This is a genomic window from Microbulbifer sp. MLAF003, assembly GCF_030012965.1.
Classification (GTDB): domain Bacteria; phylum Pseudomonadota; class Gammaproteobacteria; order Pseudomonadales; family Cellvibrionaceae; genus Microbulbifer; species Microbulbifer variabilis.
Genome location: NZ_CP120232.1, coordinates 2,871,958 through 3,102,643, shown reverse-complemented (window position 1 = coordinate 3,102,643; position 230,686 = coordinate 2,871,958). Strand labels below are relative to the sequence as shown.

Below are 230,686 nucleotides of genomic sequence, written 5' to 3'. Positions count from 1 at the left end.
TTATCCTGACGCTCACGAATGCCATTCGTTACGGTACTTCAGGTGCGATAGGAGGCATTCTTGGAATCGCATTCGGTACCTTTATAGTTGCAGGCGTTTCGGCAACTAGCCTTGGTGTTATCCTAGCTACATCCGCAGTGGCCTTCAGTATTATGAAATATATTGGCGCTCGCCGACCAAACAAGTCGAAGCCAGCCTTGGAGGTACGAAAAACAGAAAGCTTCAGTTTGCTGAGGGCCTGACGCTACAGCTTACCAATCCAAAAGCTGTATTCTTTTTCATGTCGATATTCCCCCAGTTTGTTAATTACAATTCAAATTTTGTAGGTCAATTTTTCCTGCTAGTTGTCACCTATAGTGGCTTAGTTATTGTAATTCATGCCTTATACGCACACCTTGCTAAGTCGGCACGTGGTTGGCTTTCTTCTGAAAAAGGGGGGCGTATGGTTAATCGGGTAGGTGGGGGTACATTTATGTGTTTTGGTGTTGGTCTTGCGTCAGCTAGCAAGTAAAAGCACAGTAAGGCAATTATCGTGAGACATTCAGATAAATGTAAATGTCAAATAAACCCTAATAGGTTTAAAGCAGGAGTATAGTTTTCAATAAAACCATGGGTTGGTGTTTAATATGGCATGATACGGAATATTAATAAATAGTTAATCGAGACGTAATAAATAGTAAAAGTTTTATATGATCGCTATAGTAAAATTGGAAAATTTGCACCTGTCGATCCTTCTCTAAACAAAAAGTGTTGGAAGCCTGAGAGTAGAATGACCCCGGCAATTAATGCAGCTAAAAAAGCGAAAATTACCTTCAAAGTGTACGAATACACACATAACTCATCGAGTGAATCATACGGGTTAGAGGCTGCAGAAAAGCTGGGAGTGGCCGAAGCTAAGATTTTTAAAACACTAGTAGTTATTCTTGATAATAAAGAGCTAGCAGTAGGAATAGTACCTGTTTCATCAATGCTAAACATGAAACGTATAGCTAAAGCAGCTGGAGCAAAGAAAGCCACAATGGCTGCTAAATCTGATGTGGAGCGATCCACTGGCTATGTGCTAGGTGGCGTTAGCCCGCTAGGGCAAAAAAAGAGACTCAAAACTATTATTGACTCATCGGCTAAAAATTACGCGACGGTTTATGTTAGTGCTGGCCGCAGAGGGCTTGAAATTGAGCTGGCACCTAATGATCTAGCAAGTCTTGTCAACGGGGTCTTCTCTAAAATATGTCAATAGATCCATTTATGACAATTACAGAAATGGGGCACGAAAAGGCGTTGCATTCACACTGCAAGTATTATATGTCTTCATAGCGTTAAGAGCATACATGAAACGGACCATATAGCTTGTTCTTTTTTCCTGTTTTTTGGTGCTAGAGCAGAGTCTGAGTGGGAGCATGACAAAATAATTTATGAATTAAAGCAGGTGAATAAGCTGATTGATATTGGCCTGATGCGAGAAATCAGCCAGCGTCTAACTCCAGGTCATTTTGGATAGATTCAAACAAGAATTAATGTCCCTGAACACTGGAAAAACTCTGAGTTGGAGATGAAAGAAGGCACAATACAGTTTTCTGTTGGGAATAAGAGTTTCTATCCCGATGCTAGAAACGAAGGGCTTCTCAGTTTTGCCATTTGTTAAGGTGGTACAAAAACCGACCTTCACTACAGGGAATTTGGAACAAATATTCAATCGGCATATAACAAATGGTTAAATAGGAATATCTACTATATCATAAGTCGCTAAACCAAGTGTTATATGAACCAAAGGAAGTAACCATGAGCGTAAATATCAAGGAAGTTGATGGAGTAAAAATCCAACTTAAGCATAGAGCCTCATGTCATAGCGGTTCTGTAGAAATAGAGCTGTACTTACCGGAGGGACTTGTAGAGCTTCGCCGCTGTGATTGTTCTATGTGCCGTAGGAGAGGAGCGGTTGCTGCTTCCGTATCTTTAAATGGTATTAAAATCTTAAAAGGGGGAGCAGCATTTAAGACTTTATCAGTTTAATACAAGAATGGCGATGCATTACTTTTGTGAGAAATGTGGTATTTATACGCATCACCAGAGGCGTTCTAATCCGAGAGAGTTTGGATTCAACGTGGGGTGCTTGGAGGGTATAAATCCCTTAAAAGTAGAGGGTATTCCAACCTATGATGGTATCAATCACCCGGCGGATCTAGAGTAACCGATACAAAAAATACTGGTAATATATGGATTTAAAAAATTTTTTCTTTAGTCAAAATGAAGGTTGTTACTGAGGACTGAAAACTGAATTTATGTATCCAGGATCATAGTCGTTGAACAGATCATATTAAATAAGCCAATGATTTTCTCATGGAAGTCCTATATAGGGCTGCTTACTAATATTTGTTATAAATGTAATTGTATCGGTTGCTAGGTTATATTACCGGATTGCTCTTAAGGCGGTAGTTAGTCTGAACAGATAAGGATTATATATGGAAAAGCTGTCTCAAGAAGAGCTCAAGCAAATGTTTTGTCTTATCAGGCGATTTGCTAATACGGACTTAGATCAATTCGAACACTGGAAGTTTGATTCAGATAAGGGCAAAGTCTTCATTGAATTAGCTCTTGTCCCTAGAGGTTCAGAAGACGCCTATATAGAGGTAGACCATCTACTATGAAGCCCAATTGTGTTGGTGCTCTTAACAAGCTATTGAACAATGGCCTTTGGGTTAAATCAGGCTGTATTTAATGGATAATAAATATCAGTAGCGAATGTACCACCAATTCAGTTGAAAAAGTTAATGGCCCTATGATCAATGTCGAAGAGGTCATGCTAAGTTTACGTGTCAATTCCTTTTGGTATATACATGCTACTCGCTCCTCTACATCGGTAGTTTTGCTTCAATATGATCTCAAATAAGAGTTGAAGTATTTTTTATAAATAGGGTGACATGTGATTCTGATTAAGTATAAAGATGTTGTTTTCAGGGCAGTCAATACTGTTCAAATAAATTCTAAAATGCTGATATTGATCTTTGTGCAAGGACTAAAAAATATGGTGCAAAAAAATGGAACATGTGGTCGTATTTCTTGTCTAGAAGTGATCTATCTAATAGAGGGAGGAAAATGAAGTAACAATGATAGAAGCGCACGCTATCTGTACTGTTGTCTCAATTATATGGTATTTAGAATGGCTCCAGGATTGCCAATTGATAATAGCTGCTTAGGTATGGTAAAGGCTATTTAGATGGTTGAAAATCGGTTTGTATATAATAGCTGCGTCTCTGGATATTAGGCTACCAACTTTTTAATTTTTAGATATCTAGGTCACATCGATAAGGGTCAAAATGAAAAGAATAGTGTTGGTGTTTTTACTTTCTGTATGTGCAAATACATGTTTTTCTGATGAAGTACTAGAAATACCTGCAAATCCAGAAAAAGGTTTTAGGTATCCATATCTAATCAAAATACCTGAAACAGTTCCAGAGGATAAGAAGTTATACCTGATTGTTGAATCAAATAATACTGGAAAAGTTTCAGATGATTTCTCCATTCATTATGAGTCAGCAAAAAAGACAATTGTAGGTAATGCTGTTGGCCCCTGGCTTTCTAAAAAGTTATCCTATCCAATTTTGATGCCAGTTTTCCCTAGGCCCGAATCCCAATGGCAGGTTTATACCCATGCCCTTGATAGAGATTCTATGCAAGTAGAGTCACTGCCATATGAAAGATTGGATCTTCAACTTATAGCCATGATCGAAGATGCTAAGAGGGTCTTGGCAGAACGCTCTTTGGATCTTCAGCAGAAGATTATTCTAGCGGGGTTCTCTGCCTCCGGTACGTTTGCAAATCGGTTCTCGCTATTACATCCTGAAACTACTGAAATTGTTGTAGCAGGTGGTCTGAACGGCACATTAATGTTACCTATTGGATCTATGGGTGAGCACAACCTCAAATATCCATTGGGAATTAGCGATTTTAAGCAGGTAACAGGCAAAGAGTTTAATTTAAGTCAATGGCTTAAAATTAAGCAATTTTTGTTTATGGGTGAAAATGATACGAATGATGCCGTTGCATATGATGATGCATATTCAGAAGAAGAGAGAGTGATCATATACAAAACTACTGGAAAGGAAATCCAGCCCGAACGCTGGAATAATAGCCAGAGAATTTATTTAGAAAGTAAAGCTCGTGTAATCTTTCGCACCTTTGAAGGGGTGGGCCACGGTACTAATGGTGATGTGCATCGAGAGTTCCTGACTTTTGTGAAAAAGAATGCGCTACAAGCCTCTGGGCAGTAGTGCATGTTGGACTTATGACAATTTGGTAGCGCATAGATAAATTGTGTTGTAGTGCTTTTAATATAGTATTTAGTGCTATGTAAATAGGGCTTCATAATGCGGTTGTCGGCGCTATATAGTCTGTATTTCGATGGGGCTAAGTTGCTCTGAGAAGCCCCTAATCTAAACTGCTAAACTTAAAGCTACCCCCTGTATTTCGATTAGCTACTCCTTGCTTTTAAAAGCAATTATTCAATCCACACACGAGTATAAAGACGTTTTTGACCAGGTTTATCTGTAAATTCCTCTCTATCATGAAGAACTCTGGTATTGTCGAGAAACAACATATCTCCCGATTTCATAGAAAAACAAATACTATTCTTATTGCTATTTAACTCATTGTCTAATAAATCAAAGGCTAAAAGGTCATCTTCAGTTAGCAATCTCCCGACCTTCTCGTGCCCTCTTTCAATCCAGTAACGCATGTAGCGGATAGATAGCTTTTCTTCAATATAGCTAAAAATAGGGAATTTGTTGCTAAGTAAACTCTTGGTACTTCCATCACTGCCTGGAGTAACAAGGTCTCGAATGTAACTTTTATATAGGATTTTCAGTTTGTCTGGAGCTACTTTTCTTATGTTTTCATGTACCTTTGCAGCAGATACTATTTTCGTCCTACCTCCAAGAGCAGCTGGAGTAATACAGCAAAGTCCAATTATTCTTGGCTGAATCAATTTTTGCGAACTGTCTGTATGTGGGCCAGTAGCTGCTTTGGTTTGTGAAACTGGAATCGACTCATCCCTGTAACTCCTGCCAGTATTCTGAACTCTATAAAGCCTACCGTAGGTATTAATGGTGACACCTAGTGCTAAACTAAAATTTAGGAAAAGAAGATTAAGTGATTTATGATCAAGGCCGTTAATGCCTCTAATCCATGCTACTCCACTTCCTTGAAGAAGTTCTTGTTTAACATGATAGGAGAGCTTATCGAAACGTGGTGTCAGTACGGATTCGGCGCCTAGGTCTTCAATTGGATCTTTCCTTTTCGAAGCCCAATCAACCAGTGATCTGAACTCAGTGTTCCAGCCTTCTGGCCATGTGAATTTCCAGCCAGTTTTTCTTTCCAGATCTACAGCGCTCCAAGCTTGAGCGTCAGCCAGATCAGGGGGAGCTATCTCAGCCATTTGCTTGAACCTTAAATAAAAGATGTAGAGGATAGCCCTTTAGCGGACCAAAAAATTCCGGATCTAGAGTTAGATGCTCTTCAGTTACCGCCAGCTCCCTTATGGAAGGCATCTTTTTAAATCCAGCAGATTGAAGTGCTTCAAAATAATGGGTGAATGTCTTGTGCACACAGCGTACTGGTACAGTAATTCCATCTCTACGCCAAATTCTACCTTCAAAAGTAACATCTACGCCCTCAAAGTAATTTTTATCACCAAACTTGAAGTAAAATGGAGGTGATTGATTGCGCATAAAAGGTAAGCAAGGATGCGGCACTGTGAATATAAATATTCCATTAGGGCTAAGTAGTGACTTTACATTGGTCATCACCTGTGTCATTTCCTTAACTGTCAAATAGTTGAATAGAAAAATGGCAATTACTTGATCGAATTGAGTCCTGGGGTACCTATTAAAGGTAACAGCATCTGACACTTCGTAAATTGCTTTATGTAAACCAAGCTCAGCTGCAACAGATTTCGCTTGAGAAATCATTTCAGAAGAAGAGTCGACTCCAAATACCGAAGCTGCACCGGCGTCCAAAATTATTCTAGAAACATAGCCCTCGCCACATCCTACATCTAAAAGATGTTGGCCTGTAACACTACCCAATTCCTGTAGAACAATAGGTCTTGCTGTGTAGTCACTCAGTAATATTTTCTCAGACCGTAACCAGTTTTCTGCCTGATCATTGTAAATTGACTCAGTTGATATAATATGATTCATTGTTCATCCCTTTTTGTACATTGTCCATGGAAATATACTCAGAACTTTTCATGGCTCTATCTAGTAAGCCATCCCAAAACGCCGCTCTAAGATTTAGTGCTTTTATCGCCCCATGGCGAAGATGCCTTCGCCCCTCCTCTGTGTCAGCAAAATCCAAAGCAACTTGATTAAGATTCTCTGTATGGCTGTCATCAACAAGCGTGTGTACCGGGAAAAAGCAGTATTCTTCTAATTTTAAACTCTGCAAATTCTTCAACCCTTTCTCTATATATGGATAAATTGAACTAACAATATGCTCAGTTCCCATGCCTATAGCCCCAATCGCCTCTTCTGTGGAACCATGAAGCAGTACATCAGATAACATTTCATACCAAACTATGCCTTCCGACCGGCAGCTTTCTGGGATATCTTGTGTCACGTGCGACTTAAATCTTTCGAATAATTCCGTATGTGATATATTGTCCACCCAGTTTTTCTTAATTCCATATTGTTCCAGTTCTCTGAGTTCGGACTCCTCATAATGTCCAGATTCCTCTTTGAGGTTTTCGAGAAGGACACTCCGATGTCTTTTTAGCGTTAGGCGCGAAATTACAGCGGCCAACATATTGATGAATCGCGAGGAGTAAAATCCATACTGCTGAGCAAAATCCCCAACGGCGTGTTTAAAGTTTGGTAAGTCTCCATTGGCAAACCGTAAAAGATACGGATGGTGCACAGCCCTATGTGAAAGGGCCTCTTCGGAGAGTTGTTTTAACCAAGCTGTTTTTTGAAAGCTCATGTGAATTCCCTGATTAATTACTGATGCAGTGATTGATGTTTCTGTAAAAATAAAACATATAAATTTATAACTTAATAATGTTGTTGAGATAGGGCATCCCGTAATCCTCCTATTTTCTTTACAAGCTTAAATTACTATCTGTCACATTCATGCTGTCGCTAAAAGTTGGCTTGTGCATGCTATTCATCAGGGAAAATCAGTAACTTCGAACATAAGATGCCCCTCAATCTCAATAGGTGTCATTTAAAGATCAGTCGCAAATGCCCTAAAAAATATTACAGGGCACACTATAAAAATTTGCTATCAAAATAGCATTTAAATTACGAAATAAAATATGCTTATTGATTAATAGCTTGTAGTAAAATATGACGCTGCCGATCAGCCGCAATAGCCGTATTGTATGGGAGGAAAAGGCCGATAGGCGGAGTATTCATTCTGGCGCAGTTCTCTGTTTTGACTATGTGCATTTATTAGCAGTTCTTATATAAGGTGTTATCTGATTAGAAATTACCTGTCTCTTTAGTGTGATGATCTTGGTGCCACGACAAATTACTAATGAACTAATTTCTAACCTGTTCCGTTAATAATGGCGAAGACATTGCCTGTATTTTTTGAGAAAAACAGCCGGTTCAGGTACAACCAAACAGGTATGTCATTGTTGGAGAAATTATCGATAAATAGGTTAAGGGTGGTTTACCTAAGTTTATAATTGATAACCAATTGAAGGTTGTCGGGATGGAGTTAACCACTAATGCTGGCTTTGAAGATATGGTACGCCCAACAGCCAATCATGCCAGGCAGTATGCGAATGATTCCGGTAAGGGTGAGCACGTAAATTTTTATGGTGAATTTGCTTAGATCATGCGAGCTGTGGCGGGTATGAGTACAACTGCAACTGAGATGGCAAATTATCTTATCACTTTACAGTCGGGTAAGTTAGTTAAAGACCTCAATTTGCTATGGCACCAGTCATTCTTGAAGATGGGAAAACCAGAGGGTTTAACGATATCGAGAATAGGTATGCGATGGGGTGGTAAGTTATTGATAGAGGGCGACATAGGGCTCTTAGTGCAAGTGGTGCCAATGCGGGAACTGTGATTCACTACCCTGAGGACGAACTATCTATTGTCGTTCTCACAAACTTACTTGGAGGGCTACCTATTCAATTTGTAGACCGAATCGCCGCGAAATATGTACCTGGATTCCAGCTATAAATTCAGCAACCAACTCCTCCGTTATTTGATATCTTGACCTATGATCAAGCTAATTTACCTTTCTTTGAAGCGAAAGAATTAGGTGAGTAAGGAGTGATTTGTGACAACTTTTGTTTTGGTGCATGGAGCTTGGCAGGGAGGGTGGTGCTGGAAGCGGGTTTCAGCACTTCTGCGCAAGGCAGGTCATGACGTTTTTACACCCACCCTCACAGGGCTTGGGGAGCGCTCGCACCTCTTGAACGATAGGATTGACCTGGACACCCATATTCAGGATGTTTTGGGAGTTCTTCGGTGTGAGGAGTTGTCTGATATTGTTTTATGCGGGCATAGTTATGGGGGTATGGTTATAACAGGTGTTGCTGATAAAGTACCCCAAGCTATATCTTCCCTGGTTTATCTCGATGCTTTAGTGCCAGAAGATGGGCAGAGTGTCCTGGACCTCCTTCCCAGCGACGATGCCTCCAGTTTCAAGGAAAGCGCTAGAACTAAAGGCCAGGGTTTTCGAGTGGCACCTAGCCCAGCAGAAGTTTTTGGGGTTAATGCTGAAGATCAAGCCTGGGTAGATCGGCGTAATGTTGATCATCCATTAAAGACCTTTGAGCAACCTATACGCCTGGACGGCTTATGGAAACAAGTGCCTGGGTGCCTTTATATTTATGCTACAGGTTGGAGCCCAGGTATCGGCAAGCCTTTTTTCGACAGGGCTGAGCTGGACATTGATTGGCAGGCTATGACCCTTTCATGTGGTCATTATGTGATGATAGATACGCCCAAGGAGTTGACTCAGGTGTTGATTCGTTCGACTTGATTGTCGCTATCATATCGTGATAGAGGTATGGAAAAATCAAGCGATAATTAATTAAAAGTTCAGAATAAAATTAATTGCTGTTTATTGGTCTTTCTTCGGAGCATCCTTTGGTCTATTAACCTTTCTGTATGGCTGGGCTCTATTTGCACTCGGTAGGCGGTCAAACAAGACGCAAGTCTTTGATCTGTTCAGTAAGTCTTTCTATAAAGTATTCGGTTAGTGCGAGTTTGATCTATTGTTCTTATTACAAACTAAGTAATAGCTTTAGTTCATACTTTAGTTTCCCACGCGCCCCCCGCAGGGGAGGGGGCTGAACACTCCAGGCTAGACATCGACAAAGATTACTTCACCAGTTATAAATCCATCGACTGAACGTTCAAAAGCTTTTCCTACCTGGTGCCCCGGCACGGGCTCGAAACCAGGCATCATATCACCGTAGACATCCCAGGCTTCTTCCAATACCGTTGGATTAACCACATTGATTCGAATATCCCTGGGGAGTTCATAAGCAACACATTTGACAAAGGTATCAATTGCTCCACTGGTTGTTGCATCGGCAATTGCCATAGGGATCGGTTTGATATTTAGAATACCGGATATTAGCGTAAAGGATCCTTTATCGGCGATGTACTCTTGACCGATTCTTACAAGATTGATTTGTCCCATCATCTTGCTCATTACTGTTGTCATCCACTGTCGCTCAGTCATATCGACAAAGTTTGCGTATTCACAGAAACCAACGGTGTTTACGACAGCATCGAAGTCACCCACCGTCTTAAACAGTCGCCTGATAGAGTCTTCATCAGTAATATCAACCTGATGGTCACATCCCTTTCCCGAGCGACTCGCTGTGATAACCTTGTGGCTGCTTAACCCTGTTAAAGCGGCCTGTCCCATTTTACCTTGTGCGCCAATAAGGATAACGTTTTTCACTCTAAGTACCTGTTTTATATGAAGAATTTACTATTTGCCGCAATGCGATGCTGCTCAATTACTAGGAGAATGCTAGTTTTATTGTGATACAATGTTAAACAGTATTTATTTGTAAGAGATACAAGTGTGAACCAAATAAATCGATTGGAGGTCAAGCAGCTCCGAATATTCCAGGCATTAATATCTGAAAGAAGTGTATCTCGTGTCGCAAGTCAGGTCGGCCTTACTCAGCAAGCTGTTAGTGAACATTTAAAAAAGTTGAGAGATATTTTTAGTGATGAACTTTTTCTCCGGAAAAGCAATGGACTAATTCCAACGCCGACAGCAATAAACTTAGGGAAAAAGGTTGATACGATCCTCCAAGGGTTAGATAAATTGTTGGAGCCAGCAGTTTTTGAGCCATCTAAAATAGCACAAACCTATACCATCGCTGCGACAGATTACTCCCAACAAGTGGTGCTTCCCGGCTTATTGCCTAAACTCAGAGCGCTAGCTCCCAACTTGAAAGTGGTAATACGGGATATTGCTACAGACAGACTGGAAGAGTTAATGAGTGAAGCCAAGGTGGATTTAATAGTTGCAGATTCGGATATAAATTCTGACCTGTACTCTTCTATCACATTATTTACTGATTACTATGTCTGCGTTGCGGCAAAGAGTTCGCCTCTGGTAAAGAAGAAGCTGGGTTTGGAGGAAATAGCTTCTGAGCCGCATCTTATGGCATCTCCGCTTAAGTCTGGTGCGGCAGGAATTATTGATGGTTGGTTTGCAAGGCACCGTTTGCGTAGAAATGTTGTTATGTCTACGCCATGTTTTACCACGGTTCCACAATATCTCAAGAAAACAGATATGCTTGCTTTTTTACCTAACCGGGTAGCGAGTGATTCAAACCTTGCCATTCTTAATCTGAAAAACAAGCCGGTAGAGTTTGATGTTATAGCCGCATGGCACCCTCGTTCAGATCATGATGCTTTACATAATTGGGTTGTAAACTTGTTGAGAGAGTGTGTCTAGTATTCTTTAGTTGATATTAAAGTACATAAAGGTGCGAGAGTGGCATAGGGGATTCAGGAGTTACTGAGTAAATGAGATCTTTAGAAACGCAATTTTATCGGGAAAATAAATGATTCTTGATTTTCATTCGTGCAATAAAAAGTTGAACAGGAGAGGCGCGGCGGAGAGGGTGGCATAGAAATATATCAAGCCCTTAAATGCAGAGATTTTAATAGAGCATGAGATTTTGCTATTCCTGTTGTGATGCCACGGTTTAGCTCTGTGGGTGAGCTTGCCCATTGTGATATTGAGGAGATGTATATCATTTTAAAAGCTAAAGGCACTTTGACTATCGAGGACGAGAAGACACGAGCTTCCGCTGAAGGTATAATTTTAAATAAAATAGCTGGAACCCATGGATTAGTTAATGACTTATCGAAAGAGATGGAATTGTTAATTATTCAAGCCAGTTTGAAGTGGTACCAGCTTAATAAGTCAGTTAATTTGACGGTAGAAAGTTACCAGGCTTGAATGCCTTGATTTTCATTGGAGTGACGATTTAACAACATGATTGGGAGTGGGTAAGAGTTATGAAAATGCGAAACTTCTTAAGAATGGTAATTATCGGGATTGGTTTATCTGTGGTCAATGTAGCTGCAGAAGAAGTCGAAATAGATAAAGACCTCACTATTTATTATGAACAATCGGGGAGTGGTGATACTGCCATTATTTTTATTCCTGGCTGGATGATGTCGGCAGACGTTTTTGAGCATCAACTTGCCCACTTTAAAGATTCTAAAAAGTACCGCGCGCTGGCATATGATCCCCGTGGGCAGGGCAAATCATCAAAGCCCGTCGAAGGGCACACCTATCAACAACATGCTAGAGACCTGGCTAAGTTAATAGAGACATTGGATATAGACAAGGTGATCTTGGCAGGTTGGTCATATGGCGTAACGGAGCAATTGGCATATTTGAATCAGTTTGGTTCCGATAAACTGAAAGCGATGATCATGATTGATACTGGACCAGATATAGCGGGAGCAAGCCGTGATGAGTGGGTTTGGTATCTAAATGATGATTCGGACGGCTATTCACGCTCATTTACTGAGGGCATTATAGAGGATCGAGATAATGTAATTAGTGAATTTGTGAAATGGATGCTTGAAAACCCTTCAAAGGAAAATATTGCCTGGGTTACCCAAATTGCTAATCAGACCTCTAGTAGTGTCGCTTCAATTACCAACGCGACCGGATTTTACCTGGACTATAGTGATGATCTTGTAGCATTGGAAGGTAAATTGCCCCTACTGTATGTTGTTAGAGAGGAAGTTAAAAGTGTTGCGGATAAATGGATCAAGGCCAATACACCGTCTGCCACTGCTGTTTATATGGGAAAACACATGATGTTTTGGGAGAGACCCAGAGAGTTTAATCAGGTACTCGATCAGTTTCTTTCTGCCATGGAGAATGATAAATAATATATAAGCCCCTGCTTTACTTAACTTGTGTATAGAGTGGTTTCGTGGTGATAAACACAGAGGATCAAGAAAATCTGGTTCTCTGTAGTTTTGTTTTAAAAGTTAAAGTGCTCCCCAATGGGGAATGATTTGTAAAGCGCATATTATGTCTAGAAAAATATTATCCTTAAAGGTAAAAAGAAATACGGAGCCTAAGAAGGCTGATAAAAAGCAAGAGGATACTTCTGATCCAAAGAAGCGGTTCTTAAATGGCGTAGCTATTAATCCATCTGAGCCTATTCGCCTTGAGTCAGGTTCTCAGCAACTTACGGTACGGGCGATGGATTTGATTACGCCAATTGGCAAGGGGCAACGAGGCTTGATTGTGGCCCCTCCGGGCTGTGGCAAAACCACTATCCTCAAGCATATCTGCCAAGCAGTGGGGAAGGCTTACCCCGAAATAAAGCTGTACGCTTTGCTTATTGATGAAAGGCCAGAGGAGGTTACTGACTTTAAGCGAAGTGTACCGGCAGAAGTGTATGCTTCCTCCTCTGATCATAGCTATAAAGAGCATGTGCGGGTAGCTAAAGAACTCCTTGATAGGGCTTGTAAGGAAGCCGGTGAAGGCCAGGATGTAATGATCGTGGTTGACTCGTTGACAAGGCTATCACGGGTGCATAATGCGCAGCAGAGTGGTAGGGGGCGTACAATGTCAGGTGGGATAGATGCCAGGGCTATGGAGATACCCAGAAAGCTGTTTGGCGCTGCGAGAAAGATTGAAGGTGGTGGATCACTTACGATTCTGGCAACGATACTCGTGGATACCGGAAGCCGAATGGACCAGGTGATATTTGAGGAGTTTAAGGGTACGGGAAATATGGAGGTAGTATTGTCAAAGGAAGTTGCGAGACAGCGAATTTACCCTGCCTTGGATATTGCTAAAAGCAGTACTCGCCGTGAGGAAGTCCTGTTTAACTCGAAAGATATTGCAACGATAAGAGCTTTACGAAGAACGCTTGCCGGCCTTAAGCCTGTAGATGGCACTAAAAAACTTATTGAACTCCTTAAAAAGTACCCGACTAATGCGGAGTTACTTGACCATTAATTTTTAGTTAAGTTTAGGGGGAGTATTTAGCTGCTTAGCATTTTAGGAGTTAGTTACTGAACGCCCGAGACCTTATTATGACAACTGTTAGTCAGTCGGGAGCTTCACACGTCAATTCTATGGTGTGTTTTTGCAGGATACTCTTCAATGGCTTCCCCCTCTAGTATTTCACTACCAGTTTGGTAACGCATTGTCATCTGACCAGTTGCAAGCAGAGTTCCTACACTGTCATAAACTTCGGTATAGGAATAAAAGATTTTATGCCCCGAGCTGGTCAACTTACCTATGGCGGTTAACTGGTTGGTTTTGGCTCGACCGGTGAAATTGGTTGTTAATGATAGCGTGAGGGATTTACGTCGACGATTTGGGTACGGGCAGTAGAGACCACAGTAGGATCCGGCAATATCAATTAACGTTGTAATAAACCCCCCATGGGGTACTCCGTGGCTATTCAAATGCTCAGGGAGTACGGTTACGCTGATCACTACACGGCCTTCCTGCCACTCATCAATTTTCACACCCAAATGATCATTGAACGGTGGTTGTTTTTTATTTTGCCAGCTCATTTGGACTTACCTTTTGGGAAATTAGTTCAGAACAGGGTGCGTTCGGGCAGCGTGCAGGGTGGAGAAATACACTGTGAGCAGACCCGCTGTGACCACTATAAGAATTCCTATCAGCGCAATTGTGTTAGGCAGATGCTGCCATATCAGCCAGCCAAAAATGCCGGCAATAACTACTCCAAAATAACTGATTGGTGAAACTACACTGGGTTTTGCATAACTATAAGCTTTGGTATAGAGCCATATCGCTAATAAAACAGAAACCCCATTAAAAGCCAGGTAGGGAATAGTCCAGGTAGGTATTGACTGCCAGTAGTAGATACCCAGGGGCAGGCTACACATAAATGAGATAAGGACGTAGTAAAACAAAATAAGGCTCGACCTATCAGTACGAGACAGAATACGTGTGCCCACCATAGAGACAGCTAGAGTAATACCTGACAGTAAGCCGAAGGCGTGGCCACTGCTGATACCATGGATATCAGGTTGAAGAATCAGTGCGATACCAAGTAGTCCAAGCACAATGGGTAGCCAGCTTGTGGCGGGAATCTGTGCACGCGCCCAAAGCCAGGCTACAAGTGGAACAAAAATAGGGGCGGCATTGCGTAGTAAGCCTGCCTCCATCAATGAAATACGGCTGAGTGCATAAAAGTAGGAAAAGAAGCAGAGCCAGCCTGCAAAGCCTCGCAGTAAATGGGTTTTCCAGTGTTGTGTTATGAGCTGTTGGGGTGACTGGCGCACCAGCCAGGGAATAAGTAATAGTAAGCAGATGCTGTATTGGCTGAGAACTATTAAAGGTACTGGTACGGCGGGTGATATCCATTTACTGGCTGCGGCGGCTGTACTGGCAACCATGGCGGTGGCCAGTGCGTAACCTATGCCTTTCCAATTGTTTCTCTTAACCCTGGCTTGGATCGCTTTGTGGTGATCTAACGGTTCTGGTGACTGTTCGAGCTGCAACTCATTAAACCGCATCTGGCTCGGTCGTAGTTTCGATTCTATTAAGGTATCAGGCCTTGTCATTGTGTTGCCAATTAAAAATCTCTCAACTTTGGCAAAAAGGGTAACCGGTACTTTTACCGGTTACCCTTGAGAAGCGAATACTATCGCTGATCGTCTGCCCATTTCGCAAATGTTTTACCTTCTTTTACCAGTTGGACGAGCAATGGTGCGGGAGTCCAATTGGCTTCGCCATGTTGGTCACGGAATGTGCAAATAGTATCGTAGATCTTTTTCAGGCCGATGCTATCTGCGTAAAACATGGGGCCGCCGCGATGGGGAGGGAAACCATAGCCATAAACATACGCAACATCAATATCACTGGGGCGTTGGGCTATCCCTTCTTCCAGAATTCTGGCTCCCTCATTAATTAAGGCGAAAGTAAGGCGATTAAGAATTTCTTTATCGGAGATGTCTCGCCGCTCTATCCCATGAGCTTTGGCTTGAGCCTCTATGATTGCTTGGACTTCGGGGTCACTGGTACGAGCGCGAGTTTCTGGGTCATAGCGGTAATAACCGGCTCCACTCTTTTGGCCCAGGCGTCCCATCTCTACTAAAGCATCCGCAATGCAGTAGGTTTTGGGGTCGCCTTTTTCTGCTTCGCTCAGGCCCTCGCGGGCTTTGTGGCCAATATCGAGACCGGCCAAATCTCCAACCGCTATGGGCCCCATGGCCATGCCCCAGGATTGCATTACGGTATCTATTTGCTCCGCGGTGGCTCCTTCTATTAAACAGAGTTGCGCTTCACGGGCATAGGGCCGCAGCATCCGGTTGCCAATAAACCCATAACAGTTTCCGGCCAGCACGGGAACTTTTTTGATAGTTTTTGCCAACCGCATTGCGGTAGCGATAACATCGTCGGCGCTCTTTGAGCCACGAACGACTTCTAGAAGTTTCATAACATTGGCGGGGCTGAAAAAGTGTAACCCGATAACATTTTCTGGCCGATTGGTAGCAGCGGCGATCTGGTCGATATCCTGGTAGGAAGTGTTTGTTGCGAGAATGGTGCCGGGTTTACAGTATTGGTCCAGCTTGGAAAAAATTTCCTTTTTAAGCGTTACATTCTCAAACACAGCTTCGATAACGAGGTCTACCTCTACCAGGTCGGAATAGTCAGTGGTGCCCTGGATTAGTGAGAGGCAGTGTGTTTTTTGGGGCTCTGTAATCTTCCCCTTTTTCATACTGATACTGTAGTTCTTGTCGATTACTGCCAGACCACGCTCTACGGCAGCTTGATCGATATCCAGCAGCTTGACTGGGATACCGGCATTGGCAAAATTCATGGCGATACCTCCCCCCATAGTGCCGCCGCCAATAATGCCAATACTGTTTATTTCTCTGATAGGGGTATCTTTGGAGAGATTCTGAACTTTTGTCGCACGTCGCTCGGCAAAGAACATATGCCTCAGGGCGGCGGACTGACTTGAGAGCAGACATTCGATAAATAGATCCAGTTCTTTAGCTAGCCCTTTATCGAATGGCAGTTTAACTGCTGCCTCCACACAGGAGACAATGTTCTGTGGGGCCAGTTGACCAGGTGCTCTTTTTCCAGTCGCTGGCGGAAATCGTCGAATAGGCCCTCTGGAATACTGGCAGGATCTATTGTGATATCCCGGACTCTGCGTGGTGGGGCTTTCTGGTCAATTAGCTCACGAGCAAAGGCGAGGGCCCCTTCGAATAGATCATCATCAACCACGTGATCGATCAGCTTCATGCTTTTGGCCTTCGCAGCCGGGATTGGGGTACCTTTGGTGATCATTTCTAATGCAGTCGCAACGCCGGCCAGACGTGGCGTGCGCTGAGTACCACCGGCCCCAGGCAATAACCCCAATTTAACTTCAGGCAGGCCGACTTTGGCAGAAGCCTGGGCGCAACGATAGTGACAAGCCAGTGCCACCTCAAAGCCCCCGCCCAATGCGGTACCGTGAATAGCGGCAATCACCGGTTTACGAGAGTTTTCGATTTCTGTAATCACCTCAGATAAGGCAGGTGCCTGTGGAGGCTTACTAAATTCTGTGATGTCTGCACCAGCAATAAAAGTGCGGCCTTCACATATTAAAACCAGTGCCTGAGAGGCATCTTCCTGGGCACTCTTGATCGCTCCCCAAATGCCTTCGCGCAGCCCGTGGGAAAGCGCGTTGACAGGGGGTTGTTAAGTCGAATAACACCAATATCGCCAATAAGTTCATAATTTACGGTAGACATTGTTATCTCCAGATCTTAAATGACTATTAGATTGTTTCTCCTAGAGGGTCTCGCCGGTTTTTATATACGCTCTATAATCACTGCGATTCCCTGGCCAATACCAATACACATGGTGGCTAACCCGTAGCGCCCACCGCTACGCTCCAGCTGGCGTAGTGCTGTGAGTAGAATGCGGGCTCCGCTGGCGCCGAGCGGATGCCCAACTGCAATTGCACCACCATTGGGGTTTACCCTGGAGTCCTCGTAATCAATCTCGAGCATTTTCAGGCAGCCCATGGTCTGTACAGCAAAAGCCTCGTTAAACTCCATGACATCCATATCTGCCAGGCTCAAGCCTGCACGAGCCAATGCCTTACGGGTAGCCGGGACCGGGCCTAACCCCATTACTCTTGGCTCCACTCCCGCAATAGCACTGGCGAGAATACGTGCGCGGGGCTTGAGATCTACGGCCTGCCCAGCCTCCTGACTGCCAATAATGAGTGCTGCGGCACCATCGTTGATTCCAGAAGCATTTCCAGCAGTTACTACGCCGCCTTCAAATAGCGGGCGTAGCGTTTGCAGGCGCTCCAGGCTGGTATCGGGGCGGGGATGCTCATCAGTATCGACAAGGCGGGGTGGTTGCTTTCGGTCCTGTGGCACTTCAATAGGAATAATTTCATCGATAAAAAAGCCATCAAAACGCGCGCTTTCATATTTTGCTTGTGAAGCTAACGCAAAGATATCGCACTCTTCCCGCTGAATATTCAGGTCTGCGGCGATATTGTCTGCAGTTTGCGGCATGGTATGGCTGCCAAATTCTGCAACAATATCGGGATTGGTGAAGCGCGGACCCAAAGTGGTATCCGCCAGTTGCTGGGTGCGATCGAACGGGCTGCTTGCTTTGGAGAGGACCAAAGGGGCGCGGCTCATGGATTCAACACCACCGGCAATGAACAAATCACCTTCCGAGGCCCTGATGCAGCGGGCTGCATCGGCAACGGCAGATAAGCCTGAACCACATAAGCGGTTTACCGTAATACCACCGGTGGAGATCGGCAGTCCTGCAATTAGCCCGGCAAAGCGGGCGATATTACGACTGTCCTCACCGGCCTGATTGGTATTTCCGGCAATCACATCCTCAAATTGCTTGTGATCGAAATTATTACGTTCAACCAGGGTTTTAATGACATGCGCGAGCATATTGTCTGGCCTGATACTGGAAAGGCTACCTCCATGGCGACCAAAAGCACTTCGGCCGCCATCATAGATATAAGCTTGTGGCATTGTCAGTTTTCCCAATGACTGATTATTGTTTTGTGAGCAGTAGTAAATGTCCGGGCTTAATCAAACTCCAGTGCTACCGGAATATTTTCCAATGCCTCCTCTGCTACCGTTTTAGCCGAAGGTTTTTCCAGGCGAACTTTTGCAACCTGGCCCAGGGCACTATCAAAACGGGCAGAAAATTCTGCAGATATATTTTTTTCCTGAAGTGCCTGACCAATAACATATTCGGTAGCGCGATTACGCAAAGCGGGTTTGAATACCTTGGCTACTGCAGTTAGGGGGATTTCATCAATGATCTCTATCCGCTTGGGTATCGCTGCACGTTCAGAAATCTGGGTGCGGCAGTAGTCGATAAGCTGCGCTTCCGTGGGAGGATTTTCGGACGGATATAGAGTGACATAGGCCACCGGAACCTCACCGGCATAGGCATCGGGCTGTCCCACGGCAACGGCCATAGCCACGGCGGGGTGACGGCTTAGTGGCTCTTCAATCAAGGCCGGATCTATATTGTGGCCGCCACGAATGATTAAATCCTTGGCTCGCCCGGTCAGATAAAGATTGCCATCGCCATCGACATATCCCATATCGCCAGTATTAAACCAACTGTGGTCAACCCAAGCCTTGGCGTTATCCTCTTCGGAGAGATAGCCTGAAAAAATATGTGGCCCCCGTGCTAGCACAATACCTACTTCACCGGTGTTACAGGTTCTCACTAGCCGGTTTCCATCCACTTCGGCAATTTTCATTTCCATGTAGGGGAGGCGGCGGCCGACGCTGCCTTCGGGTGCTTGCATATCTGTTGGGGGGCGGGCCAGCAGGCAGCTGGACTCTGTCATGCCATAGCCGTTGCTTACCGTCACATTGAATTTTTCCTCAAACGCACTCTTAAGCGCTGCGGGTAAAGGCGAGGCCCCGCAGCCAACATCTGTCAGGCAGCTGATGTCATTGTCGCCCACAGGGATTTGCATCAAGATGCCGAGAATAGTGGGCACGGCACCAAAGCCCTGCACCCGGAAGCGGGCGACGTGATGCCACCAGTTGGGGAGCACATTGGGGGAGCGAAAACCTGATGGGGTCATTATAACAATCGTGCGGCCGGCGAGCAGAGTGCCAATGCCGGCGACCACAGTGCCGAAAATGTGAAACAGAGGAAGGCCACTGAGGGTAGCAAATCGCCCCTTACTGGATGTTGTGTCCACACTCAGTTGTGCGACAAACGCAATATTGCTGTGGGTCAGGCGTGCAATTTTAGGTCGCCCGGTTGTCCCTCCGGTGTGGAAGTAACTGGCAATTTCATCGCCTTGAATAGTTCGCCCACTAATTAAGTGGTCATTTGGCTGTTGGGCAATTGCCAATACAAAATTCTCTACCTTAATGCCGGAAGGCATGGATAGGGTACTAACCGGTTTTTTACTGATTAGTAGCAGTGCCTTCAAGGTTGGAACCTGCTCAATGACCTGCGCAACCTTTTCCCAAATCTCCTCACTGAGATCCTGCCCAAGGCTGACTAATACCTTGGCTTTGGTGGCATTCATGATCTCGGCGATATGCTCCGGTTCCAGCAATGGATTAATAGGACTGGCGATTCCTGCGGCTTGTCCTCCCCAGAGTGCGAAATGCGTTTCTGGAAGATTGGGTAATAGTAATGAAACCGTATCTGTCGAATTTATGCCGAGAGAATGGAGTAGATTGGCAGTTTGGTGAACTCTCTCGGATAGCTGTGAGTAGCTCACTGTCACACTTTCTTCATCTGGTACAGCGGTGGGAAGAAATTCGATGGCTGCATCTTGTTGGTAAAGACGGGCGGCCTGCCGAATTAAATCGTAGGTGTTTTCCCAGGGGTAACGTTGTAACAAAGGAACTTTTTCATATTCCTGGATTTCTGCAAGAGATTGCAGCATGGGACTGCCAGTGGAAGTGGACGTGATAGACATGGGGGCTTCTCTCACTATGGTTATTATGCTGATGACAATATCAAAAGTGAAATGAGCATTCCACTCTGCGGAATTCAATGGTAATGTTTTGTGCGTCGAGTGGTGATTTAAAAGCTAATTGATGGAAAATGGCGGGTAAATATATACACCTGCTATGTAAATACGCCATTAAGTAGAAAGTTGCGCCAATAGAGTTGGCTCGTTAACCGAGGACTTACTTCCGTGAGTCGGAAAAAGTCAGAATAGCGATGCTCAGATATCAATATCAGCCTGAAATTGTTTGTAGATAGGTTTACTTAAGACAAAGAGTAGGGCCCGCCGAGCCAGATCGAAAGTGAATTTATTCCGCTTGTATAAGGGAACTTCCGAATTTAGTACATGTTGATTGTGCAAGTTGGTGAAGGAAGTTAGTTGAAAAATCTCTGCCAATTGCACCCATAAAAACAGGAGCAAGCGAATGAATATAGATTTTTCCCCAGAAGAATTAGCTTTTCAGCAGGAAGTTAAGCAATTCCTGCAAGAGAAGCTTCCGGCGGATATCAGTGAGAGGACACTGGATGAAATTCCCCAGGGAAAAGAGGACTATGAACGCTGGCAAAAGATCCTGTACGAACAGGGTTGGGCTGCGACTAACTGGCCAGTTGAATATGGGGGTACCGGTTGGACGCCAACACAAAAATACATTTGGGCCAATGAGTGTGCCAACTTCGGCGCGCCAGATGTAATTCCTTTCGGTTTTAAAATGGTTGCACCAGTTATCTTCACTTATGGTAGTGAAGAGCAAAAGCAGCGGTTTTTGCCGGATATCTTGGCAAGTAATGTTTGGTGGTGCCAAGGATATTCGGAGCCAAATGCGGGCTCTGATTTGGCGTCGTTAAAAACCACAGCAGTGCGAGATGGCGATGAGTATATCGTTAATGGTACCAAAACCTGGACGACTCTGGGACACTGGGCCGATTGGATTTTCTGCCTGGTTCGTACCGGAGGCCCCGAAGTCAAAAACCAGGCCGCAATCACTTTCCTGTTAATTGAAATGAACCACCCGGGCATTACTGTATCGCCCATTATGACTTTGGGTGGCCATCATGAAGTGAATGAAGTGCATTTTGATAATGTACGGGTACCAGTGGCCAATCGTATAGGAGAGGAAGGTCACGGCTGGACCTATGCCAAGGTATTGTTGACCCATGAACGCACAGGCATTGCACGGGTTGCCACTTCCAAAAAACGTTTACAGACTTTAAAAAAGCTGGCAGGTGATACTTGTGATGGTGACACCAGCCTCCTGGAAAATCCAGCCTTTGCGCAAAAGCTGGCAGAGATTGAAATAGATCTTTTAGCTCTGGAGTTTACCGAGCTAAGAGCACTTGCGGCAGTGAGTACCGGTAATGCACCGGGGCCGGAATCCTCCATTTTGAAAATTAAAGGAACTGAAATCGCCCAGCTTATTGATGAACTTTACATGGAAACTGCGGGTTATTACGGAATGCCATTTGTCCGGGAGCAATTTAAAAGCGGATTTGATGGCGAGCACGTAGGCCCTGGAGTTATTACCAGCAGCGTGCCCCGTTACTTAAATAATCGTAAATCCTCGATTTATGGTGGCAGTAACGAAATTCAGAAAAATATTATCAGCAAGTGGGTACTTGGCCTGTAAACGCGACGTTTAATGAGGATTGGAACGATGGATTTTTCCTATAGCGAAGAGCAGCAGATGTTGCAAAGCAGTGTGTGCAAATTTATTCAACAGGATTATGACTTTGATCGTCGCAGTAAGTTAATAGACAGTGATACTGGGTTTAGTGAGGATAACTGGAAGTTATTTGCCGAGTTGGGCTGGCTAATGGTTCCATTTAGTGCAGAAGACGGTGGTCTGGGTGGTTCTGCTGTTGATTTGATAGTGGTGATGGAAGAGTTTGGTCGTGGTCTGGTGGTGGAACCCTTCCTGGCAAGTGCAGTTTTAAGTGGTGGGCTAATAGCAAACGGTGCCAACGAGGCGCAGAAGCGAGAGCTAATAAGCTTGTTGATGGAAGGCCAGTTGCAGCTGGCATTTGCATTTGCTGAGCCCCAGAGCCGTTTCAATCTTTCTGATATTACCACCAAAGCTGTAAGGAACGGAGACAGCTACGTAGTGAATGGCCACAAAGCCGTTGTTCTGAACGGTTCAGCCGCAGATAAACTATTGGTGGCAGTACGTACTAGCGGCGGCCAACATGATTGTGAAGGTATCACTTTATTATTGATAGATGCCAACACTGAGGGTGTTCACCGCCAGGGGTATGCCACTGTGGATGGGCACCGTGCGGCTGAGGTAAAGTTTAATAATGTCATGGTTCCTGTGGCAAACCGGGTCGGAGAGGAAGGAGCCGCTTTGCCAGTAATGGAACAGGCAATTGATCGGGCCACACTGGCGCTGTGTGCCGAGGCAGTAGGGGCCATGGAGAAAATATATAAAAAGACCGTGGAATACACAAAGACCCGAGAGCAGTTTGGCGTTGCCATTGGCAAGTTCCAGGCCTTGCAACACCGTATGGTGGATATGTTTACCGAATATGAGCAGGCCCGCTCTATTCTATTAATGGCAGCGTTACAGTTGGATGTGAATAATGGCGTTGCCCCTAAGGCAATTTCTGCAGCAAAAAGCCGCATTGGAAAAGCTGCCCGGTTAGTAGGCCAGGAAGCAATTCAGTTACATGGCGGTATAGGGGTTACAGAGGAGTTGGATGTAAGCCACTACTTTAAACGTTTAACCACAATCCAGTATTTGTTCGGTAGTACAGATTATCATACCCGCCGATTTGCCGGGCACTAGCGAGGCAGGCAGCTGTGAGGTGATGAGTTGTTCCCCAGGTTGGTTGCATTGCGCTACTAACCTGGGGTCAAGTTATCTAGTAGCGGATCAGCATGGCCTCTATATTACCGACCATATTCTTCAATAAGGGGGCGACTTCTTCTTTCAGGAATTCTGGACTCAGGCGGTAAGCAGGTCCGCCAGCGTTAAATGTATAAATGCGCCCCTGGCTTAATTGTAGGGGGACAGCAATACCATTAACATCGCGGTTCCAGTCGCCAAAGGAGCAACAAAAGCCGCGCTGCTTATAGCTTGCTACCGCTTCTTCAATTCCAACCTTGATTTTCGGCCAGCGCTCGCTATTCCTTTTCTCCAGGTGTCCATAAAAGTACTCGCGCTCCTCTTGTGGTAGTGCTGCCAGGAAAGCCCGTCCTGAACCACTAGTAGCTAGAGGTACACGGTTACCTATTTCGTAGCGAAAAGTCGTAACATTAGCAGCTGCACAAAACTCGACAAATATCATATCGAGTCGATCACGGTCAGACAGTCCTACCGCAGTTCCTGTGGAGTTTGCAAGGTCTTGCATAAGGGGCTTGGCAACCTGGCGAATAGCCAGATTAGAGACGAAAGAGTAACCAAGTGCTAGTACGCCGCTTCCTAATTGGTATTTTTCCAGTCGATCCGAGTAGGTCAAATAACCTAATTTTGTCAGAGTGTAGGTTAGCCGTGAAATACTGGAGCGAGGCAAGCCGGTGCGTTGGGCGATTTCAAGGTTACCCAGAAAGCCATCACCAGGTTGAAATGCCCGCAGTACATCCAGTCCTCGGGCGAGGGCTTCAATAAACTTGCGATCGGGTTCTGCGCTTTTCTTTCTTGGAAGATCACTCAACGGAGCCATGGTCTTAAATCCTGCTTCTATAGTAGCAAGTATACAAATTTTACTCCTGGATCTGAAGTTAGATACTTAGCCTCGAAGAGAAATTTAGGCCTGTGAAGGGTGTTTGGATAATAATGAGCGGTAACGAAAATTGTGGTTGTACTTGGGGGCCCAACAATGAGTCAAGATCAAGAGTATTCTGTAATACCGATATAGTTTAATTGTATTTTTTTTGCGGCATACCTATATATACATTCTATTTATCGTATTTTGCATAGTTGCTGCTTGTTTCAAAGATGAAATTAGTGTTTGAATTCGTTACCAGTTAACTTTTCCAATTTCGATCTCATTTAGAAAAAGAATTTTAGATATGATAATAAGGCTTCTTGTTGGTGTCGTAATGGCTTTGATTGCTGGCAATAACTGTTATGCCATAGATGATAGTATTGAAAAAGAAATAAAATCAGCTCTGGTGGAGCTGTCTAATAGTAACCGCTTAATTGGCTCACATTTTGTTGCAATAGTTGATAAGAACGGGCTTGATTTCTTTTATGCCTATTCTGAAGATGGCCCTAAAGTTACAGAGAGAACGCCTATCTTAATCGCAAGTCACACAAAGTCTTTTACCAGTACTTTGATGGCTATCCTGCATAGCTCGGGCAAGTTGGATTTAGATAAACCCATATCATCTTATAAGCTCCAGTTGGGGCTTGAGGGAAAATTTGATACTAATAAGATCAGTATTAGGGATTTACTGACCCATACGGCAGGATTTACAAGTATCCAACATACCTTTAAGTCAGCTTTTTTAGGTTATTCCGGTCCAGAGGAGCTAGTTCACTCATTAAGTGAGAATCTACTGATAGCGCCAGATTATAATTTTAGGTATTCAAATACGGGCCCGATAGTCGCTTCGATGATTGCAGAGAATGTCACTAGAAAAACTTGGGGAGAGCTAATAAAGGAGTATATTGCCGACCCGCTGGATATGAATGCGACAACGAACAACATATCCAAGGCGAGGGCAATTCTCCCATCTTTCATCACGTCTAGCGATGGCAATATCTTTAGCTCAGGGCATTTCAAGTCTGACCTTACGATGCATCCCTCAGGAGGGTTGGTTTCGACAGTAAATGATTTGGCGGTATGGCTTCAGGTAAACATAAACAAAGATAAGTTAAATTTATCTAAAAGTGATATCTTTGATGAACTTCATGAAAAGCAGGTAGGCCAATCTAAAACCTATTTCACCTATGAGCGATCTGGATACACTTTGGGGTGGGATTTGGCTGAGTATAATCAAGAGACGCTTTTGACGAGGTTTGGAAACTATGGTGGATATAGCATTCATGTATCATTTATGCCAGAAAGAGAGATTGGTGTAATTACATTCACTAATCAGGATGTGGCTTATATCTTACCCCATGTAATGGCAAACTATACTTATAACTCAATTTTAAATAAAAGAAATAGGAGTACATTATTTGAGCAAGAGATGAATCGACTGAAGAAGTCTGTTCGACGTGAGCTATTGGAAGCTCCAGATTCTGCCTTGATTGTCAGCTCCGATAATTTTCCAGATAACTTGCTTGGCACTTTTACCAATAGTAGCGGTTGGCCGGAGCAAAAACTCTATATTGACAATGGTAAAGTAATGGTAGATTGGGGGGTTCTTAACGGACCTTTATTGAAAGATGGTAAAAAGTATAGGGCACATTTAGGGGCTCTTCATAGAGGTATTTCTTTTTATATTCAGGATGGAGGCGCTGTCAATTCTCAGAATGGATCTATAGAATTTATTAAAAAATAGGCGAGGTTCACGAGAGAAATATTCTTTGATGTTGTTGAATATCCCTGTGTGGTATTTAGGGTTGCTAAAAGTGCAGACTGGGAAGAAGTTGAGAAAAGTTTTAATCTCTTAATAGTGGGTAAGTACATATTTTGATTGTGGAAGTCATTGATAAAACAAAATAGCTTATCGCCCAGCCAGATGAAAATCGTTCCAAGACTAGAAAATCTAATTGTTGACCTCTGCACCTTCAATCCACTTCGGCTTTCCTGGTGCAATAGGTGCGAAACGATATAATACCCAGCTATCCCTTGGATCCAAGTAAATGTCTTAGAGGAAAGAAAGTAACTGATTTTATCCTCTTGGCTAAGAGTAGGATGCTTCCTTGATCTGTTCAATCAAGGCACTTAAAATATGCATACTCTAATAGAGATTCGTGATCTACTAAAAATAACGCTCTATAGTGATTGGTAGTGATCTTTGAAGAGGTGGGGAATATAGCTCGATTGAATTAGTTCAGACCAGGCGCCTCTTTTATTTCAATACCAATGTGTTAAATTTAGTCTGAACTAATCCAAGAAGTAATATTTTTAGTCAGTTATCATCTCATTTCAAGCAAGTTGGATCAGCCGTTTCAAAGATATTATCCAGCCAAACATTACTGCCAGTGCAATCAGGGTCAAAGACATCCTTTAGATCAACTTCACTGTTGCCAAGTGATGTGTTACCGACAATTTCGTTGTTTTCATCAGATTCCAGCAGTATTACTATGCCTGCACTTCCAGGAATTACAAATCCATTTTTTGTCACTAAATTATTAGATACAAGGTTATTTGATGCCCCAAAGATTTCTATACCGTTGCGACCATTTTCTGTAACAGTATTGGAGTTAACCACAGCATTATCATCCTCGATACTAATACCCTCATCATTGCCTCTCACAAAATTTGCGGTAATTATCGCATTTAGTGCCTCTATATCAATGCCATCATCTCCATTTCCATCAACATAATTAAAGTTTACTGTTGCAAAATCGCCATCAATTTCAATTCCCTCATCCCCTACACCAATTACTCTATTTTCTGTGGCCGTATTGTTTTTTCCATCTAGAGAGATTCCCTCTCCTTGAGTAACCCCTAGCCCCAAGACTACTGATCTGGAAACAATGTTGTTGTTACTTTCCAAAGTAACACCTTCAAATAAAGCGGCATGAATTTCCGTCTCTATGATGGAGTGAGATCCTCTACCTCTCGCAATCACGCCGTTTGGGCAATCATTAATCTGCCCACCTACTAAACGTGCGGCAAAACCTTCAAGAGCGATTCCCACTTCCCCCTCACCGGCATTAAAGGAGCAGGTAAGTTGTTTGTTTCCCATTGTCAAGCTGCCTGAAGGCCCTTCAATAGTTAACGCTACTGGTTTTTCGGGTGATAAATGACAATTCAGGTCCTGCAGAAGAAATTTCGGTGTTGATATGATGTCGCCACATTCTACCGCTAAAGAATTAAAAGAAATAAATATACTAAAAATGAAAGCTACAAAAGTTAAAGTGCGCTTTAAGAGGGTCAATCTATTCATCATGGTGCCTTTAAAAATCTATTTAGTGTTAAATAAATAATGATATTTTCAGTTTTCGCTAAAAACTGCCTCATTTAAATCTGCCGTTTTGTGAAATGTTTAAAAATTTGGCGAAAAATCATTTTTGCAAGGTTTTTTTAGGAAAATGCCCACGTTATAGGTTGTGATCGGTGGTTGAGAAAATCTTGAAAAAAGATATTCCCCTTTGCACATTAATTTGTCATATTAACACTCAATTTTTTTACCGGGTTTAAGATGTTTATTTTTGCTTATGTTCTAATGTGGGCCTCCATTAAGATTCGTTATTGAATAATCAGATTCTAGACATCTTCTAAAGTCTCTTTGTTAGTCCAGTTGATAGTGCGCCCTGGAAATTTATACATTACACTTGGGGTAAGTGAAGTTTTCTTTCAGCGTTTAACTGTAGATCTTAAACTCTTTTGTATATTTTTCTTAATATAAAATTGAAGTAATTCGACTGTTTAATAGCGTGGCCTGCTCTGAATGGTTGAATTTGATGCTGGATTCGGTTGTGATGCTGTTGGTTCAAATTAAGTATCTATTTTTTGAGTGATTAATTTTTGTAGGCTTCTCGACGAAAGTTATCCTTTGAGGAGTGGTTATCAATTGATTGATGTATGGTCTATGTTGAAACTAACTCAATTATAATTTTGATTGGTTAGAATTAATGACAGGTAAAATTGATTGGATATATTTAGCTTTGTTATGAAGGTTTCAGTAATATTTCAGTACTAAATGCACTTCAGTTGGCCAATTTATTCATTGGTTTTAATGTAAATAAGTGCATGTGATTCTAGGTGGAGCTGATAAAAACTATCTTAAATAATTCATTAGCAGTAATATCTCATTACTGAAGGTATCCTAATAATGAAGCTACTTACCTGAATAGATAAGTAGCTTCCGAAAAGTGAATATCAGTAGACTAAGTTTTCTGACTTATTGCGCTGACTCAGAATCGTTCACCCACTTGGGTTTTCCGGGAGCTATAGGGGCAAATCTATATAACTCCCAGCCACCTCTTGGATCCAAATTAAATGGGTTTGCAGTGCCGAGCCACATAAACCTGGGGTGATTGATCATTGTGCGGAAACCAAAGTTCCCGGAATTGCCAACGCCATTAAAGGTGGCTGGAATAGCTCTACGATTTGGTGAAAAGAAGCGGTAGAGCTTGCCGCCAGAGGTCTTGGGATTTGATAGCGCATCTTCCAAGAACATGAGTAGCTCCGCGGGAAGCTCGTTGGCAGGATCGGTTCCACTTTCAATCAGGCCAGCAAACTGCCGACTCACATCCAGGGTTCCCAGATACATATCGCTGCCCGTTACCCCAAGGCGCCAAGTATAGACATTAAATGGCCACCCCAAGCCGGCTCTGCCTAATTGGGGGAGGCCTGCCAGAGTATTCTTGTCAACAAACATATTGCTGTCTGGATCCCAAACCTGAACATCCTTGTAGCCATAGAGCACTTCAATTTTTGGTTTCCGTTTCTTTTTACCAAATCGATCTCCGCGGAAAACCGTTGTTGCCCTATGGGTTGCGATGATGGTTTCCAGCTCTCCAATTGGATTATTCCAGGTTTCCCCGTAAGCGAGGACATGCGCCCTAAAGCCTCCCAGCGGGAAGTTAATCGTGCCCCAATAGAGCTTGCCGCGCCAGGAGGTAATATCACCGCCAGCATACGCACCTGCGGAAACAAGGTCTGGTTCGTACTCGGTAATGTTCCAGACTTCCTTCCACTCTTTGGCATTTTCCGGCAGGAATCCACCCTCCGGAATTTTGGGGCTCATTACAATGCCGGAGTAGGCACGGATTTGTCCCGTCTGAGCGTCGCCAGTTGGCCAGGTAGAGAAAAACAGGCGACCATCATGTACGGTGAAATTAGCCGGAGTACTCTGCATTGTACCCACGACCTCAAACCTGAATGGATGATGGATATTGCCCATCCAGCGTAAAACCTCCCCTGTGCCACCGAGAGATTCTTGCACAGCCACACCGGTATATAGAACGCCCTCATGGTTAAGGAACTTGCGGATATTGGAGTATTGGGGAAACCGCTTGGAGCCAAGGTAGCGACCCGTACTTGCCTGCCAGGCCATCATGATGATGCTGTTGCCGCCGCCTTCACCGGCGATTCCCTCCTGAACCCCACCGGGACCGGCGAGAAATACTACGTCATCGGCATAACCGCCGGAGCGGAAGCCCAGCGTATCTTGTAGCAGGGGATCGTAAGTAGGGGTTATTTCCGTTACCTCAAGCGTACAGGTATCCATGCGATAGGCCATTGGAGCACGCCAATCACCAAGATTTTTAAGATTTGGATTCTCTTGGGCGAGTATTCCCTCTGCAAACTCACAAACCCAGCCCTGGTTGGGAGCAAAGATAGGCGTCAATACGGCATTTGGAGAGGCCTGTGCAGTACAAGGGACATTTGCTCCTGTGCCCCAGTAGAGGAAACGGGGTGACTCAGCCATACCCCAGATCTGGGCGCCGTTGCGTTTTGGTTCACCCGCGGAGCAGACGCCATCAACCAGCTCGGGGTAGGGTTCACCAACGCCATTAAAGCACTCATCCACTGGGGCTTTGAACAGCTTATCGAACCGGGGTTTAACCCTTTTACAATGCTTGCCAGGGTGCCCCAAGGATTCTTCGCCGTTTCCGCTCCATTGTGCGTTGGCACCGGGTGCAACCAATGTCGCCAGAAATATTGAGAGAGCAAAACAAGATGTGACTTTCATAAGCATCCCTTCCTCTACTACAGACCGCTATGGCGGGTGATACTACGGGTCAAAAGGCAGGTTTGAGTAGAATATGCCAATCCACATGGGAGAGTAATATTCCCTAAAAAGTAGAGATTAGGATGTCACTAGAGGCAAGAATATTGGCTAGATTATTTCCTCCTCAATAGTACCAGTCAGATTGATATTTGAGATAGCAGGATACTATAGCGATGATGCGCTTGTTAAAATTTTGTTACTTAATGAGGTGGTCGCCAATTTTAGTGTGGGCTTGCCGATCTTTCTTAAGGCGGCTAGTACAACAGGCTGGTGAGTTATCAAATAGGGAAGGTTGTATTAGATGCTTTATAAATTTAATTTGGTGTAACGGGAAGAGTAAGGGGTATGGTATTGGCTGTCCCTAAAATTCTCAGTATATTTTTAATCCGTCTAAAAACTGGTTTTCACTAGATAAAATGAAAGAAGAAACTGGATTCTTTGTAGGCAAATCGCTGGCTTCTTGGGATGAGGCCGGCTCCATTCATTGGGAAGTCAATAAGCAGCTGCTCGAACAAGTCTCAGACTCTAAATTTAATGCTTTGGAGAAGGATTTCGATACATTAGTAAGTGGTTATGATATTTGCGGAAAATCAGTGGTACAAATTTGCTGCAACAATGCAAAAGATCTGATATCCATAAAAAAGAAAGGAGCTGGCCGCTGCGTCGGTATTGATGGATCTCAAGCCTTTGTCGATCAAGCCAAGCTTCTGGCAAAAGCCGCGGGATATCCAGGTATGGAGATTGTATGTTCTAACATCTACGAGTTACCAGAAAAGCATATTGGTCAATTTGACTTTGCAGTTATTACCATTGGCGTACTCAACTGGATGCCGGACCTAAAGCGATTTATGCGTGTTTGTGCTTCGCTGCTGAAGCCAGGCGGCTATCTTTTGATGGAGGAGATTCATCCTGTTTTGAATATGTATGAAGAAGGTAACCCTTCACAAATTGCGATGTCATATTTTAATCGAGAGCCACAGCGGGATGATCAAGGGTTGGATTATTTTAGTGGTAGGAAGTATCAGGCAAAAGAAAATTATAATTTTCACCATACATTGGCCGATGTGCTGATGGCAGCAATTGCTTGTAATCTATCATTGAAAAACTTTATAGAGTTGGGTAAGAATATTGGGAATTGGTGTGGAGATTTAGAGAAATCTGAGTTTGTGCCGCCTATGGCAATGCTGGCCAGCTGGCAGAAGCAATTCTAAATGACAAAACCGTGTCTATTGGAGCCTTACTGTTAATTACTAAGGAAAGCGAATGTATCAGTTGTTTATAGCAAATAAAAACTATTCATCATGGTCACTGCGGCCCTGGTTGTTAATGCACCACCTGGAAATTCCCTTTAATGAGCAGTTGGCGACTTTTGAAGAGGGGGAAGCTGGGAGAAATTCCATAGTTTTTCCCCTACTGGATTGGTGCCCTGTTTGATTGATGGCGATATTACCGTTTGGGATTCCTTTGCCATAGTGGAGTATGTTGCAGAAGATTTTCCGCAGGTTTGGCCCATCGATAGACTGGCAAGAAGCTGGGCACGGAGTGCTTGCGCTGAGATGCACTCTGGTTTTTCGGTTTTAAGGAACATCTGCGCTATGAATTGTGGTTTGATTGTGGAGCTGGTTGAGATTCCACCGCAACTACAAAAAGATATTAGTCGCATTGATGAGCTTTGGCAGGAGGGCTTGCAGCGATTTGGTGGGCCTTTCCTTACCGGGGGAGAATTTACAGCGGTGGACGCCTTCTTTGCGCCAGTTGCTATCCGCGCACAGAACTATGGGTTGCCATTTAGTAATGCAGCTAAACAGTATATTGATCAGTTGCTAAGTTTACCTTCTATGAAAAAATGGATCTCAGATGCGCTGCAGGAGCCCTGGAGAGAAATGCTGCATGAGGAAGAGGCTCGAAATATGGGTGTTGTGATTGAGGACTTGCGTAGCTAATAGTTATTTTTAATATTGATGTAGCATGTCACAAGCGTGATTACAGCTAAAGTCGCGTTTGTGACTGTTAAGGAAGTTTTTTTACTCAAATAGAAAGTCTTTTTCGTGGTTGTTTTACGCATTTGGGGTTTCGGGTGAGAAACACATTATTCGCCCAGTTGTTTGAAGAATCTCATACCTCTGATTCGAATGGGTCATAAAGATCAAAGATGGTATGAGCTAGCACTACATTTTTATTATCAGTGGCTCCTTATTCCGATGAAAAATTGTGGGATATTTAGTTTTTCTTTTTAGAGTTATTTAAATGTTGATTTGAGATTTAATGCTCGATTTTTAATTCATTCACTTATATCGATCATTGAATCTTTGAACTGGGATTGTTTTGCCTGGTAAGGCTTCTTCACTTTTAATAAATATTAAGACCCTGCACTTTAATGGCGGAAGTAACTTCTTTAACAGTGTGTTATGTACAGTGTGTATAAATCTTCTTGAATTAACCTCTCTAAGGCCCGGGGGTGCGATTCGCTGTGTAATCAGGAGATATCAGGCCTGCTTCTTCCTTCTTTGAGAGGGAGCTGAGGCTTTGTACTGACATTTGATGGGTACAAAGAAGGCCTGAGGCTTCTTTGGTAGATAACGGATCAGCTATCTGACCATAAAGTCATACTTTTGATGCATTATAAACTATTCACTTAAAAAGTCGTTATCAAGAAAGCAGACGGAGTACTTGCCTGGGCGGCGTTTCATAGGTTGATCAGGTGTTGGAGGTTGTCGTGGAAATCTCTCTGTTTACCGCAGCTTCAGGCATCTGAGGCGGTAAAGTTGGCCTGGGTGGGGCATCTGGGGTTAAACTCTCGACCTTAAAACTATTACAAAACTCTATCTTAGAGGAGATAGCAAATGCGTCAGACAATGATCGCACTAGCCGTAGCCGCATCCCTGGCGGTTGTGGGCGGTTGTGGTGAAAAGGCAAAGCAGGCTGAGGTAGCTAAAGACACTGTGAAAGCTGAAGAGTCCATGGCTGTAACTCCAGAGCACGCCAGTAACATGCTTCTTGCTGAGTGGACTGGTCCCTACGGTGGTGTACCTGCGTTTGACAAGATGAACCTGAAAGATCTCAAGCCCGCGATTGAGAAGGGCATTGAGATCAATTTGGCTGAACTTGAGGCCATTGCTGCCAACCCAGCCAAGCCCACCTTTGCCAATACTATCGTGCCGATGGAGCGCGGCGGCGCCGAATTGGGCCGTGCTACTGCTTACTACGGAATCTGGGCCGCTAATATGTCCTCTCCAGAGTTTCGTAAGGTCCAACAGGAGTTGGCACCTCTGTGGGCTGATTACGAGTCCAAAATTTACCAGAATGAAGCTCTGTTTAATCGTATCAAGGCCATCTACGACCAGCGTAACTCGATGGATCTGGATGCTGAACAAAAACGTGTTGTTGAGCTGATCTATACCCAGTTCTCTACTAACGGTGCCACGGTGCAAGGTGAAGCCAAGGAGCGCTATGCTGAGATCAATAAGCGCCTGGCCGAGCTTTACACCAAGTTTTCCAACAACGTGCTGGCGGATGAGGAAGGCTACGATATCTTCCTGACCAAAGATCAGTTGGCCGGCCTGCCGGAGTCCTTTGTTGCAGCTGCCGCAGCGCTGGCAGAAGAGAAAGGCGAGAAGGGTAAGTACGCTATTACCAATTCCCGCTCCTCTATGGACCCATTCCTGACTTACTCCGATGATCGCGAGCTGCGAAAGCAAGTATGGACCAACTACTACAGCCGTGGCGACAATGGCGATCAGCACGATAACAACGCCATCATCGCTGAAATCCTGAAGCTGCGTGATGAGCGAGTAGGCCTGCAGGGCTTCGATAACTACGCTCAATGGCGTCTGCAGGACCGTATGGCGAAGACTCCTGAGCGCGCTATGGAGCTGATGGAGGCAGTATGGCCAGCAGCAGTTGCCCGAGTGAAAGAAGAAGTGGCTGATATGCAGGCCGTAGCCGATGCCGAAAAAGCCAATATCACCATTGAGCCCTGGGACTACCGCTACTACGCGGAGAAGGTTCGTAAAGCCAAGTATGACCTGAACTCTGATGAAGTGAAGCAGTACCTGCAACTGGACAACTTGCGCGAAGCTATGTTCTACGTGGCTGGTGAGTTGTTTAACTTCAAATTCACCCCGGTAAAAGAAGGCTCAGTGCCGGTATTCCATGAAGACGTTAAAGTCTGGGAAGTGAACGATAAGACCAGTGGCGAGCATATCGGCCTCTGGTATCTGGACCCATTCGCTCGCGCAGGTAAGCGCTCCGGTGCCTGGGCTACTATGTATCGTGACCACTCCACCTTTGATGGCAAGAAGAATGTACTGTCGTCCAACAACTCCAACTTTATCAAAGGCGCACCCGGCGAGCCTGTACTGGTAAGTTGGGATGATGCAGAGACGTTCTTCCATGAGTTTGGCCACGCGCTGCACTTCCTCGCATCCAATGTGACCTACCCAACCTTGAACAGCGGTGTACGTGACTACACCGAGTTCCAGTCTCAGCTGTTGGAGCGCTGGCTGTCCACCGATGCGGTAATCGACAACTACCTGGTGCACTACAAAACTGGCGAGCCGATCCCTGCTGATCTGGTAGCCAAGATCAAGAAAGCAGCCAAATTCAACCAGGGCTTCGCCACTACTGAGTACCTGGCTTCTGCCTTGATTGATATGAAGTTCCACACCGCTAATCCTGAAGGTATCGACCCCGACAAGTTTGAGCGTGAAACACTGGACAAACTGGGTATGCCGAAGGAGCTGGTAATGCGCCACCGCACGCCGCACTTTGGTCATATCTTCTCTGGTGAGGGTTACTCCGCCGGTTACTATGGCTACATGTGGGCTGATGTACTGACCTCTGATGCGTCTGAGGCGTTTGCTGAATCTAAAGGTGGTTTTTACGACAAGGGCGTTGCTGCCAAGCTGGTTGAACACCTGTTTGCACCGCGTAACGCTGTGGACCCCGCAGATGCTTATCGCGCTTTCCGTGGCCGTGACGCCAATATCGAAGCGTTGATGCGTGATCGTGGTTTCCCGGTACCAAAGAAAAAGGAAGGCTGAGAACTTAGTTTCAATAGCTCGTTCACGAAAAAGCCGCATCTTTTGATGCGGCTTTTTTATATGTGGCATATGGAAATATTTGACTCGCAAATAAATAATTCGTAAGCCAATAAGGGGGGCGTGAGTTTATATGCAAGCCTGAACGGGATATTAAAATTCAGGAGTTAAGCAGCAGTTTTTTCGGGCCCTCCAGCAGGCTCTGTGAATCTAGCACTTGTGCTCCTATAGTAGTTGAGCCATGAGTTGAGCCATGGTGAAATAATTTTGTTTTAACAATATAAGTTGACCAAACGTATGGCCAGGGTATAACAAGTAGGTCGGCAATAATCCCGATTGTATTGGATCATATGCGTCCTGCTGCTACAGGGCCAATCTTTCCAGCTGACCAGAGTTTCAGGCCAGCTACCAGCATCCAGGTTGTTTTATAAGTTGATTATATAAATAGCAGGGGCGGTATTATATCTATTGTAATTTAGATACTTCTATTGTCATGAATTTAACTAATATTGTTGAAGCGAAAGCTAATGCTGCTGGAAATGGCAGATGAAAAATATGGCTAGGACAAAATATATCCGGCTTAGCTCGGAGTTTCCTTTGATCCCTTCTTTCGAGGTGCAAGTACAACCGGTGATATCAAGGCTGTAATAATAACAAAAATAAATAGATTGCCGCTCATAATATTGAAAACTTGATTGATTTCATCGATGGTCATGTTTTGTATGTAGTAACCAAAACCATACTCAAACAAAAATGTGAGAAAAGCCCAAAGTGAACCAAGTATCAAGCAGGTAATTATAGAGTCTAATTGGAAATATTTTACAGTCTTGTAGGCTATTGCAAATACAAGTGCTGATAGAGTCAATCCACTTATTGGTAAAGATAGTTTCTCTCCCAAATATGGATTTAAAATACTCTCCCTAAAGAATCCATTTGCAATTGCAGCCATAACCATGACAATCCAAGCAGTAGTGGCTTTAATGAGGAACATGGCTTGACGCATTGTGTGCTATTTTTATCACAGGATTCTTAAAGGGAAACTATAATGTTGAATGCTTGTTTGAGCAATAGTTTTATCTGGTTCAATTTGAAAAAATTTCTTCTGAAGTAAAATAGATAAACTATCCTTAATTCCACACTTTTTAGTAAAGATATATATTCTTGATGTCAACGATATTGGCTTGAGCTCTTCCAGTGAAAAAGACCTTGAATCTAAGGTTTTCTGATGGTATGGGTTCCAACTTAGCTGTTTAATTCTATATAGAGCCTAAGCATGTCCTTGTGCTGCAAGTCATTTTCAAAAATTGGCTGATCATAATTATTTAGGAAATAATCCCTGATGACAGCTTCCACTCTAAAGCCATGGCGCTGATAGAAAGTTAACTGATAGCCAAAAGTGCCTGTGCCGAGTTCAACTCTATGGATTCCTTTTGAGGTTAGTTCCAAAAGTGAGAATTCCAGGAGCTTAGTGCCAATTCCTTGTTTTTGTTTCTCTGGGGAAATAGAAATATTGAAAATCTCCGCAATGAATGTATCAACTCTATTTGCAACGCAAATGCCTTTAATATGGTTAGTGTCAATGGCTGCAAAGCACCAGGAACCTGGCAGATAGGAGCGTATATGTTTTTTGGATGGGTCGGCCTCAAGTAAAAGTGAGAGGGGGGCATCCTTTTCTGGTATTTGAGTATATTCAATCGTATTTTGATACTTCATATTGTCATATCGTGCGCTAGGGTATGTTATCGTTTTCAAGGGTTGAAGAGGCTCCCCTTTCCCAGTAATTTTTTTGCTGGATCTTTTATAGCGAAGTTACTTATCAAGTTCGACAACTTTTCCAGCATTAACGATTTCCTTATAAAAGGGGGTAGGGTTAGGCCAGTTTCTACAGCTTGCTGCAAAGCTGCTTCGTCATTTTTTACTTTTTGGAGTTTACTGCTTATGGCGTTCAATTGCTGTAAGGGTACGACAACAACTCCAGCTCGGTCTGCAATAATAATGTCACCTGAGCAGATATGGGTTGAATCAAGGTTTACAGGGAGGCCAGCTGATGCCGGGCCGTTTCTAGCTGGTGAATTCGGTGTAACCCCTTTGCAAAACACAGGAAGTGAAAGACGTTCTATTCCTTCTAAATCTCGAACCAACCCATCTGTGACAAATCCTATCACCCCTTTGTTTTTCATCATGCCCAGTACTAAATCGCCGATTACCGCTGTTTGAGTAAATGAATCTGTTGAGGCAACCACTATGTCACCAGGTTGCGCTACGTCGAGCGCTCCCAGAACACCAAGATTGTCCGCAGGGCCACATTCGCAGGTGACCGCTATACCGACTATTGAGGAGTCCATTGGTAATATCGGTTTAATAGCATGGTGTAGAGATCCGCGACCATCCATACAGTCGACAATAAATTCTGTTGGCGTATTGCGTAACACATTTATGTCGGCCTGAGATGGGCGGGTAAAGTTACGGTGTAGCTTGAGGGTTGGGCTGTCTTCTATCATGGAAAACGCAGCTATTTAGGATTGATAAGCAAAGATATAAGTACATCAATACCAAAGTGTCAAATTACTTAATTTGTTCCTGCCACCCCTGGGAAAGCTAGTAGTAGCATCGTAAAGGGCTGGCAGTGTGAAGCATTGGATCTGTGATTAATAATTGGGAGTAAAGCTAATATGCTTATCAAGTACTTAGCTCTTCTGGATGCACTCTTCGAGAAACTCTGGATTCGATCATCTTATTATTTCCGGCTTCAGTCAAAAGCCAGTTTCCATCTCTATCAATAGATATAAAGCTTAACGCTATAAATTGAACTCGTATAGAGAATAATACTTGTTGATCTACTTTGAAATCTGAGGCATTCAGTTTACTTGATGTGGATCTATTAAATTCAGTTGCAATGAAATTGCTTACTAAATTTTCATGTGGTGAGCGCGTCAAGTATGGTGAGATGATTGAGAATAATTTACTCCATGTAGTCTCTGTTTTCCAGGTTTTATCAAGTATTTCATAATTGATACTACTTGCGTTAACAGAGTAAGTTCCTGTTATATTAATAGAGTCATGCCAATCTGCTAAGTCGGATAATGGAATAATAAACGAACTTCTATTTAGGTTTTCGAGTTGCAATTTGAGTGAATCATTTAGCTTTCTTAAATTGTTGAGTTCTATAAGTAAATCTGGTGAGGCTGTTAAATTAGCTCTAACCCATCCTGTAGAGGGGAATATTTTTATTGTTTTATTTAAGCTAAGGGCGACTTCGCCTGGTAACTGCCTTGGGTCTGACCAAAATCGAACCAGTCTCCCACTACTAACTTTTTCTCTAAATTTATTTAGTTTTCTCTCAAGCTCTTCACTTTTTTCAGTCTTTGCTCTGGGTAGTAATTCAGGGGAGTCATGTAATAGAGCAATAACTTTGATTCCTTTGCTAACAGCATAGTCAAATTCTTTCTCAGTATAGCTAAGACCGTTATCGGCTATTGATCCATAGCGACCACCAATTATAAGCAGGTAATAGTCACAATCATCAATAACTCTCTGAATGAACTCCCATTGCTCTTCGTCTGCTGCAGGGAATAGCTCCATTCCAGCAGGAATACAATCCATTTCCATCAGGGTCTGAAGAACTTTCTGTCTCTCTTCTTTTAAATCAACATAGGTTGAGCTGACAAAAACTTGATATCTTTTATCCATACTTTAGTGTACTCAGGCTTTTGAAAGATGTTTAAATAGATTTCTGATTAACGACTGTAAAAAAGGATGTAAACATTTTGCAAATGTATGAATATTTTATAAGAACGAAATTTGTTGCTTAGAATTGCACTGTTTTTAGAGTGTAGGATCGGTTGGTGGTTGTAAAGATATTTAATAACGTGGCTGATCACTGGCTTTATGTTCAAAGAACACGCTGCAGTTTTATTGCAATTCTTGAGGGAGTAAAAAGCAGTTGTGACATCTAGCACGATTTTTTCTTCCTTGTGCACTTACATTGAACATATTAAGGGGTTCAATGTATCCCCCAGATTTTATCATCAAATGGAAATCATTTGGAGACCAGCAAACTCTATCACTGTCAGCCACTTGTTAAAAGGTCCCATCTGAATATCCTGTAATCTGGTAGGCTATTTTCATCTGTTGATAATCTTTTGAAGGTGGTAAGTCAGCTTTTTCTTACAGGCAAACTGTTATTGAGTTTTTTGGTGTATGGCAAGATGGTTGCTATCTGCAATATGTCCAAAGTAATATCTAGATATGATTTTTGATAAAGTTAGTTGTTGGTCACTTACCTTTAAATTCTATTTTTAATAATTAGATTTATTTTTTGGAGGATTATAGAGGATTTTGATACTTTTGGTTTTATACAATCCAGGCAGGCTTTTATGAGATGGTCTGGCCGCTGAGTCAAAGTCTAGGTAAGTCTGGAATCTGGAACCTGAAGTAGAAATGACCTGGGTATTCGAATTTAGAGCACCTAAGATTATACATGAAAACAAGTTTGCTCATTACGCTATAGCATTTGGCTTTTTTAGGTCGTTTGCGGGCTCTTCCTAAAATTCTTGAGTGCTTACTGTAACTTATTGCAAAGGTAGTTCTTCAAAAAAGTACTTTAAGCCACTGCTGTTAAGAAAAGCCCATTATTCTTATCAGAAAGTGGTTTTATAAACCCTTTCCCCTCAACCCAGGTTTCCATTACTTTTGCTTTCCAGATTTCTTGAGGGTCTATCTCAAAGATATTCTTGTCCAGTAAAATAAAGTCTGCGAATTTTCCGGCTTCAAGGCTGCCAATCATTTTCTCCTGGTGGCTGGCATAGGCTGCGTGAAGGGTAAATGCACGTAGCGCCTGCTCCAAGGTCATTGCTTCCTCGGTGCGCCAACCATCAGTGGGATTTCCCTGGCGGTCACGGCGGGTTACTGCTGCATGGAGTCCGAAAAGGGGATTGGCGGGCTCTACAGGGAAATCGGAGCCGGCAGCGATTGGTGTACCTTGATCTAATAGGGTTTGCCAGGCGTAAGCACCGATCAGGCGTTTCTCTCCCAAACGGTCACCAGCCATGTTTTTATCACTGGTGGCATGGGTGGGCTGCATAGAGGCAATCAGATTAAGCTGGGTAAAGCGAGGAATATCCTTCACTTCTATGACCTGTGCGTGCTCCACACGGTGGCGAAGCTGCTTCTGGCTTTCAGCCTTATCCAGTGTCTCCAGGTGATTGAGTACGATATGGTTGGCTCTATCGCCGATGGCATGGACATTCACTTGAAAATCGTTATCGGTAGCTAATTTAAGCAGAGAGAGCATTTTGGTTTCTGGGTAGAGTAGAAGCCCTTTTTCCGATGGACGATCGTGATAGGGTTCCAGTAGCGCTGCACCACGACTGCCCAAGGCACCATCGGCCGATAACTTAATGCTGCGCATATACAGTCGATCTTCGGGACCGCCGATATGGCCGGCTTTTAGCAATTTGGCATAGTTGTGGCTGTCTACTGACAACATAGGGTACATCCGCATGGGGATAGCACCTTCTTTAGATAGTTCTCTATAGGCGTTAAGAGTTTTCTCGTTAATACCTGCATCATGCACGCTGGTAAGGCCCAGAGAGAGCGCCTTGGCGAAGGCATTCTGTAGGGATTTCTTTTCTTGGGTGAGAGTGGGGGCTGGAATGGCCTTTTGTAAAAGACCCATTGCATTATCAATCAAGATGCCTGAAGGTTCGCCTTTGCTATTCCGCAGAATCTCACCGCCTTCCGGCGATTGGGTATTTTTATCTACGCCGGCGAGACGCAGCGCTTTGGCGTTGGCCCAACCGGCATGGCCATCTACCCGCCGTAGCCAGATCGGATGATCAATTTCCAGGGCATCCAATTGGTCGCTCGTGGGAAATTGTTTGCCTGGCCAGGTGACCTGATTCCAGCCTCTTCCTAGGAGCCACTCATTGGGCGCCAAGTGTTCGGCGTGGCGCTTGATGGACTTCAGGGCTTCCTCCAGTGATTGGTCGCGCAGGTCCAGCATAGTATTGAGCTGGCCCAGGCCCAACATATGGCCGTGGGCATCAATTAAACCGGGTAGTAGAGTTTTGCCATTGGCATCAATCTTGTCTGCATCAGGATACTTCTTATTCAGCTCGGTAATGCTGCCAGTTTCCAATACCTTCCCTTGATCGAAGGCCATGGCGCTGAACTGGATCAGGGCTTTATCGGTGGTTTGATAGCCTGAAAAATTGTGTATCACTGTTACAGCTTGGGCGCTGACAGACGAAGCGGCGAGGAGTGCTACAGCCAGAACGCGGGAAAGTCGCATAGTTGATAGCCTTTTTGTTTTAATTGTCAGCTATTCTATGGCGGCTTTAGCTCTTATGGAAAGGCAAACACGGGAAGCGGAATTTACTTCCCGTTGGTGATTGCCAGCTCTCTTATTGATCGGGGTCGATACGCAGTAACCTGCCTTGAGGGCCATCGGTGATCACATAGAGGGTACCATCTGCCCCGATTTCAGAGTCGCGGACTCTCTCGCCAATAACGATGCGTTGTTCACCGGTAAGCGCATCGCCCTCGGGGTCAATGACTCTTAAGTCTTGAGTGACTAATCCTGCTGAAAGCAGGTGTCCACGCCATTGAGGGAAGGCTTTGCCTGTATATACGGTGAGGCCGCCAGGGGCATGGGTATCTATCCAGGCAAGAATAGGGGATACAAATTCCGGATCGGCAATTTTGAAGGAGATATTTGAGCCATCGCGGTAGTCCCTGCCAAAAGTGACCCGTGGCCAGCCGAAGTTGGCTCCTTTTTCAAGTCGATTCAGTTCATCGCCCGCGGCGGGGCCATGTTCATTCGACCATACCACTTTAGTCTCTGGATCAATGGCGAGCCCTTGGGGGTTACGATGGCCAAAGCTCCAGATTTCCGGTTGGGCGCCTTTCATATCAATAAAGGGGTTGTCGTCAGGTACTGAGCCGTCAGGCTTGATACGAATTACAGAGCCAAAATGCGTATGTAGGTTTTGCCCCTGTTCGCGTGCAAATATATCCAGGTATGCCTGCGGGGATTTCCTCCATCGCCGATGGTCGCCAACAGAGTACCATCGGGTAGGAATGCAAATCGTGAACCGAAATGCCGGTCATTTGTTTTCCCCTGGGCGGCTTTAAATATTTCCTCAAAGTCTTGTAGAGTGTCGTTCTGCCACTTGCCTCGGCCGATGGCAAGACGGTTGTCTTGCGTATTGCCGATTGAGTAACTGAAAAAGAGCAAATTATCCTTTGCAAAGTTGGGACTGGCTGCCACATCCAGGAGGCCGCCTTGGCCCTCAAAGTAAACCTGAACGGGAAAGTCTACGGGATCTGAGAGGTTGCCATCTTTTATGGTGCGTATTTTTCCATTACGCTGAGTGATCAATAAAGCGCCATCCGGCAGCAGTGCAATACCCCAGGGATATTCGATAGGGCCAGCTACCTGGCTCAGCTTTACATTATCAATGACAGGAATCGCACCGCGGGATATGCGTGTATCAGCAAAACAGTTACTTGCGATAATTGCGTAAATAAGTACAACTGTTGTCGCGATTGAGATCCTTCTCACTTTGCCTCCTGAAAAATGTTTCTGGAAGTGGGGTAGTCGTTGGGCGGAAACTCTTGAAGTATATCAGCGGTGAGGCTTCCAATAGATGCGGCAGGGTTGTATGAGTAGCGCCCTCAGTATTACGCTTAAATGTATATACGTCGGTTTAGACTTCCACTGATTGAAATAGCTTGAGGAGGCGGGATAAATGGCCCGCTGGATGATTGTTGCAGGGTTTATCTTGGTGGTCCTTGGTGTGCTGTTGCATTTTGCGCCCGGGCTGTTTAACTGGTTTGGGCGTCTGCCAGGAGATATCCGCGTTGAGTCCGGACGTACACGATTTTACTTTCCCATCGTGTCCATGATTATTATCAGTTTGGTGTTAAGTTTGCTGGTGAATCTCTTTAGACGTTAGTTTTTAAATTTAGCTTGGTAATTGATAAGACAGAACGTAGATAGTGAAATGTAAGAGGAAAGTCCCCACCAAATGAGTAATTGGTGGGGAGGGTGGCTTTAGTGCATATAGCGGAAGCGCATCAGCTTGTAGGGCGGTTTTGCGTTACCAAGACCTGAACTGAAGGCCGGGTGCTGGTGCAGTTGATCCTGAGTGATATAAATCCAGCCGTTGCTTACTGCCAAGCTGTCGGGCCATGAAAGCTGCTTGTCTTGCACCAGAATTTTATAATCGCCTTTTGTGGTTAAACCTATCGCATTATTTTGCAGGTCAGTAACGAGAATCCCATTCCCCGGTGCCATCACAATGCCATCGCTTGGATTCTTTGGTCCAAATTCTTCAATGTTAGAGGCAAGCTTCTTATTGGAAATTCTATGGTCAGCCAGTAGTGCTGCAGGTAAGCGGTATAGGGTATTACCACTTAAGGTGCCGAAATATAACCACTCACCCTGATCATCCAATGCTATGGGGTTCAGGCCAAAGCGTAAGCTTTTACTGGAATTTTCTTTGGTTTTTGCTGATAACAGTAGGCCATCAATCACGACATCCTGGTTGGGGGGCATAAAAGCATCGGCGCTCTCCAGTACCCGTCGTGACTGCCCTGTCTTAAGGTCAACTACAATGATCGCCGGTTTAGTAGCGCCGTTGAAGTTACCAAAAGACATATCAGCGATATAAATTTTCTGACGCTTCTCATCCAGGGCAAAATCTTGTGGGAAAGAGTTGGTGAGTAGTGAAGATCTAGAAATTTCCAGTTGCCTGTGCAATTTATTATTTACGCTATCCCAGGCAACTAATTGAGTGGGGGAATTCTCACTACCCATATCCAAAATCCAGACAATCCCTTTACTGTCGGAGTGTATGCCAATAACTGAAGTAAAACCGACCTTACCGGTTTCTGGCCCATCGGCCCAATCGCGGTTGGGGAATGGCTGTTTGGTTCCGTTGGCCATTACTTCCATCACTTTCAATTTTGGTGCATCCAAAGGGTGCATGCTTACCAGAATTCGACCACTGGGAGTGACTGTAACGCCCGCCGCACGGGAGTCCGTAAACTCTGTAACCGTCTGCAGGGCCCCTGACTCAACTGCATAGCTCGAGTAGGATGCAACGCTGCCAATTCCGAGTAGGGCAAATGCAGCAATTAAACTGTTCAGAGATTTCATATTTAACTTTCCAAGTTTGAATTTCGAGAGGTTTTATTGGGTTTTTGATCGTGTGCGGAGCTCGTCCTCTAAAGCGCTCAATTTGCTATTGCCAATGTAAAGCTGTGAGAGGTCTGCCATGGCAGCATCACCAATTCTCTGTTTGGCATCTTTGCGGACGATAAGGGTCGCTTCATCTTGAGTGCCCAATAGCCCTTTGGGTTCTTTGAGGGCACGGATGGTGTAGCGGTTATGTAGAAACTGTGGATGCCATAGAGGAATGACAGTCCACCGGTTCTCTGCAACTGCCTGCTCAAACCGGTCGAAGCAGTCTTCCTCAGATCCAGGGCGAAATTCGTAACCGGCTTTGTCGAGCCCATATGCCTGGATCATCTTTGCGGAAAAACGGCTGATGCCGGCTCCAGGGTTGATACCTTGTATCAATCGCTCCATACGGCTCAGTGCCGGTTCATGCAAAAGATCTTCGATAGTGGAAACCGCTTCTTCAGGCACATACTCAGGAACTCCCCAAATACAGTAGGGCTCATAAAGCACAGACACTTTTTCTACCTGATCAAGGAAGGGGTTTAAGTAGATTTCGTGGCTGGACGGCAGCCATGCCGAAGCCAGTAGATCGACTTCCCCTTTTTTAACATGTCGAAAGCGGCCTCGTGAGAGGCAGACTTAAAGCTCACCTCGTGGCCATAAGATTGAAGAATTTTGGCGACTTCCAGAGCGCTGGCCTCATGGAATGACAATGCAATGTGACCAATACGAATGCTTTTATCCATATCTCATCTCCCTGCAATATGCGTTGCTGACCGGATAGTAGTAACTGCTGATAGGAGTATTGTGGTCTCCTACATTTGCCGGATAAACTGTCATTTATCGAAATGGATATCCGGTTTAGCCGTACAATGCTTCTTAATAACCTTTCGCTGTTTCTTCAGATTGTCGAGAAAGGCAGTCTTGTATCCGCTGCGCGTGACTCAGGCCTCTCCTCCAGTACAGTATCTGAGCGTCTTGCGGCCCTAGAAGCTCATTTTGGTGTCGTCTTGTTAAACCGAACCACGCGGGCGATCAGTCTCACCGACGAGGGGCGAACTCTGGTTGAGGGAGCCAAGTTGGTTCTTGGCGAAGTTGAGGACCTGGAGTCCCGTATCCGCTTGGGGGCGCAAACCCTTTCGGGAACGATACGGATTAGCGCACCCTGTGACCTTGGGAGGGCAATTGTAGCGCCCGAAATAGACCGTTTCTTACAAGACCATCCGGCGGTTTCGATAGAATTGCTGCTGTCCGACGGCTATGTAGATACCGTTGGCCAGGGTATAGATGTCGCGCTGAGGTTTGGATCCATCACTGACAGTTCACTGCGGGTCAGAACCTTAGGCAGTAAGCAGCGTATTGTTTGTGCCTCTCCGGCCTACCTGGAAAAGTATGGCTCTCCGAAAAAGCCTGAAGATTTAACAAGCCATAACTGCTTAGTAATGCGCTTTGGGGAGAATCTGGACAATAGCTGGCGCTTCAGAGAAGAGGTTAAAGGACAGAAAAGTGAAGTTTCAAGAGCGGTCACGGTGCGGGGAGACCGGATTACCAATGACGGTGAGCTAGCTCGACAGTGGTGCTTGAATGGACTTGGTATCATTTTGAAATCTGAGCTGGATGTCGGCTCGGATATCCGAGCTGGGAGGTTGGTTAGGTTGTTAAGCGAGTACACACCCTCCGCAATACCGCTGCAAATGCTCTTTCCACCGAGTCGCGCTCAGCCCAGACGTGTGGGTGAATTTGCAGATAGGTTGGCGCAGCGCTTTAAATCAATAGAAGTAGCTAATACTTAGTTCCTGAACGGATCTTATGGGAGTGCCGGAGTATTGAATATTTAGAAAATTTCAAAAACTTATATTTTTAGAAAACAGTTAACAGCTAAAAATATTTTTTTAATCTAAATTAAAAAAGGCCGCATGGGGGCGGCCGCAAGGGACTTATAGGAGAGTAGGAGAAAGACTTCTCCAGTAATCAAAAAAAGGTCATCCGTGACCCAGTTGATTACAGCCCCCGAAATTGCGCAAAGCGCAGAGTGACTTGTATTTCAGGGGCTTTGCTGGCCGTGACCAGCGACGGCGCTTCCTTGCGCCGCATTAATCCGGCTATCCACTAATTAGCCGGATTAATAACTTAGAAATCGTACTTAACGGATGCAGAAAAAGTGCGGCCCGGAGCAGAGTTTACGTAGATATCACTGCCTTCCTCCCAGCCAGCTACATTCAGGTAGGGCACATACTCTTTGTCGAGTAGATTGTTGACGGCCAGGTTGAGAGACATCTGCTCCATCAACTGATAACCCAGCGTCCAGTCTACAGAGCCATAGCCTGGAGCTTCTGTTTCTCCTTCATTCACCCGATCCATACGGTCCGCCCAGCGTACCAGTACCTGGCTGGAAAGTTGTGCGCCTGTGTAGCTGGCACCAATGACACCGGAAAGCGGGCTGATACTGGTGAGGTATTCGCCGGTAGTGTCGTTTTCACCGCGTTGATAGCTGGCATTTGCAAATAGCTCGAACGCTGGAGAAAGGTACCAATTCGCACTTAACTCAACCCCTTTAATCGTCACTGAGTCGATGTTTTGGTATTGGTATTGCTCAAATACGTGAGAGAAGCTGCCATCATCGTTGAAGAAAGTTTCGCTGTTTATAAGTGCAGTTTCGAGGAAGTCATCGTACTCGGTGTAGAAAGCGGCAGTGCTAAAGGCAATCGGGCCCAGGTGTCCACGCAGACCAAGCTCGAAAGAGTCGCTGGTTTCTGGAGACAGGTCGTCAGCTGGCAGCACCTCGTAAGCATAGGTAGAGGTTGGTTGCAGGTAGTGCTCGATATAGGCCAAATCGTAGGCCGGCACTTTGAAACCCTGGCCGTACTGGGCGAAGACAGACAAGCGAGCGTTGAGTTTGTACAGGGCTCCCAGGTTGAAGGAGGTATTGCTTTCTTCAATTGTGGCAAAAGGAGTCCCGTCAGTTTTCTCAGCGCCGTTGGGGTCCATCTCGTACCAGTCGTAGCGTATCCCGGGGGTTACAACCAGCTGGCCATTGGCAAAAGTCATTTCGTCGTTCAGGAATAAGCCCGCGCGGGAAACTTCGTTTTCCGGGAATTTGTCAGTAGTCACGTCCATGGTGGAGCTGTCTTCCACTTCGCGGTACTGGTGTACGGTACGGCGGCTTTCGGTTTTTTCCAGGTCGAGGCCATATCCCAGGGTGTGAGTTTCGCTCAGGGTCTTGCTGGCATTGGAAAGGAAGCCAATGGTGTCTTGACGGTAAAGGCTGGTCTCCCACATATCACGGATTTCGAAAACACCGAACATAGGAGCATTGATGTCCAGCTGACCATATTGTTCGTCTTCCTGTTCGGATTTGTTTTGGTACAGGCTGATATTCAGTTGGTCATAGACTGCGCTTGGGGTTTCGCTGTGGTAACGCAGTTGGTAAGCGCGGACCTTTTTATCAGAAACCGATTCTTCCTTGACGATGTTATAGCCGTAATCAGCTAGTCCGCGGAAATAGTGGAGCAGGCCATCGGCGCTGTCGCCGGTACTTTCCTGGTTCCAGTGATCGATGCTGAAGCTGATAAAGTCCTCACCACCAAGGCTGTACTTGGCCTTGTATAGCAAGCTCTTCGACTCAATTTCGAAGGGGTCCTGGCTCTCATTGAAATTTTGCTGCTCTTCTCCTTCGCGGAAGGTGGTATGCAGCAGTTGCTCAAAATTGCCGGTGCGCAAGGCAAGAACAGGTGATATGTGTGATTGATTGGTAATACCTGTGTACCCGGTTTTGATCGCACCGCCGAATTGCTCACCATCCTCCAGATAGTCGCTGGCATCTTTGGTAGTGAAGACGACGATGCCGGCGAGCGCATCAGAGCCATACAGGGAAGAGGCAGCACCCTTGGCGACTTCTACCTGCTTGAGGGTATCTATTTCGATAAAGCCGCGGCCGATGATGTCATTCTGGCCATCGGCCCCATAGCCTTCGTTAACCCGCATACCGTCTTTGATAATCAGTACCCGGTCGCCACCCATGCCGCGTACCAGAATGTTTTGTGCACTGCCAGCAGCGCCGGTTACTTCAACTCCGGGCTCGTATTGGAACAGCTGATTCATATCGTTCAACTGAAGCTGTTCAATTTCATCGGTAGTGACAACAGAAACACTTCCTGCGACATCTTTTAGCGGCTTTTCCGCGCGGCCGCTGACCACGATCAGCTCCAGTTCGCTGCTGGCTGCCGAACCTGAAGTTTCGGCATGCAGGTTAGCGGCGGATGCCAGGCCAAGTAGGGCCGCTGCAATTGGGCGAAGTTTCATGGTGTTGTCCTTGAGGTAATTTCTGTACTTCTGCTCTGGTTGGTCGGCTGTGAAGGTGTGGGTACTCACCAATGGAGCCAATTGGGGGAGGATTATAGGGATGATTTTTATAATGTAAAGCCAAATGCGAATCACTATCAATTAGATTAGATTTGACGTTGAAAGGTAGTTCCGCTAGTTTCCGCGGCCATTGATACAGAGCGAAAGTGCTGGGCTGAGGAGGCTTGCAATGAATATTTCGATAATTGAGAACCTGATGGCCGATGTGGCTGATTTATTTATGGCCCCGGTATTGCTGGCGATTCTGGTCCTTTTTATCTACTCGCTTTACGCAACGGGACGCTTCATCTCTCTATGGATGCTGCGCCGGCGCAATGCTGTCGCTTACAGTTTGGCTCTGAAGCAAGGTCGGAAAGAGGGCCTTCCAGGCTACCAGGTGCACAATTATTACGTGCGACATCCTTTGGCATGTGATGACGAGCTGGAAGTTTTTGCACTTAAAAAATTGGAAATGCTACGCATGGTCACTCGTATCGCGCCCATGCTGGGCTTGATTGCCACCATGATCCCTATGGGGCCGGCGCTGCGTGCCTTGGCCGATGGCAATATCCAGGGTATCAGTGAAAACCTGATTATCGCTTTTGCTGCTGTGATCTGGGGTCTCGCGATTTCCACTCTGACCTTCTGGCCGGCCTCGGTAAAGAAGCGTTGGTTTGCCGCTGAGCTGATTAACATTCGCAAATTGAAGGAGGCCGCCTGATGCGCTTCCTGGATGAAGATGAAGAACTTAACCCGATTCTGAGTGCGGTTAACTTGATTGATGTCTTTCTGGTGATTATTGCCGCACTGCTCATCGCTATTGCACAAAACCCGTTAAACGTTTTTTCCAACGAAAAGGTCACGGTGATCAAGAATGCCGGTGAGCCCAATATGGAAGTCATCGTAAAAGATGGGGAAGAAATCAAGCAGTACAAGTCCACCGGTGAAATTGGCTCCGGAGAGGGCACTCGCGCGGGTGTTGCTTACCAGATGGCAGACGGCAGCCTGGTTTATGTGCCGGAAGGAAAAGAAGAGTCCGCAAAAGACAAGGCTGTAGGGGGTAAATAGTCATGTTGAAGAAGGTGTGCATGCAATTGGTATGCTTCATCGTAATAGCCTTCACTGCGATGATGGTGCAGGCCAGCGATAAGCCCAAAGTTTTGTTGATGATGTCCAGTCATACAGCGAAAGCCAAAGGGGAGCTGTTATCTGATTTGGCTGCAGATCAGCCGTTTACCCTGGAGATTTTTAATAGCAAAGGTAAGAGTGAAGAGCAAATAGCGCAGGCTTGGGGTTCCTCCAATTTGGTGATGCTGGATGGTATCAATCCGGCACTCTCCCAATTTATGTTTGGAAAATACCAACCTCTGCTAACCCAGTACCCCAAAGTGCCAGTGGTTTCCCTGGGGGATGCCGATAACGCCTCCATGAACCAGGGGCTGACCTCTGAACAGCACCAATCCATCGCTGCGTATTTCAATAATGCTGGGCGTCAGAACTACCGGCATTTGATGCAGTTCCTCTCCGCGGGAGTCTTTGGCCTTACCGAGCTGCCTGTAGCCGATCCTATTATTGTGCCCAAGGTGGGTTTTTATCATCCGCGCCTGCCAAACCTGGTGACTGACAGCGAAGGGGATTTCTTTAAGTGGCTGCAGGTATCAGGAGAGCAGCCGGTTATAGGTCTGGCTATCCATCGCTCAGTAGTGGATTACGAGCAGCAGCAGGTTGTAGATGCAATTTTGGCTGGTCTGGAAGAAAAAGGTGCTAAGGCTTTTGCCTTTTTCTTTGAAGGTGAGGACCTGCCGCTTTCCTACCCTGATTTATTACAGGACGAAGCAGGGCAAACACGTATTGATCTGATGATCAATTACCGCTCTCTCCATTATGTGAGTAAACGTCGCGCAGAGTTCGAAAAGCTGGGCGTTCCAGTTATTCACGCTCTGAACTATACCGAGGGTAGTGAAACGGATTACCTTGCTGATAATAGTGGGGTTTCTCCTTCATTAACCCCATTCTTCCTGGTAATGCCTGAAGATACCGGCAGTATCGACCCGGTAATTGTTGCGGCAAGCGAAGATGGCAATAAGGTTGTGATGGCAGATCAGCTCAATGCGCTGGTGGAACGCGCGTGGAGCCATGCTTCTCTTGGCTATAAAAAATAGCCAGAAAAAGGTGGCTACCTTTATCTGGAACTACCCTCCCGGTGAGAAGAATATTGGCGCGGCCTTCCTCGATGTACCTTCCTCCATCGAGTCTATCGCCAAATCTATGGCGGAGCGTGGCTATCAAATAGAACAGCAGGACTCCAAGATCCTGATCGACTGGGCCGGCCAATTGCTACGCCCCTATTATCGTCGTGAAGACAGCACTGCGCTGATTGATAAAGGTTTGGCTGACTGGATGCCACTTTCCACCTACGTCGATTGGTTTGATAGCTTGCCGGTCTCTGTGCGTGACCCCATTGTGGAGCGATGGGGTAAGCCGGAAGATAATGCCATGTTGGCAGACCATAATGGTGAGCGGGCGTTTGTGATCCCACGTATGACATTGGGTAACCTGATTGTCCTGCCGCAGGGGGTGCGCGCGGATAATGCAAAAGACCATGCATCCCTGTATCACGATATGAAAACCCCGGTAAACCATGCCTACCTGGCGGTTTATCTCTACGCGCGTAAAACTTTCGGGGCCGATGCCTATATTCACTTGGGGACACATGGTTCCCAGGAATGGTTAACCGGTAAGGAGCGCGGGCTCTCTGTGTTCGACGCCCCAAATTTGGCTCTGGGAAATATCCCGGTATTTTATCCCTACATTATTGATAATGTAGGCGAGGCTATGCAGGCCAAGCGTCGCGGACGTGCGACTATGATCAGCCACCTGACACCGGGCTTCGCTAAAGCGGGTCTTTATGCCGAAGTGGCCGAACTCTCTGAGTTGATTGGTAATTACCTGATTCTGGAAGAAGGGCAAACCCGGCTGAATACCCAGGAGCGCATTATCGCCCTGGCGGACAAGCTGAATATGCTCAAGGATCTGGAAATCAGCGCTGAAACCCTGCAGGCTGATTTCGATGGCCAGCTCAGTCGTCTTCAGGACCACTTGGCCCAACTGGCTGAAATGAGCCAGCCACTGGGTATCCATCGTTTTGGTCAGCTGCCCAAGTCAGAGCATCTCACCAGCACCATGCTGCAAATGCTGGGTGAAAACTTTATCTCCGCCGCCGGCCAATATGAGAGTGACCAGGGTCTGAGTTTGCCGCAGGATCAGGTGCTGGATGAACGCAATGTAGTCGCCTTGGAAGCACAGCCGGGTTATCAGCTGTTAAATGCCTACCTGGCTGGCCGCAAGTTGCCAGAACTTTCTGAAGAACTGCAAAATTACCTGCAGCAGGGCCGGGAGTATGCCGATAACTTTGCCGGTATCGCTGAGCTACAAAACCTGATGCTGGCGCTCGACGGTGAGTACATTCCGGTGAGCCATGGGGGTGACCCTATTCGCAACCCGCAGGCAGTGCCTACCGGTCGCAACCTGATTGGATTCAACCCTGCCAAAGTGCCGTCCAAGGAGGCTTATGAGGCCGGCGTTCAACTGATGGAACAAACCATTGCCGACTATCGGGAAAAACACGGCCGTTTCCCGGATAAGCTGGCATTCTCCCTTTGGTCCCTGGAGACGATGCGCCACCAAGGTGCGTTGGAAGCGCAAATACTGCATGCGCTGGGTCTCAAGCCCAAATGGAATCAGCAGGGCAATGTTACTGGAACTGAGGTGATTCCCTATTCAGAGTTAAAGCGCCCTCGTATCGATGTGGTGATCTCTGCTACGGGCCTTTACCGCGATGCTTTCCCTAATGTGATGCTGTGGCTGGCGGAAGCCATCGATAAAGTGGCGCAGATGAAGGAGGAGAACAACTTTGTTTATCGCCACAGTCAGGCCTTACTGCAACAGCTAAAGGAAGAGGGCAGCTCCGAGGAGGATGCCCGCTATCTTTCCTCCGTGCGTATTTTCTCCAATGAAAGTGGCAATTACGGTACCGGCCTGAATGGTGCCAGCCTGGCTTCCGACAGCTGGGAGACAGACGACAAGCTGGCCGATCTGTATATGCGCCGCATGGGGTTTGCCTATGGCAAGGATGAGTCCCGTTGGAGCGAGGACCAGCGTAATGTTGCACTTTATGGCAAGGTGCTTTCCGGTACTGATGGGGTCATTTTCTCACGTTCCACCAACCTCTACGCGATGATGACCAATGACGATCCTTTCCAGTACTTTGGTGGTATGGGGCTAGCGGTGCGCAATCTCGACGGTAAGACGCCAGAGATGTACGTATCCAATCTGCGCCGTAAGGACAACATTAAAACCCAGACCCTGGGAGAGTTTGTCAATCAGGAAATGCGTAGCCGTTACTTCCATCCCCGCTGGATTGAGGCTATGCAGGAATCCGGCTATGCCGGCGCAACGGCAATTCTGGATCGCGTGAACAACATGTGGGGTTGGGAGGTGATGACCCCGGAAACCATTCGCGACGACCAATGGCAGGAGATGTTTGAAGTCTACGTGGATGATAAATACCAAATGGATATGCGTGAGTTCTTTGAGGAGCACAATGCGGAAGCCTTGGCGCAAATGCTGGAGCGCATGTTGGAAGCCGTGCGAAAGGGTTACTGGCCTGCCGATGCAGAAACGCTAAGGAAAATGGTCGAGACTTACACCGAACTTGCCAACCAGCACGACGTAGCAACAGACAATGAAAAATTTACTGATTTTGTGAATCAGCAGGCCCTTGGGTTTGGTCTTGCCCCGCTTGTAAGTGGCCAGACGGTAGATAATGTCGCTAACAGCGCTCCAGCGTCTCAGCAAGTTAGTGGACAGAAACTAGAACAAGTAAAAGAGCCCGCAGCTCAGGACAAGCCCCAGGATTTCTTGTGGTTATTACTGTTGGCAGTTGTTATCACCGGATTTATTAGCGTATTTTTTGAGCGCTTTTTTGAGGTTGGAGGGCAGCGAGTGACCCATGCCTAGGTATTGGGCATTACCCTTGGCAATAAAAGCCAATCCTAAAGTCACTTTTTGATCAGTTAAGGCCAGCAATTCTTACCAGCGTTGCTGGCTTTTTACTTTTTCGGTAAAAAAATTTTTGAGCCAATGTTGTTGTCATTTTTCAGGAACCTGTCGATATTTTTTCCTATCCAGCAGGTAAAGTCAGAGAACGCTCACAGGCTACCCATACGGGGATGACATTTTTGTGAAATATTTCTGAAAAATTAATTGCGTGGAAATTAGCATTAAGCGTCTCAGCATAGTGGTCCATGTTAAGAAAGGTTAAGTCTCGATTTTGGTGTAGCTCATTAAGTAATCAGCACTATTGGGATTTTCTCTGAACTAACATAAATATTTTGCAGTGAGAAGCTAATGAGAAAAATAATTCCACTGATTGCTCTCCTTTGTGCGGGAGGGTATTTCTTCTGGGCAAAGAGTCAAACAGATAGCCCACAACCAATTACTGAAAAACCAGTCTCACCTCCCTCCAAGAAAATTGTTCCAGCTGAAACTAAATCTACTGAAGAAGTGGTAGAAATGCCTTCCGCCAATGAGCAAGAGGTGAACTCTGATAGTGCCTTGATGTGGGCAGAATCGGATGTCGCAAGGCAGGTTTTACATGAATCAGGACGCTTGCCGGTCGATTTAAATGGAGAGACATATCTTGAGATCGATGTAGAAGCTCTAAAGAATTTATCTATTGGAGACTATGTCGATATAGAAATGCCTGGAGTGGAGGGAAGCTACGATGCCCAGGTGGATAAAGTCCAGGAGCATGCCAGTGGTAATAAAAGTGTGCAAATGAACTTGCCCGGTTATGGCAGCGTGTATTTTGTAAATTTCACAATTGGCAAAAACTCGGTATATGGCAATTTAACATTGCCTTCAGGCTCATACTCCCTAGAGGCGCAGGGAAATTATGCCTGGGTGGCTTCGAAAAAAGATTTAACCAGGAGTCACTTGGAGGAAGAGGTAAAATTAAAGTAAGAATTTATCTAATGTTGGGGCAGGAGTTTTCTGACCTGGCTAGCAGCAAAGGGAGTGCTGCTTGAGGTACCTGTTACTGCCAGAAGCGATTGCTTTTACAGGTGGAGAAGAGAGCAGGAAGTAATCTGTTTTCCAGTTAGGGCAAGTAAATTTTGTGATTTGGTCAGTGCGGCTAAAAATGTAACCGGTTTCATTGGTCGGATTGCAAAGATTGGGGTAAATAATTTAATAATAAAAGGAACTGCTATGAAGCTAAGAAATAGTTTGGCTGCCGCAATAACGGCTCTCACCATCTCTGGGGCGGCAAGTGCGGAGACGATAAAAATTGCGGTTTGGTATACCGATCCTGCGGCTCAGTATACCGGGGATATTTCCGTAATGGTCGATAATCTGATCAGTACCTCTAACCGTATCTACGAAAATAATGGTCTGGATATTCAGCTGGAATTGGTAGACTCTAGAGAGTACTCGAAGGACGATCTCCTCATTAATGGGGACAACCTCAATGAATTTTCTGGCTTAGCTGAGTACTTTGCCCAGGATAGTACGCCGACCTACGATGAAATTGCGCAAGTTGCTCCCGGCCCAGTTGGGGTGCAGCGTCAACTTTTTGAGGCCGATATGGTTGCTCTGTTAGGCAAGGGAGAACCAGTTTGGGAAGATGGGAATTTTCTTGGTACTCGTTGTGGGGTAGCCTGGGGCGGAATAGGTAGTCGCGGTGTTATGGACCCTAGTGCCAAGCGCTTGGCCTATAGTTTGACCGCAGTTGATTGTGGGGGTACTGACCTTACATTTATTCATGAGTTGGGCCACAACATGGGACTGACTCATTCTCGCCAACAGGGTGATACCAGTGGTTATGTTTACCGCTGGGGGCTTGGCTACGGTGTAAATAACAGCTTCTCCACTATTATGGCGTATCCGTCAGCATTTGGAAGCGCTGAAAGACTGGATACATTTTCTGATCCAGACAAACTCTGCAACGGGTTACCGTGTGGCGAGAGAAATCGAGCTGATGCTCACAGAGCATTGGAGCCGATTATTGATGATGTAGCTGGCTATTATTAATCTACTTTTACTTTCTTGATCTGTTAAGAAGTTATTGACCGTTAACTCCATTGTTTTGGGGAGGGCTTTGCCCTCCCTTTTTTGTTCCCTTGCTTTTTGGCTGGCTTGTTTGATAAGTGTCTTTTTATCTTTTGGTGCAACCAATCTATTTTTTGGTTATAGATTTATAACCATTTAACGTTGTTAAGTGGGTGAACTTCTCAATTTTTTTAAGGACCGATATTTGTTGGTTGCGATGAGGCTTGCAGTTTCTTAAGATTTTGTTGATGGCTTCAATTTTGGTTATTTTTTATTTTTCTTATCTGTGAAGTGTTTTCAAAAAAATATCTTGAGGTCTTGATACCATTCTTCGTCTGAAGCTGGTCGGGTGCGTTGAACGTGGGTGGTGAATTACCTGGGGCGGAATGAGTGGTCGCGGTGTTGCGGATCCAGCGCTAAGTGCCTGGTCTATAGTTTGACCTGAATTGATTGTGGGGCTACCTAACTTACGTTTATTTATGAGTTGGGCTACAACATGGGGCTGATTTATTCTTGTTATCCAAGTGATGCCATTGGTTATGTTTACAGCTGGAGGCTAAGCTGCAGTGTAAATAACAGCTTCTCCACCATTATGGTGTATCCACAATATACGGAGGCGCTGAACAACTGGATGCATTTTTAAATCCAGATAAAATCTTCAAAGGGTTGCCGTGTAGCGAAAAAATCGAACTGACTCTTACAGAACATTGAAGTCAATTATTGATGATGTAGGCGGCTGTTGTTGATCTAATTTTACTTTCTTGATTTGTTAAGAAAGTACTGACTGTTAATTCTATTATTCCAAGGAGGGCTTTGCCCTCCTTTTTTTGTTCTATTTTTCCGCCTGGTTTATTTTGCAAGTACCTTTTCTATCTTTTGATGTAATTAATTCGCTCTTTTTTTGGTTATAAATATATAACCATTTAAGGTTGTTGAGTGGATGAACTTCTCATTATTTTTATGAGCCCATGTTTGCTGGTTGCGATGCGGTTTGCAGTTTTTTAAGCTTGGTTTTTATGATTTTACTTTGATCATTTTTATTTTTTTCTTATCTGTGAATTATTTTCAAAAAAAATTTTGAGGTCTTGATACCATTCGTCGTCTGAATCTGGTCGGGTGCGTTGGATGTTGGGTAGTGAAATTTCCTGGCTGAAAATTACGGGAATTTATTACTTCTGGAAGATGGGGTTTCAGAAGTTTTATTTTAATAAGTGAATTTTGGGGTGTGAGCCGTGAAAAAGTTGTTATTTCCTATTTTGGTGGTCTTGCTGGGAGCTGGATATTATTTTTGGCCTAAAGGGCAGTCTAATACTGAAAGACAGGTCGCAAAAGTTTCAGAGCCTAAGGTATCTATTGATAGAGTTCCTGTAGAGGACTCCTTAGATGAAGTTGTTGAAGGTGAAGCGCCTGCAAAGGATGAGCCTCTAGAAGAAGTTGAAAGTATTCTTTGGGAGGAGTCAGAATTGGCCAAGCAGGTTCTTCATGAGAATGGTCGCCTGCCAAAAGATCTTAAGGGTGAAACCTATCTTGAGCTTAACGTGGATATGTTGAGGAGTTTAGAGATAGGTGAGTATGTCGATATGGATCTTCCCGGTGTGGAGGGTGACTACGATGCACAGGTGGGCAATATCCAACAGCACGCAAGCGGAAACAAAAGTTTGGAATTAAACTTTCCGGGGCATGCAGGTCTGTTTGGGGCCACAATAACGCTAGGAAAGGATGTGGTTTATGCTCAGCTGAACCTGCCGTCGGGCTCTTACACTATGGAGGCGCAAGATGGTTTTGCATGGATTGCGCCTAATGGTGCGTTAATACAAGGTCATGTAGAAAAAGGTGACCTACGTAGAAAGCCATCCTCTCGAGGAAAAAAGTTGGAAGGCGGAGATCTTTTAGTAGAGGATGAGCTGTAAAGAATCTAAAGGTGAGGGCCATATAGTTTCGAATCTTTAGGTCGACAAGGGATATGTCTAGATGTAGCCCATAATTACCAAGAGTTTATTTTCTCGGTAGGTTAGGAAAAAAAGGATAATTTCTTTTTGGGTTAGGGTGCAAAAGCACGTTTTTTGGGCTGTTAATATATTTCTCTAACTGCCAAAAAAAGCACGTGCATTAATAATATAAAAAGGAAGACTATAATGAGTCTCAAAAAAGTTTAGCTGCTGCTGTTGCAGTTGCTTCAGTTTCCGCCTATGTGAATGCTGAAACTGTAGATGTTGGTATCGTATATACAGATCAAGCGGCAGCTTATACTGGCGATATTTCTGCAAAAATTGATCAGTATATTGCTTATGCCAATAACTCTTTTAAAAATAACCTTGTTGATATCCAGTTAAACTTGGTAGGCACAGCGAGAACTTCTACAGATCGACGCCCTACAGAAAGTGACATTGATACTATCACCGCGAGTAGCAGCTACCAGAACTGGCGTGCCTCAAAAAATGCGGATATGATAATTTTGCTGGGTATGGCCGAAACTGATGGTCGTTATACCACTTGTGGTATCGCCTGGGTTGGTCAAGGTAGCAATGGCACAATGTATGCTTCTACCCGTGATGAAGCTTATAGCATTACTGCCGTAGACTGTGGCTACAATACTTTTGTCCATGAGCTTGGTCACAATATGGGCTTGAGTCACTCTACTGCTCAGCAAGGTACTCCTGGTGTGTACTCCTATGGCTATGGCCACGGTGTACAAAATAGGTTTACTACGATTATGGCTTATCCGCATGTATTCGGTACTACAACCCAGTTTGATATTTTCTCAGATCCGGATTGGGTAGCCTGTGATGGTTTACCTTGTGGTGAAAGAAGAAATGGTGTTGATATCTCAAACGCATACCGTGCAATTGGCCCGATCGTAGACGATATTGCTGGTTATTACTAATCGGTTAATTTATCTCGCTGGATCATTTCATGTAAGCGCCTGTTAACACTCAGGTGTCTATATGCATTTAGTCTCACAGGCTAAAAGAAAACCAGGAGATCTTCTCCTGGTTTTCTGCTGTAAAAAAGTTATTTAAAAATGAAATACTGATTGGGTAGCACGATACTATTTCTTTATTGGCTCCAATAAAAATAATATTAATTAACGCAAATACAAACAGTACTAAAAATCCTATCCCAACAGAAATCAAGATGGTACAAACAATAAAAATCCCCTGACTTATTTGTCGTGTACAACATCTACTGGCCCGTGATCATCGCAGTGATCCCCGTGGACATGGTGTAATCGCCCTTCCACGAGGTAATCAAAGTGGTCGCCATGGGGGATACGTTCGTGCCCACAGTCCTCCCCATGCACGTGGGTTGCGTGAGTGGCGGTCTTAACTGGATTGCAGGCATCTGGGTTTCTCTTGCTTATTTCCAGTACATGTTCATCGTAGTGACCCTGATGAGGGTGATGCAGATGCCCGTCATGTACATAACATACGTGGTCGCCGTGCTGGATGGCGGCATGGCCGCAGTGGGGGCCGTGTTTGTGGGAGTGGTTGTGTGCCTGCTGGCAGTGGTTGTTGGCCATAACAGATCCTCGTATGAGATGGTGCTCAGGGCTCTTAGCATCTACTCACTAAATAGACAGCCGGATACCACCGGGTCACGTCCATTCATTAGGTGCTTAATAAGAACTGTAGGAATGCCGGTGATCTCTTTCAAAGGGATAGTTGCTGATTTACTTTTCTAAGCTCGGCGCTGCCTGGGCATTCTGGCCAAATACGTGAGCCCTCTAGTAAGCGGTGTGACTATCGTTATAGATTTGACCTCAAATGCAGCTTGCAATCGATTGCATTGGCGGATTATAGTCATTATCGCGGTGTCGTCTCACAGGACAGGTTTGGCTGGGTTTTGCAATCGATTGCATTGTTGTGCCGGCCACCAACACCAATAAATCAGATAAGAATGACGATGAGAGGGAAGTGTTGATGAATAAGAAACCTCTGGCGCGAGCAGTCTCCCTGGCGGCAGTATCACTTGGCTTCTGTAGTATCGCGATCGCCCAAGAAGCTGTTTCTCCAAGCAGTGATGAAAATCTAGTGATGGAAGAGGTGATTACTACGGGTACCCCAGGTGGTTCCGGTATGCGCAAGCTGGATGCCAGCTTCTCAATCACCACTCTGAGTGACGATGAAATAGGTAAAGCCTCCCCATCAAGTACTGCGGATTTGTTGAAGTCCATCCCAGGCCTTTGGGTTGAAAGTTCTGGTGGTGTGTCTGGTGCGAACATTGATGTTCGAGGCTTTCCTGGTGGCAGCGATGCACCGTTTGTTACGGTTTCTATGAATGGTTTGCCGTTATATCCGGCTCCGACACTCTCTTTCATGGAAAATTCCTCCTTGTTCCGTGTGGATGAGACCATCCAGCGTGTAGAAGGCCTGCGCGGTGGACCCAATCCGGTATATTCCAATGGCCAGCCTGGTCTTACTACCAACTTTATTCTGAAAGAGGGTACTGAAGAGACCGAGGGCCGCTTTAAGTACACCACCTCTGATTATGATCTTCAGAGGGCGGATGCCCTCCTGACGGGGAAGCTCAGCGAAGATGTGTACTTCATGATGGGCGGCTATGTGAGCTCTTCTCCCGGCATTCGCGATGCTGGCTTTGATGCCGAGGAAGGCCACCAGTTTACCTTGCACCTCACCAAGGAAATGGATAATGGCAAAGCCGGTTTCTATATACGCGATACCAAAGATACCGGCACCTGGTACCTGCCAAATGCCTCTTTTTTGGCAACTGATTACACTCAAGTTGGCCCCAGCAACCGCAAGGTTTCAGTACCTGTTTCCCAGGCCGACGGGAATGGTGGCTCAGAAACAAGCTGGGAAACCTTCGATATGGGTGAAGGGCGTGGCTGGGATGGCAGCGTAGCCGGTGCCTACCTTGAGCTGGACCTGGGTAATGGATGGAGTCTTACTGAAAGATTTGGACTTACCAGTGGCAATGCCGACACCCTGGGCTTTGTGCCCAATGGAGGTCCGGTCTCAATCGGTGATCTGCGATACACCGATGGTACAGCTGTAACTTCAGCTACTACAGTGTCTGGGGCAGAAGTCAGCGACGATACCCTGTTACAACAGTTTGGCGCCTGGGTAGTGCGGAAGGATATCGAGGCAACTACCAACGATATCAGCCTGTCCAAAGAATGGGACAGCTTCAAGGTTACAGCGGGCTATTACACCTCTAGCTGGGAAGTAGACGAGTGGTGGTCCCTTGGAAATCAGGATTACTATGTACTTGGTCACGATGGCGAGCAAATTGCGGAAGATATCTCCTGTGATGATGAGGAGCTGGATCCCATCCTCTGCTGGAGCTACGACCTTGAAGCTGTGGGTGATGCCCGCGAAAACGCCTTTTATCTCGCCAGTGAATTCTACCTGGGTGATTTTACTTTCGACTTAGGGGTTCGTTCCGCCAACCGTGAGACCAATTACTCCGTTGACGATGGCGAGCGCAATGGGGTCTTTACCACTTACAAGGCGGATGAAGATGGATTCGCCTACACCGCTGCAGTGGATTGGGCCTTTGCGGAAAATATGGGAACTTTCTTCCGAATTAATTCCGGCTTTAAATTCGCGGACTTTGATAACTATCGCGAGTTTGGTGGGAGCTTCCTTGCCGGTTCCGATCTAATCATCGACATCGACCAATACGAGCTGGGCTACAAATTGCAGGACCAAGACTACTCGCTGTTTGCCACGCTCTTCTACAATGAAACCCAGGGTATGCCAGACTGCATTATTGGTAGTACCACTTGTACCCGCCTGGAAACAGAAGCCCTAGGCCTTGAGTTGGATGGTAAAGCCCATTGGGGTGATTTTACATTAGGCCTGAATGCAACCCTGCAAAAGCCGGAGATCACCAGTGGGGACTTTAAAGGTAATCAGGTGATGCGCCAGCCCGAATACCAGGTTCGCCTGAGCCAGAACTATGATTTTACCATTAACAACATTGATATGGCTGTTTTTGGAGGAATCAGTCGGGTAGGTGACCGCTTCAACGATAGCGAAAACTCAGTAACTCTACCCGGTTATACGAAAGTAGACTTGGGGGCCGTAGCCTATCTCAATGATATTACCGTACAACTGGCGGTGGATAATTTGACTGATGAGGATGGCATTACTGAAGGTGATCCCCGTGATCCCCTTGCTTCCAATGTTCGCTATATTTTGCCGCGTAATATCAAGCTAAGCGTGGCCTACGATTTTTAATCCCATACCTCTCCCAAAGGTATTTTAAGCTTTGCCGCACGAACTCCAGCGTGCGGCTTTTTTGTATCTCCCCATCGGGCACCCTTTCGACTTACCTTCCTGATAAGTAACAACTAGTGCCATCGCGCTCTTTTTTGGATGCCTTTGCCTAAATTGGTTTCCCGCCTGTATAAAAGTAATATAAGTTTCACGCCCTTTTGGGATATGAAATAGATAGACAAGAAGCTTATACTATCTGTGTTTGTTATTTACTGTAATTGAATCATCAAAAATAGAGTCCATTTTTGTGATGAAATATGAGGTTTCTCTGGGGTGAAAAGCTTGAATTGTGCCTCTTAGAGGGGTTCTTCTTAAATGCACAAGTCAGATCAATTAGCAGAACCCTCACTAGGTTGTTGTTATGCTGGTTGCTATCCTTCAGATAGCTATTTAAATGTTATTCACCCATGGTGCTAAAACAATAAAAATAAAATTGTACGTTCCCACCGAGAATGGGAGTTATATTTATGAGCACGATGGTATCAATGCGCCTGCAATTCATAGTGCGGTGAGAATCAACCCTGATAATGGAGAGATATTCATAGTACTTAGTAGTGGTGACGTTAACCTGGCATCGAAGCTAGGATATCACTGGACCCTCTGGCAAACAGGCTGCCCGGATTTTTCTCTGTCGAAAGAGCCCTTCATATTTCTTTGGGTCTATTCTCTATTGGATTACTATTAATTGTAATGTTTTTTCTTTTAAAGAATTTTATAGCTGCTAGGAGAAATAAAGGGTCTGAAGCTGCGTATAAAATTAATGGCGAAGCGCTGAAGTTAGTGTTCAAATTTTACGCCTTGCAGGGGATATTTTGCGTAGGTTTTTAATTGGTATAAGCACTTTCAAAGATTGCCTTCAAGACTTGAAATAGAAATATATTTTGTTGGAATTTTATTTTAAAATGCTGATACTGTTTTTAGTAGTGAAACAATGAATTTAAAGATTGGTGGATTTTCTATATGGGATAATTATAATTTATACTGTGGTAAGGCTTATATTTGATAAGCTAATAATTTATATAAAATTAAAGGTGGTTTTGAATATATGGGAGCGTGGATTAGCTTGTTCGTAGCGGGGCTCTTTGAGATTGTGTGGGCTGTGAGTATGAAATATTCGGAAGGTTTTACCAAGTTGTGGCCATCCGTAATTACTGTCATGGCTATGTGGATTAGTTTTGCCTTTCTGTCATATTCGCTTAAATATATACCAATAGGCACATCTTATGCTATATGGGTTGGTATAGGAGCAGTAGGTGTCGCAGTACTTGGTGTTGTATGGTTCAATGAGCCAATAACGCTTGCGCGTATTGCTTGTATATCTCTTATAGTGCTAGGTGTGGTAGGCCTCAAGTTGGTTGCATCTTCGGATGTGTCTGCTTAGGTCATTATCCACTAATGAGCAATTTGGGTATCGCTACGTTGCCCGAAACTTCCCAGGCTTAAAATTACCTGGCAGTAAGCTCAGGCCTTTTAGATGGCAAACTACTGATAAAACAACAGATGCAGGATGGAATTAATGTTACCTAATAAAATCTATCTAATAGATAGGTCAAAAGACCTGGTGGAAGCCTGGCGTCAGGTTTTTGAAGGAATTGATATTTTTGAAGTTGTAGAGGGAGATTATTTTTCGATATCCGCCGATGCCATGGTGAGTCCGGCCAATAGCTTTGGAATTATGGATGGAGGTTTGGATCTTCCAATCCGGAATACATTGGGTTTTGAAGTTGAGGAGAGGTTACAGGAAAGAATCAAGTCTGATTTCCATGGTGAGCTACCTGTAGGGGCGGCAATAATAGTTCCAACATCTAATGACAGTTGGCCGTACCTTATAGCTGCTCCAACAATGCGCGTGCCAGAAGATATATCCACTACGTTAAATGCTTATCATGCTTTCAGGGCTATTCTAAATTCCGTTCAGATGTTCAATCAGTCACCTAATGGCTGTCAGATAAATTCAATTGTATGTTCAGGATTGGGTACGGGAATAGGCAACTTATCAGTTAGGCGCTGTGCGGGACATATGAGGGCGGCCTATAGTTATCTGTCCAAGCCTTCCAGGATTCCAAGTTATAATGAGATTCATGAGTCCCATAAAAAGTTACAATTAACATACTAAGATTTTTTGATAAATTTTATTGAATTGATACTGGATTTTTGTAGTTCAATATTAATGGTCAGTATTTCCGGAGCAGCTAGTTATGAATACAGTCGAATTCAGGAGGCTCAACGCTATAAACCAGAAGGAATTATTAGCTGTTCTTAATGAAGATAAACTCAGAATGCATCTGATTGATCACGCATACTTTGATGACAATTCTCTGAAACACTGGGTCGAGGCCAAACTTATAGTTGACTCTCTTCCAGGTTGTCGAGTTAGAGCTGTCTGCATAGACGGTAAAATTGCCGGGTGGTGTGGGATCCAGCCAGATGATCATGGTTATGAGCTGGCAATTGTCTTATCCCAGAAATTTTGGGGGCTAGGGATAAGTTTGTTCAAGGTTTTGATGCGTTGGGCAAATGAACTCAAACATAAAGAAGTGCTATTTCATTTGTTGGATACCAGGCCAGATTATAAAGTATTGAGTAAAATTGCGAGTCGAGTGATTAAGACATATCAACTGGGGCGCAGCTTTAACACCTATTTTATTGATGTAAGGCGTAGCCTTATGGATAGTATTTAATAATCTGAGTGGTATCCCCTAGAAAGCCCGATTATAAGGACAGTTATAAATTGGGGGGGATGGAACTAGATGGCCAATACTAGCAGTGGTGTCACTCAACGCCGAAGATAGATACTCATTATCTTCAAAGAATTAGACCGATCCAATGTACTCACCACGTGCTGGATAATCGTTTTCTTGGACAAATTCGAGTGCTCCGATCATTTCTTTGAAATGTGGACGCACGAAAGGCATGGTTTGCACTATGGCAAAATAGAGCGTGCTATCATTCCGAACCAGAAACACACCTGGTTCAGAGAAAAGGATAGGCTTTTCGATACCTACAGAAGTGGCTCCATGACCTGATGAAAGGTAAAGGCCCCACTCTTTTGCGACTTGCAGGGGCAAATTATAGCCAATACGTAAATCAGGGTAAGCAACCTTTTCAGCCATCTTTATGGCATTATTTTTGTCGTCTGAGGATACTGCTATTGTTTTAACTCCTTTCGCAAGGAATTCAGGCGTCAAACGGCCAAGTTCCTTCAAGTAAGAAACGCAGATAGGGCAGTGAAAGCCACGATAGAACACAACCAGAGTTGCGTAACCGGGGGCGTCTTTAGATAAGTCAAATGTACCGGATGATAAGGTTTCCACGACCAGATTAGGTACAGGATGTTGGGGGGATTCGCATTGTTTTCTTCTCATTATCATTCTGTAGAATGTGTTGCAGCTGTTTGAACAAGTAGATTTTAAACTGTAAAAGTTTGGTTTAGAATCTAGACAGGCACTGTGATTTCATTGATTGTGAAGTTTTGTATAACCATAAATACATCAAGTTACCTATTTTCTGGTGAAGCGCAATTAATACTGTCGACATAGCTGTCAATATAGCTGAAATTCGGTCAGCCAGAGTAAGTGTATTTGGTTTGGTAGAAAGAAAATTGGCGCTTTTTTGGATGTTTTTTTTAATCAGTAACGCGAGATAGTATTAATATCCGTTATCGATTTTGAATTAAGGGTAAGCAGAAGTCATCATAAAATGAAGAAAGTAGCGATATTTGGAAAGCCTGGGGGAGGAAAGTCTACTCTTGCCATGAATCTGGCTGCTGTTACGGGTCTTAAATATTTCCCACTGGATACGGTAGAGTATAATAAAAATGGTGAGCGTATTTCTCCTGAAGATTTTTTGGGCGAACACTCTGAACTAATTGAATCTGATAACTGGATAATTGATGGCTTGGGTACGATGGAGTCGTTTTGGGCACGTATTGATGCAGCCGATACGCTCATTATTGTTGACTTGCCATATTATATTCATTACTGGTGGATTACTAAAAGGTTGTTAAAAAGTTGTTTTGTGAGGCCCGTAGGTTGGCCTGAGGGCAGTTCCGTTCTAAAAGGTACATTCGCAAGCTGGCAATACTTGCGATTATCACCCAGATTCTGGAGTGATGAATTATTTGATAAAATACAATCTCTAGGCGAAAACAAAAAGATATACAGGATTGAGAAGGTAGATGAGATTAATAGTTTTGCGCATCGATTTTCGAGAACTGATACTAATATTTAGCCGGTAAACTTATCAAATAAATAGGTGTATTTATGTCTAAAATACATGGTTTTGCCCATATTCAATTTTGTTTCGATTGCTTGATTGTAAAATTTTATAAGTTGTCATTCTTTGCTGCATACAAATTGATATCCCGGGTATAGGGCAATGTCTAAGTGTTTGAGCCGGTGTTGTTTTATAACTGCAGGCCTTTCTTAGGCATTAAACTCTTCCTTTGTCTATCTCAATCAATTTCTCTTAACGGTGCTATGCTTAGTGTTTTTATTATCGGAGCATTGCCAGGTGACTCGAGACATCTTTCTAAAAGTTGGGCTTATTGTGGTACTTGCCCTAAATACTACGGCTCAATCAATTGCTTTTACGACTAAGGAAGATCGGCATAAAGCGGAGAGTTTGATCCAACAGCTTGAAAAAAATACCTTAGTAATGAGGTGCCCATTATTATTAAAAAACTTGAGGACAATGTATTGCCAGATTCAGTATTGCAAGCATTTGCGTTGGAACAGCATTTGATCATTCAGTCAGATCTTCGTAGCAATGCATTATCTTTACATCGATTTGGAGGTTCCTCAAGTCAAATAGTTCGACAGTTCTTTACTCGGCTGGTCACCGGTGAGGTTATGGCCAGTGAGCAGTTGCCAGCTCTTATCAAGGCCCTAGAGATCTCTGATAAACAAATTAACGAGTACCAACCATTAGCCGGAGCACAAGCATACCCAGCTTATACTACGTGGTTGGCAAATTATGCTATGCCTGCGGAAATTGCTGCTGCATTGTTGATCAATTTTCAGAGTTTTGGTAAAAATGTTGGACGCATGGCTAAGGCGCTTAAACAGAATAAGAAAATGTCAGACAGCCAGCTCGCATTCTTAATCAGTTTTAGAGAATTGCCCCCTGGATTTCGAGAGCAAGTAATAGATATAGTTGCCAAGGGTTTGGCTTCAGGAATAAGTGAGTTAAATATCGAAACACGTGTTAGGCTTATTCAGTCCTATGAAAAGGAATTCTGGCGAGCACTGGAAAATTCTGGTGATACCAAACGGAATTCCAATTAACCAGTTTATTGGTTCTTTATGGTAGAGAGTATCGGGAATAGATGAATTGACTAATATAATAAACTTGATATAAACAATATATTGGCTTATGAAAGACATAAAGTATTTCAATGATATGTGTGCTGGGAGGTTGCCTGAACTACTTGGTATAAAAATTATTAATTTGGATGAGTTAAAAATATGCGCAGAAATGGATATTACAGCGTCGCATTTAGCTCCAAATGGATACCTGCATGCCGGTAGTGTTGTTTCATTGGCAGATACTGCTTGTGGTATTGGCTGTATTGCAAATTTACCAAAGACTGCAACGGGTTTTACTACTATAGAACTGAAATCGAATCACTTAAGTACTGTACGGGAGGGAAGAGTAGAGTGCATCGCGAGCCCTATACATAAAGGGCGCACTACTCAGGTTTGGGATGCTGTAGTGCTTTGCCTAAAAACTGGTAAAAAAATTTCTCTCTTTCGCTGTACGCAAATGCTGTTGTACCCATAGTCCCATCTGTAGGATATTGTAGAGAAGCACCTTAATGGAGAAGTATTGATTATGTCATGGGCATATTGAGAAAAAATACTTTTTTAAAATCCCATGGCTATTAGCCGGCTTAACTGTGGCTCATAGGTAGCTTTATTCTATGTACCAATATGATTCTGGTGTGAGATTTGGTACCGCTGTGAATTTTTCTAATATAGTCATATTTTATAAAACTTTGTATGGGTTCCCAAGTCATACCACCAGTGAAGTTAATATCAAGTATATAGCCCTGGCGTTCTTTCATGATTAAAATTCTATTGTTGGTACTCACTCTCTTATTGATTTCTTTATCAACTGTTGCTGACGACCCGAAGCGAAATCAAATTGGTAGCTGGGGAGGTGTCATATTCAAAAGTGATCCTTTATTGAATTTACATCTTTTCCTGTATGAGTTGGCAAGAGATAGGGATGCTCTGGAGGAGTTCAAGAGTAATGGTGCCATCACTTCTAGTAAGATTTCCATCTTTGAGAAGGCGATTAAAGATTATCGTAAACTTGGGGCGGAAAATAATATTCATATTGTTAGGTCTGAATCTGAAATAGCAAATTTAACTGAAGCTCTGATGACCGGTAAGGGTATTGACAATAGTGAGGCAGAGAATACGTTGGGTCACCATATAAATGAGATTGCTCCATTATATAATGCAACCCTGTGGGGGAAGCACTTAGAGAAGAATCTGGAGTGGCATCAGGAGTTGCAATTTAAGCTAAAGAGGTATGGCAATAAAATATCTGCAGATCTTGAGAGATTGTTTGCTGAAGATTTAATAGTTAATACTCATACGATCAATATTACTTACAAGCCGGGCTTGCGCCAGGGGGCGACAACTTCTGCAAGAAGCCACCAAACTATCATCAATAGCACCTATCCAGATTATAGTGGCTGGTTGGCTTTGGAAATGTTCTTTCATGAACTGTCTCACGTTAGTAGTGTTGGAAGAAAAAGTACACTCCGAAGACTGATTGATAAAGAATTTGACAAGTTTGGTGTGGCTGACAAAAAGGGGATATGGCATCCGATTCAGTTTTATACAGTTGGCGAGACTGTGAGAAGGGCTGTTTCAAGGGTTGAGCCTAATTATACGGCCTATGCGAAAGCAAATGGGTTATATAGAGGACACTGGGACTATAAGGTACTTCTTGATAAATATTGGATGCCGTATCTTGATGGCTTGGTCTCCATGGATGAAGCTATAACCAATATTGCTAAAGCCCTTTCAAAAGAGAAGAGTAAAGAATTGACTAAATTTAAAATGTGGGGAAATAAAAGTGCAACCTAAAAACCTGTCTGAACATCCTGAGGGTGGAAGATATCTTGAGGTATTCAGGTCTAATACTGTAGTTACCAATCAAGATGGGCAGAAAAGGTCTGCCCTTACACATATTTATTTTTCATTGAATAATGGGGAGGTTAGTCGTTTTCATAGGGTGCAATCAGATGAAGTATGGAACCTGTATCAAGGCGCTGGATTGTATCTCTATACCTGGGATGGGTTAGGTAAGGAAGTTAAGCGAACTGAGCTTTCTACACAATGTAATACTTTCTGTGATGTTATTCCTGCTGGGGTCTGGCAGGCAGCTGAACCTATCGGAGAATCGGTTCTGGTGGGTTGTTCTGTCGGCCCCGGCTTTGATTTCTCTGATTTTGAGATAATTGATCCACGGTCAGGTACGGCCAATAAGCTACGAAGTATAGACTCCGGTTTTCAAAAGTTTATAGAGCCATAGCAATACATATGAACTGACTGGATGTAGAGGGAGTGGATAGATATGTTTGAGCTGGGAGTAAATATTTCCTTAACTTTACTTTTTGGCTGGTCTTTAGTTTGGGTTTTCCTTGCCTGGGGATTGGGAGTTGCCAACTTTGCGCAGGCACATGACAAGTTTGTAAGCTGGTTGGGCTATTGTGTTTGGGGCTTGTTAATTTTGCTGCATTTTTATGCAATATATGCTTTGTGGATGAATCTATTCCCGGCCTATTGGATGGTTATTATTCTGTTCATATCACATTTGCTCTTTGGATTTGTTTTTGGTCGAAACCTCAGTGCTCGTTAAGAGCTCAAGTGAGATTTACCGAAGTGTACTTGCCCCTAACATGGATCTTTTCCCTCTCCACACAGAAGTGACTACCAAATATGACTATGCTCCGGTAAAGCTGAGTAGCCAGTTTCCAAACCTGCTACTCAGCTTGTATAGCGATATCTAGGGACCTTGATTAACTAACAGCAGCTGCTCTAATTGCCGAGAGAAAGAAGTCTTTTGGATCGAACATCTCTAGGCTGCCGACAATATAGTCGGCACTTCCAAGCGTACTCTCACTTCCTACACCGACAGCAGTCATTCCCTGTGCGGCCTTGATAGCGGTAACACCGGCTGCGGCATCTTCAAAGGCAATGCAGAATTCAGCTTCAACCTGCAGGCCTTGTGCGGCTGCGAGAAAAATTTCCGGAGACGGTTTGGGGGCTGATTGCTCCGGGTCTGCAATGTATGAGAAGAAATCTGATATCCCCAAAGCTTGCAAAACGGCCGGAGCATTTTTACTTGCGGAGGCCAGAGCGATGGGAATTTTTCTCTCGTATAGCCAAGCCAGGAGTTTACCTGCCCCTGGCAGAAGATCTTCTGGCGAGAGGCTGCGAATCAATTCCTGATAGCGACTATTTTTACGGGAGGCCAGGGCGAGCTTTGCTTCCTCACTGAAATTACCGCTCTCCCTCCCGAGAATGACTTCCAGAGAGGCCATTCTTTCAAGTCCCTTTAGTTTTTCCTCTGTGTCGTCAGCCCAGGGGCGTTGCAGGGCCTCAGCGAGTTGACGCCAGGCTTGCAAATGTAATCGGGCTGTATCTGCTATTACGCCATCCAGGTCAAAAATTGCCGCACGATAGATCATCAAGATACTTCCTCCATCGCTGCCATTTGGAAAGTTTGCTTTTGTCCGGCTGTGCTCAGCATTACTACCTCTTCGCCGTGATACAGGGTGATTGCCTCTCCGCTTACCAGGGTATAGCTGGCTTGAAGGCGATCGATTTCCAGGGCAAGCGTGCGACCGCAGAATTGAAGGCGGAAACGATAGCCGTCCATCCCGTCGGGCACGTAGGGATTAAAGTTCAGTTCGTTGCCGTGCAGGCGCATTCCAGCAAAACCTTGCACCATGCACATCCAGGTACCGCCCATGCATGCAGTATGAATACCATGCTGGGTATTATTGTGATGGTTATCCAGGTCCATACGCGCTACCTGCTGAAAATAGCTGAGAGCTTTTTCCGGATAACCGACTTCGCTGGCAATAATGCTGTGTATACATGCAGACAAGGTGGAGTCGTGGGTGGTGAGAGGCTCGTAAAAATCGAAATCGCGGCGCTTTTGCTCTACTGAAAATTCGGAACTTTGTAATAAAAGCCCAAGCACAACATCCGCCTGCTTACAAACTTGATGCCGATAGATAACCAGCGGGTGATAGTTCAGTAATAAGGGGTACTTTTCTTCAGGTGTCTCGGCAAAATTCCATACCGGCTTGTTCAGGAAGCCATCGTCCTGGGGATGGATACCTTCAGATTTGTCATAGGGAAGGTACATGGCCTCGGCTGCGCGGGCCCAGTTTGCAGGTTCTTCCGACTCCAGCTGGATTTTTTTAACCAAAGTTTGGCAGGCTTCCGGGTCGAAAGATTGTAGCCATTGGAAGACCTCTTCCGCATATTCCAGATGCGCACGAGCCATCAGGTTGGTGTAGAAATTGTTATCTACTAACGCGGTGTATTCGTCTGGTCCGGTGACTTCATTGATGCAGAATTGGTTGTTACGACGCGGATTGAAGTGGCCGATCTCCATCCACATCCGCGCGCCTTCAATGACTACTTCCGCACCTTTATCTCGTAGGAAATCAGTATCGCCAGTTACCCGGCAGTAGTTACGTACCGCATAGGCGATATCTGCATTGATATGGTATTGGGCGGTACCGGCGGGATAGTAGGCTGAACACTCTTCGCCACCAATTGTTCGCCATGGGAAGAGGGCACCTTTTTGAATGGCCATCTGCCGCGCGCGGGAACGTGCAGACTCCAGAATTGAGTGCCGGTATTCCAAAAGTCCTTTTGCCAATTGTGGCTGGGTATAAAGGAAAAATGGCAACACATAGATTTCTGTATCCCAGAAATAGTGGCCGTCGTAGCCGTCACCGGATAGGCCTTTCGCAGCAATATTAGTGCGCCCATCCCTACCCAGTGATTGGAATAAGTGAAACAGGTTAAAGCGAATCCCCTGTTGCAAGGCATCGTTGCCGCTGACCTGGATATCCGATTCCCGCCAAAAATTCTTCATTTCCAAGTGTTGAGCTTGAGCATGTTCTGTAAAACTATTACTCGCACAACGTTGAAGGTAGTTTTGTACCTGTGAGGCGGTTAAAGGTGCTTTGTTCTGCTCGGCAAAGTAGGCAACATATTTTGTGAGGCGAATTGGGGTATTCCGGTGCGCGCTAAAGCGGTAATCCACCGAGACGCAATCTTCACTGCGGAGATTGCTGGAGGTGAAATCATTATTACTTTCACAGTGGTGTAGTGCCCCACTACAGATAGAGAAGCCGCTGCTTTTAACGAATAATGGCAAAGCGAGATAGTCGCCATCGGCAGTACTTTCAAGCCACTCAATATCTCCACTATCTATAGGTGAGGCTATGCGGGGATCATCACTGCGATCCGCCTGGGCCAAGTCTCCGTCCAAGCGAGATTGCAAGCGTATTTCGCCATCAAAATCGAGGGGAGTTATTTCCAGGCTGACGATAAGCAGGTGTTTTTCACTCAGGGAGACCAGCCGCTGGGCGGTAAGCTCAATGGTCTTGCCGTGAGGTGAACGCCAGGTCAGCGTTCGTTTGGATATGGCGGTGGAGATATCCAGGTGGCGCTCATAATTGATCAGCTCGCCTTCTGCCAAGCTGAAGCGCTCACCGTCAATCCAAATGTGAATCGATTTGCCATCCGGAACTGTCAGCATGCGCTGGTTGTTGCGAGCATAGCCGTAAGCGGATTCGCCGTAGCTGATCGGTTCACTGGCATAGACACCGTTGAGGTAGCAACCATCGGTGAATGGTTCCGGTTCATAGCCCTCTTCAAATGCGCCACGCAGACCGATATAGCCGTTACCGAGAGAGAAGAGGGTGGCGTTGAGGCAATAATCCTCGGGTTGGAAGCTATTTTCTACCAGGCTCCAGGGATGAATCTCGTGTTTGACTTGTTGTTCTTGCTTCATACCACATCACAGAATCAGTTATTTAGGTTCCCCCCAAGCGGTTGCTTTTCTTGGGCAGGCAGGTTTCAGTCTATCTCCAATTGATATTGTTTTGCAATCGATTGCAATTGTGAGCATGTAAAGGTTATAACCATGAATATCGACTGGATCTCATAAACAGATATATCCATAAGTGATTGATATTTATAAATAAAATAGTTTATTAGAGTGATGATCTGATTGGTTTTGTGACTGGATTGGAAGAAAGGTATCCACTTAATATTTCACATTAAATGCAATCGTTTGCATTAAGTGAGTACTTTAAGCAATACTGAGGCCTCAGGCGATGATCACACAGGTTTCATTAGCCTCACAAAATTAGATCAAAAAATGTACAATAACAGGCTGGTACGGCTTAGCGCCTGAGCCATAGACCGATGAAGAATTTGTTATGAATAATCAGCGCATACTGCTTTCCCTATTCGCCATTTATTTTGTGTTTGCCATTCTGCTAAACAGCGTGGGCACAGTAATCATGCAGGTAATCAATACTTATGGTGTGAGTAAATCTGCCGCCAGTGTATTGGAGGGTTTTAAGGATATCCCTATCGGTGTGGTTTCATTCCTGGTGGCTTCACAGTTGCCACGCTTGGGATTCAAGAAAGCGATGTTGATAGGTCTGGCGATTGTTGCTGTGGCTTGTACCTCTATGCCGATACTGCCGGGGTTCTGGACAGCCAAACTGCTGTTTCTGTCTGTTGGTGTCGCCTTCGCTTTGGTCAAAGTCGCTGTTTATTCAACCGTTGGTTTGCTTGCGAGAGATCGCAAAGAACATGCGAGCCTGCTAAATACCCTCGAGGGGGTTTTTATGGTGGGTGTGTTGGGGGGCTATTGGCTTTTTAGTGCGTTCATTGATTCCGCCAACCCTGGCTCAACTACCTGGTTAAGCGTCTACTGGGTATTGGCAGCTATTTGTGCTATCGCCTTCGTCCTGCTGTGGACTACTGAAATGAATGAATCGGGGACTCGTATTGAGGGGGCCAGCCCTCGTCAGGAGTTCCTGGCAATGATCAAGCTAATGGCCAAACCGCTGGTATATATCTATGTGATTTCTGTGTTTATCTATGTGCTGATTGAGCAGGGAATCGGCAGTTGGCTGCCTACATTTAACAATGAGATTCTTAAGCTGCCGGCTGCTATGAGTGTCCAGGCGGCCAGTATTTTCGCAGCAGGCTTGGCGATAGGGCGGCTCGGTGCGGGGGCTATCATGCGGCGTCTGCACTGGTACCCGGTTCTCAATGTCTGCCTGTTGGCAATGGCGCTGTTGGTAGTATTAACCTTGCCATTGTCGAGTAATGTCCAGCCAGATCCAGATATCAGCTGGCTCAATGCGCCGATAGCCGCATTTGTCCTCCCATTGATAGGCCTGTTTATGGCCCCCGTATATCCGGCGATCAACTCAGTGATGCTGAGCTCACTGCCTACACACCAACACTCCGCAATGACCGGGTTACTGGTGATTTTCTCTGCATTGGGGGGGACAACGGGCTCACTAATAACAGGAACCGTTTTTGAGGTATTCGATGGCCAGGTGGCTTTCTATCTGTCGCTGGTTCCTATTTCAGTGATTCTTATTAGCTTATTCTTCTTCCGTCGTGCAGTGGAGCGGCAGGTACCTGGTGAGCAGGCGCTACCGGCCAGCCCGGTGACCTGATCGAAATTTGTCCCTGTTTTACAAATATTTACCACACCCCTAAGATGGCGTATTTCCCGTGAACAAGGTGAAGTACGTCATGCCGAAGGATTCCTCCTCTCCCGTATCCATGTCAGATATTGCACGGTTGGCGGGAGTCTCAGAATCCACGGTTTCCCGCGCTCTGAACAATAATCCGCTGATCAACGAAAAGACCCGTGAGCGTATTCAGCAGATTGCGCGGAGCATGAATTACAAGATTAATGAGAGCGCGCGCAACCTGCGTTTGAAGCGTAGCCATACCATTTCAGTGGTGATCAATACCGGTTGCGCGGGTGGCCAGACGTTTTCCGATCCCTTTATGCTGGACATGATTGGTGCCATTGCCGATAAATTGGCACAGTACAAGTACGATTTGCTGTTCTCTAATAGTATTGCCAGCAATGACGATTGGCACTCCTACCTGATGGGTTCTCGTCGTGCCGATGGGGTCATAGTGATTGGCCAGGGCGTGGATGACAACCCGCTGCGGGAGTTACAGAAACTGGGAGATCCTCTAGTGGTTTGGGGGGCACCACCAAGCCGGGCTCGGAATACTGCATTGTAAGCAGTGACAACCAGATGGGGGGCACCAGGCAACTAAGCACCTGCTTAGCCTGGGGCGCAGAAAAGTTATCTTCTTGGGCGACACCGCTCACCCGGAAATCAATGGTCGCTACGAGGGGTACCGCACGGCACTGACTGATACTGGGCTGGGTAAAACTGAACGACAGATTCCGGTGTCTTTCTCTAGTGAGAGTGGTTACCAGACAATTATCGATTTGATTGGTCGGGAGGGGCTGACTTTCGATGGGGTATTCGCAGCCAGTGACAGCATCGCCATGGGTGCAATCAAGGGCTTGCAGGCATTGGGCCATAGGGTGCCAGAAGATGTAGCGGTGGTGGGCTTTGATGATATTCCCATCGCGCCTTTCTATACCCCACCTCTCACTACTGTGCGCCAGAATATTCACCGCGCTGGCGAGTTGATGGTTGAGAAGGTTATGCGGCTTGTAGGGGGGCAAAGTGCTGAGCCAGAAGTTTTGCCCACTGAGCTGGTGGTGCGGGCTTCCTGTGGTGCAAACCCCGAATACCAGCCGGTTCAGGAGTTCTTCCAAGAGGGGCATGGTTAAAGTAACCTCTATTCCCTTATCTTTGCCAGTTATTACCCTCTCCTCAGAGGCTTCTCTACTTGGTCCCGCAATTGAGGCTCCGCAGAAACGGTGGAGTCCATTTATCACCTCTTAGGTGGATTCCTATCGTATTTTGGTGCCGTTGGTGTCCGATGCCTACAAGCTGGGCGTGATTACCAGCATCGCTGCTATGGCAGACATTGTACCCTCATAAATATGTTGGGTACTTAACAGCATTCGTTATATTTTCGGCTTATCTATACAAATTGCGGTTGATAAAAACACCTTATAAAAATCCTCAGCAGCATGTAACTCAATGTTTCAATTTCTAGGAAGGACATAGATTCAATTGCAACCAGGATTAGATAAGTAATATGAATGCGGGAATCATCTCCTTGAGCCACACTTTCGAGATAACTTTCCTATCAAGTTGATACTTTGGTAATTAATATGGCGGAAGAAAGAACGCCTCTCACAAAGACCCAATTCTTGGGCCTGACAGCGTTAAGCCTGGCTGTATTTCTCATTGCGAATGATTTCACTGCGTTCTCTGTGGCAATACCCGCCATGGAAAAAGAGTTTAATTCTGATATCACTACGGTCCAGTGGGTAATCAATGGTTATACCCTGGTTTTTGGTGTTCTAATTATTTCCGGTGGTCGTTTGGCAGACATGTTTGGGCGCCGACGAATATTCTTTATAGGTACCGCTATTTTTGTATTTTTCTCCCTTCTGGGCGGACTGGCTGTAGATGTTTGGATGCTATTGATTTCGCGAGCATTAATGGGTATCGGCGGAGCAATGATGTGGCCGGCGATACTGGGAATGATTTATGGTTTGATGCCCGAGGATCGCTCGGGTCTTGCTGGTGGCTTGATCATGGCGGTGTGCGGAGCATCAAATGCGATTGGCCCCATGCTGGGGGGGACACTGACAGATTTACTGAGTTGGCGTTGGATCTTCTTTATTAATGTACCTATAGCAATCTTGGCGTGCTTTGTCTGTTGGCGGGTTGTAGCTGATGACAGTCCTGAAGAGGTGCGTGAGCGTATAGATTATGCCGGAGTAACTGCTCTTACAGTTTCCTTATTTGGACTGCTGGTTGCCCTGGATCTCGCTGTGGATTTTGGTTTTAAGAGTCCGTTAATAGTAGCGCTGTTTTCGATATTTTTATTGTTTATAGGCTTATTTGTGATCATTGAGCGCAACGCTGGTAAGGATGCACTGATTCCTCAGGATGTAGCGAGTAACAGCAAATTCTTTGCTGCCGGTATTGCTACTCTACTACTTTCAGTGGTTTTCTTTGCCGCACTTTTGTATGTACCGCAATTTCTAACCAAGGTTCGCGGCTACTCGGCAATGGCGTCAGGTATGGGCTTATTGCCGATGATGATCGTATTTGGCTTGGTATCTTACGTTTCAGGAAGTTTGTATGAACGGTTAGGGGCCAAGGTAATCGTTTCTGCCGGAACGGTGTGTATGTGTGCCGGAATGTTTATGTTGTCACACCTACATGAAGACACCCAATATTCCAGTATGATTCCCGGACTAATGATACTGGGAACCGGTATAGGGCTCTTTTATTCAACCATTACCACAGCTGCAATTACTGTTGTTGATCCATCCAGGTCAAGCCTGGCCGGGGCGATTCTCTATATGTTCCAAATTGCTGGTGGTGCTCTCGGATTGGGAATGAATACCACTATTGTAGTTATGGCACCGGATTTACCAACAGGTATAGACCGTGCATTTACAGTCAATGCTTACTTGGCTCTGGCGGGATTGATAGTTTGTATTCTGTTTGTGAGTGGTAAAACTATAGAAGTGGAGATAGAGGAGGAAGGCATCCTTTAGCAATAGTAGAACTCCTTCCAAAGCCAACTATTAATTTACTTTTCTTTCGGCGGTGTCTAATTGAAAGTCGCTAATAATCGACGTGTATTAAAGTAAAATAACGTGATAGTTTGAATCCTGCCAAAACTATTAATTACCCCTTTGTGAGTGGCATGCGGCCACCCGCTGTAAGGGTGGCCTTCACGATGATTTATTGTTAGTAAAATCTAGTCACTATTGAGATATGTGTAAAGCAGATAATCATGGTACTCCTCATCTGATAATTCGGCATCTTCCTTCAGCTTCTTAATCAGTGCAATTTGTGCTGGATTATCAAAAGTTAAAGGTGCTTTTTTCAAACTTTTGGGTCTTGGCTTGATTCTTCCATCGGACCCCGAAAAATAGTACCAATCATGGGGGATTGCCACTTTTCGGTTATCATTCCCTTCGACTACTCTGGATGTTAAACCTTCGTGGTAGGTAATCATTCTCCCATCCCTCCCCCAGGTGGTCTTCCATGGTGAGAGAGATGGAATGGCTATCAGCCTTTCATCAAAACCGGAGTCTGTTAGCCAGCCTGCGGGATAAGCTATCAATCTTGAATCGCGTCCTTGATCGGATTCCCAGCCGGGGGTACTACAACCTTGCGGTAATCACTGCCTGCTTTGACATTTTTTCCCCACAGTCTGTTACCGTGTTCATCTACATCCCAATCCTTTGGAATTGCCACGCCGCGACCATCTCTTCCTTCAAAATACCCCCATTCACTATAGGGGTAGGAAATTATCCTTCCATCATCTCCTTCTTGTGTGTAAAAACCGCGGGGATAGGCAACAATTCGGCCATCCGAACCCTCGCGGTGATTCCACTCATGGGGAAAAGTGATCCAACGACCATCGCTGCCTTTCGCAATTCGCCAATCGGCAGGGTAATGGAGTACACGTCCATCCCAGTCATCTTGATGGTCATAATTCAATGTTTTCCAAAACGGAACATCTTCAGTATTGACATTTACACCAAGATGAACCGGCCCTGGCACTACAGCCTCAAAACCAAACTGAGCATTAACTGTGGAGGTAAAACAAAGGGAAATAAGTATGAGTAAAAGAGCTTTTCCATGCGGGGCTTTAATTTTCATAAAATTGCATTTCTAATCGTAAATTTTTTATTTATTCTTAATAGTGTGAAAATTTAGTCGATAGATAGGGTAGAGAAAGATCACATAAACCTATCATGTGGCTTTTTGGATAAAAATTCTCCTTGCTAGAGTTCATAAGGTAAAAAATCCACCCTAATATTGCATGCATAAATGCAGCAGGCAATAAGGAGTCGAACAATCGTACTTGATTTGTGGATAGGAATAGAAGAAACACGCTCAAGAATTAATATTCATAATTTTGTCTTTTGTCACGAAAGCCACATTTGTTCTTCTTTGGCAATTTCCCTCTCTAATGTCTCAACATCTTGATATTTAGGTGTGGGAAGGAGGGTAAATATTTAGGGGGTAAACTTTGCTTTGTATTTTTTAGAATGTTAGGGTTTAGAGATTTTTTGAAGGTCTTTCTGATAAATGATTTTTAGAAATTTCTGTTGTTGGTCTTTTGGATGCTGCAACTAGGGAAAATTTCTATTTGCCGTTTAATTTTTCCTTGGATGAGGGAGTAAGGTATGGTCGTTACGGATTGAAGAAAGGTTGCAGTACACAACGTCGCATAGTTTTAAATTATTGGGTGGGCAAAACTAATACTTACTGGGCTTTACTTAGCTACTCTTGCCCCAGATAGAATGCTTTGGCATTCTTCCAAAGTACTTTGCTGGATGCAGCTTCTCCCAATGTATCCTGAATTAATGTAATGTCTCCATACTTGAAGGGTCTTGGAGCTCTGGTGGAGGGGAGGTCAGATCCGAACATCAGGCATTCTGGGTTTGCTTTATATAAATCAGCAATAGCCGAGGCCGGTTGAAAATCTAGGCGTCCAAACCCTGTCGCTTTTACTCTTGCTCCTTGCTCAGCAAGCTGTAATACTGATTTGAAACCTGCTTTTCGTAGCCCTAGATGATCGATTGAAACCTTGGGCAGGGCCAGCAAGGTTTGAATGAGTGCATCTAATTGCTGTGAATCTATATATAGCTCGACATGCCATCCAGCAACCTCATAAATTCTTTGGGCAAAGGGTGTAATTTTGGAAATATCCTCTGAACCTCCACGCCTTAGGTTAAAGCGTACCGCACGAATACCGGCCTTATTTAAGCGAAGAATAGTATTATTGTCTGTACTTGATAATAATTGAGTTACTCCAACGTAGTTTTTTCCCAATCGTGCCAGGGCATCCAAAAGGTAGGTTTGATCCTGTTTTTGGAATGATCCAGAAACAACTGCACCACCAGCCAGTTCATAATTATCGAGCTTGCTTAGGTAATCAGCAGTAGTGAATGGCTCAGGGGTGAATCCCTGGTTTGAATAAAGAGGGAATCCTGGTGCGATAATATGTAGATGACTATCGAAAATTGTAATTCTACCTTGCTTCATGTTCCCATCTAATATCTTAGTATTTAGGTGATTTTTATAAGTTTAGTCTGCCTACATTTGTAGGTCTTGTCTATATGTAAGTTTGGCCCTCATTTAAAACTCTGAGGGCGCAAGACTAAACACTTCAATAGCTTTGATATTGCTTAGCATTGTTAATCTAGGCAATCTGGATTTGATGTTTTAAAAATATTGCCTGTCCATAGATTAATGCCTGTACAGTTTGTGTCGGAAAGATCCTGTAAATCAAAGGCATTATTATCTAGTGAGGTGTTTCCAGATATTTGATTGTTGGTGCTATTGAATCCAGATATATTTATTCCAGCACGATCTGAGAAACCGCTGGTTCCATTCTTGGTGACGAAATTTTGACTAACAATATTGTTTGATGCACCATCGGTTATTTCAATTCCATTGCTGTAGTTGTTGGTAACAAAATTTTGAGATACTGTTGTATGGTCTGCATTGACTTGGATTCCACTGGCACCATCAATGGCTCCTACAATGTGGTTGAGATTGACTAGGGTGAATTCTCCATTAATCGTTATTCCCTGATCACCAGCTGACTCTATATAATTTTGCAGTATTTTGTTTTTGTCGCCTCTTATATCAATTCCGTCGTCATTGCCAGTATCAATAATATGATTTCTTACAATGGTATTGCTGTCGCTATCAATAACGATGCCTTCCCTAGGGGAGCTTAATATTTTGATACCTTCTATTATGTGAAATCCATCACCCTCCAGATTTAAGCCGTCAGGGCAGTTAGTAATTGTCCCCCCGGAGACAAGCCCCGAAAATCCATTAACCAGAATGCCTGCAATACCATGCTGGCTGGCTGTGTCACATATAATTTCTCCATCTCCAACCATTTGTAAGTTTCCATTTGGGCCAAAAACAGTTAGTGCGTAGGGCGAATCTTGTGTCAATTCACAAGTAAGCGGCTCAGATAGCACAGTAGTGGAATTTATAACGTCGCCACATTCCACAGCAAAGACAAATGGCGATATGGCAAATACAGCAGCTAAAATAGATGATGTCTTACAAGTATCGATTAATGTTGAATGTTTGAATTTCACCTTGATGTCCCTCTCAGAGATGTAAATGGAAAGAAGTACTTGAGTGTCAATTTTGTCTTACATCATAGTTGAGCTGCTATTTTTCTTTAAATATCTATTCGATATAGTTTGAGTTTTATATATTCCCATACAGTTATCGTCTAAATATTTTTTCTGGGGGAGTGGTCGTTTGGCACTGTAAATTGGATCTATGATTGAGATGGTTGCGGTAGAGTCATATTTGCAAGTGAGCCCTTATGTATCGCTGTCGGGAAATACCTTTATAGTGAAATTCTTTATGAAAATTATTTTTTAAGATAATGATGAAATTGTGGTGTTTGAACGACTGATACTAATTTTTATTAAAAGCACATATTGAATTTAAGGGACCATTGCTTTGCCTCCGCAGTTTCTATAGATGATTCTTAAGTTGGCCAAAAAAACTGGTACTTTAGGGTGTCATGTTGTTCGGTCTAGGCCACTTGAGATGGTATTTATTTATGTTGTTGGTCCGAATGGATAAACAATTATTGTTTTAGGTTTCAACTAAGAATTACCCTGGTCCAAAGGCTATTTTGATCGCGTGGGTATCTTTTATCTGGTTAGCTCTCCGTTTTATCCTATAAATATAATTTTGAGTCCTCGTGGTTATACTGTTGTTTTTAGTCAGGTTGTATTGTTTCGATTCTCAAAAATGTAAAAATTGAAAGGCTGGATTTTTACCTAGTCTGAATCAAGTTAAGAGCGCAAAGGAAGTAATATGGGCTTGCTTAAAATTATACTGCCGCTTACAGCTACATTCTGGGTGGCGTGAATTGTGATCGCTTTACCTGCGATAGATGTAGATAGTTGGTAGGAAATGGATGTACTCGTTGAGCAAAATGCTAATTGCCCCCCCTGATCGGAAGGTCCAGCCAATCAGGGGATATGGCTAGTCTTTATATCGATTGAATCGCTCGTATTCGGTCTTTGTGAGCGCGTATTGATACAGAGATTTCAGGGGCAAAAATTTCCCATGAATGAATTACACCAGGGTGAACATGTAATTCTGTGCTGACCCCTGCATTACCTAGAAGTCCAGCATACTGAATATCTTCATCTCGAAAAATATCCAGCTCTCCAACATCGATATAGGCTGGCGGTAAGTTGGTGGCATCCTTTAAGCGTGCAGCTGCAGCATAAGGACTCACTTTGTTGGAACCAATGTCTTTGCCAAGGTAGGCTTGCCAGGCAGTAAGGTTGTCGTCAAAGGTCCAAAGCACAAAGGGAGCCAGACTGGGGTTGGATGTTGTGGTTCGATCATCTAGCATGGGGTAGATAAGGATTTGTTTCGAGATGGCAGGTCCACCGCGATCTCTACTCATAATGGCTAGTGCTGCTGCCAACCCACCACCCGCACTATCTCCCATCACCGCGATTCTAGTGGAATCGACCCCCATTGATTCAGCGTGCTTAACCAACCAGCTGAGTGCGGTGTAACAGTCTTCAATAGGTGTGGGGTAGGGGTGCTCGGGTGCTTTGCGGTAGTCGACGGAGAGGAATGGCACTCCACTATCAGAAACATACTTGGCAACGGCTTTATCGTATATTTCCACATCATTGTAAATTAAGCCGCCCCCATGGATATAGAGGATTGCAGGGCCTGGAGTGGAATCTCTTTTGTGATACCAGCGTAGCAGGAGGCTTGATTCATTTGAGGCCTTGACTAGAAAATCATCTTTTAACACGTCATTGGGCATTGGATAGGTATTAAATACCATTCTTAAAACCCCTTCACCGATTTCCCGCCTTGTAATGACATCTCCTGGAGGAATCGGCTCAATTGAGTCTATCAGATCTTGGTATTTTGCAGTCGCCTGAACGAATTCCGGATCAAATGTAAAAGCCATGATCGTTATCCTTATATTTAATCTGATGAAGTATAGATAACTCTAAGCAATTGATGAGCTTTAAGCCGAGCTTGGTATGCAAGTGGTAACCACATAAGATTGACTTGATTACGATCAAGGATTTAGCGGGTTTTGGATTGCCGATCGGGATAAGTATTTCGGCTTTGTTTATATAGAGAAAGAGATCGCGCAGGCACTTAGGTGTTCGGGTTCATTGGCTTATTGAGGTGTAAGAGATTGAGAGTTGCTTCAAGAATCTGGAAAGTATTATAGCCATAGCTGGAAGGTGGTGATGCTGTTGCTTATTCGACTGTGAATATCAACATTATTGGAGTGGAAGATCTTTTGCCCGGAATAATACTTGCTTACTGTAAGCAATCGCCACTGTCATCACATTACAAAAATGTTTCATTTGCGTATGTCTCTTTGCTAGAATCCGCGCCGACTTAAGATACAGCGATTTCATGGAGGATTTTGAATGAAAACCGTCGCTACATTTTGTGCAGCAATTCTGGCTGTTGCTACCGTAATTCCTACCCAGGCAAGTGCCACCTTTGAGCTTCCAAATTTTAGCCAATGCGCAAAGGTTGCAACTCAAAGTAATACTAACGATCGTGAGGTATACCGGTTTTTTTCTGATTTCTATTATGAAATAGAAGATAAAAGAGAGTATGCGATTACTGCCGTGAGGGAGTGGGCTGAGACTTATGCTCCTGGCTGCCTGGGATCAACTACTCCGGTTGCCCTTGAGGAAATCCAGTGTGACAACTTTGTTGGCGGCGCACCGGTGTGTCGTATAGAGAGTGACACAGGAGACTATGTGATATCGAAAGATTATGTAGACTCCACTAATGTAGTGCTCTCCAAACATGACGAGCAAAATTGGCCGCAAATCTATGCTTCCAAGGATATGGATATGCTATGGATAGCAAAGCCAGAGCTGTGTTATTCAGAGCTTTTAGAATCTGGAGGTGATTCACAAGCCTATTATCTGGATGCATATAATTACCGTTACTTTGGTGATTACCGCTATGTCTTAGCCCGAACAACTCGCGATTTGGTTCAAAACATAGCAGCTCAGCCTGGCCAGTGTATGTACGACACTGTGGGTGTTGAAGCCTATAAGATGGAGTGTTCAGAGACTTCCAAAGGCACCAAAGTGTGTGCTTCAAGGCATACCAACGGCGGTTTCTTTGTCTTTGTAAGTGATGACAACCATGGAATGCATGTTATTTTCAATCGCTGGGACTAGCATCAGGCTATGACTTTAAAAGGCTTCCCTTGCCAGGGGAGCCTTAATTTTATATCTGCCAACCTCTTTTCTTATCTCCTGTTTACCGCGCGCTTCATATCCCTTAGGTAACTAGAATGGTGTTAGTCCCGCCTTGATTGCGTTATGCGAAGGGACTTGCTTCTTTTCCAATCTGCTGATAATTTAAAAATGTGATCACATTTTTAATACACCCAAAAAATGTGACTAGAGTCATGTTTATGGGGAGGAATAGTAAGAAGGCAAAGGAATACGACTGATGCTCGATGGGATTATAAAAGCCTCTGCGGAACATAGTGTTAAGGTTGCCAGCTTGGTGGCTAAGCTGTTGCAGGCTCTTGTAGGTCATAAGCGGGAGATTGACTTAGAGCAGTTAACGGCTGTTTCCAAGAGCCTCCTGTCTGAAGGTAGTGGCTTCCATGTTTTCCTATATCTGGTTGAAGGTATTGAGGTTGGGGTAATTACTGTGTCACAGTCTGCAGCTATTTATGCTGGTGGGCACTATGGTGTGATTGAAGAGCTTTATGTTGAACCTGAATACCGCTCTAGATTGATCGGCAAGGCTTTGCTCAACAGGGTTGTGAGCTTTGCCAGGGAGCAGGAGTGGCCGCGACTGGAGGTAAGTACACCAGAGAAAGAGCACTGGCAGAGGACGATAGATTTTTACCGAAGAGAAGGGTTTGTCGATAATTCCATCGGGGAAAGACTGAAACTAAATTTGTGAAGTAAGAAAAACTCAGGGCCTGTGCTGGATAATCATCTGTTTATCTTCTTTCTGTTTATTGCTATTAAGTGTTGGCCTACAAAGTGAGGTCCTCTATTGCTATATTGAAGATCTTGCCGTTGTAATTTGACTTTTTGACGTAGAGGTTCGCATTGGTAGTTTTCTTTGGGGGAGCCTGAAATATGGTTTTGGAGCTATAGTATTCAAAAAAGAAGAGGTCAATAGAGTAAAATTTCAGGCTATAGCTAGAGTCAGGCTTTCTACTTGATTCATGCTGCCTTGCCCAATCAACTGAAAATGAATTTCTATCTGTTGTCAGCTTTGCGATCCGTGGAATAGTTACCGCAAAATTTATATATAACTACCTGTAAATTGTAAGTGGTATAAAGGAAGGAAACTGCCAGCATAACTTTTAGACGGCGAGTCGTTTTTGTTGTCGTTCTAAAATATATTTTTTCTGGATGAATGGCTAAGTGAAGCTGAATAGTGCAGATGGAGCTAATGTCTATGATAGAGGTATAGCGGGCCGTTGAGCTTTCGAGTTAGCAATAAGCTAATCGGCAAATAGGGTATCAGGTACATTGCCTGAAATTTCTGTCAATAAAAATTAACACATAAATTTCCACTTTTTCCAAGCCTCTTTTTAGATTCTCGGCACATCTATTACTCACAAAGTTTGTGGTGAATAAAATTTCTCTTGATGGTTGTATCTTTGTTTGAGGTTGCTTTGTAGAAATGAAGGCTTGATAAGGTTTTAAAATCGTCAGGGGCTCTATTCAAGGATCATGCTATTTTTGTAATGACACAGAAATCAACGTCGAGATTCCTGTTTGAGCTTCCTGGTGCTTCAAATTTATTTCTTTTTGGGTGGCGGATAATTCCTTTAATAGCTTGTTTGTGTAAGTCTTGCGGGTGAGTTGCTTTTCTTCAAAATTACGAAAGTTATGATGTTATAAACAATGGTTGCTCTTTAAAATCTTTAGATAAATGGTATTTTATTGGATATCTATTGAGGACCGATCTCTTTAATGGAGTTGTTTTCAATATTCATTTGCATGACTGTATAGTTCATTTTTAATTAATTTTTAACTTTCTCTTTTGGTGGTTTCTGTCACAGTTCCAGTCTTGATTTTTCCAGTTTAATATATTTAACTGCTTCGCTATTGTGTTTGGCAGAATAATATTTTTGTAAATATTTCTTGATTGAGTAATAAGAAATATAAAATTATCTCTCGCTGTCTGAGATCTAATTTTTTCGTTAACTGGTTCAAATAGTCCATTAAACATTGGGTCAGAAAGGCAGTCGGCCGTTTATTCAGGGAAAGTAATGAAACGTCGCGATCTTTTGAAAGCTGCAGGGGCTATCTCTGCATTACCACTTGCTGGTATGTCCTCAATGACAGCTCAGGCACGTAGCAAGATAACTGATACCGATTTTCCAGAATCCATTATGTATGGCAGCCTGGAGGATTCATCTGGACATTTATCGGTAATCCAGGGGAATTTGCCAGATGATGTTACGGGTCATTTATTGATGGCTGAGGGAATCCCCATCGCTCCTAATCACCTGACACCAAACGGAAAAGGAGCGCTTACACGACTGGATTTTAGCGGCCGAAGTAACAACTCCAATGTTGCTTATACCCGGAAAATGATTCGAACTGCTTCTGCCATTATGCAAGAGCAGGATCTTAGTGGCTTTGACAAATTTAACCTCTTGGGTGGAACTATTTATTCCAGTCCAAATCTGGGCTTCATGAATTATTGCAATACGGCTCCCAATTATATGGGGGATAATCGCTTTGCGATGAGTTATGAGGGCGGTATGCCGTACGAGTTTGACGCAACCACTCTGGAGATGATCACGCCTATTGGTGAAGTGGATGAGTGGGAATCCAGCCTGCCTCCACTACTTGAGAATCTCACACCTAAAAAGTGGCTGTTTCCCCAGATTCGTACGACAGGGCACCCTTTCTTCGACTTGGAAACCGGAGAGTGCATCACTATTAATTATGGTGGCAATATGGGTGACTCAGGTCGCTCTGGGTTTATCCGGCTGATTTCCTGGGATCAGCAGGGAGCTTTCAAAAGCTGGAATATTCGTGATCGCCAAGGGAATAGTGCTTATATTGCTGCCAGCTCACACTCCCTGGGGGTAACACGCAATCACGTCGTGATTTTTGAGACAGCCGCAAGGGTTGAGTCCACACGAATACTTGGCACACGAATTGTACTGCCGCAAGAGCATCGCACGCGCTGCTGGGTGTTGCGCAAAGCGGATATGATAGCTGGCCGTGAGGATATAGTTGCCGACTACTTGGAATTGGGTTTCGATACTTCCGATATTGTTTGTAACTACGATGATAGCGCTGGTGAAATTACCCTCTATGGCCAGTACATGGGGGCTATGGATAAGTCTGAGCAACTGTTCCGCTACGAGATTTTGCAGGAGGGTGGTTTGGTACCCTCTTGGCTATCTGGTTATCCTGCCGCACCGGTAGATGTTGGTGGGCTTGTCCGTGCTCGTATTCAGGTGACTTCCGGTTCTGCGAGGGAGATTAAAGAAGACTATCAGGTTATACGTGATGAGCGTCTTCTGTGGGATATGAATGACCCTGCTTACAGAGGCCACTTCCAGTTCCCCGAGACTTTTGAACACCTGTATTGGGCGGCAGTTGGCTATCGTCCCAATCTGGTTTCTATGCGTGTGTCCTGGGCCTACCGGAACTATCCAGAGCGCCACTTTGGTTACTGGGATATGCCAGAGGAAAGTCGGCCTTCAGCACTGGTTCATATGGACTGTAAGCAAATGCGTATTGCTGATGCATATCAGTTCCCGGATGACTGTGTGATGCGCACGCCTCAATTTATGGCCAGACCCGGCTCCACGGCACAGAATGACGGTTACCTGATTGCTGCTGTGGTTAGGAAAAATCCCACCACCTCAGCTTCCAATGGCAAGGAATTCTGGATTTTTGATGCGGCTGCTTTAAGCCGTGGGCCACTTTGTATTCTTGCCAGTACTTCACTGGAGTTTGCCACCACCAACCATGCCCTGTGGGTACCCTCAATAGGGAGACGTCCCATTGCAGCTTACCGCTCAGGTTATGGAGACTTCCTTCGCGGTAAAGCTCCAGATCATAGCGGTAATGTACAAGACATTATTAACCGGGAGCTGCTGCCCCGATTCGGTTAATTCACTCATCCAATTGAAATGCAATCACAAGGAAACAAAGGCATGTACCATTTACTTTCTTCCGGGCGATGTCGTTTGTTGCGCGGGGCCACCAACTTACTTTGTGCGGCAGGTCTGTTTATTGCTGCAGGGGCTTCAGCAGCACAATTGCCACCACCCATTGAGGTTCCTGAGGTAATTAAGAATTACCAGGGTACCCAGGACTGTTTTCCAGGCGTTATCTATGATCCCTCATCGGTAGCAGAGGTTCAGGATATTGTACGCAATGCCGCTGCGCAGGGGCGTAAGGTAATGGCGGGCACTCGCCGATTTAACAGCCAGATTGATGCTGCCTGTGCAGGAAATGGTGAAGTTCAGGTCACCTTAAAAAATATGGATCAGGTGATTAGCCTGGATAAGGAAAACCGCCTGGTGACCGTTCAGGCAGGAATGCGCTTTAACGACCTGACGGCCTACCTGCGAGAGCATGAGCTTAGCGTTCCTATGGTGACAGAACTAGCCATATTTACAATTGGCGGCATGCTCGGTAGCGGCACTCACGGTTCAACTTTTACACAAAAAAGCAACATGATCTCAGACTATGTCACTGAGCTAAAAATTGTCGATGGCAAGGGAGATCTGCGTGTATTGAGTGGGGAGATGCTCAACGCCGCCCGAGTAAACCTCGGAGTCCTCGGCATAGTGGTGGAAGTCACTATTGAGGCTGAACCCGGTTATAAAGTTCAGGCCAAGGTGAAAGGGCACCGGGATGATGAAGACCTTGAGAGTGTAATACTGGATCTGGCCCGGGATAATCACTCAGCCAATGTTGCCTGGTTCCCCGGACTCGGTCGTTATACGGTAACCACCTATAATAAAGTTCCCCTGGATACCAAAGGAAATGCCTATAATGCCCAGGCGGATGTCTCTGATTTCTCTGAATACCTTTTCGGTCTTATTTTTGACAGCTTACATGAAGCTGACAGCTCTGCCTTGCAGTGCTTTGCAGCGTCCTTGCGTTATACCGCACGTTCCAGTTCTTATTTCAGGGATGTAGATAGCGGCTTTAAGAAGTTTATTAAGCCGACTGGTCATGCGGATCTGATGCAGCACTTTGTTTGTAAGGAGCCTAACAACTGCGTATGGGATAAGCTACCGATTGCCCTGCAGGAAGTTGCCATTCCCTTTGAGGAGCTGCCTAACTGGATTGCGGATGTACGTCAGATTATCGCACACAGTGAGCGAACCTGCTTCCCGTTGAATGGTATCTATTTCCGTTTTGGCAAGGCTTCTGATAGCTACCTGGGCATGAGCGCCGGCCGCGATACTGCGTTTGTGGGTATTGAATATACCTTGCGCCAGCGTGGCGAAGCAGTGCCCAAGAACTACTTCGTAAACCTGGAAATTGAGCAGATGTCTCTGCGCAAGTATGGAGCCAGACCCCATTGGGGTAAGAACTCGGTGGCGATCTTCGAAAATATGCCGTCGCGTTTCCCCAAGTGGTCTCAGTTCCTGGATGCCAAGGCTGAACTGGATCCAAACAACGTATTTACTAATCCCTTCTGGGAGAGGGTGAGTGGGCAAGATCCTTTGGAAAATTACCTGACCCCGGAATGTAATGCGGAAGGCCAATGTTATTGCACGAATGACTCTCATTGTGAGTCAGGCGCAACCTGCCAGGCGGGCAACTGGTATTCTGATGCCCGTATCTGTAAGGCCGAGTAGCCGCTGATACTAAGGCTGTATTAATTGCTAAGGGGGAGCATTTAATGCTCCCCCTTTCTTTAATCATCCAAATCGACTAACGATTATTCTTCCCTGGCTATATGTTCTTTTATGAGCTGGCTAAATTGCTCCGGATTTTCCAGCGGTAGCATATGATTTTCTGAAAGAACTTCAATTAGCTTGGCGCTGGAGATGTGGATGGCTGCAGATTTAGATACTATTCGAAAAAGAGATCTGGTATCGCTGCCAAAGGCAATAGTGGTTGGAATCTGGATTCTCGAAAGGTGGGTTTTATCCAGAGAGGGCTGTTCAGATTGATTCAATTGTAGGGGTAGGGTATGGGTATTTTCCAGTTGTTGGCTGCGGTGATTTTGCGACTGGGAAGAGAAATACCCGACCTTATTACCGGACCCGTCAATTAGGGACTCTACTGCCACTTCGAGATTCCCATCAGAAACGGCCTGGAACACCTTGCCAAACATGGCCTCGGCATCCTGCATATACTTAGCCATCTCTTCATTATCCAGGTGTCCCGGATATCCTGGTTCATAGAGAAATAGGCTTTTAAACAGGGTAGGAGACTTAATTGCAGCATTCAAGGCCACATCGGCTCCATAAGACCAGGCTGCAAGATGCACGGGCTTACTGGTCTTCTCCTTAATAAATGAATTAAGATCCTCGGCATGGGTATCAATTCCAAAGTTGCCATTTGAATCTTGTCCATTTATACCAAAATGTCTCTGGGTAAAATTAACCACAGTGAATTCTTTGGATAGGAGCTGGATGTGCGGTTCCCACATCCTCTCATCTGCAAGGGCGCCATGAAGGAGTATCAAGGTGTCTTTAGGTTTTTTCTGGGATTGATCCATTTTTTGAGTATTGTTATTGGTTTCTGAATTGTTTGTCATGACATTTAGGGCATCGATAGACCTTGGGGCTTCTTATATTTCGAGGCAACTTATTTTTTGTAAAGCTTGATTAGCATTAGGAACCCGATAGCTGCTAAGTTTACCCCAATACCCCAAGGCCTATCACTGAAAATAGCCATGGAATAATTGGCTCCCAGGCTGAAAAAGTAATTACCTCCGTGTGAGGAGTACATGAAAGCAAGGGATATTCCTGTTCCAATTTTATACATCAAGATTGGTGAGGAAAGCCATGGAACCTGGAGGAGAAAAGCGCGTGAAAGCTGTTTGGTATTTGAAGCGGATTTAGAAAATTGCAGTCCGGCATAGAGTGTATATATAAAGACAGTAAGGGCCAGGCCATTCACAATAGCCCCACCTATAGTCCAGCTACTGAAAGCAAAGAAATAATTCAGGGCTGAGACACAGCCCATAAAACCACCTCCGATAGAGGCAATGAGTAACGTCGATCTAATAAAAGTTTGCACTTGTCTTATCCTGCGGGTTTTATAAAAGGTGTAGTTTTCTAGTCGTAGGTATTTTTGCTATTTAAATTTTCACATGTTTATATCCCGCTGGGTTTGGGCAGTAAGTGAATGAGCGGATTTTTACGTCGCTACAAATGGTGGGTGCCGGGGTATGATTCGACTTAGGTGTTTACTTGAGGGGAGCGCCTGGTTATTCCTCAGGCGCTTAAAGCGAAGTAAGATATGAACTTGCCAGCTTCGCAGGAGAGCAATTCTCTCTTACTGTCCCTTCTTTTCCAGTAACTGATCCAATGGTAGTTCTGTTCGGTAGCGTACCTGTTTGAGGGAGAAGCTACTCTTAATATGATCAATGCCCGGTAGCTCGGTGAGCTTCTTGTCCAAGAACTCCTGGTAGGCCTGTAGATTGGGGACCACGACTCGGAGCAAGTAGTCGAAGTCTCCCGTCATTAAGTAGCATTCCATCACTTCCGGCCATTGGCCTATTACGGATTCAAAATCCTGTAATTCTTTTTTGACCTGGTGGTTGAGGGTAACCTGGATAAAGACGCTCACCGGCAGTCCTACTTTTTCCGGCTCCAGTAAGGTCACGGCACGCTTGATAAAGCCTTGTTCATTCAGGTTCTTGACTCGGCGCGAGCATGGGGAAGGGGAGAGGCAGACTTTTTCTGCCAGTTCAATATTGGGAATAGTGGCGTCCTGTTGAAGAATTTCCAGGATCTTTTTATCGATGGCATCCAGTAAATAGGCCATGGTTTTTTCCGTATCTCATCTTTCTGAACGTATACCGGGTTTCCGGCAGTCTCACTTTCAACCTGGCAAACCGGGTAACCTTCCCGTCTATTCATGTCTCCAGTAAACGGTTGGTTTTTATGAACCGATAATGTGAATTACCTGCTAGCTTCAGTCTTCGAGCTAAGCGTGGTAAAGCCTTTGCCGTAGCGTTGCTGTGAAACGGTTTTGTCTTTGTTATAAATACTCACTCTTACCTACATCCCATGTAGCGACCAACTTAGCTACTTTCGTCACACACCCGGTTGCTGTAGCTCTCGGGAGGTATCGGTGGACAGTAGCCCGGGTATTCAGCGCTCAAATGTGGTGGCACATCTGGGCCCTCCCTCTTCGATAGATCCTCCAAAATGTGGCATTTTGAGTGATTTGTTGCCATCAGTTGGCGATCTTTAGCGAGTTGTGTCCGTATTATGCCCTAGTCAGGCCTATTTTGGTATGACCTGCCCAGGCGGCCGATGTTAATTTTAGCGGCTAATCAAAAGCTCTGGTTTGCCTTCAAACTGCTTTACGTCCGCTGAGTTGAAAAAAGTGGCCTGCAGATCCTAAGCACCCAGTAGCGAGAAAAGCAATAAAGAATACACAGGTGGTACCCATGGCAATGGTCGAAGGCGATCAGGAGCTTGGCTTTGATACGGAGTATTCCCTTAAAGCCGCATTTACTCGTGAATCTGGCCGGGTCTTTCTGACTGGTATTGACGCACTGGTGCGCCTGCCCTTGATGCAGAAGCGCATGGATGAATTGGCCGGCCTCAATACCGCTGGCTTTATCTCCGGCTATCGCGGTTCTCCCCTCGGCGGCTACGATCAGGCCCTGTGGCGCCACAAGAAGCTGCTGGCAGGGCACGATATCCATTTTGAGCCTGGTATCAATGAAGATCTGGGGGCTACTAATATCTGGGGCACCCAGCTGGTCGATCATTACCGCAAACAGGCAACACGCGATGGGGTCTTTTCGATCTGGTATGGCAAGGGCCACGGCGTAGATCGCACTGCAGACGTATTCCGTCAGGCAAATATTCAGGGTACGGCCAAACTCGGTGGTGTATTGGCCCTGTGTGGCGATGATCACACGGCTGAATCTTCCATGTTCTCTCACAATACCGACCAGATTTTTGAATCGGTGATGATGCCGCTAATCTTTCCGGCCTCAATCGATGAATATTTGACACTCGGGCTTGCCGGTATCGCCTTATCCCGCTTTTCCGGTTTGTGGGTGGGCTTCAAGACAATTACTGAAACCGTAGAAGCTGGGGCCTCCCTGGTTGTGCCCGGTTTGCCTCAGTTTGTAACTCCCGCAGACTTTCCTGTTCCAGCGCATGGCCTGAATTATGACCCGCACCTCAACTGGCCGGCGGAGCGCTTGGAGTATGAACGTCGTATGTTGCAGGAGCGTCTGCCGGCGGCCCAGGCCTTTGCCTATGCAAATCGCCTGGACAAAACCACCCATAAAGCTGAACACAAACGCTTCGGAATTGTCACTGTCGGTAAGGCCCACGGTGATTTGCTGGAAGCTCTGCAACTGCTCAATTTGAGCGAAGAAGATTTGAACAGAGCGGGCATTTCCATCTTTAAGGTCGCAATGTCCTGGCCTTTGGAGCCCAAGGGCATTGGTGAGTTTGCCGATGGCATGGAGCGCCTTTTGGTCGTCGAAGAAAAGCGTCCATTGGTGGAAGACCAGCTTAAAAACCTGCTTTACGGCTGGGAGGATGGACGCCGGCCGAAAGTGATCGGTAAGAAAGACCTGAATGGCGATGATCTGCTGCCCGCTATTTGGGGATTTGGGCCAGATCAGGTAGCCAAGGCGATTGCCCGTTGGCTGTCAGATACTGATCTGGCAGAGACACTGATTCCTCTGGCTGAGAAGCTGGGTGGGAATGTACCAACTAAAGCCTGCGGTTTGCTTGCGCGGGAACCGATATTTTGTGCTGGCTGCCCGCATAATACTTCCACTAAGTTGCCAGAGGGCAGCCTGGGTAGTGCCGGTATCGGATGTCACATTATGGCGTTGGGTAAAGGCCTGCGCACCGATACTTATTCCCATATGGGGGGTGAGGGTGCCCATTGGGTGGGCCTGCACCGTTTCTCCAGTGCCGAGCATATTTTCCAGAATATGGGTGATGGCACCTACAATCACTCCGGCTTGCTTGCTATTCGTCAAGCTGTGGCCAGCAAAGTCAATATTACCTACAAAATCCTGCTCAACGATGCGGTAGCCATGACCGGCGGCCAGCCCGCTGATGGTGAGGTGAACGCGCCAAGCCTGGCTGCCCAGCTGTTGGCAGAGGGCGTCGGGGAAGTGGTTTTATTGAGCGAAAACCCGGACCACTGGCACGAGCATCGCAACTTGTTACCGGCCCGGATAGAAGTACTGGATCGCTCAGAGCTGGATGCAGTTCAACGTCGCCTTCGTGAGACTCCCGGTGTCACTGCGATTATTTATGAGCAGGTGTGTGCAGCGGAAAAACGCCGTCGCCGCAAGAAAAAGCAGATGGTTGATCCTGCCCAAAGGCTGCTGATTAACCAGCGGGTGTGTGAGGGCTGTGGGGATTGCAGTGTGCAATCCAGCTGTATTGCAGTGGAGCCACTGGAGACACCTTTTGGGCGCAAGCGCCAGATTAACCAGTCCAGCTGTAACAAGGATATGCGCTGTGCCGATGGTTTCTGTCCGAGCTTTGTGACTGTAGAGGGCGGTGAATTGAAAAAGCCACCGGTACAGTCGCTGGCCGAATCCCTGGATTCTGCCATCGCCGAATTACCGGCGGCCCCAGCTGCAGATTTACAGCAGCCACTTAGTATTCTGGTTGCAGGAATTGGTGGCAGTGGTGTACTCACCGTGGCGGCCTTACTGGGAATGGCAGCGCACCTTGAAGATAAAGGCAGCACCACCCTGTATTTCACTGGGTTGTCACAGAAAAACGGTGCGGTGGTAGCCCATGTAAAAGTGGGCGCTCGCCCTGAGTCAATTACCACTGCACGAATTCGCGATGGCGCAGCTGAATTATTACTCGGCTGCGATATGGTGACGGCCGCAGGCCAGCGCCCGAAATTTGCCACCGGAAAGATACGAGCGCTAGTTAATACTGCAGAAGTGCCGGTAGCAGCTTTCGTCCGCAATAATGCGCTGGCATTTCCAGCGGATGCGACCCAAGAGAGTATTGAGTCCCTGTGCGCTGAGTATTTTGCCTTCGATGCAAATAAATACGCTCAGGCCCTTTTTGGGGATACTGTTGCCAGTAATCTAATGATTATGGGGTTTGCCTGCCAGAAGGGCCTGCTGCCTATCGGTGAAGCAGCTTTGGAGCGGGCCATCCAGTTAAACGGCGTCGCGGTGGAAAATAACCTGCGGGCGTTCCGTGCAGGGCGCCTGCTGGCGACTGACCCAAGGGCAATTGAAAAACTGGCGGTTCCAGCGCAGCCAGTAAAAATGATTGAGCCCCAAGAGAGTGTTCAGCAGCTGATCGCCCGTTTGGCAGGTGAATTGAGTGAGTACCAAAATGCAGCTTATGCCCATCAATTCACCCGCCGTATTAAGCAGTTACATCAGGCGGAGCTGTCTCTGCAGGGCACATCCGGAGAGTTGACCCGGGCTGCGGCTAATAGTCTTTACAAGGCCATGGCCTATAAAGATGAATACGAGGTGGCGCGCCTCTACAGTGGCGACGATTTCCAGCGGCAGCTGCGCGAGACTTTCACCGGTGATTACACCCTGAAGTTCCATATGGCGCCGCCATTACTGGCCAGGCCGGATGCCAGTGGCACAGTGCGAAAAATGCAGTTTGGTCCCTGGATGGGTAAGTTGATGCCATTATTGGCACGGGGCAAGGTACTGCGCGGTACCTTTATGGATATATTTGGCTACTCTGGGGAACGTCGCGCAGAGCGCGACTGGGCACACCAGGTGGCCCTGGCCGTAGAGGGAGTAGCAGCTCAACTCAGAGCAGACAATATTGCCACTGCGCAGGAGCTGCTGGAGATCCCGCTCAAGGTGCGTGGTTATGGCCATGTGCGTGAGCAGAAGTTTGCCTTGGTAAAAGAGCGTTGGCAGGAGCTGTTTGGGCTGTTTGTGGATGGAGATCAGGTTTCGATGGTGGCATCCTGATAGCCCGGATCTTTCTCTGGCTATATTAACCTGGGCGGAAGGGGATCAATCGGTTGAGTAATAAACCGCTGATCCCCGTGATGGCTACCGGGGCAGCCACTGCAGAAAAGCACAGGCAGTCCTGGTCCTGGGTGGCAATTGGGCGGTGTATCTGGCCAGGTTCGCGATATACAAAATCTCCCGGCCCATAAATCCCATTGTGGTCAGAGAAGCTGCCGTTTAGAACCACTGCAAACTCTGGCCCCCTGTGGTCGTGTTCTGGCAGCTTGGCTCCCCTGCGTAGACGGTGAAAGGCGACTTCATACTCTCTTTGCCCGGTCCTCACCCGACACACTTCTAAATTGCGAGAAGCTTTTCTCCACTTGCTGCTGGGGTTTTTTTCCAGCAACTTGTTCAATACTTTTGGTAAATGTTCCATTGCCGGGACCTGCTTGATTGATAAGTCCGGTTGTCTAGCAGGTTTTTCCAGATCGGTAATCTTTTCCTGGGTCTGGTCGATACGTGCAATTAAGTATTCGAAAGCCTTGGACTTCAGGGGTTGAGCGGGGCTTTGGTTTAGCAGGGAGCCACCCAGGCAATTGAGGCTGTGGTAGTGTGAGCGACAGTCCGCGCACATCTGGATGTGCGCGGCGACTACCAGGCTAGGTCCGCGTGCCAGGCTGCCGGCGGCGTATTCCAACAGTAAGTTATTATCGGGGTGGTGGCGAATCATACGGCGATCACCTGACAAATCGAGCTTGTAATTTCTTCATTGCCAGGCGCACGCGGGATTTCACCGTGCCCAGCGGTAGGCGCAGCTCTTGTGATATTTCACTGTGGGATTTTCCCTCCATGTAGGCCTTTTCCAGGATATGGCTTTGTTCTGCCGGCAGTGCACTTAAACCGTCGGCAATATCCCGCTCATTGCGTTTATGTTGCAAGAAAAGCAGGGGCTGATTTTCCAGAGCCTCATCCCAGATGTCAGCGACATCTATATCGCCTTCCCGGTGCCGATGGCGCTGGTTGCGGCGCAGCATATCGATACGGCAATTGCGCATAATCGTATAGATCCAGGTGCTGGCAGAGGCCTTACTCTGGTCAAAGCTGGGTGCCTTGTGCCATACCTTGAGCATTACCTCTTGCACCAATTCATCAGCTGCTTCGGTATTGAGTGCCTGGGTGCTACGGCTGTGGTGGAAGCCCTTAATCAGTGGAGCGAAGTGCCGAAAAACACGTTCAAATGCCTGCCTGTCACGCTGGGTACCGACCCGCGTGAGTAATGTACTCCAGTCATCTGCACAGTCCTGGGTGGCTCTCACTGCAATTCCATTGCTATTGAGTTTTTGTATCTGCGCCATCTTAGCGCTCTTTGCTGTATTGTCGATACTTACTACGCTCACTGGAAAGGTATGGATGTGGTTTTTTGAAATTTATTTTGTATCTTGCTTGTGATCCATCCTCAGTGGTTGGGCGTAGATTTAAGGGACAGAAGTGCGGGATATTGTGGAAGAGGCTATGAGCAGTCAAACGCTGGTAAAAGAACTTCAGACTTACTACCAAGATTTTTTGATGCGAGATCCAGCGGATTTATCTGCGATATATAGCGATGACGTTGTTTTTCGCGACCCACTATACCGAATTGAGGGGCTATCAGCGTTAAAAGCGCACTTTGGTGAAATGAGCCGGGGACTTACCCAGTGTCGCTTCCGCTTTGAAGAGGCATCCATTACCCATGAAAGTGCCTGCTTACCCTGGTATATGAACTACTCCCACCAATCCTTGAAAGGGGGCGGCCGTTGCGATTGCGGGGCTGCAGCTTGGTGCGATTTTCGGATAAGGTATTTTATCACGAGGATTTTTACGACATGGGTGCAATGGTCTATGAGCAGGTGCCTCTGCTGGGTTCCCTGATTCGAAAAATCAAGTCGCGGCTGGGCCAGGGCTGACTGGTGGGTGAAATTCGTGATAAGACTGTATGGGTAACCGGCGCCAGCTCTGGTATTGGCCGTGCGCTGGCCCTGCGCCTTGCTCGGCACAATAACTTTGTAATTGCCTCCGCTCGCCGGCGTGAGACATTGGTAGAGCTGCAAAAATGCGCGCCCAGCCGCATCCAGATACTCGACTGTGATGTTGCTGATGATAATGCCATGGCGGCAGTTCCCGCCCGCCTTAATGAGTTTATTGACCACTTGGATATGGTGATTGCCTGTGCGGGTACCTGCGAATATGACAATGATTTACAGCTTGAAAGTGCTATGTATCGACGGGTGTTTGATGCCAATTTCTTCGGTGTCATAAATACCTTGCGCATCGCTCTGCCACTGCTGAGTGTAAGCCCTGCCCCGATATTTGCCGCCCTCGGCAGTCTTTCATCGGTTGTCCCTTTTCCGCGTGCGGAGGCCTATGGTAGTTCAAAGGCTGCGCTCGATTATTTTCTGGCATCGGTGCGTGCCGATTCCTGCCATACAAACCTCAAAGTTGTATGTATTCGTCCTGGGTTTGTAGACACTCCACTGACGGCGCGTAACGATTTCGATATGCCTTTTCTAATCAGCCCGGAGCGGGCTGCAATATATATAGAGAGCGGCCTTTCAAAAGGAAAATCAGTAATCGATTTCCCCCGACGTTTGAGTTGGCCTTTACGATTTTTTGGCTTTTTTCGTTTTATTTGGTTTCGTTTTTGCACACCCAGGATAAGTAGGATTCGCACTTTAAGGAAGAATTGATGCGTATTGCCATTATTGGCAGCGGTATCGCCGGACTCACATCAGCTTACTTACTAAGCCGCAGATATGACATAACCCTCTTTGAGGAACAGGAACGCCTGGGCGGGCATACCGCTACTATCGACATACAGGAGGGTGAGCGCCAACTGGCAATTGATACAGGCTTTATTGTATTCAATGACTGGACTTACCCGAACTTTATTCGCTTGTTGGATGAACTCGGAGTTGAATCCCAACCAACTTCAATGGGATTCAGTGTGCGCTGTGATCGGGAGGGCTTTGAGTACGCTGGTAATAACCTGAATACGCTGTTTTCCCAGCGCTCCAACATACTCAGTGCCGGCCACTGGCGAATGCTTTGGGATATTGTGCGATTTAACCGCGGCGCGTTACGTGATTGGCGAGAAGGGCGCTTGCACGATGGCCTGACCCTGGGCGAATACCTTCCTGCAAATGGTTATTCATCAGAGTTTGCCAATCGTTACCTGGTTCCTATGGGCTCTGCAATCTGGTCGGCTAGCGTGTCGCAGATGCTGGAATTTTCAGTCAGCTTTTTTGTACGCTTCTTTTTTAACCATGGCTTGCTCAATATAGTGCGCAGGCCTCAATGGCGGGTGATCAAGGGTGGGTCACGCTCCTATATAGATCCCCTGGCAGCACCTTATATCGACAGAATACGGCTCTCCACTAAGGTTTGTTCTGTGCGGCGTACAGAGCAAGGTGTGAAGTTATTAACTTCTGCCGGTGAACAACATTCTTTTGATGGGGTGATATTTGCCTGTCATTCTGACCAGGCTTTGCGATGCCTGGATGATGCTTCGGTTCGTGAGCAACAAGTCCTCTCAGCAATTCCCTATGCCTGTAACAAGGTAGTTTTGCATACAGATACCGCTCTGCTGCCGAAGCACAAGCTCAGCTGGTCTAGCTGGAATTACCGCTTACGCGCGGAGCAGGATCAGCTGCCAGTTCTCACCTACAACATGAATATCCTGCAAGGACTACAAACAGAAAAAACCTACTGCGTTACGCTGAATGCGGAAGAGCGAATTCAACAGGAGAAAATCCTGGCACTCTTCGAGTATGCCCATCCGCAATTCTCTGTTGCTGGCTCGCGGGCACAGCAGCAGTGGGCCAGTATCAATGGCGTAAACCGTACTTGGTTTTGCGGCGCCTATTGGGCCAATGGTTTTCATGAAGATGGTGTAAATAGTGCTTTGCGAGTGGCCGAAAGCCTGGGGGTTTGCTGGTGAAGGGGAAATTGTAGTGGAGAGTGCCATCTATACGGGCTGGGTACAGCATCGCCGTTTTTCACCTAGGCAGAATCAGTTTCGTTATAAAGTGTTTATGGTGTATCTGGACCTGGCGGAATTGGATAGCTTTTGTTCTCTTTCGCGGTGGTGGTCAACGCGGGGTTGGGCACCGGCGCGTTTTTGCAGGAAGGACTTCTTTGGTGATCCGGTTTTAAGTCTGGATGAGGCCGTGCGTCGTAGAGTGGAAGATGTTTGTGGAGAGCGTCCGCAGGGCCCTGTGCGTGTATTGGCTAATTGGCGTTATTTTGGCTACAACATGAATCCAATCACCATCTATTACTGTTTTGACGGAGAGGGCAATAAGGTACGCTGGCTTTTACTGGATGTGCACAATACGCCCTGGAATGAACGCCATAGTTATGTGTTGGATTGCCGCTCTGGTGCCCGGGTACAGAAAGTGGCATTTGCCAAAGCTTTCCACGTTTCCCCTTTTATGCCGATTACCCAGGGATACCGGTGGCGCAGTATCACTCCAGGAGATCGACTGACGGCTTATCTGCAGAATTTTGACACGAGTACCGGGGGAGAGAGTGAGCGCCCTCTATTTGATGCTGTACTGAGCTTGCGTCGCCGTGAAGTGAGTAGCGCGGTGCTCAATAGTATCCTGATCCAGTACCCATTCATGACCGCAAAGGTAATAGCCACAATTTATTGGCAGGCGCTGAAATTATGGATTAAGCGCACCCCCGTTTTTTCCCATCCGGGTAGTAAGCGTGGGACTCAGGGAGGAGAAGAGCAACTATGAAAGTCATACAACAGGACCAAAGGGAAGAGAGTACTTCTTTAGCGGGGCTATCAGAGTCATGGATGGTTCGCCTGGCCCGCAGGCTAGTGTTGAGTAAGATGCGGGTAATTGATAGGGGGCATTTGCTTATCGAGGAGGGAGTTAATAAATATCGATTTGGCCAACCTATAGATCAAGCCTGTGTTCGTGCACATATAAAGGTACTGGATGGCAGTGCATACGTACAGGTGTTACTCAATGGCACTATTGGTTCTGGTGAAGCCTACATGCAAGGGGACTGGACTTCACCGTGTCTTCTGAGTGTAATTCGTTTGATGGTCGATAACATGGATCTGATTGAGGATATGGACGGGCGTTGGAGTCAGTTACCACGAATGTTCCTGCGAGGTCTGCATCGATTAAACTCGAATAATCCTAACGGTTCGCGTAGGAATATTGCTGCACACTATGATCTGGGTAACGAATTTTTTCAGCTTTTCCTCGATAAGACCATGCTCTATTCATCGGCAATATTCCCCTCAGAGAAAACGCCGCTATTTGATGCCTCAGTACACAAAATGGGGCATATTTGCCAAAAATTACAGCTAGAGGCCAATGACCATCTACTTGAGATAGGAACCGGCTGGGGCGCAATGGCCATCTTTGCCGCAAAACACTATGGGTGCCGGGTAACTACTGCCACTATTTCTGAAGAGCAGTATGACTATGCCCGAAAGTGGGTACAAAAAGAGGGGCTGCAAGATAAAGTTTCTGTGCTCTTACAAGACTACCGTGATTTGCAGGGAAGTTTCGATAAATTGGTTTCTATTGAAATGGTGGAAGCGGTAGGGCATGAATACCATCGTAAGTTTTTTTCTACTTGCAGCCATTTGCTTAAAGATAATGGTTTGATGGTGATGCAGGCCATTACCATTCAGGATCAACGTTATCAGCAATATCGTAAAGAAGTGGATTTTATCCAGCGCTATATCTTCCCTGGTGGCTGCTTGCCATCAAACCAGGTGGTTGCTCACCATGTGGCGACAGCCACGGATATGCAGATGGTCGATCTGGAAGATATTACCATACACTATGCACATACTATTCGCCACTGGCGCGAGGCTTTTTTGAAGCAGGTGGATGCAATGCAAGCCCTTGGTTTTGATGAACGCTTTATTCGTATGTGGGAATTTTACCTGTGCTATTGCGAGGGTGGATTTATGCAGAGAGTGATCAGTGCCGCACAGTTTATTTTTGCCAAGCCGCGGTTTCTCGGTAGCTTTTGAAATGTGGCGATTTTTCGCCAATGCCATACTGTTTGATATAGCATTGCCCCGCCCCTGGATTGTAGTGCCTTTTACTCTGGTTAATTTGAGTATTCACCTGCTTTTCATAGCAAATCTGCGCAGGGAGCCCCTTTGGTTAGCGGGCATCTTTCTTTTCGGTGTGGGGGTGGACTCTGTGCTTTTCCATATTGGTGTGTTGCGCAATCTCAGTGGTAGCTCCTGGCCGCCGGTCTGGCTGATTTGTCTATGGTTGAACTTTGCTATGACACTGCGTTATAGCCTGGCAGTGCTGCAGCGTAATTTATGGCTGCCTGTCTTACTAGGTGGGATTTTTGGACCTTTCAGTTATTATACCGGCGCTTTACTAAACGGTACCGTGGAACTACACCGGCCCTTATGGCAGTCAGTTATGGTGCTGTCAGTACTATGGGCTGTGATGTTGCCGGTTTTTGTTCGGTTGGCACGTGCTCTGAATACGGCATCCAAATAGTTACTCTGTTGCCTCACTGATGGCCGGGCTAATCAAATATTTCTATGGGGTGAACTATGTTAGAGCTGCTGGCTGCCCTGGCGATATCAATGGCAGGCTGTGGCTATCAAGGCCAGACCTCTGCAACGGGCCTGGCATTCGATCCAGAAAGCCACAGCCTTGAATACTGTGAATATTATCTACCCGCTGAAAATGGCCAGGTACAGGTGCTGTATTTTTCAGCTCAAGGGCAATTGTTTGCTAAAAAGACATTACTGGATCATACCGGTAACCCTCATGGTGGCACGACTATGCCGGAAGTTATACAAACCGACCTTCGCCACGGGGAAGTACGTGAAGTGCGAAGGGAGCAGGGGCAATGGTTGATGCGCTACCGTAAGTCCGGCCAGACAGGTTGGAAGAGTGTAATGCGAGAGCGGGAAAGTATCGATGTGGTAGATGCTGGCTTTGATGTATATGTGCGTGAACACTGGCAGGCATTAGTGCGTGGTGACGTCCTCAAATTCAATTTTGCCTCTCCAATGCATGGGCGGGCAATCAAGCTGAGGGCGCGCAAAGTAGCCTGTAATCAAAACCAGCTGGAGAATACCTGTATCCGTGTGGACGTAGCCCAGCCATTGTTGCGACTGTTTGCCGGCGATCTCGACTTAGTTTATGACAAAGTCAGTCGTAAATTGCTTAGGTTTGAGGGGGTAGTTAATATTCTCGATTCAAGGGCACAGAGCCAACGCTTGAAAATCTTTTACCAGTACCAATCATTAGGCGGATCATTCTAAGTAAAAAGCAGCCGGGTTAATCATCTGTAATGATATATATAACTTAATCCTTGGAGTAGACCCTGCTCTAAGGTGTCACTATTTATTGGTTTAAGGGAGTGTGGCTAGAGAATGGATTTCAAGCAGGTTAGCTATTTTCTTGCGCTGGCAGATACGCTGAACTTTACTCGTGCCGCTGAGCAGTGCCATGTGTCGCAGCCAGCTTTAACCCAAGGTATTAAAAAGTTAGAAGAGGAACTCGGTGGGAATTTAGTACACCGTGAAGGCCGATATATTGAGTTGACAGAGCTAGGCCGTAGTTTACGGAGCAATTTTGAACAAATTGATCATACTCGGCAATTGGTCAACTTAACAGCCCGCGCAATTACAGCTGGGGAATCTGGTGAGCTAAATATTGGGATCATGTGTACCATTGGGCCGCAAGCTCTGGTGGGGATGTTGGGTCAATTTCGATTAAATAATCCTCAGATATCCGTGGTGATTCATGATGTCGCACCACCAGCTCTGGGAGAGCTATTGTTGACAGGTAATCTTGATGCAGTGTTTTGTCTGCCGCAAAGTGTGGCGCATTCACGAATACGCTTCCTGAAATTATTTCAGGAACCGCTGGTTTTGGCTTGTCCTCCAAACCATAATTTTTTAAGCCGAAAGTCTATCTCTATTTCTGATCTTGCCAATCAACCCTATGTTGAGCGTTTACATTGTGAATTCCGTCAGAAAGGCCAAGTGTTCAATAGAGAGCAGGATCTGGAGTTGGATATTGTATTTCGTAGCGAGCGAGAGGACTGGATTCAATGCTTGATTAGAGAGGGAGCAGGAGTCAGTGTGATTCCTCTTTACTCATTAATTAAGCCGGAGCTTGACTACCTCCCAATGACAGACCCACCATTATCTAGAACAGTAGGTCTTGCTACTACCAATAATTCTGTTTTGTCCCCAGCTCTTGAAAAATTTATTGCTGCTACATCTGGGTATGATTGGAGCTCTTTGGAAGCTAAGTGGTCAGATGATATTGTGAAGCTTTCTGCTGAGACTACTTAGCTTCTGGCAGCTTGAGTGGGGAAATCAGTGGCCGATAGAGATCCATAAAGACCATATCTTCTGTGGCATTGGCCATATGGCAGCCTGCGCAGGAAGAGATATCCATTGCTTCTGTACTGGCAGCATATGGGGGAGCATGGTGACCAAAGTTAAAATATCCCCATCCCCTGGACTCTGGAAATCTTGTTGAATCTTTTACAGACACGTCCATGCCGTTAACTTTTCCGGGAAAATAACCGCGACCGGAGGATTCGTAACGCGAACCATCGGCTTCTGTTGCTTTTCCTCCGGTAAGTTGCAGCTCTTTTAACATGATCGTTCCTTCGGGCCATTTACCATGATCCCGATAGTATTGAAAGGCTTCTGGTTGGACATAAACATTATGGTATTCTGGAAAGCTGGCATTGCCCCCGTTTAGTCCATTTGGGGTTATTGGCGAACCAATAAATACCCAGCGGCGAAACTCTTTTGGTTGAATTAACTCCAGTTTATTATCATCTGCCCACTCTGGTTCAATAATAATGTGCTCATAACTATTGGCAAATATTGCAGGGGAGTTTTTATAGTCCTCGCTTGCCGAAGTTATTGAAGAGTAAATAATCGCAGCCACAAAGACTACCTTTTTCAATATGCCGTATTCCATTCTTAGTATCCTTCAACCATTTTCAGGTGTATCACCAATGGATTTTGTGAATCCATCAATTAACTGTGAATATATGGGAGAGTTTAAAAAATGCCCAATAAGCATATGAAAAGTATTAATAAGTGATGCTTATAGTTTGAGAGACTTTTCCTGAGTGTATTTTCTTATGTAGCCAATACGAAAGTGGACGGTCTACCGCGTATGATAAGTTCTACCCTCCGAATGCTTGCTCCTGGAATTAAGGTGAGGTCCGGGTTTTCCTGTCTGCAGGGTCACACTTTTCTCCTCTTTTAGTGCTTCCTCGCTGGCGCCAACTTCAACTGAGAGCTAAACCTAAAGTAGAAATACGTGACAGCACCTCTGTCTCTAAGCACTAGCTGGAAGGGGTATCCGATGAATACTGGTATTACCGCCACTGCTGGACTCTGTATAACACTTCTTATTGGCTGTGCCGCCCAGCCGGAGCAGGTGCCTGGTGCTGGAGGAATTGTGATCGACACCTGGGGTGTCAACATGAATCAATACCAAATGGATCTTTCCGAGTGTAAGGGGATTGCCTACTCCACCTATAGCGATCAGGGCCGACGAGGCTTGGCCGGAGCCGCTGGAGGCGCAGTAGTAGGTGGGGCGCTTGGAGCTATTGTGGGTGATAGTAGCCGAGCCGCAGCAGCAGGAGCTGGTGCCGGAGCACTGGTTGGCGGTCTCTCCGGTGCGGGGAGTGCTGGGGCTGAGGCTGACCAGATCATCAAGAATTGTCTGCGCGGCCGAGGTTACCGCGTACTGAACTAAGTTCTATCACAGGAATTAGCCAGGTTTTCTCGTAGGTCCTCTGAAATTCAGCAACCTCACAGGACTTGGCTTGGGCCGGGAATATCCCGGCTCTTTTTTGTTTGGATGAGCACTGGTTTTCTGTGGTGGGAACCTGAATCAGGTTAACAGTAACGGGAGTACCTTATGCCAGAGAACAGTACCATCAATGCTTATGCAGTAATGGAAGCCGGCGGTCCCTTTCAGCCCTATCAGATAGAGTTGGGTGAGTTGGGCGCGACGGAAGTTGAGCTGGACGTACTCTATTGTGGCGTTTGCCACAGTGACCTCAGTATGATTGATGATGAATGGGGAGTATCCAAATACCCTATGGTTGCGGGCCATGAAGTCATTGGTCGAGTCGTAGCGGCGGGGAGGCAAGCTAGCCATTTTAAGCCTGGCATGGTAGTGGGATTGGGTTGGAATTCTGGTTATTGTGAGACCTGCCACTCATGCCGTTTGGGTAACCACAACCTTTGTGCTGAAGCGCGCTTTACCATTCTGACTAATGGCGGCTTTGCAGATAAGGTCAGGGCTGACATGTGCAGTCTTGTGATTATTCCTGAGGACATCGACTATGTCTCTGCGGGCCCTTTATTGTGTGGTGGAATTACAGTATTCAACCCATTAGTGCAGTTCAACATCAAGCCTACTGATAAAGTTGCAGTAATTGGCATTGGTGGACTAGGGCATTTGGCGCTCATGTTCCTTAATGCCTGGGGTTGTGAAGTAACCGCTTTTACCTCCAGTGAGCATAAAAGAAAAGAAGCACTATCATTGGGGGCCCATAAAACCCTCAACTCCCGTGATCCTGATGAGATCAAGTCTGCTTCAATGAGCTTTGACTTCATTATCTCTACGGTAAATGTCAATCTGGAGTGGGATCTTTATTTGCAAGCGCTAAAGCCTAAGGGGCGTTTACACTTTGTCGGTGCCATTGTAAATCCAATACAGTTTACACTCTTCCCAATGATATTTGGCCAGCGCTCCATCTCCGCATCTCCGGTAGGTAGCCCAGCTACCATGGAAACCATGCTCGACTTTGTCGCTCATCATCAAATCAGGCCCCAGGTGGAAATATTTCCCATGAGCCAGATTGAAGAAGCGTTCAAGCACCTGAAATCTGGCAAGTCTAAGTATCGGATTGTGTTGTCTGGAGAAGGATAGAGTACAGCTGGATAGCTGTAATCAAGTGACTTTCGCTGTGTGGGTCGATATATTGACCATTAAATATGGGGTTTTTTACTGATGCTTTTCATCGATGGAGGTGTGCAGCCCCTAGTAAACTAGTTTCTGTTTAAACCGCGTGTCCAAATTAAGAATTAACGCAACTAAATTAGCTGCTGCTGGTTTTTGCGCGGGTAAAGAAAACGGTGGGATTAGGGCAGGCTCATTTTATATTTTTATTCTCTGCATAAATAGCTTTTTTGCCTTGATAAGTTTTGTAAAATCTCAGGTGAGCTTCATAAGAAAAGGTGTCTGATCTTGCTTTATAATCCTTGATCCAGCGTGTCAGCATATCAAGATTTGAATCCTGTGCCTCTTTGGATTCGTACTTATGTGGCTCCCAGGGTCTATTCCTGGCATTTTCTATACACTGTTCTATGCTGAGATCCATAAATATTATTTCTGTGGATTCTTCTACTAGAAGTTCAAGTAAATCGGTGTAGCATCCTTCTACCACCCAGTTTTCATTTTCCCTTAGAAAAACCTCTATCTTAACTCGGGATTCTTCTAAAGGCATTCTCTGGGGAGGGGAGGTGGGTAGCCATGCCAAAACATCCAAATCCAAATGAGCTAATCCTTTGTTATTTGAAAGATGCTTAGCTAAGGTCGATTTGCCGGAACCAGAGTTTCCAAAAATTAATATTTTGCTCAATTGAAAATTCTATCTCTGTGATGAATAGGGTATTAAAAGGTAGGATCTTTAATGTATATGCTATCAGTAAGTATTGATTAAGGCCACCAGTAGTTGCTCTTTCAAGTGCGCAGATAGTAACAATAAAGCACTGGCCGATCTATACATCGGCCAGTGCTAATATTTAAGTATTGTCTTTCCTGTGCCAGAATTAATCAGCTTTATGGTTGTACAACTGTTGCTATAGGGTATTTCTAGCCAGAACTCCCTTGGTCATAGCTAAATGCTCATGCTGAAGATTATAGTTGATTCCGTTGTTTGGTGAGAAGCCATAATGCTCTGCAAGTGCTGTCACTAGTACGTAGGTATAGAAGTCGCAAATTGATGTGTCGCCACTAAACTTATCTGCTGCTTTTAATAGATCTTGTTTGTTTTCAGTCAGTTGCTGACCAGTTTTTTGAAACTTCATATAATCACGTGTATCACTATACATCCAGGCAATAATAATCGTGTTTCCCACGGCTGTTGGTGCAAAAAGACCCACCACGTTAGAGGCGATCGCCAAAAAATCTCGCCGGATCATTTTATAGTATTCCCTCCAGGATGTGTTCTGTGAGGCCAGGTTAATTCTCAAGCCTTTAAGTGCGATAATTGTTGCCACAACTCCATTGATCTTTGATGAAATATCATTGACGGATGACGCTAACGAAGAGGCTGAAATTGCAAAATTAATACGCCTATCTTTTTTAAGAGCATTGTTTTTATCGATTTCTTTATCTATTTCTTTCGTGAGGAACGCCGTAGAACATAACCGCTGATAATCCACTGCAGCGATCCTAAAGCGGTCTCGTAAGTTATCAAGTTGTGCAATTTGGCTGGCAGGTACTCTCGAAGTCAGGTATTCCCTGAGAAAGGAGTGGATGGCCAGGATGCAGCTCGCTTCACTGTTAAGGTCGTTCCAATAAACTTGTCCATCCGCAGATCGCTCTCGACCAGATTTATAGTTATTGGCGACATCCTTATTAATAATTTTGGTCCAGGCGTCATAGCCTTTGGAGCAAAATTCAATCATCTCTTCTATTTTGGTATTAGTGAAAACGTCTGCACCCATGATTAGTCCCTTTGTCAGGTGGAGAATTTAAAGTGGAAGTCGGCACTCAGTTATATATGATGTTCTGGAAGGCCAGTTATGATGAGCAGCATAGGAGTAGTACCATAATTTGACTCCTATATGTCTTAGCCTTAAGACGGTTTAAAGGCTAACGTGGTTTCTCATGGGAATAGCCAAGGCCCGATAATCAGCTTCTACATTACCATACTTCCCTGATAAACCTATTACTCGCAGGCACATCCCAATGGTACAGCTGATTTTCTATATTTCTTTGCCTTAGATAAATTGGTTTACATAAACTAACCTTCATTGAGCATGGCGTAAGTTGGTACTTGAATACAAAAATCGATTGGCAGATTTTTTGTACGATCGTACGGAATGTGTCTGCTACTCTATTCATTAAGCCAGAAGGCCAGTAGTCTTTTCTAATGGATCTTTTACTGGTAGTTGGGTTTAGTGAGCTTTGTGTTTTTGTCCAGGACTTATGAAGAGTGAAAAAAGATATCTGATTTTCTGAATCAATTTTTTAACGATGCAGCCCGATTAAAAAATTAAAAATTAAGAAATTTTGTTATTTTTAATGTTGAAAAATACAGTATTGGTTTCATGGGTGGGACTCTAAATATCTTATTGTATCCTGCCTGTGAACTTATTAGTGGTGTATTGATGGTCAATTAGAAGTCGATTATTTCAGTGGAAATATGGCATTGCTGAAAGTCTTTATTATATTAAGCAGGGGTGCAGAAACCTAAACGTTTTTAACTGCTAAGATTAAAAAATTAAATTTTACTGGTTTGGCGGAATAGGGTGAGACAGCCGGGAGCAAAAAAGATTTAAAAGTAATTACTTATATGGTGTAGAAAAAGCGGGCTAAGCCCGCTCTCTCATTTTTGAAGATTACTGTCCCAAAGTAAACAGCTGTGTATTGCCACCAGTGGCAACGGTATTGATGGTTTTGGTTTTCTCGGTAGCAAAACGGAATAAATAGTGGGGGCCGCCGGCTTTGAAACCGGTGCCGGAGAGGCCTTGGCCGCCGAATGGGTTCACGCCGACTACTGCACCGACCATATCCCGGTTTACGTAGCAATTCCCTACATTAACCCGTTTGAATACCGCGTCTGCTCGGCCCTCGATGCGGGAGTGCAGGCCGAAGGTAAGGCCGTAGCCGGTGGCGTTAATGCGGCGGATCATGTCTTCAAGTTCTTCCGCTTTAAAGCGTACCACGTGCAGGAAGGGGCCGAAGACTTCGCGCTTTAGTACAGAGAAGTCTTCAATTTCTACAACTTGAGGGCCGAAGAAAGTGCCTGTACCGGGCTTTTTATCTTCATCGAAGGCAAACAGTGTTTTGGACTCTGTGCTCATACGCTCCCGATGGGCTTCCAACATGCCCAGTGCTTTGTCGTCGATTACTGGGCCGATGTCGGTATCCAGCTTGCCGGGATCGCCAAGGGAGAGTTCTTCACAGGCGCCTTTGAGCATATTGAGCAAGTTATCGGCGATTACGTCCTGTACACACAGAATGCGCAGGGCGGAGCAGCGCTGGCCGGCACTTAGGAAGGCGGATTGAATTACGTCATCTACTACCTGCTCGGGCAGGGCAGTGGAATCCACAATCATTACATTCTGCCCACCAGTTTCGGCAATCAATGGAACGATCGGGCCCTCTTTCGCTGCCAGTTGTTGGTTGATCAGGCGAGCGGTCTCGGTGGAACCGGTAAAGGCTACGCCGCCCAAGCGGGGGTCTTCGATCAATAACTTACCTACGGCTGCACCGGTGCCGGTAATCAGGTGTAGTACTTTTGCTGGTACGCCAGCATCGAGCATCAGGCGAACGGCGTGGGCGGCGATTATTGGCGTCTGTTCAGCGGGCTTGGCCAGTACTGCATTGCCAGCCGCCAGTGCGGCAACCACTTGGCCGGTAAAAATAGCCAAGGGGAAATTCCAGGGGCTGATAGCGACGAATACGCCACGGCCGCCTAGGTATAGTTGGTTTTTTTCACCAGTGGGGCCGGGCAGCTCCGTTGGTTCACTGAAATGCTGGCGCGCTGCATTGGCATAGTAGCGGCAGAAATCGACTGCTTCACGTACTTCGCTGATACCATCATTGAGAGTGCGGCCTGCTTCCAGGCAAATAATTGCGGCAAGTTCATTCGTCTTTTTCTCATAGAAATCGGCGATGCGATCGAGAATCGCGGCGCGCTCATTGCCGCCCATACGATCCCAGCCGATCTGTGCTTCAGTCGCAGAGGCGTAGGCTTGCTCAATCAGGTGCTTGTCGGTATTAGCGGTGTGGCCAATGACCTCGCCGGAAGCCGGATTGTAAACTGGCTCTTCGGCTTTACCCATAACACCGTTGATGATTGGGCCCCCGAGGAAATGCTTGCCGCGCTGTTTGTCCAACTCTTCCAACAGCGGCTCTACAGAATTGGGATCGGTCAGCTCGATGCCGTGTGAATTTTTTCGTGGCAGGGCTTCTGCGCCCATATAAATATTCTCCGGAACAGGAATTTGTGGGTGGCGGTATGGGTTACAGGCCTCACTGAGGTCGAGAGTGTCCTGTACCAATGCCTCAATTGGGGTCTCCTCATCCATAAAGCGGTTTACAAATGAGCTGTTTGCGCCGTTCTCGAGGAGTCGGCGAACCAGGTAGGGAAGCAAGTCGCGGTGGGCGCCTACCGGAGCATAAACTCTCACTGGTACGCGTTTGCCGTGTACAGCTTCAATTTGCGCGTAGAGCAGGTGGCCCATGCCATGCAGGCGCTGGAATTCATAGTCAGTGCGTTCACCAGCCATCTCCAGGATCAGGCCTACGGTGTAAGCGTTGTGAGTAGCAAACTGGGGATAGATAGCATCACCGGCATCCAGCAGCCTCTTGGCACACACTTGGTAAGAAAGGTCAGTGTGACACTTGCGGGTATATACCGGGTAATCGGTCAGGCCCATCTGCTGGGCGTGCTTGATTTCGCTATCCCAGTAAGCGCCTTTCACCAAGCGAACCATTAATTTGCGGCCGGTGTCTCGACCAAGGGCGATCAGCCAGTCTGCAACATGGGGAGCCCGTTTTTGGTAAGCCTGCAAAACAAAGCCGAGGCCCTGCCAGTCCTTCAGTTCAGGGTCGCGGGCAAGTGCGTCGAAAATATCCAGGGAGATATCCAGGCGTTCCGCTTCCTCGGCGTCGATATTTAAACCCATATCATATTTGGCGGCAGCAACGCACAGGCACTTTACCTGGGGCAGCAGTTCATCCATGACACGATCGCGTTGCAGTACGCTATAGCGAGGATGAAGGGCAGACAGTTTGATAGAGATCCCGTTAGCTTCGACAACGTCACGTTTGGTGTTGTCGTTACCGATGGCTTCGATAGCCATCATGTATGCATCGTAATAGCGCTGGGCATCGGCCATGGTGCGCGCACCCTCTCCGAGCATATCGAAGGAAAAGCGGGTGCCGGGCAGGTTTTCCTTGGGGCCGCGCTTAAGTGCCTCGTCGATAGTACGACCAAGTACGTACTGTCCCCCCATGATCTTCATGGCCTGCATCATGGAGGTGCGCACCATGGGTTCGCCGATACGGCTGATCAGGCGTTTCATCCAATGGGAAGGGCGCTCGGTGATATCGGGGTCCAGCTCAACCACGCTGCCGGTAAGCATTAGCCCCCAGGTAGAGGCATTCACAAATAGTGAATCTGACTGGCCACGATGGCTGGACCAGTTGCCGGAATGCACTTTCTCAGCGATCAGTTTATCGGCAGTATCAGCATCGGGAACCCGAAGTAGAGACTCCGCCAGGCACATGAGGGCCACCCCTTCTTTGTTCGACAAGCCGAACTGCTGCAGGAAGGCGTCCAGGGTGCCACGCTTACTGCGCTGCTGGCGTGAGTGCCGTACCAGCTCGCGCGAGGTATTCAGAATTTTCTTGCGCAGGGCTTCACTGGGACGCGGTGCGGCCAGGAGCTCACTTACACATTGGTTTTCGTCGGCATGCAAATACTCGCGTGCCTGTTCTCGGGCACTGTGTAGGTCTCCGGCGAAGTTTGTCGACATATCGTCTCCCAAGCTCTATATCTAGGGTCAGAATAAAAAACCGGATTATGTGCGAAAGTGCTTAGAATTAATCGCCATTTTGGCGCCAGTTGTGGTTAAATATCACGCCTAATTGCGTGATTGCCAGTAGGGTATTTTGTAATGTCTCGACAGTTGGAAGATCTTGATCGTATCGATCGCCAAATACTGCGTATCCTGCAACGCCATGGACGACTGCCAAACGTAGAGTTGGCACGCCGGGTTAATCTCAGTCCCACTCCCTGCCTGGAGAGGGTCAAGCGCCTCGAGCGAGAGGGATTTATCCGCGACTATGTAGCGTTGCTGGACCCGCTCAAGGTTCATGCCGGCCTGGTTGTTTACATCCAGGTGACTCTGGCTAATACAGCCACTGAGGCACTGGAAGCCTTTAACCAGCATGTGGCTGGCTTGGAGGAAGTGCAGGAGTGCCATATGGTGGCCGGTGGTTTTGATTACCTCGTAAAGATTCGCATTAAGGATATGCTTGGATACCGCCGTTTTCTCGGAGAGAAGCTGGCTTCAGTGCCGGGAGTACGCGAAACCCATACCTATGTGGTGATGGAGGAGGTGAAAACCGATACTGCCGTAGCGGTGCCGGACCCTGAGCCCAAGACCAAATCAGCCCGGCGCTGAGCCGGAAGCGCGCTTTAGGCGCGTGGTGGTCTGGAACCTATCTGGAACCTATGGGGAGTCGGCCATCGGGCAGATAATCATCAGGTAAGGTTGCCAGAGCTCGGGAAAATGACTCGCCAAAAAACTCCGTACCCGGCATGTGCTCCGTGTTGAGGTAAAACCCAATTGCTTTTCCCCACCGCTACCTTTGCTATTGATTGCGGAATTCATGGTGGAATAGGGCGAATTGGCAACCATTGTCGGTCGGTATTTTATTATCCTCGACATAACTTGTGAGCGGTGTCCCCGCCGCCGAATCAGAATGCGATAACGATAAAGTAGGTAATGTATGGATTTCTCACTGAGCGAAGAGCAGCAGATGATCCAGGACGCAGCACGTCAGTTTGCCGAGAGCGAATTGAAGCCTATAGCTGCGGAACTCGACAATACAGGTAACCGCCCTCTGATACTGGAGAAGCTCAAGGAATTGGCCGAACTGGGTTTTATGGGTATCAATATCGATCCCAATTACGGTGGTACAGGTGCAGGCACGGTGGCTTTTAGTTTGGCGATTACCGAACTGGCACGAGGCTGTGCATCCACTGCAACTACCACCTCGGTTACCAATATGGTGGCTGAAGTTATCCAGGCTGTAGGCAATGAGGACCAGCGCCAGAAGTACCTGCCAAAAATCTGTAGCGGGGAATACGCTGCGGGTTCTTTCTGCCTGACTGAGCCCGGCTCAGGTTCTGATGCTGCAGCTATGCGTACCCGTGCAGTAAAAGACGGCGATGAGTATGTGCTGAATGGCAGCAAATTATTTATCAGTAGTGCTGAATTTGCTGGCATTTTTGTTGTGTGGGCGGTTACCGACCCTGATGCCGCGAAAGGTAAAGGGATTTCCTGCTTCCTGGTTGAAGCGGGCACACCGGGGCTGATTATCGGCAAGGCTGAAGAGAAGATGGGGCAGAAAGCTTCTGTCACCAATGAAGTTTCCTTTGATAATTGCCGCATTCCCGCAAGTAATATGCTGGGTGAGGAAAACCGCGGCTTCCGAATCGCCGCGGGTGAACTTGCTGGTGGTCGTATTGGTATCGGTTCCCTGGCACTGGGAATTGGGTTGGAGGCGATGGATTGCGCCCGCGCTTATATGCACGAGCGCGAGCAGTTTGGTAAAAAACTGGCGCAGTTCCAGGGATTACAGTGGCAGCTGGCAGATAAGTACACTGAGCTCGAAGGTGCGCGCCTGTTGCTGTTACAGGCAGCTTGGCAGAAAGATGCGGGCATGGCTTTTGGCCCCGCGGCGTCCATGGGCAAACTGTTTGCCAGTGAAAAAGCCAATGAAGCTTGTTACTTAGCCCTGCAGATCCATGGTGGGGTCGGATATACCCGCGAGTACCCATTGGAGCGCATGAGCCGCGATGTGCGTATCACCACCATTTATGAGGGCACCAGTGAGATCCAGCGCCTGATCATTGCGCGTCACCTGCTTGATGTGCGTTGATTTAGTGATATAAGACCCAGAGGCTGGCTCTACCCAAATGGAGGAGTCGGCCAGTGGGCTCCATGCTTAAAATTGTCAGCAATCTTCCCTTCGTTACCGAATATCCCATCCTTACTGACAGATCCTACCTATTCTCTACTGGGAAATTCTTTTCCTGTTTTCCGGGAAAATATTTTTCAGAGCTTGTCCGCTAAACAGTACTTGCGGCCATTAAGAGTATCCGATAGCGGGTGAGAATGATGCTTGCTGACCAGGGAATCTCCGCGACTTTTTTAGCTCGCCTGGCATTTATTATATCTCTTCAGTTTTCTGTTTTCACTTATGCCGATCCACCTAATCCGGCGAGTGCTGTCACCCAAAAGGCCAATCAGACAGTTTTAAAAGAGTTACCATTTGATAATCGGCAGGATTTTGAAAATGTAAAACGCGGTTTTATCGCGCCATTACCTGATAATGGCGTAATTAAGACCGAAAAAGGACAGCCTGTCTGGAATCTTGAAGCCTTTCAATTTGCACGGGATAAATCTGCACCAGACAGTGCCAACCCAAGTTTATGGCGACAATTACAGTTGATCTCCGAGGGTGGGCTTTATGAGGTAACTCCGCGAATCTACCAGGTGCGTAGCGCCGATCTCTCAAATATTACGTTTATTGAGGGAGAGACTGGGGTGATCGTAATGGATCCCCTGATCTCGGAAGAAACTGCGAAAGCAGCCTTGAAATTGTACCGGCAGCATCGAGGTAACAAGCCAGTGGTCGCGGTGATTTATACCCACAGTCATGTGGATCATTACGGTGGCGTACGTGGGGTGGTAAATGAGGAAGAGGTAAAGTCTGGAAAAGTTAAAATCTTTGCTCCAAAAGACTTCCTAATTGAAGCGGTCAGTGAAAATGTCTTTGCCGGTAACCATATGGCGCGCCGAGCCAGTTTTATGTACGGTAATTTGATCCCAAAAGACCCTAAAGGTACGTTGGGGGCTGGATTAGGTCTGGAAACCTCTACGGGTACTGTCACTTTAATTGAACCCACCGACACTATTACAAAAACAGGAGAGACTCGAACCATTGATGGTCTGACTTTTGAATTTTTGATGGCACCGGGTTCTGAAGCACCGGCTGAAATGCATTTCTATATTCCCGAGCTAAAGGCAGTAACCGCTGCCGAAAATGCTACCCATACCTTGCATAATCTTTACACGCTTCGCGGGGCCAAGGTGCGCAATGCAAGGGATTGGTCGCGTTATTTAAATGAGACCATTCAGCGCTGGGGAGACAAGGCAGAAGTATTGTTTGCACCGCATCACTGGCCGACCTGGGGGCAGGAAAATGTTGTTAATCACCTAAAGAAACAGCGAGATCTTTATAAATACCTGAATGACCAGACCCTACGCTTGGCCAACCATGGCTATAACATGGTGCAGACTGCTGAGATGATGGAGCTTCCCCCAGAGTTGTCTCAGTATTGGGCCAACCGAGGTTACTACGGTAGCGTTAATCACGATACTCGCGCAGTGTGGAATTATTACCTCGGTTTTTTTGACGGCAACCCCGCGCGTCTTTATCCAATGCCGCCCACTGCTGCCGGCAAGAAGTATGTGCAATATATGGGAGGGGCGGCCAATATCATCAAGCAAGCCAAGAGAGATTATGATGCTGGCGAGTACCGCTGGGTGGCGGAAGTGCTGGATAGACTGGTCTCAGCCGAGCCGAACAACCGTGCTGCAAGAGATTTACTGGCCGATGCCCTGGAGCAAATGGGTTACCAACAGGAAAACGGAACCTGGAGAAACTTCTTCCTCAGCGGCGCTAAAGAGCTGCGGGATGGCATCGAGCGCCTACCGGTGCCGCTAACTGCCAGCGCAGATACTATTCGTAGTATGCCCACCGAGCTGATTTTTGATTATCTGGGGATTCGCTTGAATGGGCCAAGAGCGACAGGCAAAAAAATATCGATCAATATTAATCTTCCAGATATAAAAGAACGCTACTCACTGGTGCTGGAAAATGCAGTGTTGAACTATGGCCCTCCAGTTAATGACCCTCATTCCAGTGTCACAATAAAGCGTGAAGACTTGAATGATATTATCCTTGGTACCGCCACAATTCAGGAGAAGATGGAGGATGGTTCGATAAAAATAGTTGGGGATGTTGGCCAGTTGAAAACTCTTCTCTCCCTTATGGATCGATTTGACTTCTGGTGGAACCTGGTAACCCCAGAGCCTATGGAAAAAATGTCTTCAGGAGACTTCTGATGAGTGGTCCATTGCCAACTGTTGTTACCGTAGAAGAGGCTGGTGCGGATAAATATACGCAGATACTGCACTCGGGTCCCCATCGGTTAATTGCTGATGAGCCGGAGGATTTTGGCGGGCAAAATCGTGGACCAGGCCCTTACGAATATTTACTCATGGGGCTAGGAGCATGTACCAATATCACCGTGCGTATGTATGCAAATATGAAAAATATTCCGTTGGAGCGAATACAGGTCATCCTCTCCCATCGTAAGGTCCACCTAGAGGACGGGAAGGACTGTGAAAAAAGTTCGAAAAAAATTGATGAAATTGTGCGGGATATTACCCTGGAGGGGGAACTGACCGGTGAACAGAGGCAGCGCCTGCTGAAGATTGCTAATCGCTGCCCGGTACATCGGACTTTGACATCATCTATCACAATTCACACCCGGATTAGTTCATAAAGATCTGAAGATGAAGTTGGGAGATGCAATGCATTGAGGAGGTAATGTGAGTAAAAGCACTTTATCAGAAATGCTAAAAGGTTTTGGAAGTTTGGATGATATTGCTGCATCCTACTCGATTGGTTGGAGGCAATCTATTTATGTGTGGTTGGCAGTGATGGTTGTGGTGATTTATAAGATATTTGTGATGCCCTGGAGAAGAAAAAGAAGAATGACTTGTTTGTAGATTTGGATAATTTGAAGAACTTAAAATTGAATATTTCCAGAGATAATATCTCGAATAAGTCTAATGAGAAAGGTCCAGGCGAGTACTTTCTAAATGAGAGTGATCTGAGTTTCTTTGAGAAAAATGGATACCTCCCACCTTTTCGTGTGATTTCTTCAGATGAGGCTGAAGAACTTAAGGGGGAGGCGATGTCCAGTTTTAAAAATGATTTTGACGGGTTCAGCTTTCTTGGAAAGCTAATCCCGGAAATTGAGAAAAAACAAGGTCAGTGGAGTATTGAAAGTGCTGGGTTGTATCAGGCACTTCGAATGAAGTCATTTCGCAATTTGATGCGAAAGCCTCAGATTTCTCAACGTATGGCTAGCTTATTAGGTAAGGAGGTTATCTGCTGGCGCTCACAATTTTTTGATAAGTTGAGAGGTGGGCGGGGTACTATTTGGCATCAAAATGCTACATTCAGGGAGACTGGAAAATATGCTAAGTTGCAGCCCACTAAAGAGACAGATCCTGCAATTATACAATTAAACGCCTGGGTTGCACTCACTGATACTAATCAGGAGAATGGCTGCTTGAGGCTGTTGCCGGGATCTTTTGTCGATGCAAGAATGGATTACTTATATAGTTATGTGTTGGATAATAAGCTTTTTTACATGGCTCTGATTCCACATGCTTTTTCACATTTTTATGTCCTTTTAAAAATAGTACTTTATGGGCAGGTTTTTGATAAAGGAATGTTTGTTTTTTTGACTGCGGTTGAATTACTTGGTGAGGATTACTTTGATCGATTTGATGTGGTAGATATGGAAATGAAGGCAGGGGAGTGTTTGATTTTTTCTTCTTTAAATATGCACGCCTCTTATCCTAATATGAGCAGTAAAGAGGATCGATTTTCCTTCGTTGGGCGATGTACTGCTAATCATGTAAGGGTTGCTCCTTCCGGAAAGGACTTCTATTCAACCGCAGAGGGGTTGATAGAGTACGACTTGCCGGAAGTTTCTAATTTTCAAGTTTATGGGAGGGATAGTTATGGCTATAACAAGATTATGAAAGATTAAATTATGATTTTTAGGCTAGGGCACTAGTGTTTAAATGGGAGAGTTTTTAGGAGTTTAAATTTTACTGTATTGTGGGGAGTTGAAATCCGGTATGGTCTCATCACAGGGTTTTACTTGGTGCGCAGATGAATCTACTTTCCCGGCTAATCTCTTTCTAATTTGTTGTACTTTTTATCTGAGTGAAGACTGATAGAGGTTGGTGTTGAAAGGTCTAGAATGTACTATTTTCTAGATTTTTTTTGTTGAGTGTAGGTCCTCTGGAGGTCTATTTTTATTTGGTTTTTGGGTCTTCTTGGCTAAAAATCGTAGAATGCCATCTTCAATCGGGTTATTCAGTAAAATCTTTATATCTTCTTCATAGTTATTCAATAGGCGCCAAGGATATTTTTTACCTTGACGAGGAAGGGCGCTGTTTCCTCTTTTAACATAGCCGGAATCCAGCTCACTCATTACCGAAACATCCTCAGCGCAGCTCTCCATGTCGGTTGCGCAACAAAAATCATATTCATGTTTATCCATGTAGGCTAGGAGTCGGCAAATATAGCGAGCGGCAATATCTGCTTTTAAAGTCCAGGGTGCGTTAGTATAGCCGAAGATCCAGGACATATTGGGTACACCCTCCATCAGAACCGCTTTATAAGTTAATTTTTTTCTGGCCTCTACAAGATCACCATCCAGGTATAATTCCACTCCACCTAATACTTGTAGGTTTAAGCCGGTAGCAGTGACAATGATATCAGCGTTGAGGTGACGGCCTGATTTAAGCTGTATGCCATTTTCGGTGAGCATTTCGATTTCCTCTGTTTCCATGGAAACCTTGCCGGATTTAATTACCTTAAACAAGTCATCATTTGGTACCGCACAGAGCCTCTGATCCCAGGGATTGTAGCTTGGAGTGAAATGGCGCATATCATAGCCAGTTGGTAATCTCTTGCGAATACCACGCAAGAGCAATTTATGCACAAATTTTGGCCAGCGTTTTGAAGCCTTAAATAGCCAGCGTTGCACTCTGATATTCCGCCAGCGAGCCATTCTAAACACCCAGGCCTTTGGTAGGAATTTCAGTAGTAGGGATGATACTTTGTCAAAGGCTGGTACGGATAATATGTAGCTGGGAGAGCGCTGCAGCATGGTTACATGCTTGGCTTTTTCCGCAAGTGCGGGAACTAGAGTAACCGCTGTTGCTCCACTGCCGATGACAATGATCGTTTTATTACAGTAGTCCAGTTTTTCCGGCCAATGTTGCGGATGGATATAGTCACCCTGAAAATGTTCTGCTCCAGGAAGCTCAGGCAGGTATCCCTGATGATGATCATAGTACCCTGTACAGGAAATCAGGAAACGACAGCTATAGCTGCACCGTTCACCGGTTTTTAAGTTAATTCCGTCGATAACCCAGATTTTTTTCGCTATCCCAATTGGCTTTGGAAAGTTCAATGCCGAAATGAATATGCTCCTTAATGGAATATTTTTCGGCAGTATCGCTGATGTATTGTTGGATAGAGGGGCCATCGGCCAGCACTTTGAGGCCAGGCCAGGGGTGAAAGTCAAAACCAAAACTGAACATATCTGAATCGGAGCGAATTCCTGGATAGCGAAATAAATCCCAGGTTCCACCGACTTGTTCGCGGCGGTCCAGAATGGCAAAACGTTTTGTAGGGCACTCGCGACTGAGGTGGCAGGCTGCGCCAATACCGGAGAGGCCAGCACCGATAATTAGTACGTCAAAATGAAGCGGCTCCAAAATCAATTACCTGGCTGATTGGTAGGTGTTTATAGACTGCGTAGAACCAATGCTGATTTATTGCTACATTGCGACAAAAAATTATCTTGAGGCGCCAGAGGCGTTTTGGAGGGGCAGTGGGAAGCGTAATACGAGCCAGTGTGCTCACGGGATATGGCGAATTAGTGGAGGCTTTGGGTGGTAATACCGCTAGCTATCTCACTGAATTCAATATACCGCAGGATATTGTGGTGTCCGACACTCGTCTCTTGTCCCATGCCGATGTTGCGAGTTTGTTGGAAGTCTCCGCACAGCGATTACAGTGTGAGGACTTTGCGCTGCGCCTTGCCTTTCATCAGGGAGTAGACAGGCTGGGGGGAATCGCTGTGATTGCCTGCAACTCTACAACGCCAAGGGAGGCGGTGGAGGCGGTAGGTAGATTTATGCCTCTGCATAGCCCGGCAACCCAATTGCGTCTGGAGCCTGTAGGCGACGGGCATTGTGAGCGCTTGGTATTTAACTTACTTGACCCAGCTTTGTCACGATTTACCCAAATCCATGAGCAGACATTGGGTAATGCATTGGCAATGTTACGTATGCTGATGGGGGCGGATGCTGCACCACAACGGGTTTTGTTGCCGCACAGTCCGATCTCCAGCAGGCAACGTTATCACGAGTACTTTTCCTGTCTAGTGGAATTCCAGTCGGGCTACTGTGCTATGGAGTTTCCCTCTGACCAGTTGGATAGTCAATTGCCCTCTGCCGATCCCGTGACCAAGCGTTTGGCTACCTGCTATCTGGAGCAGCAATTTTCCTCATCAGCAGCGTCTCTGGGTACCAGAGTGCGGGAACTATTACGGCAGTTGTTGCCAACGGGAAAATATCAGGTGGCGGTGGTTGCTGATCACCTGAGCTTGCACCCCCGCACTCTACAAAGGCGCTTGGCAGATGAAAGTCTGCGTTTTGATAGCTTACTGGATCTGGTGCGTAGGGAGCTGGCGGCAGAGTATCTCTCAGATGCCAGTCTTGCATTGGGGCAGATAACGGGTTTATTAGGATATGCCGAGCAGAGTACTTTCCAGCGCTCCTGTAGGCGTTGGTTTTCCGATACGCCACGCAACCATCGGCGTCGCCTTACTCGTGCGCAAGCTTTAGAGCGTAAAGGTTTGGCTGCTGCAGATCAGTAGTCTGTTAGCTCAACCTCTCCGGGGCGCCAAGTCTTTTCCAGCCAGGGGCCTAATGGGCCATATAGGCGCAAAATAACAAAGAAGCCTTTACCCGGCACTGTCTCCAGCCAGTTGTTTTCAAATCCTTTCGGCGCTACGGGACCGAAAAAAATATCGTAAGAACCATCAGTGTTTTTCTTGATACCTTTGCTCTGGCTGCTTACCGAGGGAAACTCCTGGCTTGTCTTTAGCTGGGAGCGGGTTTGGCTGTCATAAATGTTAACCGCCCAAAATGCATTGACAGGTACATCGGGTGGCAGGTGCAGTTTGTATTTCCTGGCGCCATCAAAGGGCTCTTTGTTTTCGTCGACAAAGGCAATGGCATAGTCAGAACCTTTACCTGGCTCGATGGCTGTCATCGCTGGGCTGACACCGGTGTAAGGGTAGAAGTAGCTAACACGGGCATCACTGTTAATCGTTTTACCATCGGGCCCATTGAAGAAAATATTTTTACCCGGGAAGGCCATCACCCAGGCGCTGTCGGTGCCCGGATAGATTTTGACATCGGATAATGATTTGTCTGTGCGTGGGTACCAGACAATAGATCGGGCGATGCCATTACCGATGCCAACTGCATCGGTCAGTATCTTGATCATGCGTTCATCAGGGCTAAAAGCCTTACCTTTCTCAATGCCGATAGAGGCAAACAAGCCGCGAGTTTCCGGATTTAGCATTCCTATCCATTCGTATTGGATGATCTCATTTAAGTGCTTGTAGAACTTGTAGTTGTTGGGGTGGATGGTGTTGAAGGCCTTGCCAGAGGCGCTAATAAACACCATGCGCGGAGGGTGATTCTTCTTGGAGAGGGGGTAGATCCTCAGTTTGTCTTTAACGCTCTGTACAGCTTCATCCAAGTCCTGGTTGCTGGGAGAGCGCATAAAGACCCATACCCGGTAAGAGCGAGGATATACAGGGAAGTAACCGAAGGGAAGGTTGCCTTTATAGTCGGGTGGCAGGACTAGATATTTTCCTCCCCGACCCTTATCGGGGCCGGAGTTACCTATGTCTTCCGCATAGCGAAACCAGGCATCATTGAATGCGCCCATCACATTCGGTGGTGCGTGTAGAACTGTAGGGCCATCTCTCTTCAGGTCCAGGAAGGCCAGGGTGTAGATGGTGGATGTATTGCCGGTAAGGAACAGGGATTCGGAATTCATTAGTCGATCAAAGATCAGCACTTCATGGGCCGACTTGGCGCCGAGTTCATACCCACCTTTCATGAGTGCATGTACTGATGCTCCCTGAATACCTTTCAGGAAGCTATCTACCGCGCGCATATGGTCCAGATAGTCATATAGCTTTTCAGCTGTCTCAGGGTAAGGTGCGCCGTCGCGAAACTTTAATAAACCGATACTACTCTCGACTTTATCCGGGGTGCTGATGGACTCTATGGTTTCCGGGCCGACGTCTGTGCTAGCAAAAGTAGCGGGTAAGTAAAAGGTAAATAAAAAGAGGGCCATCAAAAACCCACCGTGGATGCAAGGACGTACTTGCTGGAGAGGCAGCCATGACCGGTGGTTCAAATTCTGTTCCTCCATTGGTGAGGTTGCCTTTGAGTAGATTAATGACAGGAAAGGCAATAGCTTCCAATGCTTCATCTGTAAGTTATTTTCCGCGCAGGGAAGCCTTTAGAAGTAAAAAGGTGTCATTTACTGGCGCGTATAAAAGAGAATTTGGCAACTACATATTAGTCGCTTCTACTGATGGACTCTTTGTCAGTTTCAGAAGTGGCGCAAATTTATAACATGTTTTGACAGATGGCGTATTACGTAGAAATTCATGCAGGGACAAGTTGTAAAAACCTGGGAATAACACTCTCATAATATTAATTTCATCAAGAGCTTTGAGCGAATATGTTAAGTGGTCTTTATAATGGTTGATCACTTCCTGATTAAAAATGAATTAAAGGTTGTTCAGGAAAGAAAAATTTTTTGAATGAAAATGTCATTAGTATATGTTTTTTTTGTCAATCGCGGGCAGTTAATCGGCTTGCTAAAGGTAGAGTGGGCAGCCATTTTTTAATTGAAATAATTGCATGAATATTCGGATTTTTTTCTTACTGGAAGATTTGTTGTCATTTTTTGTGGACGAAAAAGATTTAATTTCAGCTCATGTTAATGGTTGGGAACTTTATTCTTGGAGTTCGTTTTGTCTGTTTGTCGCGGATAGACAAAACAAAAAATGTCTAACAATTTTTGACTTTTCTTAATTTCAAGTAGCTGAATAAAAACTTCATCACAGGATTTCAAGATAGTACTTGTCATTATGGAGAGCTAACTTTATAAAATGATCGTCCCATGTAGGTGACCCCGAAAGTTTTTGAAGAGCAACTGGGGAAACCGTAGTTAAAAAATTTAGAATAATTAATTGGACTAAGAATGTTCTCGCTTGCCGACCTGTTCGATAAGGTTGTCGCTAACTCTTGGCATGGAAGCTTGGAAAGCCTGACCGGCGAAAAATTGACCCTCTCACATTGTGAGGAGGCCCTGGCCCTGTTGAAACAGGAGAGTCTAGGTCTCATCAACGGGGATAGGATTGTTGTCAGGGCACACAGCGATATTTTTACTGTAGCCGTTATGCTGGCCGCTTGGCGACTTGGACTGGCCGTAGTGCCAGTTAAAGGTGATGCGAGCGAAGCTGCGGTGCAATCTGTAGCTTCAGACTGTAATGCGAAGGTAATTTTCAAAGATGGTGATGTTGTTTCCCTAGAGACTTATCGCTCAGAGCAGAGACGTTTCGAGTTTTGTGCGCCCCCAGAGGTAACCGGGGTTGATTTGGCACTGATTATTTATACATCTGGTAGCACGGGCAGGCCCAAAGGAATAATGCTCACCCACCAGAATGTGCTGACCTCACTGGAGTCAATCACAGAGTACCTGCGCTTAACTGAGCAGGACAGGATTCTCTGTCTCTCACCTCTATCTTTTGACTACGGTCTATACCAGGTGCTATTTGCCCTCTACAAAGAGTGCACGACGGTCCTCTATGATAAGCCCTTTAATCCAGTTCATGCGTTAAAGGCACTTTCTGAGAATAAAATCACGATATTACCGATCGTTCCTGCCATGGGGGCAGCATTAGTAAAGCTGGTTTCTCTGGTGAAGCCGGATCTTTCACTGCTGAAAAGTATCACCAATACCGGCGGTCACTTATCTGAATATGTGATTCGGGCCTGGAAAGAGTACTGCCCGCAACTCAACGTTTTTTCAATGTATGGACTTACTGAGTGTAAAAGGGCCATGTACCTGGAGCCTGAGCTTTGGGAGGAGAAAATGGGGTCGGTTGGGAAACCGGTTCCCGGTCTGGATGCGCGAATTTTTCAATATGACAGTGACGCAGATAGCTATCGCGAAGTAGCAGAAAACGAAGTCGGTGAGTTGTATGTACGTGGCTCAGCGGTAATGCAGGCTTATTACGATCCGAATGCCCAGGGCGGTGCGACAATTGTGCATGGCCTGTATCGAGATGATAACTGGCTTGCGACAGGCGATTTGTTCAGCAGGGATAATGAAGGGTTTTATTATTTCAAGGGACGTTCCAAAGACCTGATCAAGCAGGCAGGATTCTGCCTTTTCCCTAAAGACCTGGAAAACCTTATTGATGCTTGCCCGCAGGTACACCTCAATGTGGTGATGGGTTCAAAAGATAAATTTCAAAGTGAAATTGCCGTTTGTGTTGTTGAACTGCATGAAAATACGCCGGAAAATCAGCAGCAGTTTAAAGTGTGGTTAAAAGAAAATCTGGATGTTGATTACACACCTCGGGAAATAAAATTTGCTGAGAGCATTCAGTTGACGGCCAATAGTAAAGTGGATAGAAAATTACTGCAGCAAGAGTTTCAGGCCTGAGTTAGAGTTTCTAATTCTGGCTATTTGCAATGATACAAAAATAAAAAGCGCTGAGACTTATTAGTCATCAATACGATTGAAACATAAGCGCATTATAAGAATGACATTGAATTTCTTTAGGGGATACCATGAACGCTTCCTTGGAAAAGCTTGTTGCCCAGCTTGACCAAAATAGACAACAATTTTCAACGCCTTGTTACGTATACTCGATTGAAGATGTTGCTAATAATTATCGCAAGCTAAAGGAACAATTGGGTACATCCCTGATTTACTCGTTGAAGGCAAACAGTTGCCTCGATCTCATTGTACGCTGTGGGCATATTTTTGAGGACGGTATCGAGATCGCCTCTGTGGGGGAATTGAATCTTCTACCGAGAGGTGAGAGTCCCCGTTACATCAATAACCCTTCAGCGGACAAAAGCTTTATTCGGGCCGCCATAGCCAGTAAGTGTACTCTGGTAGTAGATAACCTTTTCCAGTTGGAAATTATCAGAGAGTTTCAGGGCAAGAGGCCGATCAAACCCCTGATATTGCGCCTGAATCCAAGCACACTCGATCAGTTTGTAGAGCCTCCAGTTGGAATCCGGAAAGATCATTTTGGTTTGAGTTGGGAAGATGCAATTCGAGCCCTTGAAATCTGTAAGGAGTATGGCCTGGACGTTGCTGGCTTCCATGTTTTCCGCGGATCATATAGTTTTGCCAAGCTTGCTAACTCTACTGCGCAAGCTGCACTAAAAATTGTAGAGACATTTGAGGATTCTCTAGGCTACCCGCTCTCGCTTGTGAACCTTGGAGGTGGCTTCAATTCGAACTGGGAGGATGAGAATTTTGATTTTAACCAATATCGAAGTCTTCTTTCAGAATTTCCTTCCCATATCAGTATTATCCATGAAAGCGGGCGGGCCATTATGGAGTCTGCTGGCTACTTTGTTACTGAAGTGCGCTATGTGAAGTCGATAGAAGGGCGCCGTTACGGTGTTTGTAACGGGGGATGGCCCAGAATTTTCTATTGGCCAAAACGGAAAGTGCTTTCAAGCGATTCTCGCAACCCCTGGTCTTACGCGAAGGCACTGTAGTTAAACCTGAGGAAGAGGCCGGTAGCTGCTTTTTGGTCGGCACATCCTGTAACAAAGAGGATGTGATCGGTGAGGTTAAAGAGCTTGAGGTAAAGCCTGGAGACCTGGCTATTTTTAGTCATTGTGGTGCTTATAACGCGAGCTATACCGTCGCTCCTTTCCTAAGCCTGCCGTCCGCAAAATCCTACCTGATGGAGTAGTTCATGGAATTGCAATCCATTGCTGGCGGCTTTGTCGCTGACCAGCTCGCATCGATTTCGCCTGTTCCTGCGACCTTTCAGAGCCTGCTGGAGCGGGCCTGCATTCGCTTATTTGATGCCTCGATGATTATTGAAGACCCGCTGACTGACTTGGCTCCGCTTAGGGAGCCCTCAGTAAAGCAGCCTTTAGAGCAGTTTGAGCAGACCTACGTAATCGATCAGATTATTGATAGGGTGCGGGATGAAGGGCTTTCGGGGCATTTCCATGAAATGATCGGGCTTTTTGGCTCCATTATGATGAGCCTGACTGCCACAGATGAGCAATTAGCGCAGGTGAACCATTGGGTAGAGGAGGGGATTTTTGGCCACTTCTTAATGACGGATCCCGGCGGGCCCAGCCTGCAAAGTTGGAAGACTGAGCTTAAGGATAGTGACGAGGGCTTGGTACTCAATGTTAATAAGATGCATGGTATTGAAGCCCAGAAACTTGGGTTTGCCATGGTTGTAGCGAAACAGGCTGCGCGTCCATTTCCAATCACGGTGATGTTGCCCCCTGATCTTTGTGCTGAATTAAAACAGCTACCTGTTGGAAAGCCTTTCCTGGATGGCAGGCTGCAGCTTGGTAATTGTCAAGGCAGTGTGCAAGTCTCTAAAGATATGTTACTCAGTAAGGGGGTTGGGTAGTGTTAACCGTTTCCTTACTTTGGTTCGTCCCCGTTTTGTAAAGTCCTTGATGCACTTTGTGCTGTGGTTAAAAGATCAGGGAGAGGTAGAGCTCTCAGTTACAGATCAGGGACATATTGAATACCTCATTTACCTGTGCAACGAGCAGACTTCGGCAACGATCTTTTCAATGCACAGTGTAAACAGGGTATTAGCGACAAAGTTTGCCAGTAATGAACTGCTTCTCGATATAGTGGCTTCTGGCAAGGTAAAAAATAAGGCTCGCCAGCGTGACTTGTTGGCATTTACCAAAATGGAAGGAAGCTCCTACCGCTGCTTTTTCGAGATCTATAGCAAGGCGAAAGGGCACCGGGTATGAGTTTGTATTTGAAGTCTGCCGCTTTCACTCCTATCGAAAGTATTACTTTTTCATCGAGCGGAAGTCTCCGTAGTGCTTTTGCTCACGTCAGTGAAATTCTCTTTGAGCAGAGTACTCGTGTACTTGAAGCAATTTCCCCGGTTATAAGGAAAGAGATCGGCCGCCACTTTCTTTGCTCAACAATGATCGAATTGCCCTTTACAACAGGCGCTATTGCGGAGAGTGATTTGAATGTTGTGGGAAAAGAGCAGCACGTCCCTGTGACCAGCTTTGTGAATACTTATGAATGCGCCTCGTGGGGCTATAGCCTTCGTTATTATTTAAAACAGAACCCTGATGCCCGTTATGTCATGGTCAGTATTCTGGATGCCAATGTACTGGACTTAAGTTTTTGGCAGAGTAATGAAAACTGGGGAAATAGCGGATTTGGTCTTTGTACTTTGCTGTTGGAAGTGGAATCATTTGAAAAACATGATATCACTGCAAGCTGTGCTGTTACCTATAATACAACCCCCGAGTTTGCAACGATTATCCGAAAAATGGCAGCTGGTAGGGACGACCTCACATTATCATTGCCATTCTTCCCAGAAAATATTCGTCAAATTTTTACCAAATTGCTCAATGGTTTCAAGCAACTGCCCGATTTACATGACAGGTGGGGTCACTGTTTTGGTAGTGATCCCTGGTTGAATATTATCTGTCACGGTGTCAATGGTGATTTTCATCAGCCAAAAAAAATACTGGCCTGTTCTATTGCATTAAATGGCTACTACTGTACGGCAGAGGTGTGTGTTGACCAGCAGAGCACCTTTTATCTGTCGGAGGCAGTATGAGTAAATTGATAGAAATTACTGCTACGCTGGTTCGTAATCCATACCCAGATCTACCTAAGCTCTGTGCAGCCAGGACTTTGCCTTTACATAGGGAAGAGGATTTTGAAGCGATATCTATTCTTCCGGTGAATAGTAACCCGATGATGCTGAACTTTGCCGAGCACTATCGTTTGATCGTCGAGTTGCTCGGTTGTATTAAGAGTTTTGAAGCCAGGATTGATACGTACCTGCTTAGGATACAAATGCCTGCAGGTGGGCGTATGCCTAAAGAGTTTCTCGATGAGAAGGTCTTGATGTTACAGGATGTACGCGCTGAAGAGGCATTCCTTCAACGTGAAGGAAAACCATATATTGCTATTGAAGACACACTCCCTCGGCATCCATTAGAGGCGGGGAATAATAAAATCCAAATTCGAATTGCCTGCGAGCAGGACCCTTCCGATTTACATTGGAATTTAGTGGAAGGTATTTCAACCAAATTAAAAGCCGTTGGATTTGATGCTGTAGAAATGACAGTCAAGGACAGGACCGCGTAGACATGTATATCAAAAGCCTGTGGTTGGACAATAAAGGGGAGACGGAGCAGCTAGTACAATCGCTGAATCAGTATCTGGATGGTTTTGCTGAACTTCCTGAGCTTATCTATATCGTATCTGCCGGGGAGGCGAATGTGCTGCTCGAGCAGCGCGTAATGCAGTTTATTACGGAGCTGGAAGAGTCCGCCCACAATATTCTTTTCGTAGGTAGTGCTTGTACCAGCTTTCATGCTGCGATCCTTAGTTATTCACGGCGAGCTGAAGCAGATGCGTTGATTATCAACCTGGAGGTGGGTAAGGAACGTCAGCAGGAATGCCTGGACTCCCTGGGCATAGGCGTGAAAGCAGGACAAGATGGCCTCAGTGTAATTACCGGTGTAGCAGTCACCTGGATTACCAGAAAATATCACGAGCAGAGCATCTGTCAGATTTCAAGTTGTGACATTTTATCGCAGTCCCCGTCATTGACTGGCGCACACGAGCTGGTAAAGAGTCTAAAGCGAATCATGTCCGTCAATTTCGATGATGCGAGTCAGGTAGTTTCCTTTGATATTGAATCCAAGTGGGCCAAAGGATTATTGAAAGGATTCTCTGGCGCAGAAAGGTCAACCTGGCTGCCAAGTATTGAAAAGGATGGCCTGCATTATTTGAGTATCAAACCGCTAGCTGAGATTAGAAAGTACTTTCTTGAGAAAAAACTTGAGAATCTTTGGCTGATAACACTCGGTGGTGGTGGTAGAGCAGGGTGTATAAAGGTAGTGAGTCCCGCAATCGACCGAGCTAGATTGCTTTCCAGATTGGTCCATACCGAGACGCTGTCTTTGGAGGATGCCTTTTCCGATTTTAGTACGGCGCAGCATATCGGAGACACGTTAGGGCAGGACTACCTTCCACATGTACGTGAAGCCTTGAGTTACCCCAAAAGAAAGTATCGGGGAAGGCACAATCAAATATTTCACTGGGTGCTAAATTCTGGCAGCTGGCGATCCCTTTTAGAGAATCAAGGAGCCAAACATGGGTAGAAATATCTACAAGGCTGATTTAAGGGAATTCAAATTCCTGATTGAAGACCAGTTTCACCAAGCCCGAACCCTGTTTGAGCACCCGCTATATAAAAATTGTACGCCAGAAATATTGGATGATATTTTGTTGCGTGGAAAGCAGTTTTCCTATCAAGTCTTAGGGCCAGGTTACCAGGAAGCTGATGAACAAAGTTGCCACCTTGTAGATGGCAAGGTTCAACTCCCCAGTGCCTTTCCTGAAATGTGGAAACGTTTCAAGGAGGAGTGGGGGAATATGGCTGCTGTGGATGGGGCACAGGATACCGGTCTGCCGCCTTTCGTTATGCAGATGCTCCTGGAAATGTTTATGGGCGCCAACCCCAGTTTTATGACATATGGAGGTTTCTGCCTGCCATCCGCCACTTTGGTAGAAAAGTACGGCAGTGATATCCAAAAGGCGCTCTTCAAGGACAAGCTGGCAACCTCCGAGTGGACTTCCTGTCTTTGCTTGACTGAACCTCAGGCTGGCAGTGACGTTTCCCTGGTGGAAACCAAAGCTACTCGCCAGGAAGATGGCACTTACTTACTAAGTGGTGAAAAATATCTGATCAGCGCCGGTATGCATGACCTGACAGGTAATACCATTTATTTTGTAATGGGCAGAGGAGAGAAAAGCGGATCAGGTACCTATGGGTTATCTTGCTTTATAGTGCCCAAATATTGGGTAGAAGAGGATGGCAGCCTGGGAGCTTTCAATCACGTGGAGTGTATATCCCTGGCTGATAAAATGGGTTTTAAAGGCTGCGCCAATACCCATCTGACTTTTGGCAAAAAAGGCCAATGTCGGGCTTATTTGTTGGGCGACAGAGAGAATGTCGGCCTACTACAGTTTCTCACCCTGATGAACCAGGCCAGGATAAGTACCGGTGTTTATGCACTGGGGATGGCTTCCTCTGCTTATTACAATGCGCTGGCCTATGCCAGTAAGCGTCTTCAAGGCAAGCGGTTCCATGAGAGTTTCAGCTCAACAGCCAGCCGTGTAAATATTGTTGAGCATGTGGATGTTCAGCGTATGTTGCTGGAGATGAAATCCAAGGTGGAAGGCTGTCGTGCGCTGATTGCCAAGTTGACCCTTTCGGAAAGTCTCCTGAAAACTTTTGCCGGTGATGCCGACAAAAAAGCGGAGATAGCCCACCATCAGGGTCTGGTAAATCTACTTACTCCAGTTGTTAAGGCCTATATCAGTGATCAGGCCTGGAGAATCTGCGAGCTGGCGATTCAAACCTGTGGTGGTCAGGGTTACTTGAAAAGTTTGGGTATTGAGCAGTATGCCCGAGATATCAAAGTGCTGGCCATCTGGGAGGGCACCAACTATATCCAGAGCCAGGACCTTATTCGAGACAAGCTCGGCCTGGGCAATTCCAGCAAGCTCTTTCAGGTATATAAGACTGAAATCGACGCATTTATTGGCAGGGCGGCAGACTTCCCACAATTCAAGGGGGAGTTTGATCATCTGAAGCAGTCCTTTGAACACTTGGAGGCAGCCCTGAAGGCTGTTCATGTCTGGGTCCGGACCAAAGAGATGTTTAAAATCCCAGCGTACAGTACACGTATCCTGCACATGATGGGGGATATTACCCTGTCCTGGTTATTACTCGAAGCCGCCTGTGCAGCCTCCAGCAAATTGAGTAAAGAAGATTCAGATAAAGCTTTTTACGAGTCAAAGATACTTAGTGCCAAGTTCTTTATTCGCAATGAGTTGCCCAGAAGCAGGTTTACGCTGGAGGTAATTCAAGACCCTGACTCTTTCTGTGGGGTCGACTCGCCGGTTTGGGCCTCACTGCTCAGTGATGTGGAGTAACTGTAATGAAAGCAGTCGAACAATTAGAAAAAGAATACGACGTTGTCATTATTGGTGGCGGTTGGGCCGGCTTGACCCTTGCGCGCCAGATAAGGCGAGGCAGTAAGGAAATCTCAATCCTTGTTGTAGAGGCCAGCGAGGAGTTTCGGGGGAAAGTTGGTGAAGCCACTGTCGAAATGACAGGCCACTATTTTATGAAGCAACTGGGGTTGGTGAACTACCTATACCGTAATCACTTACCTAAAAATGGTCTGCGTTTCTTTTATGACAAGCCTGATCACAGCTTGTCGCTCACAGAAATGAGTGAGCATGGGACTACCAGCATTCCACCGCATCCGGCCTTCCAACTGGATCGGGCCCGCTTGGAAGAAGATCTGGTGGAGATGAATCGCGCAGACGGTATTGAAGTTGTCATGGGGGTGAAGGCCAAGGCACTCAATATAGAACCAGCAGATAAACGACACTCTGTGCTGGTGTCTGCCGGGGATTACAGTTCGGAGATTTCTACACATTGGTTAGTGGACTGTAGTGGTCGAAACCGATTCACCAAAAAGCATAAAAAACTAACCCGGCAGAAAAATGTGCCTGAACACTTCTCTGCTTGGGGGCGTTTCAAGAATATCCAGGATATAGATTCCATGGGTGATGAGGCTTGGAGAAAACGGGCGTTTGGCCGTTTCCTCTCTACCAATCACTTTGCAGGGGATGGCTATTGGGTATGGTTTATCCCTTTGAGTGGTGGCTACACCAGTGTTGGTATCGTTGGAGAAAAGGCTAAATTTGAGAAACCACCTACTAAGCGCGATAGCTTCCTGAATTTCCTGGCGGAATATCGTGCGATTGCGGAGTTGTTGGAGGGTGCGGAGCTTGTGGATTTTGAGGCCTGGGGCCAGCTAGCTTATCGTGCGGACGAATTTATTTTTCCAGATCGTTGGGCAACTTCCGGCTTTGCTTCTATGTTCCTGGACCCGCTATTTAGTGGGGGCGATATGATCGCCCTGTTCAATGATCATATTTCCAAATACATTCTTATGGATCTTTGTGAATCTGACAGAGATAAAGCTCAGGAAGTACTGGATCATCAGTTACCGGTTGCCAACCAAACAGTAAAAGAGTTTTACCAGGGACTTTATGCACATGTGGCTAATGTGTATCCGGTCATTGACTCCGCCGAACTGTGCTCGCCGCTACTGGCTTACAATACTGCGGCCTATTTCTTGGAAATAGCCTGGGATTATATGTCTGGAAATTACCTTGACCAGGAATACTGGCAACGCAAGAGCTACCTGCGTCGCGGCTATATGGCTCTTGAATTAATACTGCAAAAGCAGCTGATAGATACCGCTGAAGTACTCAAGTCCGAGGGGCGCTACTACCGCCGAAATGATGAGGGCTTTTTCGAATCTGGAGCCGATCATTATAAGTATTTTGTTTACTTGATGGGTACCAGTGGCAAAGATGGGTGGCGTATTGATTTAAGGGTCAAGCTCTGGGTGGAGATGTTCCTTAAAGTAATCGAAGCTAAATTGGATCTACCGATGCTTGCCAGTAGGATGGTTGTGCAGCAAAGTATTTTATTGCCGGACCTTTTGGAGAGGCCCAACCTGAATGTTGGGGACAAAGATTGGCTCCTGAATAAAATCTCAGACAAATTATCCGAAACGCTCTCCGAAGAAACCGAGTTCCCGGTTCAGGCTAAGATTAATGAAGATACCTTTCACACTGATATGGTGAACGTTGTGGACCCCTCAGGTGATCTCACTGAAGTTGAGCTTGAAAAGCTTTCTAAGAAAGCCAAGGCACTCTGGGGGCAAACTCAGGAATATATAGCCATGCCGGGTATGGTGCCTGTATTTCTGGCATTTGCTCGTAGCCAGCCTGATAGCATTATGGATTCAGTAATAGACCAGAGGAAAATGCAGGGTATGAATCGAGAAGTCTCTGAAATTAATGTTGTGGAGGCGGTGTGATTCAGGAGTTTTTTAAGGCCAGGGATGGTAAGAGCCTGGCATTTCGCTGGTTACCAGCGGATGATACTGAGACTGCACTAATTTGTATGCACGGTAGTACTTTTAGTAGCCAGTGGTATCTGATGTTTGGACGTATGTTGCACAGGCAGGGGATGACCATTTGTCTACCCGACTGGCGTGGCCATGGCAAAAGTGAAGGCCGTCCAGGTGACCTGGACTATCCAGATCAATTACAAGACGATCTGCATGATTTAATTAATCACCTGAAACAGCGCGGAGTACGTCGTATTATTTTGGGGGGCACAGTGCAGGTTCTCTTGCGTGCTTAAGATACCTTGGGATATATGGTACCCAGGACATAGTGGGTTTCTTCGCTATTGCTCCGCCATTAACCCAGGCAGAGGAAACCAGGAAGTACGATATTGCTACCTCAGGCCTTGAGTACTTTATCCGTTACTTCCGCAAGAGAAGACATGCACGGCCGATGGCGGGTCCTGAGCAACAAAATTTGCCTAAAATAAATCTGTGGAAGTATTGGCTGGCAATGCTCTTTCCTGTTTTCAGGCGGATGGCTGTGCTGAGCTTTCCTCCAGTGGGGTCGGATGCCGGTAACCAGGGTAGAGTTCTTGATTGTAGCTTTAATCTCCTGAGCGCTTATACAATCAAAAGATATACGGATCTGTTTGCCAGTCTGGATATTCCGTGCCACATCACAGTCGGTGAGCATGATGAGGTGGTCGACGCTCATATTCTGTATACAGTGATGAACTGGTATATATCTCCCCAGGTTGAGTCTTGTCTGACCGAGATTCCAAAAGCCACGCATATGTCAGCTATTTCGGCATCGGCCAAACCACTTTCCAGCTGGTTGGATAAGGTAGTTGAGCGTCAGCTGGAGGCAAGCCTGTGAAGCAAATGGTTTACGATGTTCCGGGTGTGGAATCCGTAACTCTGGCAGTTGGAGCAGAGCTTTCCCTACTTAATTTATATCCTGCCAAATACAAAAAGTCAGAAGCTATTCCACTTGTAGATCATGACTCTGTGATTCAGCGAAGTGATCGCAATAGCTTTCATATTAAGCTTGGCAAATCATTCAGTTTGCCCCTTTATCACTTCCTCTTTAATGAACAGTTATATATAGGAAGATGTCTATCTTCTTTTATAGCGGTGGGTGCCGATAAAGTTGATCCTCATTATTTAATCGAACTGGAATACTTTGGTTTTCCGACAGAGCGAAAAAGCCTGCTGAAAAATGTCCATATGCTTTTTCCTGGCGATGAAGTGATGATTAATGCAGAAGAGCTTATTTGGCTGGATGAAACCTTGCCGGAGCAACCGGGTTTACATGCGACTTTGGTGAAACCTCAAGCAAAAGGGGATGTAGTTTACAACCTTCTGCCCAAAGTGGCTACGGACCTGTTTTCTCCTTTCGATCATGTATTTTTTGCCGAAATTTCACAGCAACTACAAGACAATGAAGATTCGGTTCTTGAAATATCCAAAGATAGTCTGCCGAAAAATTTTGGGCTTAATAAAGAAAGGGCTGATGTCTTTAATGGAGCCCACAAGTCCAACGTAGTTGAGGGGGTTGATCTACAAGAATACACCGATCAGATCAATGGCTTAATCAAGTCAAGCTGGGAGGCTTCGGGAAGTAAAGAGTCCCTAGGTTGCTATCTGGCAGAGCAGTTTTACTATCCATTTATTCTGTTCCAGCTCAATACATTAGCTGCTGGAGCTGGTAAGGAAATCAGGGTTGTTGAATCAGCAAATCAGGAAAACAGTGTAGCGCCGGTATTTTCTTTGGACGATGCCCCAATAGTAAATGTCTATGAATCATTTCAAAGGGTATTCTTTTACGGTAACCAGTGGCTTTCTCGCGTATGGTTTTTTATTCCACCCATGATTAGTGCCAAGATTATTAAACGGCAACAGAAATATTCCGGCGGTGAACAGCATATATGTATATATGCCCTTACTCTGGATTATTTGTTGCGATTCTATCCCTTAAAAGTTGGTAATGTTATTGGAGATTAGGTATGTCTACAGCAGTCGTAGAGAGCAAAGTACAGGAACTCTGTGAGCAGATAGCTCTTATGCTGAATGTTGATTCCGTCGATGCGGATACTCCCATCGCTGAGCTTGGTGTTGATTCACTCAATATTGTTGAAGTGATACTAATTTGTGAACAGCTTTATCCTGGAGTTATGAGTCCTGAAAATCTGGTGTTTGATGAACACACCACTCTTAAAGAAATGGATAACCAATTACTTGAGAATTCTGTCGAGATGTAAATCTCTTATAGGGGGTAGCCCATGTTAAAGAAAGTGCTAACAATTCTAATAAGCAGCCTTTTTATCGGAAATATTGTTGCCTGGTTTTCAGGGGCAGCTCCCATAGATTTTAAAAAGGTCGCTTATAGTAAATCAGAAACAGAGCAGTTGCAGTTCCTTAAGGCGGAGCTTGAACAGGATCAATCTGACACAGAGTTGATGCTGCAGCTTGGTCAACTGTACAGCTATCACAATGAAATAGATCGAGCAGATGAGTTATTGAGCCTTGCTTACCAGAAAGATCCTGACAATATGCTGGTTAAGGCTGCCTACTTCTCTAATGACGGGAAGCTGGCCGGGGCTATGTTTGATCCCGTTATGGGGATCTACAAGCTCTATCGGCTGCGTAATGCGATGAGCCAAGTGGATGCGGCCGCAGTACAGGCGAACTCTGATTTTAATGTACGCTTGGTTCGTTTACTGACTTTCTCTTTTGTTGGTGAGATCAGCGGTCACTTTGATCGGGTCTTTGAAGATGAAGACTGGTTTAATGCGGTAATTGATGAAGACCCTGCGGCTTTACCTGCTGAGGTCAGGCAGCTGGTATATCTCGCTCTTGCCAATGCCTATTGGGTTAAGGGGCAGGAAGATAGTTCCGAGTTTAGTATAGCCTCTGACTATTTTCAGAAGGCAGAAAGTCTGGCTGACTGTCCCTCGACAATGCAGGATGCTTGCAAGCAATTAAGTCAAATGGTTGTAACCCTGGGCAAAGCCTAATGCTGGTTGAACTTAATAATGTATCTAAACGCTATGCGATGGGTGATGTTTGGGTGGATGCGCTCAAAGAAATCACTCTTTCCCTGGATAAAGGCGAATTTTTAGCTGTTAAAGGCCCGAGTGGCAGCGGAAAGAGCACCTTGCTGAATATTTTGTCTGCACTTGATCAGTGCGATTCCGGCACCGTTCAGGTAGGGGTTAATGTCGGGGCGTTGGGCGAGCACAAGCGCTCGAGGTTCCGCAACCGGCATATTGGCATCGTGTTTCAGTCCTTTAACCTGATACCGGTACTGACCGCTTTGGAAAATGTGATGTATCCACTGACTCTCAGGGGGTGAAAGATGCAAAGCCGCGGGCTTTACAGGCACTGAAAGATGTCGGTCTAGAAAAGCAGGTTAATCAGAGGCCTACACAACTGTCTGGTGGGCAGATGCAACGGGTAGCCATAGCCCGGGCGATTGTTACACGGCCCGATATTGTGCTGGCTGACGAGCCTACTGCAAATCTGGACTCAAAAACCTCTGAAAATATTATGGCGTTGATACAGAAACTGAATAAGGAGCAGGGGGTCACCTTCGTTATATCCACACACGATAATTATGTGACCAGCCTGGCTTCCAGAGTTATTACTATTCTGGATGGAAAATTAGTGGGAGATAGTCTTGCTGAAAATAGGCAGGCCAATAAATATTCAGAAACTGTTCTTGATGAGTCGGGGGTAGAGGTATGAAGTTATTTGCTCAGCAATATGCTCTGAGATTTTTTGTTATCTTTTTTATTTTAGCCAGCCATCTATCAAAAGTATGGGCTGAAGAATATATACCACCCACTGAGATTCCCCCTGAGAATAGTGAGCGGGCTTTACTGATAGCTGGATTAAATGAAAATTCCACCCCGGAACAAAAAAAGTTGCCTACTTAGCCGAGCTGGCATTGCTCACTTCCTCGGCCGATACACAAGTGGCACAAGTGGAATTGCTGGAAGAGAAGATCACTCAATTACTGAAGTCACAGGATAATGATTCAGAACTAAGTGCCGCCCTGGGTTCAGCGATCTCGTTTCGATCCAGTTTTTATACAGACCAGCTGGCAAAGCTTTCCTTATTCTCAAGAAGGGGAAATCGCATTATGGATAGAGCTGTTAAACAAGCCCCCTTTGACTTGGGTGCCCGGTTACAGCGCGGCATCAGCTGTGCAAATATGCCGGCGTTCCTTCGTCGAGCCCGCTATGCGGTTGAAGATCTAGAACTGGTTCAGCAACAAATAGGTGGGAAATATGGCGAAGAGTTCCAGGCATTTGTCGAGTTCTACCTGGCGCAGGCCTATAGTCGTAATAAGCAGGCAGAGAAGGCCCGAAGCCTTTGGGCAAAGCTGGCGGGCTCTGAAACCAATTGGGCGCAAAAGTCTCGCCAGGCGCTGGAGAAGTTGTAACCATGACTCTGGGTTGGAAAGTAGCACTGTTAAATATCCTGAGAAATGGACGGCGTAGTCTGATTACTCTGGCAGCAGTTGTATTTGGTTGCACGAGCCTGATTATATTTGGTGGCTTTGTGCAGTCTATGTACGATGGTATGCGTGAGAGTATGATTCGTTCGCAGTTAGGTCATATCCAGGTTTACGCAGAGGGGTTCGATCAGTATGGTAAGGCTGAACCAGAGAAATACCTTATCTCCTCTGCTGACTTAGTAGAGATTAGCGATGTAATTGAAGAGCAAATCCAGGCTTTGGTGGTGGCTCCACGACTAAATTTTAATGGGCTTCTCAGTGATGGAAAACAGTCTATAGCCATAACGGGGGTTGGTATCGATGCGGAGAAAGAAGTTCTCCTTTCCTCCGCTATTCATATTGTTGCAGGAGAGGACCTGTTTCCTGAAGATGCGGCTGCTGCGCACCTTGGAGAGGGGCTGTTTAATTCACTGGATGCTGAAATAGGGGACTATTTGACCTTGTTGGCTAGCACCCAGGATGGGGCGATCAATGCGGTGGATATCCAAATTGCTGGAGTGATTAGCACTGGTGTAAAAGAGCTGGATGATCGTCTACTTCGCGTCAATTTACCTCTTGCCCAGGAGTTGCTTTATACCTCAGATGTAACCAGGCTGGTTGTCCTTTTGGACGATACCAAAATGACCGACAAAGTCGTTGGTGATTTGCAAAGGATATTTCAACAGCAGGGTCTAAAACTGGAAATAAAGAGTTGGTGGGATCTGGCTGGTTATTATCACCAGGTCGTCGGGCTATTCAATGGTGTCTTTGGTTTTATTACAGTTATTGTATTGGTAATTGTGGCTTTAAGTATCTCCAACACCATGCTGATGGCAGTGATGGAGCGCACTCGCGAGATTGGTACTATTCGAGCCATGGGGGGAACCCCCACCCAGGTGGTCGGGTTAATTCTTCTGGAATCCGTATTCCTGGGTATTATCGGTAGTCTTTTAGGTCTACTTGTAGGCGTTCTGGCTGCTAAAGGTATCACCTATGCGGAGTGGATGATGCCGCGCCCACCGGGTAGTACCCAAGATTACCCTATACGGGTATTTGTAGTTTCTGAAATTTTAATCAAAACCTTTGTCTTGGGATTTTTCATCTCTTTGGTTTCCAGTATTTATCCTGCCGTGAAAGCATCCAGAATACCCGTAGTGAATGCTCTGAGGTTTACCTGATGTTAATGCGAGCTATCCAGTGACGTGAGGCTTAGAAAGAGTATTGTGATGGAAAAATATCGCTTTGGTTTTTGGATTGTGTTTTTGCTTGCTTTCAGTCTATCGTCAAAAGCTGAAGTGACAGCGGAATACCTGGTAAATCGACTGGATGAGGTCAGGGGCTATAGGGATCAAGGATTTGTATTCGATATCACTAATATCAGCTACAAAAAAGATAAAGAGCCCCGAACAAATACGCTCAGTGTTAAAGTCTTCAATGACAAATCCCTGATTCGTTTCGAGTCACCCGCCCGAGAACGGGGCCGGGCAATGTTGAAAGAAGACTCCAATATGTGGCTCTATATTCCGGGGACTCGCCGTATTATCCGAATAGCGCCATCGCAGCGTTTAATTGGGGAGACCAGTAATGGAGATGTAGTGGGCACTAACTTCTCCAGGGACTACAGTGCAAAAATTGTTGGTGAGGAATCAGTCGAAGCGCAGGAGTATTGGTTGTTGGAGTTAACTTCGATTGCTTCCGGCGTAGCATATACCAAAGTAAAGGTATGGATGGCAAAAGCCGACGGCCATCAACCGTTAAAAAGTGAGTTTTATTCCCGCTCCGACCGCCTCTTGAAAACAGCATTTTACAAAGAGTATAAAAAGTACTCTGGCGAATTGAAAGTACACAAGATTTTGTTAGTTGATGCACTGATGCAGGATAACTATACCTGGATGAAGTTTGATAATTACCAGCTTGAAGCGCTAGATCCGGCTATTTTTCAAAAGGCTTCTCTGGGTAGGCTGAATTAAAAGAAGTAAAGATCATGGCAAATCCTAGCTTGGTCCGGCAAAAGCTGGCTATTTTTTTGTGTATTGCTTCACTACCTCCCTTAGTCATTGCACAGGAGTATGAAGATCCGTTTTCAACCGAATCTTCCGAAGCCAATCTGGCGGGTGAGCTCGGTAGTGATATGTTGGAAAATTCTGCTTCATGGAACTTTGATGTCTCTGCTATTGCCTACCACCAGCAAAATAGCGTTAGGGACAATCAATACTTTAATCCTGGAGGGTTGGTTTTTCGTGAAAGGGAGTCTCAACTGGCATTGGATTTAAGTGGCCAGTTTTCTACCGGTTCTTATTTTTCCGCTTATACACGTTTAGCTCTCGTAGGGGACTATCGAGTAGATGAATCAGGAGGTGCTTCTGATGAGTTCAGCCACTACTTATTAGAAGGCTATTTATCCTCCTATTCCTCTAGTCGACGATTTGGAGTGAATGTTGGGCGCATGAAGCCACAGTGGAGCAATGGCTATAACTGGTCACCCGCAAATTTACTCAAGCCCGTTTATGATCGCCCAAACCTGGATACCGATGACCTGACCCAACAACAAGGGTGGGATATGGTTCATCTGGATTTTCGCTACGGGGATTGGAATACGGGTTTCTACTTTGCTGAAGTGGAAGATACCTTGGACCGAAATCTGGACCTTCCATTTGGCGATAGTGATTATCAGTATGCGTTGGTTTTCAACCGTGAGGGGGACCTGGATACTCGTCTGGTATTACACCAGCTAGAAGGTGGGGATATTAATGTTGCCCTTGGTTTAAGTGCACTAGCTGACGATAATATCACTCTAAGGTTTGAGGGCGCCTGGGAGCACCAGCGGGAGCTAGCACTGGCAGGTGATATGCAATACGCCGACCTGCAGGATCGCGGTTACTTGAAAGCAGTTCTCGGCACCCAAGTAAGTTTAAATGATGGTTGGGATATTACGGCAGAATATCTGTATAACGAACATGGTTATACAGCGGAAGATTGGGATCAGGTAATTGAGCAAATAGATGTAGCTAAGCTGAATCTCACTCAGCCAGGCTTTTCCCTGACAAGCCTACAAACAACAGAGGCGCACACAGCTTTTAATTTCCTGATTGATAGCTTCGGCTTGTTATCTGTGGGGCAGCTACGACGGGAATATCTGTTTTTTATGTGGGGCAATACGCGTGTAGAGCGTAAATTCCAATATCGTCAAAGTATCCAATACAATATTGACGATCAGAGTCAATACCACAATCTGGAATTTATCCAGAATTGGACAGAACATTTCAGTACAAGGCTTCAGGCTCAAGTATTTTCCGGCTGTGATAACTGTGAATTTGGCCTGATTCCCAGTGAGCATCTACTGCGATTGAGTTTCTATTACGATTTCTAGTTTTTTTATACTAGAGGATGTATAACTGGAATAGCAAAGTGTTCTCTGATACTTATATAGAATTAACAGGTCTATTTAGCCCAAAGTATTTAATAGTTTCCAGTAAGTAGTACTTCATATTTTTTTGCTTTTTCGAGATTGCCAGATTCACGATGAATAGAGATTATTGCCTGCAATATATCTGGTGAGGATGGGAACTGATCCAATCCTTTTTCAAGTACTGAAAGTGCCTGCAATGGTTCTTTGGCCGAGTGTAAGGCAATAGCATATACGTAGATATAGCGACTATTGGTTTCCTGGGCTTCTGCAGCTTGTTGCAAAAAGTAAATTGCCTCTGAGTGGCGGCTCTGCCGTATCAAAGATAGCCCCAAGGAGTGCTGAACTGCCGCTTTGCTTTCGGCTCGATTCAGGCCTTGCCGCAGTAGTTTTTCAGCCTCCTCCTCACGCTCCTCAACTCGATACAGGTCCGCCAGATTCACGTAGGCAGGGACATAACAGGGGGCACTCTTAATTGCTCGCCGAAAAAAACTTCTGCCTGGCTGGAATTACCTCTCTGTCTGTGTAGTTCGCCCAGATTGACCAGGGATTCCGGGCGATCACTATTAAATAACTCTGAGGCGGTGTACTCCTTAAGTGCTGTGTAAAACTGCTTCTGAACGGGGCCTGGGTAATTATTTAGGGGCAATGATCCCAGTGCATTGGCGGCTAGCGAGCGTGTTATGCGTTCACGCTCAAAGAGAAGGGGAATGCCCAGTGCCGGGCGAAATTGTGCTGGTACTCTATCCAGTGATTGGGCTAGAGCCAAACTGAGAAGCGGTTCGTTACCTTGCGCTATTGCCTGTAATAGCTGGGCGGAATGACGTGTGAAATACTGGGGGAGTAGGGTTACTGCGGTCGCCCTCGCAATTGCTGGCTGTGTGGAATCTGTAATTAGCTGGCTTAGTTTTTTCTCTCCATCGATTGCTTGGAAAAATCCTGCGTGAAGCGCTTCGCCGTAATGAGACTTGTCGGGGGCGCCGAACTTTCTGCGCAGTACATCAGTTGCCCATTGGTTGGTTTGTTCCTGGTGGCAGCTGAGGCAGGCATTGGGTGTGTTTAACTTATCAGAAAGGTCTGGCCTTGGGATTCGAAAACTATGATCCCGACGGCTATCTACCTGCATATAGTTTTTTGATGGCATATGACAATTGACGCATCTTGCACCGGAGCTATTAACAGGGTGAAGGTGGTGATCGACTTGCGCAAATTTTTCCGGGAGGTGGCACTGGGAACAGACACCATCGCTATTACTGCGCAGCTGTAAGCTATGTGGTTCATGGCAATTGCTACAGGTAACTCCTGCTGCATACATTTTACTCTGCAGGAATGAACCGTAAACATAGACTTCCTCGTTAATTTGACCATCTATATGATAGAGCGGCGGTAGCAGCAGGGCGGGATTATAGTGATCCAGAAATTGGCTGCCAGCTTTTGCGCCGGGAAAGAAAGTAGTGCGCCTGGAGTGACACTGGGCACAGGTTTGTAGCTCTTGATTTTTTTGGATACCTTATTTTTGGCAATGCCACTTTCATGGTCCATTTCCCAATTGGTCGCCCTGACCGAATGCAGTTCAACAGGAAATCCAAAATTTTTGATCTTTAACTGCTTGTTCTCAGCCCACTCTAGATGTTTGGATGCTGACCCGTGGCAGGACTCACAAGCAACATTGATTTCGGACCAGCTGGTTTTAAAGCTATCGGTATTTAGGTCGTAATTTTTTTGTAGTTTTGTGGAGTGGCAGTCCGCACACATAAAATTCCAATTTTGATTGATGCCGCTCCAGTGTAGGGAGTGCTTATGTGAGATCTTCTCATCTGGATATAGGTGGAACCATCGCTGCCCCCCTCTGCCTTGGACCGACTATCCCAGGCGATACTGAGTGCCTGAAGGCGTCCGCCGGGAGACTGAATCAAGTATTGTTGCAGTGGTACTGCGCCAAATGTATAGGCAATAGGAAAATCTTTTAGCTCGCCGTTGGCCCCATCAGTATTGACGTAATAGTCCCCTTTCTTTTTATAGAAGGTGGAAGTAATACCCTCATAGGTAAAAGTTGACTGATTAAAATCGCCGAGGATACTCCCTTCATTCGCTTCCTGCATTGCAAAAGCATGGTGGGAACTTTGCCAGGCGCTGGTCTCTTCCTTATGGCAGTGAGCGCAAAATTTAGACCCTACATAAGTCGTTTCTTTATGCGCAGCTTGATCTATCTGCTGATTATGAGTTGTGGAGGTATCGAGGTTTTTAACCTTATCTACTTTGGACATACTGCGATCATTCGGCCCACAAGCAATCAGAGCTTGAAGACTCAAGAGCACGACAAGTCGGGAAATACCGCTGACTATATTTATCATAATTCTTGCGTAGTCCTGAATAACCCAGTTCGGCTCTGGGATTGCTAAAGCAAGATTAGTTCATTCGCCGCCAAAGAGTAACGTTTAACCATTAGGGTGGTTTGTGGGTATGGTCAGGATTCAAGCGTATCTGTTTGCATATGGCTTACTCGTGTCAGCATATGCCTGCTTTGCTAACGAACGTGGTAGTGCGCCACTTCCTTCATGGAATAGTACTACTGCAAAGTCCGCTATCGTAACATTCATCGATAAGGTCACTCAGGAAGGTAGCGCAGATTTCATCCCTCCTGAACAACGTATAGCCGTATTTGATAACGATGGAACCTTATGGGCAGAAAAGCCAGCCTACTTTCAGCTGCTCTTTGCTATGGATGAAGTAAAGCGGTTGGCACCGGAACACCCTGAATGGAAGTCGGAGCAGCCTTTTGCGGCGATTCTCAACGATGACATGATCACCTTGTTGGCACAGGGAAGAACCGGTTTGGAGAAAATGATCGGTGCGACTCATGCCGATATGACCAGAGAAGAATTTAATAAAGTTGTTGCTTCCTGGCTTAATACAGCCAGAAATCCGCTCACAGGAAAGCACTACATTGCTATGTACTACCAGCCAATGCGAGAGCTATTAAATTTCCTGCGCTCGAAAGGATTTAAAATTTATATAGTTTCTGGAGGTGGCGCAGATTTTATCCGTGTGTTTTCTGAACAGCTATACGGTATTCCTCCAGAGCAGGTTGTTGGTAGCCGACTGAAAGCCCGCTATGAGGATGGTGATGGCAAGCCGCGTGTTATCACTACTGATGATGTCGAATTTGTGAATGATAAAGAAGGCAAACCTATCGGTATTAGCCAGATGATTGGCCGCCGTCCGATTTTTGCCGCTGGAAACTCCGATGGGGACCTGCAGATGTTGGAGTGGGTAACATCAGGCCCTGGGCCGCGTTTTGGGATGTTGATTCATCATACCGATGCAAAAAGGGAGTGGGCTTATGATCGCAATTCCAGGGTGGGACGCTTGGATAAAGCGCTAAAAGCTGCGAAACCCAATGGCTGGACGGTTGTAGATATGGCCAAGGACTGGAAGGTGATATTTCCCGTCGTACAAACCGCCGAAAAAGAGGACAGAAATGGTGAAAAAGTACATGCGCCAAATTAATCAAATCTTTCGCCAGGGAAGCATATCGAGCAGTGTTGGTATAGCAGGCACCAATGGGTAAAGACTTGTCTAATCTTGCTGTATTACCCCTCAAAGAAAGTGCAAGATTTGAACTCTGGCACCAATAACAGGGGTCATATTCTGGATATCAGGCAAGGTGCTTTTGTTTTGATATGAGCCCGCAAAGCGAGTGATGAGGTCCGTCATGTATTCACTTTTCCTGCTGTCGCGACGAGTAGCAGTGGCTATTGGTTTACTTTGCTGTCTTCAGTGGCAAGTTAATGCTCAGCCTCAGCCTCAGCCTCAGCCCCAACTCGGAGAACAAGAGCAACTTGAAAAACAACCGGAGAGCCCTGCTCAAGCTCAGTCCCAGCAAGGTAAACCCCAACCTCAAATGCCAGAAAAACCAAATATCCTGGTGATCTGGGGAGATGATATCGGTATCTGGAATATCAGCTTTAACAGTCGCGGCATGATGGGATACGCGACCCCAAATATCGATCGGTTGGCAGTTGAAGGGTTGTCATTTACCGATTACTACGGCCAGCAATCTTGTACTGCTGGGCGTGCAGCTTTCCTGGCAGGCAACGTTCCGGTGCGAACTGGAATGACCAAAGTAGGACTCCCGGGAGCCAAAGAGGGATGGCAAAAGAGTGATGCGACAATCGCTACGGTGATGAAAAGCCTTGGATATGTTACAGGGCAGTTTGGCAAGAATCACCAAGGTGACCTGGATGAGCACCTGCCGACTAATCACGGCTTTGACGAATTTTTTGGAAATCTCTATCACCTCAATGCGGAGGAAGAGCCGGAAAATCGTGACTATCCCAAAGATCCAGAGTTCCGCAAAAAGTTTGGTCCTCGTGGAGTCATAAAGTCCTTCGCTGGGGGCACTATTGAAGATACCGGCCCACTGACCAAGAAACGGATGGAAACCATTGATGATGAGACTCTTGCTGCGGCCATAGACTTTATCGAGCGTGCTCACCAGGACGGAAAGCCATTCTTTGTGTGGTGGAATGCCACCCGAATGCACTTTCGCACTCATGTACGGGAGGAGCATACAAATCTGGCGGGCCCGAACAGTAATGAATATATGGACGGTATGGTGGAGCACGATATCCTGGTAGGGAAGTTACTCAGCCTGCTGGATCGCCTGCAAATTGCCGATAATACCATCGTGTTCTATTCAACCGATAACGGTCCTCATTTCAATACATGGCCTGATGCAGCGACTACCCCCTTCCGCAGTGAAAAGAACTCAAACTGGGAGGGGGCCTATCGGGTCCCTGCCTTTGTACGCTGGCCGGGTAAATTCCCGGCAGGAACCACATTAACCGGTATTGTTTCACATGAAGACTGGTTGCCTACTCTGGCTGCTGCAGGTGGAAATCCCAATATTAAAGAGCAATTAAAGTCAGGGGTGGAGCTGGAAGGTCGGCAATATCGAAACTATGTCGATGGTTACAATATGATGGATTACTTCACCGGCAAGGCAAAGCTATCACCTCGCAAGGAATTTATCTATGTGAACGACGATGGACAGATAGTAGCTATGCGTTATGAACCCTGGAAGGCCATTTTCCTGGAAAACCGCGGAAAGGGTTTTGAAGTCTGGCGTGAACCTTTTACGGAATTGCGGGTTCCTCTTCTATTTAACCTGCGTCAGGACCCTTTCGAAAAAGCGCAGCATAACTCCAATACCTATAACGATTGGTTTATTGACAGAGCTTTTGTGCTGGTGCCGATGCAGCAGCTCGCTGCCAAATTCTTACAAACGATGAAGGAGTACCCTCCCAGTCAAGTACCGGGGTCTTTTAACCTGGATAAAGTACAAAAGCAACTCGAAGCAGGTGCTGCAGGAAGTAACTGACTTTTCTGAAAACACTCTGGCTAAAGAGCAAAGTATGAAAAAACTACATATAGCACTGTCCACTGATAGAATTGAGGAAACAGTACAAGATTATAGTACTCGCCTAAACTGCGCCCCGTGCTCTTATGTTGCCGGTGAATATGCTTTATGGCGCACCGACTCACTGAACCTATCTGTCCGCAAAGACCCAAAGTGCAGATCTGGGACTCTTAGGCACTTGGGATGGGAAGATCCGGCTGCAACCGCTTTTACCCAAGAAAAGGATGTTAATGGTATCACTTGGGAGCACTTTAATGCTCAACAGCAGGCGGATGAAATTAATAATGCCTGGAGTAGTGCTAATTATCATCCAAACAAGTAATTAATTCACGAATTTGATTAGTATTTAAATTATATTAAGAATGTTGAAAATTTAAACCAAATTATTGCTGAATGTCTAATTAAACAGACCTACCCTATAAGTCTGTGTAAAATTTGTTCGCCTTATAAATTTTGTAGGCAATGGATAAAGGATGAACAGTTAATCTTTAACTATATATAAGATCCTAAGCTTGATACAATCCTTCTTTTATCATTAAGAAGTATATCGGATGTTTGCTAGAAAAAAGGGGATAGGGGGGCAGTTTGCCTGCCTTCTTTTGGGGTTGTTGGCAACTAATCAGAGCTGGGCTTTTAAGTTAAAGAGTCATGTATTTGTTGGTCAACAAGTAATCAATGATCTTGCTGATGATGGCAAGCTGACTTTTGAAATCAATAATAATTACTATGATATCGATGTTCCAGATGATGTTTCTTCAGCGATTCTTAAGAATCAGTCCGCTTATCTGCTTGGCAATATTGGGCCCGATGCTTCTCCCGATTTTGTAGTTGGGCAGACCAGCGTTCACCCTGGAGCACTGGATAAAAATGAGGCTGGTGATGCGATAGTTCAAGAGGATAGCACGCGTTATAACACAGACGATTGGCTAAAGTACTTGCTGACCCAGAAGGACACCTCTAATATAGGAAAAGCTTATATCTATGGATACCTCGGGCATGCCTCAGCGGATGTATTCGCTCACACCTATGTAAACCAGTACTCGGGTGATATTTTTGCTATTTTTGATGGTGAAAGTTTAAATGAAAAGCGCCATATAGCTCTTGAATCTTATATTGATTCCAGGGTACCTATTCTGCGTGATCACCTCGGAAAGATCCTCGGTGAGCCTCACCAAAGAATTGATCTCAATGATGATGAGCTGTTTGAGTTTCTTCGAGACAAGCTTATTTATGCTGATATTCCAACAGAACAGTATGGAAAAAACCCCTGGCATCTCACTTGGCTTCAATTTCAAAGTTCAGGGAACAGCTATATAACCAGGCAATTGATGCAAATGGCTATTGGCACACCATTGATGTATGGGTAACCCAATACCTTATTAAGGATTGGACTGGTTATGAGATGCCAGAGTCAATGGCTAGTGATTTGAATAACATTGCCAATGATTTTATTGATGAAGTCAATATAGGTATCGATAAAGCTCAATCAATAAGTAATAACTTACTAAAGTACAGGCTTGATTTTGAGGGGCGTGGCTTTGATGGGGTAGCAGATGCCTTAGATAAGGTGCAAAGCTCACATACCAAGCTAGTCAACAAAAAGCATGAGTTAGAGAAGGCCCAGCTGGACTGGCGCACAGAAGTAACGGCAAAAGGTTGTGAGTTTGCCCTTAAAACAATTGACCCCGCTGGTCTGATTGACAAGTCAATTGACCTTGATCCTATTGCTAACATGTTGGGTGTTGATGGTGTAGAGGACCTGGTAAAGTTAGCTTTGAACCCGGGGAGTCTATTTGATGGTGATGGTGATGAGCACTGGTATGCGAGAGATTTTGATATTTCAGCACATCAACTTTTCTCAGACCAATACCTCTATGAGCAGCATAGAAAAATAGAGAGCGAAGTCCCCTTTAATAGTAGATACCCTAGACATCTAACATATATGATTGATGGTGTTACAGATGTTTTGAATTTAGCACGAGAAAACACTCAGGCACCATTTATTCCTATTGCATCAAGTAATATTTTTATTCCTCTTATTAATGACAAAAAATATGATTGGAAGATGCGTGTATCTTTAGATCACAATGTTGTAGATCATTTTTGGGTTCGTGAGGCGGAATCAGAAAAAATGATAATCAGTATGCAGGCTGATAAGCTCATCTCAGATGATGTAGATGTATGCGAGAGCCTTGCAAAGACTGTTCACGCCAGCGAATATGCAGCGCTTAAAGTTATTCATGATCTAGAAGAAGAAGCCAATGATTTGGCTAAACAAAATATTGAGGATGCTAGAGAAGCTCATGCGGAAATGCAAAAAGCACAGAAAAATCTGCATGCCATTGCAGATGCCGCCATCGATCTTTTGCAGCTTCTGAATAGTAATGTTAGTCCGATCCAGTCCAAATTTGAGATGTGGAAATCAGGGGTTGATGTTGCAATGTTGGAATATACACGCACTACCGCTACCATGATGGTAAATACCATGGATAAGAATGCTAGTAGTGTAGATCCTTTAACTGATTGGGTATATTGTTATGGCCCAACTTTTATTGGGGTACCATCGCAAGTTTGTGATATTTGGCAAAATGTCGATAGTATGATCGATTCCCTGTCTGATGTTTTGACGGTTCTTGATAATGCGCCAATTCCTCTTACGGTACGCAATGCCAGAGAAGAGCTCCGAAAGGCAATTGATGGGTTAAAAGGGGAGGTAAAGGAGTATGCGATTGAAGAGGTGGAAGATGTGCTGCCCACCGAATTCAAGGAGTTACTCGACCTGCTTGATGCACCCATGACCGATACTGCGCTGAATACCTGGTATTCGAAAAATGAATCCAATACTCAGCATTTGGTTAAAATCCCAGATATGGCTTATCGAGTCACAGCAGAGATGCGCCTGGATGGTAATGGCGACTACAGTGTGAGTGAGTATCCAGTAGTAGCAAATGCCATTACTTTGGCGAAACTAGCCTTGCTGGATACGGAGGGGCTGAAAGCATTAGCCAGGACTCAAGGTTTGAGCGAGTCTATTTTTAATGGATTAAGCGCTGATAATCTTGTTGCTGGTGCCTTCAAAAGCATCGACGGTAATCATCAATGGATGTTGTGTGCACCACCGTTACCAAGATCTATTGGGAGTGAGGACAAATACCGTTTCTTTGATAACTTCTCTACATCATCAGGTTTTGTGCTATGGAAAGACTGGCGTGCAAAAAATGATTTGTTTGATGGTTTGTTTAAGGGACCGTTAACCGCTGGAGTAACCAATCCTACTGTGATAGGTTTTGATTGGATTCTTGATGCAGGCTCTTCTTACAGAACACTGAATGAGAGCTTCCCATATCCAGATCGTCAATGCGCCATGCCCTAATAAGGTTGACCTCTTTTGTATCACCTTATTGGTGAGTTGAGGAGTGTCGGATAGAAAGGCCCCTAAGAGCATTTTTCTAATGGGGCCTTTCTATTAAATCTTATCTACTTTATTTAGGCAGGAATTGCCTGCCTAAATACCTGTAAAATTTTTTTCAAAAAGTACATATATTTTCTTGTTGGCTCTAAGTGTATTGGTAATCAGATCGATACAATTGCTTTGGCGCTAATTGCTAATAAAATTTAGGAGCACTCTCATGTGAGTAATAGATGGGCGAAATTAGTAGTTTTTGAAGCCGTGCCAATTATCACCCTGACAAGGAGTGATTGTTGGTATTGAGTGCTAAATAAGCAGTAAGTTCTATAATCCCTGCGCATTCAACTGACTTAGACTGCGAGATAAAATGTCTGCCTGGCAAGCTAATAACCTCCAGGGACTCTAATAGAAAGCTCAAAGTTTTAATTAGTCTCTTTGACTACTAAATAGTCATTCACAGGGCGGATATAAACCGAAGCTATGCTGAATTTTCGAATTGGTGTGTCTATTTTTGTAATATTTATAAATCGTTGTTTTAGTATATCTGTATTCGTTTGCTTCAATGACTGAAAAAGCTGCTGAGATTTTTCGTCTGTGTCATAATCATTGAAGCCTGAGAAGTTGACTATCAATCGGCCTACAAAGTTGGGTTTCATAATTCAAACTGACAGCCATTTAGAAAATCTGGATATGGCTGATGGTGGTGAGACAAAGCTGACAATAAAGACAATCTCTTTTACTCTATTCTCTGTTAATTTTCATAGCTCATAGGCTAACCTGCCGGAATAGAACTCCACAACCAGAAAAAGGATTTCTTCCTTTGTCAATTTTTCTAGTGATACTGCTTGTTCTGAGCAGTCTTGTCCTTCTAATTCTGGGAGGTAAATTGCCTCGTAATTTAGTGTCTTGGGAAGTGCTTTTATCAGGTCGTTAAATAAGATGTCAGTGCCATCCAGGCCGGGTAGAAATACAAGTTTCAAAGTCATCACCTCAGAATGCTGAACTGTTTTTACCGATAGAAATATGTCTGGGCATTTCAGTTTAGGGTTGCTACTTATTAATAGAGATGCTTGTGTGCATATATAATCTGGATATATTCAATTTTTGAATAATTATTACAGTTGTGGATGGTTTCGAGAAGTTAAAAAGTATATTTTTTAATTTAGAGATGATAAATTACGTGGTATTTGTTTTATTGCAAACATAAGAGGTCGACCATGTTGTTTAAGGTTTTTTCCGTATTCGATTGGAAATCGATAATACTTTAATCGAAGATGTCAACTTAAGTGGGTGGTAGTTGGTATTTTAGTTCCAGGTGAGGCGGTATTTCAGGCTGCTTTTGAGTGGTAGTGAGAACAATAACTTTGAGTTGGTAGTAGATTTGTTGTCGTTTTTGTTGGTGAGTATTTTTACACTTTAAAAAGAAAGATGAATATTAGAATTGTTTCGTTAGTAAAAGTGGTTTTAATTGGTTGTTTGTTGAGTGGGGCTGGAAAAATTTGGGCTGAGGAGGAAGTTGCAACCTCACCTGTACCAGGATGGGTAACAAATGTAGTTATTCCTGAAGTAAGTAAGACTCCAAATGACAAAAATCAGAATGGAGTTCATTACTTGCTGTTAGATACACAAGTTAAGGTGGGTGAGGAGAAGGCGCCAGATTATTTCTTCCGGATGGCTGAAAACATTATTAATCAAGAGGGAGTAGATGAGAGTTCGCAGATTAGCATTAACTATGATCCTGTCTATCAAAAAGTAGTTCTGCACTCTATTAATGTTATACGAAATGGAGAAGTGTTAAATAAAATCAATACAGCGCGTATGGATTACATACAGCGTGAAGAAGAAATGAGTGAATTGATTTATAGTGGCCAAATAACATTAAATATTCTTCTGGATGACATTAGGGTAGGGGATGTTGTAGAGTATAGCTATACTCGCTCGGGAATGAACCCTGTCTATCAAGGGCTATTTGCTTATAGTTTCAATCTTAACTGGTCTGTTCCATTAGAAAGTCATTTTCTTCGCATACTTTGGGAAAAGCCAAATCCTCTCCAGTACTCGATCGTAAATAGTGATTTAGAATTAAAACGACGGAATCTAGGTGATGCCAATGAGTTTATTTTACAGGATAGTAAAATTGACCCTTTGAAGTCTGATGATGATACTCCCTCCTGGTTTAGTCCATGGGGGGCTGTTTACTTTAGTGAGTCTGAGACATGGGAAGATGTTGGTATTTGGGGGAGAGGGTTGTATGAGGATGTATATCATATTAATGAAGATATCTCGAAGCTAGCAGATAATATAAAATCAAACTCATCAGATAAGGGTTCCCAGATATCGGCTGCACTAAAGTTTGTTCAGGATGAGGTGCGTTATTTAGGAATAGAGTTGGGGGAAAATTCGCATAAGCCCAGATTGGCGAGTGAGACATTAAGAAACCGCTATGGTGACTGTAAAGATAAAACCGTACTATTTCTTACTCTACTAAAAGAGTTAGGAGTTATAGGTTATCCTGCGTTAGTTAATACGGAGTCAAAGTTAAAGAATAAAATCCCTAGTGTCAGATCCTTTGATCATGTCATTACCTATTTTGAGTTTGAGGGTAAAGAGTACTGGGTAGACCCGACTAGAAGCTATCAGCATGGTGCTTTAGATACAATCCACCAACCAGACTATGGAAAAGCACTCGTACTAAGACCTGGCGTCGATAACTTAACAGAAATGCACCCGACTTTTGCAAAATTTGGTGTGTTTGTAAAGGATGAGTTCAATGTTCCTACTGAAGGCTCTGTAGCATTTAAGTCAAAGACTGTTAATTATGGATGGAATGCTGAAAGACAAAGGCGAGGCTTGGCGAGTAATGGGCGAGACTCAATTCAGAATGGATATCTGGAATTTTTTGAAGGCTATTATCCTGGTATTGAAGTTGAAACTATAGTTGAATTTGAAGATGATCTTGAGAGGAATATTTTTTCTTATACCGAGCAATATAGGATTGAAGAGTTCTGGGAGAATAAGCCTGAAAGAGAGCGGTATGAAGTTGATTTTTATGCAAATATTGTCAGTTCGGCGATTTCAAAATATGATGATAGGAATAGGCGGCACCCTCTAGAATTATTGTATCCGGAGCTAATCGAGCAGATCATCGAAGTCAACTTTGAAGGGGATGATTGGTCCTTTGATAATGAGTTTTTTGAGGAAGATAACAAATTTTTCCACTTCAAGAATACCGTTGATTATCAGGAAGCCACTAAAAAACTGAGGTTAGAGTATTCATACCAAAGCAAGATTGATCATGTTAAGGCTGAAGATTACAAGTCTTACATTGAGGCAATTGAAAGGGTAGAAAATCACTTGAGCTATGGTGTCTACAAACGGTATACAAATTCTTCTATAGTAAATGAGGGCGAAGGGGGTTGGTGTCTCAGTTGTCTGTCGCCACATTTATTTATATATATGCATCTTTCTATGTGCTGCTTATTTTTATGTGGCGTTATGAAAGGTGGAAATATCCAGTTAAACAAGACGCGATTTATTACCCAGTTTCTCTAGGTAAGTTGATAGCGATGTGGATTTTTACTTTTGGATTATTTGGTGTCTATTGGTTCTATAGGAATTTTAAGTATATTCGGGTACAGGAGAACAGCGCAATCATGCCGGTTGCCAGAGGGATATTTAACGAATTTTGGTATTTCCCCTTTGGAACAATCTAAAAGAGGATAGCGTAGACCGTTTTGGTGTTTCTCACTTGCCTGGTAAAAAATTGGCAATCCTATTGGCTATAATCTTTCTAGTCTCGTCGATTTTAGGACATATTACAGATTACGTCTTGCTATCCTTGCTGATAAGTGCATTAGCTATATTGCCTCTAGCAAATTATATGATTTTTGTTAATGGTGCCAAATCATCTGCAGAGATAAATAATTCCCGTTGGGGTATTAGGCATGTTCTATTGATTTTACTTGGCTTGCCTCTATATGTGATTCAAATAGGAGGCGAAGTTGGGTTGACTCCGAGCGAAGCGGTAATAGATGGCAGCGAAATTTCGGCTGATAACATTAAGTTTATGCAAAGACAGGGGATAATAAAACCAAAAGATGAAGTTGAATATTTTTATAGTGATGCCCTTTTATTTGTGAGAGATGATGGGAACGGCTTCACTCAACGTCATGTATTTTCTTATTGGAAAGAGGAAGGGGTATTACAGAAAGAAGTGGCGACTTATGACAAAGTAGAAGATATCCAGGTTGAATGGGGGGCTTGGAGGATAATACTACGGTCACCATTCTTAGGAAGGATGGTAGTGACTTCATCCTCTATGTTTCTGGCGTAGATGGCAGGGATAAACTATTTGTCAATGCCCTGAAAGCACAATGGCAGTCTATTCAGTAATTTTTTTTAACGAAAAGGTGGTAGATAGCTTTAAGTTTAAGAGGCTGGCCGCTATCTATCACGGTTTAAGGGTTCGGACATTGCTGACCTCAAATTAGGAATAAACAAATGATTACAACCATTGATATCGGTATACCTAATGCCCTTGCATTCAAAATATCTGGAGATATTACTGAAAGTGATATTTCTGAGGCATTTGACCAGATGAAAGCCCTTGGGGAGAAATATGAAAAGATCACAATTTACGAAGAAATAGAGTCATTCGATGGCCTGGAGTTTTCGGCAGTTGTAGAGAAGTTCAAGTACCTATTTGAGGTTGGCATCTCAAATATATGTGCCGTGGCGATTTTGACTGATAAAGAGTGGCTTAAGAAAGTTGTAGGTGTTGAGGATAAGCTGTTTCGAGGTATTGATATGAAGTGCTTTTCTCCAAACCAGCACACAGATGCGGTACATTTTTTAATGCAGTATGCACCTACTGATGATTAATTTATAGCTTAGTTTTCATTCTTGTAAGACGGTGAGTTTATGTCAGAGGCATTAGAATTGGCAAAACATTACTTTGACCTTTCAAATCAGAGTAATTTTGTCGAGATAGAAAATCTATTTGATCAGTCTTCCACATTCTGTGCGCGAGATGGCGCACTCTATCTGGGTGTGAAAGATATTATGGTGATGCAAAGGGTCCATCATGGCTCTTATAGCAAGTTAGAATGGATTGTAAATATAGTGGAGGAGGTTAAACCCGGCATTATTCGTTTTGATTTTGACTTTGAGGGCACTACTCAAGAGGGTGAAACTGTCAAAATGTCTGGCGTAGAGTTTGTAATTGTCGATAGGGGAATCATTCGACATATAGATGTTCGAAGCCAGTAAGATTGCGATCTACTGAGGTTCACGGTAGGTTGTTATGCTAACGATATTAATAATGAGGATAATCCGGAATGGCTATGGTTGTTGAGCAGATTGAAGGTTTTGATCTTGTGGGGCTTAGTACAAGAACCAAGAATGCCAATGAGGCAGATCCGGGCACTGCAAAGATTACCCCCTTTGGGATAAGTTTGGCGCAGAAGCCGCACCAAAATTGCGTGGCACTCCCAAGGTGTATGGTGTGTATACCAACTATGAGTCAGACCACACGGGCTTGTTTGATGTCTTTGCCTGCTCCGACATGCTTTCTACGGAGATGTCAGAAGACTTTAAAACAGTTCATATAGAGCCAGGCAAGTACCTTGTATTTGGCGCACAGGGTGAGATGCCCCAGGCAGTTATCGATCTCTGGGGGGAAGTGTGGGGTCATTTCTCAGCACCGGACTGCCCTCATGAGCGAGCTTACACTACTGATTTTGAGCACTATGCAAGCCCTAACGAAGTTAAGATTGCTATTTCTATCAAATAGTAATGCAATCTTTTCGATGCTTACTGCGGCGAGTACCAGATTGGTGAGCTGAAGGCGCGCCCTTGCTGAATGAGGGGCACCTTCTCGTCCATATCAATGCCAAAACGCACCTTATCGTAGAGCGTCCAGCGAGGTGTCGGTATTTCAAGGGCGCGCAAATAGTAGACAGCGCTTTGCTTGGGGTTAAACTCCGGGTCTTTGAATAGCCCAATCAGCTGGGGTTCGCCAATAGTGTTCGAGTATTTGGCTGTGTCCAGATCAACGGTGTTACCTACAGGTGGAATCTTACCGGCACTGTCTATTTTGCGCCCACCGGACCACTTTACATTAAAGATCTTTTCCCTTGTGAGCCCGTTGTCATCCAACCAACCTTTAATGATTTGCACTCGGTCTAAGTTAGCTCCTTGAGGGTCTTTCAATACAGCTACAAGAAAGGTCGCTTTTTGCTCCTCGGTGGCGGGAGGCAGCTTTTGCCCCATCGGTACCCCTTTTTTATAGCCATTCGCCACTATGTCTCCTTTGATATCTGCATCCGTATAGTCATAACCGCCAAAGAAGCGCACGGAAATCCGGGGACCTGTGGTGGCGAAGGTCTCCTTGCGGTTCATTGCATCCCAGATGGCTTCGCGGGTATTCTCTCTAGCCCATACACCAGTGATGCCCGAAGCGGCTTGCTCCCATCCAAAGTACTCGCCACCAACCCCTTTCAACAAGGGAAAGGCCCAGCGTTGTTTATTGCTGGGTTCCAGGGTTTTGAACTTACCGTAGAAATTATCCTGATCAGGAGTGGAGAGGCCTGTGTGAGTGTCTGTACCTGCATTGGCACCGTATTGAAAAGGGTTGGTGCCCAGGGCTTTCTCCAAGCGCAGTCCGGATTTGAGAGCCTCGCGCCAATACTCGTACTGTAAGGCACCGGGAGGTTTGGGTTTCAGGATTAGGTTACCGCGGTCCCAAAGGTCCCAATTAGCGAATTCATCCTCGGGAGAAAGGGCAGGGTGAGACTCACTCTGCCCTTTTACCTGAACAAGTTCATAGAGTGGCTCATAGCGCGCACGAAGCCGAGCCCACTCTGGAGTTAGGGGAGAGCCGTCAAACTGCTTCTCGATAAACATGCGCCCATTGGACATATTGCCGTTGTGTGGAATCGCTAATACTCGCCCACCAGTTTTATCCTCATAAGCCTTCATCCATTCCCAGAGTTTTACTGGGTTCTGGGTGTCGAAAGTAGTCAATGGCATCAGTGATTTGGTGCGATCGGCTCCATCGCGAAATATGACGTTGCGATGCAGGTTATCACCGCCATCGGCATTGACCGTCCACTCGAAAGCAATAAAAGTAGTGAACTCACCGGGTTTGTAATAGCGCTCTGCGGCGTCAACGGTTCTCTCCCAAGCGGTACGCATCCACTTGGGGTCCATTACCTGTTTGGGGAGTTTGCCTTGGGACTGGAGAACAATGACCTCGCTCTTGGCATCATTGGTGGCTTCCTCGCTGCCGGAGGCGAGAGCATCGTGCCAGCGTTTAAGGGTGGGGTCGGACATCATCTCCGGGTTGCCAGCGACTATCTCACTAATAACGCCCATGCCGTCGGAGTGATCGGTGATCATAAACCAATCATAAGGTCGGTCTAATTTTGCTTTGAGTCCGCTGTTGGAAGTAACTTCCTTTCCCAGCGCAAACTGATAAGCATCGTCCGGGGTGAGTATTGCGCCGTCCAACCCCGCGTCGACAGACCAGCCAGTATGGACATGTGTATCGCCAAAATAGACATTGCGTGCGATACGTTTGTCAGAACTTTCCTGGGCCTCTATCTCTGCTTTGATCTCCGGTGCCATGGCGGTAAGTACCTCACGCTGATTTTTTTCTTGTGAGGCTTGTTCGTTCTTTTTATTAGGTTGCTCCTCAACCTCACCATTATTTTTTCCGCAGCTATATAGGCCTGACGCGACTGACAGGGCGATCAGAATACTTTGCAGTTTTTTTATTTGCATGCCGGGCGCTCCATTGCCTGGGCAGAAAATGAGTGGCGCCGATATTGATTTCGGTACCGCCTCCTTAGGTGAAAATACAGCTAGCATAGTTGAGCGGCGTTTTTTTAGGGGCGGGTAGGCCGAAGGGTGGGTCTTGTTATATCGCGGAACAATGGATAGTCTTCCATGCCCCACTGGATTGGCAGGTTTGCGCACAATCCTGACCCGCATTAGTTAATTTAGTCAGATTGCAAAAGCTGAGCGCAATTTACTCCATCTGCCGTATCAGACTTAAAGCAGGTTTATGAGCAACAACGAAAAGCGTCCACTCTATATCCCCCACGCCGGTCCCTCCCTGTTGGAGATGCCACTGTTGAATAAAGGTAGTGCCTTCACTTTAGAGGAGAGACTTGAATTCAACCTGGCCGGGCTTCTGCCAAATAATGTCGAAACGATTGAGGAGCAGGCTCGGCGCGCTTATCTACAGTACCAGCAATGTAAGACGGGGCTGGACAAGCACATATATCTGCGAGGGATTCAGGACGATAATGAAACCCTGTTCTTTTACCTGATTGAGCATCATATTGATGAGATGCTGCCGATCATCTATACGCCCACCGTAGGGGCAGCCTGTGAGGAATTTTCTAACATTTACCGCAATCATCGCGGTCTGTTTGTCTCTTACCCAGACCGTGAATATATTGATGATATTTTGCGAAGCGCTACCAAGGAAAACGTCAAGGTTATCGTAGTGACCGATGGTGAGCGTATCCTCGGTCTTGGCGATCAGGGTATTGGTGGAATGGGTATTCCTATCGGAAAACTATCCCTGTACACCGCCTGTGGTGGTATCAGCCCGGCTTATACACTTCCCGTCACCCTGGATGTTGGCACCAATAATCGCACCCTCCTCGGCGACCCCATGTATATGGGCTGGCGTCATGAGCGCATTTCCCAAGAGGAATATGATGAGTTCTTAGAGCAGTTTATTGAGGCGGTAAAGCGTCGCTGGCCCAAGGTGTTGGTACAGTTTGAGGATTTTGCCCAGACCAATGCCATGCCACTGTTGCAACGCTACAGGGATCAAATCTGCTGTTTCAATGATGATATCCAAGGCACCGCCGCTGTCACTCTGGGGACCATTCTGGCCGCCTGCAAAACCTGGCAGGAGCCATTAACGGCCCAGCGGGTTCTGATTGTGGGTGCCGGTTCCGCCGGTTGTGGAATTGCCGAGCAGGTAGTGTCCGCTATGGTGCAGGCTGGCCTTGGCGATGCAGATGCGCGCTCGCGCATTTTTATGTTCGATCGCTATGGGTTGGTAACCTCTGATATGAAGGGGTTACACGATTTCCAGGCTGCACTGGCCCAGTCTCCGGATATCTTGGATGGGGCAGCCGAATCAGACCTGCAAAGCCTGATTAGCAAGGTAAAGCCGAGTATTCTTATTGGCGTATCCGGACAGGGTGGTTTATTTAACCAGCAGGTGATTGAGGCATTACAGAAGGGCCATGAGCGCCCGCTGGTGATGCCGCTGTCAAACCCCACCTCCCGCGCTGAAGCGACCCCTACAGAAATATATACCTGGACCAAGGGGGAGGCGCTGGTGGCTACCGGCAGCCCATTTGCCGCAGTGGAAATTGATGGACATCACCACCCGGTGGCCCAATGCAATAATGTGTATATTTTCCCGGGTATTGGCCTTGGGGTGATTGCCGCGAATGCCACGCGGGTTACCGACGGCATGTTGATGGCAGCCTCCAACGCTCTGGCAGAGCAGGCGCCAGTGGTGAAGCAGGGGGAGGGCGCGTTATTGCCACAATTGGATGATATTCGAGAGGTGAGCATTGATATCGCCAGGGCTGTGGCTGCCCAGGCACAGCTCGATGGAGTTGCGCCCAAAGTGAGCCATGAGCATCTGGAGAAATCTCTCAAGCGTAACTTTTGGCAGGCCGACTATCGCAGTTACCGCCGTCGTTCTTTCTGACCACTTAATAACAGCCCTGGCCGGGTAGTTCTACCCGGCTTTCTTCTTTTAAGCCAGTTGCTCCCCTGAGAAGAAGACTTCCGGTTGGCGCAGAACCAGATAATCCTCCCATTGGAAACCGCTGCTTAAGAACTCAATCGCAGCTCTAACGCCCGATAAGAACAAGTGCTCACAGTGTTTTCCTGGCATTGCGAAGTCCAGCCAGTGGGGGTGCTCACCGCTGGTCATCGGTTCTATAGCGATCTCTTTTACCAGTGTGTGGTACTCCGCATTCAGGCTTGCCCGCACATGGTTGTCGAGCATATTACGGCAGGTATTGATTAGCCCCATGGCAAAGCGCCCCACCTTGCCAGACTTGGGCTGGTAGTGGTCCACCTCCAGCTTGATACCAAAAGTGGGTAGCTTGGGAGTACCGACTGGCTTGTGGAAGATATCAAAGGGGAAGTTGGATACCAGGCCGCCATCAACAAACTGAATCTCTTTAGGGAAACCATTTTTAAAGAACAGCCGGGGATCGCCAATCCCTTTTATACTACGCCAGTTCTCGGCCACTGAACTGCATTCATCCAGCTGGGGAATATCCTTCACAGTGTAAGGTTTGAAAAAGCCCGGCACAGACATGGAAGCCCGGACGAACTCGGCGGGATTCACCGCATCCGGGTTACTGAAATAGAGCGGTGCCTTGGCTGGGAATACGGCTCGTGTTTCAGTGGTAATATCCGCCGCAACCAAAGCCACCTCTGCATTGCCTACTATGGGATCGGGCTCCCCCGGTAGTGAAGGGTGGGAAACTGATTGATACGCTGGTTGAGTTGTGCCGTATTGGTAATGCCCAGCTGGCGCAGTTCCTCTTGTAGCCATTGGGTAAAAGCATCGCCAGGATTGAGGCCTTTTTCTTTCAGCAGCTGCTTGCAGGTACGCAGGGAGTCGAATGGATGTAGTGCCAGGCTACTAAAAAGCCCTTTGCCTTTGAGCAGGCGCTGAACTGTTTTGCGTGCAAAGCGTTCACCATCCTCAAAACTGGCAAAGTCTGCCTTGGCCATAATATCCAGTAACTTTTCGCTCTTACGTGAGCCCGGCGTACCGGCAGCGGCCAAAAACAGTGCATTGATGGCGCCTGCAGAGGTACCTGCAACTTTGCGAAAGCGAATGCCAGCCCTCTCAAGGATATAGGTGTAGCCCACCAGGGCAATGCCAAGCATGCCACCGCCTTCCATTACCAGATCCACATACTGGAGCCCATCCGCATCCTGTACATCGCTAAAGGGTTTACCTTCGATTGATTTACGCGAATTTTGCCAAAGGGTATCCGCTTGGGAGATGGCACTGGTCACCCACGCTGTTTTACTCATCTGATCTTTCCCTGAAGTGGCGGTCGATTCCATACGAAAGTTAAAAATATTATCGGTTAAAAGAGTGGGGCAGGGTATCACCTAGAATCAAATTCGCCATAGCATCCAGCTTGTTTTTCGTGCCTTCCCACTTGGGCATCACTTGATTCATTAAACGGTAAAATCGCTCGCCGTGGTTGTGTTCGGCGATATGGCAGAGCTCGTGCAAAATGACATAGTCGATGCACTGGCGTGGTGCTTTTACCAGGTGGGGATTGAGGGTAATACGCCCTTGCGGTGAGCAGCTGCCCCACTGGGTTTTCATGCTGAGGATACGCAGTGGTGGGCGCCCGGAAACCCACAGGGTCTGCTCAAGCAGAGTATCCAGGCGGCGGTGAAAAATTTCTTTGGCGCGCGCCTTATACCACTCCGTCAAAAGCAGGCGCACTCTTTCGGGATCTTTTTTACGCACGGATACTTCCAGCTTGCCGCGCAGTAATTTCACCTGTTGTTGGGTGTCTTCAGGTTCAATCACTTTCAGCAGATATTGCTTGCCCAGATAGTAGTGGCTCTCGCCGCTGATATATTGCCGTGGCGTTATATATTCCAGCGCTTTGCGGAAATCTCGTAGCTGCTGGTAAATCCAGCGCCCGCGTTTTTTTACCGCTTTTAATACCGCATCGTTATCGATAGGTTCCGGTGCGCTGACCACCACACGGCAGTCTGGGTGTACTTTGATCAGCACTCGCCCGTTGGCCTGGGAGCGGGGTAGGCATTCAAAAGTGATGCGCTCATCCCCATAGGCAAAGCTCAGTTGCCGAGAGTTGGGGTTAGTTGGGGGGAAGTAATGGGCACATTCATGCCGAGGTTAGTCTCCGCTTAAACCAACGCGGGTGATCTGTAGGATCATCTCCACCATTTTCTTGGCCTGCACCATACCACTGCCGATGGATTTGCACTCCATAAATAATTTGGGCATCAGCTTTTTATGGATATCCTTCTCAATATTTTGCGGGCTGATGGAGTGCTCCATTACGGACTGGGCAACCATTGTATCGATCTCGAAGGCCAGCTTGATCCACTTATCCTGTACCTGGCTATCACCAACCGCAAAAACTTCCGGCAGGTTTTTCTTGAATACACCAAAATAGGCCTGGGCGTGGCGGTTATCGGCAAAGACGTTGGGGATTTCATCCAGGTTGCGGGCTTTTACCTGGGATTCCAGCGCTTCGAACAGTAAGTACTGCTTGTGTGGGTGATCGAACAGTTTTTCCGCCTCCTCAATGGCTTGCAGCAGTAACTTGGAAAAGGCTTCCTGGGCATAGGGATCGTCGCGCAACTCCTGTTCGATCATGCGGGTTACGCGGGTTTTAATAATATCGGTTTCGTTGCGGGTTTTGTCCTCCTCCCAATCTTCAGGCCGCTCCGCTTTGCCCATTTTATTGACTTCGTATTTACCCTCGGGCTCTAAGATTTCCACCCCCACCACATGCTTATCCAACAGGTTTTTTACCTGGGCCGCGTATTGGTCATAGTCCACAGAGATTCCGGTTTGCTGCAGCGCCCATTGGCGCAAACTGGCAAATTGTTTAACCGTCTGTTTGTAGTGCTGGCGATCACTATCGCTAAAGCTTTTGTCTTCGAAGAAGGTGGCCGATTGCAGGGCTACTTTCAGGCAGGTGGTGAAGTGGGTGAGTGCTTCGTAGAAGTCCTCGCGCACTTTTAGGTTTATATCGACCAATTCACCATTGCGCTGTTCAATTTTGGGCACTATCACCTGACGCAGTTGCTCGGTGTCCTGCTTATTTTTCACACCGGCGAAAATGCCCCAAAGGTTTTTATACAGCAGGGGCAGGCGCTTGTACTCGCTGCTCATGGGGCTATAGAGCCCGGCGATATCGTCGATATCGTAACCGCCCTGGGTGCGCGCGGCCAGATCCTGGTATTTCTGCATGGTGGTATCCAGCTCTGCCAGGATGCCCCGGTAATCGATTAGCAGGCCAAATTTTTTATCCGGGTGCAGGCGGTTGACCCGCGCGATCGCCTGGATCAGGTTGTGTTCCTTGAGCGGCTTATCGATATACAGCACCGTATTTTTGGGCTCATCGAATCCTGTCAGTAGTTTGTCCACCACAATCAGCAATTTCAGGGAGTCGTCTTTATCGAAGCGCTCAATCACTCCCTGGGTGTAGCGCTGTTCATTTTGCGAGCCCACATTGTCTTTCCACCACTTCACCACCTCCGGCATCGAGGATTCATCTACCGCCTCGTTGCCCTCGCGGGTATCTGGTGCACTGATCACCACGGCTGATTCAAATTTCTGCGCTTCTGGCCAGTGTTGCTGGGCCTCATCCAGGTACTTTTTATATTGGATGGCAGTGGCCTTGCTATCGCAGGCCAGCTGGCCTTTTAAGCCCGCATCGATGTTTTTAACAAAATGGGTGGCGATATCGGTAGCAATCAGTCGAATGCGATCGTCTGCCGTGTAAATCTCTCCCTTGCGGGCAAACTTGCGCTTTAAATCTGCCTGCTGCTCCTCGCTCAAGCCCACCGTAATGCGCTCAAACCAGCGGTCAATTGCGCGCTCATTAACATTCAAGTCCGGGATACGCTCTTCGTACAGCAGTGGGGTTACGGTGCGATCCTCCACCGCCCGCTGCATGGTATAGGCATGGACTATGGGGCCGAATTTATTGGTGGTTTTGTCGTCTTTCAGCAGGGGTGTGCCGGTAAAGGCCACAAAGGCGGCATTGGGTAGGGCCTGGCGCATACGGATATGGTTTTCGCCGCCCTGACTGCGGTGGCCCTCGTCGATCAGCACAATCAAGTCGGCACTGTCGTTGCGACACTCCGGCAGGGCAGTGGCGCCAGTAAATTTTTGCACCAGCGAGAAGATAATGCGCTCATTGCCGCTGCCAATCTGCTGGGCCAAACGCTTGCCGGAAGTAGCCATCGCCGCTTCCTTATCTTTCTTGCCCGCCAGTTCGCCGCCGCTGGCAAAGGTATTGCTGAGCTGGCGCTCCAGATCCACCCGGTCGGTGACAATAACCAGGCGGCTCTGTTTAAGGCTCGGCTGGAAGATCAGCGCTTTGCTTAAAAACACCATGGTGAAGGATTTGCCGGAGCCAGTGGTATGCCAGATTACGCCGCCCTCTCGCGCACCATCATTGCCGCGTTGGGCAATGCGTTCTAAGAGCCGTTTAATGCCGAACACCTGCTGATACCGGGCGACGATTTTGCCGGCCTTTTTATCGAACAGGGTGAAGTAACGGACCATCTCCAGCAGTCGCTGGGGTGATAGCAAGCTGATTAGCAACCGATCCTGGCCGCCCAGGGCCAGCTCGCCGCCGGCGATCAGAGTCTGGTACCAGTCCAGATCTGATGGGGAGCGCTGTTTAAACAGAGTTTGGATTTGTTCGCTGGAAAGGGGGCGGTTTTTGATCGCCAGCATTTCCTCATCGGCGATATCCTCTTCGCGCCAGGCCGCCCAGAATTTTGCCGGGGTATTACAGGTGCCGTAGCGGCCCTCGTCGCCATTCACCGACAACAACAACTGGCTGTAGGCGAACAGTTGCGGGATTTCATCGTGGCGCTGGTTGCGCAGACTCTGGGAGATACCCTCGTCGATAGAGGGGCCCTTCTTGCCATCCGGGCGTTTGGCCTCGATCACTACCAGGGGGATACCGTTGACGAAACACACCATATCCGGGCGGCGGGTCTCTACGCCGCTGGCACGGGTTACGCTGAATTCCTCGGTAAAGGCAAAGTGATTGTTTTCGATGGTGTGCCAGTCGATCAGGGCTATCGTGGGGGTGGCTTTTTTGCCATCGACAAATTCGGTCACCGAAATGCCGTAGAGCAGGTGGTTGTACAACTCTTCATTGGCCGCCAGCGGGCCTTTGTTCAGCGCTGGGCTGCACACTATGCCAATCAGGTGGTCGATGGATTTTTGCGAGAGCGGCTGCTCTTTACCGGCGAAATGGAAGGTCCGTTTGCCCAGCTCCCGGCGCAGTATCTCCGTGAGCACCACTTGGTCCTGGCGCCCACTACGGGCTTGCTTGGCCTCGGCGGGAGGTAAAAACGACCAGCCCAGATTGCACAACAGGGCCAGGGCGGGGATCTTTGCGGCGTATTCTTCTTGGAATTTCGGTACTGCTGTGTAATCCATTTCCACGGTAATACATGTCTCCAAAGGGAAATCCGTTTTTATTGGGATAAAAGTGTCTCTGTTTCCGGGCTGTGGAGCAAGCTGGGAAAATACGCTTGCCAGTCTCCGGCCACCAATTGTTGGCTATGCAGATTAAAAGGCAGCGCCCAAAGATGTAGGTTGTCGGAAAAACTAAAGCGCGGCAGGGGTTGGCAAAAATCCCCGTGGGCGGGAAAGATCAGCGCCATATGGCCCCGGCCATCCATGTAATAGTTGCCGTAGGCAAAGAGCTGGTAGAGATCAGCTTGGCTCAGTTTGTATTTCTCGTTGCTGCTGGCGCAGCTATTTAATAATTTCCACTTGGTATCCATCACGGCTACTTGTGGTCGACCTTTTTCCATGGTGTCACTTTCCAGCAACAAATCCGGACGAAGTTGAAACCAGCGGTTATCGGTTTCTGTGCCCTCGGGCCTGTGCTTTAACAGGTATTGGCTGCTTGCCTGGGTGTGCAGGCGAGTGCCGGGTGGCAATGTCTGTTGCAGGCTGTGCGCCACATAATTCTCAAATAACCGCTCCATGGGGAAGAGCAGGGCGATACCGCGATGCTCGCCTTGGGTAAAACTGGCGTTGAGGTTTTGTAAAATTAAACGGCACCAGGGTTTGACTGCCTCATAGCTTTGCATCAACCGGTCCGAGCGCCATTTTGGCAGTTCGGCTAGTGGCGCCGGGCTTGCCGGCACCGCCGCCATCTGGTGATTAAAGCTATTGGCCAAGCGCCAGTTATCGGCAGTGGCGCAGAGCTTCAGGGTAATTTCCAGGGCGCTTTTGAGCAGACGGTTTTCACGGATTTGAGGGCTGAAAATATCGTGCTCAATATGGAACCAGGTGGCCCTGTCCGGCGTTTGTTGTGCCTGCCGGGCCATGTTTAGGCGGCCACGAATAAATCGGCTCTCCTCCGCCCGGCGCTGGTAGTCACTGCGCAGCCCGCGTTTTAACAGTCGGCTCAGGGCTTGCAAGAACTGTGAAAAAATCCACTCGTGCAGGGGCAGCGGTTGCTGCTGCAAATCAGCCGGGCCGGCATTGCGGGGGGTAATACCCAGGCTGATAGCGAGCATTTTCTGCAACAGTTGCCGGCTCCGCTGCGCTTCGCTGGCTGAGGGTGGTTGCCAGTGGGTTTTCGGCAGAATTTCGATAGCTTCCCCAGTGGGGCTTTGCAGAAATCCCACATAGCTGCCCAGTTGGATACTGTGGGCGCCGCTATCCCGAATAAAACGACTGCCTTGGCTCTGCCCCAGTTCTCGCAGCCACGCCAGGGTTTGTGCCGAAACCCGCGCACTATCCAGGCTGGCGAAGCTGGTTTGATCGCTGTGCAGAGTGGCGTACTCGCGAACCTGGATCATACCGCTACTTCGCTTTCGGCTTCTTCCAATGCTGGCGACTTCGGTGATGCAGTGGCGGTAGTTGGGGGCAGTATGCCGCGATAGGCATCGGCTTGGATAAAGGCCTCTGTATTGAGGGAAAAACGCCGCTCATTGATTTGGCTGGCGATATCCGCAGGGAATAATTCGTTTAAAGGTTGTTGGCCACCCTCAATAATAAAGCGGTGGTGCGGATGTTTCGCCGGGTCGTTCAGTACCCAGCCGATACGCTGCCAGTCATCGAAAAAGTACTCCTGTAATAGCGGCAGTATCTGCTGCTGGAAAATAGAGGCCAGCTTGCTCTCACGCTCTTCTAAAGGGAGGCCGCACAGGGGTAAAAAGTAGCTGTGGCCGATCAGGTGATCTCGATCCAATAGTGCCTCAATACGCTGGTTTAGGGTTGTGAGCAGCTCACCGATATCAATACCGTAAACCTGGGTGCCCGCCAATAACTCGGGATTGGGTGGCATTTCTACAAAGCTAAAGCGGCGGCGCAGGGCCAGGTCCAGTTGAGCTAGGGATTTATCGGCGGTGTTCATGGTGCCGATTACGTACACATTGGGCGGCACAGCGAAGGTTTTTTTGGAGTAGGGCAGTATCACTTCGCGGGCATCTTCAGCGCCCTTGCGCTTGGCGGGCTCCAGCAGGGTGATCAGTTCACCAAAAATCCGCGAAATATTGCCGCGATTGATTTCGTCGATAATCAAAACCAATGGCTTTTGCTGTGGCTCGCTAATATCCTGCGGTGCCAATAGCTCTGCAAGTTTGTCTATATCAATCGTCGATGGGTGCAGTTCGTAGAGCGTCTTTTGTGAGAGTGCTTTTTTAAACAGTTGCTCACGGGGCAGGCTGGGTTCGTACTGCCGGTGCCATTTTACCGGGCGCGCCTGCTGGTATCCGGTACGCTCATCGGTTTCCAGTCGTTGGTAGTCGCCGGTGATTTCCGCAATTGCGCGAAACTTGCGGTTGCCATCGGAAATAACCACCAAATCCCCAACTCGAAGAGTATTGCGGAAGTTATGCACCGCAGTGATGGGGTAGTCAGATTGCTGAATTTCTAGGCTATTGGCCGTCTCAAACTGTTTGCGCACGGAATCGCGGCTAGTACAGCGAGAAAAATCGATACTCTCGCCATAGCCCAACAAGACATAATTATTCTCCAGGCACTCCTGATAAATATCGTCGTTGTCCTCCAGGGTATTGCCCAGGGACATTTTCCAAAAACGGCGGCCATTAAGGTCAATCTGCTCGCCGCTCTGGCGGGTAACTTTGGCATCGGCGGACTCGCATAACTCCTTAAATACACCGTCGTGAACGGAATAATTTAGTTGCCCGTTGTCACTACTCTCCGCGCGGATACCTTCAATAAAATCTTCGTAGGCAAAGCTCTGGTGAAAGGTGGTAAAAACTATGCGCTTTTCTGTAACCAGTTTATCGTATTTTTGCTTCAGAGAGTCATAAGATGGGGAGCCATCTTGCTCGTCAGACTGTGTTTGGTACCACTCCGGCTCAGTAATTTTTACAGCCAAATCGATAGTATTAAAGGTCTTGCCAGTGCCGGGAGGGCCATAAAGGATTTGATTCAAGGGGATGTGTCTGACTGACTCTACTACCTCTTCAGTATGCGCATTATCTTTAGTCGATGATACTTTTTCTTTACTGGGTTTGATCCCTAACCTGTCATCAAATAACGCTTTCATAAACCCGAATGGAGTGAGGTCCGGATTTAAATTTTCTTTAGCCAGCTGATAGTATTGGATAAGCTGGCGCATACGCGCAAAAGGCTGGTTTTCTGCTGGAATATCCTTTTTAGGATGGCCCAGAGCCTCTAAAAAATGACCCAAGTGTTTGCTAGAGGAAATGGGAATAATAGTGTCTGGATGATAAGCAGCAAAAACTCTTAGTTTCCGCCCTTCGCCCATCATATGTAATGGTTCTACCCCTGCTTTAGAAAAAATTTCTGTATTATTGTCGAGCCAACCATAGTTGCTCTTTGCATTCGCAATGACACCATGTAATTTTAGAGTGTACTTAAGAGCCTCTTCTGGCCCCATATGCATAAGGTTACGATGAACAAAAAAATCCCCACTCCTATCCTTGTACAGGACGTGACCGCGAGCCGTGCCAGGAGAATAGCGGCCTAACGCTTTTTCCAGGCCTCGTTCCAGCCACCAGCAAAATTCCCCTGCTGCGCATCCCTACCCATGCAGTATTGGTCCAAAGTTAGATTTTCTATCTCCTCAGCGGGGAATTTGGTTATAAATTTTTTGTGGCTTTCACGGTCTCCGGTATCCTTTGTGTAGAGAACGTCACCGTTTATTATTTTTCCAAGACGAGTAAATACATCTGGTTTAAAGTTGTAGTCCATTATCAAACCTTTTTTCTATTTTATTCTGGTTATTTCCCTTTCCAGTATTAAAAACTGGTTTTCTCTCTTACTTCTAGTTGGGTAAATTAAGAGATTGGATAGCAGTTTTTAGAAACAGGGTCAATGAGTTGAGGGTTTCCATTTCTGTCTGGTGATGGTTAATGCAAACAGCAGCGTTTAAATTTTTTACCGCTGCCACAGGGGCAGGGGTTGTTGCGGCCGGTTTTGGGGTCGGCTCGATGAGGGATTGGCGATGGCTCCGGGGCGCGTTGTTGCAGCCAGTAGCGGTGCAGGGCGCGGGCGGCGGGTTCTATTTGGGTAACGGTCTGCTGATACTCGGCCTTCGTCAAGCCCCCTAGGTAATCGAAATGTTCCTCGCGGGCGTGCAGGGCGATGGCTTGCAGTTGGGCGTCAAGTTCTGCGGGCAGGCTGGGCCACTGGCCCAGGTCCACACCCTGCATATAGCCGAAACACCATTCCCCAGGGAAGATAAAAGAAGGCTCGCCCTCATTGGCCTCATTGAATAGGGCTTGGAACTCTTCGGGGGCTTCCGTTAGCACCATGGCATTACTGTTCATCAACTGGAATAGCAGCGCCATAAAGCGCTGCATCTCTTCCTCGGACTCCCACTCCGGCTCGTTGCCGGGGCCGCCCCAGAGGGCGGAGAACCAGCGGCTGGGGGGAATCATTTCCGGGCCGGAGACCAGGGCGGTGAGAAAGCCGTCCAGCTCGCAGATATCCAGTATCGAGTCGTCGTTGCCGTACTTGTGCAGTACTTCGTCTATATAATCCAGATCGGCTTCACTGATGGGCGCATCGAGATTGACGGTTTCGCTAAAAGTCATTGGGCATTCTCCACTTGGACCCGGCGCTTGCCGGTGAGCAGCTGCTGCATCAGGGCTTTTTTCTCCTGTTTTAGGCAGTCGAGTTTTTGTTGCAGAGTTTCGATTTCCCGATCGGCGCTGGATAAGGTTGCGGCGATTTTTTGTTGTTCTTCCAAAGATGTCGGCGTAAATACTTTTATGGAATAAAGGGTTTCTCGCGATAGGCTGGGAACACCAGAAGCTTCGCTGTATTTCTTTAGCCCTAACATGGAGACAAGATAATAAAACCACTTGATATGTGTATTTTGCTTTGGCAAACAATAAAAGGTGGTATCAATTGCCCAAAAAGGTCTGTCGATATATATAGGTTTATCAATTGTTCCTTTTCTGCCTATTAGCACAGAAGTTTTAGTGCAAAGAGGTTCAATTGCATGACCGCTGATTCCTCCGGTTCCATAAATGGGATTTTTCCCATTTTGGCTTAAAACTTCTTTGGGTGATTTCCCGTAAACGATTTCGACAAGATTTTTTATGGGTGCTTTTTTCCACTCCCCACTAAACCGAACCCCATTCTTATCCCGCAGGCGTTTTTTGCCGGTGAGCAGTTGCTGCATCAGGGCCTTTTTCTGCTGGCGGCTGTTGGCGAGCAGTTTTTCGCTGGTGTCGATGGCCTTATCCCAGGTGGATAGGATTTGGGCGATCTTTTTTTGCTCGGGCAGTGGTGGTGTTAGAAGAGATAAAGGCTTCAAAACTTGCAGGTTAATATTTTTCTGTGCGTTTTGAGTGGATTTTGAATCTAGATCTTCTTTTTTTGTTTCAAGTAACTTTTTTAGCCAGTAAACGTTAGCTATAGTTGGATTTGGTTGAATTGCAACAATACTATCAGGGCATGCAACATCAAAGCATGTTATTGCAGTATCTCCAATATTTGCCGCAATAGTAATAAGTATAGTTTCTGAGGGGAAGACTCTACTAACGCCGACCCCATCTTCGTTGAGAGTTTGAGAATAAGCCTTCAAATACGTACCTGATGATGAAACATCGCCAGTCTGTACAAAAGGTACTTTACCACCGAAGAAGCGAGGGTCATTTCTTGGGCGTGCCGAAAACTTACCTCGTTCTACAAGAGCTAATTCTTCTAGTTTTTTTACATCCCACCCCTTAGGCACCATAACCCAACTCCTGCAAATACTGCTCCATTTCCCCTTCAAGTTCACTTAACTGGGCTTTCAGCTGCTGCCGCTCGGCACGCACGGCCAGCAGGTCGATCTCCTCCTCCTCTTCGAAGGTATCCACATAGCGGGGGATATTCAGGTTGTAGTCGTTATCCTGAATTTCCTTGTGGCTGGCCACATAGGCGTATTTGTCCAGGTCGGCGCCCTGGCGGTAGGTGGTCACTACCTTGTCGATATTGTCCTGGGTGAGCAGGTTCTGGTTTTTGCCCGCTTTAAATTCCCGCGAGGCATCGATAAACATCACGCTGTCGTCCTGCTTGTCGCGGGCGAAGATCAGGATGGCGGCGGGGATGCCGGTACCGTAGAAGAGTTTCTCCGGCAGGCCGATCACCGCGTCCAGCAGGTTCTCCTCGATCAGCTGTTTGCGAATCTTGCCCTCGGCGGCACCCCGGAACAGTACGCCGTGGGGCACCACCACGCCCATGCGCCCGCTCTTGGGGTTGAGGGTTTCGATCATATGCAGGATAAAAGCGTAGTCCCCCTTGGTTTTCGGCGGCACACCGCGATGAAAGCGGCCGAAGGGGTCGTTGCCGGCTTCGTCGTGGCCCCATTTGTCCAGGGAGAAGGGCGGGTTGGCGGTGACGATATCGAACAGGTCCAGGTCGCCGTTTTTGTCCAGCAGCTTGGGATTGCGAATGGTATCGCCCCATTCGATTTTGTGGTTGTCCTCACCGTGCAGGAACATATTCATCTTGGCCAGAGACCAGGTGGAGCCGATGGCTTCCTGGCCGTAGAGTTCGTACTGCTTGCTGTTGTGGTGTTCCCGCACCTTGCGCCCGCACTTCATCAGCAGGGAGGCGGAGCCGCAGGTAGGATCGCAGATACGGTCGCCGGGGCGGGGGTCGAGCAGTTCGGCGATCAGCTCGGACACCTCCGGTGGGGTGTAGAACTCACCGGCCTTCTGGCCGCCGCTGGCGGCGAAGTTCTTGATCAGGTATTCGTAGCCGTTGCCGATCACATCCAGGTTGCCCACGCGGCTGGGGCGCAGGTTCAGCTCGGTTTTGGCGAAGTCTTCCAGCAGGTGGCGCAGGATGGTGTTCTTCTGCTTCTCCTCGCCCAGCTTATCGGTGTTGAAGGAGATATCCTGGAACACGCTCTTGCCGGCGTCCTTGAGCTTGGTGCCGTTGGCCTCTTCGATGGCGTGCAGGGCCTGATCGATACGCTCGCCATTGCCGGGCTCGTGGCGGTGCTCGTACAGCGTGTAGAAGCTGGCACTGGGCGGCAGTACAAAGCGCTCGCTCTTCATCATCTCCTCGATCAGCTCCGGCTCGTTGCCGTAGGTTTCCACATACTCCTCGTAGTGGTCCTGCCACACATCGGAGATGTACTTGAGGAACAGCATGGTGAGGATAAAGTCTTTGTAGGTATCGGCGCTGATGGTGCCGCGAAAGGTATCGCAGGCATTCCACAGGGCCTTGTTGATGCTGTCCTGGCTGATCTTTTCGGCGGCGCTTTTGCTGCTCATGGGGTGCTTCTTGTCCTTGGTGTACTGCTGGGGCGCTGTGGCCCAATTGAATTCGGTTTGTGTTGGCATTGCTACGGGTGTTGTCGCGGGCGTTGCTGCTGGTATTGTTTCTCGGCCTCTGCGCGGTGGCGCCCATTATACGCGTGGTAGGCGCTGCAACTGCTTGGCAATCAGGATAGTGAGAGCCAATCCAGCGCAGATCTCTGGCATCCGGGCAGCCGGGTTATTTGGGGGCTGCTCGCCCTGGCTGTGGCGATGTTGATTGAGCGGTCGGGTGGCGTCAAGGGCATTTATACTCTGGGCGCTTTGAAGTAAAAGCAGCTTCAACAGAGGGTGCGATAGCTGGTTAATACGTAATGATCACAGTCTGATTTTCTGGTTGTTTTTTGATCTTCTGTAGTGAGCCTTCCGAATGGTTGGGCTGGGATGGCTAATCTATAAAAAGCCCTGTGCGTTAAAGGACTTTTGAGCTACTACTGGCGCCAGAGCAGTGGTTGCGTAGGAAATGGTAAAACTGTAATTGAGCTTGGCGGCGGCTTGCTAGCAGGGGGAAGGGGTTAAATATGATTCGGCATATTACAAGTATCTTGGCGAGCGTGGCTCTTTGGCTCTGTGGGAGTATGAGCCTGGCTGAGACGGAGCAAAATAAAGGAAAGTATCTTGGGGCCTTTAATGATCCGGTGGCTTATTGTCGAGTTGTGGTCAACGCGGACAACCCGGAAGAACCCTATATAGGCCCCGCAAAACCGCAGATGGTATTAATGGGTATTTACCTGGCGGCTGGTATTTCTGCGGGCGCCCCAAGGGATTGGGTTGCGGGGGGCACCTTTTGGCGTTGTATGGATGGCGGAGTCTATGCGTGTTTTATCGGTGCCAATCTTCCCTGCAAGGAAAAGGCGAATACTTCGAAGGAGCCGAGTGAGGCGATTACTGCTTACTGTAAGAGCAACCCTGCATCTAAATCTATACCGGCAGTTGTAACTGGCCGGGTGACTATCTATGAATGGCACTGTGAGAATAGCGTTCCAGAAATTACCCGACAGGCGCTGCAAGTAGATAAGCGGGGCTTTATCGCGAATTACTGGTATCGGATGGATAGACCGTGATAAATAGATATCATCGATAGAGTGGCTTGTCTTATGCAAATTGAGAGCCACTGCCACCGAGGTGGAAAAAATGCAAAGCCATTGTGAAATGCGGCCAAACTATTTTGGCGCTCAAATAATTGGTGCCAGTGCCCAATAAGGCTTCAACAGTGGGGTGTTACTCCCCGCTGCTCTTGAGGCCTTAAAAACCCACTAACCCCATTTCTTACCTGAAAATGGATTTGTTACTAGTGGATCGGAGAAAGAAAACGTTGGACCCGGGGCACGCTGTGAATACATCCCTGTGCGCTCGTAATCGGTATTCATGTTTTAAACGCTTCCTGTTCTTTCACTCTGCTTTTTTAGTAAGAAACAAGCCCACTAATTTCACTCTTAGATCTACTCGTTATCCAGTTTTTTTGCGAGTTTATGGCCTTCATCGGAGTCCCCAAGTTTCCAATAGCTGGAGATATAAATATGGGTTTTGGGGATTTCTTTTTCCTGCTTAAAGAATTTCCGTAACTGACGCATGCTATTAAATTCGCAAGCGGCCCAGACGGCGGCTTGACCTTGGGGCCAAGGCAGTGCCTGAATTTTAGGCAGGAGCATCTCTCCGGTGGGGAGGGGATTTACCACCCAGTGCAGTTGCAGGTTTTTTGGGTGTTTGAGTAGCTGAATATCAGATTCGCTTTGGACCTCTATCACCGCATATCCACTGGCCTCATCAGGTAATTGGGCCAGGTTAACGCTGATAGCGGGTAGGGCGGTCATATCTCCGACAAGCAGAAACCAGTCGGCCTCAAGGTTAACCAGCTTCTTAGGGCCTGGTCCTCCTATCTGAATACAGTCTCCAGGTTGTGCATTGGCCGCCCAATTTGAGGCCGGTCCTTGATTTTCATGCAAAGCGAAGTCGATATCGATTTCTGTCTGCCGTTGGTGCCTGATGGTATAGCTTCTCATTAGCGGGCGTTTACCTTCGCCCTTAGGGAAAACCAGTTTTACATAGGCACTTTCCTGGTCACTGGGAAAGGATTCAAACCCATCGCCGCCCAGAGTGATACGTAACATATGTTTTGAGATTTTTGTGGAGCGCAAAACGACCAGCTCTCGTGTGCGTTTTTCAGCCATAGTATTTAGGCTCCTTAATCTGAAGTAGAGTGTTCGGTCAGGTTCTCGATCATAACGCTGGCGATATGGGCAAAAGTTTTTAGTTCTTTTTCGCTCAGGTTGTGGGTCATTGCAGCGATAACTTCTGTTTCCAGGTTATTCACTTTTTCAAGAATTTTTTTCCTGCTGCTGTGGGGGTAAGGAATTGACTACGGCGATCATCGGGGTTATCGGTTTTATTGATGAGTGCGGAATGAACCAACTCATTGAGTACCCGTGTAATTTGGGCCTTGTCCTGATTCATTCGCAGAGCGATTGACCGCGCGGTACTCTGCGGATATTTGCCTATTCCCTTGAGCACGCGAATATGATTTACCGGGAGGTCAATTTCTTGCTCCTGAATACGGGCTCGCAGCTGTCTTTTGTAGGCGTGGATCAGCTGGTGCAGGATTTCATTGGCTGGGTAGCTCACAGTGATACCGCATTAGATTGATTGACTTTGTCAACTTTATTTTAAATGGTTGATAGTGTCAACTAATCTGAATGGCATCGCGTTAGAGTCGAGAGAGGATTTTCCGTAGAAGGCAAAATTAGGGGTGAAGTTCGCAGCAAGCCCGAGCCTTAGGGAGTAATATTTGCAAACTTAAAATCGGATAAAGGGGAGGGGGAACCCCTCCCCAGTAACAGTAGGAATCGCGTTTACCAGGTTAAGCTGATATCGGTTCCATCAAACTTTACGTCTGAGTCGTACACATATTTCAATGTGCCTTTCCAGAAGGAACCGTGCCATTCCCAGTCGGCATCGTAGCTGACTTCATTAATCACCTTTTGGCTAAAGGCTTCAAAGCTACCGTAGCGCTCCTGGCTACCCATGATCACTACCCAGGTTTGTTCGTTCCAGTCGCAGGTAACGGTATTGGAGTCACCATTGCCACAAGGATAACGCACAGCGATATAGCCGTCGTCTTCCTTACCGAACTTCCAGTTGCCGCTGCGCTTTTCCTCTTCAAACCCCTCCGGCCACTGCAGGGCTACGTTGGAGCCGCCGGAGTGGAACAGCTCAATTTCCGGGTAGGGGTTGTATTGGATCACGGCGACATTGTTTACCTGCTTAATCTTGGGCAGGTGGTCGTTTTGCATGGTGCTATTGCCATCGCCAACCTTCGCCCAGACTGATTGGGTGCCGGTGGTGGCGATCCAGGGGGTCTGCTGGTAGCCCTGACGACCACCCCAGTAGTTCTGAATGGAGTGCATCATCACACCACCATCCTTATACATGGAGAAGTTGGCACCGGAGAGCACCGAGCTGCGGCTGAAAACAGCTCCGGCCTTAGCGGCAGCGGGGGCAGCCGCTTCTGAAAGACCCAGGAATTGGTCAAAGGCCTTTAGCCCTTCATACCCTTCAAGCTGATATCTACTGGCGAACCAAGCGGTATCAGCGGCTACGTCGGGGTGGAAGTAGGCTCCCTGGCTCCAGTAGAAGGGCACACGTTCTTCGCGGGGGAAGTCGGCATAGAGACTGTTTCTGGCATCGCCGAGAGAGTGGCCTACCGAGTAATTCATATTCAGGTTTTTACCGAAATACTCAAAGACCTCATCGGTGATCTCCAGGCCAGAGGTAGCCAGCATTACACCTGCGGGGCTTGGTGTTCTTACTGACTCTTTGCCCAGGCCCGTTAACAGGTAGATGATGCGGTTGATGTTGCCGCCGGAACCGTTCCTGCGATAGCCATCGTTACTGCGGCCTGCGGCTGAAAAAGGATGCCCTGGTCGTTAGTGACCAGCAAGATGTCCTGTAGCAAGCGTTGCGCAGCTCCTGTGGCCAGTGCGCGGATTTCTGCATCTTCAGAGAAATCAACGAGGTTAAGTAGCGCCGATAAGGTGTAGGGGTAATAGACCGGGGAGTAAAACTCGTAGAAACCGTACTGGTTTTTGACTTCCAGGTAGCGCTTTAGGCGCTTATAAGTTCTGTCATCTGCAAAGGCACCGTACTTTTCCTGCAAAAGGTACTGGGCAGAGGTGTACATGATCATGTGGTTTTCAGAGGCAAAGACATGATCCCCAGTGCCGCCTTCCTTAAACCAGAAATGGTATCCATCCAGGGCGGCAAATAGTTCGTCTTTAATTTCCGGGCGGAAAAACAGAATGCGGATCAGCCTGGTGAGGGTGAAATCTGAATTTTTTTGTCCACCATTGCGCAAGACATCCAGGTTTTTGTTCAGTGCCTCCCAGTTGAGCTCATCGCCAGTGTATGCCTGCAGGACTACAGCGGTATCATTGGTGGAAGAAACCCCCTCTTCAATATATTGCAGTTGCCTATTTTGATAGGCGCTCTCATCAAAAGACTGCGCACTTGCAGAATGTATCGCCAATCCTAATAAAATCGGGTACAGCATTCCTACTACTGGTACTTTCATCAGTACTTGTTCCTATTTAGATTTTGATTTTTGGCGTTAAACACCATAAATGTACCACTTATGTATTACAGGAATTTATTGGACTAAACGATAGGTATTTTCTGTCGGCTTGGGTTGCGATTTCGACCACTTAGGCTCTTGGTTCTCACTTTTTAAAAATTTTCGTGGTCAGTTTTTTGGTCGTCTTAATTATTTATTTTTTATGTCCTGCAGATGAATTTTTTTAGCTGCTAATTGGTACAAAGTGGTATTCAAGATAAATTTGTTTTCTCAGGTAAGATAATGAGTAACCTTTTATTCGCTACGGTTTTAATTGTCAGTTTAGGTCTGAGATGAACAGCTTCGGGAAGGGAATGATTAGTTTAATAATCACTTTTTATTGGCGCCAGTTTAGTTTGTAATTGCTGTGCCAACCGATTTAGCATTTGGTGAAAAGTGCTCAGGTTTATAAGGTGGCAAAACCTGGGGGATTAAAAATTTGCTATTTTGAGAAGAATGTTTTTACAAATAGCGATGTTCGCTTTCATGCATTCGAGAATAAAAAATGAAAAAATTACTAATCTTCTTTGCGGCTGGTTGTTTGGGCGCTGTAGCCAATAGTGTTGTGGTATGGCTGTTTGGGGACTTTGGAATAACCCCATTTCTTGGTGTGTCTATTACCCCATCTTTATCCGCTGAATGGCTCTATCCCAGGGTAGTTTGGGGGGTATTTGGGGGCTTTTTTTATTCTTCCCTTCTTGTCATCGAAGTTGTTGTTAAAAGGCAGCATCCTGAGCTTGCTCCCCACTGCGTTCCAGCTTTTTGTGGTTTTTCCGGTGATGGCTGGAAAAGGTATGGCTGGGCTTGAATTGGGTGCACTTACCCCGGTTTTTGTATTGTTTTTTAACTGGATATGGGGAGTTGTTACAGCGCTCACAATAAAATGGGCTCAATCATAAAGCCGCTATATCTGGTTGCTGGGCTTAATTGACAAGTATTCTTTTAGCTGCGCCAAGGCCGCGACTGGTTGTCGTAGAGGGTCCATTAATCCAGTGATCAATAATCTGATGGGCAAAATCACGCCTCTGTGGCCCACTGCTGCCCTTGGTGAGTTCTCCTAGAACCCAGTGATTGTGTGCGATCCAGGTATCCCTGGCGACTGGGCGAATACTCTGGTCTGCCTCACAAAATAGCGGTAGGGATATGGTCAGGTCGCTGGTTTGGCGCAGGGTCTTTGAAGAGATACCTGGGTTTCCAAGTGTATTCCACCAGCGCCGGGCCGTATCCGGGTCGTGGCCAAATTTTTGCTTAAAAGATTTTGTAAAAGGGCTGAGAAACGGCCAGCTACCGCCTTCCAAGATACGTTCAACTATCTCTTTAGTGCTTGCACGATCACCGAAGTTCTCCGGGTCATAAAGTACGCGGTCTTTAGCGGCGGCATGGATAGGGCTGGTGGCGTCGGCGGTAACTATCGTTTCTGTAGGCAGGGCTGCTGCGGCAATGGGCAGCAAAGATGGAGCGCCAAGGCCCAGGCAGTGAAATCTTTGCAAACGCGTGTTGCGGTCTTGGTAGCCATCTGCAATACCTTTAAGTACTTGTGCCAGGCGCACGTAACGCCGTGGGACCGGACGGGCCAATTTGAAGGATGCCGTACCACTAACGTAAAAATCCGTTGCATTAAGGTCACCGCAAATACCCGCGAGCCCCATAGCTGCGGATGTTACTCCAGCTTCTGCGGCGAGTTGTCCGGCGTCGCGGGCCGTGTTGTAGTCCATCGCACTCAGTACCGCATATATCGCAAGCCCCTGGCAGAGCGGGTTTTCCGCTACTTTTTGCCAGAGCCTTAAGCTGCGACGGTTGCGTGAGGCAATGCGCTCCACTGTCCAGCCTGTGATCTCCCGTTCCAGGTCCAAGGCCACCAGGCAGGTGCTGGCGAAGTCTTCCTGGGCGATAAGGTCGGTGGGATTCATCAGCAGCTGACGTTCGATCAGCTGGAGGGTATCGATAGACTCGGATCGTCCAGTGCAGTCGGCAAGTACGGATTCTGCCAGTGCATCGGCTTTTTTGCGTAGGTTTGGCGGGACCTCGCGACCGCGGGGGAGATGACCGAGCTTTCGGCGTAGAGTTTTGACCTCGCGGGTGATTTCCCTGGCTTTTTCAGAGAATTTCGCAATGACAGAATCGATTAACTGCTTTGTGCCGTTATCGGCAAAGAGTGGCAGGCCCCTGTTGCGCACCTCAACAGCCAGCCGCAGGTTTGGGTTTGTAATACGATGGGCTGATAGCAAGTAGCCATCGGCCGAAATGAGATGACTGGCGAAGGCATCCAAAGTTTGACGGCGTAAGTTGGCAATAAAGTGCATTGAAGCAACTACCTGAGCGGTGCTCCCCCATGGAGCGCATGTGAGCAGGATTTCCACTCATCAAGCAGTCCATGCATGTCTTCCAGTTCCACTTCGAGTTCGAGCGCAACCTGCTCAAAGATATCCCACGCGGCAAAAACATCGGGGTGAGTTTCGATACACTCGGCCACGGCATGATCCATTGGCTCGATAGGCATATCCATCTCATCTTTTTGATGCAGGTTGGGAAGGCTGGGAATGGCCGTCTCGAGACATTCAGCGCGCACAGACTCTTTGGCGGCGTGCCACTCGGCCTTTGCCAACTGCGCCATCGCCAGTAGTACCTCTAATTCCAGCAATTTGATTTCAACACTTTCCTGTTCCGACAAGCAGCCGTCATCCGGTGGCATGGTGCTTCTCCTGTTAACGTATCAGAGGGGTAAAGAGCAGCTCTGCAGCGCCCTGGGAAGATTCATCGCTACTATCAGGGTGTTGGACTCCAAGGGACCAATAGAGATTTGCATTGCTTCGCCATGGCTGGAACCAACGGCTTGCCAGCCTCATAAATGCGATGTCAAAGCTGCTTTCGCCAATATCGGCAAGTGCGAGAGCGTCTACCTCTACACCAGGTCTTCCGCTTAACAGGCTTGAGCTTTTTCTGAATATGCCGCTGAGCCTACAAAAGGCCCCTATGGTAACGCCGGCATGCGGTAAGTGAGAGAAGCGCACCACGGCATTTGCCTCGGCATCGCTGGAGGGGTCATGCAACTTAATGTGGCTTAATAGCATGCCGCCTTCCTGAGGAGGAGAGGTGACATTTTTTACGAAACCACGAACTTCAATAAACTCTCCGTCCAAGTGGTTACTGAGTTTGGCCAGCTCCACATTCTTACCATTGGGAAGTGCGGTACTAAACGACATTGAGGCAATACCCTTCTGCAGTTCCTTAATATCTTTTGGTATTTCCAAACCGCTCGTACTCGCGGCAAGTCTGTAGCAGGCCACATGGCTGGCAATGGCCTTGCGAGTAAGAAAGTGGGCATCAACGGCGATATCCCCAACCCGCTCAGCCAAGCCGCCGCTACCTCTCCCCAAGAGTTCTTGGATGACGTTATGCATAGCCGCCTGCGCTCCTATGAGTGCGGGCAAGTTCCGTTCTATTTCCCCTGCGAATAACAAGCAAATGTTTGTGATATTTTCCGGGTTGCCTATCAATACTGCGCTGTAAATCTGCTTTTGCCACCCCTCTATAAAATCTGTAAATTCCCTGGTGATGGCTTTAACTTCGCCTATGTCATCCGTTGAGAACCCAGGTTTATGCCCTCCTGTCGACACAGCGTTATTAAATTGCGCATGCACTAAAGCCAACAGGCCGCGGCACAGGCACATCATTACCGCATCGGCACCACTTTCCAGGCCTGGGTTCAGGGGTTTATCTGTATTGGGCAGGTAAGCGTTCAGGAGGCTGATATTTTCCGTGTCGCCACTCGCCAGGCCTTCCATTGATGCCTGAATATCGGCCCTTGTTCCTATGTCGGCCAACCTTGTACGCAATCGCTCCACAATACTGTTGGGGACTTCCGAGCCCACCATTTCTTCGGCTTTTGCCAAGAGTCTATCCAGGCGGCTATCGATATCCATTTGTTGAAGGCCATCTTCAAGGTTGGTCGCAAATTGGTCCCTGCTTTCACTGATAGCAATACCTCGTAATACGTATAGGAACTCCAGACCCATTCGATGATCGATTTGATTTAGTTCGGAAGCATTATCTGCGCGGCTTTGTAAATTGCGAAACTCTGCATATCCAAGCCCCAGGCATAGGCGAGCTTGCTGCTCAAGCTGGTTCCAAGAGAAAGTAAGAAGTGTTTTTTGAACAGCTATTGCTTCCCGAAATAATCTTTGGAGAGCGGGATTTTGAACCTTGTAAGCTGGCAGTAAATTAAACTGAGATCTTAGCAGGGATAAATAAGTCTTGCTGGGGTGCACATTGGGCTGTGGCATCCAGGTCTCCTTACGTCACAAGCGGGGTTAGTTTCTCAGTCAAGAGAAGTAATAATAGTTAATCGTAAGGTTTCTGCCTCAAGCGTTCATCGCTTGAATAGTTTTCTTTTGAGCGCTTTTAAATCAAGGTGAACAATCGCTTAGCTATTACCTGTTGATAATAAACCTTGCTAAAGATCTGTTTTTGCGCCTTTGATGAACCATTGCCGTTCTAGCTTTTTGAGGGGGCTTTGATTAACCATTTTATTAGGCAGGCGTTAATAGAGATGCCGAATACAGAAGTAATTTATTGCGATCTAAAAGCGCTTTGACTGTTCCGGCCTCTGTACCATCAGTTGACATAAGCAGAGTATCGGCACTCTGCTTAATTGGTTTGACCACAACGGTAAAGCAATAGTTAAAGATTAAAAAACAACAACTCAGGCGCCTGGAGAGTAAATTGAGAATAAGTCGGCTGATATCTTTCTTCCAGCCAGTATAAAAAATAACCACACATATTTGCTTGGCAATTGCACTATTTGTATAAACTTTAATAAGCTTGTTTTAGCTTGAACCTGAAGGCACCTTCTCTTCGATAGTTTCAATCGGCATCCAACCTAAGTACTGGTGCGCATTTTCGTAATGGTCCATTCCTACTTCCCAGGCAATAAGGGTGGCGCCCTCTGACTCTGTGGCAACTTTCCAAATTACCCTGACTAACCCACGATTTGTGGCATTTTCCGCTGTAGGAAGACAGTCTTGACAGCTAATCCATTGAGGTAACTTACTGTTCTGGCTGGGTTTACCAGCAAGGGAGATTTGGTTACTCAAAAGAAAGTTCCTCACCAAACAAATTTGAATTGTAAATAGTCTTATTGTTGCTTATTGAGGTGCCAATAAAGGTATCGATATACCCGCGGTATTGTTCACCTGTCGGCAATCATAGCATATTTGATAGTAAGACTTGCTGGTCAACTATAGGCCTACGCAGCAATAATTTGGCTTCAAATGTGAACTGGTTAAATGAATTTTTTTATTTAGCAGGGTGTCTATTAACCTTCAGCCCATAAAAGTAGTTTTTCTTTTAATTTTTCATAACCCTCAGGCCGGCCTGATTCTTATTGTTGCGTAGATTTAGGGTTGTCTGTGAGGCTATGAGATCATGTGATTATACTAACACTGTTTAATATTTTGGTGAGTTTCATAAGGGCTGTATTGTATTTTTTGGCAATTGTATAGACCAAAATATATTTTTTATTAAGAGTGCTGGCAGGTTCTATAATAGTTAATAGAGAGGTTGTTATTAAAATTGTTGCGTATCTTGGGAATTCCTTACTCTAAAAGATCAGTAACCACCGCATGATAGGTGCTAATAATTTTGGCCCATGCTGATGTTATAGTATTTCAAGGATTTCTTTTTCGGAAATTGGTTGGGGTTTAATTAGATCTTGTCATCGGGTCAGAAGGGGCATGATCTCTTGAAAAAAACCGATACTTTACCAATATGAATATCTCGGATAAATTTTTTAGTCGCGGCAATTATTGGTGCTGAAAGATTTAAACACTGAATTCTATGCAGGGATTTCTCAGAAAAATCCTAGGCACCTAGTGTTTGATAGAAAGTAAAAGCGGAGACTTACAATGCTCTCCCGAAAGACCAGTATATATGATCCCCGTATCGCCCTAATGGGCGATAAACTTTTTTAAACTGCATATAGACCATCTGATTCTCAGCGATTTCTATTTGTCACTATCCGTTTCTTTTTGATCCGCAGATAAATTTCTTCGCGGTGAACGGAAATGGATTTGGGAGCATCCACTCCTACCTTTACCTGATCACCCTTTACTTCAAATACTGTGATCGAGACTTTTGTTCCAATTCTGATATTTTCGCCAATTCGGCGGGTTAAAATTAACATGGTCATTTCCTATTGAACTTAAACCATAGGCAGGCTTTCCATGGTGGAAAGGCTTAAAAGTAATGTGTGAAGGAAATGCGGGGTGGTGCACGAGAACGGTAGGCGCAGAAGAAGAAAAGGCGGGCGCAACGCTCCCAGAGCCTGGGGAATCGCTCCAAGCTACTGAATGTTCTCCACTTTATTGAAGACGAGTGGGTTTCTAGCGTATTATCCATTCAGCCATTTTGATAGTTGGGTTATCAATTTGGTCAGCTGGCCCCTGGTGTTCCTGCACCTTGGGTCAGCGCCTTTTACTTGCTCTTACATCACGCTAGCGTTCTCCTTTGAAGGGTGGGGTTTCTAGGGAAATCTTAAGGCTTCTGACTCTCTTAGGCTTTTTAGATTATTGCCCACAGAGGTTTGCTAAATAAGCGCCTAAATCCCGATAAATATCCACCAATTCTACGCAGCTTTGACACTAAAACAAACTTAATAAAATCCAATAAGATTATTTTCGTGCCTATATTTGCCTGTTTACACTTGGATATAATTTTATTCTTGATTGGTTTAGGTGGCTTTCCGTACCGGTTCTCATCTTATAAATTGAATAATCCCTCCGCTTTTCCAGGTGCTCACTGATTGGTGAGATAAAATTCAGGGAAAAGTGTTTGGAGAAGTAGGTGGAGCCTTCAGGGCAGGCCGATAACTGCTTATTGTAGGCTTATCTCCGGTTTACTTTATGGGTTTATTGTTTCTGGTGGGGTTAGCCTTTTTGGGGGTGTCCCGGCGTAGACAGGTGTGTGAGGAGTAGAGGGCCGTTTATAAATTCAGGAATAGGGTGGTTTATTTTTTAATTTGGACTGAAATAGAGCTTGATGTATTTTTTTATAGACAGTGAGTGAGCAGGAATAAAAGGGAAGGGATAGGTGGCCAGTGGCACTTACTTTCCCTCCTCAACAAATATGTAGAAGCGTTACTCTTCGTAACGGATTTCAGTGATATAGTAAGTCTGCCATTCTTCTCCTTGACGAATTTCTATCTCATCGTCGAGCTTTCGCCCCAGTAGGCTGCGTGCAACTGGGGAGTCCATTGAGATCAGGCCTGCTTTCACATCAAACTCATCTGGGCCGACGATTCGATAGCTAACAGCTTCGCCGTCCTCATCCTCAAGCGTCACCCAGGCCCCAAAAAATACTTTTTCTTTATCTTCTGGTACCCGATCTACTACGGTGATTTCCTCCAGGCGTTTAGTGAGAAAGCGCACGCGGCTGTCGATTTCACGCAGTCGTTTCTTGCCATAGATATAATCTGCGTTTTCGGAGCGGTCCCCTAACTTGGCTGCGTCACTGACAGCCTGGGTGACCCTGGGCCGTTCTTCCTCCCAGAGGTGTTTTACTTCGGCGCGCATTCGCTGCGCGCCCTCTGCGGTGATATAGCGGGAGCCGCGCGGACGCGGCGGTCTCCATCTTCCCATAGGTTTACTGGATGCCTCTTAACTGTAGGGATGCGCTGCTAAAGGTTTTCAATGGTGATTCCTGGGCCGGCTTCTGCCAGCGGAAACTTGAATATACGACTATAGAACTCGAGTTCGCCTTCAAGTGCCATCTTGATGCTGTCGCCACTCCTGAATCCGTGTCCTTCATTGGTGAAGGTGATATAAGAAACGGGAATGCCACGCTCTTTGAGGGCTTTTACCATGGTTTCTGCCTGGTTGGGCGGTACTACCTTATCTTCCATACCCTGAAAGAAGATTACCGGGCAGCTCAGCTGCTCCACATGATTGATGGGAGAGCGCTCATAATAAATATGCTCGGCAGATGGCCAGGGGCCCACCAGTTTATCCAGGTAGCGGGATTCAAATTTGTGTGTGTCTTTGGCAAGGCTGCTCAATTCACCGATGCCATAATGGCTGGCGCCGGCCTTAAAGGTGTCGTGATAGGTGAGTGCGGCGAGTACTGTATAACCGCCAGCGCTGCCGCCTTTAATTAACAGCCGTTCAGGATCTGCCAGACCTCGGTCAACCAGGTACTCGGCACCTGCACAGACGTCCTCGACATCATAAATTCCCCATTTATCGGTGAGGCGATCTCGATATTCACGCCCATATCCTGTGCTGCCGGAATAGTTTACATCCAGAATGGCAAAGCCGCGGCTGGTCCAATATTGCACTTTTAAGTTGAGGCCTGCTGAAGTGGCACCTGTGGGGCCGCCATGGCTAAATACAATCAGTGGGGGCTTATCGCCTTCGGGGGCTGAGTAGCTGGGGTTGTGTGGAGGATAGTAAAAGCCATGGACGTCGCGGTCGTTTACCGTAAAGGTAATTGCCTGGGCGTTGGAGAAGAGATTGGTTGGCAAGGTACGGCTGTTACTGCTGGCTATAGGTTCTAAAGTGCGCATAGCCGAGTCAAAAGTGACAACCGCTGGAAAACTGTCGGTGCCAGCGGCAATCATAATGGCTTTGCCATCTTCACAGTGCAGGCTTTCAATATCGCAATAGGGCTGTTCGATAGTGTGGTGCTTACCGGTGCGGGTATTCAGGGTGGCCAGATACCAGCGGCCGCTCTCAGTGTAAGTGCAGAGGACTTCTTCTTCGCCGATAAAGCCGTAGGTAGACATGCCGAATACCCACTGGGGTGTGGCGAATTCTGCATTTTTTCCCACAGGGGAGCCTCTTGCCCCAGCTGATACAGGTTCCACCAGTTGTTGCGGTCAGAAACATAAACCAGCTCCCCCTTTGGGGACCATTGCGGTTGAAATATGGATTCGTTCTGCCCGCCGGCCACTTGCGTGACTCCGGTAACTACCCCTTGTGTATTCAAGTCGGCAAGGCACAGTTCGGTGGCATCCCAGGGGAGGTTGGGGTGATGCCAGCGCAGGAAGCTCAGCTTGCTGCCGTCGGCATTCAGGGCCGGGTTTGAATAAAAATCAGCACCTTCCTGTAATACTTCGGGAGTTGTATCCAGTGGTTTTTGCAGGTCGATCGCAATGATACGAGCACGCGCTTCAGCGCCTTGCTCGTGGCCGCTGTCGTCTTCCTCGATACAGATCAGGCGGTTTCTTTTTTTATCCAGAATTAAGTCTGCGTAGCGCGAGCTATTTTCTGGAGTAATGGCTTCGGGCAGGGTGCTGTCGAGTTTCATGCGGTAGATACGCTGGTCTTCCGCTAACACAAAGTAGAACGTATCCCTACTCACCAGGTAGCTGCCGCCACCGTATTCGTGGGCTTTGGAGCGCACACTCACAGGGGCGGGAGTGAGGTCCTTGCGGCCATCTTTTGGGCAGTATTGCACCAGGACATTGCGGCCTTTCTCTAATGGTCGCGACTCCAGCCAGTAATAGCGCCCATCTAACAGAGTGGCTTCCCCTAGGCGCACACTGCCCTCTACAAGAAGTTCAGCGCTGATTGCAGATTTCCAGCTGCCATAGGGGGCGGTAATTGTCATGGGGACCTCGCTCATTGGTTAGTTATTTCCTTATTTGGTTTCTTGCATTCTGCCGGCCCTGTAAAGAGGGCACAAGGTGCCTTTCTAAGGGCAGATGCCTGTGATAGGCTGCAATAACCAAGCAAGCGCTTGGTGTGATCAATAACAATGATCAACTGACTTTTAGGGATACTGCCTTGAAGATCTTGTGCCTGGTGACGGTGCAGATACTTCGAGAAAGGCAATCAATGGATTTTGAATAGATCCTTCGACTTGCCAGGTTGACCGCGGCCCAAATAAAGATAATTCAGGAGAGCCTGCGATGTCTGATGAAGTTGTAATTACTTGCGCCCTGACAGGGGTGCTCACCAACCCCCAGCAGCACCCGGTTCCGGTTACCCCAAAGGAAATGGCAATCTCTGCGCGGGAAGCCTTTGATGCCGGTGCTTCGGTTATGCATGTACATTTTCGTGCCCAGGAGCCGGGTAAGGGGCATCTGCCCAGCTGGGACCCGCAAGTGGCATTGGAAATAGCCGATGCGATTCGCGAAAAGTGCCCCGGTGTTATTTTAAATTTCTCCACGGGCACCATAGGTAGGGACCAGCGAGGCCCATTGGAGTGTGTACGCGCCGGCAAACCGGAAATTGCTGCCTGTAATGCTGGCAGCCTGAATTACCTGAAGGCGCGCTCTAATGGCACCTGGGCCTGGCCGCCCATGGTTTTTGATAACCCGGTAGACAAGGTGGAGGAGCTACTGGAAGTTTGCCGTGAGACAGGTACCCGGCCAGAGTTTGAATGTTTTGATCTCGGTATTGTGCGCTCGGTGGGCATGTATGCAGATGTAGGTATGGTGGATAAGCCCAATTACAATCTGGTGATGGGGGTGGCTTCGGGAATGCCCGCAGACCCGGAACTGCTGGAGCTTATGCCGAAATATATGAAGCCAAATAGCCTGTGGCAGAGTACGGTGATCGGGCGTGAGGAAATCTGGCCCGTGCATCGCAAAACAGCGGAGCTGGGCGGGAACCTGCGCTCAGGGGTGGAAGATACCTTTTACCTGCCTGGAGGGGAGCGTACTAGCGGTAATGGCCAGCTGATTGAGGCGCTGGCTGTTATTGCGGAGGAGCGTGGCCGTAAAGTGGTATCTCCAGAGCGAGCGCGGGAAATTTTCTGTTAAGACCTTCCTATTTATGGTGATGCCGTGGCGGATGAATTTTATGCTGCGGCAGGCCCTTCCTCTTTATTCCTTTGACTCCTGCTGAAAATCAATCTGCCTGGGGACTGCTAGTCTTATTACCAGCCTGGGTGTCGCCGGTACCATGGGTGAATAAAAAGTAAGCCGTCAAAGGGAGTGGTGGATGCAAGCGCTTCTGGACCAATTAATCAGGGTGATTGACTGGGCCAACCTGTTTCTATGGGGGGAGTTGCCGGCATTTGGTGGTTGGGAATTTTGATCATGGCCTTATTGCCGGCCGGCCTCTACTTTTCCATTCGTACCCGCTTTATCCAGTTCAGGCACTTTGGCCATATGGTGAAGGTTATGGTGCGCGGTATCCATAAAGAGCATCCCGGTTCAATTTCTGCTTTTCAGGCATTTGCCACCAGTGCTGCGGCCCGTATTGGTACCGGGAGCCTTGCGGGCGTTGCGGTTGCCATTACTGCTGGTGGGCCGGGTGCCGTATTCTGGATGTGGATGGTGGGCTGGCTGGGGATGGCGACCAGTATGGTTGAAAATACCCTTGCTCAGGTTTACAAGGAAAAAGGGGAGCAGCCGGGAACGTTCCGCGGTGGGCCTGCGTACTACATCGAAAAGGGGCTCGGGCCAAACTGGAGGTGGTTATCAGTCACCTTTTCTATATTCCTGTTGATGTGTTACGGCTTTATTTTCAACTCAGTGCAGTCAAATGCCATGGCCCAGGCAATCAACGATGCCTGGGGAATTAACCCGCTGTTAGTGGGGTTTGTGGTGGCCTTGGTTGCGGCGATTATTGTGTTTGGTGGTATACGCTCTATCGCAAGCTTTGCGGGAATTGTGGTGCCCTTTATGGCGATCGCCTATCTGTTGGTGGCTCTGGCAATCTTGATCGTCAATATTGCCGAGTTACCAAAAGTACTCGCCACTATTTTGAAAAGTGCTTTCGGACTGACTGAGGCTGGCGCAGGTGTACTGGGGGCAGTGGTTTCCAATGGTATTAAGCGCGGATTATTTGCCAATGAGGCCGGGTTGGGGTCTTCGCCAAATGTTGGTGCTGCCGCCGATGTAAAGCATCCATTGGTACAGGGTTATGTGCAAATGGCTTCGGTATTCCTGGATACTATTGTGATTTGTAGCTGTACGGCGGCGATTATTCTGGTTGCCGATGTTTATATGGTGGGGAATGTTGAAGGAGTAAAGCTGGCCCAGGACTCGTTAGCTAGTGAGGTGGGCTCCTGGGGAAGCGGATTTATTGCCTTTGCGCTGCTGTTCTTTGCGTTCACTTCGATTATTGGTAATTACTATTATGGTGAAACCAATATTTTTTATCTTTACCACACGCGCACCTCTATATTCTGTTATCGCATTGTTTTCCTGATATTTATCCTCTTTGGTGCCTGGGTTTCCTTCAGCGGCAGTGCCGAGAATTTTACCTTGCTTTGGCGCATGGCTGATGTGTCAATGGGATTTATGGCTTCGACAAATATCCTGGCTATTATTTTGCTTTCAGGCATTGCATTCAAAGTTCTAGCGGACTATGAAGAGCAATTAAATCGAGGAATTAAGGAGCCAGTTTTTGATGCCAGCAAGTATGATATTAAAGGGATTGACCATGAGGTGTGGGATAGAAAATAAGAGTTTACATTATTAGCATCTGTAAAAGATTTATATCCAGCAGAAGTGAAAATAATTATAAAAAAGAAACTAATTAATTTGGGTCAATGCCACTGATGGTTCTTATTGGGTGATCAATATTCTTTCTAATCCTTCTAAACTCTATTTTGTTGAATAGAAAGAGGGACTATCTATTGAAGTAAGCGGTACATGAACCACATTATTCAACGTGCTTTGGCAGGCTGCCATGATACCCCCTCCATCAACTTCGGAGGGAAGCCCCATGCATTAGCAGCAGTGGCAAAGTCATGCCAGGGCCTACGAGAAAAGCTCTCAAACCAAACGCGGCTATACTCGTAAACACAACCTAAACTACAGCCAGTTCCTCTACTGGTACCGCAAACTAACTGAACAAACTTCGGTGTCTGATACCCCTGACTTTGTTCCCGTGGATATCAAGTCTTCTACAGTCACTACGGGAAACCTGGGTATATTGGAGTTCCCTAATGGCATAAAGCTGGTGATCAATAGCCCGGTGTTGTTGGCGCAAATCCCTGGCCTTATGGATCTGTAAATACGATATGGCTACCGTTTAACAGCAAAGTCTGGTTTTACCGTCAGCCCATCGATTTCAGGAAACAGATTGATGGTATTGTGCTGCTGGTGGCTGATACGTTACACAAAGATCCGACATCCGGTCAGCTCTTTGTCTTTCGCAATAAAAAGGCCGATAAAATTCGTATGCTCTATTGGGAAGGTAATGGATTTAGGCTCCTGTATAAGAGAAATGAGAAGTCGAGGTTTATCTTTCCTGGCATTTCAAATGACGCCATAGAATTGTCGATTTGACAGCTACAGTGGCTGCTTTCCGGTTTGGGCTTTACTCAGCAAGAAGAACCAGAAAAACTCTATTTTTCTCGCTTCTATTGATACGTATAGAGTCAGGAAAATAGTTTCCCATGGTATAATCCACACATAAATTAACATCGGAAAACCCAATGGCTACCGGTGATACGCTACAGTGCCAGGTTGAACAGCTCACACGTGAACTCAAACTCTCGCTCCAACGATGCGAGCAGTTTGAAAAGGCTTACAGTCAACTATTGTTTTAATTCAAACAACTGCAGCGTTCTCTCTTTGGACGGTGCTCTGAGCGATACGAAGGCCCTGATGATCCTCAAAGGCTACTATTCGACAGTGCAGAAGTTTGAGATGAAGGCTCTGTAGAGGAAAACGAGGTTGAGAACGACAAAGGCCAGGATGCTGTGGTAAGCATTGCGGCACATAAGTGTCATAAAAAAACAAAGAAGATCTTTGCCGAGCACCTGCCAAGAAAAGAGGTGGTAATCCCTGTCTCAGAGCAGGATAAAACCTGTGCATGTGGCTGCCAAAAGAATATTGTTGATTACGAGCGTCATGAGCGCTTGAACTACATAGCCCGGTATATGAGTAATTGTCGAATTGCGGGAGAAGGTTGCCTGCCCTAAAGGCTGTGCAGGCCAAATAGTTATTGCTCCCAAGCCAAAGCATATCCTACCCAAGGGTAAGTTCACCGAATCCATTCTAAGCCATCTCATTGTCAGCAAGCTTGATGATCGACAGCCGTTCTATCACCTGTAAAAAAAGTTTGAGACCAGCGCCGGTTTTAGCTTTCCCCGTCAAACCATGGATCGTACTGTTATCGATTGTGCCGCTCCCCTTAAACCACTGATCAATTTGCTAAAAGATGGGATCATTGGCTACGATATTGGGGCTTTGGATGCCACATCACTCCAAGTTCTTAACGAACCTGGCCGGCCAGCAAGCCGAAAATCTTATGCTTACTATTTCCGAGGAGGCCCTCCAGGAAAGGAAGCGATCCTCTATGAATATAATGCCGTTGATCACAAAAATTTTGTGAATGACTGGTTTGCCGGCTTTAAAGGCACACTGCATTGCGATGCTGATCCATTTTTTGAATTGCTGTTTGAGCAGTCAGCTGTAAACCCAAATCATTGCAATGCACATGCCCGGCGAAAATTCGAACCCATAGCGAGAGCGGCGCAAGGGGATGGGCTTTGTGCATTTCTCAACGATGGTCGCTTAGAAATCGACAACAATTTGACTGAACAGGAAATCAAACCCTTTGTCATGGCTCGCAAAAACTTCCTGTTTGCATCTTCGGTCAATGGCGCTAAAGCATTATGTCTGCACTTCAGTTTGATTCGCACTGCTAAACACCACGGTCTTGACCCCAAAAGGTATTATGTGGAGGGCTTAAGGCAATTCCTCACTGTCAATCCGTTGAGGATTATGAGGCACTATTACCCTGGATATCCAGCTTGAGAGAATCGGGATGGCAGCAGCAGCGTAATTAGATGCGCAGTAAAGAAACTGACGTTGGCTTTATGCCTCTACATTTGTCGAGTGGCGACACTTCTTTTGAACTTAGACGACAGGTCACTCAACCCCCCAACTTGAATGCCTCAAATAGAATCCTAACTCACTGCTAGGTAAGATCGCTTACAAAAGCAACGGATTCTAACTTATTGAAAGTAGTACATTATTGCCGTTTCCAAAGAGATTAATCAAAAATATACAATTAAAATAAAGTACTCTTAAATTTCCTATTATTTGCTTTTGGTGACAGCCTTTTATTAATGCTTAGGCCTGATGTAAAAAAATATCCCTTTATAACTCATTCGCAAAAATTTCATTTCTTTTTGTGTTGTACGTCACGCCTTTGATGTTGAAAAAAATGCCATAAGTACATTAAAAATCTGCAGCAAATAAATATACAAAATCCTGGCTGATCTAAGTTCAAGTTTTCTAGCACAGGATCATCTAGAAAAATTTAATTGATTATTGGGTTTGGAATGAGTATGAGAAAAAAAGCTTAGTGGTTGGTCTGGTTAGTACGATGGTTTTAATGGTACTTGCATTCTATATCGTAGGAGATTTCCGGGAGGGAGATTCCAGGGTGAAAGGCACAATTACAAACCAAGTATCAATAGAAGAGAGAGGGTTGGGAGAGTCAGTAGAGCCAAAATTTAGTAGCCACGAAGACCCACCCGTTGAGGTGGAAAACCGTGAACTTAGTGTGGATCTACAAACTGACGTTGTGGTTGGGGGAAAAGGTCGATCTATGGTTAATGGTGTACCTGTGGATAGTATCAGACAAGAAATTCAAAAGAGAGATGCCTCAATAACCAGGACAATTGAAGTAAAGAATAATGATCCTTTGCTTGGATATAAGGTAAACAAAATACCTGAGAGTGAACAATAAAGGTTACAGGGAAGTTTTGCTGATAAATAGTTGTAAAGACAGGATTTCGAATGAGTATTTCGCGCCATTTTCTATTGTTAAGTTTTCTTTTAATATCCATTTCTTCTTATGCAGAGGAAATCAGGGATTACTATGCAGAACCGGGTTTAAATCCTTTTAAAGAAACCGTTAATGATCATTTTAATGAACATATAGATGTGTTTTCTGGAGGTATTCAGCTAAAGTATACGGATATCCATATTCCAGGTAATGGAGGCATGGATGTCAATATCAATAGAGTGTATAACAGCCCGCAGACTTATAGTACTCCTCTTCGTACAGCCTATGGTGTGGGATGGACCATGCATTTCGGCAGAATTGTTGTCCCCTATAATTATGTCGATAGGGTGTGTTCCCAAGCCTCTTTTGATCTTAGCACGAGAGATAATCCATCATTAGAGCATGCGGATGGAGGGCGAGAAGTACTTGTTTTAAATTCAATGCAAGCTGATGGCAGCTTAATAACAAAAAGCAATTGGCGTGCGGAATGTATAGATGATGCAAATGGAATATTGGTGACAGCACCTGATGGTAAGAAATATACCATGGATTATCTGGATACATTTCAGGGTGAGTCAAGCTGGTTTACGACAAAAATCGTAGATGTACATGGTAATTGGATTAGCATTGAATATGAAAAAGGCTCAACTGGAGCCAGCTACATTAAAAATATTTATAGAAGTGAAGATGGTCTGGTAGCTTCTTATCAATATGAAAAATCACCTAATGGCATACAGCTTTTAAAAAGCATCTCCGCCAAAGGATTGAAAGTTTATTACAAATTTGACCCTGTGTCGCCGGATTATCCTTTTACAGCATATAACCTGGTAAAAGTGACAAGGCCAGATAAGAAGTCCTGGGTATATTCCTATTATGATAATGAAGTGCCGCCCCCAGAGGATGATGACGATAAAAGAGGCGTGGGGCAGTTTGCCATAAAAAGTGTTAAGTATCCTGATGGCGCTAAAATTTCATATACATATCAAAGAATAGCCTTTGATATGCCCTGGGGCCTCGACTTTGGTCCAGGCACTACAGCGATAGCCACTAAGACTTTATCGGATATTGATGGGGGGAGTGCTCAGTGGGTATACGAATTTAAGCCTTATAGTGAACCAGAAAATTCGACTGCTTCAGATGGGGCTAGCGGAATTAACTACCTAGATAAAACAACGGTAAAGGGACCTGATGGAAAAACGGTATACACTCATTATGGAACTAGTTACAATTTTTGGGGTTTCACTGTTTATTATTGGAAAGCACATCTTATAGGTCTACGTATAAGCGAGAAAAAATATAACAAACAAGGTGATTTGATTTATCGTAAGCTTAACTCATGGAAGTCTGAAGGACGAATAATTTCTTATGAAGATTTCTCACATGGGCTTACTGGAACCAAAGGCCATATTGATGATGCTACCTATGTTCCAATTTTGAAAAGTGTAAGTGAAAGTTATGATGGTGAGAATGGCTCTAGAGCTATTTTCTTTTTTGATCATGATCAATTCGGCAATCCAAGAACAATAAAGGAGTTTTCAAATTTAGCTGATGGAGAAAAATTTCGTACTTCCACTCTAGATTATGATAATGATACTGGGAGGTGGATTCTCGGGAAAGTTAAGGAAGAAGTAGTAAAGATGGGAGATCAGACCTCCACTACTTCAAGAACCTTCTATCGTGGTGAAGTAAAATCAGAAACGGTTAATGGTGTTATTACTCAATACGAATATACCAATGATGGTGATATTGAGAGTATTACAGATGCAAATAACAATGTCGTAACTTTTTCTGAGTATAAACGTGGTATTGCACAGAAAGAGGAGCATCCGGAAAATGTTACAGTTTTAAGAACTGTTAATGATAGCGGTACGATTGGTTCGGTAACGGATGCCGAAGGTCGGCTCACTTCATATGTTTACGATTTTGCAGATAGAATTAAGAGTGTTGATTTTCCAATTCATGAAGATATTACCATATCCTATGAAGATAATGCCCGCACTCTTGAGCGCGGAAATTACAAGCAAGTTGATTATTTCGACAATATTGGAAGGTTGATCAAAACCGATCGAATTGATATTTCTTCAATGGAGGTAATATCTACTCGCTCCGAATACGATGTTTTTGGTAGAAAAACATATCAGTCAATTCCATACGCTGAAATTGAAGTCGGGGGCATTAATTATGAATACGATATCATTGGACGCTTGATTAAAGAAACCAATGTAGATGACAGCTATAAAACCCTTTCTTACAAAGATGAAACTGTTACTATTACTGACGAGCGTGGAAAAGTAACTAAAATTATATATCAAAATGTTGGCTTGGATGAATCCTGGATTCGTGAGATTCAGCAACCAGAGGATATCGGCACCGTATTCACCCGAAATTTAATAGGGCAACCTGTTCAAATTAGACAGTTTAAATATTCAGGCAGTGGGGCATGGGAAAGGAATTATATATACAATGATAAATTTCTTCTAGAGAAGAAATTTGATCCTGAGATAGGTACTGATCAACATACTTCAGGTATTACCAAATATACTTATGACGACGTTGGAAATCTTATCTCATCACAAGTAGAGGATAATGATCCTGTTTTCTATAGGTATGACAATCTTTATCGACTGAAGACAATTGATTACCCTGATGGTGCCGACGATACCAGCTTTGTTTATGACAATAATGGGAAAATAACCCAGGTGTCATCAGGAGTCTCTTTGTGGGATTTGGAGTATGATGATAATGATAATCTAGTTAAAGAAATCCTAAAGGTTGATTCTAGCATATCCCGAGAATATGTTTTCAAGTACGATTACGATGATTTGGATAATCTAGATGGTATCACATACCCCAATGATCTTTATGTGGATTATATGCCCGATGCGTTTGGTCGGCCGTCAAAAGCAGGTTCGTATGCGCATAATGTACAATATTACCCTTCTGGCCAAATAGAATCATTCACTTACGGAAATGGAAAGTCTACTAATTTCACTTTAAATGAACGTCTTTTCCCTGAAGCTCTATTGGTAGATGGGTTAGTTGATTTAGAGTATGGCTACGATGAAGTTGGTAATGTTCTATCTATTGTTGATAAGATCGATAACTCTAAAAATATTAGTACTGCTTATGACGACCTCAATAGATTGATTTCTGCTAGCGGTGCATGGGGGAGGCAAGTTATGGTTACACTGAAACGGGTGATATTTACTATAAGAACATTAAAAATTTATTGACAGATTACGCTTACCACTGGGGCAAACTCAAAAACACTAGAAATGATACAGCGGTGAACGTACTGGATTATGATATTTTCGGGAATGTTATAAAAAATACCAAGTATGGTTTAAATGCTGATGGTTATGTTGAGTCATTCCATCCATCTGCTTACAGGTACGATGAAGCTTCCAGGCTTATTGAGGTAGAAGCTAATAATACTATAAAAAACTATTTTTATGATGGTAATGGTCAAAGATATTATGAGAATTTAAAAGGTACTCACAATACTAAATATAGTCTTTATGTTCAGTCAGAAGGCTTACTTTTTGAGGAGGCGTTTTCAGAGTGCTCCTACACGAACTACATTCGTTTAGGTAGTTATCTTGTCGCTCAGTCAGTGGATCAGACAATTGAAAAGGGACTGGATTCTGACTCGGATACAATTTCTGACTGTTTAGAAATACAGTTTGGACTTAACCCTAACGACCCCCTAGATGCGACCTTAGATACTGATAATGATGGGCTTGACAATGCCACTGAAATCGCCAGTGGATTATTTATCTCTAAGAGTGATAGTGATGGTGACGGTATCTCCGATGGTGATGAAGTTAACCAGCATAATACTGATCCCCTTTTAGCGGATAGTGATGGTGATGGTATTGATGATAGTGTCGAAATAGTTAATGGATTGAATCCAACTCTTGCTGATCTGGATAGGGATGGAGTTAATGACCTGGATGAAAATCAATTCGGTCTTAACCCTTTGGATGCATTGGACGGTGTATTAGATCTTGATGGCGATGGATATAGTAACAGGCAGGAAAGCTTAGGGAATTCTGATCTAGGTGTTAGTACGAATCAGCCTACAGATGGAAAGCTGGCTTGGTTTACAGATACTCTGGGCGCTATTGATAAGGCCATGAGTGTTGATTTTGATGGTAATTTGTATGTTGGCACTAGAGAGGGCTATTTATATTCCTTATACCCTAATGGCGAAGAAAGGTGGAAGTTTAAGGCTGAAAACAGAATCCTATCCACTCCTGCAATAGGGCTGGATGGCACTATTTATGTAGGTTCCGATGACGGTAAACTATATGCCGTTAATCCTGATGGAACGGAGAAGTGGCACTATCAGACCTATGGAGACATAGAAACGTCCCCTAGTATCGCTTCAGATGGAACAATTTATGTTGCTTCTTACGATGAAAATCTATATGCCTTAAACGAAGATGGCAGCCTTAAATGGATATACAGGACTCCGGGCGACGTTGGCTATTTATCTTCTCCGGCAATTGGAGCAGATGGCACCATTTATATTGGTGCCCTGGATTCAGGATTACCTTATCTAATCGCAGTTTCATCAGAGGGTGAACTGAAATGGCGTTATCTGGCTAGTGGGAATGTTAAGTCTTCCCCAGCAATTGGACAGAATGGGGACCTGTTCTTTTATGCAGATGATGGGTTTGTCTACTCAGTGACTAAAAATGGGGACTATAGATGGAAGTTTTATACTGGTGAGACTACACCCTATTCACAGCGCTGGTCTGTTGTCTTAGGAAAAAATGATACTGTCTACTCTGGCACAGCAGATGGAGAGCTTGTCGCTCTTGATCGTGCAGGCCAATTATTATGGGTATTCGATCCTCTGGGTACACCATTCACTCCTGCCATTGCAGAAGATGGTACAGTATATGTAGGTGCTGCCAGTGGCTACTTATATGCAATAAATAGCGATGGAACCCAAAAGTGGCGATACCCTTATGGTTATTTATACTTAGCCCCTCCGACTATAGATATCGATGGGACAATATATATAGGGGATCGTAGTAGCCGACTTCAAGCGTTTATTGATAATAATGGGGGATTATCGACCTCATCCTGGCCAATGTTTGGAAGAGATCGGTTTAGCTCAGGAAATCAGTGCCGCAATGGTGCTGTAGTGTATGCCCCAGGAGTGGATTCCGATTCTGACAAAATACCAGATTGTATTGAATACCTGTTTGGACTAAACCCACAAAATAGTTCTGATGCTACTATCGATAGCGATGGAGACTCGATCACTAATCTTGAGGAGTATTTTGCTGGTACTTCTCCTGTTTTAGCTGATACTGATGCCGATGGAATTAACGATAATGATGAGGTAGCCGTTGGTGGGGGTACTATTCTCCCGGACTCTGATGGCGATGGCATTCTAGATGGTGATGAGGATCACGACTTTGACGGTACCAGTAATTCAAAGGAAGTTACTGCAGGGTCTAATCCGTATGTTAGTGAGGTACACCTGAAAGCAGGAGTAAACTTTATACATCAACCTTTTGAGGTTCCCCAAGGATATAGTGCATTTGATTGGATGCAGGACCTTGGTGGAAGTGTTGTTGTTCAGAGAATTGAGAGGTTCGATCCAGAGCTGAATACCTTTAGTACGGCTCAATATTTATCCGGTACAGCTCAAGGTGAGGACTTTGCTATTCAATCTGGAGAAGGCTATGTTGTTCATTTACTGCAAGAGGTTCAGCAATCTTTCGATAGAGACATTGTTTGCCCAGGAATCCAGATTCAGCAAGGATTTAACCTGATTGGTTTTTCGTGTATTGCTGGTGGATTTAGTGCATATGATTTACTTGAGCACCTTGGTGGTGAAAGTTCCGTAAGTAGTGTCCAGCGCTATAATACTTTCACAGGAAAGTATGAATCAGCGACTTGGCACAATGGCGCCCCCACAGGAATAGACTTCCCTCTGAGAAATACCGAAGCATATGTTATCTATGCGAACTCAGCTCTGGGGGATATTGCTTCTCCTACAGATTTTACAGAGCATACAGTTACATCTCATAGTAACAATGCAGAGGTTAAAGGATCTCCAGTACGGATTGATGGAGAACTAAAATCACTGATTACAATCAGTGGCACTGTATCTGATAATCTTTCATCAGTTACAGTTAATGGTGTAAAGGCTACAGTTTCAGGCGGTATCTTTACTGCTGAACTTATTTTAACTTCAGGTATGCATAATATTGAGATTGTGGTTGTCAATAGAGATAACCTGATCAGTAGATCTGTCATATCGATAGATGTCCAAGAGCCTGTAGCTTTGGAAGTTACATCCCATGTCGATGGTCAGGTGATATACCAGAAAGACCCCATAATTCTTGGGAAAATAGACCCAATCATTGATGAGGTTCTGGTTAATGGCCGCGCTACTATATTGAGGGGTGACACGTTTAGATATGGTTATTATTGTTATTCGCGCAATTTTGAGCCTATTTGTGATTATGACAATTATAAGGAGCGACTAAACCTTGATCCTGGACAACATACAATAACGATCGAAGCTTTTAGCCATGGACAGCTTATTGATACTAAAACAGTCAATCTTGATGTGCAGAGGTTTAAAATCAATACGCTAAATCCCGGCTTGGTAACTCAAGCGTTACCAAGCTTTGTCTTTGAGGAGTCAAGAATTGGGTATCTTGATTCTTACGATATATTTTTTAATGTTAACGTTACTGGTGGAGTAGAGAGTAATATTACTGCAACTAGCTCTGAGCCGGTAATTTCTGGAAATCAAGTTGGTGTGTCAATTGATGTTGACGTTCTAAATGCTCTTTCAGGAACTTATGAAAAAGAAGTCAAAGTTGATTTTTATACCAGTATCGGTGGTTACGCTTACTCAGTATATTATCTGCTTGATTATGAGGTTCCAGTTGCCACATCTGCACCAGAATTTACGATTGATTCTCCAGTAGAAAGTGAAGATATTTTCTATTCTTTTGGCTTGGTTTCAGGCAGTTACAGTCATTCCGTCAAAGAAATTCGTGTCAATGGTGAGACCCCTGCGTTTTTTGAAGGTGGATATTATTCACATAATACGGATTTATCCTCTGGCTCAGTTACTGTTGAAGCTATTGGAGAGAATCCGGATCTCACAAAAGTTAAGACGGTCAATTTCACTCCTCGTGTTACCGAGATTACGATGGGGCCTGATAGGGTATATGGAAGCGATGATAATCAAACTCAAAATTTTCCTGCTGCTTTAAATATAGGGCATATCTCTGCCGGAGATATAGAGCTAAAAGGTGCTCCATCTTTTGTTACGACTTATGGGGATAAGGTAAGCCTAAATGTTTCCAATGGCAAAATATATAAAACTTTAAAACATAAATACGGGCTTGTGTTTTATGATTATTATGATTGGTCAAGCCGGCCCACTGTTTCCGGAGTCTATGAATTCTATATTGACTGGGACTCAGGTGGTGGTATGGGTGGCTTTAAGCCATATATGCATATCCCCATTAAATTAACTGCTTTAGAGAGTCTAGATGCTCCGGAAGTTGAATTGTATTCACACGAGGAAGGGGATGTTATACCCGAATCAAGGGCAGGTATTTCTATTCGCGTGAGTAATGATTCTGCTGCCACTGTTAAAATAAATGGTGTTTTAGCAAAAATGGAAGAAATACGCAGTGTTCCATTTAGGGATCGCACCTACTCCGCTATCGTTGAGCTCAATGAAGGTACTAATAATATCAACGTGGAGGTGCTTGGGTTAAATGGCTTAAGTACAAATAAAACCTACACTTTAACCGTTGATACAGCTGATGCCCCCCTGTGGAAGTAACTTCGCATACAGAGGGAGAGGTTGTTAATGCTGTTCCTGTTATTGTCATTCAAGCGCCAGCTGAAATTGATCAGTTAGTAATGTATATGAATGATCAAGTCTATTACCCGGCAAAGAATGGATCTATTTTTTCGTGGGATAGCCTTGTTATGGGTGAAGGTAGTAACTTTATGGAGTTTTATGCTCCGGGATATTTACAGCCAGTTGCAACACGCACAATTAACTTGACTCCACCACCCGCACCAGTAATAACCATCACCTCTCATACAGAGGGAGAGGTTGTGACTGCCCTACCAATAGCCCTTAGAGGTACAGTTCAAAACCCTGTTGGCAGTTTGACTATTAATGGTATGGACGTGAAGCTGGACGGTGAAGACTTCATTGTGCCCTATTGGGACCTACACGAAGGTAACAACACGATCGAAATTGTGGCAAAAGGCCCTGGTACACACGGGAAGGAGACGGTACATAGCTTCAACCTGATTAATCAAAGTAATGAAGCACCTAGACAGATCACTCTTTCACAAGGCGGGAAAACCTATTTCCGTCATGAATTTACTGTTCCAGCAGAGGTCAGGAGTGGAAACTCGAGGGTTTCGGTTTATATGGGAGATGAAACTCCATCAGGCTTAGAACAATTTCCTTGGTGGGGCTACGAATCTATTTCGGGTGGACGTTCTGTTTTTACTGTTGAAATGGCACTTATAAATAATATGAGCCCAGGGGTATATTCCTTCCCAATATCCATGTTATTTAAAGATGAAAATGACAAACTTAAGGCGTTTGAAAGCGTCACTGTTGATCTGACTGTTTCTGATGAAAATATAGTGGAGCTAGGTACTTCTATTGACGGTAAGGAATTACTGTCTATTGATTCTACAATAATGAATTCAATCGATACTTTTGAGTTCACTCCCAGCTCCTTACCTACTGGTGTAGGAGTGAATTTTACCCATCGTTCTTTGAATTCCAGTGATTCTACTGCGGAAATCTATTTTGATGTGTATGCCTCACCCGATGCTGTTCCTGGGAGCTATTCAGTGCCTGTAACCATGAAATTCCTGAGTGCTGACTCCTCAGAGCTATACAGTGTTGTTCGAAATATTGACATCAATGTTGTGCTGCCCCAGGCAGGTCCTCCGACGGTAGTGATTGGCTCCCATTACAATGGCGAAGCTGTGACTACTCCACAGGTGACGATTAGCGGTACGGTTGCTGACTTCAATGCAACGGTACTAGTCAATGGCCAGTTCGCAACAGTTGAACAGACCAATGGCAGTGAGGGCACTTTCAGTGCGGATATCACTCTGGAGGACGGCGCCAATCAGATTACTGTAGAAGCCACTGGTGAAGGTGGGTTGAAATCCAGAGATGAAATTACGATAAACCTGAGTTCCCAGTCCTCTGGTGGTGGCCTGGTTATCCCTGCGGGCGATACGGCTGCAACCTCTGAATCTTTCCAGTTTGACCCGATTAGTTTTTATGAGGTGCGCGGATATCAGGTCAGTGTGGGTGGGAGTAATGCTGCGATTGCTCCGAATGACTTTACAGTAACACCTATTCAAGGGGAGTTGAGCTGGGTAGTTGGATTTGATGTATCTGTTTCACCATCAACAAGCCCAGGAGATTATGAATTAACGGTTACCCACATCTTTTTGGATGGGAATGGCCAAACAATTCTTGAGGAATCCCGAGTACTCAAAGTTGAGGTAACAGAATAATGAAAAGGAAAAAGTCTATTCTGCATCTGCGTAAAGCCCAGGGGCTTGTTGTTGCCAGCTTATTGGCACCAATGATTGGACATGCAGCAACTACAGAAATATCAGATCTAATGATAGCGGATGTCACTGACCGCTCGCTGTCGATTATATTTACTACGTCTGAAAAGGCTTCACCAGCACTGGCAGTATTCACCGATGAGGGTGCTACGGCACCCGCTGCGGATATAGAAATTGTTCAGTTCCCTGTGCATACAGGGGACCCGGCAATCAGTGGTCAATTCCGCTCACACTCCATTGCCGGTATTGTGAATGGAGCAAAGAGTCGTTTTATTGTAAAGCTTGAAGTGCAAGGATTAGAGCCTGAGGCCACTTATTACCTGAGGCCGAGTGCAACCTCTGAGAGTTCCGGTGAAGAAACGGTCTGTCCCGATGCCGGCTCCGATTATTGTCTGGGAATTGAAGCAGAGGCGTTGACCATCGAGACCGCAAAAGGGGGAGTGCATGCTGAGTTGGATATTTCCAGTGGTAACACCCAACTGTACCTTAATGATCAGGTCATTATCGATACCGAACAAGGCAATACCGGTGATCTCGCAATTATTGCTGTTGAGGGTGCCCGCTATCCACTGAGTGCTTTTGTTGGAGATGGTATTGAGGCTCCCAAGGCAATTGTCGACCTCAATAACCTTTATTCAGAAACAGGTAATGGCCTGTTGCGTATTGAGGGCTCAATGCCTGATGTCCAGCGTGGTGATTTTGGTGAGGCGGCTCAAGTGCGCCTCTACCGAGGGATTGAGGGGATCAATACGGTCTACCGCGGTATTGGGATCAATAGTGGCAAAGGCCAAGCGGTGCCCCTGAATAACTCTGCACTCGGAGACTGCAACTTGAACGGCACTGTGAATGGGTACGACCAGCTACTGCTCAACTGGGTGGTAGATAACAACCCACTAGCGGAGTTGCAACGAAAAATCGCCTTCCACCCCGCCTTGTGTGACTTGTACAAAGAGGGCGGTATCGACAGTTTATCTATGGCGCCGGAAATTAACGAGGAGGACCTGACCCGCCTGAAGGAGTTCCTGGTAGGTATCAAGACTGCAAATGAACTGTCAGAGGAGCCTGTTCAATGAGAACTTTTACAAGGAATCAAGTACTGGGTGCCTGTCTGGGGCTCTCCCTGAGTGCAACGTCTATCGCGCAGCAATCTCCGTTTACAGGGAGTGCCTCAGTCAATCTTGGCAACAACCAGAATGCTGTTCCACAATCGATAGTATCGATACCGTTACAGGTTAACCTCAGCGGTGTTATGGCAATGGACAAAGACAATCTTTCAATCGATGCGGCGCTCGGCGCTATCCGTGTGGAGATTGCCTACAACTCCAGCCAGGTAGTGCCTATTGTAGAGTCCTTCACCGTACCTGCCGGGGACAGCACGGAATTTGCCCGGGTGCACTCCGCCTATGTGGAAGGACTGCAAGAAACTAAAAAGCTAGTCATCACCGCCTCGCAAACTGCCGAGGCAACCCCCACGGGTCTTGTGAACATTGCCAATATCCCCTTTGTTTTGCTGGCGGATTCTGGAGAGGTCACCCTGGAAGTGACCGCCCTGGATGTAATCAGCACATTGGCAACAACACCGGATGGCATTATCGGTGGTGAAACGATCCCACACACGGTTACCAATGGCGTGATCACCGTCACCGATGCTACAGAAGAGATGTCAGCATCTGCACAAACCCTAATGGCCAACTCCGGCGATGCCGATAATGACGGCATGCCCGATGCCTTCGAGCTTGCCCATAAACTCAACCCCAACAGTGCTGCTGACGCCAGCCTTGATAGCGACGGCGATGGTATGAGTAACCTGGAAGAGTTTGCCCGGGGAACAGACCCCAATTACCTGCATGGCGACCTCAACAATGACGGCACGGTGGATCTGGTGGATATCATCACCGTGAAACGTATCGCTATGGGGCTGGAGCAGGCCAGCGAAGATCAACTAAAAGCCGGACACGGTGATGTCAATGCCAACGGCAGCATAGATCTTGGCGACGTCATTGTTATTGAGCGCCTCGCCATGGGCGCCCAGAAAACCAATAAGAAGTAGGGAAAGGGAAACGGAAATGAAAACTCTAATTGCGAAATTTTTTATCGTATCGGCCTTACTCACCCTGCTAACCGGATGTAAGGAAGAAGCACTCACAGCCACGGTGCGTACCGGAGACACCGTGATTGTCTCCCTGTCTGCCGACGACCTGAGGGAAAGTGGAGACACCAGCGGCAGTGCCATCCTGCGCGCGGAGCAACTGAGCGCTTCCCTCACTGACGCCGCTAATACGGAGCACAGCGTACAGGTACGCCAAGTGTTCCGGGTTTATGCCGATCCCACCAGTGAAGTGCAGCAGCTGGATAACGCAGGCCTCTGGCTTGCGGCTATTGACTTGGTTGACCCGCTTTCAGCTTCCGCCCCCACACTGGCCAGTGGCAGCGCCGAGTTGACCCTATCCGCCCCGGGCTACTTCGATACCGATAAGGTGGTGACGCTCGAAGTAGTCGCTGGCCTCGGTACTCCAAAAACCTTCGGCGACTTGAGCCTCGGTGCCGAATCCATTGAGCCGGCGCCCCAAGCATTGGCTACGGTTACCGGCAGCCTGGAAGGGCACCTGCTCGCCGCCGTACAGCACCAGTTCACCATCCCCCACAGCGACACACTGGATATTGATAGCGGCACTGCATTGAAAGCCGCCCTGGTGAAAAAGCTGCCCGGACAGGAAATGGTTAACCTCAATGTCACCACTACTGCGACTGAATCCGGAGCCACGGAAGTCCAGGTTTACCTGACCGCAGTAGAGGGCCTCAGCGAAGTACAACTGTCTGAGTTTAATATTGCCCTGATCTCCCAGATCGACGCCGCCAACGCCCAGGCTGACTACTGGAGCCAGCACTACAGTGGCAGCCAATATTTTGATACCGAAGGCAATACGCTCTCACTGAGCACTCAGGTATCCGCAATCCGCTAGCAGGGAAGAAAGCGAGAAAAACATGATGCAACAATTAATCAGAACCCTGCTGGCCGCCGTTGTCTTACTGGCCTTTTCGGTAACATCGCAGGCAGAGGTGACCGTCACCTACCTGCACACCGATGCCCTCGGCTCGGTGGTTGCCGCCTCTGATGAGGACGGCGACCTGTTGTGGCGCAAAGCCTATATGCCCTACGGCGCCATTCACGAGAATGGGCAGGCCAAGAACCCGGCTGTGGGCTATACCGGCCATGTCCAGGATGACGACACCGGCCTTACCTATATGGGGGCCCGCTACTATGACCCGGCGCTGGGCCGCTTCCTGCAGATGGACCCGGCGGGAGTACTGGATAATGTAGAAAGCAACCCGATGATGTTCAATCGGTATGCTTATGCCAATGGGAATCCTTATAAGTTTATTGATCCGGATGGAGAGGCACCAAAAAATAGGGATGGAGGTCATGCCGCGAACCTAGGAGGCGCAATTTTAGTCGGGTTGGGTGTTAGGACCTCAGATGATGAGCTTTTGGCACAGGGTATTGTGCTTCCGAAGGCAAAAGGTGGCTCCAAGGCAAAAAAAGGGGCAAAGCGAGGCCCTAAAACAGATCCAAATGCACCCCATAATAAAAAAATTAGAGAAGTGGGTGAGCAAATTGAAGCTGAAGGTGGAACCGTCCTCGCCGGTGGAGGACAATTGAAAGAAAAATTGATACCTACTCCAGGTGGACACAAGAGCGGTCGGCGTCCTGATATTCTTTATAAGGATTGTGAAGGAAATCTTTGTGGTACAAATGTAGGTAAAACTAAAGCTGATGATTCGCCTATCAAACGTGAACAACAAGCATTAGATGATTTAAATGGTGCTGGCCTGCCAACAACATTTCAAAAATATGACTAAAATTTAAGATGAAATCTATTTCAATTCAATTTCACGCTACAACTGAAGAACTATTAAGCTTTATAGTTACCATAAGTTCTGAGTTTAGTTTAATTATTACTATGATGACTCTCAAACCTTTCAAGTTAGAAATAGTTGAAGGTGAGTTGACTCTTAGTGGTCTCGCCTCGAAGTTAGAAGAGGGAGATCTCCGATTGATCCTAAATGTAAGTAGTCCTGATGTCAGATCAACTTCACCTAATAGATTTTTAGATAAAAATCCTGGAAGCATTGTACTTGATATCGGGGACTTATCTGACTTAGGGCTAAAGGAGTCTTCTTTGTCCTTTATGTCGGATGACAAAACTAAAATATCAATAGCCAATAGGGTTGCATCTAGACTGAAAAAGATAACTAAAAGTGGTGCAATCGCAGTGAATCCTATTAATGGTGCAGAGGCAAAGATTAGATCTCACAGATATACAGAGGGTGCAAAGTTAAAGTATGACGAAGGCGTAAAGATGTTGCCTGTAGCAGGGAATAGTATATATAAATTTTCTGATTAGCTATTACGAAGAGTACAAAGAGCTGAGCATTTGAAATTCACAATGCTTTACTTTCCTCAAGGAAGTAGGGAAAGGGAAACTCTCATCGCGAAGCTTTTTGTCGTATCGGCCTTACTCACCCTGCTAACCGGATGTAAGGAAGAAACACTCACAGCCACGGTGCGTACCGGAGACTATTAATAACCCTGTCGGGGCAGGAATAGACTGTGTTGGTGGCTTGGATCGCGCAGTTAATGAGTGGGGGGTTAATTTTGAGTTTATCGGAAAAAAGGTATAACCAGGCCAGTCAGCATCGCTCTCTGAGACCGCTGGACCTCGTTTCACTCAGTCGCTGCTGGCGACGTTATACGAGATGAGTGCAAAATGAGTTACGAAAAAAAGAGAAACATAGCCTTAAGAGGCGAATCAAAAAGCTTATATGTGGTTTACTCATCACTCGCGCTTGGCTCTATGTTTCTAATTAGTGAGGTGGGTTTTCCAAAGAACTGGATTGTTTTTTTGCAGTCACAGTTCTTTGTATCGCTTGGCTATTGGCACAATCATTCACTAGGGCTATAGAGTGTGAATCTTGTAAGTATGAGCTTAGGGCAGTGTTAATGCAGTTAGGAAAAAACTCAACTCAAGGCTTTTGCCCACAGTGTGGCAGTGAAATAGTATAACAAGTTTGAGCAACCTCGCCCGCAAAAATAAGCGGGCTGAACAACCTACGCGTTGCGTAAGCGGTACGCGAACTACATACTTTGATGAATAATGTGGTTCATGTACCGATTACGATCCGGATAGAGAGGCACCAAAAAATAGGGATGGAGGTGCTTTTGCAAACCTTGGGGGCGCAATTTTAGTTGGGTTGGGTGTTAGGACCTCAGAAGAGGAGCTTTTAGCACAGGGTATTGTGCTTCCGGAGGCAAAAGGCAGCTCTAAAGCAAAGAAAAATCGGGCAAAGTCAGTTACAAAGAGTCCAGGCCAGCTTGGGCGCGAGGGAGAAGCCGCCGCAAGTGCAATCACTGGAGTTGGAAAGAATACTCAAAAATTTGCTGTTAATGGTAGTGATAGAATTCCTGATCAAGTAAACGCGTCCAACATCTCTACGCGAAACCCATTGCACCTAACAGAAGTTAAGAACGTCAAATCGCAATCTTTTACTCGTCAGCTAAGGGATAACGTTGATCTTGTAGGACCTGGTGGAAGGGTTGACGTTTTTGTGAGGCCAAATACTAAATTGTCAGGCCCATTGAAACGAGCCAATGCAGATCCTACGAATCCAATAAATATAAGACCTGAATTATAAGAAGGTAGCGCCTTAATGAATGAAATCCAGATGACCTTTTATTCGCTAATTAATCTGTTTGATAGAACCCTTTGGATCAAACTCCTCAGTGAGCTCGAGAAAATATTTGGCCAAAAATTATCCCATTTGGATGTCAATGATCCGATGAGAAAGAAGGTTCAGGATATAGAGTCCGCTGCTGATTATATTTGCGCGATTGGTAAAGAAGAATCTAGTCGAAAACTATTCGGAAAATTTGGTAAATCCAAGATTGAGCTCAGCTTATCAATCTTTAAAGATGCAACATTTTTTCCTAATTGCCTGTCTATTCATTTCCCTGAGAAAGTCACTGGTGACTCTGAAGGTTTGTCCATGCTTCGTAATGGATTTGAAGAAGTTAATCGATGCTTGGAGCCTTTTTATTCGATCTGTGATTCTATGGATACGATTGCAAGCAAACGAAAAGCAACGGGTTATGCTGTTGACTTGCAAGCAGAGCTTATCGGTGCCTTCTGGCTGACCTATTTCAATAAGGCATACGTCGACTATTTTCAGGAATCCAAGTTCCAGGAGGTACCAAGTCGTCAGATTGAAGGGCTTGATGGCTATATAGTGGATCTTGGTGAATCACCATTTTTTGTTACGGTTGATCGTAATCAAGTTGAAGCGTTATTGGGTAAGGAGTCATTTGTTGACCCGACACTTGGTTATGATAAGCCGGCTGGTAAGAATGCATTAAGGTTTGATCAGTTGAGCTAATTTTCTGCTGATCTGATGTTACAAAGAGTGGACCTCCTCGGAACCCCGATGGTAGGTTTGCGAAGGTTGATGGGCCTACAGCTGGCAAGAAAGTTGACACTGCTACACGTCAGCGAATTCTGAAGCGAGACCAAAACCCAGATGATTCGTGGACATGCGCAACTTGCGGCCATTCAACGAAGAATCCGGCGAATATTCATACTGGTCACATAAAGGCTCGTTCCCAAGAGGGAGACCTTTCAGATGGAAATTTGAGGTGTGAAGGAGCGGCATGTAACTTGAGTCAAGGTGCGGGAAGTTCGCCAAAAGCTGAGCGTACATGTGCCGCTCGTGGTAGTTGTGGCGCACCTTACGGGAGGACAGATTAAATGAGTCATGATCATGTACTTTTAGCGATTATCGATGCTGACCCACATGGAGGGGAATATGTGCCTGCGCGACGACTTAGTGATGTCGAGTGGGAAATTATTCGCTCCCCACTATATGCGACAGAAGTGGCTTCGGGAGATATTATTAGAGTTACCAACGCTGAAACTGGTAAATTTGAGATAGTCAGGCGAGGTGGTAACGTTTGTGTACAGTTTTACCTTGGAGAGAATGAGGCAGATAATGTTAAGGTTACTGCAAGTATAGCTGAGCAAATAGAAGCTCTTATAAAACCCTTCAATGGAGGAATTGACGCTACTACAGCAGGGTTAATTTCGATAACTATCCCTGTAGCAGTAGGGTTCCAAGCTATTGAAGGAATTTTTGAAATTGCAGTAGAGAAGAGTCCTGGTGCTCAGTGGCAGTATTCCAATGTGTATGATCCAGTAAGCGGGGAGCCTTTGGGTTGGTGGAATGAATAAAATAGGTATCTCTTGCCGAAAGTCCCGATATTGGTGCTTTTTTATGCCTAACTAATGGGGCCCAGATTTACCTGACCGCAGTAGAGATCCTCAGCCCCCAATGAATGGCAGTTTGATCATAAGGTGCCCAAAAGTTGTGGCAGAACCAATTGTAGTTCGAGCCTACAAATTCTTTCGCGACAAGTGAATAGAGCTAAGTCTAATATTTAGGGGGCTAAGTGAGTAACGCAATTCAGAATATTAATGATTTGCCGTCAATTGATGCGGTAAAAAAATACCACAAGGCTTGGCGTTGGTGGACGCCATTATTATGCCTGAGTGGGAATATAGATATTTTTCTTTCAATAGTAATTGGGATGGAAAACAAGGCGAAATGATAGTATCAATGAGGAATGGCTCTGATGGAGAGTACTTTATTAATTTCAATGATGCTGGCGTTACTGGGAAAGTACTTTTTGAGGAGTCAGTGTCTGATGTGTCAGTGTCTCTAAGTCTTGTACCTAATAGTTTTTCTAGTTTTAAAAATGAGGCAGCATTTAGTATTGCTAATGCTAGCTTCTTTTTGGGCGAGAAGGTGGCGCGGCTGCTTGGGCTGCATCGCCAGAAAACTTGAAGGTTTATCCATTGCTGGGTTTTTTGGTGAATTGTGTTGCGGGTTATCATGGCTGGGCTGGAGATTATTATGAAAAAAACATCGACAGTAATGTATTGAAAGACGTTTTTACTTCATTGGCTATTATAGCTGATCAGCTAGCGGTATTAAATCCAGATGTGACGCTTGAAGATTTAGAAGAAGACCTTCAAGAAATACTTTAAATAAAGCCCGCACACGCGGGCTTTATTTTTTAGTCAACTGTCAAAACCAAACACCCATCCATGGCTCTAATCTTGATCGGCGTATCCACATCAAACCCAACTTGCCGTAGCCAACGCCCTTTCATCTGAATCCAAGGGGTAGTACGACAGCCGGAGCCGGCTGCCTGACTTATCATCCACGTTAGTCATAAGAACCTCTGAACTAGGTTGTTGTGATTAGCTAGGTCACGGTGTGCTCACACCAAGACCTAGCGCTTTATAAAATCGTTCCTCTTTAGAGGAACGCTCAAGCATATCCCTGAATTAGAAGATGTTCTGAAGGTATCTCTAATTTGGCGACTTGAGCCTCGGTGCCGAATCCATTGGGCCGGCGCCCCAAGCGCTGGCTAAGGTTACCGGCAGTCTGGAAGGGCACCTGCTCGCCGCCGTGCAGCACCAGTTCACCATCCCCCACAGCGACACACTGGATATTGATAGCGGCACTGCATTGAAAGCCGCCCTGGTGAAAAAGCTGCCCGGACAGGAAATGGTTAACCTCAATGTCACCACTACTGCGACTGAATCCGGAGCCACGGAAGTTCAGGTTTACCTGACCGCAGTAGAGGGCCTCAACGAAGCACAACTGTCCGAGTTTAATATTGCCCTGATCTCCCAGATCGACGCCGCCAACGCCCAGGCTGACTACTGGAGCCAGCACTATAGCGGCAGCCAATATTTTGATACCGAAGGCAATACGCTCTCACTGAGCACTCAGGTATCCGCGATCCGCTAGCAGGGAAGAAAGCGAGAAAAACATGATGCAACAATTAATCAGAACCCTGCTGGCTGCAGTTGTCTTACTGACCTTTTCGGTAACATCGCAAGCGGAGGTGACCGTCACCTACCTGCACACCGATGCCCTCGGCTCGGTGGTTGCCGCCTCTGATGAGGACGGCGACTTGCTGTGGCGCAAAGCCTATATGCCTTACGGCGCCATTCACGCAAGTGGGCAGGCCAAGAACCCGGCTGTGGGCTATACCGGGCATGTCCAGGATGACGACACCGGCCTCACCTATATGGGTGCCCGTTACTATGACCCGGCGCTGGGCCGCTTCCTGCAGATGGACCCTGCAAGCGTATTGGGCCATGTAGAAAGCAATCCGATGATGTTCAATCGGTATGCTTATGCCAATGGGAATCCTTATAAGTTTATTGATCCGGATGGTCGGCAGGCAATTACAGCTTTTTCCCTGTTGGCGGGGGAAATATTAATCAACAAGTTGCAGCCTCCAAGGCTCAGCAGGTAGGGGCTATCGGAGGAGCGGCTGCGGCCATTATATTTTTGGGGCCACGTGAGATAGTATCCGAAGTGATCTCGCAGGCTACCGGCGCAGAGCTTCCAGGGATTAAAGGATTGTTTAAGAGGGGGTTGCTGCAACGAGAAGGGGCGGTAATGGTATCCTATGATACAGAAGGAGACTTTGGCCCACTTAATCAAACTTCAAATATAACCGCTGGTCATAATCGAGCTGGAAACCCTCAGCTAAAAATCAATCAAGGCGATGGCAGTATTAAAATTATTTCTGCTGATAGGGTGAAGATTGACTTGCCTGAGCCACGAGCAAAGAAGGGCTTTAAACCGGCTAAGTTCGAGAATGCTATTCCAGGCACAAAAGGAAAAAAGAGGCTGCCTACGCAGAAGGAGTTAGGTTTGTTAGAGAAATTTGGAGATTAGAATAGTGCGTGTTGATATTAATAATTTGCTGAATTTCTTCAGATTGTTTCTAGAGAGAAACCTCTCTAATCTTTGTGACTTTATGGAGGATGAACTTATTAATGACTGGCTTCAGTCTAATTGGGAGATTTTAGTTGAATCTCAGATTTGTTTTCAAGGAAAAGAATTTCTTGAAGTTTATGGAGAGGGAGCAGATTGTAATGTTGCAAGTAGTCGAGTTTGGTTGCCAGATGCTCAGCCAACCCATAAAATTATAGTTCTTATTGAAAAATATTCGTACAACCTTTTAAAGGACAATCCTATTGTCAAGCCTGATGAAGGGCAAATAATTTTTGATAGATTTGTTTCTTGGGATGGGGAGCGCTATGGCTACAACGCCCCTTTAGACTATCTGCTTGCCGATAAAGCTGGAGAGGAATTGTTATTGCCGCTTGAGCATGTAAAATTTTCGGTTTGTCGGATATAAATTGATTTAAATCTCGTGGGGGCTGGCTACGGTTACCGGTAGTCTGGAAGGGCACCTGCTCGCCGCCGTACAGCACCAGTTCACCATCCCCCACAGCGACACACAGGATATTGATAGTGGCACTGCATTGAAAGCCGCCCTGGTGAAAAAGCTGCCCGGACAGGAAATGGTTAACCTCAATGTCACCACTACCGCGACTAAATCCGGAGCCACGGAAGTTCAGGTTTACCTGACCGCAGTAGAAGGCCTCAGCGAAGCACAACTGTCCGAGTTTAATATTGCCCTGATCTCCCAGATCGACGCCGCCAACGCCCAGGTTGACTACTGGAGCCAGCACTACAGCGGCAGCCAATATTTTGATAGTAAGCGGTACGCAAACTACATACTTTAATGAATAATATGGTTCATGTACCGCTTACCTATTGAAAGTCCCTTCGTTTCATGGGGTGTTAGACGATTTCGTATTTAAATGTATATGGAGCGAGCTGTTCAGAGAGATGGTTCTGGAGATTTGAATTTCCCTGAGTGGAGACCCTGGCAATAGTTCCAAGTGTTTTATCCTGCTCTACTTTTACCTCAGTATCAGCAGTGGCAATATCTGTATCCTGGTTGAGCTGCCTGATAATACCCTCAACACATAAGCGGATTTCTTCCATCTCTAGTGCAGGTTTGAATATTTTGCCAACTGCTGTAGTGGGGAGCACTGTGCGCAGTACAATTTTCTTTGGAATAGCTGCGCGTTCAGTAATGTTCTCCCTGGCGTAACTGGTAATTTCTTCCAGTAGGGTTTGGGCAGAGGAATTCATTACAATCTCATTCTCTTGGGTTGTGAGAGAATCGGCGGCATCATCCGATAACATGACATAGGCGACGGGGATTTCTCCCGCATAAGCATCAGGAGTACCTACCGCTGCCACCATGGCAACAGATGGGTGCTGACAAAAGATTTCTTCGATCAGCTTGGGTTCAATATTATGCCCGCCGCGCACAATTAATTCCTTCTTGCGGCCGGTGAGCCAAAAGTACCCATCTTCATCCTGCCTGCCCAGGTCTCCGGTATTTAACCAGCGGCGCCCCTGGTCATCGTGGACCCAAATCCCCCTGTTGTGCTCAGGATTGAGATACCCATTAAATACATTGTCACCGTAAATAATCAGGCTCCCGATTTCATTTGTCCGGCTATAACGGGTGAAATTCCCTTGTTCATCCAGCTGCGCACTTTGCATCATTTGCTGCGGTAAACGTAGCCCTATAGAACCCACCTTTTTGGTTCCATATGGGGGAGTAATGCTGCTGGCACAGGTGCCCTCCGTTAAGCCATACCCCTCGACAATCTGTACACCAGTTATTCGCTCAAAAGCATTAAATACTTCTACGGGCATAGGGGCTGCACCGCACAGGGCCATCTGCAGGGAGGATATATCGCATTGGTTTACTGGCTGTTGGAGTAGGGTGGAATAAACTGTAGGTACAGCGCTAAAACTGTTCACTCGATATAGCTCGATGATCCTCCAAAAATTGGTAAACACACCTTCTCCCCTGTAGCCTTGGGGAGTCATTAATACAACTTCACAGCCATTGATAAAGGCTGCAAGTCCAGTCACTATTGCTGCATTTACATGAAACAACGGCAGTCCGCAAAGAATCACCTTTCCTGGATTCATAATATCGCCTGCGACGAGGCTAATACTTTTCGCGTTGGCTAATTCATTACCGTGGGTATGTGTTGCAATTTTGGGTAAGCCTGTTGTACCTCCGGTACAAAAAAGGGAGGCAATATCATCACTATTAATGCTGCGTTTGAAATTCAAACGGTTGGAATTCTGTTTTTTTATGGCCGCTTGAAATTGTATTCGTTGTTTTCCCTCCAGCGACTTCAATTGTCTGCGGTATTGATATTGTATGATTTTAGCTGCAAAACTTTTAAACCCGCGGGCGTGATAGGCGGGATCTACATGGAGAATGCTTTTAACTCCCGGCAGGTCGGTCAAGATACTCTCAATTTTTTCGAAAAGATCGGTGCCGGGGAAAGGGCTCAGGGTGACAATTGCTTTTGCTTGGCTATGCTGCAACAGCTCTTTTATCTGTTTGGCTTCCAGCAAGGGATTGATTGCCAATACTCTGGCTGATGCTTCTGCCCCCCATAAAACATAGTGTGTTTCGGGCAGGTTTGGCAGTATGTAGGCTACGGTATCGGTTTCTTCAATACCAATACTTCTAAATAAGTTAGCTGTTTGAATGATGCGCTCGGCCAGCATTTGATAGCTGATTTTTACCGGTTTTTCATAATCATGCCCAGTGAGAAAGAAAGAAACTGCAGTTTGCTGAGAGTAGCGTTCACAGGATGCCATTAATGCATCAAAGGTGTTGCCAGTAAACTTTTCCGAGATCTCTTTAAGGTGAGTAAAATCATAGCCTTCTGGTTGCTTGTCTGTTCCAAGGTAGGCTTCCAGAGCCTCGATGTCTTTCAAGGTTGAGGTGGACATAGTATGACTCCCTGTCTGCGGGCTAGCGCCTGGCAGCATTGTGTTATTCATTATTCTAGGGTGTGTGAAAGTCAGCTCAGGCCTAGCCCAGTTGTCGGGCAAGCCACTCTTGCTCTTGCCCGGGCTCCGGCATCACAGCGCCTCCCTCGATAACCCAGCTTGCGGGAACATCAACAAGGTCTACCGAGCAGCGAGAGCGGGGGCAGCACAAAATCTGGGAAGCTGAGTTAACAAAGGCACTGGCCAACTCTGACTTGATTTTATCGCTACGGCCTGAGCGAATGGAACCCAGGATATGGACAATGTTTCTTGAGCGCAGGTGAACGCCTCGGCTGAATACAACTTGTACGAATTGTGCAGGTGCGCCGGTAATGGAGCAGTGTGCTTCGGTAATTGCGGATACCAATGCCTGTTGATCAGAGTCCAATAGTGGCCGTTTAGTGGAAATTGTGTATAGGGGCATTTTTATCTCCTATAAGTTGATGTGTGTTTTGAATTGCCCCGAGGCGCTTTTGGATTTCACTAAGCGTATTAGTGTCTTGCCAATAAATGCTATTTGCCTTAGCGGAGACATGCGCTTGCGATTTGTGCTTAGGAATTCTTTGCTGAGCGAATGGTCCGGGGCTGTAATGACGACCTCGTATGTATCTCTTCCTGTTACTGAACACCACTGGTCAAGCAGCCTGTATAAAAATGAGTGCCGTAAAGTATTGGTAGTTCCATCGGGTAGGGGGGCCATAAAGGTGGCCGCTGACGATTGCTTACCCTCCATAAATGCCTGATTAACTGGCACTTCCATCCATACAACCCTGGGTGCTACACGTGGGTTCATATGATCCTGATAAGCCAGATTAATGGTGAACTCCAGCTTCTGTTTTTCGTGGTTAGTTAAGGTCCCCTCGATAAAAGAGCACAAAACAATAGGTTTGAATCGCATTATCTGTCCATTAGGTTGCATTATGGAACTTATTAAGCGCCAATAAGTTCTAAAATGCAACTAAATTGTTAATAGTGAAAGCGTATCAAGCAATAACTTTTAGTTATATCTGAGCCTATTGAGAGGTTCGGGAGAGTTTTGTAATGAAACTTCCTATGAGACTATGGCGCCCTGGGCTACTACAGGACTGTTATGAGAGAGAAGAAACCCGCTGTTCAATGTGCGATCGAAGAGGCGCTTTCTGTAATTGGGGATCGCTGGAGTCTGCTTATTGTTCGCGACGTACTGAGAGGGGTGAACCGGTTTGACTCACTGCAGGAGAGCCTGCAAATTTCCAGAAATATTCTTACCCAAAGATTAAATACCCTGGAAGAAGCTGGCATTCTGGTTAAGATCCCAATCAAACCCGGAGCGCGCCGCATGCTCTATAACGCAACCCCGAAGTGCTTTGCGCTGGTTCCTACTTTGGTTTCTCTGATCGACTGGAGTGCCCGCTGGTCTGAAAAGCCAAATACACGGTGGGCCCGTGTCATTGATAAAAGGACTGGGGAGCCTGTGACAGTGGATTTGGTTGGAAATGATGGTGAGCCGGTTTCCCTGTTGGACTTGGACTTAACGTACTAGGGGCTGTTCTCGCCAGGTCGGTTGCGGGTAACCTGATTGAACTGGTTGATAATTGCCACTGCTTCTACTGCATAGCATGGGGTTACAAGATTGCTATCTGCCGGGAGACGTGTACCCGGCAGGAAAGATTATTTAGAGGGAAGGCTTGTTTATTGCCAAATAGAAAATTAAAGCGGCCTGCACTACTGCCAGAACAATCGCAATAATACGGGTACGCTGCGTAGAAGACTGCTTTAAAGCAAAAAAACCGGCGATTATATAACCAAATACCAAGGCTATTTTCACTGCAAGCCAATGGTAAATGGCCGGATTCCAGCTGCCGATAACTACCAGCGCGATAGCTGCACTTAGCAGAACAGTGTCATTCACATGGGGTATCCAGCGCAATGGAGTTTGCCGCCATGCAGTATTTCTGCTGAGATCCAGGCTGGTACGTAGTAGAAAGAGAGTGATACTCAGAACTGCGGCAAAAACATGGGTATGTTTTATCAGGGTATAACTAACCATCGATAAGGCTACTTCATTTTCCCGAGAGTAATGTCCGGAAATTGTAAATTGGAACGTGCTTGCTGAATGAGCTCACGCTAGTGATGGCAGATGGTAACGAGTAAACAGTCGATCCTGCAACTGGATTAGGGGCTTAAGTAAGCCCCGATTATACGGAACTTCGATACAAGGTAGCGATACGAAACGCTTACTCTGTTTAATACGAGGCACTTTTCGGGCCAAAGGAGGTACTGACTATTATGGGATATGAGTCGTAGTAGTCCAGGCTTGGCCTGACAGAACATCTTTTGAAAAACCGGTAACTGTCAGCTCAGGTATGAACTACTACATTTAAGGTATCCTAGTCTAAGAAAACCTTAATAACTGAAAAGTCAGAACTATTCTCTGCTAGATCAATGGCTTTGATATAGTAATCAATTTCAGAAATACCTTCGGGGATATTTTCATCTATAAACTCGGGTTTCCAGGTTCGACCTTCGTAACCATTTAAATTTGGAAGCTGCCTATATATTGCATAATGGCCGATTCCATAATCATCCTGTGAGTTCTCCCATTTAAGGTGTACAGCGCCGTTCAAAATTTCATAAGTGATGCCTGTTACATCAGAAGGCGGGGTAATGTCATCACTTTTATTACAAAGCTTTTCATATCGACCTAATCCATCGTGGCATTGATCAGGTTCATCTTGAATTTGGCCGCTTGACAAAAATTCACTGCTCTTGCCCCCAACACACAAATTTTCATGGCATTGGTTGGTATCAAAATTTGCCCTACATTTTCCGCATAATCCAATTGGGTCCTCATTAAATGGTTTTTTAGATGCATCCCTTTCTGGCCAGTATGTACACACAACCTGTATGGCGCCATCTTCATAGTTTGGGTTCCCAGTACCAGCTATTCCGGTATTGCAGTTGGCGACAGCGCAACCGATATATCGAGTTTCATTATTACAAACTTGAGCCCAATGACCACAATGTTCACCATAACAAGCATTGGTTTCCCAATCATAACTAGTATTTTCGTGATACCAATCAAACACTGCACCTTTCCAGGTTGAAATGTCGTAGTTGGAAGCAGGAGGGTTGTGTGTAAAGAGAGCAATATTTTCTGTGGCATATTTTCCACCTGCCAAACTCTCACTATTGTAGGAGGTTAAATGTCTAACCGAATCATAGGCATCTCGAATACCTTGAGGCCCCCCGTAATGACCATTGTAACAACTGAGCGCTCGTTGTTTGGCCATTTCTTCAAGCGCAGGGTCCCAAAAAACTTTGATCATGTCTGAGGCTGATTCTGGTCCGTTCATTCCGCTACCTTCTCCACTGGCACACTTAGAGCGGTAGTCATTATGTGCATCCAGTAAAGCCTGTTTTTCTAACTGCGATAACTCATGAATATAGTTATCGTCTCTCGGGTCTGGCTCCGGTTCTGGTTCTGGTTCCGGTTCCGGTTCTGGTTCTGGTTCTGGTTCTGGTTCTGGTTCTGGTTCTGGTTCCGGTTCTGGTTCCGGTTCTGGTTCCGGTTCTGGCTGTGGTTCCGGCTGTGGTTCTGGGTTAGTAGGGTTGTCTAAATCAGGAGTGGGCTCACCACCTCCACCCCCACAGGCAGCAAGAAGCATACAAGCTAGTAAAAGGGGAGTGATCTTCTTTATGTTGAGTGAAATCGAAAATATTTTGGTCAAAATTTTCACAGGAATATCCATCCATACCACCCTTGGCGTTACAGGCTTAATTAAAAGGCCTTGGTAAATTCGATATATGATTTGCTTCTGCGTATTTTTTTGAGGTCATGTAAAGACCCCTCTGTGGAAGAGCACAAAACAGTGGGTTTGGATCGCATCATCTGTCTCATAGGTTGCATTTTGGAACTAATTTAATGGTTATAAGTTCCAAAATACAACTAAACTTATTGAAAGTGGAAGGTATATCACAATAATTTTTTGGTTTTATATGGACCAATCGGGGAGACACAGGAAAGTTTTGTAGTGAAACTTCCTCTGAGGCTATGGCGCCCTGGGTTATCACAGGACTGTTACGAGAGAGAAGAAATCCGCTTTTCAATGCGTGATTGAAGAGGCGCTTTCTGTAATTGGGGATCGCTGGAGCCTGCTTATTGTTTGTGATGCATTAAGAGGAGTAAATCGGTTTGATTCATTGCAAGAGACCCTGCAAGGTTCCAGAAATATTCTTACCCAAAGATGAAATACCCTGGAAGAAGCTGACATTCTGGTTAAGATCCCAATCAAACCCGGTGCGCACCACCTGCTCTATAACGCAACCCAGAAATGCTTTGCGCTGGTTCCTACTTTGGTTTTTCTGATCGACTGGAGTGAAAGGCCAAATACACAGTGGTCCATTGTAATTGGTGAAAGGATGGGGGAGCCTGTGACAGTGGATTTGGCTGGAAAAGATGGTAAGCCGGTTACCCTGATGGATCAGGACTTAAAGTGCTGGGGCCGTTACAGCCAGGTCGGTTGCGGGTAATCTGGTAGAATCCTATATTGTATTCAGACCTAAGGCTGCTATTAAGGCTGCTATTAAGGGAGCTAATCTATTTCTGTACGGTACTTCACGAATTGAAACAGCGAATTCGGTCCATTCATAATTGAAGAAACAGCTGTAACTTTGCTTTCCTTTGCATCAATTGTTGGTGTCCAGGAATTCTAGAACCTCCTCCATCCATGTCTCCACATATACCGGCGCCATGGCATGCCCCATACCATCCACCCACAGCGTTTTTACATTTGGAATACGCGCAGCATATTTTTTGGCATGAGCGATATCCAAGAGTGGATCTTTATCGCCATGGATAACAAGTGTAGGGACTTCCAGTTTTTCAAGACGCTGCAATCGCGAACCCGAGAGAGAGATAGCAGTGGCCTGTTGAGTGGGTAGTTGGGGGTCAAATCCCTTCCTGTGACGTAACTCGTAAAGGGTGGTGCGAGTGATATGCTCCACGTCAAAGCCTCCCTGTCCCTGGAGAAAGTGATAGGTGCTGGCCATAAGCCTAACCATGCCTTCCTCTGAGCCACTTAGCCCGTAGCGCAGGAATAACCGAAGCACACTGTATTTAAATGCGTGCTCCACGGGGAGTTCGGGATCATTTACGTAGCCTGAAGACATAATTGAACTGAGGCTTTTCAGACGGGCAGGGTGTTGCAGAGCCATTTCCTGGGCAATCATTCCGCCCATAGAGGCCCCCATCACATGGGCCTGCTGAATTCCCAGGGTATTCATAACCTCAATATTATCCTGCATCATGTCGCTGAGATCATAAGCGGCCTCTTTACTCCAGTTATGAACGCGGCTGGAAGCACCGCAACCACGGTTGTCTGTGAGTAACACTTGGTAGCCCGCGGCGAGCAGGGGTTCATAGACTTTGGGTGGCCAATATAATGAAGAGGAGCCCAGTCCATTGATTAATAGAACAGTCCCACGGACAGGTTGTTCCGCAGGGGCTTTGAGTTGATACCAGATATTGATGTCCCCGGAGCGTACGAAGCCGCTGTCGTCTGACGCCAGATGGGGCAGTGGTTGGTTTAGGGTTCGTTGCAGGCGTTGTTCTATAGCTTCGGGAAGCGGGGGAACAGTAATGACCCAAACGACGCAGGAGAGGCCTAAAAGTAATAACAGTGTGCCCACTGTTAAAGCGGTTTTTTTGATCAACGTAATCCTCCTAAGAGCACCTATCCTGTGCTGCTGTAAAGATAAATTACAAGGAGTATTGGTTGCTAGCTTCGCATAAGTAAGTCACCGGTGTCACTCAATCCTTACGACATTTGTCATTTATTTTTTCAATGACAGGATAGCGAATGGACTGCTAGCACTCTTTATTTCTGTGCTATTGGCAATATCATCGCACTTTTAGTGGGTTTGTTTAAGTTTGTACCGCACTGGTGCCCGCTAGACTGGCAACATCCTAATAAATCAGATCAATTAGATCTGAGCCATCAAAGCCTAGTAGCCTTGAGGGTGGGGCCTGGATAAAAGGTTAGTTACCTGAGTGTGATCCATTTGCAGAGGTCCAAAGATATTTTCGTTCAAATATTCTACAAAGGATTTCTTGGTAACCTGTTCGATAACAGCAGATTGGATATCGTGTCCACTATTGCTGAAATTTAAGGTGGGATGGGCTTTAGCAGTACTTTTACTGAGTCAGTATGTCCCAATGAATCATTATTTTATCCCACCTATTGAAAATTGTGAGGCTAATTCTCTGTTCAATAAGTTCTCGTTTTACATTTCGGCAAGAATTTAGAGGTATGGAGTTGATAGGTAAATATTAACCTTTTTAATGTGAACAATGTTTATGCACTCTCTGGGATTCCAATTATGTAGAGTAGCTCTAGCTTTCTCTTATTCACAGTCTCGATATCCTTGAACAATTGGCATTAGTAAGTAGACTGCCAACAGGCTTGGTGATAGCCATCACCCTGAACCACCAGAGAAAATATCAGTAAAAAAAGGATACGGCGACATGCTGAAAGCGGAATATCGTGAACGTGGCCCAGTGCCACAGGATGTAATTGAAGCTGTTTCATTTGATGTGCCCGAATTAGAGGATGGCCAGGTTCTGTTGGAAATGCTGGCTGCGCCAATCAACCCCTCTGATGTCCTCACTTTAACTGGGCAATATGGCATGCTGCCGCCGTTACCGGCTATTGGCGGCAACGAGGGTATTGCGAAAGTGATTAAGCAAGGACCTAATGTGAGTGGCCCTGCAATTGGCCAGACTGTTCTTCTGCCGGTGGGAAGTGGTACCTGGGCTACGCATATGGTTGCAGATGCCAAAGGACTAATCCCGCTGCCCAATGATGTAGATCCTGTGCAGCTATCCATGATCACCATCAACCCACCTACTGCTTATCTTTTGTTGAGCGAGTTTGTTGACCTCAAAGAAGGGGACTGGGTGATCCAGAACGCCGCCAATTCTGGTGTAGGGTCTTATCTCACCTCATTGGCGAAGCTCCGGGGTCTTAAAGTAGTGAATGTTGTACGCCGGGCCTCCCTGGTGGAGCCATTACTTGCTGCGGGCGCAGATGTGGTATTGGTAGACGGCGAGGTTGATGGAAAGAGTCTTGCGCAAAGAGTGGAAGCTGCCACCGATGGGGCTAAGATCCGGTTGGGAATTGATGCTGTTGGCGGGATGGCGACCGCCCGCCTGGGTGAGGCGCTTTGTGAAGGTGCTACGTTGGTGAACTATGGTGCTCTCAGTGGTGAGCCTTGCCTGCTGGCTCCAGGCATTATTATATTCAAAGATATCACCGTACGGGGCTTCTGGCTGGCCAAGTGGTTTGCTACCGCCTCTCCGGAGCGACAGAAAGAAGTGTTTGGAACTATTACTGGGCTAGTGGCAGAAGGAAAATTATCCGCTCCTGTTCATGAGACCTATCCAGTCAAGGATATCAAAGAGGCCGTAAGAGTTGCGGCGGCGGGAGAACGCAATGGTAAGGTGCTCTTAGTGGGGGAGAATCTACCCAATTAAATTCTAATAAAAGACCAGCGTGAGTCTGCAGATCACAAACGCCACAGAGTTCTTGTGGCGTTTATTTACGAGATGATTTTTTGCTTAAGAGACATACTTATCTAGAACAGCTTTATGATGAATGTAAGACGTCTGGCTGTATTCATTTAAGACTTCTTGGCCGTTAGAGGACTCTTATCGCATGGCTCTTTAGCCTTGGCAATATTGCCCATTTTGCTTACCCTTATCCTTGCGTCACAATTCCTTGAGCTGAATAAGTTTATCGATTGTTGAATAATGGACACCTGATTAGACGACAGGTACCCGGAAAGTTGTGATTTACCCCATATTTCCTTGAATATCTTGGTAACTGGTTGGTGGCCAACTTTAAATCGAATGCCAGCGTAATCCTGTCCCAAAAGGTTCCTGCCTGCAGAAACTGTGACTACTGCCTATGGCATGAAAAGTTTTCTGATATAGCTCTTCATTGTGATGGGCTTATTGAAGCAAGCCTGATTGAGCCTATCGTAGGTGTTCAAGAAGAGTGGGTCCAACTATTTCAGTTCGAGGCTGTGGAACAGTTAAATATTTTTTAAAGAAAGCTGACTTACGATCAGTCTTGTCTGCCTGTGAAGAGGAGTTTGGAGCAAAAATACAGCAGCAAGTGATTGTTAATACCAAGCAGATGACTGTTCCAGCCACTATTGTGGTCTTTGAGCGTGTTAAACCTGACCGTATTCGGGGCTATAAAAAGTGGCTTGGGAAGATTGGGGAGGCTGCAGAAAGTCATCCAGGATTTCTTGGAAGAGAACTTCTAAAACCCATTAAGGGGTTACAGGATGACTGGGTAATTATTATTCGATTTGATTCCGAGGAAAACCTCAATCTTTGGTTGTCATCTCCCATCCACAAAGTGCTTATGGAGGAAGCAGAGTCTTTTCTAGAGCGCGTACAATATAAAAAAATTGGGAGAGGTTTTGAGGATTGGCTTGCCCATGCCAGAGGTATAAAAAATAGTGCGTTGCCTCCCCAATGGAAAATGGCGATGCTCATTATTCTCGCGCTCTACCCAATTATTATGCTGATCTCAATTTGGATTCTGCCTTTAATGGAAAATTGGAAGTCAGCAATGTCACTTTTTGTTTCTAGTCTTATTAGTGTTTCAGTCCTGACTTGGGTGGCAATGCCGATTGTGACGAGGGTATTTAGTTTTTGGCTCTCTGGAGGGGAAGAGGTAAAGACAAAAACGACGATTATAGGGGCGTCTATCGTAGTCTTACTTTATTTGATGGCAATCCTTCTATTTGCATCGTTGTAAGAAGTGACAATACTCAAGCATATCTATTGTCCATGAAATCTGCCTGGTTCTGCCAATATTCTCTGCCGGGTCTATAAAGTAACTTCAGAACTAAGATAAAACTTGGATTTTCAAGAGGACAAATTCGTGAAGAATCCTGTCAATCGCTCTAAAAGCACGGATTGGCCCGACATTTCATTTGCGCAATGGTCAGAAACGGCATCAACTTTACATATGTGGACCCAAATAGTAGGAAAAATTCGCTTGGTGCAGACCCCATGGACCAATCATTCCTGGCATGTGCCACTGTATGTAACAGCAAAGGGGTTGGATACTTCGCTGATTCCATACAATGGTAAGGCTTTTACTATAGAGTTTGACTTCGTCGACCATCAATTATTGATTGTAGTCTCAGACGGTAATAGCCGCTCTATACCTTTGAAACCGCAATCTGTTGCTGCTTTTTATCGAAAGATAATGCACTCAATGAAAGACCTTGGACTTCCAGTAGCAATTTTTACCACCCCTAGTGAAGTCACTGATGGAGTCCCCTTTGAAGGGGATGAAAAGCACTGCCATTATGACCGGGAATATGCCACTCGCTTCTGGCGGGCCCTGGTACAGATGGATCGAGTGTTTAAGGAATTCCGATCTCGGTTTATTGGTAAGTGCAGCCCTGTTCATTTTTTCTGGGGGAGTTTTGATATGGCGGTAACCCGCTTCTCAGGAAGGGAAGCTCCGCCACATCCGGGTGGAGTTCCTCATTTCCCCGACTGGGTTGCTCGTGAGGCCTACTCCCATGAGGTGAGTAGTGCAGGTTTTTGGCCCGGGGGAGGTGGTGTTGAAAGTGCATCTTTTTATTCTTATTGCTACCCCTCAGCAGAAAACTTTTCTAGTCAAAAAATTAAACCCTCCTCAGCTTTCTACTCTGAGAAATTGGGAGAGTTCATACTTCCTTATGATGAGGTAAGAAGGGCTGAATCGCCAGATGAGTTGTTGCTTGAATTTCTACAAAGTACCTATGAGGCAGCAGCTAACAGTGCTGCCTGGGATAGAAATGCGCTGGAAAAGGACTTTACACTTGAAATAAATGGGTGATTATTCCGGATTGTAGGCTGTGTTGATTTGGACTCACTGGAATATCACAGCATCTCCAGATGCTTGATTAGCGGAAGCAAGTCAATGCGCCGCTTAATAGCTGCCGAGAGTGCTATAGCCACTACACCAGTGTGATTGGCTTTTCATGGCAATACCGGTGAAAAGCAGAATGGTAGCCAGGTAACACCAGCTCGAACCAGCCCAGATATAGGTGATATCACCACACCAAACTTGATTGGGTTTTTCTACATTAAATCGACGATCAAATTTATTCGGTATATCTAAATGCTCGACTGTTGCTTTCTTATATCTATGGGCCAGGTTACTTACAAACCAAGCCGGCCTCATACATTAGCCTTCGGGCTTTAAAGCGTCCGATTGGAATTCCCTGCTCATAAAGTAAACCTACGATTGTACGACTACCTGCAGAGCTACGGCTGTGCTCAAAGAGCTCACTGATTTTGGAGCGAAGCTGCATTCTGGGCGTATCAACGACATCCTTCCGTTTCCTGTATTCGTAGTAGCATAATCGAGGTATTCCAAACGCTTTACAGACCTGTTCTACGGACTCATGCTCACTTAATCGGTCTATCAGCGCGTACAATTCATCTCGTCGGACATCAAAAGAGCGGTAACCTTTTTTAGTATCTCTTTCTCCCTTTCTAGGCGATTGATACGGACTTCAAGCTCCTGAATTTCCTGTTGCTCAGTGGTAAGTGTACTATTTACAGGTGCGTTACCCCCACGCTCTGACTCTAGCTGCTTCATCCAACGGCGGGGCCGTTGTACCAACATCCAGTGAGTGGGCCGATTCAGCTATTGAGTAACCTTGATCTACTACCAAACGAGCAGCATCTAATTTAAATTCAGGAGAAAAGGATCGACGTTGTCTACTCATTGAACGCCTCTATTTTCGGTGGCAACTTTACCGCCTAAATTGGTGTCCGGGTTTAGTAGACCACTACAGACTACTTGCTGGTTTATATACGGCCTAAGCGCAAAACCCATAAGACACCCTCAATACATGCTCGGCTATCAATGGGCTTTGGGCCTCCCTTCCTACGTTTTAGCTGGGGAATGCAGGGTTCAAATTTCCACTGGTCGTCGGTCAACTCTGACTTGAATCGGCTCACAACCACCCGTCTTTTTACTCTATGAGTGTGCGAGAATAGCCGATTGCAAGTTATGAAACAGCCTCTATTAATCTTCACTGATATTACACGGATCGACATGAAGATTCCATAAATCATAAACCCCTTGGGCTTGATCGAAGTCAATTAAATTAGGCCCCTGATCAAAATGGGTAATTGCGACAAAGGTGCGCAGGTTGGTTTCGATAGTGAACTCTCCGCCGCATTGACTGTTATCAAGATGTTGCTTGATATCAACCATTTGGTTGTCGAACGAATCGCTATAGGGGTAATCAGAGAATTCATGTCCTTCATAGATTGCTGAATCATTGACAGAAAAATACTGATCTGGAAATTCATGCCTTACCTGTGATAGCAAAAATCCATACTTTGTAATTACAAATGAGCCAGCAGCTGAAAACCCCGCATTCGTAAGCTGAGATTGATCGTCAACGACAATTTTATATTTGAGGTAGCAATTTTTTTCATCAAAATATTTTTCATTAGCATAATCGGCGTCGGATATGGCTGCTTGCATTTCTTTATTGGTGAAATCAATCCTTATCAAATCACCTTCGCCCGGAGCTCTTTGTTTTATCTCTATATTGCTATTTACGCAATCGCCCTCCTGGGCAATCAGTTCAATATTGTAGGGGTCTGAACCCCTTTGGTTATATTGATTGTCGTATGCTACGCTGGCATTCACGGCCCCTAAATTAAAACAGATCAGCGATATTACAAGTGTTACATACATTATATAGGCTTTAAGCATAATAAGTCTCCGTCTATTAATACATCAGGATTGTAAAGGTGGGGTGGGGTCGCATTCTTCAAAAGTCATTCTTGAGTGATCCACAAAAGCTTCGTTTATTTGAATAAAACCCGGTGAGTCGGGGGCATATTGAAACTCTGAATATATACTAGCCTCAATAGAGACAGGTTTGCCGCAATCGTCCTCATCTGGACTATCGCTTGGTGGATGTTTGGTTGCTAGAGTGACATCCAAGTCAAATGATTCTTCTCGTATTTCATTCTCTGGAGCTATCACGATAAGTTGTTCAGATTGGCTGAGCGAACTGTTGTTGTATCTAAGCCTGACCCGAGCTGCAGCAATCGAACTACTTTTAACGAGGTAGTTTCCTTTGACACTAAACTGCAATGACTTCAGACGAATGTTGTTTTTTGTAGGCAAGATCAAGACAAAGAAGTCTAATTCACAACTTTTCTTATCAGTAACTCCAACACTCTTTAATTCGTCAGTGAAGTTTACGTGCATATAGGGGAATCCCTCTGCATCGTTATCAATGATGATATCAGTAAACTGACAATCAAACTGTTGGTTTTGCAGTATTACTGCATAATTTACCTCTTTCAATGCTTCTTGTGCATTCGGTACGGATGTAAAACACAATATTGCAATAAAGGCGATCAATTTTTTCGGCGATAGTCGGTGCCGGTTAGTATTCTCCAACATACCAAATCCTTCTTTTCAAATAAGCTTCTAGTAAATCGCTGAATAATATATGTCTCTATTGTTAAACTTTGTCTTCGGCTTTCAGTCCAGAGCATGATGACGTGGCGGTATAGGTTACTTACCGCTACTCATAGCAATTAGCCTAATTTTTACACCTTATCTATTTAAGGTGATTCTTAGAATTGTGTGAATAATTGAGTTGTCATATCCAGCTTTCTATAGAAAAAAGGATGCTATTTCTAAAACTCTCGAATGACCAGAAGCTCCTCTCTCTGAATTTTATACCTTGGATTTTCGAATTCAGCCCCTTCGCAACACCGTTACTAATTGGATCCTAAAAGTAGGTCAGCAGGTTGGACAAGTGCCATTTCAGAATTTGTGCAACCTTATTTATCGGATTCATTCCCCTGCGTATCGCCCAGCTTTACCAGCGCTCAAAGAACCTCTCGGTTGTAATTCTGCTCATACATTGCCAAAAATTGCGAAATAGGTCTATGATCAAACAGGTGCGCGCTACTTCCAGGACAGGGTCCTTTAAATGCATAATTTTTTTCCGTCAATTTTTCGCTTACACTACTCGGAGTTGGTCAACAAAAAATATTTACTTCTAGATAAACGCTTGTCACCTTTTTTCAGTAAATCCCCCTGCTCGCTTGATCAACTGCCTTGTTGAGGTGCAGGCGAATATGAAAGCGGTCGAGGACAATGGTCGCACCGGGCAAACAGTGGCCAACATCACTGCAAAAAGCCTTCCACTGTATCCAATTTCACTTCTACCTACTCACCGGCGATATCAAGATCGACATCACTCATATTCCATTCAGATTGAACACCTAAGAGTTGCGAGTAGTGGTCTTCAATCTGAATGGGCTGCTTATCCTGATGTAACTGGCAGTTTCGATGAATACATGACCAATTATATTGGATTTTCACACTATTCTACGAAGAACCTCATTTAAAAACATGGAACACAGACAACTGTTGCTAACTTAAAGGTGCCATTACCTTGGTCGAGGTTTGTGATAGCTGGAGAAGCATCGCTAACTGGTCGGTAAGTTATTTCACTATACAGATCAGTCTCTACGAAAACTGATTGACCACACTGGCCTAAACCTGAAGTTGTAGTTGCGATAACATTGTCAAAACTGTCGCTTTTTATTTCTCCGGCACCAAACCAGGATTTTTGGTCTGAAAAAGTTTGGTTTTGATTGTTAACACGATTTCTCACTCTGGCTGCATTGATGGAATTAGGGCTAGTGAGATAGTTGCCAGCTGTTGAGAACTCGATTGCTGCAATCTTGTACCCTGGGAATGGAGTTATTTTATAGTCGACC

Annotated in this window: 214 protein-coding genes and 6 pseudogenes (2 of these 220 running past the window's edge); 131 read left to right on the top strand and 89 right to left on the bottom strand. The window is 46.0% G+C overall.

The window, feature by feature from the left end; all coding sequences use genetic code 11:
- From P3339_RS14735 to P3339_RS14715, 6 genes are all read left to right on the top strand, one after another.
- On the top strand, positions 1-242 hold the 3' portion of the coding sequence (locus P3339_RS14735) for a LysE family translocator (RefSeq protein ID WP_282951002.1). Its footprint begins 64 nt before the window's first position; the window shows 242 of its 306 coding nt (coding positions 65-306); its start codon lies beyond the left edge, outside the window; the stop codon is at positions 240-242.
- Complete coding sequence (locus P3339_RS23555; RefSeq protein ID WP_353056932.1) at positions 131-511, top strand: LysE family translocator; 381 nt, start codon at positions 131-133, stop codon at positions 509-511. Before P3339_RS14735 ends, P3339_RS23555 begins: the two co-directional genes overlap by 112 nt.
- Positions 512-769: 258 nt before the next feature.
- Positions 770-1,237: a Cys-tRNA(Pro) deacylase gene (gene ybaK / locus P3339_RS14730; RefSeq protein ID WP_282951001.1), complete on the top strand. Its 468-nt coding sequence runs from the start codon at positions 770-772 to the stop codon at positions 1,235-1,237.
- A gap of 542 nt (positions 1,238-1,779) precedes the next feature.
- Positions 1,780-2,010, top strand: coding sequence for a GFA family protein (locus P3339_RS14725; RefSeq protein WP_245556724.1), 231 nt, complete (start codon positions 1,780-1,782; stop codon positions 2,008-2,010).
- Positions 2,011-2,459: 449 nt separating this feature from the next.
- Positions 2,460-2,645, top strand: coding sequence for a hypothetical protein (locus P3339_RS14720; protein WP_282951000.1), 186 nt, complete (start codon positions 2,460-2,462; stop codon positions 2,643-2,645).
- Between the two features lie 669 nt (positions 2,646-3,314).
- On the top strand, positions 3,315-4,268 hold the full coding sequence (locus P3339_RS14715) for a hypothetical protein (protein WP_282950999.1): 954 nt from the start codon (positions 3,315-3,317) through the stop codon (positions 4,266-4,268).
- A 227-nt stretch (positions 4,269-4,495) separates the two neighbouring features.
- Here the strand turns inward: P3339_RS14715 and P3339_RS14710 are convergent, their stop codons facing one another.
- The 3 genes from P3339_RS14710 to P3339_RS14700 are packed head-to-tail and all read right to left on the bottom strand — an operon-like array spanning position 4,496 to position 6,972.
- The gene (locus P3339_RS14710) at positions 4,496-5,431 is read right to left on the bottom strand and encodes a TauD/TfdA family dioxygenase (protein WP_282950998.1); all 936 of its coding nucleotides are present in this window, start codon (positions 5,429-5,431) and stop codon (positions 4,496-4,498) included.
- The gene (locus P3339_RS14705; RefSeq protein WP_020414912.1) at positions 5,424-6,194 is read right to left on the bottom strand and encodes a class I SAM-dependent methyltransferase; all 771 of its coding nucleotides are present in this window, start codon (positions 6,192-6,194) and stop codon (positions 5,424-5,426) included. The genes P3339_RS14710 and P3339_RS14705 overlap by 8 nt, the downstream gene beginning before the upstream one ends.
- Positions 6,172-6,972: an iron-containing redox enzyme family protein gene (locus P3339_RS14700; protein WP_282950997.1), complete on the bottom strand. Its 801-nt coding sequence runs from the start codon at positions 6,970-6,972 to the stop codon at positions 6,172-6,174. The genes P3339_RS14705 and P3339_RS14700 overlap by 23 nt, the downstream gene beginning before the upstream one ends.
- 735 nt (positions 6,973-7,707) lie before the next feature.
- Here P3339_RS14700 and P3339_RS14695 point away from each other — a divergent pair.
- Positions 7,708-7,830 (top strand): hypothetical protein, encoded by a 123-nt coding sequence (locus P3339_RS14695; RefSeq protein WP_282950996.1) that lies wholly within the window; start codon positions 7,708-7,710, stop codon positions 7,828-7,830.
- A gap of 456 nt (positions 7,831-8,286) precedes the next feature.
- Entirely contained in the window at positions 8,287-8,994 is a 708-nt protein-coding gene (locus tag P3339_RS14690) for an alpha/beta fold hydrolase (RefSeq protein WP_282950995.1), read from the top strand.
- Positions 8,995-9,318: 324 nt separating this feature from the next.
- Here the strand turns inward: P3339_RS14690 and P3339_RS14685 are convergent, their stop codons facing one another.
- Complete coding sequence (locus P3339_RS14685; protein ID WP_282950994.1) at positions 9,319-9,927, bottom strand: short chain dehydrogenase; 609 nt, start codon at positions 9,925-9,927, stop codon at positions 9,319-9,321.
- A gap of 126 nt (positions 9,928-10,053) precedes the next feature.
- On the opposite strand from P3339_RS14685, the gene P3339_RS14680 reads away from it, so the two are divergent.
- From P3339_RS14680 to rho, 4 genes are all read left to right on the top strand, one after another.
- Positions 10,054-10,941, top strand: coding sequence for a LysR family transcriptional regulator (locus tag P3339_RS14680; RefSeq protein ID WP_282950993.1), 888 nt, complete (start codon positions 10,054-10,056; stop codon positions 10,939-10,941).
- Between the two features lie 261 nt (positions 10,942-11,202).
- Positions 11,203-11,451, top strand: a complete 249-nt coding sequence (locus tag P3339_RS14675) for a cupin domain-containing protein (protein ID WP_282950992.1) — start codon at positions 11,203-11,205, stop codon at positions 11,449-11,451.
- A 59-nt stretch (positions 11,452-11,510) separates the two neighbouring features.
- Positions 11,511-12,401, top strand: a complete 891-nt coding sequence (locus P3339_RS14670; protein WP_282950991.1) for an alpha/beta fold hydrolase — start codon at positions 11,511-11,513, stop codon at positions 12,399-12,401.
- Between the two features lie 145 nt (positions 12,402-12,546).
- Complete coding sequence (gene rho, locus P3339_RS14665; RefSeq protein ID WP_083922871.1) at positions 12,547-13,485, top strand: transcription termination factor Rho; 939 nt, start codon at positions 12,547-12,549, stop codon at positions 13,483-13,485.
- Positions 13,486-13,589: 104 nt separating this feature from the next.
- Here the strand turns inward: rho and P3339_RS14660 are convergent, their stop codons facing one another.
- The 6 genes from P3339_RS14660 to P3339_RS14635 all read right to left on the bottom strand — a co-directional run bounded on the left by P3339_RS14660 (position 13,590) and on the right by P3339_RS14635 (position 20,449).
- Positions 13,590-14,051, bottom strand: coding sequence for a PaaI family thioesterase (locus tag P3339_RS14660; protein WP_020414922.1), 462 nt, complete (start codon positions 14,049-14,051; stop codon positions 13,590-13,592).
- 21 nt (positions 14,052-14,072) lie between these two features.
- Positions 14,073-15,071: a DMT family transporter gene (locus P3339_RS14655; RefSeq protein ID WP_282950990.1), complete on the bottom strand. Its 999-nt coding sequence runs from the start codon at positions 15,069-15,071 to the stop codon at positions 14,073-14,075.
- 80 nt (positions 15,072-15,151) lie between these two features.
- Positions 15,152-16,549 (bottom strand): 3-hydroxyacyl-CoA dehydrogenase, encoded by a 1,398-nt coding sequence (locus P3339_RS14650; RefSeq protein ID WP_282950989.1) that lies wholly within the window; start codon positions 16,547-16,549, stop codon positions 15,152-15,154.
- Positions 16,510-17,145: an enoyl-CoA hydratase/isomerase family protein gene (locus P3339_RS14645; protein WP_282953602.1), complete on the bottom strand. Its 636-nt coding sequence runs from the start codon at positions 17,143-17,145 to the stop codon at positions 16,510-16,512. The genes P3339_RS14650 and P3339_RS14645 overlap by 40 nt, the downstream gene beginning before the upstream one ends.
- Positions 17,146-17,312: 167 nt before the next feature.
- Positions 17,313-18,515 carry a 3-oxoadipyl-CoA thiolase gene (locus P3339_RS14640; protein ID WP_282950988.1) on the bottom strand — a complete coding sequence of 401 codons (1,203 nt, stop codon included), beginning with the start codon at positions 18,513-18,515 and terminating at the stop codon, positions 17,313-17,315.
- A gap of 56 nt (positions 18,516-18,571) precedes the next feature.
- Positions 18,572-20,449 carry an acyl-CoA synthetase gene (locus P3339_RS14635; protein ID WP_282950987.1) on the bottom strand — a complete coding sequence of 626 codons (1,878 nt, stop codon included), beginning with the start codon at positions 20,447-20,449 and terminating at the stop codon, positions 18,572-18,574.
- A gap of 457 nt (positions 20,450-20,906) precedes the next feature.
- Between P3339_RS14635 and P3339_RS14630 the strand changes: the two genes are divergently transcribed.
- Entirely contained in the window at positions 20,907-22,106 is a 1,200-nt protein-coding gene (locus tag P3339_RS14630; protein WP_282950986.1) for an acyl-CoA dehydrogenase family protein, read from the top strand.
- A gap of 27 nt (positions 22,107-22,133) precedes the next feature.
- Positions 22,134-23,261, top strand: a complete 1,128-nt coding sequence (locus tag P3339_RS14625; protein ID WP_282950985.1) for an acyl-CoA dehydrogenase family protein — start codon at positions 22,134-22,136, stop codon at positions 23,259-23,261.
- A gap of 76 nt (positions 23,262-23,337) precedes the next feature.
- On the opposite strand, the gene P3339_RS14620 is transcribed toward P3339_RS14625, so the two are convergent.
- Entirely contained in the window at positions 23,338-24,138 is an 801-nt protein-coding gene (locus tag P3339_RS14620) for an IclR family transcriptional regulator (RefSeq protein WP_020414931.1), read from the bottom strand.
- Between the two features lie 379 nt (positions 24,139-24,517).
- On the opposite strand from P3339_RS14620, the gene P3339_RS14615 reads away from it, so the two are divergent.
- A complete protein-coding gene (locus P3339_RS14615) occupies positions 24,518-25,927 on the top strand; it encodes a serine hydrolase domain-containing protein (protein WP_282950984.1) in 1,410 nt (469 codons plus the stop codon).
- Between the two features lie 585 nt (positions 25,928-26,512).
- On the opposite strand, the gene P3339_RS14610 is transcribed toward P3339_RS14615, so the two are convergent.
- Together P3339_RS14610 and P3339_RS14605 are read right to left on the bottom strand one after the other, a co-directional pair.
- The gene (locus tag P3339_RS14610) at positions 26,513-27,487 is read right to left on the bottom strand and encodes a right-handed parallel beta-helix repeat-containing protein (protein ID WP_083922810.1); all 975 of its coding nucleotides are present in this window, start codon (positions 27,485-27,487) and stop codon (positions 26,513-26,515) included.
- A 954-nt stretch (positions 27,488-28,441) separates the two neighbouring features.
- Positions 28,442-30,238 (bottom strand): hypothetical protein, encoded by a 1,797-nt coding sequence (locus P3339_RS14605; RefSeq protein ID WP_282950983.1) that lies wholly within the window; start codon positions 30,236-30,238, stop codon positions 28,442-28,444.
- 455 nt (positions 30,239-30,693) lie between these two features.
- Here P3339_RS14605 and P3339_RS14600 point away from each other — a divergent pair, with 455 nt between their 5' ends.
- From P3339_RS14600 to P3339_RS14585, 4 genes are all read left to right on the top strand, one after another.
- Complete coding sequence (locus tag P3339_RS14600; protein ID WP_282950982.1) at positions 30,694-31,488, top strand: class I SAM-dependent methyltransferase; 795 nt, start codon at positions 30,694-30,696, stop codon at positions 31,486-31,488.
- Positions 31,489-31,540: 52 nt separating this feature from the next.
- Positions 31,541-31,711, top strand: a complete 171-nt coding sequence (locus P3339_RS14595) for a thioredoxin domain-containing protein (RefSeq protein WP_282950981.1) — start codon at positions 31,541-31,543, stop codon at positions 31,709-31,711.
- On the top strand, positions 31,708-32,220 hold the full coding sequence (locus P3339_RS14590; RefSeq protein WP_282950980.1) for a glutathione S-transferase: 513 nt from the start codon (positions 31,708-31,710) through the stop codon (positions 32,218-32,220). The genes P3339_RS14595 and P3339_RS14590 overlap by 4 nt, the downstream gene beginning before the upstream one ends.
- 900 nt (positions 32,221-33,120) lie before the next feature.
- Complete coding sequence (locus P3339_RS14585; protein WP_020414938.1) at positions 33,121-35,319, top strand: M3 family metallopeptidase; 2,199 nt, start codon at positions 33,121-33,123, stop codon at positions 35,317-35,319.
- A 577-nt stretch (positions 35,320-35,896) separates the two neighbouring features.
- Here the strand turns inward: P3339_RS14585 and P3339_RS14580 are convergent.
- The 7 genes from P3339_RS14580 to P3339_RS14550 all read right to left on the bottom strand — a co-directional run bounded on the left by P3339_RS14580 (position 35,897) and on the right by P3339_RS14550 (position 42,880).
- The gene (locus P3339_RS14580) at positions 35,897-36,319 is read right to left on the bottom strand and encodes a hypothetical protein (RefSeq protein ID WP_282950979.1); all 423 of its coding nucleotides are present in this window, start codon (positions 36,317-36,319) and stop codon (positions 35,897-35,899) included.
- 239 nt (positions 36,320-36,558) lie between these two features.
- A complete protein-coding gene (locus tag P3339_RS14575) occupies positions 36,559-37,029 on the bottom strand; it encodes a GNAT family N-acetyltransferase (protein WP_282950978.1) in 471 nt (156 codons plus the stop codon).
- Positions 37,030-37,064: 35 nt separating this feature from the next.
- A complete protein-coding gene (locus P3339_RS14570) occupies positions 37,065-37,817 on the bottom strand; it encodes an RraA family protein (RefSeq protein WP_282950977.1) in 753 nt (250 codons plus the stop codon).
- Positions 37,818-37,995: 178 nt separating this feature from the next.
- Positions 37,996-39,006, bottom strand: a complete 1,011-nt coding sequence (locus P3339_RS14565) for a DUF4062 domain-containing protein (RefSeq protein ID WP_282950976.1) — start codon at positions 39,004-39,006, stop codon at positions 37,996-37,998.
- A 913-nt stretch (positions 39,007-39,919) separates the two neighbouring features.
- Entirely contained in the window at positions 39,920-41,608 is a 1,689-nt protein-coding gene (locus P3339_RS14560) for an amidohydrolase (RefSeq protein ID WP_282950975.1), read from the bottom strand.
- Positions 41,609-41,720: 112 nt separating this feature from the next.
- On the bottom strand, positions 41,721-42,272 hold the full coding sequence (locus P3339_RS14555) for a PQQ-dependent sugar dehydrogenase (protein WP_282953601.1): 552 nt from the start codon (positions 42,270-42,272) through the stop codon (positions 41,721-41,723).
- A 5-nt stretch (positions 42,273-42,277) separates the two neighbouring features.
- Positions 42,278-42,880: a PQQ-dependent sugar dehydrogenase gene (locus P3339_RS14550; RefSeq protein WP_282950974.1), complete on the bottom strand. Its 603-nt coding sequence runs from the start codon at positions 42,878-42,880 to the stop codon at positions 42,278-42,280.
- Between the two features lie 187 nt (positions 42,881-43,067).
- On the opposite strand from P3339_RS14550, the gene P3339_RS14545 reads away from it, so the two are divergent.
- Positions 43,068-43,274 (top strand): DUF2905 domain-containing protein, encoded by a 207-nt coding sequence (locus P3339_RS14545; protein ID WP_020414945.1) that lies wholly within the window; start codon positions 43,068-43,070, stop codon positions 43,272-43,274.
- A gap of 98 nt (positions 43,275-43,372) precedes the next feature.
- On the opposite strand, the gene P3339_RS14540 is transcribed toward P3339_RS14545, so the two are convergent.
- Genes P3339_RS14540 through P3339_RS14530 form a run of 3 tightly spaced genes read right to left on the bottom strand, consistent with a single transcriptional unit; the run spans position 43,373 to position 45,249 of the window.
- On the bottom strand, positions 43,373-44,479 hold the full coding sequence (locus tag P3339_RS14540; RefSeq protein ID WP_282950973.1) for an L-dopachrome tautomerase-related protein: 1,107 nt from the start codon (positions 44,477-44,479) through the stop codon (positions 43,373-43,375).
- 33 nt (positions 44,480-44,512) lie between these two features.
- A complete protein-coding gene (locus P3339_RS14535; protein ID WP_282953600.1) occupies positions 44,513-45,073 on the bottom strand; it encodes a glycine betaine ABC transporter substrate-binding protein in 561 nt (186 codons plus the stop codon).
- Entirely contained in the window at positions 45,046-45,249 is a 204-nt protein-coding gene (locus P3339_RS14530) for a hypothetical protein (RefSeq protein WP_282950972.1), read from the bottom strand. Before P3339_RS14530 ends, P3339_RS14535 begins: the two co-directional genes overlap by 28 nt.
- Positions 45,250-45,324: 75 nt before the next feature.
- On the opposite strand from P3339_RS14530, the gene P3339_RS14525 reads away from it, so the two are divergent.
- Positions 45,325-46,296 carry a LysR family transcriptional regulator gene (locus P3339_RS14525; RefSeq protein ID WP_282950971.1) on the top strand — a complete coding sequence of 324 codons (972 nt, stop codon included), beginning with the start codon at positions 45,325-45,327 and terminating at the stop codon, positions 46,294-46,296.
- Positions 46,297-46,633: 337 nt separating this feature from the next.
- On the opposite strand, the gene P3339_RS14520 is transcribed toward P3339_RS14525, so the two are convergent.
- Complete coding sequence (locus P3339_RS14520) at positions 46,634-48,805, bottom strand: TonB-dependent hemoglobin/transferrin/lactoferrin family receptor (RefSeq protein WP_282950970.1); 2,172 nt, start codon at positions 48,803-48,805, stop codon at positions 46,634-46,636.
- A gap of 229 nt (positions 48,806-49,034) precedes the next feature.
- Here P3339_RS14520 and P3339_RS14515 point away from each other — a divergent pair, with 229 nt between their 5' ends.
- The 7 genes and pseudogenes from P3339_RS14515 (at position 49,035) to P3339_RS14480 (ending at position 58,838) form a co-directional block, all read left to right on the top strand.
- Positions 49,035-49,565 (top strand): MotA/TolQ/ExbB proton channel family protein, encoded by a 531-nt coding sequence (locus P3339_RS14515; protein WP_020414950.1) that lies wholly within the window; start codon positions 49,035-49,037, stop codon positions 49,563-49,565.
- A complete protein-coding gene (locus P3339_RS14510) occupies positions 49,565-49,912 on the top strand; it encodes a DUF2149 domain-containing protein (protein ID WP_020414951.1) in 348 nt (115 codons plus the stop codon). The genes P3339_RS14515 and P3339_RS14510 overlap by 1 nt, the downstream gene beginning before the upstream one ends.
- Before the next feature lie 2 nt (positions 49,913-49,914).
- Positions 49,915-53,863 (top strand): annotated as a pseudogene (cobN, locus tag P3339_RS14500) (cobaltochelatase subunit CobN).
- A gap of 390 nt (positions 53,864-54,253) precedes the next feature.
- A complete protein-coding gene (locus tag P3339_RS14495; RefSeq protein WP_282950967.1) occupies positions 54,254-54,868 on the top strand; it encodes a protease inhibitor BamI-like protein in 615 nt (204 codons plus the stop codon).
- Positions 54,869-55,114: 246 nt separating this feature from the next.
- On the top strand, positions 55,115-55,936 hold the full coding sequence (locus tag P3339_RS14490; protein WP_282950966.1) for a reprolysin-like metallopeptidase: 822 nt from the start codon (positions 55,115-55,117) through the stop codon (positions 55,934-55,936).
- 1,250 nt (positions 55,937-57,186) lie between these two features.
- On the top strand, positions 57,187-57,864 hold the full coding sequence (locus P3339_RS14485) for a protease inhibitor BamI-like protein (protein ID WP_282950965.1): 678 nt from the start codon (positions 57,187-57,189) through the stop codon (positions 57,862-57,864).
- A 281-nt stretch (positions 57,865-58,145) separates the two neighbouring features.
- The gene (locus P3339_RS14480) at positions 58,146-58,838 is read left to right on the top strand and encodes a M12 family metallo-peptidase (protein ID WP_282950964.1); all 693 of its coding nucleotides are present in this window, start codon (positions 58,146-58,148) and stop codon (positions 58,836-58,838) included.
- A gap of 279 nt (positions 58,839-59,117) precedes the next feature.
- Here P3339_RS14480 and P3339_RS14475 read toward each other — a convergent pair whose 3' ends face one another.
- Positions 59,118-59,474, bottom strand: coding sequence for a hypothetical protein (locus tag P3339_RS14475; protein WP_083922811.1), 357 nt, complete (start codon positions 59,472-59,474; stop codon positions 59,118-59,120).
- A gap of 400 nt (positions 59,475-59,874) precedes the next feature.
- On the opposite strand from P3339_RS14475, the gene P3339_RS14470 reads away from it, so the two are divergent.
- The 4 genes from P3339_RS14470 to P3339_RS14455 all read left to right on the top strand — a co-directional run bounded on the left by P3339_RS14470 (position 59,875) and on the right by P3339_RS14455 (position 64,877).
- Complete coding sequence (locus tag P3339_RS14470; protein WP_282950963.1) at positions 59,875-62,157, top strand: TonB-dependent receptor; 2,283 nt, start codon at positions 59,875-59,877, stop codon at positions 62,155-62,157.
- Positions 62,158-63,241: 1,084 nt separating this feature from the next.
- Positions 63,242-63,577, top strand: a complete 336-nt coding sequence (locus P3339_RS14465; RefSeq protein ID WP_020414961.1) for a DMT family transporter — start codon at positions 63,242-63,244, stop codon at positions 63,575-63,577.
- Positions 63,578-63,703: 126 nt separating this feature from the next.
- A complete protein-coding gene (locus P3339_RS14460; RefSeq protein ID WP_282950962.1) occupies positions 63,704-64,312 on the top strand; it encodes a macro domain-containing protein in 609 nt (202 codons plus the stop codon).
- Between the two features lie 82 nt (positions 64,313-64,394).
- A complete protein-coding gene (locus P3339_RS14455) occupies positions 64,395-64,877 on the top strand; it encodes a GNAT family N-acetyltransferase (RefSeq protein ID WP_282950961.1) in 483 nt (160 codons plus the stop codon).
- A gap of 132 nt (positions 64,878-65,009) precedes the next feature.
- On the opposite strand, the gene P3339_RS14450 is transcribed toward P3339_RS14455, so the two are convergent.
- Positions 65,010-65,561 carry a peroxiredoxin-like family protein gene (locus tag P3339_RS14450; RefSeq protein ID WP_282950960.1) on the bottom strand — a complete coding sequence of 184 codons (552 nt, stop codon included), beginning with the start codon at positions 65,559-65,561 and terminating at the stop codon, positions 65,010-65,012.
- Positions 65,562-65,895: 334 nt separating this feature from the next.
- On the opposite strand from P3339_RS14450, the gene P3339_RS14445 reads away from it, so the two are divergent.
- From P3339_RS14445 to P3339_RS14420, 6 genes are all read left to right on the top strand, one after another.
- Positions 65,896-66,426 (top strand): P-loop NTPase family protein, encoded by a 531-nt coding sequence (locus P3339_RS14445; RefSeq protein ID WP_282950959.1) that lies wholly within the window; start codon positions 65,896-65,898, stop codon positions 66,424-66,426.
- A gap of 431 nt (positions 66,427-66,857) precedes the next feature.
- On the top strand, positions 66,858-67,481 hold the full coding sequence (locus P3339_RS14440) for a thiaminase II/PqqC family protein (protein ID WP_282950958.1): 624 nt from the start codon (positions 66,858-66,860) through the stop codon (positions 67,479-67,481).
- A gap of 88 nt (positions 67,482-67,569) precedes the next feature.
- Positions 67,570-67,977: a PaaI family thioesterase gene (locus tag P3339_RS14435; protein ID WP_020414967.1), complete on the top strand. Its 408-nt coding sequence runs from the start codon at positions 67,570-67,572 to the stop codon at positions 67,975-67,977.
- Positions 67,978-68,258: 281 nt separating this feature from the next.
- On the top strand, positions 68,259-69,296 hold the full coding sequence (locus tag P3339_RS14430; RefSeq protein WP_282950957.1) for a hypothetical protein: 1,038 nt from the start codon (positions 68,259-68,261) through the stop codon (positions 69,294-69,296).
- Positions 69,286-69,744 (top strand): cupin domain-containing protein, encoded by a 459-nt coding sequence (locus P3339_RS14425; protein WP_020414970.1) that lies wholly within the window; start codon positions 69,286-69,288, stop codon positions 69,742-69,744. Before P3339_RS14430 ends, P3339_RS14425 begins: the two co-directional genes overlap by 11 nt.
- Positions 69,745-69,786: 42 nt before the next feature.
- Positions 69,787-70,071, top strand: a complete 285-nt coding sequence (locus P3339_RS14420; RefSeq protein WP_282950956.1) for a hypothetical protein — start codon at positions 69,787-69,789, stop codon at positions 70,069-70,071.
- Positions 70,072-70,231: 160 nt separating this feature from the next.
- Here P3339_RS14420 and pgmB read toward each other — a convergent pair whose 3' ends face one another.
- A complete protein-coding gene (gene pgmB / locus P3339_RS14415; RefSeq protein ID WP_282953599.1) occupies positions 70,232-70,903 on the bottom strand; it encodes a beta-phosphoglucomutase in 672 nt (223 codons plus the stop codon).
- The gene (locus P3339_RS14410; protein ID WP_282950955.1) at positions 70,903-73,254 is read right to left on the bottom strand and encodes a glycoside hydrolase family 65 protein; all 2,352 of its coding nucleotides are present in this window, start codon (positions 73,252-73,254) and stop codon (positions 70,903-70,905) included. Before P3339_RS14410 ends, pgmB begins: the two co-directional genes overlap by 1 nt.
- 430 nt (positions 73,255-73,684) lie before the next feature.
- On the opposite strand from P3339_RS14410, the gene P3339_RS14405 reads away from it, so the two are divergent.
- The 4 genes from P3339_RS14405 to P3339_RS14390 all read left to right on the top strand — a co-directional run bounded on the left by P3339_RS14405 (position 73,685) and on the right by P3339_RS14390 (position 77,952).
- A complete protein-coding gene (locus P3339_RS14405) occupies positions 73,685-74,947 on the top strand; it encodes an MFS transporter (protein WP_282950954.1) in 1,263 nt (420 codons plus the stop codon).
- Between the two features lie 79 nt (positions 74,948-75,026).
- The gene (locus tag P3339_RS14400; protein WP_282950953.1) at positions 75,027-75,533 is read left to right on the top strand and encodes a LacI family DNA-binding transcriptional regulator; all 507 of its coding nucleotides are present in this window, start codon (positions 75,027-75,029) and stop codon (positions 75,531-75,533) included.
- A gap of 73 nt (positions 75,534-75,606) precedes the next feature.
- Positions 75,607-76,098 carry a substrate-binding domain-containing protein gene (locus P3339_RS14395; RefSeq protein ID WP_282950952.1) on the top strand — a complete coding sequence of 164 codons (492 nt, stop codon included), beginning with the start codon at positions 75,607-75,609 and terminating at the stop codon, positions 76,096-76,098.
- A 450-nt stretch (positions 76,099-76,548) separates the two neighbouring features.
- A complete protein-coding gene (locus P3339_RS14390) occupies positions 76,549-77,952 on the top strand; it encodes an MFS transporter (protein ID WP_282950951.1) in 1,404 nt (467 codons plus the stop codon).
- A gap of 206 nt (positions 77,953-78,158) precedes the next feature.
- On the opposite strand, the gene P3339_RS14385 is transcribed toward P3339_RS14390, so the two are convergent.
- From P3339_RS14385 to P3339_RS14365, 5 genes are all read right to left on the bottom strand, one after another.
- On the bottom strand, positions 78,159-78,527 hold the full coding sequence (locus tag P3339_RS14385) for a hypothetical protein (RefSeq protein WP_282950950.1): 369 nt from the start codon (positions 78,525-78,527) through the stop codon (positions 78,159-78,161).
- Entirely contained in the window at positions 78,524-79,069 is a 546-nt protein-coding gene (locus tag P3339_RS14380; RefSeq protein ID WP_282950949.1) for a hypothetical protein, read from the bottom strand. The genes P3339_RS14385 and P3339_RS14380 overlap by 4 nt, the downstream gene beginning before the upstream one ends.
- Positions 79,070-79,696: 627 nt before the next feature.
- On the bottom strand, positions 79,697-80,461 hold the full coding sequence (locus tag P3339_RS14375) for an amidohydrolase family protein (protein ID WP_282950948.1): 765 nt from the start codon (positions 80,459-80,461) through the stop codon (positions 79,697-79,699).
- A 152-nt stretch (positions 80,462-80,613) separates the two neighbouring features.
- Positions 80,614-81,537: a right-handed parallel beta-helix repeat-containing protein gene (locus P3339_RS14370; protein WP_282950947.1), complete on the bottom strand. Its 924-nt coding sequence runs from the start codon at positions 81,535-81,537 to the stop codon at positions 80,614-80,616.
- A gap of 917 nt (positions 81,538-82,454) precedes the next feature.
- Positions 82,455-83,405 (bottom strand): alpha/beta hydrolase, encoded by a 951-nt coding sequence (locus P3339_RS14365; RefSeq protein WP_020414981.1) that lies wholly within the window; start codon positions 83,403-83,405, stop codon positions 82,455-82,457.
- Positions 83,406-83,883: 478 nt separating this feature from the next.
- On the opposite strand from P3339_RS14365, the gene P3339_RS14360 reads away from it, so the two are divergent.
- The 4 genes from P3339_RS14360 to P3339_RS14345 all read left to right on the top strand — a co-directional run bounded on the left by P3339_RS14360 (position 83,884) and on the right by P3339_RS14345 (position 90,299).
- On the top strand, positions 83,884-84,657 hold the full coding sequence (locus P3339_RS14360) for a hypothetical protein (protein ID WP_282950946.1): 774 nt from the start codon (positions 83,884-83,886) through the stop codon (positions 84,655-84,657).
- A 277-nt stretch (positions 84,658-84,934) separates the two neighbouring features.
- Positions 84,935-85,399: a GNAT family N-acetyltransferase gene (locus tag P3339_RS14355; protein WP_020414983.1), complete on the top strand. Its 465-nt coding sequence runs from the start codon at positions 84,935-84,937 to the stop codon at positions 85,397-85,399.
- A gap of 1,327 nt (positions 85,400-86,726) precedes the next feature.
- Complete coding sequence (locus tag P3339_RS14350) at positions 86,727-88,595, top strand: carotenoid oxygenase family protein (RefSeq protein ID WP_282950945.1); 1,869 nt, start codon at positions 86,727-86,729, stop codon at positions 88,593-88,595.
- A 42-nt stretch (positions 88,596-88,637) separates the two neighbouring features.
- On the top strand, positions 88,638-90,299 hold the full coding sequence (locus P3339_RS14345; protein WP_282950944.1) for a D-arabinono-1,4-lactone oxidase: 1,662 nt from the start codon (positions 88,638-88,640) through the stop codon (positions 90,297-90,299).
- An 83-nt stretch (positions 90,300-90,382) separates the two neighbouring features.
- Here P3339_RS14345 and P3339_RS14340 read toward each other — a convergent pair whose 3' ends face one another.
- The 3 genes from P3339_RS14340 to P3339_RS14330 form a co-directional block, all read right to left on the bottom strand.
- Positions 90,383-91,168: an alpha/beta fold hydrolase gene (locus tag P3339_RS14340; RefSeq protein WP_282953598.1), complete on the bottom strand. Its 786-nt coding sequence runs from the start codon at positions 91,166-91,168 to the stop codon at positions 90,383-90,385.
- A gap of 89 nt (positions 91,169-91,257) precedes the next feature.
- Positions 91,258-91,692 carry a hypothetical protein gene (locus P3339_RS14335; protein WP_282950943.1) on the bottom strand — a complete coding sequence of 145 codons (435 nt, stop codon included), beginning with the start codon at positions 91,690-91,692 and terminating at the stop codon, positions 91,258-91,260.
- 258 nt (positions 91,693-91,950) lie between these two features.
- Complete coding sequence (locus tag P3339_RS14330; protein ID WP_020414988.1) at positions 91,951-92,442, bottom strand: Lrp/AsnC family transcriptional regulator; 492 nt, start codon at positions 92,440-92,442, stop codon at positions 91,951-91,953.
- Positions 92,443-93,073: 631 nt separating this feature from the next.
- Here P3339_RS14330 and P3339_RS14325 point away from each other — a divergent pair.
- A complete protein-coding gene (locus P3339_RS14325) occupies positions 93,074-96,580 on the top strand; it encodes an indolepyruvate ferredoxin oxidoreductase family protein (RefSeq protein ID WP_282950942.1) in 3,507 nt (1,168 codons plus the stop codon).
- Between the two features lie 25 nt (positions 96,581-96,605).
- Here P3339_RS14325 and P3339_RS14320 read toward each other — a convergent pair whose 3' ends face one another.
- Positions 96,606-97,292 carry a ChrR family anti-sigma-E factor gene (locus P3339_RS14320; RefSeq protein ID WP_282950941.1) on the bottom strand — a complete coding sequence of 229 codons (687 nt, stop codon included), beginning with the start codon at positions 97,290-97,292 and terminating at the stop codon, positions 96,606-96,608.
- A gap of 7 nt (positions 97,293-97,299) precedes the next feature.
- On the bottom strand, positions 97,300-97,917 hold the full coding sequence (locus tag P3339_RS14315) for a sigma-70 family RNA polymerase sigma factor (RefSeq protein WP_020414991.1): 618 nt from the start codon (positions 97,915-97,917) through the stop codon (positions 97,300-97,302).
- Between the two features lie 157 nt (positions 97,918-98,074).
- On the opposite strand from P3339_RS14315, the pseudogene P3339_RS23550 reads away from it, so the two are divergent.
- From P3339_RS23550 to P3339_RS14275, 9 genes and pseudogenes are all read left to right on the top strand, one after another.
- Positions 98,075-98,317, top strand: a pseudogene (locus tag P3339_RS23550) (nuclear transport factor 2 family protein); the annotation flags it as partial.
- 59 nt (positions 98,318-98,376) lie between these two features.
- The gene (locus tag P3339_RS14310) at positions 98,377-98,505 is read left to right on the top strand and encodes a hypothetical protein (RefSeq protein ID WP_282950940.1); all 129 of its coding nucleotides are present in this window, start codon (positions 98,377-98,379) and stop codon (positions 98,503-98,505) included.
- A 3-nt stretch (positions 98,506-98,508) separates the two neighbouring features.
- Positions 98,509-99,285 (top strand): SDR family NAD(P)-dependent oxidoreductase, encoded by a 777-nt coding sequence (locus P3339_RS14305; RefSeq protein WP_020414993.1) that lies wholly within the window; start codon positions 98,509-98,511, stop codon positions 99,283-99,285.
- The gene (locus tag P3339_RS14300; RefSeq protein ID WP_282950939.1) at positions 99,285-100,535 is read left to right on the top strand and encodes an NAD(P)/FAD-dependent oxidoreductase; all 1,251 of its coding nucleotides are present in this window, start codon (positions 99,285-99,287) and stop codon (positions 100,533-100,535) included. The genes P3339_RS14305 and P3339_RS14300 overlap by 1 nt, the downstream gene beginning before the upstream one ends.
- Complete coding sequence (locus tag P3339_RS14295; protein WP_245556726.1) at positions 100,495-101,340, top strand: DUF1365 domain-containing protein; 846 nt, start codon at positions 100,495-100,497, stop codon at positions 101,338-101,340. Before P3339_RS14300 ends, P3339_RS14295 begins: the two co-directional genes overlap by 41 nt.
- Positions 101,337-102,605, top strand: a complete 1,269-nt coding sequence (locus P3339_RS14290; protein WP_282950938.1) for an SAM-dependent methyltransferase — start codon at positions 101,337-101,339, stop codon at positions 102,603-102,605. Before P3339_RS14295 ends, P3339_RS14290 begins: the two co-directional genes overlap by 4 nt.
- Before the next feature lies 1 nt (position 102,606).
- A complete protein-coding gene (locus tag P3339_RS14285) occupies positions 102,607-103,095 on the top strand; it encodes a DUF2878 domain-containing protein (protein WP_282950937.1) in 489 nt (162 codons plus the stop codon).
- Between the two features lie 56 nt (positions 103,096-103,151).
- Entirely contained in the window at positions 103,152-103,871 is a 720-nt protein-coding gene (locus tag P3339_RS14280; protein ID WP_020414998.1) for a hypothetical protein, read from the top strand.
- Between the two features lie 111 nt (positions 103,872-103,982).
- On the top strand, positions 103,983-104,912 hold the full coding sequence (locus tag P3339_RS14275; RefSeq protein ID WP_282950936.1) for a LysR family transcriptional regulator: 930 nt from the start codon (positions 103,983-103,985) through the stop codon (positions 104,910-104,912).
- On the opposite strand, the gene P3339_RS14270 is transcribed toward P3339_RS14275, so the two are convergent.
- Positions 104,905-105,555: a cytochrome P460 family protein gene (locus P3339_RS14270; RefSeq protein WP_282950935.1), complete on the bottom strand. Its 651-nt coding sequence runs from the start codon at positions 105,553-105,555 to the stop codon at positions 104,905-104,907. The genes P3339_RS14275 and P3339_RS14270 overlap by 8 nt on opposite strands.
- Positions 105,556-105,948: 393 nt before the next feature.
- On the opposite strand from P3339_RS14270, the gene P3339_RS14265 reads away from it, so the two are divergent.
- Both P3339_RS14265 and ahr read left to right on the top strand, forming a co-directional pair.
- Positions 105,949-106,344 carry a hypothetical protein gene (locus P3339_RS14265; RefSeq protein WP_020415001.1) on the top strand — a complete coding sequence of 132 codons (396 nt, stop codon included), beginning with the start codon at positions 105,949-105,951 and terminating at the stop codon, positions 106,342-106,344.
- A 165-nt stretch (positions 106,345-106,509) separates the two neighbouring features.
- Positions 106,510-107,529: an NADPH-dependent aldehyde reductase Ahr gene (gene ahr, locus P3339_RS14260; protein ID WP_020415002.1), complete on the top strand. Its 1,020-nt coding sequence runs from the start codon at positions 106,510-106,512 to the stop codon at positions 107,527-107,529.
- A 223-nt stretch (positions 107,530-107,752) separates the two neighbouring features.
- Here ahr and P3339_RS14255 read toward each other — a convergent pair whose 3' ends face one another.
- The 3 genes from P3339_RS14255 to putA form a co-directional block, all read right to left on the bottom strand.
- Complete coding sequence (locus P3339_RS14255) at positions 107,753-108,241, bottom strand: AAA family ATPase (protein WP_020415003.1); 489 nt, start codon at positions 108,239-108,241, stop codon at positions 107,753-107,755.
- Positions 108,242-108,461: 220 nt separating this feature from the next.
- A complete protein-coding gene (locus P3339_RS14250; protein WP_282950934.1) occupies positions 108,462-109,331 on the bottom strand; it encodes a hypothetical protein in 870 nt (289 codons plus the stop codon).
- 897 nt (positions 109,332-110,228) lie between these two features.
- Entirely contained in the window at positions 110,229-113,375 is a 3,147-nt protein-coding gene (putA, locus tag P3339_RS14245) for a bifunctional proline dehydrogenase/L-glutamate gamma-semialdehyde dehydrogenase PutA (RefSeq protein ID WP_282950933.1), read from the bottom strand.
- Between the two features lie 141 nt (positions 113,376-113,516).
- Here putA and P3339_RS14240 point away from each other — a divergent pair, with 141 nt between their 5' ends.
- From P3339_RS14240 to P3339_RS14215, 6 genes are all read left to right on the top strand, one after another.
- The gene (locus P3339_RS14240; protein ID WP_020415006.1) at positions 113,517-114,026 is read left to right on the top strand and encodes an Lrp/AsnC ligand binding domain-containing protein; all 510 of its coding nucleotides are present in this window, start codon (positions 113,517-113,519) and stop codon (positions 114,024-114,026) included.
- A 328-nt stretch (positions 114,027-114,354) separates the two neighbouring features.
- Complete coding sequence (locus P3339_RS14235) at positions 114,355-115,509, top strand: acyl-CoA dehydrogenase family protein (protein WP_020415007.1); 1,155 nt, start codon at positions 114,355-114,357, stop codon at positions 115,507-115,509.
- A gap of 236 nt (positions 115,510-115,745) precedes the next feature.
- Positions 115,746-117,761, top strand: coding sequence for an alkyl/aryl-sulfatase (locus P3339_RS14230; RefSeq protein ID WP_282950932.1), 2,016 nt, complete (start codon positions 115,746-115,748; stop codon positions 117,759-117,761).
- On the top strand, positions 117,761-118,204 hold the full coding sequence (locus tag P3339_RS14225; RefSeq protein ID WP_282950931.1) for an OsmC family protein: 444 nt from the start codon (positions 117,761-117,763) through the stop codon (positions 118,202-118,204). The genes P3339_RS14230 and P3339_RS14225 overlap by 1 nt, the downstream gene beginning before the upstream one ends.
- 46 nt (positions 118,205-118,250) lie before the next feature.
- Positions 118,251-118,430, top strand: coding sequence for a hypothetical protein (locus P3339_RS14220; RefSeq protein ID WP_282950930.1), 180 nt, complete (start codon positions 118,251-118,253; stop codon positions 118,428-118,430).
- Positions 118,421-119,485 carry a phytanoyl-CoA dioxygenase family protein gene (locus P3339_RS14215; protein ID WP_282950929.1) on the top strand — a complete coding sequence of 355 codons (1,065 nt, stop codon included), beginning with the start codon at positions 118,421-118,423 and terminating at the stop codon, positions 119,483-119,485. The genes P3339_RS14220 and P3339_RS14215 overlap by 10 nt, the downstream gene beginning before the upstream one ends.
- Positions 119,486-119,713: 228 nt before the next feature.
- On the opposite strand, the gene P3339_RS14210 is transcribed toward P3339_RS14215, so the two are convergent.
- Entirely contained in the window at positions 119,714-120,922 is a 1,209-nt protein-coding gene (locus P3339_RS14210) for a flavin-containing monooxygenase (RefSeq protein ID WP_282950928.1), read from the bottom strand.
- The gene (locus P3339_RS14205) at positions 120,864-121,229 is read right to left on the bottom strand and encodes an NAD(P)-binding protein (RefSeq protein ID WP_282950927.1); all 366 of its coding nucleotides are present in this window, start codon (positions 121,227-121,229) and stop codon (positions 120,864-120,866) included. The genes P3339_RS14210 and P3339_RS14205 overlap by 59 nt, the downstream gene beginning before the upstream one ends.
- Before the next feature lie 116 nt (positions 121,230-121,345).
- Between P3339_RS14205 and P3339_RS14200 the strand changes: the two genes are divergently transcribed.
- Positions 121,346-122,395, top strand: a complete 1,050-nt coding sequence (locus P3339_RS14200; RefSeq protein WP_282950926.1) for an AraC family transcriptional regulator ligand-binding domain-containing protein — start codon at positions 121,346-121,348, stop codon at positions 122,393-122,395.
- Here the strand turns inward: P3339_RS14200 and P3339_RS14195 are convergent.
- Complete coding sequence (locus tag P3339_RS14195) at positions 122,389-123,894, bottom strand: DUF1254 domain-containing protein (protein ID WP_020415012.1); 1,506 nt, start codon at positions 123,892-123,894, stop codon at positions 122,389-122,391. The two genes, P3339_RS14200 and P3339_RS14195, sit on opposite strands and share 7 nt — an antisense overlap.
- A 47-nt stretch (positions 123,895-123,941) precedes the next feature.
- On the opposite strand from P3339_RS14195, the gene P3339_RS14190 reads away from it, so the two are divergent.
- The 23 genes from P3339_RS14190 to P3339_RS14080 all read left to right on the top strand — a co-directional run bounded on the left by P3339_RS14190 (position 123,942) and on the right by P3339_RS14080 (position 142,705).
- Entirely contained in the window at positions 123,942-124,178 is a 237-nt protein-coding gene (locus P3339_RS14190) for a hypothetical protein (protein ID WP_282950925.1), read from the top strand.
- 634 nt (positions 124,179-124,812) lie between these two features.
- Entirely contained in the window at positions 124,813-126,282 is a 1,470-nt protein-coding gene (locus P3339_RS14185; RefSeq protein WP_282950924.1) for a class I adenylate-forming enzyme family protein, read from the top strand.
- 128 nt (positions 126,283-126,410) lie between these two features.
- Positions 126,411-127,358, top strand: a complete 948-nt coding sequence (locus P3339_RS14180) for a type III PLP-dependent enzyme domain-containing protein (protein WP_282950923.1) — start codon at positions 126,411-126,413, stop codon at positions 127,356-127,358.
- Between the two features lie 32 nt (positions 127,359-127,390).
- The gene (locus P3339_RS14175; RefSeq protein WP_282950922.1) at positions 127,391-127,558 is read left to right on the top strand and encodes a hypothetical protein; all 168 of its coding nucleotides are present in this window, start codon (positions 127,391-127,393) and stop codon (positions 127,556-127,558) included.
- 3 nt (positions 127,559-127,561) lie between these two features.
- A complete protein-coding gene (locus P3339_RS14170) occupies positions 127,562-128,242 on the top strand; it encodes a hypothetical protein (protein WP_282950921.1) in 681 nt (226 codons plus the stop codon).
- A complete protein-coding gene (locus P3339_RS14165) occupies positions 128,235-128,600 on the top strand; it encodes a hypothetical protein (protein WP_282950920.1) in 366 nt (121 codons plus the stop codon). The genes P3339_RS14170 and P3339_RS14165 overlap by 8 nt, the downstream gene beginning before the upstream one ends.
- Before the next feature lie 8 nt (positions 128,601-128,608).
- Entirely contained in the window at positions 128,609-129,433 is an 825-nt protein-coding gene (locus tag P3339_RS14160) for a hypothetical protein (protein WP_282950919.1), read from the top strand.
- The gene (locus P3339_RS14155; RefSeq protein WP_282950918.1) at positions 129,430-129,969 is read left to right on the top strand and encodes a hypothetical protein; all 540 of its coding nucleotides are present in this window, start codon (positions 129,430-129,432) and stop codon (positions 129,967-129,969) included. The genes P3339_RS14160 and P3339_RS14155 overlap by 4 nt, the downstream gene beginning before the upstream one ends.
- A 2-nt stretch (positions 129,970-129,971) precedes the next feature.
- Positions 129,972-130,991, top strand: coding sequence for a hypothetical protein (locus P3339_RS14150; protein ID WP_020415018.1), 1,020 nt, complete (start codon positions 129,972-129,974; stop codon positions 130,989-130,991).
- Complete coding sequence (locus P3339_RS14145; RefSeq protein WP_282950917.1) at positions 130,984-132,831, top strand: acyl-CoA dehydrogenase family protein; 1,848 nt, start codon at positions 130,984-130,986, stop codon at positions 132,829-132,831. The genes P3339_RS14150 and P3339_RS14145 overlap by 8 nt, the downstream gene beginning before the upstream one ends.
- 5 nt (positions 132,832-132,836) lie before the next feature.
- The gene (locus P3339_RS14140) at positions 132,837-134,801 is read left to right on the top strand and encodes an NAD(P)/FAD-dependent oxidoreductase (RefSeq protein ID WP_282950916.1); all 1,965 of its coding nucleotides are present in this window, start codon (positions 132,837-132,839) and stop codon (positions 134,799-134,801) included.
- A complete protein-coding gene (locus P3339_RS14135; RefSeq protein ID WP_282950915.1) occupies positions 134,798-135,130 on the top strand; it encodes an alpha/beta hydrolase in 333 nt (110 codons plus the stop codon). The genes P3339_RS14140 and P3339_RS14135 overlap by 4 nt, the downstream gene beginning before the upstream one ends.
- A 32-nt stretch (positions 135,131-135,162) precedes the next feature.
- Entirely contained in the window at positions 135,163-135,711 is a 549-nt protein-coding gene (locus P3339_RS14130; protein ID WP_282950914.1) for a hypothetical protein, read from the top strand.
- Positions 135,708-136,838: a hypothetical protein gene (locus P3339_RS14125; RefSeq protein ID WP_282950913.1), complete on the top strand. Its 1,131-nt coding sequence runs from the start codon at positions 135,708-135,710 to the stop codon at positions 136,836-136,838. Before P3339_RS14130 ends, P3339_RS14125 begins: the two co-directional genes overlap by 4 nt.
- Before the next feature lie 2 nt (positions 136,839-136,840).
- Entirely contained in the window at positions 136,841-137,095 is a 255-nt protein-coding gene (locus tag P3339_RS14120) for an acyl carrier protein (RefSeq protein WP_020415023.1), read from the top strand.
- A gap of 21 nt (positions 137,096-137,116) precedes the next feature.
- The gene (locus P3339_RS14115; RefSeq protein ID WP_282950912.1) at positions 137,117-137,851 is read left to right on the top strand and encodes a tetratricopeptide repeat protein; all 735 of its coding nucleotides are present in this window, start codon (positions 137,117-137,119) and stop codon (positions 137,849-137,851) included.
- Positions 137,851-138,189 (top strand): ABC transporter ATP-binding protein, encoded by a 339-nt coding sequence (locus P3339_RS14110; RefSeq protein ID WP_282950911.1) that lies wholly within the window; start codon positions 137,851-137,853, stop codon positions 138,187-138,189. Before P3339_RS14115 ends, P3339_RS14110 begins: the two co-directional genes overlap by 1 nt.
- Positions 138,186-138,581 carry an ABC transporter ATP-binding protein gene (locus P3339_RS14105; protein WP_282950910.1) on the top strand — a complete coding sequence of 132 codons (396 nt, stop codon included), beginning with the start codon at positions 138,186-138,188 and terminating at the stop codon, positions 138,579-138,581. Before P3339_RS14110 ends, P3339_RS14105 begins: the two co-directional genes overlap by 4 nt.
- Positions 138,578-138,772 carry a hypothetical protein gene (locus P3339_RS14100; protein ID WP_282950909.1) on the top strand — a complete coding sequence of 65 codons (195 nt, stop codon included), beginning with the start codon at positions 138,578-138,580 and terminating at the stop codon, positions 138,770-138,772. The genes P3339_RS14105 and P3339_RS14100 overlap by 4 nt, the downstream gene beginning before the upstream one ends.
- An 11-nt stretch (positions 138,773-138,783) precedes the next feature.
- Positions 138,784-139,281, top strand: a complete 498-nt coding sequence (locus P3339_RS14095) for a hypothetical protein (RefSeq protein ID WP_282950908.1) — start codon at positions 138,784-138,786, stop codon at positions 139,279-139,281.
- Positions 139,282-139,283: 2 nt separating this feature from the next.
- Entirely contained in the window at positions 139,284-140,513 is a 1,230-nt protein-coding gene (locus tag P3339_RS14090; protein WP_020415027.1) for an ABC transporter permease, read from the top strand.
- A gap of 48 nt (positions 140,514-140,561) precedes the next feature.
- A complete protein-coding gene (locus tag P3339_RS14085; RefSeq protein WP_282950907.1) occupies positions 140,562-141,305 on the top strand; it encodes an outer membrane lipoprotein-sorting protein in 744 nt (247 codons plus the stop codon).
- A 14-nt stretch (positions 141,306-141,319) separates the two neighbouring features.
- Entirely contained in the window at positions 141,320-142,705 is a 1,386-nt protein-coding gene (locus P3339_RS14080; RefSeq protein ID WP_282950906.1) for a hypothetical protein, read from the top strand.
- Between the two features lie 89 nt (positions 142,706-142,794).
- Here the strand turns inward: P3339_RS14080 and P3339_RS14075 are convergent, their stop codons facing one another.
- The 4 genes from P3339_RS14075 to P3339_RS14060 are packed head-to-tail and all read right to left on the bottom strand — an operon-like array spanning position 142,795 to position 145,095.
- Positions 142,795-143,184, bottom strand: coding sequence for a tetratricopeptide repeat protein (locus P3339_RS14075; protein WP_282950905.1), 390 nt, complete (start codon positions 143,182-143,184; stop codon positions 142,795-142,797).
- Positions 143,181-144,056: a hypothetical protein gene (locus tag P3339_RS14070; protein ID WP_282950904.1), complete on the bottom strand. Its 876-nt coding sequence runs from the start codon at positions 144,054-144,056 to the stop codon at positions 143,181-143,183. The genes P3339_RS14075 and P3339_RS14070 overlap by 4 nt, the downstream gene beginning before the upstream one ends.
- A gap of 53 nt (positions 144,057-144,109) precedes the next feature.
- Positions 144,110-144,496 carry a hypothetical protein gene (locus P3339_RS14065; RefSeq protein WP_282950903.1) on the bottom strand — a complete coding sequence of 129 codons (387 nt, stop codon included), beginning with the start codon at positions 144,494-144,496 and terminating at the stop codon, positions 144,110-144,112.
- The gene (locus tag P3339_RS14060; RefSeq protein WP_282950902.1) at positions 144,448-145,095 is read right to left on the bottom strand and encodes a multiheme c-type cytochrome; all 648 of its coding nucleotides are present in this window, start codon (positions 145,093-145,095) and stop codon (positions 144,448-144,450) included. Before P3339_RS14060 ends, P3339_RS14065 begins: the two co-directional genes overlap by 49 nt.
- Before the next feature lie 109 nt (positions 145,096-145,204).
- Here P3339_RS14060 and P3339_RS14055 point away from each other — a divergent pair, with 109 nt between their 5' ends.
- From P3339_RS14055 to P3339_RS14035, 5 genes are all read left to right on the top strand, one after another.
- Positions 145,205-146,251, top strand: coding sequence for an HAD family hydrolase (locus P3339_RS14055; RefSeq protein ID WP_282950901.1), 1,047 nt, complete (start codon positions 145,205-145,207; stop codon positions 146,249-146,251).
- Between the two features lie 394 nt (positions 146,252-146,645).
- Positions 146,646-148,124, top strand: coding sequence for an arylsulfatase (locus P3339_RS14050; RefSeq protein WP_282953597.1), 1,479 nt, complete (start codon positions 146,646-146,648; stop codon positions 148,122-148,124).
- A 34-nt stretch (positions 148,125-148,158) separates the two neighbouring features.
- Positions 148,159-148,485 carry a hypothetical protein gene (locus tag P3339_RS14045; RefSeq protein ID WP_282950900.1) on the top strand — a complete coding sequence of 109 codons (327 nt, stop codon included), beginning with the start codon at positions 148,159-148,161 and terminating at the stop codon, positions 148,483-148,485.
- A gap of 229 nt (positions 148,486-148,714) precedes the next feature.
- Complete coding sequence (locus P3339_RS14040) at positions 148,715-149,530, top strand: zinc dependent phospholipase C family protein (protein ID WP_282950899.1); 816 nt, start codon at positions 148,715-148,717, stop codon at positions 149,528-149,530.
- Entirely contained in the window at positions 149,443-151,536 is a 2,094-nt protein-coding gene (locus P3339_RS14035; protein WP_282950898.1) for a hypothetical protein, read from the top strand. The genes P3339_RS14040 and P3339_RS14035 overlap by 88 nt, the downstream gene beginning before the upstream one ends.
- A gap of 794 nt (positions 151,537-152,330) precedes the next feature.
- Here the strand turns inward: P3339_RS14035 and P3339_RS14030 are convergent.
- On the bottom strand, positions 152,331-152,552 hold the full coding sequence (locus P3339_RS14030; protein WP_282950897.1) for a hypothetical protein: 222 nt from the start codon (positions 152,550-152,552) through the stop codon (positions 152,331-152,333).
- A 448-nt stretch (positions 152,553-153,000) separates the two neighbouring features.
- Here P3339_RS14030 and P3339_RS14025 point away from each other — a divergent pair, with 448 nt between their 5' ends.
- The 5 genes from P3339_RS14025 to P3339_RS14005 all read left to right on the top strand — a co-directional run bounded on the left by P3339_RS14025 (position 153,001) and on the right by P3339_RS14005 (position 157,363).
- Positions 153,001-155,124: a DUF3857 domain-containing transglutaminase family protein gene (locus tag P3339_RS14025; RefSeq protein ID WP_282950896.1), complete on the top strand. Its 2,124-nt coding sequence runs from the start codon at positions 153,001-153,003 to the stop codon at positions 155,122-155,124.
- A gap of 133 nt (positions 155,125-155,257) precedes the next feature.
- Complete coding sequence (locus P3339_RS14020; RefSeq protein WP_282950895.1) at positions 155,258-155,905, top strand: hypothetical protein; 648 nt, start codon at positions 155,258-155,260, stop codon at positions 155,903-155,905.
- Positions 155,906-156,072: 167 nt separating this feature from the next.
- A complete protein-coding gene (locus P3339_RS14015) occupies positions 156,073-156,453 on the top strand; it encodes a SpoIIAA family protein (protein WP_020415040.1) in 381 nt (126 codons plus the stop codon).
- 39 nt (positions 156,454-156,492) lie between these two features.
- Positions 156,493-156,840: a hypothetical protein gene (locus P3339_RS14010; protein WP_282950894.1), complete on the top strand. Its 348-nt coding sequence runs from the start codon at positions 156,493-156,495 to the stop codon at positions 156,838-156,840.
- Between the two features lie 226 nt (positions 156,841-157,066).
- Positions 157,067-157,363: a GyrI-like domain-containing protein gene (locus tag P3339_RS14005; protein WP_282953596.1), complete on the top strand. Its 297-nt coding sequence runs from the start codon at positions 157,067-157,069 to the stop codon at positions 157,361-157,363.
- Positions 157,364-157,383: 20 nt separating this feature from the next.
- Here the strand turns inward: P3339_RS14005 and P3339_RS14000 are convergent, their stop codons facing one another.
- Positions 157,384-159,354, bottom strand: a complete 1,971-nt coding sequence (locus tag P3339_RS14000; protein ID WP_282950893.1) for a DUF3604 domain-containing protein — start codon at positions 159,352-159,354, stop codon at positions 157,384-157,386.
- A gap of 283 nt (positions 159,355-159,637) precedes the next feature.
- Between P3339_RS14000 and P3339_RS13995 the strand changes: the two genes are divergently transcribed.
- Entirely contained in the window at positions 159,638-161,317 is a 1,680-nt protein-coding gene (locus P3339_RS13995) for an NAD-dependent malic enzyme (RefSeq protein WP_282950892.1), read from the top strand.
- Positions 161,318-161,365: 48 nt separating this feature from the next.
- Here the strand turns inward: P3339_RS13995 and P3339_RS13990 are convergent, their stop codons facing one another.
- The 11 genes from P3339_RS13990 to P3339_RS13940 all read right to left on the bottom strand — a co-directional run bounded on the left by P3339_RS13990 (position 161,366) and on the right by P3339_RS13940 (position 174,432).
- Positions 161,366-162,055, bottom strand: coding sequence for a patatin-like phospholipase family protein (locus tag P3339_RS13990; protein ID WP_282950891.1), 690 nt, complete (start codon positions 162,053-162,055; stop codon positions 161,366-161,368).
- A 14-nt stretch (positions 162,056-162,069) separates the two neighbouring features.
- Positions 162,070-162,669 carry a patatin-like phospholipase family protein gene (locus tag P3339_RS13985; RefSeq protein WP_282950890.1) on the bottom strand — a complete coding sequence of 200 codons (600 nt, stop codon included), beginning with the start codon at positions 162,667-162,669 and terminating at the stop codon, positions 162,070-162,072.
- A gap of 49 nt (positions 162,670-162,718) precedes the next feature.
- On the bottom strand, positions 162,719-163,393 hold the full coding sequence (locus tag P3339_RS13980; RefSeq protein WP_282950889.1) for a M48 family metallopeptidase: 675 nt from the start codon (positions 163,391-163,393) through the stop codon (positions 162,719-162,721).
- 123 nt (positions 163,394-163,516) lie between these two features.
- Positions 163,517-166,840, bottom strand: a complete 3,324-nt coding sequence (locus P3339_RS13975) for a type I restriction endonuclease subunit R (protein WP_282950888.1) — start codon at positions 166,838-166,840, stop codon at positions 163,517-163,519.
- A gap of 14 nt (positions 166,841-166,854) precedes the next feature.
- Positions 166,855-168,195 (bottom strand): McrC family protein, encoded by a 1,341-nt coding sequence (locus tag P3339_RS13970; protein ID WP_282950887.1) that lies wholly within the window; start codon positions 168,193-168,195, stop codon positions 166,855-166,857.
- Entirely contained in the window at positions 168,192-170,273 is a 2,082-nt protein-coding gene (locus P3339_RS13965) for a DUF8426 domain-containing protein (protein ID WP_282950886.1), read from the bottom strand. The genes P3339_RS13970 and P3339_RS13965 overlap by 4 nt, the downstream gene beginning before the upstream one ends.
- A gap of 80 nt (positions 170,274-170,353) precedes the next feature.
- The gene (locus tag P3339_RS13960) at positions 170,354-170,581 is read right to left on the bottom strand and encodes a hypothetical protein (RefSeq protein WP_282950885.1); all 228 of its coding nucleotides are present in this window, start codon (positions 170,579-170,581) and stop codon (positions 170,354-170,356) included.
- A 158-nt stretch (positions 170,582-170,739) separates the two neighbouring features.
- Positions 170,740-171,426, bottom strand: coding sequence for a UPF0149 family protein (locus tag P3339_RS13955; RefSeq protein WP_282950884.1), 687 nt, complete (start codon positions 171,424-171,426; stop codon positions 170,740-170,742).
- Positions 171,423-172,577: a restriction endonuclease subunit S gene (locus P3339_RS13950; protein ID WP_282950883.1), complete on the bottom strand. Its 1,155-nt coding sequence runs from the start codon at positions 172,575-172,577 to the stop codon at positions 171,423-171,425. The genes P3339_RS13955 and P3339_RS13950 overlap by 4 nt, the downstream gene beginning before the upstream one ends.
- Positions 172,567-174,105 carry a type I restriction-modification system subunit M gene (locus tag P3339_RS13945; RefSeq protein WP_282950882.1) on the bottom strand — a complete coding sequence of 513 codons (1,539 nt, stop codon included), beginning with the start codon at positions 174,103-174,105 and terminating at the stop codon, positions 172,567-172,569. Before P3339_RS13945 ends, P3339_RS13950 begins: the two co-directional genes overlap by 11 nt.
- A gap of 135 nt (positions 174,106-174,240) precedes the next feature.
- Complete coding sequence (locus tag P3339_RS13940) at positions 174,241-174,432, bottom strand: hypothetical protein (RefSeq protein ID WP_282950881.1); 192 nt, start codon at positions 174,430-174,432, stop codon at positions 174,241-174,243.
- 236 nt (positions 174,433-174,668) lie between these two features.
- Between P3339_RS13940 and P3339_RS13935 the strand changes: the two genes are divergently transcribed.
- Positions 174,669-175,211: a hypothetical protein gene (locus tag P3339_RS13935; protein WP_282950880.1), complete on the top strand. Its 543-nt coding sequence runs from the start codon at positions 174,669-174,671 to the stop codon at positions 175,209-175,211.
- A 378-nt stretch (positions 175,212-175,589) separates the two neighbouring features.
- Here the strand turns inward: P3339_RS13935 and P3339_RS13930 are convergent, their stop codons facing one another.
- From P3339_RS13930 to P3339_RS13910, 5 genes are all read right to left on the bottom strand, one after another.
- Complete coding sequence (locus P3339_RS13930) at positions 175,590-176,318, bottom strand: siderophore-interacting protein (protein WP_020415048.1); 729 nt, start codon at positions 176,316-176,318, stop codon at positions 175,590-175,592.
- A 14-nt stretch (positions 176,319-176,332) separates the two neighbouring features.
- Entirely contained in the window at positions 176,333-176,461 is a 129-nt protein-coding gene (locus P3339_RS13925; protein WP_282950879.1) for a hypothetical protein, read from the bottom strand.
- Positions 176,458-176,769, bottom strand: coding sequence for a MarR family winged helix-turn-helix transcriptional regulator (locus P3339_RS13920; protein WP_282950878.1), 312 nt, complete (start codon positions 176,767-176,769; stop codon positions 176,458-176,460). The genes P3339_RS13925 and P3339_RS13920 overlap by 4 nt, the downstream gene beginning before the upstream one ends.
- Positions 176,770-176,996: 227 nt before the next feature.
- Positions 176,997-177,926 (bottom strand): hypothetical protein, encoded by a 930-nt coding sequence (locus P3339_RS13915; RefSeq protein WP_282950877.1) that lies wholly within the window; start codon positions 177,924-177,926, stop codon positions 176,997-176,999.
- 47 nt (positions 177,927-177,973) lie between these two features.
- Entirely contained in the window at positions 177,974-178,714 is a 741-nt protein-coding gene (locus tag P3339_RS13910; protein ID WP_282950876.1) for a hypothetical protein, read from the bottom strand.
- Positions 178,715-179,258: 544 nt separating this feature from the next.
- Between P3339_RS13910 and P3339_RS13905 the strand changes: the two genes are divergently transcribed.
- Positions 179,259-179,561 carry a hypothetical protein gene (locus tag P3339_RS13905; RefSeq protein WP_282950875.1) on the top strand — a complete coding sequence of 101 codons (303 nt, stop codon included), beginning with the start codon at positions 179,259-179,261 and terminating at the stop codon, positions 179,559-179,561.
- A 115-nt stretch (positions 179,562-179,676) separates the two neighbouring features.
- Here the strand turns inward: P3339_RS13905 and P3339_RS13900 are convergent, their stop codons facing one another.
- The 8 genes from P3339_RS13900 to P3339_RS13865 form a co-directional block, all read right to left on the bottom strand.
- The gene (locus tag P3339_RS13900) at positions 179,677-181,056 is read right to left on the bottom strand and encodes a hypothetical protein (protein ID WP_282950874.1); all 1,380 of its coding nucleotides are present in this window, start codon (positions 181,054-181,056) and stop codon (positions 179,677-179,679) included.
- 8 nt (positions 181,057-181,064) lie between these two features.
- Positions 181,065-181,445, bottom strand: coding sequence for a hypothetical protein (locus P3339_RS13895; protein WP_020415053.1), 381 nt, complete (start codon positions 181,443-181,445; stop codon positions 181,065-181,067).
- A 13-nt stretch (positions 181,446-181,458) separates the two neighbouring features.
- A complete protein-coding gene (locus P3339_RS13890; protein WP_282950873.1) occupies positions 181,459-183,036 on the bottom strand; it encodes a hypothetical protein in 1,578 nt (525 codons plus the stop codon).
- A 543-nt stretch (positions 183,037-183,579) separates the two neighbouring features.
- Positions 183,580-183,846, bottom strand: coding sequence for a hypothetical protein (locus tag P3339_RS13885; RefSeq protein WP_020415056.1), 267 nt, complete (start codon positions 183,844-183,846; stop codon positions 183,580-183,582).
- A gap of 899 nt (positions 183,847-184,745) precedes the next feature.
- Entirely contained in the window at positions 184,746-184,934 is a 189-nt protein-coding gene (csrA, locus tag P3339_RS13880; protein ID WP_020415057.1) for a carbon storage regulator CsrA, read from the bottom strand.
- Between the two features lie 952 nt (positions 184,935-185,886).
- On the bottom strand, positions 185,887-186,387 hold the full coding sequence (gene greB / locus P3339_RS13875; protein ID WP_020415058.1) for a transcription elongation factor GreB: 501 nt from the start codon (positions 186,385-186,387) through the stop codon (positions 185,887-185,889).
- A gap of 38 nt (positions 186,388-186,425) precedes the next feature.
- On the bottom strand, positions 186,426-187,529 hold the full coding sequence (locus P3339_RS13870) for an alpha/beta hydrolase family protein (RefSeq protein ID WP_282950872.1): 1,104 nt from the start codon (positions 187,527-187,529) through the stop codon (positions 186,426-186,428).
- Positions 187,448-188,371, bottom strand: coding sequence for a TolB family protein (locus P3339_RS13865; protein ID WP_282950871.1), 924 nt, complete (start codon positions 188,369-188,371; stop codon positions 187,448-187,450). Before P3339_RS13865 ends, P3339_RS13870 begins: the two co-directional genes overlap by 82 nt.
- A 286-nt stretch (positions 188,372-188,657) precedes the next feature.
- Here P3339_RS13865 and P3339_RS13860 point away from each other — a divergent pair, with 286 nt between their 5' ends.
- The 20 genes and pseudogenes from P3339_RS13860 to P3339_RS13775 all read left to right on the top strand — a co-directional run bounded on the left by P3339_RS13860 (position 188,658) and on the right by P3339_RS13775 (position 212,156).
- Entirely contained in the window at positions 188,658-189,512 is an 855-nt protein-coding gene (locus tag P3339_RS13860; RefSeq protein WP_020415060.1) for a beta-keto acid cleavage family enzyme, read from the top strand.
- Positions 189,513-189,791: 279 nt separating this feature from the next.
- Positions 189,792-191,165 carry an alanine/glycine:cation symporter family protein gene (locus tag P3339_RS13855; protein WP_051089542.1) on the top strand — a complete coding sequence of 458 codons (1,374 nt, stop codon included), beginning with the start codon at positions 189,792-189,794 and terminating at the stop codon, positions 191,163-191,165.
- A 283-nt stretch (positions 191,166-191,448) separates the two neighbouring features.
- Positions 191,449-191,718 (top strand): annotated as a pseudogene (gene tnpA / locus P3339_RS23820) (IS66 family insertion sequence element accessory protein TnpA); the annotation flags it as partial.
- A 5-nt stretch (positions 191,719-191,723) separates the two neighbouring features.
- Positions 191,724-191,993: an IS66 family insertion sequence element accessory protein TnpB gene (gene tnpB / locus P3339_RS23545; protein ID WP_353056931.1), complete on the top strand. Its 270-nt coding sequence runs from the start codon at positions 191,724-191,726 to the stop codon at positions 191,991-191,993.
- Between the two features lie 798 nt (positions 191,994-192,791).
- Positions 192,792-193,172 (top strand): annotated as a pseudogene (locus P3339_RS23815) (IS66 family transposase); the annotation flags it as partial.
- Positions 193,173-193,469, top strand: a complete 297-nt coding sequence (locus tag P3339_RS23810) for an IS66 family transposase (RefSeq protein WP_502867333.1) — start codon at positions 193,173-193,175, stop codon at positions 193,467-193,469.
- A gap of 574 nt (positions 193,470-194,043) precedes the next feature.
- Positions 194,044-194,409 (top strand): hypothetical protein, encoded by a 366-nt coding sequence (locus P3339_RS13840; protein WP_282950868.1) that lies wholly within the window; start codon positions 194,044-194,046, stop codon positions 194,407-194,409.
- Between the two features lie 50 nt (positions 194,410-194,459).
- Positions 194,460-197,681: a DUF6443 domain-containing protein gene (locus tag P3339_RS13835; RefSeq protein ID WP_282950867.1), complete on the top strand. Its 3,222-nt coding sequence runs from the start codon at positions 194,460-194,462 to the stop codon at positions 197,679-197,681.
- The gene (locus tag P3339_RS13830) at positions 197,612-202,282 is read left to right on the top strand and encodes an outer membrane protein assembly factor BamB family protein (RefSeq protein ID WP_282950866.1); all 4,671 of its coding nucleotides are present in this window, start codon (positions 197,612-197,614) and stop codon (positions 202,280-202,282) included. The genes P3339_RS13835 and P3339_RS13830 overlap by 70 nt, the downstream gene beginning before the upstream one ends.
- Complete coding sequence (locus P3339_RS13825; RefSeq protein ID WP_282950865.1) at positions 202,273-204,003, top strand: hypothetical protein; 1,731 nt, start codon at positions 202,273-202,275, stop codon at positions 204,001-204,003. The genes P3339_RS13830 and P3339_RS13825 overlap by 10 nt, the downstream gene beginning before the upstream one ends.
- A complete protein-coding gene (locus tag P3339_RS13820; protein WP_282950864.1) occupies positions 204,003-205,133 on the top strand; it encodes a hypothetical protein in 1,131 nt (376 codons plus the stop codon). Before P3339_RS13825 ends, P3339_RS13820 begins: the two co-directional genes overlap by 1 nt.
- Complete coding sequence (locus tag P3339_RS13815; RefSeq protein WP_282950863.1) at positions 205,130-206,110, top strand: dockerin type I repeat-containing protein; 981 nt, start codon at positions 205,130-205,132, stop codon at positions 206,108-206,110. The genes P3339_RS13820 and P3339_RS13815 overlap by 4 nt, the downstream gene beginning before the upstream one ends.
- Before the next feature lie 16 nt (positions 206,111-206,126).
- Positions 206,127-207,023, top strand: a complete 897-nt coding sequence (locus tag P3339_RS13810) for a hypothetical protein (protein WP_282950862.1) — start codon at positions 206,127-206,129, stop codon at positions 207,021-207,023.
- Between the two features lie 22 nt (positions 207,024-207,045).
- Entirely contained in the window at positions 207,046-207,921 is an 876-nt protein-coding gene (locus P3339_RS13805) for an RHS repeat domain-containing protein (protein ID WP_282950861.1), read from the top strand.
- An 8-nt stretch (positions 207,922-207,929) separates the two neighbouring features.
- Entirely contained in the window at positions 207,930-208,466 is a 537-nt protein-coding gene (locus P3339_RS13800; RefSeq protein WP_282950860.1) for a hypothetical protein, read from the top strand.
- 847 nt (positions 208,467-209,313) lie between these two features.
- Positions 209,314-209,754 (top strand): putative toxin, encoded by a 441-nt coding sequence (locus P3339_RS13795; protein WP_282950859.1) that lies wholly within the window; start codon positions 209,314-209,316, stop codon positions 209,752-209,754.
- 15 nt (positions 209,755-209,769) lie between these two features.
- Positions 209,770-210,492, top strand: a complete 723-nt coding sequence (locus tag P3339_RS13790; RefSeq protein WP_282950858.1) for a hypothetical protein — start codon at positions 209,770-209,772, stop codon at positions 210,490-210,492.
- 368 nt (positions 210,493-210,860) lie between these two features.
- A complete protein-coding gene (locus tag P3339_RS13785) occupies positions 210,861-211,340 on the top strand; it encodes a DUF4265 domain-containing protein (protein ID WP_282950857.1) in 480 nt (159 codons plus the stop codon).
- 295 nt (positions 211,341-211,635) lie between these two features.
- Positions 211,636-211,953: a hypothetical protein gene (locus P3339_RS13780; protein ID WP_282950856.1), complete on the top strand. Its 318-nt coding sequence runs from the start codon at positions 211,636-211,638 to the stop codon at positions 211,951-211,953.
- An 11-nt stretch (positions 211,954-211,964) separates the two neighbouring features.
- Positions 211,965-212,156, top strand: a complete 192-nt coding sequence (locus tag P3339_RS13775; RefSeq protein ID WP_282950855.1) for a hypothetical protein — start codon at positions 211,965-211,967, stop codon at positions 212,154-212,156.
- A gap of 29 nt (positions 212,157-212,185) precedes the next feature.
- On the opposite strand, the gene P3339_RS23540 is transcribed toward P3339_RS13775, so the two are convergent.
- Positions 212,186-212,332 (bottom strand): SymE family type I addiction module toxin, encoded by a 147-nt coding sequence (locus P3339_RS23540; protein WP_353056831.1) that lies wholly within the window; start codon positions 212,330-212,332, stop codon positions 212,186-212,188.
- Between the two features lie 164 nt (positions 212,333-212,496).
- Here P3339_RS23540 and P3339_RS13770 point away from each other — a divergent pair, with 164 nt between their 5' ends.
- The 5 genes from P3339_RS13770 to P3339_RS13750 all read left to right on the top strand — a co-directional run bounded on the left by P3339_RS13770 (position 212,497) and on the right by P3339_RS13750 (position 214,727).
- Entirely contained in the window at positions 212,497-212,928 is a 432-nt protein-coding gene (locus P3339_RS13770) for a hypothetical protein (RefSeq protein WP_282950854.1), read from the top strand.
- Positions 212,929-212,950: 22 nt separating this feature from the next.
- Complete coding sequence (locus tag P3339_RS13765; protein ID WP_282950853.1) at positions 212,951-213,442, top strand: RHS repeat-associated core domain-containing protein; 492 nt, start codon at positions 212,951-212,953, stop codon at positions 213,440-213,442.
- A gap of 146 nt (positions 213,443-213,588) precedes the next feature.
- Positions 213,589-213,870 carry a hypothetical protein gene (locus P3339_RS13760; RefSeq protein WP_282950852.1) on the top strand — a complete coding sequence of 94 codons (282 nt, stop codon included), beginning with the start codon at positions 213,589-213,591 and terminating at the stop codon, positions 213,868-213,870.
- Positions 213,871-213,874: 4 nt separating this feature from the next.
- Entirely contained in the window at positions 213,875-214,336 is a 462-nt protein-coding gene (locus P3339_RS13755) for a hypothetical protein (RefSeq protein WP_282950851.1), read from the top strand.
- Between the two features lie 127 nt (positions 214,337-214,463).
- Positions 214,464-214,727 (top strand): hypothetical protein, encoded by a 264-nt coding sequence (locus P3339_RS13750; protein ID WP_282950850.1) that lies wholly within the window; start codon positions 214,464-214,466, stop codon positions 214,725-214,727.
- 58 nt (positions 214,728-214,785) lie between these two features.
- On the opposite strand, the gene P3339_RS13745 is transcribed toward P3339_RS13750, so the two are convergent.
- The 3 genes from P3339_RS13745 to P3339_RS13735 all read right to left on the bottom strand — a co-directional run bounded on the left by P3339_RS13745 (position 214,786) and on the right by P3339_RS13735 (position 217,759).
- Positions 214,786-216,822: an acyl-CoA synthetase gene (locus P3339_RS13745; protein ID WP_282950849.1), complete on the bottom strand. Its 2,037-nt coding sequence runs from the start codon at positions 216,820-216,822 to the stop codon at positions 214,786-214,788.
- Between the two features lie 82 nt (positions 216,823-216,904).
- Positions 216,905-217,285: a hypothetical protein gene (locus P3339_RS13740; protein ID WP_282950848.1), complete on the bottom strand. Its 381-nt coding sequence runs from the start codon at positions 217,283-217,285 to the stop codon at positions 216,905-216,907.
- 9 nt (positions 217,286-217,294) lie between these two features.
- On the bottom strand, positions 217,295-217,759 hold the full coding sequence (locus tag P3339_RS13735) for a hypothetical protein (protein WP_157533698.1): 465 nt from the start codon (positions 217,757-217,759) through the stop codon (positions 217,295-217,297).
- Positions 217,760-217,951: 192 nt separating this feature from the next.
- Here P3339_RS13735 and P3339_RS13730 point away from each other — a divergent pair, with 192 nt between their 5' ends.
- Entirely contained in the window at positions 217,952-218,383 is a 432-nt protein-coding gene (locus P3339_RS13730) for a winged helix-turn-helix transcriptional regulator (protein WP_282950847.1), read from the top strand.
- A 132-nt stretch (positions 218,384-218,515) separates the two neighbouring features.
- Here P3339_RS13730 and P3339_RS13725 read toward each other — a convergent pair whose 3' ends face one another.
- Both P3339_RS13725 and P3339_RS13720 read right to left on the bottom strand, forming a co-directional pair.
- A complete protein-coding gene (locus P3339_RS13725; protein WP_282950846.1) occupies positions 218,516-218,890 on the bottom strand; it encodes a SirB2 family protein in 375 nt (124 codons plus the stop codon).
- A 340-nt stretch (positions 218,891-219,230) separates the two neighbouring features.
- Positions 219,231-220,592, bottom strand: a complete 1,362-nt coding sequence (locus P3339_RS13720) for a CAP domain-containing protein (RefSeq protein WP_282950845.1) — start codon at positions 220,590-220,592, stop codon at positions 219,231-219,233.
- Positions 220,593-220,953: 361 nt separating this feature from the next.
- On the opposite strand from P3339_RS13720, the gene P3339_RS23535 reads away from it, so the two are divergent.
- Complete coding sequence (locus P3339_RS23535) at positions 220,954-221,091, top strand: winged helix-turn-helix transcriptional regulator (protein WP_169337142.1); 138 nt, start codon at positions 220,954-220,956, stop codon at positions 221,089-221,091.
- A 438-nt stretch (positions 221,092-221,529) separates the two neighbouring features.
- Here the strand turns inward: P3339_RS23535 and P3339_RS13715 are convergent, their stop codons facing one another.
- Both P3339_RS13715 and P3339_RS23530 read right to left on the bottom strand, forming a co-directional pair.
- The gene (locus P3339_RS13715) at positions 221,530-222,555 is read right to left on the bottom strand and encodes an alpha/beta fold hydrolase (protein ID WP_282950844.1); all 1,026 of its coding nucleotides are present in this window, start codon (positions 222,553-222,555) and stop codon (positions 221,530-221,532) included.
- Between the two features lie 291 nt (positions 222,556-222,846).
- Positions 222,847-222,993, bottom strand: a pseudogene (locus tag P3339_RS23530) (hypothetical protein); the annotation flags it as partial.
- 373 nt (positions 222,994-223,366) lie between these two features.
- On the opposite strand from P3339_RS23530, the gene P3339_RS13710 reads away from it, so the two are divergent.
- The 3 genes from P3339_RS13710 to P3339_RS13700 all read left to right on the top strand — a co-directional run bounded on the left by P3339_RS13710 (position 223,367) and on the right by P3339_RS13700 (position 226,748).
- Complete coding sequence (locus tag P3339_RS13710) at positions 223,367-224,374, top strand: zinc-dependent alcohol dehydrogenase family protein (RefSeq protein ID WP_282950843.1); 1,008 nt, start codon at positions 223,367-223,369, stop codon at positions 224,372-224,374.
- Between the two features lie 523 nt (positions 224,375-224,897).
- The gene (locus tag P3339_RS13705; protein WP_282950842.1) at positions 224,898-225,671 is read left to right on the top strand and encodes an antibiotic biosynthesis monooxygenase; all 774 of its coding nucleotides are present in this window, start codon (positions 224,898-224,900) and stop codon (positions 225,669-225,671) included.
- A 126-nt stretch (positions 225,672-225,797) separates the two neighbouring features.
- Complete coding sequence (locus P3339_RS13700) at positions 225,798-226,748, top strand: DUF5996 family protein (RefSeq protein ID WP_282950841.1); 951 nt, start codon at positions 225,798-225,800, stop codon at positions 226,746-226,748.
- Between the two features lie 165 nt (positions 226,749-226,913).
- On the opposite strand, the pseudogene P3339_RS13695 reads toward P3339_RS13700, so the two are convergent.
- The 6 genes and pseudogenes from P3339_RS13695 to P3339_RS13675 form a co-directional block, all read right to left on the bottom strand.
- Positions 226,914-227,646 (bottom strand): annotated as a pseudogene (locus tag P3339_RS13695) (IS3 family transposase); the annotation flags it as partial.
- Between the two features lie 302 nt (positions 227,647-227,948).
- A complete protein-coding gene (locus P3339_RS13690) occupies positions 227,949-228,650 on the bottom strand; it encodes a hypothetical protein (protein WP_282950840.1) in 702 nt (233 codons plus the stop codon).
- A 24-nt stretch (positions 228,651-228,674) separates the two neighbouring features.
- A complete protein-coding gene (locus P3339_RS13685; RefSeq protein ID WP_282950839.1) occupies positions 228,675-229,352 on the bottom strand; it encodes a hypothetical protein in 678 nt (225 codons plus the stop codon).
- 632 nt (positions 229,353-229,984) lie between these two features.
- Entirely contained in the window at positions 229,985-230,113 is a 129-nt protein-coding gene (locus P3339_RS23525; RefSeq protein ID WP_083922827.1) for a transposase, read from the bottom strand.
- 16 nt (positions 230,114-230,129) lie between these two features.
- On the bottom strand, positions 230,130-230,285 hold the full coding sequence (locus tag P3339_RS13680; protein ID WP_157533701.1) for a hypothetical protein: 156 nt from the start codon (positions 230,283-230,285) through the stop codon (positions 230,130-230,132).
- Between the two features lie 22 nt (positions 230,286-230,307).
- A protein-coding gene (locus P3339_RS13675; protein ID WP_282950838.1) for a hypothetical protein crosses the window boundary here: on the bottom strand, positions 230,308-230,686 show its 3' portion. Its footprint extends 227 nt past the window's final position; the window shows 379 of its 606 coding nt (coding positions 228-606); the start codon falls outside the window, past its right edge — the gene reads right to left on this strand; it ends in the stop codon at positions 230,308-230,310.

What these genes read in the sequence shown, in the direction of transcription:
- ybaK (WP_282951001.1), top strand. Translation starts at nt 770, where the DNA reads ATGACCCCGGCAATTAATGCAGCTAAAAAAGCGAAAATTACCTTCAAA.
- P3339_RS14725 (WP_245556724.1), top strand. Translation starts at nt 1,780, where the DNA reads ATGAGCGTAAATATCAAGGAAGTTGATGGAGTAAAAATCCAACTTAAG.
- P3339_RS14720 (WP_282951000.1), top strand. Translation starts at nt 2,460, where the DNA reads ATGGAAAAGCTGTCTCAAGAAGAGCTCAAGCAAATGTTTTGTCTTATC.
- P3339_RS14715 (WP_282950999.1), top strand. Translation starts at nt 3,315, where the DNA reads ATGAAAAGAATAGTGTTGGTGTTTTTACTTTCTGTATGTGCAAATACA.
- P3339_RS14710 (WP_282950998.1), bottom strand. Translation starts at nt 5,431, where the DNA reads ATGGCTGAGATAGCTCCCCCTGATCTGGCTGACGCTCAAGCTTGGAGC.
- P3339_RS14705 (WP_020414912.1), bottom strand. Translation starts at nt 6,194, where the DNA reads ATGAATCATATTATATCAACTGAGTCAATTTACAATGATCAGGCAGAA.
- P3339_RS14700 (WP_282950997.1), bottom strand. Translation starts at nt 6,972, where the DNA reads ATGAGCTTTCAAAAAACAGCTTGGTTAAAACAACTCTCCGAAGAGGCC.
- P3339_RS14695 (WP_282950996.1), top strand. Translation starts at nt 7,708, where the DNA reads ATGGAGTTAACCACTAATGCTGGCTTTGAAGATATGGTACGCCCAACA.
- P3339_RS14670 (WP_282950991.1), top strand. Translation starts at nt 11,511, where the DNA reads ATGAAAATGCGAAACTTCTTAAGAATGGTAATTATCGGGATTGGTTTA.
- rho (WP_083922871.1), top strand. Translation starts at nt 12,547, where the DNA reads ATGTCTAGAAAAATATTATCCTTAAAGGTAAAAAGAAATACGGAGCCT.
- P3339_RS14660 (WP_020414922.1), bottom strand. Translation starts at nt 14,051, where the DNA reads ATGAGCTGGCAAAATAAAAAACAACCACCGTTCAATGATCATTTGGGT.
- P3339_RS14655 (WP_282950990.1), bottom strand. Translation starts at nt 15,071, where the DNA reads ATGACAAGGCCTGATACCTTAATAGAATCGAAACTACGACCGAGCCAG.
- P3339_RS14640 (WP_282950988.1), bottom strand. Translation starts at nt 18,515, where the DNA reads ATGCCACAAGCTTATATCTATGATGGCGGCCGAAGTGCTTTTGGTCGC.
- P3339_RS14635 (WP_282950987.1), bottom strand. Translation starts at nt 20,449, where the DNA reads ATGTCTATCACGTCCACTTCCACTGGCAGTCCCATGCTGCAATCTCTT.
- P3339_RS14630 (WP_282950986.1), top strand. Translation starts at nt 20,907, where the DNA reads ATGAATATAGATTTTTCCCCAGAAGAATTAGCTTTTCAGCAGGAAGTT.
- P3339_RS14625 (WP_282950985.1), top strand. Translation starts at nt 22,134, where the DNA reads ATGGATTTTTCCTATAGCGAAGAGCAGCAGATGTTGCAAAGCAGTGTG.
- P3339_RS14620 (WP_020414931.1), bottom strand. Translation starts at nt 24,138, where the DNA reads ATGGCTCCGTTGAGTGATCTTCCAAGAAAGAAAAGCGCAGAACCCGAT.
- P3339_RS14615 (WP_282950984.1), top strand. Translation starts at nt 24,518, where the DNA reads ATGGCTTTGATTGCTGGCAATAACTGTTATGCCATAGATGATAGTATT.
- P3339_RS14610 (WP_083922810.1), bottom strand. Translation starts at nt 27,487, where the DNA reads ATGATGAATAGATTGACCCTCTTAAAGCGCACTTTAACTTTTGTAGCT.
- P3339_RS14605 (WP_282950983.1), bottom strand. Translation starts at nt 30,238, where the DNA reads ATGAAAGTCACATCTTGTTTTGCTCTCTCAATATTTCTGGCGACATTG.
- P3339_RS14600 (WP_282950982.1), top strand. Translation starts at nt 30,694, where the DNA reads ATGAAAGAAGAAACTGGATTCTTTGTAGGCAAATCGCTGGCTTCTTGG.
- P3339_RS14595 (WP_282950981.1), top strand. Translation starts at nt 31,541, where the DNA reads ATGTATCAGTTGTTTATAGCAAATAAAAACTATTCATCATGGTCACTG.
- P3339_RS14585 (WP_020414938.1), top strand. Translation starts at nt 33,121, where the DNA reads ATGCGTCAGACAATGATCGCACTAGCCGTAGCCGCATCCCTGGCGGTT.
- P3339_RS14580 (WP_282950979.1), bottom strand. Translation starts at nt 36,319, where the DNA reads ATGCGTCAAGCCATGTTCCTCATTAAAGCCACTACTGCTTGGATTGTC.
- P3339_RS14575 (WP_282950978.1), bottom strand. Translation starts at nt 37,029, where the DNA reads ATGAAGTATCAAAATACGATTGAATATACTCAAATACCAGAAAAGGAT.
- P3339_RS14570 (WP_282950977.1), bottom strand. Translation starts at nt 37,817, where the DNA reads ATGATAGAAGACAGCCCAACCCTCAAGCTACACCGTAACTTTACCCGC.
- P3339_RS14565 (WP_282950976.1), bottom strand. Translation starts at nt 39,006, where the DNA reads ATGGATAAAAGATATCAAGTTTTTGTCAGCTCAACCTATGTTGATTTA.
- P3339_RS14560 (WP_282950975.1), bottom strand. Translation starts at nt 41,608, where the DNA reads ATGCGACTTTCCCGCGTTCTGGCTGTAGCACTCCTCGCCGCTTCGTCT.
- P3339_RS14545 (WP_020414945.1), top strand. Translation starts at nt 43,068, where the DNA reads ATGGCCCGCTGGATGATTGTTGCAGGGTTTATCTTGGTGGTCCTTGGT.
- P3339_RS14540 (WP_282950973.1), bottom strand. Translation starts at nt 44,479, where the DNA reads ATGAAATCTCTGAACAGTTTAATTGCTGCATTTGCCCTACTCGGAATT.
- P3339_RS14530 (WP_282950972.1), bottom strand. Translation starts at nt 45,249, where the DNA reads ATGGATAAAAGCATTCGTATTGGTCACATTGCATTGTCATTCCATGAG.
- P3339_RS14520 (WP_282950970.1), bottom strand. Translation starts at nt 48,805, where the DNA reads ATGAAACTTCGCCCAATTGCAGCGGCCCTACTTGGCCTGGCATCCGCC.
- P3339_RS14515 (WP_020414950.1), top strand. Translation starts at nt 49,035, where the DNA reads ATGAATATTTCGATAATTGAGAACCTGATGGCCGATGTGGCTGATTTA.
- P3339_RS14510 (WP_020414951.1), top strand. Translation starts at nt 49,565, where the DNA reads ATGCGCTTCCTGGATGAAGATGAAGAACTTAACCCGATTCTGAGTGCG.
- P3339_RS14495 (WP_282950967.1), top strand. Translation starts at nt 54,254, where the DNA reads ATGAGAAAAATAATTCCACTGATTGCTCTCCTTTGTGCGGGAGGGTAT.
- P3339_RS14490 (WP_282950966.1), top strand. Translation starts at nt 55,115, where the DNA reads ATGAAGCTAAGAAATAGTTTGGCTGCCGCAATAACGGCTCTCACCATC.
- P3339_RS14475 (WP_083922811.1), bottom strand. Translation starts at nt 59,474, where the DNA reads ATGGCCAACAACCACTGCCAGCAGGCACACAACCACTCCCACAAACAC.
- P3339_RS14470 (WP_282950963.1), top strand. Translation starts at nt 59,875, where the DNA reads ATGAATAAGAAACCTCTGGCGCGAGCAGTCTCCCTGGCGGCAGTATCA.
- P3339_RS14465 (WP_020414961.1), top strand. Translation starts at nt 63,242, where the DNA reads ATGGGAGCGTGGATTAGCTTGTTCGTAGCGGGGCTCTTTGAGATTGTG.
- P3339_RS14460 (WP_282950962.1), top strand. Translation starts at nt 63,704, where the DNA reads ATGGAATTAATGTTACCTAATAAAATCTATCTAATAGATAGGTCAAAA.
- P3339_RS14455 (WP_282950961.1), top strand. Translation starts at nt 64,395, where the DNA reads ATGAATACAGTCGAATTCAGGAGGCTCAACGCTATAAACCAGAAGGAA.
- P3339_RS14450 (WP_282950960.1), bottom strand. Translation starts at nt 65,561, where the DNA reads ATGAGAAGAAAACAATGCGAATCCCCCCAACATCCTGTACCTAATCTG.
- P3339_RS14445 (WP_282950959.1), top strand. Translation starts at nt 65,896, where the DNA reads ATGAAGAAAGTAGCGATATTTGGAAAGCCTGGGGGAGGAAAGTCTACT.
- P3339_RS14435 (WP_020414967.1), top strand. Translation starts at nt 67,570, where the DNA reads ATGAAAGACATAAAGTATTTCAATGATATGTGTGCTGGGAGGTTGCCT.
- P3339_RS14430 (WP_282950957.1), top strand. Translation starts at nt 68,259, where the DNA reads ATGATTAAAATTCTATTGTTGGTACTCACTCTCTTATTGATTTCTTTA.
- P3339_RS14420 (WP_282950956.1), top strand. Translation starts at nt 69,787, where the DNA reads ATGTTTGAGCTGGGAGTAAATATTTCCTTAACTTTACTTTTTGGCTGG.
- pgmB (WP_282953599.1), bottom strand. Translation starts at nt 70,903, where the DNA reads ATGATCTATCGTGCGGCAATTTTTGACCTGGATGGCGTAATAGCAGAT.
- P3339_RS14410 (WP_282950955.1), bottom strand. Translation starts at nt 73,254, where the DNA reads ATGAAGCAAGAACAACAAGTCAAACACGAGATTCATCCCTGGAGCCTG.
- P3339_RS14405 (WP_282950954.1), top strand. Translation starts at nt 73,685, where the DNA reads ATGAATAATCAGCGCATACTGCTTTCCCTATTCGCCATTTATTTTGTG.
- P3339_RS14400 (WP_282950953.1), top strand. Translation starts at nt 75,027, where the DNA reads ATGCCGAAGGATTCCTCCTCTCCCGTATCCATGTCAGATATTGCACGG.
- P3339_RS14390 (WP_282950951.1), top strand. Translation starts at nt 76,549, where the DNA reads ATGGCGGAAGAAAGAACGCCTCTCACAAAGACCCAATTCTTGGGCCTG.
- P3339_RS14380 (WP_282950949.1), bottom strand. Translation starts at nt 79,069, where the DNA reads ATGAAAATTAAAGCCCCGCATGGAAAAGCTCTTTTACTCATACTTATT.
- P3339_RS14375 (WP_282950948.1), bottom strand. Translation starts at nt 80,461, where the DNA reads ATGAAGCAAGGTAGAATTACAATTTTCGATAGTCATCTACATATTATC.
- P3339_RS14365 (WP_020414981.1), bottom strand. Translation starts at nt 83,405, where the DNA reads ATGGCTTTTACATTTGATCCGGAATTCGTTCAGGCGACTGCAAAATAC.
- P3339_RS14360 (WP_282950946.1), top strand. Translation starts at nt 83,884, where the DNA reads ATGAAAACCGTCGCTACATTTTGTGCAGCAATTCTGGCTGTTGCTACC.
- P3339_RS14355 (WP_020414983.1), top strand. Translation starts at nt 84,935, where the DNA reads ATGCTCGATGGGATTATAAAAGCCTCTGCGGAACATAGTGTTAAGGTT.
- P3339_RS14350 (WP_282950945.1), top strand. Translation starts at nt 86,727, where the DNA reads ATGAAACGTCGCGATCTTTTGAAAGCTGCAGGGGCTATCTCTGCATTA.
- P3339_RS14345 (WP_282950944.1), top strand. Translation starts at nt 88,638, where the DNA reads ATGTACCATTTACTTTCTTCCGGGCGATGTCGTTTGTTGCGCGGGGCC.
- P3339_RS14340 (WP_282953598.1), bottom strand. Translation starts at nt 91,168, where the DNA reads ATGGATCAATCCCAGAAAAAACCTAAAGACACCTTGATACTCCTTCAT.
- P3339_RS14330 (WP_020414988.1), bottom strand. Translation starts at nt 92,442, where the DNA reads ATGGCCTATTTACTGGATGCCATCGATAAAAAGATCCTGGAAATTCTT.
- P3339_RS14325 (WP_282950942.1), top strand. Translation starts at nt 93,074, where the DNA reads ATGGCAATGGTCGAAGGCGATCAGGAGCTTGGCTTTGATACGGAGTAT.
- P3339_RS14320 (WP_282950941.1), bottom strand. Translation starts at nt 97,292, where the DNA reads ATGATTCGCCACCACCCCGATAATAACTTACTGTTGGAATACGCCGCC.
- P3339_RS14315 (WP_020414991.1), bottom strand. Translation starts at nt 97,917, where the DNA reads ATGGCGCAGATACAAAAACTCAATAGCAATGGAATTGCAGTGAGAGCC.
- P3339_RS14300 (WP_282950939.1), top strand. Translation starts at nt 99,285, where the DNA reads ATGCGTATTGCCATTATTGGCAGCGGTATCGCCGGACTCACATCAGCT.
- P3339_RS14290 (WP_282950938.1), top strand. Translation starts at nt 101,337, where the DNA reads ATGAAAGTCATACAACAGGACCAAAGGGAAGAGAGTACTTCTTTAGCG.
- P3339_RS14285 (WP_282950937.1), top strand. Translation starts at nt 102,607, where the DNA reads ATGTGGCGATTTTTCGCCAATGCCATACTGTTTGATATAGCATTGCCC.
- P3339_RS14280 (WP_020414998.1), top strand. Translation starts at nt 103,152, where the DNA reads ATGTTAGAGCTGCTGGCTGCCCTGGCGATATCAATGGCAGGCTGTGGC.
- P3339_RS14275 (WP_282950936.1), top strand. Translation starts at nt 103,983, where the DNA reads ATGGATTTCAAGCAGGTTAGCTATTTTCTTGCGCTGGCAGATACGCTG.
- P3339_RS14270 (WP_282950935.1), bottom strand. Translation starts at nt 105,555, where the DNA reads ATGGAATACGGCATATTGAAAAAGGTAGTCTTTGTGGCTGCGATTATT.
- P3339_RS14265 (WP_020415001.1), top strand. Translation starts at nt 105,949, where the DNA reads ATGAATACTGGTATTACCGCCACTGCTGGACTCTGTATAACACTTCTT.
- ahr (WP_020415002.1), top strand. Translation starts at nt 106,510, where the DNA reads ATGCCAGAGAACAGTACCATCAATGCTTATGCAGTAATGGAAGCCGGC.
- P3339_RS14250 (WP_282950934.1), bottom strand. Translation starts at nt 109,331, where the DNA reads ATGGGTGCAGACGTTTTCACTAATACCAAAATAGAAGAGATGATTGAA.
- putA (WP_282950933.1), bottom strand. Translation starts at nt 113,375, where the DNA reads ATGTCGACAAACTTCGCCGGAGACCTACACAGTGCCCGAGAACAGGCA.
- P3339_RS14240 (WP_020415006.1), top strand. Translation starts at nt 113,517, where the DNA reads ATGTCTCGACAGTTGGAAGATCTTGATCGTATCGATCGCCAAATACTG.
- P3339_RS14235 (WP_020415007.1), top strand. Translation starts at nt 114,355, where the DNA reads ATGGATTTCTCACTGAGCGAAGAGCAGCAGATGATCCAGGACGCAGCA.
- P3339_RS14230 (WP_282950932.1), top strand. Translation starts at nt 115,746, where the DNA reads ATGATGCTTGCTGACCAGGGAATCTCCGCGACTTTTTTAGCTCGCCTG.
- P3339_RS14225 (WP_282950931.1), top strand. Translation starts at nt 117,761, where the DNA reads ATGAGTGGTCCATTGCCAACTGTTGTTACCGTAGAAGAGGCTGGTGCG.
- P3339_RS14195 (WP_020415012.1), bottom strand. Translation starts at nt 123,894, where the DNA reads ATGGCCCTCTTTTTATTTACCTTTTACTTACCCGCTACTTTTGCTAGC.
- P3339_RS14190 (WP_282950925.1), top strand. Translation starts at nt 123,942, where the DNA reads ATGACCGGTGGTTCAAATTCTGTTCCTCCATTGGTGAGGTTGCCTTTG.
- P3339_RS14185 (WP_282950924.1), top strand. Translation starts at nt 124,813, where the DNA reads ATGTTCTCGCTTGCCGACCTGTTCGATAAGGTTGTCGCTAACTCTTGG.
- P3339_RS14180 (WP_282950923.1), top strand. Translation starts at nt 126,411, where the DNA reads ATGAACGCTTCCTTGGAAAAGCTTGTTGCCCAGCTTGACCAAAATAGA.
- P3339_RS14170 (WP_282950921.1), top strand. Translation starts at nt 127,562, where the DNA reads ATGGAATTGCAATCCATTGCTGGCGGCTTTGTCGCTGACCAGCTCGCA.
- P3339_RS14155 (WP_282950918.1), top strand. Translation starts at nt 129,430, where the DNA reads ATGAGTAAATTGATAGAAATTACTGCTACGCTGGTTCGTAATCCATAC.
- P3339_RS14150 (WP_020415018.1), top strand. Translation starts at nt 129,972, where the DNA reads ATGTATATCAAAAGCCTGTGGTTGGACAATAAAGGGGAGACGGAGCAG.
- P3339_RS14145 (WP_282950917.1), top strand. Translation starts at nt 130,984, where the DNA reads ATGGGTAGAAATATCTACAAGGCTGATTTAAGGGAATTCAAATTCCTG.
- P3339_RS14140 (WP_282950916.1), top strand. Translation starts at nt 132,837, where the DNA reads ATGAAAGCAGTCGAACAATTAGAAAAAGAATACGACGTTGTCATTATT.
- P3339_RS14120 (WP_020415023.1), top strand. Translation starts at nt 136,841, where the DNA reads ATGTCTACAGCAGTCGTAGAGAGCAAAGTACAGGAACTCTGTGAGCAG.
- P3339_RS14115 (WP_282950912.1), top strand. Translation starts at nt 137,117, where the DNA reads ATGTTAAAGAAAGTGCTAACAATTCTAATAAGCAGCCTTTTTATCGGA.
- P3339_RS14110 (WP_282950911.1), top strand. Translation starts at nt 137,851, where the DNA reads ATGCTGGTTGAACTTAATAATGTATCTAAACGCTATGCGATGGGTGAT.
- P3339_RS14100 (WP_282950909.1), top strand. Translation starts at nt 138,578, where the DNA reads ATGAAGTTATTTGCTCAGCAATATGCTCTGAGATTTTTTGTTATCTTT.
- P3339_RS14090 (WP_020415027.1), top strand. Translation starts at nt 139,284, where the DNA reads ATGACTCTGGGTTGGAAAGTAGCACTGTTAAATATCCTGAGAAATGGA.
- P3339_RS14085 (WP_282950907.1), top strand. Translation starts at nt 140,562, where the DNA reads ATGGAAAAATATCGCTTTGGTTTTTGGATTGTGTTTTTGCTTGCTTTC.
- P3339_RS14080 (WP_282950906.1), top strand. Translation starts at nt 141,320, where the DNA reads ATGGCAAATCCTAGCTTGGTCCGGCAAAAGCTGGCTATTTTTTTGTGT.
- P3339_RS14070 (WP_282950904.1), bottom strand. Translation starts at nt 144,056, where the DNA reads ATGTATGCAGCAGGAGTTACCTGTAGCAATTGCCATGAACCACATAGC.
- P3339_RS14065 (WP_282950903.1), bottom strand. Translation starts at nt 144,496, where the DNA reads ATGTGTGCGGACTGCCACTCCACAAAACTACAAAAAAATTACGACCTA.
- P3339_RS14060 (WP_282950902.1), bottom strand. Translation starts at nt 145,095, where the DNA reads ATGATAAATATAGTCAGCGGTATTTCCCGACTTGTCGTGCTCTTGAGT.
- P3339_RS14055 (WP_282950901.1), top strand. Translation starts at nt 145,205, where the DNA reads ATGGTCAGGATTCAAGCGTATCTGTTTGCATATGGCTTACTCGTGTCA.
- P3339_RS14050 (WP_282953597.1), top strand. Translation starts at nt 146,646, where the DNA reads ATGCCAGAAAAACCAAATATCCTGGTGATCTGGGGAGATGATATCGGT.
- P3339_RS14045 (WP_282950900.1), top strand. Translation starts at nt 148,159, where the DNA reads ATGAAAAAACTACATATAGCACTGTCCACTGATAGAATTGAGGAAACA.
- P3339_RS14040 (WP_282950899.1), top strand. Translation starts at nt 148,715, where the DNA reads ATGTTTGCTAGAAAAAAGGGGATAGGGGGGCAGTTTGCCTGCCTTCTT.
- P3339_RS14025 (WP_282950896.1), top strand. Translation starts at nt 153,001, where the DNA reads ATGAATATTAGAATTGTTTCGTTAGTAAAAGTGGTTTTAATTGGTTGT.
- P3339_RS14015 (WP_020415040.1), top strand. Translation starts at nt 156,073, where the DNA reads ATGATTACAACCATTGATATCGGTATACCTAATGCCCTTGCATTCAAA.
- P3339_RS14010 (WP_282950894.1), top strand. Translation starts at nt 156,493, where the DNA reads ATGTCAGAGGCATTAGAATTGGCAAAACATTACTTTGACCTTTCAAAT.
- P3339_RS14000 (WP_282950893.1), bottom strand. Translation starts at nt 159,354, where the DNA reads ATGCAAATAAAAAAACTGCAAAGTATTCTGATCGCCCTGTCAGTCGCG.
- P3339_RS13995 (WP_282950892.1), top strand. Translation starts at nt 159,638, where the DNA reads ATGAGCAACAACGAAAAGCGTCCACTCTATATCCCCCACGCCGGTCCC.
- P3339_RS13985 (WP_282950890.1), bottom strand. Translation starts at nt 162,669, where the DNA reads ATGAGTAAAACAGCGTGGGTGACCAGTGCCATCTCCCAAGCGGATACC.
- P3339_RS13970 (WP_282950887.1), bottom strand. Translation starts at nt 168,195, where the DNA reads ATGATCCAGGTTCGCGAGTACGCCACTCTGCACAGCGATCAAACCAGC.
- P3339_RS13965 (WP_282950886.1), bottom strand. Translation starts at nt 170,273, where the DNA reads ATGCATATGGGGCCAGAAGAGGCTCTTAAGTACACTCTAAAATTACAT.
- P3339_RS13960 (WP_282950885.1), bottom strand. Translation starts at nt 170,581, where the DNA reads ATGGACTACAACTTTAAACCAGATGTATTTACTCGTCTTGGAAAAATA.
- P3339_RS13955 (WP_282950884.1), bottom strand. Translation starts at nt 171,426, where the DNA reads ATGACTTTTAGCGAAACCGTCAATCTCGATGCGCCCATCAGTGAAGCC.
- P3339_RS13950 (WP_282950883.1), bottom strand. Translation starts at nt 172,577, where the DNA reads ATGGTGCCTAAGGGGTGGGATGTAAAAAAACTAGAAGAATTAGCTCTT.
- P3339_RS13945 (WP_282950882.1), bottom strand. Translation starts at nt 174,105, where the DNA reads ATGAGCAGCAAAAGCGCCGCCGAAAAGATCAGCCAGGACAGCATCAAC.
- P3339_RS13935 (WP_282950880.1), top strand. Translation starts at nt 174,669, where the DNA reads ATGATTCGGCATATTACAAGTATCTTGGCGAGCGTGGCTCTTTGGCTC.
- P3339_RS13930 (WP_020415048.1), bottom strand. Translation starts at nt 176,318, where the DNA reads ATGGCTGAAAAACGCACACGAGAGCTGGTCGTTTTGCGCTCCACAAAA.
- P3339_RS13915 (WP_282950877.1), bottom strand. Translation starts at nt 177,926, where the DNA reads ATGCTGGCTACCTCTGGCCTGGAGATCACCGATGAGGTCTTTGAGTAT.
- P3339_RS13910 (WP_282950876.1), bottom strand. Translation starts at nt 178,714, where the DNA reads ATGAAAGTACCAGTAGTAGGAATGCTGTACCCGATTTTATTAGGATTG.
- P3339_RS13905 (WP_282950875.1), top strand. Translation starts at nt 179,259, where the DNA reads ATGAAAAAATTACTAATCTTCTTTGCGGCTGGTTGTTTGGGCGCTGTA.
- P3339_RS13900 (WP_282950874.1), bottom strand. Translation starts at nt 181,056, where the DNA reads ATGCACTTTATTGCCAACTTACGCCGTCAAACTTTGGATGCCTTCGCC.
- P3339_RS13895 (WP_020415053.1), bottom strand. Translation starts at nt 181,445, where the DNA reads ATGCCACCGGATGACGGCTGCTTGTCGGAACAGGAAAGTGTTGAAATC.
- P3339_RS13890 (WP_282950873.1), bottom strand. Translation starts at nt 183,036, where the DNA reads ATGCCACAGCCCAATGTGCACCCCAGCAAGACTTATTTATCCCTGCTA.
- csrA (WP_020415057.1), bottom strand. Translation starts at nt 184,934, where the DNA reads ATGTTAATTTTAACCCGCCGAATTGGCGAAAATATCAGAATTGGAACA.
- greB (WP_020415058.1), bottom strand. Translation starts at nt 186,387, where the DNA reads ATGGGAAGATGGAGACCGCCGCGTCCGCGCGGCTCCCGCTATATCACC.
- P3339_RS13870 (WP_282950872.1), bottom strand. Translation starts at nt 187,529, where the DNA reads ATGTCTACCTACGGCTTTATCGGCGAAGAAGAAGTCCTCTGCACTTAC.
- P3339_RS13865 (WP_282950871.1), bottom strand. Translation starts at nt 188,371, where the DNA reads ATGAGCGAGGTCCCCATGACAATTACCGCCCCCTATGGCAGCTGGAAA.
- P3339_RS13860 (WP_020415060.1), top strand. Translation starts at nt 188,658, where the DNA reads ATGTCTGATGAAGTTGTAATTACTTGCGCCCTGACAGGGGTGCTCACC.
- P3339_RS13855 (WP_051089542.1), top strand. Translation starts at nt 189,792, where the DNA reads ATGGCCTTATTGCCGGCCGGCCTCTACTTTTCCATTCGTACCCGCTTT.
- P3339_RS13840 (WP_282950868.1), top strand. Translation starts at nt 194,044, where the DNA reads ATGGTTTTAATGGTACTTGCATTCTATATCGTAGGAGATTTCCGGGAG.
- P3339_RS13835 (WP_282950867.1), top strand. Translation starts at nt 194,460, where the DNA reads ATGAGTATTTCGCGCCATTTTCTATTGTTAAGTTTTCTTTTAATATCC.
- P3339_RS13830 (WP_282950866.1), top strand. Translation starts at nt 197,612, where the DNA reads ATGGGGGAGGCAAGTTATGGTTACACTGAAACGGGTGATATTTACTAT.
- P3339_RS13820 (WP_282950864.1), top strand. Translation starts at nt 204,003, where the DNA reads ATGAAAAGGAAAAAGTCTATTCTGCATCTGCGTAAAGCCCAGGGGCTT.
- P3339_RS13815 (WP_282950863.1), top strand. Translation starts at nt 205,130, where the DNA reads ATGAGAACTTTTACAAGGAATCAAGTACTGGGTGCCTGTCTGGGGCTC.
- P3339_RS13810 (WP_282950862.1), top strand. Translation starts at nt 206,127, where the DNA reads ATGAAAACTCTAATTGCGAAATTTTTTATCGTATCGGCCTTACTCACC.
- P3339_RS13805 (WP_282950861.1), top strand. Translation starts at nt 207,046, where the DNA reads ATGATGCAACAATTAATCAGAACCCTGCTGGCCGCCGTTGTCTTACTG.
- P3339_RS13800 (WP_282950860.1), top strand. Translation starts at nt 207,930, where the DNA reads ATGAAATCTATTTCAATTCAATTTCACGCTACAACTGAAGAACTATTA.
- P3339_RS13790 (WP_282950858.1), top strand. Translation starts at nt 209,770, where the DNA reads ATGAATGAAATCCAGATGACCTTTTATTCGCTAATTAATCTGTTTGAT.
- P3339_RS13785 (WP_282950857.1), top strand. Translation starts at nt 210,861, where the DNA reads ATGAGTCATGATCATGTACTTTTAGCGATTATCGATGCTGACCCACAT.
- P3339_RS23540 (WP_353056831.1), bottom strand. Translation starts at nt 212,332, where the DNA reads ATGATAAGTCAGGCAGCCGGCTCCGGCTGTCGTACTACCCCTTGGATT.
- P3339_RS13765 (WP_282950853.1), top strand. Translation starts at nt 212,951, where the DNA reads ATGATGCAACAATTAATCAGAACCCTGCTGGCTGCAGTTGTCTTACTG.
- P3339_RS13760 (WP_282950852.1), top strand. Translation starts at nt 213,589, where the DNA reads ATGGTATCCTATGATACAGAAGGAGACTTTGGCCCACTTAATCAAACT.
- P3339_RS13745 (WP_282950849.1), bottom strand. Translation starts at nt 216,822, where the DNA reads ATGTCCACCTCAACCTTGAAAGACATCGAGGCTCTGGAAGCCTACCTT.
- P3339_RS13740 (WP_282950848.1), bottom strand. Translation starts at nt 217,285, where the DNA reads ATGCCCCTATACACAATTTCCACTAAACGGCCACTATTGGACTCTGAT.
- P3339_RS13735 (WP_157533698.1), bottom strand. Translation starts at nt 217,759, where the DNA reads ATGCGATTCAAACCTATTGTTTTGTGCTCTTTTATCGAGGGGACCTTA.
- P3339_RS13730 (WP_282950847.1), top strand. Translation starts at nt 217,952, where the DNA reads ATGAGAGAGAAGAAACCCGCTGTTCAATGTGCGATCGAAGAGGCGCTT.
- P3339_RS13725 (WP_282950846.1), bottom strand. Translation starts at nt 218,890, where the DNA reads ATGGTTAGTTATACCCTGATAAAACATACCCATGTTTTTGCCGCAGTT.
- P3339_RS13720 (WP_282950845.1), bottom strand. Translation starts at nt 220,592, where the DNA reads ATGGATATTCCTGTGAAAATTTTGACCAAAATATTTTCGATTTCACTC.
- P3339_RS13710 (WP_282950843.1), top strand. Translation starts at nt 223,367, where the DNA reads ATGCTGAAAGCGGAATATCGTGAACGTGGCCCAGTGCCACAGGATGTA.
- P3339_RS13690 (WP_282950840.1), bottom strand. Translation starts at nt 228,650, where the DNA reads ATGCTTAAAGCCTATATAATGTATGTAACACTTGTAATATCGCTGATC.
- P3339_RS13685 (WP_282950839.1), bottom strand. Translation starts at nt 229,352, where the DNA reads ATGTTGGAGAATACTAACCGGCACCGACTATCGCCGAAAAAATTGATC.